We start from the raw sequence: 230,686 nt of genomic DNA on the forward strand, positions 1-230,686 counted from the left end.
ACGGTCGGGCCGGTGTCGTGCGGGGGCGGGGCGCGTCGTGGGACGCACCCCGCCGAGGGAGCGCCGGGTCAGGCGCTCTTGCGAGCCGACGCCTTGGGCGCCACGGCCGCGACCGGAGCCGGAGCCGCGTCGGCCGCAGGGGCCGCGTCGGCGTTCGGGTCCTTGACCAGGCCGAGCTTGACCTTGATCTTCTGCTCGATCTCGGCGGCGATCTCCGGGTTGTTCAGGAGGTGCTTGCGCGAGTTCTCCTTGCCCTGGCCGAGCTGGTCGCCGTCGTAGGTGTACCAGGCACCGGACTTGCGGACGATCTCGTGCTCGACGCCGAAGTCGATGAGGCTGCCTTCGCGGGAGATGCCCGTGCCGTAGAGGATGTCGAACTCCGCCTGCTTGAAGGGCGGCGCCATCTTGTTCTTGACGACCTTGACGCGGGTGCGGTTGCCCACCGCGTCGGTGCCGTCCTTCAGCGTCTCGATGCGGCGGATGTCGAGGCGGACCGACGCGTAGAACTTCAGCGCCTTGCCACCGGCGGTGGTCTCCGGGCTGCCGAAGAACACGCCGATCTTCTCGCGGAGCTGGTTGATGAAGATCATGGTGGTCTGCGTCTGGTTGAGGCCACCGGTGAGCTTGCGCAGCGCCTGCGACATGAGGCGAGCCTGGAGGCCCACGTGGGAGTCGCCCATCTCGCCCTCGATCTCGGCGCGCGGCACGAGCGCCGCGACGGAGTCGATGACGACGAGGTCGATGGATCCCGAGCGCACGAGCATATCGGCGATCTCGAGCGCCTGCTCACCCGTGTCGGGCTGGGAGACGAGGAGCGCGTCGATGTCGACGCCGAGCTTCTTCGCGTACTCCGGGTCGAGCGCGTGCTCCGCGTCGATGAACGCCGCGATGCCGCCGGCGCGCTGCGCGTTGGCGATGGCGTGCAGCGTCAGCGTGGTCTTTCCCGAGGACTCCGGGCCGTAGATCTCGACGATGCGGCCACGCGGGAGCCCGCCGATGCCGAGGGCCACGTCCAGCGCGACGGATCCGGTGGGGATGACGGCGACGGGCGCGCGCTCATCGCTGCCCAGTCGCATGACCGAGCCCTTGCCGAACTGCCGGTCGATCTGTGCGAGCGCGGTCTCGAGGGACTTCTCGCGGTCTGCCGATGATGCCATGGGGTGCTCCTCATGTCGAAGGTGGGTTGCCTGCAGGCTGTCGCTCCGCTCCCGCTGGCCGCGGGGTCCGGTGCCGACAAGGCGACGGGTGATCTCCGCGAGGTGCACGTTATGCGGCGCCGCCGACATCGCTGCCGGAGGGGCCTGACCTGTGCAGTCCGCGCTTCGAATCGCTCCTGTGGGGAGCCTACGCGCGTTCGAAGGGATATTCGAACGGCGCGCCGCGTGTCGTCGACGTATCCGGAGCGAGTCGGACGGGAGGCCTCTAGATGCGCGGCTCGGGCACCCCGGCACCGTTCCAGCGCGCGCGCGGCACGTCCTGGGCGCGGCAGAGGGCGAGCCAGACCTCGCGGGCGGGCGTCCCGTCCTTCAGCGCCTGCGCGCACGTGCGCCCGCCGAGCTCTCCGAGCACGAGGTCCGCGACGAGGACCGGCCCGTATCCGGAGCCGAACTCGTCCGAGACGGCCCGCTGGAACTCGCTCAGTCGCATGCCGACCACGCTACCCGCTGCCGCCGGGACGACGACGCCCCGCCCGTCGCGAGGACGGGCGGGGCGGGAGGTCGTGAGGAGAGGATCAGCGCGCGACGAGGTCGCTGTCGAAGCCGGCGACGAGGTCGTCCGGGATGGTGTCGGGGATGGGGTTGAGCCCCTCGATGACGGCGAGGCGGTCCCCGACCTCGCGCATGATGACGGAGATGGGGGTGTCGAGCGCGTCGGCGACGGACGCGAGGATCTCGCTCGACGCCTCCTTCTGGCCCCGCTCGACCTCGCTGAGGTAGCCGAGCGCGACGCTCGCCTTGCTGGCGACCTGGCGGAGCGTGCGCCCCTTCTGCAGACGGAAGTCCCGTAGGACGTCGCCGATCTCCTGACGGACTAGAACCACGGGAGCCTCCTCGTTGCGCCTGGTGCCTGGTCGAACCGGAGGTCCGGGGCTGATGGGTGAGCATCTGGCCGAGGACTCAGGCTAAGCAGGGGCACTGGGCGTTGATTGTGAACGTGATTACGACAACGCGGGAGCCGCATCAGATGTTCCCGGCGGGATCCAGCGCCTCGACGAGGGCCACGAGGGCCTCGTGCACGACGCCCGCGCGGACCGCCTGGCGGCCCCCGTCGAGGTGCAGCGCGATGGCGCGCGAGTCGCCGTCGATGGACAGGCCGACGAAGGCCGTACCCGGCTGCTGCCCGTCCTGGGGATCCGGCCCCGCGGCTCCCGTCGTGGAGACGCCGACGTCGGCGGGGCGTCCGTCGATGGCGCACGCCTGGCGCACGCCGCGGGCCATCTGCCGGGCCACGTCGGGATGGACCGCGCCGTGGACGGCGAGGATCGAGGACTCGACGCCGAGGATCGTGCGCTTGAGGGCCGTGTCGTAGGAGACGATGCCGCCGAGGAGCGCGCGCGAGGCGCCGGGGACGCCGACCAGGGCGGCGGTGAGCAGGCCTCCTGTGAGCGACTCGGCGACGGCGATGCGCCGACCGCTCGCCACGAGGGCGGCGATCACGCGCTCGGCGAGCCGCTCGTCGGTGGCCTCGTCGGCCGCGCTCACGACACGCGCTCCGCTCGCAGCGCCTGACGCATGTAGTCGAGGCCGGAGAGCACGGTGAGGACGAACGCGATCGACATGAGCACGGTGTTCACGACGTGCATGCCGTCGCCGACCACGTCCCACAGCGGGAGCAGCGCGACGCTGATCGCGACGGCCTGCGCGACGGTCTTCAGCTTGCCTCCGCGGGACGCCGCGACGACGCGATCGCGGAGCACGGCGAAGCGGTACGCCGTGATCCCGAGCTCGCGCACCAGGATCACGATCGTCACCCACCAGGGCAGCTCGCCGAGCACCGAGAGCATGACGAGCGCGGCGCCCGTGAGCACCTTGTCGGCGATGGGGTCGAGGAGCTTGCCGAGGTCCGTGACGAGGTTGCGGCTGCGGGCGATGTGCCCGTCGACGCCGTCGGTCGCGATCGCGATGATGAAGAGCGCCGCGGCCGCGTAGCGGAGCGCACCGTCGGCGCCGTCGTCCGCTGCGAGGAGGACGACGAAGACGGGGGCCAGCAGGATCCGCACGACCGTGAGGACGTTGGCGACGTTCCAGGGGCTCGCCGGGGAGTCGCCCGCGCGCCAGAGGCGCGGTGCTCCGGTGTCGGTCGCGCCCGATGCGCTCCGCTCCGCCACGGTCAGTCCCTCCCCGTCAGGCCCCAGGCGTCGTCGTCGCCCTCGGCCTCCACCTGCTCGTACGCGTCCAGGTCCTTGTGCAGCGGATCCGACGGGTAGCGGTTCCCGTCGTCCGCGTCGTCGGCGGGCGGCGCGACCGGAGCAGCCGGTGCGGCGGGGGCCGGTGGGGCCGCGGGCGTCTCCCCGCGCAGCGTCGCGAGGACGCCCGGGAGCTGCTCGGCCGAGACGAGCACGTCGCGCGCCTTGGATCCCTCGGACGGGCCGACGATCTCGCGCGCCTCGAGGAGGTCCATGAGCCGGCCGGCCTTGGCGAAGCCGACGCGGAGCTTCCGCTGCAGCATCGACGTGGACCCGAACTGCGTGCTGACGACCAGCTCGGCCGCCGCGAGCAGCACCTCGAGGTCGTCGCCGATGTCCGCGTCGATCTCCTTCTTCTCGGCGGCGACCGCGACGTCCTGCCGGTACTCGGGCCGCGCCTGGCGCGTCACGTGCTCGACGACCTTGGCGATCTCCGCCTCCTGCACCCACGCGCCCTGCACGCGGACGGCCTTGTTGGCGCCCATGGGGAGGAAGAGGCCGTCGCCCTGGCCGATGAGCTTGTCGGCGCCGGGCTGGTCGAGGATCACGCGGGAGTCGGTCATGCTCGACACCGCGAACGCGAGCCGGGACGGGACGTTGGCCTTGATGAGGCCCGTGACGACATCGACGGACGGGCGTTGCGTCGCGAGCACGAGGTGGATGCCGGCGGCGCGCGCGAGCTGCGTGATGCGGACGATGGAGTCCTCGACGTCCCGCGGCGCGACCATCATGAGGTCGGCGAGCTCGTCCACCACCACGAGGAGGTAGGGGTACGGGCGGAGGGTCCGCTCGCTGCCCTCGGGGAGCACGATGGACCCGCTCGTGACGGCCTTGTTGAAGTCGTCGATGTGGCGGAAGCCGAAGCTGGCGAGGTCGTCGTACCTCATGTCCATCTCCTTCACCACCCACTGCAGCGCCTCGGCCGCCTTCTTCGGGTTGGTGATGATGGGCGTGATGAGGTGCGGGACGCCCGCGTAGATGGTGAGCTCCACGCGCTTCGGGTCGATGAGCACCATGCGGACGTCGCTCGGCTTCGCGCGCATGAGGAGCGACGTGATCATGGAGTTGACGAAGCTCGACTTGCCGGAGCCCGTAGATCCCGCGACCAGGAGGTGGGGCATCTTCGCGAGGTTGGCGATGACGTAGCCGCCCTCGACGTCCTTGCCGACGCCGATGGTCATCGGGTGCGCGCTGTTCGTCGCGGCGGACGAGCGGAGCACGTCGCCGAGCGAGACGATCTCGCGGTCGGTGTTCGGGATCTCCACGCCGATGGCGCTGCGGCCCGGGATGGGCGAGAGGATGCGGACCTCGTTGGAGGCGACCGCGTAGCTGATGTTCTTCGCGAGCGCCGTGACGCGCTCGACCTTGACGCCGGGCGCGAGCTCGAGCTCGTAGCGGGTGACCGTCGGTCCGCGGGAGAAGCCCGTGACCGTGGCGTCGACCTGGAAGTTGGTGAGCACCTCGGTGAGCGCGCGCACCACCTCGTCGTTGACCGACGAGCGCGACTTCGCGGGCGTGCCGGGCGAGAGCGTGCTCGCGGCGGGGAGGCGGTAGGGCGCCTGCGGGGCGTCGGAGTCCCCCGACACGATCGGGGCGTCGGAGCCGTCGTCCTCGAAGCCGGGGAGCACCGCGGGCTCGTCGTCGTCGCGTATTCCGGTGGGGTGCACGGGCACGGAGGGCAGGACGGCGGTCGCCGTCGCGTCGACGGGCGGGTCGAGGTCGATGCGGCGGGTCGCGGCGTCGTCGCCCGCGAAGGCGCCGGGCTCGGGGCGGGAGGCGTCGGGATCCACCGTGCGGTCGATGACGGTCGTGGGCGCCTCGGCGGCGGTGCGACCGGCCGTGTCGTCGCGGTCGTCGGATCCGGCGTGCGGCGCGAGCACCGGGCTGTCGAACGCCGGCGCGTCCTCGCGCTGGCTGCGGTTGCGGCGCCACCACGGGAGGCTGTCGGTGTCGACCGGGCCGTCCTCGTCGAGGCCCTCGAGCTCGACCTGCTCCGTCGCCTGGGCCTTGCGGGCCGCGCGGTCGGCGGCGCGCTGCTCCTCGTCCACGGGCGGGGCGCCGAAGAGGTAGGAGTAGAGCTCGCGCAGCCGCATGCCGACGCGGTTCGGCGGCGTGCGCGTGATGATGAAGAGGGAGAGCAGGAGCAGGATCCCGGCCACGACGCCCGCGCCGATCGGGGTGATGAGCAGCGACAGCGGCGCCGCGAGCACCCAGCCGAGGACGCCGCCGGCGCGGGCCAGGGCGAGCATGCCGTCGCGCGGATCCGGCGCGCCGTTGAAGATGTGGCAGAGCGCCGCGATCGAGACGAGGAAGAGCGAGACGCCCACGCCGATGCGCCCGTTGTCGCTCACCGAGGACGGGTGGCGGAAGAGCCAGAGGGCGAGGAGCACCATCACGATAGGCAGCGCGAACGCCACCCGGCCGAAGAGGCCGCCGAACGTGTACGCGTCGAAGGCCATGGCCACGTCGTTGAGCGGGTTGAACCACTCGACGACCACACCGGCGATCGCGAGGACCACGAGGAGGAACGGGATGCCGTCGCGGCGCTCCTCCTTCGCGAGCTTCTCCGGCCCGAGGGCGCGGAAGAGGGCGCCGGTGGCGTGGGCGAGGCCCATCCACGCGGCGACGAGCGGGCCGCGCCACGCCGACTGCACGGGGTAGGCGACGGTCTGCTGCTTCGTCTCGGCGGCACGCCCCTTGCGCGGGGGCGTGGCGCGCGGCGCGCCCGAGGAGGTCTTCCCGGCGCGGCTGGTCGACCTGGTGCTCGTAGCCATGCGACCCACGTTATCCCGCGCCGCCGTCGCCGACGGCGCGCCGGGCCGGGCCGGGCGCTCCCCGCCCGGCCGCGACATCAGTACCGGATCGCGTCGATGACCGACACGCGCACCGCGACGAGGGCCGGCAGCAGGCCCGCGATCGCGCCCACGGCGAGCGAGGCGCCGAGCCCGAGGAGCGCCGCCGAGAGCGGGAACGGCGGGAAGTCGGTGACGCCCGAGGCGACGAACGAGAGGATCCACGGGTTCTTCACGATCGCGACCGCCGCCATCACGCCGACCACGCCCGCGGCGACCGTGGCCACGATGCTCTCCATCATCACGGCGAAGAACACCCGGCCCGCGCTCGCGCCGAAGCTGCGCCGCACGCCGATCTCGCGGATCCGCTGCTTCACCGTCACGAGCGAGATGTTCACGAGGCCGAGCGCGCCGAGCAGGAGCACGAGGCTCGCCACTCCCCCGACGAGGATCTTCACCGACAGGAGCGGGTCGTAGTCGTACGTCCCCCAGTCGCTGCGGCCGACGCTCACCTCCAGGCCCTCGGGCGCGGTCGCCGCCACCTGCGAGGTGATGGCCGCGGTGAGCGCGTCGGCCTCCGACTCGGGCACCCAGAACTCGGACTGCGGCGCCATGGCGTCGAGCGCGTCGTCGGACATCAGGCGCTCGGCGTCGGACGCCTGCAGGTAGACGGTCGGCGGCTCCTCCGCGTACAGCGCGGGCACGGTGCCCACGACGACACCCACGAGGTCCGACCGCTCGCCGTGCAGCACGGCGGAGGGGTGCGCGGCGATCTCGGGCGACCCGAGCTCCGCGAGGAACGCGGGGTTGACCACGAGCGCGGGCGCGAGGCGGTCGGCGTCCCGCTCGTCGAACCAGCGGCCGTCCGTCACGTCGACGCGGCGCATCTCGCCGTAGTCCCGGTCGACCACGACGGCCTGCACCTGCGCCTGCCCGCGCGCGAAGTCGACCGGCACCGTCGCGGAGCCGATGATCGTCGACCAGGTGATGCCGTACCGGTCGGCGACGTCCGCGAGGAGGGTGCGCTGCTCGGCGTAGGACAGGCCGTCGCCGGTCGCGGAGTACGCGGACACCGACAGCGCGGCGGGTCGGCCCGATTGGCGCTCCATCTGCTCGGTCTGCGACTGCTGCACGACCGCGCCGAGGCCGACGACCGAGGTGATCGCCGCGACCGCGACCGCGACGCCGATGAGCGACAGCATCACGCGCGTGCGGTGGATCCGGAGCTCGACCCATGCCTCCACGACCGCGCCCACGAGACCGGTCGCCGTGCCCGACAGCCAGTCGCTCATGCGAGCAGCTCCCGGGTGAGGGCCTCGGCGGGCGCGAGCACGCCCATCTCCAGCCGGTGGTGCCGGTCCGCGCGGGCCGCGACGGTCGGGTCGTGCGTGATGGTGACGAGCGCCGCACCGGACGCGTGCGCGACCTCGGCGAGCAGGCTCATCACCGTCGCGCCCGTCTCGATGTCGAGCGCGCCCGTGGGCTCGTCCGCCAGGATCAGCCGCGGCGAGCGCACGAGCGCCCGGGCGATCGCGACGCGCTGCTGCTCCCCTCCGGACATCGTCTCCGGCATGGCGTCGATGCGGTGGCCGAGGCCGACGCGCTCGAGCATGTCCGCCGCGATCGACGCACGCCGCCAGAACGAGCGACCCGTCGAGTAGAGCAGCGGGGTCATCACGTTCTCGCGGGCCGTCCGGCCCTGCAGCAGGTTGAACTGCTGGAAGATGAAGCCGATGTCGCCGCCGCGGGCGCGGTCGCGCCGGGATCCCGAGACGCGCGCCATGGGCACGTCGTCGAGGAACACCTCGCCTGTCGTCGGGGTGTCGAGCAGGCCGACGATGTTCAGCAGCGTCGACTTCCCGGATCCGGAGCGGCCCACGATCGAGACGTGGTCGCCCACGGACACGTCGAGGTCGACGCCGTGCAGGATCGTCAGCGGCTCGTCGTCCGGACGCGGGACAGTCCGGGTCACCTGCTCGAGGCGGATCAGGCTCATCCGCCGTACCCGCCCTGCACCATCATCGCCTCGTCCTCGGGGACGGGCGCACCGGGCACGAACTCCAGCACCATGTCGCCCTCCGCGAGGCCCGAGGTGATCTGCACGACCTCGCCGTCGCTGATGCCCAGGCCGACCGCGCGCTCCTCGGGCTCGCCGCCGTCCGACGCGAGCCACACGTTGCCCGTGTCGGCGAGGCCCTCGACCGCCGTCGTCGGGAGCGTCAGCACGTCGGGCGCCTCGCCCGCGGGGATCGTGATCTCGGCCGCGAGACCCGGGAAGACGCGCGTCCCGGCCGGCACGGCGCAGGAGACGGTCGCGCCGGTGGAGGCCGACTCGGTGGATCCGGTGCCGCCCGCGCCGGCCGCGTCGCCCGTCGAGCCGGCACCGTCGGCGCCGCCCGCCGCCTGCTGGCCGATGCGCAGGTCCCCGCAGTCGAACGGCGCGGGCCCCGAGGTGATGGCGACCTTCGCGGCCGTCGGCTGCGTGACGAGCCGGTACTGCTCCTCCGCGGTGAGCGGCGCCGTCGCGCGGAAGGTGGGCGGCGCGATCCGGCCGACCGCGTCGCCCACGGCGACCTCCTGGCCGACGAGCACGCCGAGCTGCGCGAGCGAACCCGCGGCGGATGCGGTGACCGTCTCGGTGACGACCTTGGGCTTCGGCTGCGTGACCGTGCCATCCGCCGCGACCACCGGATCCACGGGCGTCTCCTGGAAGATGACGAGGATCGGGTCGCCGGCCGCCAGCGTGGCGCCCTGCCCCGCGACGATCTTCGAGACCTTCCCCTGCAGCGTCGCCTTCACGGTCACGTCGGGATCCGGCTGGATGCTGCCCTTCACCGTCACGTCGTTGACCACGGTCGCGATGGACGCCGGCACCTGCGACTCCACGACCGAGCCCGTCGGCACCTCGGAGGCCTCCTCGGTCGTCGTCCCGAAGAACGCCATGCGCACGAGGGCCACCGCGATCGCGGCGAGCACGACCAGCCTCGTGATCGGGAGGATCCATCTCCGCCAGACGCCCACAGCCGCTCCTTCCCCGGCGGTCCCCAGCGGCCCGTCCGGTCGCCTCCGACGCTAGGGGCGGCGGCGCGCGCGGCGCTTCGTCCACGGGGATGACATGCGCACCCCCGTCAGGGGGCCGCGCGGACGCGCGCCACCGGCACGCGCGACGGAGGGGCGGGGTCTCTCCCCGCCCCTCCGGACGTGCAGCGCACCGGCTCCCGCCGACGGCCGCGCTACGCCTCGATGACCACCGGGATGATCATCGGACGGCGGCGGTGCGACGAGTTGACCCAGCGGCCGACCGTGCGGCGCACGACCTGCGAGTACGCGTGCGTGTCGCGCGTGCCGTTCGCCGCGGCCTCCGCGAGGGCCTTCACGACGAGCGGCTTGACGCTGTCGAAGACCCGCGAGTCCTCGGCGAAGCCGCGGGCCTCGATCTCCGGTCCGACCATGGCCTTGCCGGTCTGCGGCTCGACGACCACGAAGATCGTGACGAAGCCCTCCTCCGAGAGGATGCGGCGGTCCTTCAGGTCGGCGTCGGTGATCTCGCCCACGGTCGAGCCGTCGACGTACACGTACCCGACGTCGAGCTGGCCCGTGACGCGCACGTGCCCGTCCTTCATGTCGAGGACGGTGCCGTCCTCGGCGAGGAACGTGTTGCGCTCCGGCACGCCGGTCTGGATCGCCAGCTGCTGGTTCGCGACCAGGTGGCGGTACTCGCCGTGCACCGGCAGGACGTTGCGCGGCTTGAGGATGTTGTAGCAGTAGAGCAGCTCGCCGGCGGCCGCGTGGCCCGAGACGTGGACCTTCGCGTTGGCCTTGTGCACCACGTTGGCGCCGAGCTTCGTGAGCCCGTTGATCACGCGGTAGACGGCGTTCTCGTTGCCCGGGATGAGGCTCGACGCGAGGATGACGGTGTCGTCCTGCCCGATCTCGATCTGGTGCTCGAGGTTCGCCATGCGGCTGAGCACCGCCATCGGCTCGCCCTGCGACCCGGTGCTCATGTAGACGATCTCGTGGTCCGGCAGGTTGACGGCCTTCTTGGAGTCGATCAGGACCCCCTCCGGCACCTTCAGGTACCCGAGCTCGGCCGCGATGGTCATGTTGCGGATCATGGAGCGGCCGATGAACGCGACGCGGCGGCCGTTCGCGTGCGCCGCGTCGAGCACCTGCTGCACGCGGTGCACGTGGCTGGAGAAGCTCGCGACGATCACGCGGCGCGGGGCCTTCGAGATCACGGCGTCGAGCACGGGGCCGATGGAGCGCTCGGTGGGCGTGAAGCCTGGGACGTCGGCGTTGGTGGAGTCCGACATGAAGAGGTCGATGCCGGCCTCGCCGAGGCGCGCGAAGGCGCGGAGGTCCGTGATCCGGTCGTCGAGCGGCAGCTGGTCCATCTTGAAGTCGCCGGTGTGCAGCACGCGGCCCGCCTCGGTCGTGATGGCGACGGCCAGCGCATCCGGGATGGAGTGGTTGACGGCGACGAACTCGAGCTCGAACGGCCCGAGGCGCTCGCGGTCGCCCTCCTTCACCTGGAACGTGTACGGCGTGATCCGGTGCTCCTTGAGCTTCGCCTCGATGAGGGCGAGCGTGAGGCCGGAGCCGATCAGGGGGATGTCCTGCTTGAGCTTGAGGAGGTACGGCACGGCGCCGATGTGGTCCTCGTGGCCGTGCGTGAGGACGATGCCGACGACGTCGTCGAGGCGGTCCTCGATGGAGGAGAAGTCGGGGAGGATGAGGTCGACGCCCGGCTGGTGCTCCTCCGGGAAGAGCACGCCGCAGTCGACGACGAGGATCTTCCCGTCGATCTCGAACGTGGTCATGTTGCGACCGATCTCGCCGAGGCCGCCGATGGGCGTGATGCGCAGGGTGCCGGGCTTGAGCTCCGGCGGGTCGTAGACGCCGTGGGGCATGGGACTCCTCTGGTGACGATGCGGCCCGAGGGGCCGGCGGTGGATGCTCGGGGCGCGCGTCAGCGCGTGGTGCCGGCGACCTGCGGCAGCGCTCCGCCTGCGGCGGCGTTGCGGTCGGGGCGGAAGTTGCGGAAGTCGACGCCGGGGACGTCGCGGACGAGGTCGATCTCGTCCTCGATCTGCGCGGCCTCCCACTCCTCCGGCCCCACGAGGGGCAGGCGGACGCGGGGGCTGCCGATGCGGCCGAGGCCGTGGAGGATGTACTTCGCCGCGACCGTGCCGGGCACGTGGGTCATGACGGCGCGGACGAGCGGCTCGAGCTGCTGGTGGGCGTGCGTGGCGGCGGCGAGGTCGCCCGCGTTCACGGCGTCGACCATGGTGCGGTACGGGGTCGCGGTGACGTTGGCGGTGACGCCGATGAGGCCCGTGCCGCCGATCGCGAGGGTCGGCAGCGCATTCGCGTCGTCGCCCGCGAAGTACATGAGGCTGGTCTGGTTGAGCACGCGGCTGGCCTGCGCGAGGTCGCCCTTGGCGTCCTTCACGGCGAGGATGTTCGGGTGCTTCGCGGCGCGGAGGATCGTCTCGTACTGGATCGGGATGCCCGTGCGGCCGGGGATGTCGTAGAGGATGACCGGGAGGTCGGTCGCGTCCGCGATCATGCGGAAGTGCGTGAGGACGCCGGCCTGCGTGGGCTTGTTGTAGTACGGCGTGACGATCATGTTGCCGTCGGCGCCGGCCTTCTCGCTCTGGCGCGCGAGCTGCATGGCGTGGGCGGTCTCGTTGGATCCTCCGCCCGTGATGATCTTGGCGCGGCCCCCGCTCACGGAGCGGCCGACCTCGACGAGCTTGATCTTCTCGGGGTCGGTCAGCGTGCTGGTCTCGCCCGTGGTGCCGGTGACGACGATGCCGTCCGCGCCCGCGACGATGACGTCGTCCATGTGCTTCTCGACGCCCGCCCAGTCGACTTCGCCATCGGCGGTGAACGGGGTGACGAGCGCCACCAGGACCTGGCCGAACGGGTTCTCTGTGGACACGCGCTCCATCGTAACGGTCGGCGGTCGCCGGATCCCGGTGCGCTACGGGGCGACGCGGCCGTTCTTCTGGAACGCGGCGTGCGTCAACGGCATGAGCCGCTCGAACTCGGTCTCCATCTTCTCGGCGCACATCTCGATCTCGCGCTGCGGGAAGCTCGGGAACGTCGAGTCCTCGTGCTTGGTGCGCAGCGACAGGAAGTTCATGAGCGCACGCGCGTTGAGCGTGACGTACATCGACGAGTAGATGTTGAGCGGGAGCACGATGCGGGCGACCTCGCGCGCGACACCCTGCTCGAGCATCCGCTGGTAGGAGGCGTACGCCTCGGCGGAGGCGCGTCGAGTCTCCTCCTGCACGAGCGCGGTCTGCTCGGGGGTGCCGGCGTGAAACTCATAGGCGCCGGGCTTGCCGACCTGCACGAGGTTGCGCTCGGGGCCGGGGACGTAGAACACCGCGTCGAGCTCCTTGTAGCGGCCCGACTCCTCGTTGTAGGAGGCCATGCGGTGGCGCATGAACTCGCGGAACACGAAGATCGGCGCCTGCACGTAGAAGGTCATCGAGTTGTGCTCGAACGGCGAGCCGTGCCGGTCGCGCATGAGGTAGTTGATGAGGCCGCGGTCGCGCTTCACGCGCTTCTCCTCCGCCTCGGTGTCGACGTCGCCCTCGAGGGCGCGGTCCTGGCCGTCGGGCTCGTCGAGCGCGCGCTCGAGGGTCTTCTCGCCGGCGGTGGAGACGCGGGCGGCGAAGATCACGTCGGAGTCGTGGGCGCTCGAGCGGACGAGCTCCACGGTCATGTCGGATCGGAAGGCGATGTCGTCGTGGGGCACGACGGTCACTGTACGCGACCCCCGCCGGGCGACCGCGCCGCGCTCCTCCCGGGCGGCGTGCGGGGCCGCGTCCTAGGCTGAGCGGGACCGACGAAGGGCTCGACCATGTCCGACAGCACCGCATCCCCCGCTCCGCTCACCGTCCTCATCTCGGGAGCCGGGGGCACGATCGGCACCGAGCTGCAGGCCCAGCTGCATGCCGCCGGGCATCGCGTGCAGACGCTCGTGCGCCACGCGCCGTCCTCGGCGGACGAGCACGAATGGCAGCCGGCCGAGGGGAAGCTGGATCCCGCGGTGCTGGACGGTGTCGACGCCGTGGTCAACCTCTCGGGCGCCTCGATCAGCCGGCTGCCCTGGACAAAGCCGTACCAGGAGGAGATCCGCGCGTCGCGCGTCTCCGCCACGCGCACGATCGTCGGCGCGATCGCGTCGGCGGCGAACCCGCCCCGGGTGCTGCTGAACGGATCCGCCGTCGGCTTCTACGGCGACCGCCCCGCCGAGCGCCTCACCGAGGACTCGCCGCGCGGGCAGGGCTTCCTGGCGGAGGTCGTGGAGGCGTGGGAGGCCGAGGCATTCCAGACCTCCGCCGACGTGCGCGTCGCGACGCTGCGCACCGGGCTGGTGCTCGCGCAGGCCGGTGCGCTCGCGCCGCTGCGCCTCCTCACGAACCTCGGGCTGGCCGGGAAGCTCGGCACCGGCGGCCAGGTCTGGCCGTGGATCTCCCTCCGCGACGAGGCCGCCGCGATCGTGCACCTGCTGACGTCGTCCGTCTCCGGACCCGTGAACCTCACCGGTCCCGAGCCCGTGATGGCCGACCGTCTGATGCGGCACCTGGCGAAGCGCCTGCACCGGCCCTACCTGGTGCCGGCGCCCGAGTTCCTCATCCGGCTCGCGCTGCAGGAGGCCGGGCAGGAGCTGTTGCTCTCCAGCCAGCCCGCGCGTCCCGAGAAGCTGCTCGCCGACGGATTCGCGTTCCGCGACCCCACGGTCGAGTTGGCCATCGACCGGCTGCTCGCCACGAGCTGAGCTCGGCGGGGCTGCCGGAAGGTCGGTTCTGCGGCCGGTCGCCTAGGCGGCGGGCTCGGCGCGATGCAGCGCGATGGCGCGGCGGATGGCCCCGCGCGCCCGGCGCCGGTCCCCGCTCGCGTCGTACGCGAGCCCGAGGCGGAACCACGCGCGCCAGCTGGCGGGATCCCGCTCGACCTCGGCCTGGTACGCCGGGAACGCGGCGTCGGCCGCATCCCGGAGCGGACGGCCGCTCGCGCGGGTCGGCAGGTCGGCGACGGGCAGGCCGCCCTCCCCGTCGAGGATTCGCACCAGGCGCGCGCTCCGCACGCCGAAGGACAGCTCGCGCACGAGCGCCCACACGCCGACCAGCGGCAGGATGAGGAGCGCGAGCCCGAACACGACGCCGACGGGCTCGCCGGAGATCAGCAGCAGGACGGCGATCTGGCCGGCCAGCGCGAGGTACAGCACCATGAGCACCGCCATGACGGCGACGCCGATGCGCGTCCCCATCAGGCGCTCGTGACGGTGGCGGCCTGGCCGCTCGGCCCGCCGTCGTCCACGGGTCCCGACGCGGCACCGGCGGCTGCCGCCTGCGTGGCGCGCTCGCGCGAGCCGTCGAGGTCGATGAGGCGGTCGAGTCCGACGACCACGCCGCGGGCGGTGCGGGCCGCGCGGAGGGCGAGGAGGATCCCGGCCTCGTAGGCGCTCGGCGCGAGCGTGTCGTGGCTGATGGTGAGGACCTCGCCGTTGCCGCCGAAGACCACGTCCTGCTTGGCGACGACGCCCTGCATGCGGAGGCTGTGCACGGGGATGCTCGCCACCTGCTGGCCGCGCGCCCGCTGATCCGTGTGCGGCGCCTGCACCGGGCCGCGGGTGCCGCGCGCCTGCGACATGAGCTCGGCCGTGCGGACCGCGGTGCCCGACGGCGAGTCGATCTTGGACGCGCCGTGCGCCTCGACGATCTCGATGGAGTCGAAGAACCGGGCCGCCATCTGCGCGAACGAGGTCGCGAGGACGCTGCCGACGGAGAAGTTCGGGATGATGACGACGCCCACGGCGAGGTTGCCGGTGATCCGCCGCTCGAGCTCGGTGATGCGCTCGCCCGTCCAGCCGCTCGTGCCCACGAGGACGTTCATGCCGTGCGCGACCGCGTACTCGACGACGCCCTGGCTGACCGCCGGGAGCGTCACGTCGACCGCGATGTCCGCGCCGAGCATGTCCGACAGCTCGCCCTTGGAATCGAGGCTGGCGACGAGCTCGAACTCGTCGCTCGCCTCGACGATCTGCGAGATCAGCTGGCCCATGCGTCCCGTTGCGCCGACGACGGCGACCGTGGTTGTCATCCGCCCAGCGTACCGGCGCGCATGACCGCGACGCTGGGCAGCGGGCGCGCCGGTGGGGCTAGTACGGCTGCTGCTCCGGCAGGCCGGTGCGCAGCTCGACCGGGAGGTGCCCGAGGTCGTTGTGCACGACGAGCACGGGCGGCTTCGCCGAGCGCACGCGGATGATGGTGAGGCCGCAGTTGGCCTGGTTGATGCCCATCCATCGCCACTCGGGCGCGTCGAACACGTGCCGCACGAACCACGCGATGACGAAGTTGTGGGTGATGAGCAGATCGTGCCGGTCCTCGCGCGCCGGTGCCAGGAACTCGCTCACCGCGTCGGCCATCTGCGCGCTGCCGGCGTCGATCTCCTCCTCGGTGATCCCGCCGAAGAACGACTCGAACGCGTGCGGCATGTCGGGGGTGGGACCCGACGGGATGCAGTCGAACAGGAGCGACGACGGCTCCGGCTCGATGGCCGGCATGCGCTCCGCCATGATCGCGGCCGTCTCCTCGGCCCTGGCGAGCGGAGAGTGGCGCACCGTCGTGAACGGGACGCCGCTCAGCCGGTCGGCGATGCAGTGCGCCTGGCGCTTGCCGCGGCCCGACAGCGGGCCGTCCGGCAGTCCGTGCTCGGCGTCCTGCTGCTCGCCGTGGCGCACGAGGTAGATGTAGTGGGACACGGTTCCTCCTACAGGAGCGCGGGGGTCTCGAGCAGCGGGGCGAACGCGTCAGCGCCGACGGTGCCCACGGCGGCGATCGAGAGCGGTCGGGAGATCAGGTCGGCCGCGAGGGCGCGGACGTCGTCGGCGGTGACACGGGAGAGGCGGGAGAGCGTCTCGTCGAGGTCGACGTACTCGCCCGTCGTGATCTCCGACCGCCCGAGCCGCGACATGCGCGTGTCCGAGTCCTCGAGCGCGAGGGCGGACTGGCCGGAGAGCTGGCCGAACGCGCGCGCCAGCTCCTCCTCGGTCACGTGCTCCTCGGCGAGCTTCCGGAACTCCTCGACCATGAGGCGGGACACCTGCTCGGTCTTCGCGGCCGTGCATCCGGCGTAGAGGCCGAACACGCCCGCGTCCGAGTAGGAGGCGCCGAACGAGTAGACGGAGTACGCGAGGCCGCGCTTCTCGCGCACCTCCTGGAACAGGCGCGAGGACATGCCGCCGCCGAGCACCGAGTTGAGCATCGCGAGGGCGGGACGTCGGTCGTCGGACGCCGCGAGGCCGGGCACGCCGAGCAGGATGTTGGTCTGCTCGATGGGGCGGTCGACCACGACGAGGCCGCTGCCGCGCCTGATGACCGGGGAGGCGCCCGTGCGACGCGCGACCGGGTCGGCCGCGACGGAGAGGTCCCAGCCGGCGCGCTCGAGGCCGGTGGTGACCCGCGCGACGAGGGCGTCGTGATCCACGGAGCCCGCCGCCGTGACGACCAGGTCCTGCGGACGGTAGTTGCGGCGGTAGTGCGCGACGACGACGTCGCGCTCCGCGGCCTCGATGTCCGCGGGGCTGCCGCCGATGGGACGGCCGAGCGGGTGATCCCCCAGCACGGCCTCGAAGAAGCGCTCGCTGACGACGTCCCCCGGGTCGTCGTCAGCCATGGCGAGCTCCTCGAGGATGACCCCGCGCTCGGTCTCGAACTCCTCGGCGTCGATGAGGCTGGAGGTGACCATGTCGGCGAGCACGTCGACGGCCATGCCGAGGTCGCGATCCCGCACCTTGGCGTAGTAGCAGGTGTACTCCTTGGCGGTGACGGCGTTGTGCTCGCCGCCGACCGCGTCGAAGGAGACGGCGATGTCGAGCGCGGTGCGCGACGCGGTGCCCTTGAAGAGGAGGTGCTCCAGGAAGTGCGTGGATCCCAGGTCGCCCGGCTGCTCGTCGCGCGAGCCGACCGCGACCCACATGCCGATGGTGGCGCTGCGGCTGCCGGGGACGTCCTCGCTGAGGATGCGCACCCCCGACGGGAGGACCGAGCGCCGGACGCGAGCGCCCTCCGACTGCACGGTGAGCTCGGGGAGGTCGAGGGGGAGTTCTACGGCGCGGGACATCAGCGTCACCCTACGCCACGGGTCCGGCGGCGAGCCGGGGGCCGACGACGCGCGGCGGGGCCCTCAGGGGCATCCGGGTCCGGCGTCCCGCGTGCCGCACGCACCCCCGACCAGGACCGTCGAACCCTGGAGGACACGGATCGTCACGGGCCCCACCTGCACCGGCAGCGTGCCCGGGATCTGCTGCCACGCACCCCCGTCGAACCGGTAGCTGGGCGAATACGCGATCGTCAGAGCGACTTGCCGGTCACCGACGCTCGAGTACACGTGGCTCGTGTCCGTCGACGTGAAGTCCTGCTGCCCCAACTCCCGCCACGACGCCCCCGGACCCTGGACGGTGGTGCTCGTGCCGTCGCCGTGATCCCACGTGAACGCCACCGGCACGAACCGCACCTGCGCCGGCCGACCCAGCAACACCCCGTCGACCACCTGCACGGCAGCATCCGTGAACAGGTTCACCGGCGCCCCCACGATCGCCCACCCATTCGGCTGCGACCGGATCGACGCATCCCGCGGCACGAACTGCGCCACATCCGCCAACGACACCCCCTCAGTCGCGGGCGAGGCCGGCGCCGGATCGACGGGCTTCGCCGGCACCTTCGCGGGCGGCAAGAACGCATGCCTACCGTCCGCACACAGAGAGCCACCCGACAGTCGCGCACTCGGACTGCACGGCACGTCCACATCCGCCGCCATCCGCCCACGCGGCACCGGACGCGGCGACGCCGGACCTTGAGCATCCGGACGCTGTTTCTGTTCACTGTGACTCGGCTGTCCTCCATCTGAGGACACCAGCTGCTGCTCATGCGCGCTGATGGAGACCCCTCCGTCACCTATGAGACCGGAGGCGCACGGGCCGAAGGCACCGTACTTCGAAGAGCAGTCCTCACCTGATGCATGAGCGGCGGCGGCCGGTGCAGTGACGATTCCGATGACAAGAATCGGGGTGAGCGTCGCGATCGTCACCCGCATGCGTGGACATCCTCGTTCCGCACGATGTCGCTGATTCGCCAGAGTGAGTCTGGCGACTTGATCGCCTTCACCTGGAGCGAGCGGCGTGTGTCGTGCTGAGGAGTGATGTCCTTGCCATTCGCGTCGAGCAGCCGCAGGCCGCCGGTGTCCAGGCAGACCTGAGCCGTCATGTACTGGAGGCCCTCTGGATCCAGACCTCGATCGGTGACTTGAAAGCCGGAGGCGATCTCCTTACCGCTTTGGCGTTCCCCGGTTCGTCGTGCTTCAGCGAGCCCGGCCTTCTCGTTGTCGAGGACGTTCCCCGTCAAGAGCTCATCCAAGTCATCTTCTATGTCGGCATTCGCATCGAGGTCGACATATCTCGTCATCACGTCCCTGAATGCCTCGTCGTCCTGCTGGTCCTGCGACAAGGACGGGGTCAGGGTGGGCGCCGGCGCCGATGACGGTGCGCATCCGACCAACACCTGGCAAGAGGTGAGGACGGCAAGCATCATGGCGACTGCTCCCCCTCGTCGTCGCAGCGGAATGCGCGGTCGCTCGTGCAAGGTCGTCTCCCCCGGGCCGTACGGAACCCGCACGGACAAGCGGGCGCCACAGCGCCGGGCATCGCGGGTGCAGGAAAGGTAGCCGCAGGGACGCGAGCGCCACCCATGCCTTCCACATCGTGGGGAGCGATCACGGGCATGGAGCCCGGGGGACGACTACTCCGACGCGCGGTCGAGCCGGGCCACGTCGTGCCGCGAGAGCTGCACGTGGGCCGCCTGCACCAGGTCGTGCACCTGCTCCGGGCGGCTCGCGCTCGCGACGGGCGCGACGATGCCGGGCTTGGCGAGGAGCCATGCCAGCGCGATCGTCGCGACGCTCGTCGAGTGGTGGTCCGCGATCTCGTCGAGGGCGGCGAGCACGCGGAGCCCGCGCCGGGTCAGGTACTTCGCGGCCCGCGCCCCGCGGGCGCCCTCGCGCACCGAGTCGCGCGTGCGGTACTTCCCCGTCAGGAATCCGTTCGCGAGGGCGAAGTAGGGCATCACCGCGAGCTGCTGACCGCGGACGACGTCGAGGTACGCCGACTCGTAGGGCGCGCGGTTCACGAGGTTGTAGTGCGTCTGCAGGGCGACGAAGCGCGGGGCGTCGTACAGGCCGCCGATGATCCGGGCGTGCAGCAGCCGCTCGGCGGCGTAGTTCGACGCCGCCAGGTACCGGACCTTGCCCGACGCGATGAGGCGGCCCGCGGCCGCGAGGCTCTCCTCGAGCGGCACGTCGAGGTCGTCCCAGTGGAAGTAGAGGAGGTCGATGAAGTCGGTGCCGAGCCGTGACAGGCTCGCGTCGACGGCGCGCTCGATGCGGGATCCGCCGAGACCGGGAAAGTCCTCGCTCTTGCCGATCTTGGTGGCGACGACCATGGAGTCGCGGTTGCGGCGCTCGCGCATCCAGGAGCCGATCATGTGCTCGCTGCGGCCGCTCGCGTACGAGTCGGCGGTGTCGATGAAGTTGCCGCCCGCCTCCTGGTACCGGTCGAGGATCGCGGAGGTGTCCTCCGGGCCGGCCGTCCAGCCGAAGACGTTGCCGCCGAGTGCGAGCGGGAAGACGCGGAGGTCGGTGTCGCCGATGGCGCGCCGACGCGCCGGCTGCGGGACGGTCCCGCCGGTGCGCAGGCCGGGCTCCGCCGCGGAGGCTCCGAGGACGAGGGCGCCGGCAGCCTGGACGGTGGTCTCGACGAGCGTGCCGGGCAGGGACGTCGTGTCGCTCGGCCGCGGGCGACGCGGGACGAGCGATCCCCCGCGACGGCGGCGGGGCTGCGGTTCGGGAGCGACGTCGGAGGCGGAGGGAGAGGACGTCGTCACATCCCCGAGGATACCGCCCAGCAAGCGAAAGGTTTGCGCACCAAGGGACTGCGCGCGCCGTCGTTCGCCCCCGGGACATCGGCCGCTCGGCGACCGGCGGGAGCGGGCGGCACGACGGGGACGGCGCCGGAAGGGGTGCCGTGGATCCCCCGACCCCGGCACCCCTCGGCGGTCTGCATCCCCCGATGCGTCCCCCGGAGGCGGGCGGTCGCGTGGACCTGCCCGCACCGACCACGCTAACCAGCCATCCGCGTCCGGCCCCAGCCCCTCTTCGGGGGCCCCGGCGCCCGTGACCGGTCGCGGATCGGGCACGGACCGGCGTCGGGAGGGGATGCTTCCCGGCCGCACCCCCATCCACCGTGCGAGGCTGGGGAGGTCAGCACCACCGAGAGGAACGCCCGTGCCCAACGACCCACTGCACCGCCTGCCGGATGCCGCCCCCTTCCACCTCACCAGCCCCGACTTCGCCGACGGGGCACCGCTGCCCCAGTCGGCGCGCGGTGCCGCGCAGGGTGGCGAGGACCGCTCCCCCGCCCTCAACTGGACGGGCGCGCCCGCCGAGACCCGCAGCTACGTGCTCACCGCGTACGACCCCGATGCCCCCACCGGCAGCGGCTTCTGGCACTGGGCGGTGCGCGGGATCCCCGCATCCACCACGGCGCTGCCGGCCGGTGCGGGCGATCCGGACGCCGGCCTCCTCCCGGACGACGCCGTGACCCTGCACAACGACGCGCGGGCGACGGGCTTCTTCGGGGCGACGCCCCCGGCGGGCCACGGCACGCACCGCTACTACTTCACCGTCACCGCGCTCGACGTGGAGTCGCTGGACGTCCCGGACGGCGCGACCCCCGCGATGCTCGGCTTCCTGATGCTCCCCCACGTGATCGGGCGCGCCCAGCTCATGGGCACCGCGATCGACGTCGGGAACTGAGCCAGCGGATCGAGGCGACGACGTGACCGACGAGGGCGACCGACCGGCGGCGGGCGAGGGCGACGACGCCCGCGCCCGGCCTCGGCGGAAGCGCCTCGCGCTCGTCCTCCTGGTGGTCGCGGCCGTGCTCGCGGTCGCCGGGGTCGTCGCCGCGATCGTCCTGTCGCAGGGCGACGCCGAGCAGGTGACGCCCATACCGGCGACCGGCGAGCCCGGCACGACGCCCGACATCACGCCGTCGCCGACGCCGTCGCCACCGCCGCCTGCCCCTACCCCGGCGGACGAGCCGGCGCCGACGCCCGCGCCGAGCCCGTCCGCGGATCCGACCGCGGCCCCGTCCATCTCCGTGCCGCCCGCGCAGGACGTGCCGTACCCGACGGATCCGAACGACGGCAAGTAGCCCGCACACGACGGATGCCCGCCCCACCGAGGTGGGACGGGCATCCGTGTCGTGCGGGGTGCGTCGGGCCTAGCCCTCCGCGGGGAGCTCGGAGCCGTGGCTGGCGGCGTCGCGGCCCTCCTGATCGGCGGCCTCCTCCAGCACGGGAGCGAGCGACAGCTTGCCGCGGTCGTCGATCTTGGTGATCTCCACCAGGATCTTCTGGCCGACACCGAGGACGTCCTCCACGTTCTCGACGCGCTTGCCGCCGGCGAGCTTGCGGACCTCGCTGATGTGCAGCAGGCCGTCCTTGCCGGGGAGCAGCGAGACGAAGGCGCCGAACGTCGCGATCTTGACGACGGTGCCGAGGAAGGACTCGCCGACCTCGGGGTTCGTCGGGTTCGCGATGGCGTTAACCTGCGCACGCGCGGCCTCCGCCGACGGGCCGTCGACGGCGCCGATGTAGACGGTGCCGTCCTCCTCAATGGAGATGTCGGCGCCGGTCTCGTCCTGGATGGCGTTGATCGTCTTGCCCTTGGGGCCGATGAGCTCGCCGATCTTGTCGACGGGGATGTTGACCGAGATCACGCGGGGCGCGGTCGGGGCCATCTCGTCGGGGGCGTCGATGGCCTGGTTCAGCACGCCGAGGATGGCCGTGCGGGCCTCCTTCGCCTGCTTGAGCGCGCCGTCGAGGACCGACGTGGGGATGCCGTCGAGCTTCGTGTCCAGCTGGATGGCCGTGACGAACTCGGACGTGCCCGCGGCCTTGAAGTCCATGTCGCCGAGCGCGTCCTCCGCACCGAGGATGTCGGTGAGGGCCGCGTAGCGGACCTGGCCGTCGACCGTGTCGGACACGAGGCCCATGGCGATGCCGGCGACGGGCGCGCGCAGCGGCACACCCGCGTTCAGCAGCGACAGGGTCGAGGCGCAGACGGAGCCCATCGACGTGGATCCGTTGGACCCGAGGGCCTCGGACACCTGGCGGATCGCGTAGGGGAAGTCCTCGCGGCTCGGCAGCACCGGCACGAGGGCGCGCTCGGCGAGGAAGCCGTGCCCGATCTCGCGACGCTTCGGCGACCCGACACGACCGGTCTCGCCGGTGGAGTAGGGCGGGAAGTTGTAGTGGTGCAGGTAGCGCTTCTTCGTGATGGGGCTCAGCGAGTCGATCTGCTGCTCCATCTTGAGCATGTTCAGCGTGGTGACGCCCAGGATCTGGGTCTCGCCGCGCTGGAAGATGGCCGACCCGTGGACGCGCGGGATGACCTGCACCTCGGCGTCGAGCGGGCGGATGTCGGCGAGGCCGCGGCCGTCCATGCGGATGCCGTCGCGGAGGATCCGGCCGCGGACGACCGTCTTGGTCACGGACTTGTACGCCGCGGAGAACTCGGTGAGCGCCGACTGCGGCAGCTCGCCGGCCTCGACCTTGGCGGCCACGGCGTCCTTGGTGCGGGTCTTGAGGACGTCGTCCGCGTCCTGGCGCTCGATCTTGTCGGCGATCTGGTACACGGTGCCGAGCTCGTCGAGGGCGAGAGCCGAGACGGCGTCGTAGGTCTCCTGCGCGTACGGCAGGAAGACGGGGTAGTCGACCGTGGGCTTCGCGGCCTGCTGCGCGAGGGAGGCCTGCGCGGCGACGAGCTGCTGGATGAACGGCTTCGCGGCCTCGAGGCCCTGCGCGACGATGGCCTCGTCGGGCTTCGTGGCGCCGCCCTGGATGAGGTCCCAGGCACCCTCGGTGGCCTCGGCCTCGACCATCATGATCGCGACGTCCTCGTTGCCCTGGGCGTCGGTGACGACGCGGCCGGCGACGGTGATGTCGAACACGGCCTCCTTGAGCTGCGAGTGCTTCGGGAAGACGACCCACTGGTCGCCGATGAGCGCGAGGCGCACACCCGCGATGGGGCCGGAGAACGGGATGCCCGAGAGCATGCTCGAGGCGCTCGCCGCGTTGATGGCGAGGCTGTCGTAGAACTCGTCCGGCGCGATGCTGAGGACGGTGATGACGACCTGGACCTCGTTGCGGAGGCCCGTGATGAACGACGGGCGCAGCGGCCGGTCGATGAGGCGGCAGACGAGGATCGCCTCGGTGGAGGGGCGGCCCTCACGGCGGAAGAACGAGCCGGGGATCTTGCCCGCGGCGTAGCTGCGCTCCTCGACGTCGATGGTCAGGGGGAAGAAGTCGAAGTTGTCCTTCGGGTGCTTGCCCACCGAGGTGGCGGACAGCAGCATGGTGTCCTCGTCGAGGTACGCGGCGACCGCGCCCTGCGCCTGCTGCGCGAGGCGGCCGGCCTCGAACCGGACCGTGCGCGTTCCGTACTTGCCATTGTCGAGGACTGCCTCGGCGAACTTGATCTCTGGACCTTCCATTGAGGTCTCTCTCCTTCGTGTTGCGCCTCTCGGCGACGCCCGTCGGGCGCTCGTCCTGCATCCCGTGTGGATGCGGACCTCCTACGACAGAGGAGGAGCGGGCGAGGCGACACCACGGCGCCCGCGTGATGCGGATCCCGGGTGCACGTGCGCGGCTGGTTCCGCTCCCCGGCCGGTGGCCGACGGCGGCGGGCGCATGTCTGGCCATCAGTGGGAATGCTCCGAGCGACTCGGAATACCACCACCAACGACCAGCTCCTGCCGGCCAGCCCCATCTGTCGTGATCTCATCGTGACGCTGGGCGTCCGCTGGATCACTTCGGCCATGGTAGCACCCGGCCCCTCGCGGGCCCGGGAGGACGGGCGGCGCCGGGTGTCGGTCGGGGGTCGATCCCGTAAACGGCGACGAGCCGCCACCCCGGAGGGCGACGGCTCGTCGGTTCGTCGTGATGCGATCAGCGACGCGTGGTGCGTGTCAGCGGCGGATGCCCAGGCGCGCGATCAGGGCGCGGTAGCGCTCGATGTCGACGTTGGACAGGTAGCCGAGGAGACGACGACGCTGGCCGACCAGGAGGAGCAGGCCACGACGCGTGTGGTGGTCGTGCTTGTGCTCCTTGAGGTGCTCGGTGAGGCCCGTGATCCGCTTGGTGAGGAGCGCGATCTGCACCTCGGGGGATCCGGTGTCACCGGGGTGGGTCGCGTACTCGTCGATGATCGCCTTCTTGACGTCTGCTTCCAGAGCCATGTGATGATCCCCTCTCGTGTTCGTTGCGCGGCGCCCGTCACAGGATGTGCGAGCTCTCTTGATCCGCGGCCGTTCAGACGGCAACCGCACGAGCATAGCAGGAGGGGCGGGTCGCTCCCGCGGGCGGACGGCCTCGGGAGCGGGCGGCGTCGGCGGACTCGGCTAGCGTGGAAATCCACTCTAGAGAGACGACGCAGCGACACGTGAGCACCCCGCCCGAGACCTCCCCCATCCCGATCCCCGACGAGCGGCAGGTGCGCGGCAGCCACTTCGTCGACCTGTCGCCGCTGAAGGAGAGCCCCGCGTTCGCGCGGCTCTGGGCGGGCAACGCGATCGCGGGCATCGGCAGCCAGATGACGGTCGTGGCCATCGGGCTGCACGTGTACGAGCTGACGGGATCCACCGGATCGGTCGCGCTCGTGGGCGTGCTGTCGCTGCTGCCGATGATCCTCGCGGGGCTCTACGGCGGCATGCTCGCCGACGCGTTCGACCGGCGGAAGGTCGCGCTCATCGCGTCGTGCGTGGCGTGGGGGTCGACCATCGTGCTGGCGGCGCTCGCGTGGACGCACGCGGAGACGGTGGGGTCGCTCTACGCGCTGAGCATCCTCAACGCGGTCGCGGCGACGGTGATCGGGACGAGCCGGCAGGCGATCCTCCCCCGTATCCTCCCGCCGCACCTGCTGCCCGCGGCCAGCGCGCTGGGCGGGATCAGCCTCGGCGTGATGGTCACGGTGGGGCCGGCGCTCGCGGGCGTGCTCGTGGCGTCGGTCGGGTTCCAGTGGACCTACACGGTCGACGCCGTGCTCTTCCTCGCGGCGTTCACGGGCGTGCTCGCGCTGCCGCGGATCGCGCCCGAGGGCGAGGTGCAGCGGCCGGGGCTGGCGTCCATCAAGTACGGGCTGGGGTTCCTGAGGACGGCGCCGAACATCCGCATGTCCTTCATCGTCGACATCATCGCCATGACCTTCGGGCAGCCGCGTGTGCTGTTCCCGGCGGCGGGCGCCGTCGTGCTCGGCGGCGGGCCGGTGACGGTGGGGATCCTCACGGCCGCCGGCGCCGTCGGCAGCCTGGTGAGCAGCGTGCTGAGCGGATCCGTCGGCCGGGTCACGCGGCACGGCCGGGCCATCCGCTGGGCCATCGTCGCGTACGGGCTCTCCACCGCGGGCTTCGGCCTCGTCCTGCTGCTCGCCTCGAAGCCGGGCGTGCTGCACGGCATCGGCTCGCGGATCGAGGACGCGAGCGTGCCCGGCATCGTCGCCGCCTCCGTGCTGCTGGCCTGCACGGGCGCGGCCGACAACATCTCCTCGATCTTCCGCAACACCATGCTGCAGACCGCGGTGCCGGACAACATGCGCGGGCGACTACAGGGCATCTTCATCGTCGTGGTGACGGGCGGGCCGCGGCTCGGCGACGCGTACATCGGCATCGTCACGCTGTTCGCGGCGCTGTGGGTGCCGTCGCTCGTGGGCGGGCTGCTGATCGCGGTGGTGGTGTGGGTCCTCATCCGCGCGCTGCCGTCGTTCGAGCGGTACGACTCCCGGAACCCGACGCCGTGACGCGGAGACGACGGCGGAGGACGCCCGTGCTCGTGACGCTCGCGGCGCTCGTGCTCGTGATCGTCGCGGGCCTCGTGCAGTGGCGCGGCGATCCGGGGCCGGATCGGGCGCGGCCGGCGGCGTCGCGTCGGGGCCGGGCGCGGAGCCGGGCTCCACCGGATCCGCGCGGCTCGCCCTCGACGGGCTCGAGGTGCGGAGGGAGGAGCGCGTGCCCGGCTACGACCGCGAGTCCTTCGCCTGGCGCACGGATGTCGACCGCAACGGCTGCGACACCCGCAACGACGTGCTGCGGCGCGACCTCGCCGACGCGGAGATCCGCGGCGGCACGCGCGGCTGCGTCGTGCAGGCGGGCGTGCTGGAGGATCCGTACTCGGGGGCGCGCGTGTCGTTCGACCGGTCGCGGGATCCGGAGGCCGTGCAGATCGACCACGTCGTGTCGCTGTCGGACGCGTGGTCGGCCGGCGCGTGGCGCTGGGACGCGGACTACCGCGCCGCGTTCGCCAACGACCCGCTGGAGCTGGTCGCCGCGTCCGCCGCCGAGAACAACGCGAAGTCCGACGCGACGGCCGACGCATGGCTGCCCGCGGATCCGGCCGAGGCGTGCGCGCTCGTCGTGCGACAGGTGTCGATCAAGGTGCGCACCGAGCTCAGCGTGACGCGGGCCGAGCACGACGCGATGGCGCGCGTGCTCGACGGGTGCGGGGACGTGCCGCTCCTCAGCTCCGACGACGTGGGCTGGCCGGCGCCGGTGCGCTGACGTCCGGCGCACGGGATCGCGAGCACAGGGAGCCGTCACCTGGCCGGCCGATCCGTTCGCGCGCCCGGTCCGAACACACTGCGATGCGCCGGACCATTAGAGACGCGATGCACAACGGGTCCGGATGTCATGGGGAGAGCGGTCGCACGGACGGCGCACGGAGAGGGGTCTCGGCGCCGGGACCACGACCGCAGGGCCGACCCGTCATCGGGTCGGCCCATCTCCCCGCCCCGGCCGATCCGCGGCTCAGGCGAGGAGGCCGAGCACGCCCATCCACGCGGTGCCGACGACGCCCCAGATGACAATGAGAACGACCGCCATCACGAAGCCGACGCGGAACCACTCCCTCGTCGTGACGTAGCCGGATCCGAAGACCACGCCGGACGGCCCCGACGCGTAGTGCGAGATGCCGCCGAACAGGTTGCCGATGAAGCCGAGCACGAGCGCGGCGAACAGCGGCGGCGTGCCGGTCGCGACCGCGGCGCCGAGGAACACCGCGTACATCGCGACGATGTGCGCCGTGTTCGACGCGAACAGGTAGTGCGAGAAGAAGTAGACGAGCGCGAGCACGGCGAAGGCCCACGGCCAGGGCAGGCCGCCGACGGATCCGGAGACGGCGCCGCCCACCAGGTCGATGACGCCGAGCGCGTCGAGCTGGTCGGCCATGCCGACGAGCACCGCGAAGAAGATGAGCGTCGACCAGGCCGAGGCATTGGCGGCGAGGTGCGACCACTTGAGGACGCCCGTGACGAGCAGCACCGCGATGCCCCCGAAAGCCGCGGCTGTCGCGGGGATGCCGAACAGGGATCCGCCGCACCAGAGCACGAGCAGCAGCACGAAGGTCCCCGCCATGATGCGCTCGTGGCCCGACAGCGGCCCGAGCCCCCGCAGCTCCTCGCGCGCGTGCGCCGGCGCCTCGGGCGTGCGGGTGAGCGTGGGCGGGTAGACGCGCGACATCGCCCACGGCACGACGACCAGGCTGAGGAGGCCCGGCACGAGCGCCGCGAGCGCCCAGCCGCCCCAGGTGACCTCGATGCCGAGGTCGGCCGCCGCCTTCTGCGCGACGGGGTTGCCGGCCATCGCCGTGACGAACATCGCGGAGGTGACGGTGTTGACCTGCACGCTCGTGAGCGCCAGGTAGGAGCCGAGGCGGCGTCGCGACCCGTCCGAATCGGGGCTGGAGCCCTGGACCCGGCTGAGCGACGCGACGATCGGGTAGACGACGCCACCCGCCCGCGCGGTGTTCGACGGCGTCGCGGGCGCGAGCACCAGGTCGGTGAGCGCCATGCCGTAGGCGAGGCCGAGGCTCGATCCGCCGAGCCGCGACACGAACGCGAGCGCGATGCGGCGGCCGAGGCCCGTGACGAGGAAGCCGTCGGCGATGAAGAACGACGCGACGATGAGCCAGATGGTGGGGTTCGCGAAGCCGACGAGCGCCTCGCCGTCCGTGGTCATGGTGCCGGTGAGCATCGCGACCGCGAGGCCGACCAGGGCGACGGGCGCGGTGGGCAGCGGCTGGAGGATCAGGGCGAGGACCGTGCCGACGAAGATCCCGGCCATGTGCATGCCGCGCGGGTCGACCCCGGCGGGCGGCGGGACGAGGGCGATGCCGACCGCGACGGCCACGATGACGACGACCTGGATGATCCGCGAGCGGCGGGCACGACGGGCGGCCGCGGAGGCGGAGGCGTCGGGTGCTGCCGGGGTGGCGACCGTGGCCACGCCCTCAGGCGCCGGATCCGCCTCGTCCCGCGGCGCTCCTCCGGGACCCGGATCCGTCCCGGTGCCGGATGCGGACGAGGGGCCGGAGGATGCAGGAGGAGGGGTCATGACCGGCCCATCCTCCGCGCGTGCGGGGTCCGGTGCCACTTGTCTTCATAGTGTTCACGAGGCGCCGGACGGCGGGCGGCGGATCAGGCGGAGAAGCCCGTCGAGGTGACGATGTGCAGGCGCTGCGTGGGCCGCGTCATCGCGACGTAGAGGCCGGCCGCCCCGCGCGACGTGTGCGCGAGGATCTCGTCCGGCTCGGCGATCACGACGACGTCGAACTCGAGGCCCTTGGCCTCCTGCGAGCCGAGCACGGCGATGGGCCGACCGAGCCCGCCGACGCCGATGCCGACCGCGGATCCGAACCGCTCGGCGAGCGCGCGGTGCAGACCCTCCACCCGGTCGTCGCGGGCGATGACGGCGAGCGTGCCCGCCTCGTCGCCCTCGCGCTCCTCGTCGACGACGTCGACCACGGCGGACACGACCTCGTCGGCCGCCACCTCGACGGTGTCGATGGGGTGCTCGCCTTCGCGGACGGCTCGGGAGCGGGTGACCGGGAGGCCGTGCGCGATGGCCATGCGCTCGGCGGCCTCGGCGATCCGGGCGGGCGTGCGGTAGTTGACGGTGAGCTCCTCGAGGCGCCACTCTCGGCCGAGCACCGGCCCGAGCGCGTCCTGCCAGCTGGTGACGCCCACGGCCGAGCTGGCCTGCGCGACGTCGCCGACGATCGTGAACGAGCGCAGCGGGCAGCGGCGGAGGAGCACGCGCCACTGCATGGGGCTGAGCTCCTGCGCCTCGTCGACCACGATGTGGCCGTAGGTCCAGGTGCGGTCGGATGCGGCGCGCTCGGCGGTCGTGCGCCGCGCGGCCTGCTCGGCGAAGCCCTCCGCGAGGCGCTCGGCGGAGACGATGCCGCCAACGCCCATGTTCTCGATGGCCTGCTCGGCGTTCTCGATGTCGCGGAGGCGCTGCTGCTCGCGCTCGCGCGCACTCGCGTCGGCCTGCGCGCTGAACTCGCCGAGGAGCTGGGCGGCCTCGTCGAGGAGCGGCACGTCGGCGATGGTGAACGGCGCGTCGCGGTCGCGGCGGAGGAGCGCGCGCTTCTCCGGGCTCCACCGCGGGGTGAGCGAGGCGAGCCAGTTCGGGCGCGCATAGAGGTCCTGGATCAGCTTCTCGGGGGTGAGCGGCAACCACGCGGTGTTGAGCGCGACCTTCACGTCGTAGGAGGTGCGGAGGTCCTCGCGGAGCATCGCGAGGTCGCTGTCGTCGAGGGCGCTGCCGTTGCGGCGCATCTGCGAGGCGAGGAGCTGCGCGAGGGATCCGAGCGCGGCCTTGTTGAAGACGACGCGCGCCTCGTTGTGCGGCTTCCGGCTGTCCTGCGCGCGGCGGAGCGCGTTCGCGACGAGCGACGGCTCGAGCACGATGCGCTCGCCGTTGACGTCGAGCGTGACGGCCTCGGTGGGCACGACCTGGCGCGAGCGGACGGCGCGCTGCAGGAGGCCGGCCATCTCGGCGGATCCCTTGACGGCCGCGACCTCGGGCGCGTCCTCGCCGGCCGCGTCGATGCCCGGGTACAGCTGGCCGACGCTCGCGAGCACGACGCCCGTCTCACCGAGGGACGGCAGCACGGCCTCGATGTACTGGAGGAAGGAGCGGCTCGGCCCCACGACGAGCACGCCCGAGGACGCGAGCCGGTCGCGGTGCGAGTAGAGGAGGTACGCCGCGCGGTGCAGCGCGACCGCGGTCTTGCCGGTGCCGGGGCCGCCCTGGACGACGAGGACGCCGCGGAGGTCGGAGCGGATGATGCGGTCCTGCTCGGCCTGGATGGTGGCGACGATGTCGTTCATCCGGCCGGTGCGTCCCGCGGCGAGCGCGGCGAGCAGCGCGCCCTCGCCCTGGAGGCTGGTGCGGCCCTCGTCGAGGAGCGTGGGATCGAAGACCTCGTCCTCCACGTGCACGACCTCGCGGCCGTGCGTGGTGAGGTGGCGGCGGGCCCGGGCGCCGAGCGGGGTCGCGGCGGTGGCCTGGTAGAAGGCGCTCGCCTGCGGCACGCGCCAGTCGAGGAGGAGCGGCTGGAGGTCGTCGTCGCGGAGGCCGATGCGGCCGATGTACCGGTAGACGGGATCCCCGTCGCCGACGGCCCGCGCCGGGGCGCCGTCGCGCGGCTCGTCCTCCGGCAGGTGCCCGTCCTCGAACTCGAGCCGCCCGAAGACGAGGCGCTCGTCGACCTCGCGGAGCGCCTGCAGGCGGTCCTCGTAGATGCGGGCGAACGCGTCGCGCTCGGAGCGGTTCTGGTGCGTGCCGCCCGTGGGGCTGTCGCGCACCGCGGTCAGCTGATCCCGGGTCTCCGCCCGCACCGCGTCGAGTCGCCCGTAGAGGCGGGTGACGTACGCCCGCTCGCGATCCAGCTCCGTACCGGTCACCTGCACACCCCTTGGAATTCCGGCGTCAATCCTATCGAGCCGCGGGGGCGCCGACTGACCGCGGGCGCCGCGCCCGACGGCGTCGGCGCGGAGCCCGCGCGGGCGTCAGCGGCGCGTGCCGACCAGGCACTGCGGGCCCGTCGCGGCGGGCAGCGGGCGTCGGCGGAGCGCGCGGCGGCGGGCGTTCTCGGAGCGGGCCGTGAGGATCAGGACGAGCACGACGCCGAGCAGCGCGCCCAGGCCGTTGTGCACGATGTCGCGGACGTCGGAGACGCGCGTGGGCAGGAACATCTGCGCGGTCTCGATGAGCGCCGAGAGGCCGACGCCGAGCGCGATGGCGAGCCACCAGCGGGATCGGCCGAGCAGCAGCACCAGGAACATGCCGACGGGCAGGAACATCGCGACGTTCGCGGCGCCCTCGACGGAGGAGTACGTGATCCACGACGTGCCGTCGTGCCGGTGGAGGGCGCGGAGGGCGCGGAAGAGGTAGCCGTCGATGCGATGGTCGTAGGGCTCCGGCGACAGCGTGATCCACGCGACCAGGCCGAGGTACAGGGCCGTGGCGGTTCCGAGGACGGGATGGCGGAGGAGCATCCGCCCATCATCCGGGCCGGCCCCTGTGCGTCGGATCCGCCGGAGGTGCCGGTTCCGTGACGCCCTGTTGCGGCGGACCCGTCCTCGGGGATGACCCGATGGGAACATGTGCGTGCAGCGCATCCCGCGAAGCCTCGCGTCCCACCCGCATCCGCGGCCGGACACCGCCTGCGATCAGTTCCCGCTCGCCGCGGGCGGTCGTGCGAGGCCGCCCGACGGCACGAGAGACCCGCGGAGGTCCCCATGCTCGACAGCACCGACCGGATCCCGACGTCCCACGCCGGCAGCCTGCCGCGGACGGACGCGCTCATCGCCGCCAACGCGGCGCGCGCCGACAGCAGGAAGGCCGCGATCTCGGGCGGCGACGCGTCGCCCGCGTCGGCCCCGGCCGACGACGGCCTCGACGCCGTGCTCGCCGACGCGGTCGACGGCCTCGTCGCCCGCCAGCGCGAGGTCGGGATCACCGTCCCCGGCGACGGCGAGTACGGCAAGGCCATGTCGAGCGCCATCGACTACGGCGCCTGGTGGTCGTACTCGTTCCAGCGCCTCAGCGGGCTCGAGCTGGTGCCCGGCGGCCCCTTCTCCTCGGAGCCCGTCCGCAGCTCGCCGGGGAACGTGCGGCTCACGACCTTCCCCGACCGCCGCGACTGGACGATCTTCGCCGACGCGTATCGCGACCCGTCGAGCGGCATCACGGTCGGCGAGGCCCCCGTCGAGTTCCCGAGCGCCACGGGGCCCGTCTCCTACACGGGGCACGCCGCGATCCAGGCCGACATCGCGCACCTGAAGGCCGGGTTGGAGGCGAACGGGTACGAGGAGGGCTTCCTCACCTCCCTCTCCCCCGGCAGCGCATCGCGCATCGGCAACCTGCACTACGCGACCGAGGAGGAGTTCATCTGGGCGTGCGCCGACGCGATGCGCGAGGAGTACGTCGCCATCATCGACGCAGGGCTCGTGCTGCAGATCGACGACCCGTCCATCGCGGAGAACTGGGACCAGATCAACCCGGAGCCGAGCGTGGAGGACTACGTGGCGTTCACGCGGATCCGGGTGGAGGCGCTCAACCACGCGCTGCGCGGGCTGCCGCAGGAGAGGATCCGCTTCCACCTCTGTTGGGGCTCGTGGCACGGGCCGCACACGACCGACATCGAGTTCCGGCACATCGTGCGGACGATGCTCGACATCGACGCCGGCGCCTACTCGTTCGAGGGCGCGAACGCGCGGCACGAGCACGAGTGGCGCGTGTGGGAGGACGTGGAGCTGCCCGACGGCAAGCTCATCGTGCCGGGAGTCGTCGGGCACGCGACGAACGTGGTCGAGCACCCGGAGCTCGTGGCCGACCGCATCGAGCGCTACGCGCGGCTCGTGGGCCGGGAGCGCGTGATCGCGTCGACGGACTGCGGGCTCGGCGGACGGATCCACCCGCAGATCGCGTGGGCGAAGCTCGAGAGCCTGGCGCAGGGCGCGGAGATCGCGACCCGGCGGCTCTGGAGCTGACCGCGCTGACCCCTCAGAGCGAGAGGATCGCGTGCACCTCGTGGCCGGCGAGGCGCGCGCGGCCGCCGAGGTCCGCGAGCTCCAGCACCACGCCGATCCCGGCGACCTCGTAGCCGGCACGCTCCAGCAGGCGGGCGGCGGCCTCGAGGGTGCCGCCGGTCGCGAGCACGTCGTCGAGGAGCAGCACGCGGGATCCGGGCGCGAGCTGGCCCGGGTGCAGCTCGATGGCCGCCTCGCCGTACTCGAGCGCGTAGGTCTCGCGGAGCACCTCGCCCGGCAGCTTGCCGGCCTTGCGGACCGCGAGCGTGCCGACGCCGGACGCGTACGCGGCGGCGGCCGCGAGGAGGAAGCCGCGCGCCTCGACGCCCGCGACGGCGTCGACGGGGCCGCCGGCTGCCACCAGGTCGTCGACCACGGCGTGGAGGCCGGCGCCGTCGGCCAGGACGGGCGTGAGGTCGCGGAAGAGGATCCCCGGCTGCGGGAAGTCGGGGACGGTGAGCAGCAGGGAGCGGACGAGGTCGGATGCGGGGGTCTCGGGCACCCGACCACGGTAGTCGGTGGGCGGGCGGCGGTCCATCAGGCGGATGTGGTGGGCTGGGCGCTCCCCATCCGACGCCCGGCACCGCCCGACGCCCGCATCCCCCGCCGACCCGAGGAGCCCCATGGACCCCGTCGAGATCGTCCGCGACGTCGTCGCGCGCGCGACCGCCGTCGAGGCGCCGCTGGAGCCGGGACCCGCGCTCGTCGCCGTCGCGCTCGCCGCGGTGCTCGTGCTCGTCCCCGCCGCCTGGCGGCTCACGCGCCATGCCGTGACGATCGTGCACGAGGGCGGGCACGGGCTGGCGGCGACGCTGAGCGGGCGGCGGCTCGCGGGGATCCGCCTGCACTCGGACACCTCGGGCCTCACCGTGAGCGTCGGCCGACCGCGCGGGCCGGGCATGGTCGTCACGCTGCTGGCGGGCTACCCGGCTCCCGCGCTCGCGGGCCTCGGCGCCGCCTGGCTCGCCGGATCCGGGCGCTCGGCCGCCGTCCTCTGGCTGTGGCTGCTGCTGCTCGCGCTCGTCGTGATCCAGGTGCGCAACTGGTTCGGGCTGTGGTCGTGCCTCGTCGCCGGGGTCGTGGTCGGCGTGATCGCCGGTGCCGCGCCGATCGTGGTGCAGGGCGTCGCGGCGCACGCCCTCGCGCTGTTCCTCCTGCTCGGCGCGCTGCGAGCGACGCTCGAGCTGCAGCGGTCCCGCTCCCGCCGCGGCGGCGCGTCCGACGCCGACCAGCTCGGGCGGCTGACGCACCTGCCGGGGATCCTGTGGGTCGGCGTGCTCGTCCTGGTCGCGGCCGCGTGCCTCGTCGGCGGCGTCGCGCTGCTCGGGATCCCCGCGCTGCTCGGCCGCTGACCCGCCCCGCACGCGACGCGGCCGCCGCGCCCGGAGGGACGCGACGGCCGCGCGGGGATGGACGGAGGGCCCTACATCTCCTCGTGCGTGTCCGGGTCGCCGTCCCAGAGGCGCGACTGCGGGCCGGAGCCGATCGCGCGCACCTCCTCCTCGGTGAGCTCGAAGCCGAAGACGTCGAGGTTCTGGCGCTGGCGCTCGGGATCCGTGGAGCGCGGGATCGGCAGCGCGCCCGACTGGACGTGCCAGCGCAGCACGGCCTGCGTGGGCGTGACGCCGTGTGCCTCGGCGGCGGCGACCACGGCCGGGTCCTGCATGAGCTGCTCGCGGGTGCCGAGCGGCGACCAGCTCTCCGTCACGATGCCGTGCTCGGCGTGGAAGGCGCGGAGGGCGCCTTGCGCGAACGTCGGGTGCAGCTCCACCTGGTTGACGACGGGCAGCACGCCCGTCTCGTCCTGGAGGCGCGTGAGATGCGCGGACGTGAAGTTCGAGACGCCGATCGAGCGGACGAGCCCGCGCTCCTTGAGCTCGATGAAGGCGCGCCAGCTGTCGACGTACCTGTCGACGCTCGGGTTCGGCCAGTGGATGAGGTAGAGGTCCACGTAGTCCACGCCGAGCGACGCGCGCGACTGGTCGAAGGACGCGAGCGTCTCGTCGTAGCCGTGGTGGCGGCCGGGCAGCTTGGTGGTGAGGAAGAGCTCCTCGCGGGGGACGCCGGAGCGGCGCATCCCGTCGCCCACCGCGGCCTCGTTGCCGTAGTTGAGGGCCGTGTCGAGCAGGCGGTAGCCGGCGCCGATCGCGCCGGACACGAGCTCGGCGCCCGCGTCGTCGTCCAACCCGTAGGTGCCGAGGCCGATGGCGGGGATGCGGTTCCCGTCGGACAGTTCCAGTGTGGGGATCGTGGTCATCCCCTCACGCTACGCCGGGGCGTCAGGCGCGGTCGGCGGGCGCGGATCCGGCGTCGGCGGGCGAGGCGACGGCCTCGTCGTCCGCGTCGGCGTCCCGTGCGTCGGCCGCGTGGTCGCGCCCGAACACGGTCGTGAGCGCCCACGCGATCATGCCGCAGACCGTGAGGATGTCGGCCACGTTGAAGACCGCGAACCACTCGACGGCGATGAAGTCGACGACGTGGCCCGACAGCGGCCCGTCCTCCGCGCGCGTGATGCGGTCGACGAGGTTGCCGAGCGCGCCCGCGAGCACGGCCGAGAGCAGCAGCACCTGGAGGAGCGACGCGCGGTGGCGGATCTGCCACCCGACCCACACGGCGAGGCCGAGCGCGAGCGCCATGATCCCGACGGTGAGCAGCGGCCCCACCTCGGCGCCCATACCGAAGGAGACGCCCGGGTTATAGACGAGGGCGAAGCGCGCCGTCGGGAACAGCGGGATCGTCTCGCCGCCGCCGAGGGCGTCGACCGCCCAGCGCTTGCTGAGCTGGTCGAGGACGAAGCCGACGACCACCACGACGACCGCGAGCGCCACGACGACGGGGCGGGAGGTGCGGGGACGGCGTGCGGCGGGGGGTGCGGTGGTCACGCGACGAGCCTAGGCGGTGGCCGCGGCCGGATCCTCCGGGTCGTCGGCGACGCGCGGCGCGAGCGGCGCGGCGGCGGCCCGGTCGCGGATCCGCGTGGCCGCCTCCCGCGGGAACGTGCTGCGGACGAGGTGGTGCGTGCCGTCGGCCGCCTCGATCGCGACCGCAGGCCCGGCGTCGAGCAGGATGGCCGCGCCGCCGCCCGGGAGGGACCGCACGCCGATGCCGCGGACGGTCCGCGGGCGGAGGTGGTCGACGACCGTGCAGTCCGCGATGCCGGAGTACGGGATCCGGATGCGCTTCAGCGGCACGAGCGCCACCTCGACCTCGCCGGGGTCGAGCGTGATGCGGATCCGCAGCGAGCCGACGACGGCGCCGGCCGCCACGAGCAGCACGGCGACGATCACGCCGAGCGCGCCGCCCCCGCTGGTGGCCAGGACCACGAGGCCGGCCACGGCCAACACTAGCCCGACGAGGCGGACGCCGCGCGGCGCGGGCGTGGTCTGGCGGAAGCGCGCGTCGGGTGAGGGCGTGGTCACGCCCTCACCCTAGGCGCGCGGCTGTCCGCGCGGGTCAGGCGGACGGGTCAGGCGTGCTGCTCGTCGTGCTCGCCCTCGGCGATCTCCTCGATCAGCTTCGCGTTGAACGCGGGCAGGTCGTCGGGGTTGCGGCTCGTGACGAAGCCGCTGTCGACCACGACCTCCTCGTCGACCCACTCGGCGCCCGCGTTGCGGAGGTCGGTGGCGAGGGTCGGGTACGAGGTCATGCGGCGGCCGTCGACCACGCCGGCCTCGATGAGGATCCACGGCGCGTGGCAGATGGACGCGACGGGCTTGCCCGCCGTGAAGAAGGCCTTGGCGAAGGCGACCGAGTCGGCATCGACGCGGAGGTCGTCCGCGTTCACGACGCCGCCGGGCAGCACGAGGCCGTCGTAGTCGGCTGCGTCGGCGTCCTTCACCTGAACGTCCACGTCGAACGTGTCGGCCTTGTCGATGTGGTTCAAGCCCTGCACGGTGTCCGACTTCGGGGACACGAGGACGGGCTTCCCGCCCGCCTCCTGCACGGCCTTCCACGGCTCGGTCAGCTCGACCTGCTCGAAGCCGTCCGTCAGCAGGAAGGCCACCGTGCGGCCCTGGATGCTCTCTCCGGTCATGTGCGTTCCTCCTCGTGAGGGTGTCGCCGCCCGGTCGGACGGCCCCCTCGACGCTACGCCCGCGGAGCGTCGTCGACCACGGTGCGGAAGACGTTCACCGGACGGCCGGACACGGCGGTGTCGATCGCGAAGACGCCGCCCGAGAGCGGGTGCTCCTCGAGCTGTTCCTCGGTGAGGTTCTCGCGGGCGGTGCCGATGACGAGGGTGCGGAGGTCCGGTCCTGCGAACGCCACCGAGGTGACGTTCGGCGCCGGGATCTCGATCTCGAGGTCCTTCGTGCCGTCGGGCGCCCAGCGGACGACCTTGCCGGCGCCGTAGATGCCGTTCCACGCGAAGCCGTCGACGTCGAGGGTGAGGCCGTCGCTCATCTCGCCGTGGATCCAGTGCTCGAGCTCCCCGAGCTCGCCGTCGGCCGAGTAGGTCGCGCGGTAGACGGTCTCCTCCGCGGTGTCGGTGAGGATCATCGTGCGGCCGCCGTCGGTCCACTCGAAGCCGTTGGTGACCGCGAAGCCGCCGAGGAGCGTGCGCAGGGTGCCGGATCCGTCGATCGAGTAGACCGCCGCGTCGGGCTCGCCGTCGGTGACGTCCATGGAGCCGATGACGAAGCGGCCGCGGGGATCGACCTTGCCCTCGTTGAGCCGGATGCCGCCGTGCGCGTGCTCGACCCGGGCCAGCTCGCGCGTGATCCGGCCGGCCCGGTCCACGAGCACGATGCGGTCGCCGAGCCCCGCGACGTAGCCGCCGTCGTCCGCCGGTTGGAAGGACGCGAGGGGCGGCGGCAGCTCGAGGACGGTGTCGTCGGATCCGTCGACGGCGCCCGTCCACGGGCTCCGGTGCAGCGTGCCCGCGGTGATGTCGTTCCACATCACGTCGCCGGCGGGATCCCACCAGAGGCTCTCGACGAGGATCGCGCGGGCGTCGCGCAGGACGCGGAGGTCGGAGGTCAGGACGGTCATGGACCCAGCCAAGCACCGGGAGCGCGGGCCGTCCGCGGAGCGAAGGGATGGGGGGCGACGCTGAGCGCCGACTGTGAGCGCCCTCATCGTTCATGCGATGACGAAGCAGCGGGCGTACCGTCGAGGAGCGGCCGGATGACGTGCGCGAGCGCGCCCGGCCCGCGGGGCCCCGTCCCACCGGACGCCGCCCCGCACGGATCGGGAACCCCCGACCCCACGAACGAACAGAACGAGGAGTCGCACATGACCACGACCGTCGAACGCCCCACCAGCGCATCCGCGAAGGCCACCCAGCCCGAGGGCTCCAAGCCCACCAAGCGCCAGAACGCCGAGCGCGGCTTCAAGGCCAGCGAGCAGCTGCACGAGAACATGCAGAAGGTGCTCGTCGACCTCATCGAGCTGCACATCCAGGGCAAGCAGGCGCACTGGAACGTCGTCGGCAAGAACTTCCGCGACCTCCACCTCCAGCTCGACGAGATCATCGACTCGGCGCGCGAGTTCAGCGACGACCTGGCCGAGCGCATGCGCGCCCTCCACGCCACGCCGGACGGACGCAGCGACACGGTCGCCGAGACCACGACGCTCCCCGAGTACCCGCAGGGCGAGGTCGACACGGCCGAGACCGTGGACCTCGTGACCCAGCGCCTCGAGGCCGCCGTGCACACCATGCGCGAGGTCCACGACGACGTCGACGAGGAGGACCCGACCACCGCGGACCTCCTCCACGGCTTCATCACCGCGCTCGAGCAGTACGCGTGGATGGTCTCCGCGGAGAACCGCCGCGTCGGCTCGGCCGCCGAGTAGCGCGAGCAGCACGCACATCACGACCCGAGGGCCGCGCCGCCAGGTGCGGCCCTCGTCGTGTCCGGGAGGGCACGGCAGACGACACGACGACGCCCCACGCGGGGCAGACGAGGAGACCGGGATGGATCTCGGCATCACAGGCAAGACCGCGCTCATCACGGGAGCCGACTCGGGGATCGGGTGGGAGACCGCGCGCATCCTGCTGGCCGAGGGCGCGACCGTCGTCCTCAGCGACCAGGACCAGGGATCGCTCGACGAGGCGGCCGCGAAGCTCGACGGCGGCGACCGCGTGCACGCGCTCGCGGCCGACGTGACGAGCGTCGAGTCGCTCGCCGCGCTGCACGAGAAGGTGCAGGAGGCCGTCGGCGACATCGACATCCTCGTGCAGTCCGCGGGCATCACCGGCGCGCAGGGCCTCTTCCACGAGATCGACGACGAGGGCTGGACGAACACCATCGAGGTCGACCTGATGGGACCCGTGCGGCTCGTGACGCGGTTCCTCCCGTCGCTCCGCAAGGGCGGCTGGGGGCGGATCGTGTTCCTCGCCTCCGAGGACGCCGTGCAGCCGTACGACGACGAGCTCCCGTACTGCGCCGCCAAGGCCGGGATCCTCGCGCTGTCGAAGGGCCTGTCGCGCAGCTACGCCAAGGAGGGGCTGCTCGTGAACGCGGTCTCGCCCGCCTTCATCCACACGCCCATGACCGACGCGATGATGGAGAAGCGCGCCGACCAGCTGGGCACCTCGAAGGACGACGCGATCGAGTCGTTCCTCGACGAGGAGCGCCCGTACATGGAGCTGAAGCGCCGCGGCGAGCCCGCCGAGGTCGCCAACGTGGTCGCGTTCCTCTGCTCCGACCTCGCGTCGTTCGTGAACGGCTCGAACTACCGCGTCGACTCCGGATCGGTGGCGACGATCTGATGGCGGACCTCACGAAGGGCGACCACGTGACCTGGAACACGCCGCAGGGCGAGACCCACGGGAAGGTCGTCGAGGAGAAGACGAAGGACTTCCAGCACGACGGGCAGCACTTCACGGCCTCGTCCGACGAGCCCGCGTACATCGTGGAGAGCGACAAGTCCGGCAAGACCGCGGCCCACAAGGGATCCGCGCTGACGAAGAAGAAGTAGGTCCCTCCCTCGCGGGTACCGGCGACCGGTACCCGCGGGGGGCGACCCTCCTGCGGGCCCGCGCCTAGGCTGTGGCCGATGGACACCGGGACCGCCGCCGCGAGGCGCTCGACGTCGACGCGGGCACCCCGTCACCGCGACGGCATCGAGCTGTTCGTGGACGCGGTCGTCGGCCTCGTGCTCGCCGGCCTCGCCCTGAGCCCGCCGGTGGACGTGCAGGAGGCGGGGTTCCCCGTCGCCGCCCTCGTGCTCCTGTCCGTGGTCGTGCGCTCGGCGTACCCGGGCGCCGCCCTCGCCCTCGCCTGGGTGATGGCGTTGACGCAGTGGCAGCTGGGCGAGCGGCCCGGCTTCGCGGACCTCGCCCTCCTGCTCGTGCTCTACTCCACCGCCCGACGGGGATCCCGCGCGACGGCGGTGATCGGCGGCGCCTCCGCGGTCGTGGGCGGCGCCATGGCGACGGTCTACCTGCTGCACACGGGCGCCCGCTACTCGCTCCTGATCAGCCCCGGCGGCATCGGCGCCATGATCTTCGTCGCGGCCCCGGTGCTGATGCTGCTGCTCGCGTGGCTGACCGGCCTCGTGGTGCGCGTCATCCGCGCCCGGACGACCGAGTCGCGGCTCCGTGTCCAGGCCGAGGACACCGCCGTGAAGGCCGTCGACCTCGCGCACGCCGAGACGCTGCGCGCGAGCATGGCGCGGGACGTGCACGACATCGTCGGCCACTCGCTCGCCGTGATCATCGCGCAGGCCGACTCGGTGCAGTTCCTCGACGACGAGGAGCGGATCCGCGGCGTCTCCGCCACCATCGCCGACACCGCCCGCCGCTCGCTCGCCGAGGTGCGCGAGGTGCTGAGCGGCACGAGCGTCGCCGAGGCCGACGACGGGCCCGAGGACCTCGACGCCGTCGTCGCGCGGGTGCGGGCCGCGGGCGTCGACCTCGCGCACGAGGTGCGCGGCACCCGGCGGCCCGTGGATCCCGTGCGCCAGGTGGTCATCCGCCGCGTCGCGCAGGAGATGACGACCAACGCGATGCGGCACGGGGAACCGGGTGGCCGGATCCGCCTGCGCGAGACCTGGCGCGCGTCCGACGTCGTGCTCGAGGTCGAGAACCCGGTCGCCCGCCCCGGCGCCGTCCCCGACAGCGGCGCCCACCTCGGCCTCGAGTCGCTGCGCGTCGGCACCGGCGTCGAGGGCATGCGCGCCCGGCTCGCCGCCGTCGGCGGCGACCTCGAGGCCGAGCCCGTCGACGACCTCTTCACCGCCCGGGCCCGCATCCCGCTGCCGGGCTCCCATTACATCCCCACCGTGCCGGGAGGCCGCCCGTGATCCGCATCGTGCTCGTCGACGACCAGGAGCTGTTCCGCGGCGGCGTGCGCGTCGCCCTCGACGCCCAGCCCGACCTCGAGGTGGTGGGCGAGGCCGGCGACGGGCGGGAGGGCCTCGCCGTGATCGACGAGGCGCGGCCCGACGTCGTGCTGCTCGACATGCGCATGCCCGTGATGGACGGGCTCGAGACCGTGCGCGCGCTCTTCGACGGCACCCGCGACGCTCCCCCGCGCGTCATCGTGCTGACGACGTTCGCGCTGGACCGCGCCTCGGCCACCGCGATCCGCGGAGGAGCCAGCGGCTTCCTGCTCAAGGACGCGACGCCCGCGTTCCTCGCCGCGGCCATCCGCGCCGTGCACGCGGGCAGCGCCGTGCTCGCGCCGGACGAGCTGACGCAGCTGTTCACCTCCGACGCGACCGCCGCGCCCGCGCCCGTGGCGCCGCCCGCCTTCCGCTCGCTGAGCGCCCGCGAGAAGGACGTCTTCGGGCACGTGGCGCGCGGCCTGTCGAACGCGGAGGTCGCGGCGCTCGAGTTCGTGAGCGAGTCGACCGTGAAGACGCACGTGAGCAGCATCCTCGCGAAGCTCGCGCTCCGGGACCGCGTGCAGCTCGTCGTGTACGCGCACGACCACCGGCTCGTGGAGCGCGCCGGGTCGTAGCGGCCTCCCGGCCCCGGGATCAGCCGCCGAGCGCGCCGCCGCAGCGGTGCAGCCCGGTCGCGAGGGCGTCGATCTCCGCGCGGGCGGACTCCGCCGGGACGGACGGTTCCACGTCCTCCGCCCAGATCGTGAACGCGACCTCGGTGCCGTCCTCCGCGTCGGCGATGCCGGTGAGGCCGTGCATCCGCTCGAGCGTGCCCGTCTTGCCGCGGATCCGGCCGGCCGCCGCGTCGGCCTCGCCGGTGAAGCGGCCGCCCTCCGCGAGCGTACCGGTGCGCCCGGCGACGGCGAGGCCGGCGTCGACGATGGCGAGGTCGCCGCGGTGCTCAGCGATGCGCACCATGAGCCGGGTGAGGAGGGCGGCCGGCACGCGGTTCGCGTCCGACAGGCCCGAGCCGTCGACGAGGACGATCCCGTCGGTGGGCAGGTCGAGGCCGGCGAGGGCGGCGGGCGTGCTGCGCTGGATGTCGGCGGTGGCGCTGCCCGCGCCCGTCTCGATCGCGACCAGGCGCGCGAGCGTCTCCGCGAGCGTGTCGTCGGAGTGGGTGAGCATGTAGCCGACGAGGCCGCGGACGGGCGCGGACTCCACGGTGCCGAGCACGGCGGATCCGGACGCCGCGGTCACGAGCGGGCCGTCGGCCGCCACGTCGTCGCCGAGGAGCGCCGCGAAGGCGTCGGCCGCGCGCGCGACGGCCGCCTCGCCGCGGCGGGAGTACGCCTCGGCCGGGTCGTCGCGGTCGCCGTCGACCATGAGCGCCGTGATGTTCGACATGGATCCCCCGCGCCGGGCCTCGAGCGGCCACTCCGGCAGCCAGGCGGGTCCGGTGAAGAGGCCGCTGTCGACCTGGAGGCGGCGGATGGGGACGCCCGCGAGGTCCGGATCCTGGCGGCGGGCCTCGAGCACCTGGCGCGCGAGGTCGTCGAGGTGCGGGGCGTCGGGGTAGACGCCGTCGGTGCCGGACGCCAGGCGGCTGAGCGTGGGATCGCCGCCGCCGACGAGGACGACCGTGTCGGCCCGCGCCCCCTGCACGACGCGCGTCGCGATCCGGCGGTCGGGGCCGAGCGCCTCGACGGCGGCCGCCGCGGTCAGGACCTTCATGGTGCTGGCGGTCGCGGCAGGCGTGTCGCCGCGCACGTCGAGGACGGTGCGCCCCGCGTCGCCGTCCACCTCCTCCGCCGAGAGGTGCAGCGTGCCGATGGACCAGCCGCCCGTGAGCGCGTCGACGGTGCACGACGCGGGATCCGCGAACGCCCCGCCCGCGGGCGACGGGAGGATGCCGGTGACGAGGCCGGCGCCGACCACCGCGGTCGCGACGACCGCCGCGAGCACCGCGTCGCGGCGACGGCGGACGACCCGGGAGCCAGCCTGCGGTCGTCGGGCGGCGGCGGGACGGGATCCGGTCATGTCCCCAGGGTAGGAAACCGCCCGGCCCGGCACCTCGGCCGCGGGTGCCGACGCCCTCCGTCGCGCGGACCAGCGCGCACCGGCCGGCTCGCACGGGCCGTGCGCCGCGGGGTCAGCGCAGCATGCCGCCCTGGCGGCCCGACTCGGCCCAGGCCAGCGCACGCGTGACGACGCGCTCGCTCACGTCGAGCACGCGCGCGATCTCCGCGGTGTCGCGGCCCTTCGACCGCTCCTCGACGGCGATCTGCAGCTTCCGCCGGGTGATCCCCTTGGGCAGCGACGGGAGGGCGGGCGCGGCGGGTTGCGCGGCGCCGGCCTCGGGGTCGGCGCCGGACGCGGATCGCGCGGGCCGGTCGACGGGCCGCCTGCGGCGCCGCTCGGCCTCCGTCGTCTCCTCCACCGTCGCGAGCGCGAGCGTGGCCGCGAACAGCCCGCGGCCGGCCGCCGTGCCGGCCTCCAGCCCGTCGCGGATGGCGCGGAAGGCGATGCCGCGCGCCTCGAGCCCGTTGAGGATCCGCACGACATCGGCGGTGCCCGGCCCCAGCCGGTCGAGGCTCACGACGAGCAGCTCGTCGTTCTCGCGGAGGTAGTCGAGCGCGTCCTGCAGGCCCGGCCGCGGGGCCCGGCGCCCCCCGGCGACGTCGACGAAGATGCGCTCGCAGCCGGCCGCATCGAGGGCGTCGACCTGGTCCTGGTACGGCTCCTCGGAGCGCGCGACGCGGACGTACCCGACCAGCGTGGTCATCCGTGCTCCCTCCCCGCGTGGGCCCCCGCGTCACGCGACGACGGACGGGCGCCCATGCGGCGCCCGTCCCTCCCGTTCATGCTGAGATCAGCTCGCGTCGTCCGACTGCGGCGACGCCGTGTCCTTCTTCTCCTGCAGGCGCTCGATGTGCTCGCTCGCCTCGGCCTTGTTGAGGTCGGCGGAGATCTCCTCGCCGGCCTGCGTGGCGAGCGAGTCGAGGTAGCTGCGCTGTGCGCCCGTCATCGGCTCGTCGCCCGTGACCCACGTGCTCGGGTCCTTCTCGGCGCTCTGCGGCGGCGTGGGGGTGGAGGAGCCGAGCATCTCCTTCTCGTCGCCGCCGGTGGTGTCCTGCTTCGCATCGCTCATGGTGGTGCCTCCTCGTGTGATGCCTTCGACGCTACTCGCGACCGGCGACACCGGACGGGTGCGGGCGTCGGCCGAGACGCCGGGCGGCTAGCGTCGACCGCCGCGCAGGAGCGCCTCGCGGTGCTCGGTCACGGCGCGCAGCAGGCGGCGCTCGTCGTCGAGGTGCCCGGCCTCCGAGCGCCCGGACGCCGCGGGCCGCTCCGAGAGCATCCGCTGGCGCGCGAACGCCAGCCGGGTCGCGTCCCGCGTGAACAGCCCCATCGCGCGTCCCGCGTCGCCGCCGCGCGTGCGCGCCCACAGCCGCGCGCGGCGGCGCCCCTGCCAGGTGCTCAGCATCTCGACCTCGGCGGGCGTGAACCAGCCGACGGTCGCGTACTCGCGGAGGCGGCGGCGCGTGAGGTGGATCTCGTAGCGGCGCAGCAGGATCACGACCGTCACGAGGAAGGCGAAGATCGGCACCTGCAGCAGCACGTAGAAGGAGAGGAAGTCGCCCGTGATGGTGACGCCCGTGTTCCAGAGGGCGTGCAGCACGATGGCGCCGACCAGCCCGATCGCGCCGAACCCGAGCGCCGCGCCCGGCCCGCGGCGCGCGCCGTAGCCGATCGCGATGCCGGTGATCATGGTGAAGGTCACGTGCGCGAAGGGCGAGAACAGGCCCCGCATCACGAAGGTGCCGACGAGCGTGCCCGTGGTGCCCGAGACGAGCGGGCCGCCGAAGTAGACGATGTTCTCCGTGAAGGCGAAGCCGGCCGCGATGGTCGCGCCGTAGACGATGCCGTCCACCGGCCCGTCGAAGTGGCGGCGCGCGACCCAGAAGACGAGCAGCAGCCCGATCGCCTTCGCCGACTCCTCCACGACGGGCGCCTGGACGGCGAGCTGCAGGAACTCGGTGTACTGCGTGGGCACGCCGATCGCGAGGCGCGCGTACTGCGCGACGAGGTCGAACAGGAGCGCGATCGCCACGGACGCGGCCGCGCCCCACAGCAGCGCGAACAGCAGCGCCAGCCGGGGCTCGGGCTCCCACCGGTCGACCCAGCGGATGGCGAGGAGCACGCCGGCGAGCGGGATGAGGGCGAGGAGCGCGCAGATCGCGACGGCCTGGACCCCGAGGCTGAGCACGAGATACGCGGCGACGACGAGTCCGACGAGCAGCAGGACGGCGACGCCCACGACGCCGAGCACGGCCGACGCGGTGATGCGCGAGGGCGCGTGCGCCGTCGGCAGCTCCATGGACGGCGGCGGCGAGGTCGGCGAGGGGCGGTGGACGGTCACGGGGACGGACGGGTCGGTCACGACGGCCCTCTCTTCGGCGGATCGGCCTCGCCAGCCTACTGGCGGGGTCGTCGGCCGTCGGGGGCGGCGTCGCACGCGGACACGCGGGGCGCGACGCCGGCCCGTCAGGCCGCCTTGCCCGGGTTGAGGATGCCCTGCGGGTCGAAGACGCGGCGGATCCCGGCGGCCAGCCCCATGACGTCCTCGCCCAGCTCGTCGGCGAGCCAGCGCCGCTTGAGGAGCCCCACGCCGTGCTCGCCCGTGAGCGTGCCGCCGAGGTCGACGGCCGCGCGGAAGAGGAGGTCGGCCGCGCGCCACACGTCGCCGGGGATGCCGGTCGCATCGCCGTCGGGCGTGGTCGGGTCCTCGGGGATGCAGAAGTTGGGGTGCAGGTTGCCGTCGCCCGCGTGCGCCACCGTCGGGATCCGCAGGCCCGTCTCCCGCTCGATCTCCCGGATGCGCGCGAGCATGTCGGCGAGGCGGGAGCGCGGCACGGCCACGTCCTCGATGAGCACGCGGCCGCGGGCGGCGAGCGCCGGGTGGAAGGCGCGGCGGATCGCGAGGAGGCGCTCGCCCTCGTCGGCGTCGTCGGTCACGTCGGCCGTGCCGCCGCCCGCGACCACGACCTCGACCACGCGAACGGCCTCCGCGGCGGCGTCCGGGCCGTCGCAACGCACGAGGAGGTGGGCGGATCCGCGCGTGGAGTGGTCGGTGCCGAGGAACGCGTCGATGGCCTCGAGCGCGCCGGCGTCGAGCAGCTCCATCGCGGCCGGCCGGATGCGCGCAGCCGTGATCGCGGAGGACGCCGCCGCCGCCGAGGTCGCGTCGGGGAAGAACGCGGCGACGGTCGACGGCGTCGCGGTCGGGAGCGGGCGGAGGCGCACGGTCGCGCGCACGATGACGCCGAGCGTGCCCTCGGAGCCGATCATGAGCGCCGTGAGGTCGTAGCCCGTGACGCCCTTGACGGTGCGGTGGCCGGTGTCGACCACGCGGCCGTCGGCGAGCACGACCGTGAGCGCGAGCACGGCCTCGCGTGTCACGCCGTACTTGGCGCAGAGCAGGCCGCCCGCGTTGGTCGCGATGTTGCCGCCGATCGTGGAGATGGCCTTGCTCGCGGGATCCGGCGAGTACCACAGGCCGAGCGGGGCGAGCCGGGCGTTGAGGTCGTCGTTGAGGACGCCGGGCTCGACGACCGCGAGCTCGTCCGCCTCGCTGACCTCGAGGATCCGGTCCATGCCGCGCACCGAGAGCACGATCTCGCCCGCGGTCGCCGTCGCGCCGCCCGCGAGGCCCGTGCCGGCGCCGCGCGTGACGACGGGCGTGCCGGTGGCGCTCGCGATGCGCAGGGTGGCGACCACGTGCTCGACGTCGGTCGCGCGCACGACGGCGATCGGATCCGCGGGGCTGCGGTAGCCGGAGCGGTCGCCGCGCGCATCGTCGAGGGAGGCGGGGTCGGTCGCGACGACGTCGCCGAGGGCCGCGACGAGCTCCGCGCGGACGGCGTCGGCGGAGGGGGCATGGACCACGTCGTCGATCATGCGATCCACCCTAGGTCGCGCGCGGGCCGCGGTCGGGGGCGTCGGGCAGGCTGGGCGCATGGACTCCCCCGGCGCCGCCGCGCACGTCGACCGCACGGTGCTCGAGGTCCCCGGTCCCTTCGACGGCGGCGGCGTGATCCGCTTCCTCTCCTGGCACGCGGTCGCGGGCGCCGAGGAGGGCGACGACACGTCCTTCACGCAGTCCGCGCGACTCGCGCGCGGCGCGGGGACGGTGACCGTGCGGCTGCTCGACGCGGACGACGCCACCGCTCCGAGCGCCGACGCCGTCACGCGCGTCGAGGTCACCACCCGCGTCGAGCACGCCGCCGACGCCCCCGAGCTCCTCGGCGGCACGCGCCGCCTGCTCGGCCTCGACGTGGACGCGGCCCGCATCGACGCCGACCTCGCCCGCGACCCCGCGCTCGCCGCCGCCGTGCGCGCGACCCCGGGCCTCCGGATCCCCGGCACGCTGGATCCGCGCTCCACGCTCTTCCGCACCGTCGTCGGCCAGCAGATCTCCGTCGCCAGCGCCCGCGCCACCCACGGCCGCATGACGGCCGACCTCGGCGAGGACCTGCCCGCGTCCGTGGCGCACGGATCGGTGACCCGCCTGCCGCCGACCGCCGCCCGCATCGCCCGCGACGGCGCCGAGCTGCTGCGCGGTCCCGCCCGGCGCACGGCCACGCTGATCCGCATCGCCGAGGCGCTCGAGAGCGGCGAGCTCGCGATCGAGCACGGCATGCCCCGCGCGGAGCTCCGGGCCGCGCTCGTCGCGTTCCACGGCGTCGGACCCTGGACGGCGGACTACGTCGCGATGCGCGCGCTCGGCGAGCCCGACATCCTGCTCTCCGGCGACCTCATCGTCCGCCGCGGGGCCGCCGCGCTCGGCCTCCCCGACGAGGCGCGCGCCCTCGACGCCCGCGCCGCCGCGTGGTCGCCGTGGCGCTCCTACGCGACCCTGCACCTCTGGCGCGTCATGACCGACGGGATGCCGGCCGCGGGCTGACGCCTAGGCGCTCTTCTTCTCGGCGGCCGGCTCCTTCGCGGTCCCGGACTTCGCGGCCGGCTTCTTCGCCGCGGTCGACTTCGCGGATGCCGTCTTCGTCTTCGACGCCGTCTTCGGCTTCGCGGCCGCCTTCTTCGCGCTGCTCGGCTTCGCGGGTGCGTCGTCCTCGTCGTCGGACGCCGCCGCCTTCCCCTTCTTCGCGGCCGGCTTCCGCGCCGGCGCCTTCCTCGCCCCGGATCCCCCGCCCCGGCTCCGCTCGATGCTCCTCTTCAGCGCGTCCATGAGATCCAGCACCTCGCCGCCCGCGTCCTCGTCGTCCTCGGACTCGCCGAAGGTCGCGTCGGTGTCGAGCGAGTCGCCCTGCGCGAGCTTCGCGTCGATGAGGGTCTTCAGCTGCTCCTGGTACTCGTCGCTGAACTTGGACGGGTCGAAGTCCTCCGCGAACCCGTCCACGAGCTGTGCCGACATCTTGAGCTCCCGCGGCGAGATCTTGGGCGCCGCGTCGAGCGACGGGAAGTCGGCCTCGCGCACCTCGTCGTCCCAGAGGAGCGTCTGGAGCATGAGCACGTCGCCGCGCACGCGGAGCGCCGCGAGCCGGGTGCGCTGACGGAGCGTGACGTGCACGATCGCCGTGCGGTCGGTCTCCTGCAGCGTCCGGCGCAGGAGCGCATACGACTTGGGGCTCGAGGAGTCGGGCTCGAGGAAGTAGCTGCGGTCGAGCATCACGGGATCCACCTGGTCGCTCGGCACGAACTCCACGACGTCGATCTCGCGGCTCTTCTCCTCCGGCAGCGCGGAGAGGTCCTCCTCGGTGATCACCACGGTGCGGTCGCCGTCGTCGAACGCCTTGTCGATGTGGGCGTAGTCGACGACCTTGCCGCACACCTCGCAGCGGCGCTGGTACCGGATCCGCCCGCCGTCGGCGTCGTGCACCTGGTGCAGCGGCACGTCGTGGTCCTGCGTCGCGCTGTAGACCTTCACGGGCACGTTGACGAGGCCGAAGGTGACGGCGCCCTTCCAGATGGCTCTCATGGGTCCAGTGAACACCGGCCCGGTCCATGCTGGAGCGATGGCGGGCGCGAAGCAGCAGGTGGAGGTCGAGGGGCGGCGGATCACGCTCACGAACCTCGACAAGGTGCTGTACCCGGCCACCGGCACGACCAAGGGCGACGTGATCGCCTACTACGCCGCCATCGCGCCGCACATGATCCCGCACCTCCGCGACCGGCCCGTGACGCGGAAGCGGTGGGTCGACGGCGTCGGCACCGACGAGCACCCGGCGAAGATGTTCTTCCAGAAGGACCTCGACGCCCACACGCCCGAGTGGGTGCTCCGCCGCGCGATCCAGCACCGCGACCACGCCAACGACTACCCGCTCGCGAACGACGTCGCGACCCTCACCTGGCTCGGGCAGATCGCCGCGCTGGAGCTGCACGTGCCGCAGTGGCGCTTCGGCCGCACGGGCGACGTGCGCCGGCCCGACCGGCTGGTGCTCGACCTCGACCCGGGCCCCGGCGCCGGCCTCCCGGAGTGCGTCGAGGTCGCGAAGGCCGCGCGCGCGATCCTCCGCGACATGGGCCTCGAGCCGTACCCGGTGACGAGCGGATCCAAGGGCATCCACCTCTACGCCGCGCTCGACGGCAGCCACGACGCGGACGCGATCTCCGAGGTCGCGCACGAGCTCGCCCGCGCGCTCGAGGCCGACCACCCCGACCTCGTCGTGAGCGACATGAGGAAGGCGCTCCGCGAGGGCAAGGTGCTCGTCGACTGGAGCCAGAACAACCCCGCCAAGACCACGGTCGCGCCCTACTCGCTGCGCGGGCGCTCCCGGCCGACCGTCGCCGTGCCCCGCACCTGGCGCGAGCTCGCGTCGCCGACACTCCGGCACCTGGAGCTGGACGAGGTGGTCGCGCGGATGCGGACGCGCGAGGATCCGCTCGCCCCCGTCGAGGAGGGCCACCGCGAGAGCCTCGAGCCGACGCGCGAGCGGCTCGCGGGATTCGCGCACAAGGACGCGGACGCCGCCGGCGACCGGCTCGCGACCTACCGGTCCAAGCGCGACGCCGCGAAGACGAGCGAGCCCGTGCCCGCCGACGCGCCCGCGCCCAGCGATGGCAGCTCCTTCGTGATCCAGGAGCACCACGCCCGCGCGCTGCACTGGGACTTCCGGCTCGAGCACGACGGCGTGCTCGTGAGCTGGGCCCTCCCCAAGGGCGTGCCCACCGAGCACGGCACGAACCACCTCGCGGTGCAGACCGAGGACCACCCGCTGGAGTACGGGTCCTTCGAGGGCACCATCCCCGCGGGCGAGTACGGCGGCGGCGAGGTCACCATCTGGGACGCGGGCACCTTCGAGCTGGAGAAGTGGCGCGATGGGCACGAGGTCATCGCGACGCTGCACGGGCGCGGCCACGGCACCGGCATCGACGGGCCGCGCCGCTACGCGCTCATCCACACGGGCGGGCACGGGAAGGCCGACGCCAACTGGCTGATCCACCTGATGGAGCCGGCGGACGCGCCCGCCGCGCACCACCCGAAGCCCGCGCGCCCCGCCGCGCTCGCGAAGGCGGGCGGCCGCACGCGCGTCGGCGCCCGCCGGAAGGGCCGCGCCGCATTCGCCGCCGCGCCCATGCTCGCGACCGCCGCCACCGGCGCCGGCCTCGACTCCGACGAGGAGTGGGCCGTCGAGATGAAGTGGGACGGCTACCGCGCGATCGCCGCCGTCGCGGACGGCCGGGCGACCATCACGAGCCGCAACGGCGTCGACCTCACCGCCGCCTTCCCCGAGCTCGCCGATCTGCCCGACCAGCTCGCCGCCGACGCGGTGCTCGACGGCGAGATCGTGGTGCTGGGCGACGGCGGCCGCCCCGACTTCGGCCTCCTGCAGACGCGCCTCGGCCTCACCGGCGAGAAGGACATCGCGCGTGCGCGGAAGGCCGCGCCCGTGCACCTCATGCTCTTCGACGCGCTCGCGATCGGCGACCGCGTGCTCGTCGGCGAGCCGTACCGGGAGCGCCGCGCCGCGCTCCTCGACGCGGTCACGTCGCCGGGCCGCGGCCGGATCCAGGTCCCGCCCGCATTCGACGGCGACCTCGACGGGGCGCTCGCCACGAGCCGTGAGCTCGGCCTCGAGGGCGTCGTCGCCAAGCGCGTCGACGCGCCCTACGAGTCGGGCCGGCGGTCGAGCGCCTGGATCAAGATCAAGCACCATCGCGCGCAGGAGGTGGTGGTCGGCGGCTGGCGCCCCGGATCCGGCAGCCGGTCCTCCGGCATCGGCTCGCTGCTCGTCGGCGTCCCCGGCCCCGACGGCCTGATGTACGCGGGCCGCGTCGGCACGGGCTTCACCGAGCGCGACCTCGCCGACGCCCTGCGCCGGTTCCGGCCGCTCGCGCGGAAGACGAGCCCCTTCGCCGACGTGCCCGCCGCCGAGGCCCGCGACGCGCACTGGATCACGCCCCGCCTCGTCGGCGAGGTCGAGTTCGCCGAGTGGACCTCCACCGGCCGCCTCCGCCAGGCGTCGTGGCGCGGCTGGCGGCACGACAAGTCGCCGGACGAGGTCGTGCGCGAGGACTGAGCCCCGGCGGTGCACCCGCGCACCGGGTGAGGCGGACATTCCCATGCACGTTATGACCGCAACCGCGCCCGTCCACCCGCGCCCGATACGCTCGTGCCATGAAGTTCGCCCACCTGCTCGCCGACGACGGCGTGACCCCCCGACTGGCCGCGATCGTCTCGGAGGGCCAGGCGCTCTTCCTCGACGAGGTGCTCGACGACTCCCCCCGCGACCTCCAGGACCTCATCGAGCGCGGCGACGACGAGATGGCGCGCGTCCGCGCCACCGTCGAGCGCGCCGTCGCCAGCCGCACCAGCACCACGCCGGTGGACGGCGTCACGCACGCCTCCGCGATCCTCCGCCCGCCGGCCGTCTACGCCGTGGGCCTCAACTACTCCGCGCACGCCGAGGAGCTCAACATCACGAGCGCCTCCGCCCCCACCGTCTTCGCGCTCTGGCCGAACTCGCTCTCGGGCCACGAGGGCACCACGAGCTGGCCGCGCTCGCTCAGCGAGGAGGTCGACTACGAGGTCGAGCTCGGCGTCGTCATCGGCAAGGCCGCCCGCGACGTGTCCGTCGAGGACGCGCTCGACCACGTCTTCGGCTACACGGTCGTCAACGACATCACGGCCCGCAACCTGCAGTTCTCGGAGCAGCAGTGGAGCCGCTGCAAGAGCTTCGACGGCTTCTCCCCCACGGGTCCCGTCGTCGTCACCCGCGACGAGGTGCCGGATCCGCAGGACCTCCGCATCACGACGGTCCTCGACGGCGAGACGGTGCAGGACGGCCGCACGAGCGGCATGGTCCGCACGGTCGCGCGCCTCGTCTCCTACCTCTCCACGTCGTCCACGCTGCAGCCGGGCACGCTCATCTCCACGGGCACGACGAGCGGCGCCGGCTACTCGCGCGACCCGCAGATCTTCCTCAAGGACGGCAGCACGGTCACGGTCTCCGTCGAGGGCATCGGCTCGCTCACGACGCACACGCGCATCCTCTGACGATCGGGGCCGCGCGTAGGCTCGATTGCATGACCGACCAGCCTCAGGACCCGATCCACGACCACTCGATCCCGGAGGACGCCGACGTCTCGGCGCCCGACGCCGTGGATCCCGAGACGGACGAGCTGCACGACGCCACCGGCCGGAAGGGCGAGGAGGACGCGTAGCCGCTCCCGGACGATGCACGTCCGCCGCGTCTAGGCTCGACGCATGATCAACCGTCTCCTCTTCCTCGCCGGCATCGGCACCGGATACGTCCTTGGCGCGCGCGCCGGGCGCAAGCGCTACGAGGGGATCGCGCGCACCTCCCGCTCCGTGTGGTCGAGCGAGCCCGTCCAGCGCGGCGTCCGCCAGGCGCAGACCGTGCTCGACGAGAAGGGCCCCGTCGTCGTCGAGCGCACCGTCGAGACCGCCCGCGAGGTCGCGGACTTCGTCGGCCACGCCGTCCAGGGCGCCGCCGTCGCCGTCGGCCGCACCGCGCACACCGTGGGCGAGCGCATCGGCACCACCACGCAGGACGTCGCGGGCCGCGTCGGCAGCACCACGCAGGACATCGCGGGCCGGGTCGGCGACACCGCCAAGGACCTCGGCACCCGCACGGCGGGCCAGACCAAGCACGTCGTCGACCGCGTCGGCCAGCAGGCCACCGAGGTCGGCCACCGCGTCGCCGAGACGTCCCAGGACGTGCGCGACCGCGTCGTCGAGACCGCCGAGGACCTCCGCGAGCGCGGCGAGGAGGCCGGCCGTCGCGCCGTCTTCACCGCGGCCGAGGCGCGCGACGAGGCGCTCGCGTCCTTCGACGACGAGGACGAGACCGGCCCCGTTGCGATCCCCCGTGACGGCGCCGCGCGCGCCGGCGAGAAGGACGCGTCCGCCGACGGCACCGAGGACGACGCGGACGAGGACCTCGACACGCTCGGCCCCGAGGACCTCGGCGAGGCGGGCGACGCGGACGAGCAGCCCGCCGGGGAGACGGCGGCACCCGCCCCGGCCCCCGCCCCCGCGAAGCCGAAGGCCGCCGCGAAGAAGGCCGCGTCGAAGCCGAAGGCGGCCCCGACGCCGGCCGACGCCCCACACGTGCCGACCCCGGGCGACATCGCCGGATCCGTGCACCGCGAGGAGCCTCCGCACGCGGCCCCCGCCGACGACGCGACCGGCACCACCCCTGCCCGCACCTCGGGCGACGACGCCTGACGCCGAGCACGACACCCGCACGCGACAGCGCGCCGCAGCCCTCGGGCCGCGGCGCGCTGTCGTGTTCCCAGGGCGCGTCAGTTGACGGCGCCGCCCTCCTCGGCCGCATGCGCGGCGAGCATCTCGGGCGTGATCACCGACATGGCCGCCGTCACGGGCTCGAGTCCCGACAGCCGGTCGGGCGCGAGGATCTTCTCCACCTGCGTCCGCGTCATGAGCCCCGCCTCGACCACGAGGTCCGGGATCGACGCGCTCGTCATCAGCGCCGTCTTCGCGAGGCTGGAGGACGCGGCGTAGCCGATGTAGGGCGTCAGCGCCGTCACGACGCCGACCGACGACTCCACCTGGGCCGCGAGCCGCTCGGTGTTCGCGGTGATCCCGTCGATGCAGTTCACGCGCAGCGTCTTCGCCGCGTTCCGCAGCCAGCTCAGCGACTGCAGGAGCGAGTGCGCGATGACCGGCTCGAACGCGTTGAGCTGCAGCTGCCCGCCCTCGGCCGCCATGGTCACCGTGACGTCGGCGCCCGCGATGGAGAACGCGACCTGGTTGACGACCTCGGGGATCACCGGGTTCACCTTGCCGGGCATGATGCTCGACCCCGCCTGGCGCGGCGGCAGGTTGATCTCGCCGAGCCCCGCCTGCGGCCCCGACGACAGCAGCCGCAGGTCGTTGCAGATCTTCGACAGCTTGATGGCGCCGCGCTTGAGCGTCGAGGAGAGCGTCATGAACACGCCCGCGTCGCTCGTCGCCTCGATGAGGTCGCTCGCGGTCACGAGCGTGTAGCCCGTGATGGCGCTGAGGTGCCCGCGCACGGCGGCCGCGTAGTTCGGATCCGCCGTGATGCCCGTGCCGATCGCCGTCGCGCCGAGGTTGATTTCCGAGAGGAGCGGCACGAGCTCGCCGAGCCGCGCGTGGTCCTCGCCGAGCGTCGTCGCGAAGCCGTGGAACTCCTGGCCGAGCGTCATCGGCACGGCGTCCTGCAGCTGCGTGCGCCCCACCTTGAGCACCTGCGAGAACTGAGCGCCCTTCGCGAGGAACGACCGGCGCAGCAGGTCGAGCTCGTCGAGCGTCTGCAGCAGCGAGTGGATGAGCGCGACCTTGAGCGCGGTCGGGTACGTGTCGTTCGTCGACTGGCTGCGGTTCACGTCGTCGAGCGGGTGCATGTGCTGGTAGTCGCCCAGCGCGTGGCCGGCCTTCTCGAGCGCGCGGTTCGCGATCACCTCGTTGGTGTTCATGTTGGTGCTGGTGCCGGCGCCGCCCTGGATCACGCCGACCACGAACTGGTCGTGCAGCTGCCCTGCGATGATCTCCGAGCAGACCTCGTCGATCTGCTTGGCCTTGCGGGCGTCCAGGACGCCGATCTGCACGTTGGCGCGGGCCGCGGCCTGCTTCACCTGCGCGAGGGCGATGACGAACTCCGGGTAGACGCTGAGCGGCCGGAGGCTGATGGGGAAGTTCTCGAGCGCGCGCGCCGTGTGGATCCCCCAGTAGGCGTCGGCGGGGACGTCGAGGCTCCCCAGGCTGTCGGTCTCGGTCCGGACGGGGTGGCCGTCCGGGGTCGGGATGCGGTCGTCGTTCGGGCTGGCAGGGGTCATGTGGAGGCTCCGTCGTCTCGTCGCTCGTGGCATGAGGTTCCCTCGACCCTACTAGCGGGCCCGCGCGCCGCCGAGGGCGCCCGGGCCCGCGGATAGGCTCGTCCGATGCGCCGCTTCCTCGGGATCGACCTCGCCTGGGCGGAGGGCACGGCGGCCCGCCCGGCGCGCGAGACGGGGCTCGCGTGCATCGACGCGTCGGGTCGCGTGCTCGCGCTGGAGACGGCCCGCGGGATCGACGAGGTCGCCGCCTGGGTGGACCGCTGGCAGGGCCCCGGCGCGGTCGCCGCGGTCGACGGCCCGCTCGTCGTCGCCAACGCCACGGGCAGCCGCCTCGCCGAGAAGGAGGTCGCGTCCCGCTACGGGCGCCTCGGGATCTCCGCCTACCCGTCGAACCAGGGCCTGCCCGCGCAGGGCGCCGTCGCGCTGCGGCGGAGGCTGGAGGAGACGGGATGGGAGTACGACGACGGATCCGACGCCGACCGCGACCCGGACGCCCGCACGATGCTCGAGTGCTACCCGTACACGACGCTCGTCGGCGCGCCCGAGCTCGGGTTCGCTGCCATGAAGCCGCGGTACAAGCGCCTCGCTCCCCTGCTCGCGACGGCCGACCGTCGGCCGCATCGCGCGGCCGAGTTCCGCATGGTGCTCGAGGCGGTCGCGGGGCTGGCGCACGCGGATCCGCCGCTCGTCGTCGCGACGCACCCGCGCGCGGCCGCGCTCGTCGCCGACGGCCCCGCGATCCTGGAGCGGCAGCACAAGCACCTCGAGGACCTGCTCGACGGCCTCATCTGCGCGTGGACCGCGTCGTACTGGGCGCGGCACGGGCGGACGCGCTCGCAGGTGCTGGGGGCGACGGATCCGGTGGTCGACGAGCGCGGGCGCCGCGGCACGATCATCGCACCGGCCCGGCCGCACCAGCGCGCGCCCGATGATCCGCTCTTCACGCCCGAGGAGTGAGCGCGACCGGATGCGTCAGCCCCGGCGCAGCCCGAAGCGCAGCTGCAGCACGAGGAGCAGGTTCTTCACGAGCGTGTCGCTCGGGATCTTCGACTCGCCCTCGGTGCGGTCCATGAACACGATCGCCACCTCGGTGGGCCGCCTCGCCTGCTTCAGGGCGCGCTGCTTCATCTCGATCTGGAAGCCGTAGCCCGTCGTCGTGATGGTGGACGGCGTGATCCGCCGCAGCAGCCCGGTCTCGTAGAGGTTGAAGCCGCCCGTGTAGTCGGTGATTCGCGACCCGAGGAACAGGCGCGTGTAGAGGTTGCCGCCGACGCTGAGGAACCGGCGCTTGAGGTCCCAGTCGGGCGTCGCGCCGCCGCGGATGTAGCGCGAGGCGACCACGAGGTCGGCCCCGCCGCGCACCCGGCGCAGCATCTCCGTGATGTAAGCGGGGTCGTGCGAGAGGTCGGCGTCCATCTGCAGGATGTGCGTGGGCGGCTCGTCGGACCCGAGCAGCTTCTCGAAGGCCCAGATGTACGCGGCGCCGAGGCCGGCCTTCTCCGCGCGGGTCTCGACGCGCACGCGGAAGGCGTCGGTCTCGACGCTCGGCGCGAGCGACCGGGCGAGGTCGGCGGTGCCGTCCGGGGAGGAGTCGTCGACGATCATCGCGGTGATCCGGAAGTCGGGGTTCTCCGCCGCCATGGCGGCGAGGCGGGGCAGCAGCTCCCCGATGTTGCGCGCCTCCTCGTAGGTGGGGATCACGATCGTGAGACTGCTCAAGCTGGTGGTTCCGTCTCCGCGTCGGGGGTCGACCCGGATCCGGGCCTCGTCGAGTCTAGCCAGCGACCGCCGATCCGACCGCGCGGGACGGCCTTCGCCCGTTATCTCCTTGTTACACTTCGGGTGGCCCGGCGCCCTGACGCCGTGCGCCCCCGCCGAACCGACCGGCGACCGCCCGGGAGGATCAGCGTGACCAGACTCCTCGCCGACCGCCGCGTCCGCTTCCTCATCGCCGGCCTCCTCAACACGGCCCTCGACTTCGTGCTGCTCAACCTGCTGATCCTCTCCGCCGGCATGCCCGTCATCGCCGCGAACCTGGTCTCGGTCACGGTGGGCATCACCATCTCGTACTTCCTCAACCACTTCTTCGTGTTCCGCCACGGCGAGCCCGTGACGGTGGGCCGGTTCCTCCAGTTCTTCGCCGTCACCGGCTTCAGCTCTCTCCTCCTACAGAGCGGCGTCATCTGGCTCTTCGAGCGCGGCTTCGACACGACGTTCGGCCGCTCGCTGCTCATGTTCGGCACCAGCGCGGAGCAGGAGTTCCTCGAGATCAACATCGCGAAGGCCACCGCGGTGCTCATCGGCCTCGTGTGGAACTTCACGCTCTACCGGCTGGTGGTGTTCCGGACCCCGGCGCCCGTCGCGCCCGTCGCGCCCGTCGCGCCCGACGCCGAGGGCTCCGCCGCCGTCCGCGAGGCCGCGTCCGCCGACTGAGCGGGGCTACAGCAGCTTGCCGACCTCCGTCGCCAGCTGCTGCACGCCGAGCACCACGAACAGCAGCGCCGAGAGGCCCATCACCGTGTTGCTGAGCGGACGGTTGCGCCACGCGCGCGGCGTGCGGTCGGTGTTGAGGAGCACGAGCAACGTGATCGCGAGGAACGGCATGAACAGGGCCCCCAGCACGCCGTACGCGATGATCAGGCCGATCGGCTGGTCGAGGAACAGCAGGCCGATGGGCGGGATCGTCAGCCAGACGATGAACGCCCGGTAGTAGCTGCCGCCGAGGCGACGGCGCGGGTCGTCCGCGTCGAGGCCGCGGACGGTGCCGAGGAAGTCGGCGAACATGAGCGAGACGCCGTTCCACACGCCGAGGATCGACGAGAACGACGTGGCGAAGAAGCCGAGCAGGAAGAACCACGTCATGAAGGCGCCGTACCGCTCCCCCAGCACGTCGGCCAGCTGCACGAGCCCGCCCTCGCCGTCGGCCAGCGCGATGTCGGCGGAGTGGAGGAGCTCCGCGCCGACCACGAGCATCGAGAGCACGAAGACGCCGCTCATCACGTAGGCGACGGAGTTGTCGATGCGCATGACCTTCATCCAGCCGGGCGCCACCCAGCCCTTCTCGCGCAGCCAGTAGCCATAGGCCGCGAGCGTGATGGTGCCGCCGACGCCGCCCGCGATGCTGAGCGCGACGACGAGGCCGCCCTCGGGGATCGTGGGCACGAGGCCCGTGAGGAGCGCGGGCACGTTCGGCACGGTGACGATCGCGGCGCCCACGACGGTCACGAACATGAGCCCGACGAAGACCGCGATAATCTTCTCGAACGCCGAGTAGCGCCCGAACCAGACCACGAGGGCGCCCACGAGGCCGCACCCGATGGCGAAGACCTTGAGGTCGACGCCCGGGAAGAGCGCCGCGAGCGGGAGCGCCGAGGAGCTCATGGCGGCGGCGCCGTAGACGAGGCCCCAGATGAGGATGTACGGGCCGAAGTACCAGGCCGTCCACCGGCCGACGGTGCGCCAGCCCTCGAAGATCGTCTTCCCCGTCGCGAGCGAGTACCGGCCGGCGCCCTCGACCAGGAAGATCTTGATGATCACGCCGAGCACGGCCGCCCAGAGCAGGGCGTAGCCGAAGCGGGAACCGGCCACGAGCGTCGCGACGAGGTCGCCCGCGCCGATGCCGGTCGCCGCGACCACGAGGCCGGGCCCGACGATCCGCCAGCGCTTCGCGGACTCCTGGGGTTCGCGCACGTCGCCGCGCGTGTCGAGGTCGGTCATGAGCGGGCTCCCGTGCGTCGTCGAAAGGGGGTCCCGTCCCACCTTACGCACGGCTGGGCGTCGCGCGGCCGCCGAGGGCCGCGCGACGCCGGCGGGTCAGACGCCCAACAGCTGCTCGATGGGGCCGCGCGCGAAGAAGACCAGGAAGCCCGCGGAGACGACCCACAGCAGCGGCGACACCTCGCGCACGCGGCCCGAGAACGAGCGCACGAGCACCCAGGAGAGGAAGCCGACGCCGATTCCGTTGGCGATCGAGTACGTGAGCGGCATGACGAGCACCGTGAGGAACACGGGCAGCGCGGCCGAGAAGTCGGTCCACACGATGTCGCGGATCTGCGACGCCATGAGCGTGCCCACGATCACCAGCGCGGCGGCCGCGACCTCGAGCGGCACCACCTGCGTGAGCGGCGTGAAGAACATCGCGAGGAGGAACAGCACGCCCGTGACGAGCGACGCGAGGCCCGTGCGGGCGCCCTCGCCGATGCCGGAGGCCGACTCGATGAAGACCGTGTTCGACGAGCTCGAGGTGGCGCCGCCCGCGACGGCGCCGAAGCCCTCGACGACCAGCGCGCCCTTGAGGCGGGGGAAGTCGCCGCGCTCGTCGGAGAGGTCGGCCGCCTTGGCGAGGCCCGTCATGGTGCCCATGGCGTCGAAGAAGTTCGTGAAGACCAGCGTGAAGACGAGCATGAGGCTCGAGATGATCCCGATGCGGCCGAACGCGCCGAAGTCGAAGGCGCCGACGAGGCCGAGGTCGGGCAGGGAGACCGGGGTCGCCGGCAGCACGGGCGCGTTGAGGTTCCAGCCGGTGGCACCCGAGGTGTTGGACGGGCCGATGTGGAAGACCTGCTCCACGACGATGGCGATGAGCGTGGTCGCGACGATGCCGATGAGGAGCGCGCCCGGCACGCGGCGGGCCATGAGCACGCCCATGATCACGAGGCCGAGGATGAAGACCACGGTCGGCAGCGAGGCGATGGAGCCGTCGATCCCCAGGGCGAGCGGCGAGGCGGGCACGCCCGTGCCGCGCACGAAGCCGGAGTCGACGAAGCCGATGAACGCGATGAAGAGGCCGATGCCGACCGTGATGGCGGTCTTGAGCTCGCGCGGGACGGCCCGGAAGATCAGGGTGCGCAGCCCCGTGGTGGCGAGCAGCACGATCACGAGGCCGTTGATGACCACGAGGCCCATCGCCTCGGGCCACGTGACCTCGCCGACCACGCTCACCGCGAGGAACGAGTTGATGCCGAGGCCCGCCGCGAACGCGAACGGGAGGCGCGCGACGAGGCCGAACAGGATCGTCATGACACCGGCGGTGAGGGCCGTCGCGGCACCCACCTGCGAGGCCCGCAGCCAGTTCCCCTCGACGTCGAGCGTGGCCTGGTCGGCGCTGAAGCCGCCGAGGATCAGCGGGTTGAGCACGACGATGTACGCCATCGTCACGAAGGTGAGGACGCCGCCGCGGATCTCGCGCGCGTACGTGGATCCGCGCTTCGTGACCTCGAAGAACCGGTCGAGCGCGCCGCGCCCTCCGCGGGTCTCGGGGGCGGGGGACGACGTGCGCGCTGCGGTCATGGGCTTCTTCCGCGAGGGGTCGGGTCGGACGACGGGAGGGGAGGAGCCGACGACCTTGTCGGGACGGGATCGAGCCTAGGGGCGGCGGCGCGACCGGGACCAGCCCGGACGTCCGCGCCCGCGGGTCAGGAGTGCAGGGCCGGGACGATGAGGTAGACGCCGTAGAGGACGGCGAGGCCGCTGAGGGCGAAGCAGACGTAGCCGCCCACGGTCGCGGCCTGCGGGCGGATGCCCGTCACCGAGACCTTGTCGCCCTCGTCGTCGTACTCGGTGCCGACGGCCAGCAGACGCACGCCGAGCGAGAAGAGGCACACCACCGCGACGGCGCCCACGAGGGCCGCCACGGCGACGACGAGGAACGCGCTCCAGTCGATCATGCGGCCTCCCTGGCCTTCCGGGCGGCCTTGGTGGCCTTGCGTCCGCGCACCGCGAATCCGGCAGCGTCGACCTCGACGATGGCGTTGCGGGCGTCGACCGCGTTCCGGCGCGAGCGCCAGAAGATCCACACGATGACGGCCACGCCGACGACCGCGTCGATGACGAAGCCGACCGTGCCGGTGCTCGCGATGAGCGCGGCGACCGCGCCCACGATGGCGGCCGACGGCAGCGTCAGCAGCCAGCCGAGCGCGATCTTGCCGACCATGTTCCAGCGCACGGACGCGCCGCGGCGGCCGAGGCCCGAGCCGATGACGGATCCGGACGCGACCTGCGTGGTCGAGAGCGCGAAGCCGAGGTGGCTGGACGCGAGGATGGTGGCCGCGGTGGAGGCCTCGGCGCTGAAGCCCTGCGCGGGCTTGACCTCGGTGAGGCCGGATCCCATCGTGCGGATGATGCGCCAGCCGCCCATGTAGGTGCCGAGCGCGATGGCGACGGCGCACACCGCGATGACCCAGAACTCGGGCCCGGAGCCCGCCGCCTGGAAGTCGCCCGCGATGAGCGTGAGGGTGATGATGCCCATGGTCTTCTGCGCGTCGTTGGTGCCGTGCGCGAGCGCGACGAGCGACGACGTGAAGATCTGGCCGTAGCGGAAGCCGCCGCGCTCGTTCGGGCCGCTGGAGCGGCGCGTGATCGAGTACGCGAGCTTGGTGGTCGTGTACGCGATGAGGCCGGCGATCGCGGGGGCGAGCAGCGCCGGGAGGATCACCTTCGACAGCACGACACCGAAGTCGACCGAGCCGAGGCCCGCCCCCACGACAGCCGCGCCGATGAGCCCGCCGAACAGCGCGTGGCTGGAGCTCGACGGGAGGCCGCGGAGCCAGGTCACGAGGTTCCAGACGATGGCGCCCATCAGCCCCGCGAAGATCATGGTGGGGGTGATCTGCACGCCGCCGTCGCCCTCGCGGATGATGCCGCCGGAGACGGTCTTCGCGACCTCGGTGCTGAGGAACGCGCCCACGAGGTTGAGGACCGCGGCGATGGCGACCGCCACCCGCGGCTTCAGCGCACCCGTCGCGATGGGGGTGGCCATCGCGTTCGCCGTGTCGTGGAAGCCGTTGGTGAAGTCGAAGAACAGCGCCAGGGCGATGACCAGGACGACGATGAGGGTGAGATCCACTACCGGATCCCTCGAGCGGATGTCACAGTCGTCGATCCTAACGGCCTGCACACGGCCAGCCGGTACGGGCGTCCGGCGGATGACGGTCGGATGAACATCTCGCGCCGGGTGCGGGGCGTCAGATGTGCGGGACGAAGTCGCGCCACGCGACCCGGCGCTCGGCGTGCGGGTCGTGCTCGACGCGGTCGACCACGTCGAAGACGAGGGTCGCGCGCTCCCCCGACGCCGCCGAGGAGGACGGGCCGGCGCCCGGCGCCTCGTCGTCGCCGCCCACGTAGGGCGGCCAGGACTCGTCGACGCTGCCGTCCTGCGCGAAGCGGAGCCAGGCGATGCGCATGCGCTCGCCCGCCGCGACGAACGCGCGCCGGCCGCCGAGGAGCGTCATCCCACGGCCGAGCATCGAGTCCATCCGGTCGAAGAGCGCGAACAGCTCCAGGCCGTGCGTGGCGTCGAGGCCCATGAGGCGCACGAGCCGCGGCGCGATGTCGAAGCGGTAGAAGTGCACGGGCGCGTAGCGGGCGTGGCGCTCGGCGACCTTGATCGACGGGAACCAGAACGCGTAGTCGCCGCCGAAGTCGAGCGCGGCCCGGCGCTTCGGGAGCCCCGGGTAGAGGGCGGCCAGCTCGTCGCGGTGCGCCTCGTCGGTCTTCGCGAACACGGCCTCGATGCGCGGCGGCGTGGTCGCGAGGATGTCGAGGCGGCCGGTGAACAGGGATCCCTCGCGCTCGTTGGTGCCGATGATGAGCGGCACCCTGGCCGCGCGCCCGTGCTTGAACGCGTCGAGCGGGCGCTCCGGCAGCACGTCGCCGTCGATGACGGGGCTGAAGGTGATGGTGCCGGGCTCCTGGTCGGGCGTCCGCACCATGAGCTCGTTCGCGGCCGCCGCGAGGGTGGACGAGCTCGCGGAGGTGAGGAGGCGCACGGCCTCGGCGTCGTCGGGCGCGCGGCCCGCCCGGTCGGCGAGGAGGCCCACGAACTGCTCGGCCCAGCGCGCGGTCTGCTCGGCCGGGTAGACGGCGTTCGTGGGCGAGCTCTGCGCGATGGCCCGGGCGAACAGCCCGTGCGCGGCCGGCACGGCCATGAGGGTCGTGACGGCGTTGCCTCCCGCGGACTCGCCGAAGACCGTGACGTTGTCGGGATCCCCGCCGAACGCACGGATGTTGTCGCGCACCCACTGGAGCGCCTGCACCTGGTCGCGGAGGCCCAGGTTCGACTCGATGGGGCGCTCGGGGGTCGAGTAGCGGCTGAAGTCGAGGTAGCCGAGCGCGCCCAGCCGGTAGTTAAAGCTCACGTAGACGATGCCGCCCTGGCGCACGAGGCCCTCGCCCTGCACGGGGTTCTCCCGCGAGGATCCGACGACGTACGCGCCGCCGTGGATGAAGACCATAACGGGCCGCAGCTGCGACTCGCGGTTCACGCGCGCGGCGTCGGCGCTCAGGCCGGACGGGGCGACGACGTTGACGGTGAGGCAGTCCTCCCCCATCGGCGTGCCCTGCGGCGCGCCCATGAACGCGCCCGCGCTGACCTGCGGCGCGACCTTGCCGAAGTGCTGCGCGAAGCGCGCACCCTCCCAGCCGACGACGGGCTGCGGCGCCCGGAAGCGCAGGTCGCCGCGGGGCGGGGCCGCGAAGGGGATGCCGCGCCAGGCCTCGATCCCCCGCTCGCGCACGCCGCGGACGGTGCCGCCCGTGACCTGGACGTCAAGCTCCGACGGGTCGTACGCCGGGGTGGGCACGTCGGCGGCGGGGGTCACCCGGTCGAGTTTACGGTCCGCCCTCACGCTCCCGGGACGGCGGTCGCGAGCAGGCGCTCGACCGCCCTCTCGGCCCGCCACAGGGCGGACTCGGTGCGCAGGCGCTCGGCCTCGTGCAGCACGCCGAGCGCGAAGGCGTCCTCGCCGCGGGCCGCGAGGCGCTTCGCCTCATCCCGGAGGATGCGCTGCATGGCGAGGCCGTCGCGGTGCTCGCCGAGCTCGTCGTGCACCTCCTCGGCCGCGGTCGCGAGCCGGATCGTCTTCCGCCCGAGCACCGTGACGGTGCGTCCGCTGACCTCCTCCGCGGCGTAGCGGAGGCGCTTGGCGGCCTTGCGGACCTCGTGCAGCGCCTCGGTCCGCGCGGCCTCGCCGACCGCCTCCTGCGCGACCGCGGCGCGGCGGCCGACCCGCTCGGCGTCCCGACGCAGGGCGGCGTGCAGGGCCGGGCCCGCGGGGACGCTCGCGTCGTGGGTGAGGGGCGGATCCTGGACCAGGCGGTCGAGGTCGTCGAGCAGGGCGACGTAGCGCGCGGACGAGAGCGCGCGGATCACGCGCTCGCGGGCGCGGCGGTGGCGCTCGTCGAGGACGTCGTGCAGGGCGTCGCCCACGTGGTCGGGCACGGTCTCCGTGTCGTGCTCGACCACGGACCAGACGACGCGGTCGCGCAGCACCTCCATGTCGCGGGCGTCGCCGAGCACGGCCCCGAGCGCCGTGAGCTCGGCGCGGACGGGCGCGGTGGCGGCGGGATCGATCACGTCCTGGTGGGTGCGGAGGGCGCTGCGGAGGCGGCGGACGGCGACGCGCATGCGGTGCACGGCGTCGTGCTCGTCGGCGCGCACGTGCGGGTCGGCGGCGACGAGGTCGCGGACGCCGCGGGCGAGGATCGCGCGGGCGACGTCCGACGCGGGGCTGTCCTTAGTGAGGGTGGCGGGATCCGGCAGGGCGGGCCCCGCGGGCGCCTGCCGGCCGAGCGCGTCGGCGCCGAGCGCGCGGGCGAGCTTCGAGGCGCTGTCGGACGGGCGGGCGCCGGCGTCGAGCACGTGCCGCTCGATCCGGTCGAGGAGCGCGGCGCGCTGCTTCCGCTTCGCGGGCACGTCGGGCAGCAGCTCGACCTCCCACTCGTGCCAGGCGCGCACGGTGCCGCCGCGGACGTCGGATCCGGTGACGCGGTCGTCCGCGAACTCGGCGACCGCGCGGCCGTCGGCGTCGTGCAGCGTGACGGTCGTGCGGACGGTCTCGAGGCGCGCGAGCGGCGTGAGCTCGCGGCCGCGCACGTGGACGGCGACCTGGTCGAGGACGGCCGGCGGGATCGCACCGTCGCCGTCGTCGCCGTCCTGCAGCGGCCAGCCGAGCTCGGTGCGGCCCTCGCCGCCGTCGGCCGGGAGCTTCACGTGCCAGCCCTCGTCGTGGCCGCCCTCGCGGCGGCGGAGGATCATGCGGCGGCCGGCGAGCGCGTGGTCGGCCGTGTCGAGGTACACCGCCACGAGCGTCACGGGCTCGGCGGGCCGCGCCTCGGCGATCCCCTCGATGCCGTCGAAGCCCGGGACGGGCACCCCGTCGGGGACGTCGTACTTGCGCTCGATCTCGACGGAGGATGTGTGCACCATCCCCCCTGTGTAGCGCACCCGGCCGGGCGCAGCCAGCCGCCGAGCGCCGTCGCGGCCTCCGGGCGCGCGGGCGTGGGTCAGACTTGCGGGCATGCCCATCCGCCCGCGCCGCGCCGCGCCCGACGACGCCCCGCCGCAGGCCGAGCTCGACGAGCGGGCCCTCCACCGGCGCCAGCGCATCGGCCGCGAGCTCGGCTGGTACGCGTGCCGCCGCGCGCTCTACGGGTTCATGAAGCACCGCGGCATCGACATGGCCGCGAGCCTCACCTTCTACTCCACGCTCTCGCTCGTCCCCGCCGCCGTCGCGGTGCTCAGCCTCATCGGCGTCGTCGGCGACACGCGCGCCGGCGTCGAGGGCGTGCTCGGGGTGCTCACGGCGGTGCTGGGCGACTCGGCGGTCGACGTGATCCGCGACCCGGTCGAGCAGCTCACTGACGGTCCGCGCTCCGGCATCGCCTTCATGGTCAGCTTCGTCGGCGCGCTCTGGACCTCGGCGGCCTACGTCACCGCGTTCGGCCGCGCGATGAACCGCGTGCAGGAGACCGAGGAGGGCCGGCCGCTCGTGAAGTACCGCGCGCTGATGCTCGGGGTGACGGTCGCGCTGCTCGTCGTCAGCGTCGTGATGGTCGGCATGCTGCTGCTCACCGACGACGGCGCCCGCGCGCTCGGGCAGCAGCTCGGAATCGGCGACACGACGCTCGTGGTGTGGGCCGTCGTGAAGTGGCCGCTGCTCGTGGTGCTGCTGACGGGGATCATCGGGGTGCTGTACGCCGCGACGCCGAACCTGCGCCGCCGCCGCGTCGACCTGCTCACGTGGGGCAGCCTCGTGGCGATCGTCGCGTGGGGCCTCGGCACCGCCGGGTTCGTCGCGTACGTGACGCACGTGGCCACCTACGAGTCGACCTACGGGGTGCTCGGCGCGGTGATCGTGCTGCTGCTGTGGCTCTACATCGGGAACCTGTCGCTCGTGCTGGGCGGCGAGCTCGACGTGGAGATCATCCGCGCGCGGCAGCTGCAGGCGGGCATCCCGGCCGAGCACGCGCTGCGGCTGCCGGTGCGGGACACGACCCGCACCGACCGCCTCGCCCGGCGCCGCGCGCTGCTCGAGGACGAGGGGCGGCGCCTGCGCGAGGCGCGGTCGGGGCGGGAGGCGACGACCTCCGAGGAGCGCCGGGCGGATGCCCCGCCGGCGCTCCCCGAGGACGACGCGCGCGAGGTGCGGGTCAGGCGGAGGCGCTGGTCCGCACGACCATCTTCCCGACGTTCTCGCCGCGCATGAGGCCGGTGAAGGCCTCGAACGCGCGGTCGATGCCGTCGACGACGGTCTCGTCCGCCGTGATGCGGCCCTCGGCGAGCCACGGGCCCATCTTCGACGCGAACTGGGGCGCGAGGTCCTGGTGGTTGCCGAGCGTGAAGCCGCGGAGCGTGAGCCCGCGCGTGACGATGCGGCCCGTGTTGCGGATCGCGATCTCCTCGCCGGTGGAGTTGTAGGTCGAGATCGACCCGCAGTTGGCGACGCGGCCGAAGTCCTTCAGGGCGCCGAGCGCGGCCGAGAGGTGGTCGCCGCCGACGTTGTCGAAGTAGAGGTCGATGCCGTCGGGTGCCGCCTCCGCGAGCTTCGCGTCGAGGTCGCCGCCGTGGTAGTCGAACGCGGCGTCGAAGCCGAGGTGCGACGTGAGGCGCTCGACCTTCTCCGCGGATCCGGCGCTGCCGACGACGCGTGAGGCGCCGAGCAGGCGGGCGATCTGGCCAACCATGGAGCCGACCGCGCCGGCCGCGCCGGACACGAAGACGACGTCGCCCTCCTGGATGGAGGCGATGCGGGTGAGGCCGACGTAGGCGGTGAGGCCCGTGAGGCCGAGCACGCCGAGGTGGGCGGAGGACGCCACGCCGGGCACCTCGGGCACGGGGCGGAAGCCGGCGGCCGGGCCCTGCGCGACGTCGCGCCAGCCGAGCGAGTGGCTGACGAGCGTGCCGACCGGGAGGTCGGCGGAGCGGGACTCGACGACGCGGCCGACGGCGGATCCGGTCATCGCCTCGTCGAGCTGGAAGGGCGGCACGTAGGACGGCACGTCGTTCATGCGGCCGCGCATGTAGGGGTCGACGGAGATGAACTCGTTCTCGACGCGGACCTCGCCGTCCTGCAGGTCGGGCAGGTCGACCTCGACGCGGCGGACGTCGTCGGGGGTGGGCTCGCCGGTGGGGCGCTTCGCCAGCTGCCACTGGATGCTGCGTGCAGTCATGGGACTCCTTGCGTTCTCGGGGTGCGGGCGGTCGGACGGCCGGCCCGCGGCGCTCGTGGCGCACCCCCACCCTCCCACCGCCGTCTGGATGCCGCGCCCAGCGAGCCATGGCCTCGTGACGGGGCGACCGGGCGCGTCGCCCGGCCGCCACGATCCCCGGCGCGCCTACGCGGCGGTGGTCGCGCCCCGCGCGGCGACGTGCGCGGCGAGCACGTCCCGCACGCTCGTCCACTCGATCGCGCCGAAGCGCTCGCGGTCGACGTGGAGGAGCTCCGCCTCGCCGCTGTACATGCTCACGAGGTACTGCATCCCCTGCCAGGCCGGGAACGTCTCCTGCTCGTCGCGGCCGACGCGGCGCACGGCCTTGCTCGCGGTGGAGAGGACGCCCGTGGATCCCGCCCACTGCAGCGAGAAGGGCGTGCCCGTGACCTCGGTCATGATCCGCGCGAGATCGCGGGCCGTGACCCGGTCCCCCGCCACCTCGACCACGCGGGGCGCGTCGTCGTCGAGGGCGACCTGCGCCGTCACACCGGCCGTGTCGTCCTTGGTCGTGAAGTCGAGCACCTGGTCGGCGGACGACCAGTAGAGGACGCGGCGGCGGTCGAACAGCACGATGGGCGCCTGCCCCGTGAGCATGTCCGCGAAGGCGCCGACGAGCACCGAGGTCGCACGGACGGGGGCCGCGTCGAGGTCGGCCGCGAACTCGCGCCGGAGCTCGAAGTTGCGGTTGCTGCCGGGCGTGACCCGGCGGTAGTCGGAGGAGTAGTCCGAGGGGATGAAGCGCGGCACGCCGGCCGCGACGGTCGCCGCGAGGAGCGCGCGCTGCGCTCCCACGATCACGGCGCGGGCGCCGCTCACGGCGGAGACGACGACGCGCGCCCCGGCGACGGCCCGGATCAGCGCCGCCCGGTCGGTGTAGGCGGCCTCGACGATCTCCACGCGCGGGTCGTCGCCCCACGCCTCGGTCGCCGCGGTGCTGCCGGGCCGGGTGAGGACGCGGACTCGGGCGTCCCGGGCGAGGAGCTCGCGGACGATGCGGCGGCCGATGTCGCCGGTGGCGCCGGCCACGACGACAGGACCGGGTGCGGATGCGGGGGTCGAGGTGCTCATGCGGGTTCTCCATCTGGGGGTGGGTGCGGCGCGCCGGGCGGCGCGAACGGTGGGGGGCGGCGACGGGCTGCTCGAGGCGCTCCGCGTCCGCGTGCTCGGCGGCGGGGCCCGCGGGCGCGCCCAGGCCGAGCGCGACGCGGGCGAGGAGCCGCCGGAGGGCCGTCCGCTCGTCGGCGGCGAGGTCGCGCATCAGGGACTCCTCCACGTCGTGGAGGGCCACGCGGGCCGAGTCGAGGAGCGCCCGGCCGGCGTCCGTGGCCACGACCTGGCGGATCCGCCGGTCGCTCGGGTGCGGCTGCCGCTCGACGTGCCCGCGCTCGGCGAGCGCGTCGATCACGTAGGTCATCTGCGTCTTGTCGATGCCGAGGCGCTGCGCGAGCGCGAGCTGCGACGTCGGCTCCTCCGTGGTGATCGCGACGAGCACCTGGTACCCGCGCGGTCCGCCCGGCACGTCGGCCACGGCGGTCTGCGCGGTGCGCACGAACCCCTGGTAGACGGCCTGGATGGACCAGCCGAACTGCGTCTCGATGCCGCCGGAGCCCCAGTCGATGCCCGACGCGTCGACGTCAGGACCGGCGCTGTCGCGGTCGCGGTTCGGGGTGGATGAGGTCATGCCGAGATCGTATCTCTAAAAGATCGTCTTGTCCAAAGATGATCTTCACATATGCGCATCCGGATCCTCAGGCAGGCCGTGCGGCCGCCCTGACGCGGATCAGCCCCCGAACGGCCGCAGCGACACCGACTCGAGCGTGCCGTCGCGCGTCTGGTCGACCACGAGGCGCACGGCGCGCGCCACGGAGGCGGGCTCGAGGTAGCGCGTCTCGTCGTACTCGCCGCCCTCCTTGGCACGGAGCTCGCGCTGCATGTCGGTGGCGACGCGGCCCGGGTGCACGCTCGAGACACGCACGCCGTGCGGGCGCTCCTCCTCGCGCAGGGCGTCGCCGAGCGCGCGGAGGGCGAACTTGGATCCCGCGTAGACGCCGCCCGTGGGGTTGGCCGTGAAGCCGGATCCGGAGTTCACGAGCACGACCTGCCCCTGCGCCGCCCGGAGCGCGGGCAGGAGCGCGCGCGTGACCTCGGCGACCGCGAAGACGTTGACCTCGAACACGCGGCGCCACTCATCGACGGGCGTGGTCGCGACGGCGTCGCCGCCGATCACGCCGGCGGAGTGCACGAGCACGTCGAGGCGGTCGAGTTTGGGCACGAGGTCCGCGAGCCCGCCCGCGGCGAGGTCGGCGGCCCAGCCGACCGCGTCGGGGAGCGAGGCGGCGAGCGCGTCGACGGCGTCGCGGTCGCGGCCGTGCACGATCACGCGGTGGGTGCGGCCGAGGTCCTGGGCGACGGCGCGGCCGATGCCGCGGGTGGCTCCCGTGACGAGGGCGACGGGGCGGGCGTGGTCGGTCATGGATCCTCCTGGGTCGCGGTCCTCCAGGCTACCGACGGCATCCGGACACCCCGTCGGGCGTGCTCCAGGGCATGACGTAGCGTGAAGGGACCCGCCTCCGAGCGGCCCGCCGCCCGAGAGGATCCGCCCGTGCACGCCCGCTTCCCCGCCAGCCTCGAGGTGCTGCGCCAGGAGGCCCGCGACGAGCTGGACGCCGTGATCGAGCACCGCTGCCGGAACGGCGACGACCCGTGGGAGGTGATCCCGCAGCTGCCCACCGTGGACGAGCACGTGGTCGCGACCCTCCGCCAGGACGCGCTCGAGGCCGACGGGATGGCGGAGGAGCTCGCCCGCGTGCACCACCCGGAGACCGAGCCGGGCGTCGTCGCGCGCTTCGAGTACCGGCTGCTGCGCGGCATCGCGCTGGAGCACCCGGACCTGTCGAGCGCCGTCTGGACGCTCATCGGGCGCATGGAGCGCGACCTCCGCCGGCGCTCCTGAAGAGGTGGTGAGAGCCGCATTCGCCCTCGGCGAACGGCTTGGCACTCCCCGGGACCGAGTGCTAATCTCGCCGTAGTTGAGCCGAGGGGGCTCAACCCCACAGATCATCAGAGGAGTCGAGCATGAACATGACCTTCGATCCGTTCCGCGAGCTGGACCGCGCCATGGGCGCGCTGGCCGAGACCCGCCAGGCGAACCGCCCGATGCCCATCGACCTGCACCGCGAGGGCGACACCTACGTGCTGGCCGCCGACCTCCCGGGCATCGACCCGGGCTCGGTCGACATCGACGTGGACGGCCAGCTGCTGACCATCCGCGCCGAGCGCACCCTCGCCGGCGACCAGAACGTCCGGTGGCTCACCCGCGAGCGCGTGGCCGGCACGTTCCTCCGCCAGCTGACGCTCGGCCAGGGCATCGACACCGAGCGCATCTCGGCGCACTACGCCAACGGCGTGCTGAGCGTCACCATCCCCGTGAGCGAGCGGGCGAAGCCGCGCAAGATCGCGGTCACGTCCGACGAGCCGCAGGGCCAGGAGGGCCGCACGCTGACGGTGGAGCAGGGCGCGCACGCGGCGAGCTGATCCCTACCGGCACTTCGAGGAGCCGTCGTCCGCATCCGCGGGCGGCGGCTCCTCGTGCGTCCGGGCGAGGAGCGTCAGCCGATGCGCGGCCGCAGCCCCCGGTGGATCGCGAGCGGGTTCCGCAGCGACCCGTGGATCTGCATGACCGGCGCCTGCAGATCGACCATCCGCCGGTTGTCGCGCAGCTGCAGCCGGTTGAGGCACGAGCGGTCGAACGACGGCGCGAAGAGATCGAACCGCGCGATGCGCTCCGCGAGCTCCGGGTGCGCGCGCTCGTGGTCGGCGAGCGCCTCGGCGGCCACACGCCACAGGCCGTCGGCGCCGAGGTCGTCGCGGTCCTCGAGGAGCGCGGCGGCGAAGCGGAGGAAGCCGTCCATCACGTCGGTGAAGACCGTGAGGGTGCGCTCCTCCTCGGGGATGTCGAGGCGGATCCGGCGCACGTCCTCCGGCAGCTCGCGCTCCATGTCGAAGAGGGCGACCTCCTCGGCGATGTCCTTCATCAGGACGCGCACGACGACGTGGTCGCGGAGCACGAGGATCACGTTCTCGCCGTGCGGCATGAACGCGAGGTCGTGCGCGATCAGGGCGTGCGCGAGCGGCACGAGGTAGGCGTCGAGCCAGCGGCGGATCCACGCGGCCGCGCCGATGCCGGACGCGTCGATGAGCGCGCCGAGCACCGTCTCGCCGTGCGCGTCCACGTGCAGGAGGCTCGTCATGCTCATCAGCCGCTCGCCCTCCGCGAGGCCGGGCACGGGCGACTCGCGCCAGAGCGCGGACAGCATCTTCCCGTGGGAGTGGCCGGGCGGCAGAGCGGACTCGACCCGCTCGTCGCGCACGCCGACCGCGGCGACCTCGCGGAGGATCCCGAAGCCGAGCCGCGCGAACTCCTCATCTCCCGCGACGAGCGCGTGCACCCAGTCGTTGATCGCCGGCGTCACCGCCATGTACGCCGGCGAGAGGCCGCGCGTGAACCCCATGTTGAGGATCGACAGCGACGTCTTCACGTAGCAGCGGTGAGGGCTCGTGCGGTTGGCCCACGTGCGGATGGACTGCTGCGCGCCGTACTCGTCGTCGCCCGTGCCGAGGAGCACGATCTCGCGCCGGGCGACGAGGCCGGCGAACGTCACCGTGACGACGTTCTCCCACTGCCACGGGTGCACCGGCACGAGGATCCGCGCGGCGGGGTCGACGCCGAGCTCCTCCATGCGCGCGCGGAAGCGGGCGCGGGCGGGCGCGCCGAGCTCCGCGTCGAGGAACGCCTCGCGGTCGAGCCCCGCGATCGCGGTGAAGCGCGCGAGGCGCTCGTGCACGGCCAACCAGAGGATGCACACGTCCTGGCCCGCCTCGGGCGCGTACCGGTCGTGGTCGTCGAGGTCGAAGCCGATGCGGCCGTTGGTGGCGACGAAGCACGGGTGGCCCTCGTCCATCGTCGACTCGACCACGGCGTACGACGCCGTGAGGAGGCCGCGCGCGTCGGGCACGTCGCGGAGGCGGGAGAACGCGGCGGCCGAGAGCGTGCTCTGGATCTCGTCGAGGTAGACGGGCAGCACCTCGTCGGTGATGCCGAGACGGTCGCGAAGGTCGAGCACGAGGTCGGTCGCGTCGAGCTCGGCGGGCCGGCCGTCGACCGTGCGGCGGATGCTCGCCTCGTCGACGTCCCAGTGGTCGAGCTCGAGGATCCGCGCCCGGTACGCGTACGCGCTCCGGCCGTCGGCGCTCGCGACGCGGTACTCGGCCCAGTCCCTCGGGTCGTGCGGGCGGCGGGGCGCGCCGGGCGGCCGCTCCGGATCCACGCGCTCGGGCTCGATGAGCACCTCGTGGGCGAACTCGGCGAGCGCCTTCCGCACGAGGTGCCGGGTGGCCGGCGCCCACACGTCGGGACGGAGGTGCGCGGCCCGGTGGACACCGGGATCCGGCTCGGCGGTCCTCGACGCGGCAGCCGGCCGGGTCTCGGTGTGGGCGTCGAGGGGGTGGTCGTGGGTGAGGGTCATGGCGTGTCCGTCCGTCGGAGTGGCGTGCAGGAGGGCGTCGTCGCGCGTGGCGACGCTGAGGAGCGCGTGCTTCGTGCCGAGGTCGACGACGCGGAGCGGCCGGAAGCCGACGAGCTCGTTGAGGCGTTGGATCCGGGTGTTGCGGACGTCCGGCTCGACGACGAGGCGCCGCACGGCCGGATCCCGCAGCAGGTGCGCGACGACGTGGCGCATCACCGCGGTCGTGAACCCGGGCAGCGGGTCGCCGGCCGGCGGGGCCACGAGCAGGTGCATGCCGCGGTCACCGGGGAGCGGGTCGAGGTGGGCGCCGATGGGGTCGTCCGCCGGGTCGTAGGCCTCGACGAGGAACGCGGGGGCGCCGTCGTGGAGGCCGATCCAGGCCTCGCGCCGCGGATCCGCCGCGATGGAGCGATACTCGGCGCGCACGTCGTCGAGGCTCGCGTGCTCCATCTGCCAGAAGCGGGCGCGGGGCGTCGTGACCCAGGCGTGCACGAGGGCGGCGTCGGCGTCCGGGTCGAGCGGGCGGAGGTCGAGGGCGTAGGCGCGGGACTCGATGGCGGGCGCGTCGACGGCCGAAGCGCTCACGCGAGCACTCCCGATCCGGCCGCGGGCAGGTCGTCGGGCAGCCCGAACTCCTGGAACGCGATCCGCTCCTCCACGGCGTAGTCCTCGCGCCCCGTGATCGCCCGGAGGATCCGCGAGTTGCGGTGCGCGGTCATCCCGAGGTCGGGTGCGACGAAGCCGTGCGTGTGCACCTCCGCGTTCTGCACGAAGAGCGTGCCGGCGTCGTCGACCGTGTGCTCGCGCGCCACGTCGAGCCGGCCGCGCGCGTCGCGGTGCACGCGGTCGCCGAGCCCGTCAAGGATCCGCGGCGCCTGCGCGTCGTAGCCGCTCGCCATGATCACCGCACCCGTCGGCCACTCGCGCTCGGCGCCCGTCTCCGCGTGCCGGAGCCCGAGGACCGCGCCGCCGTCGGGCGTCGCGCGCGCCGAGACGACCTCCGCGTTGGTGAGCAGCCGAGTCGGCACGCCGGATCCCGCGTCGCCGCCGGCCGCGAGCCGCCCCTCGGCCCGCAGCGCGTCGAACGCGAGCCGCTTCCGGTAGAGCGCGTGGAAGATGTCGTCGATGAGCTCCGAGTCGATCCCCTTGTAGAGGCTCCGCTGCTCGCGCAGCAGCACCTCGCGCGCGTCCGCAGGCAGGCCGAAGAAGTGGTCGCTGTACTCGGGGCTCGTCATCTCGAGCGTGAGCCGCGTGTACTCGAGCGGGAAGAACCGCGGCGAGCGCGTGATCCAGTCGAGCCGGTAGCCGCGGGAGTCCACGTCCTCGAGGAGGTCGCGGTAGATCTCGGCGGCACTCTGCCCGCTGCCGACGACAGTGATCGCCTCCCGCTCCTGCAGCGCGTCCTTGGCGCCGAGGTAGCCGGAGCTGTGCACGACGCCCGGGAGGTCGCGCACCGCCACGGGGAGCCAGGGCGGCGTGCCGACGCCGACCACCAGGTTCCGGCCGCGGTGCACGTGCGCGGTGCCCGCCGCGTCGATCGACTCGACGACGTACGCGCCGTCCGCGTCGTCGAACGACACCGCCTGCACGTCGCGATCGAGCTCGATGCCGCGCGCCCGCTCCGACGCCCACCGGCAGTACGCGACGTACTCGCTGCGCAGCACGAAGAAGTCCTCGCGGATGTAGAAGGAGTACAGCCGCCCGGTGTCCTTGAGGTAGGCGAGGAACGAGAAGCGCGAGGTCGGATCCGCGAGCGTCACGAGGTCGGCGAGGAACGGCGTCTGCAGGTGCGCGGTCGGCAGCATCATGCCGGGGTGCCAGTCGAAGCGCGGCTTCCGCTCGAGCACGACGAGGTCGAGGTCGAGGGGGTCCGCGAGGCAGGCGAGGCCGAGGTTCGCGGGGCCGAGGCCGATCGCGACGACGTCGTGGATGCGGTCGGGGGTGGCGCTCATCGGCCGGCCTCCGCGGGAGTCGTACGCGCCGTCTCGCCCAGCCCGGCGTCGAGCGCGTCGCCCGCCGCCACCACCATCCCGAGGATCTCCGCGATGTGCGCGTCGGTCGTCGCCGGGTTGAGCAGCGTGAGCTTGAGGTGCGCGCGCCCACCCACGCGCGTGGCGGCGACCATCGCGCGGCCGGAGTCCTGGATCGCCTGCCGGATGCCGCGGTTGACGGCGTCCGAGCGCGCTCCCGCGTCGGGCACCACGGATCCCGCCCGCTCCCCCTCCGGCACGTACCGGAACACGAGCGCGCTGATCTCCGGCCGCACCACCACCTCGAGCGCCGGATCCCGCCGCAGCGCCTGCCACGCGCGGTCGGCGAGCGCGATGACGTCGTCGAGCATCCGCCCCACCCCGTCGGCGCCCACCGTCCGCAGCGTCAGCCAGAGCTTCAGCGCGTCGAACCGCCGCGTGGTCTGCAGCGACTTGTCGACCTGGTTCGGGATCTCCTCGTGCGCCCGGTCGGCCGGGTTCAGGTAGTCGGCGTGCAGCGTCGCGTGCCGGAGCGTCCGGCCGTCGTGCACGAGCAGCGCGCTGGAGCTCACGGGCTGGAAGAAGGTCTTGTGGTAGTCGACGGTCACCGAGTCGGCGCGCTCGATCCCGTCGAGCAGGTGCCGGTGCCGGAGCGAGGTGAGGAGCCCGCCGCCGTACGCGGCGTCGACGTGCAGCCAGATCCCCTCGCGTCGGCACACGTTGCCGATGGCGGGCAGCGGGTCGACGCTGCCGAAGTCGGTGGTGCCGGCGGTCGCCACGACGGCGATGGGCAGGACGCCCGCCGCGTAGCAGCGCGCGAGCTCGCGCTCGAGGGCGTCGACCCGCATCCGCTTGGCGTCGTCGCTCGGCACGCGGATGACCGCGTCGGGGGCGAGGCCGAGGATCCGGGCGCTCTTCTCGACGCTGAAGTGGCCGACGTCGCTGACGAGGATCCGCATCCGCTGCCGGTCATCCATCGACAGCCCGTGGACGGCCGCCGCCTCGTCGCGCGCGAGCAGGAGCGCCTGGAGGTTCGACTGGCTGCCGCCGCTCGTGAAGACGCCGTCCGCGTCGTCGCCGAGGCCCGCGCGGGCCGCGGTCCAGTCGATGAGCGCGCGCTCGATGAGGGTCGCGCCCGCGCTCTGGTCCCACGTGTCCATCGACGTGTTGACGCTCGAGAGGATGAGCTCCCCCGCGATGGCCGGGATGAGGATCGGGCAGTTGAGGTGCGCGACGTACGACGGGTCGTGGAACCACACGGCGTCGCGGAGGTACAGGTCGTCGAGCTCGTCGAGCGCGTCGTCGAAGGCGCCCAGCGGGCGGTCGAGGTCGAGCCCCGCGAAGGATCCGCGGAGCCGCTCCGGCGTGATCCCGGTGAAGGGGCCGTCGGCGCGGTGGGCGGCGGCGCGGACGTGGGCGGCGGCGGCGCGGAGGGCGGCGTCCCAGCCGGGGAGCGAGCGGTCGGAGAACAGCTCGTCGGCGGGATCCGCGGCGGTCGCGACAGCCGTCGGGCGGGGGTCGTCGAGCGTCGGATCGGACGGGCGGGAGGCGTGCGGGGAGAGGGTCATGGGTCCTTCGTCGGTTCGATGGGGAGCCGTGTCCGGGTCACGAGCACCGTGCCCACTTAGGCAAGGCTCACCTAATATGAAGGTGCTCGGACGGGAACGCAACCCGGCCGACGAGGACTCGCGGGGACCCTCCGCGAGGCGATGCCGCGACCCCGTTTCGGGGGCCCGCGCAGGTGCGTCAGGCCGCGCCGCCGCTCGTAGGGTGGGGAGCATGAGCGACGCAGACGACCCGACCGACGGCATCCGCACCGGGCGCGGGCCCGGCGATCCCGACGGGCTGGTGACGGTGGACGACGTGGTCGGCGACGACGGCGCTCCCGCCGGCGTCGGCGACGCGGTCCGCGCACCCGACGGCACCGGCTACGGGCACGCGGAGGAGGACACCCTCGAGGTCGAGGACGCGGATCACGCGAGCGCCGCGTACCCCGACGTCCCCGACAACCGGGCCGTCACCGCCGCCGACTCGCACATGAGCGCGCCGGCCGACGACGACGCCGGCCACGTCGACCCCGAGGGCCGCTGACATGACGGATCCCGCAGCGGACGCCCCGCGCCACCCGGTCGCCGAGCCCGCCCCCATCGACGCCGACTCGGTCGCCGAGCGCGCGGAGGCCGCGGAGGAGGATGCCCGCGAGGACGCCCCCGACCCGTTCGGCGAGGGTCCCGACGACCAGTGATCCCGGCTCGGAGGCGGTCCCCGACGCCTTCCATGGGCGTTGCCTGAGCGCCACCACACAGCTCTCGGGCCGAGCGTAGCGTCGAACGCATGGACACCGACGACCCCCGCCTCGCGCCCGCCGATACCTCGGACACGCGCCAGGACAAGGACTTCATCTCGCAGAGCGAGGACGACACGCAGGTCAAGCAGAGCGAGCAGATCGTCGAGAGCGAGGGCGTCTCCGACGACGTCCCCGCTGCGGCGGACGACGTGCAGGTGCTCCCCGGATCGGGCGGCCCAGACGACGTGGGCGAGATCGACGTCGACCCCGACGAGCTCAACCTCAGCGGCGACTCGATCCCCGGCCACCCCAAGCCCGAGGCCGGTGCGTGACCGTGACCGACGCCACCTCCACCACCCCCGCTGACGACTCCACCGGCGACGACACCGCCCTCGACACCGAGGCCCTCGCGAACGACACGGTCGTGAACGACGCGGTCGCCGGCGAGACCGTCCTCCCCGACACCGACGAGCCCGTCGAGGAGCCCGACGACGACGCCGTCATGGGCGCCGACGCGGAGCCGACCGCCGACGTCCTCGGGGTCGACGGCGAGGCCGAGCCCGTGCTCGCCGACAACGAGCTCGCCGGCCAGGACATCGACCTGGACGACGCCCCGCCCAGCTGATCCAGCCCCCGCCTTTCCCCACGCACATCCCAGCACCAGGAGACACATGAGCACCGACCAGTACACGTTCCAGGACCCGACGAAGATGTACGCCGACATCGAGCCGAAGGCGCAGCAGCAGGACGGGCCCGGCCTCGACGCCGACCTGGACGCGACCGCGGACCGCGGCGAGAAGACCTACCGCGGATCCCACCGCCTCGAGGGACGCAAGGCCCTCGTCACCGGCGCCGACTCCGGCATCGGCGCGGCCGTCGCCATCGCCTACGCCCGCGAGGGCGCGGACGTGGCGCTCTCCTACCTCCCCGAGGAGGAGGAGGACGCGAAGAAGGTCGTCGCCCTCATCGAGGAGGCCGGCCGCACGGCCGTCGCCATCCCCGGCGACATCGCCACGGCGGAGTTCAGCCGCGAGCTCGTCGCGAAGGCGGTCGAGGGCCTCGGCGGACTCGACATCGTCGTCAACAACGCGGGCAAGCAGCAGAACGTCGACGCGCTCGAGGACATCTCGGACGAGGAGTTCGACCTGACCTTCAAGACCAACGTCTACGCGATGTTCTGGATCACGAAGGCTGCCCTGCCGCACCTCAAGCCCGGCTCGTCGATCATCAACACGTCGTCGATCCAGGCCTACGCGCCGTCGCCCAACCTCGTGCACTACGCCACGACCAAGGCCTCGATCAACGCGTTCTCGAAGGGCCTCGCCGGCCAGCTGGCACCCAAGGGCATCCGCGTGAACGTCGTCGCGCCCGGCCCGATCTGGACCCCGCTGCAGACCGCGGGCGGCCAGCCCGAGGACGCGCTGCCCGAGTTCGGCGAGCAGACCCCGCTCGGCCGCGCCGGCCAGCCCGCCGAGCTCGCGCCCGCCTACGTGTTCCTCGCCTCCAACGAGTCGAGCTACGTCATCGGCGAGACGCTCAACGTCAACGGCGGCATGCCGACGCCGTAGCGGACCGCGCCTCGGCGCATCGCACCACCGCACCGCCCGACGCCCGGGCCGACCAGCTGGTCGGCCCGGGCGTCGTCGCGTCCGGGACGCCGAGCACGCACCGGAATAGGGTCGGGAGATGATCGGCATCCCGGCCCGCATCGGCGGGAACGTCCTCGCGGGGATCGTGGCCGCCGTGCGCCTCGTGCAGCACCCGCGACCGCTGCACCCGCATGGCGTCGCGCTCTCGGGGACGCTGACGCCCGTCGCCGGTCGGGCGGCGTCCGGGCTCGCGTGGCTCGACGCGCTCGACGCGCCGCTCGAGGTCGACGCGCGCCTCTCGCGCTCCGTGGGGCTGCCGGCGGCACTGCCGGACGTGCTCGGGATCGCGCTGCGGATCCCGGACGGGGGCGGCACCACGGTCGACGTGCTGCTCGCGTCCACCGGGATCTCCCCGGCGGGCCGCTTCCTGTTGGCACCTCACCGGTCGATCTCGGGCGCGGCCCTGTCGACGCTCATGCCGTACCGCGGATCCGACGGGCCGGTGCTGCTGGGCCTCGTCGCTGACCGGGAGCCGCGCCTGCCCGGATCGCCCACCGGCCTCGGCCGCGCGCTCGCCGAGCGACCCCTCCGCCTGCGGCTCCTGCACGCGACGCCGCGCGGACGCTGGCACGTCGCCGCGCGGATCGAGCTGACGCACGACGCCGCGGGACCCCTCGACACGGCGACGCGCACGGATCCCGTGCTCGCGGCGCCGCCCGGCGACACCACCTACGACTGGACCCGCCGCCTCCGCGCTCCGGGGTACCGGATCGCCCGCGCGGGCCGCCCGGTCGCCTCGCGGCACGTCGCGCGAGATCCCGACGCCTGACACCCGCATCCACCCGGACGCCCGCGCCCTTGTCGCGAGCGTCCGAGAGGCGTTGCCTGGAGTCAGAGCGCCGACGGCGGCGCCGGAACCGGCAGGAGACCCCATGAGGGAGCTGAAGCTCGTCGCGGCCATCGCGAAGATCGAGGACGCCGACGCGCTCGACCCCATCGTCGGGCGCGTGAAGGGCGTCGTCACCGCGCTGCTCAAGCCGCGCGCCCTGGCCGACCTGCTGCACGGCGTGCCGTTCGGGCACCCGCTGCACCCGGTCGCCGTGCTGATCCCCACCGGCGCGTGGGTGTCATCGGCCGTGCTCGACTTCCTGCCCGGCAACGAGAAGGCCAGCCGAGCGCTCGTGGGCGTCGGGATCCTCAGCGCGGCGCCGTCCATCGTCTCCGGCTACGCCGACTGGTCGCAGCTGCACGAGCAGCAGATGCGCGTCGGCATCGTGCACTCCGCCGCCAACGCGCTGGCGACGGGCCTGTACGGCCTCTCCTGGATCCAGCGCGCCCGCGGCAAGCACACCAGCGGCAGGGTCCTGGGGCTCGCCGGCCTCGGGCTCGTCTCCGCCGGCGGGTTCCTCGGCGGGCACCTCGCGTACCGCCAGGCGGCGGGCGCGAACCACGCCGAGGACGTGCCGCACCGCTTCCCGACCGGCTGGCAGGAGCTGGGCCAGCTCGACGAGCTCCCCGACGGCGGCCTGGCGAAGCGCGACGTCGCGGGCCTCCCGGTGCTCGTGCGCCGCCACGGCATGACGGTCGACGCGCTGAGCAACACCTGCAGCCACCTGTCCGCGCCGCTCGACGAGGGCGAGCTCGGCACGGCTCCGAAGACCGGCGAGGCGTGCGTCACCTGCCCGTGGCACGACAGCGTGTTCAGCCTGAGGACCGGCGAGGTGATCCACGGTCCCGCGACCGCGCCGCAGCCCCGCTTCGAGACGCGCGTCACCGCGGGGCTCGTGGAGGTGCGGCTGCCGAACGCGAGCTAGGCCGACGCGACACGGTCAGGCCGTGGGATGCGCGTCGACGGATCCGCGCAGCGCCACGACCGCGAGCACCGCGCATCCCGCGAAGACGACCGCACCCGCGACCGTCGGCAGCGCGATCCCCGAGGTCGCGAGCACTCCGCCCAGCGCGGATCCGGCGGCGAGGCCGAGCAGGCTCACGACCCGGCCGGCCGCGCCCACGCGGCCGAGGAGATCCGCCGGCACGAGACGCTGCCGGAGCGTGGTCGCGCAGATGCTCCAGACCACCGCGTGCAGGATGTAGAGCGCGAGCAGGATCCCCGCGACGACCGGATCGCGCGTCACGGCGAGGCCCGCGAGGCTCGCGGCGCCCAGCGCGAGGGCCGCCGTGATGGTCCACCGGGAGCCGAGGCGGGCGCGCAGCGGCGCGGCGATCGCGGATCCGGCGAGGCCGCCGAGCGCGCTGGCGGCGAGCAGCACGCCGTAGCCGGCGGCGTCCAGCCCCAGCCGCTCCCCCGCGAAGAGCACGAGCACCGAGAACGGGAGCATGTAGCCGACGCTGGCGAGGCCGCCGATCACGGCCAGGGATCCGACGACGCGGTGCCCCGCGAGCCAGCGCACGCCCTCGGCGGCCTCGCGGAACACGGACGGCGGCGCATCCGTCGCCGGGGAGGCGAGGGGCACGTCGCGGGCGCGCCGCGGCAGCGCGAGGGCGACCGCCCCGGCCGCGACCCACAGCCCGCCCGTCGCGTAGACGGGCACCGCGGCGGCGAGCGCGAACAGGATCCCGCCGAGCGGCGGCCCCACGAACTCGTCCGCCACGAGCTGCGTGCCGGTGATGCGCGCGTTCGCCCGGTCGAGCCGGTCGCCCGGCACGATCGACGGCAGCACGGCGACCGCCGCCCCGTCGGCGGCGCTCTCCAGCACGCCGGCCACGGCCATCACCGCATAGAGCACGGCCAGCGACGCGACGCCCGACTGGATCGCGACCGCCAGCCCCAGCACGGCGACGCCGCGGAGGGCGTTCGCGACGACGATCAGCGTGCGCCGGTCGAGCCGGTCGACGTACACGCCCACGGGCAGCGCGACCAGCAGCCGCACGAGCGCGTACGTCGTCGCGAGCCCGGCGACGCCGCGTGGGTCGTCGGTGAGGCCCGCCGCGACGAGCGGCATGGTGACGAAGACGAGCCCGTCCGCGAGGTTGGAGAGCGCGTTCGCGCCCCACAGCGCCCGGAACGGGCTCGGGGATCTCACGCCGTGCTCCCCGGGGCGGCGTGCGCCCCGAGGAGCTGCGGCACCGGGATCAGATCCCGGCGCCCTCGGATGCGGCCGTCTTCGGGCCGACGTCCGTGGTGGTGGAACCGGCGCCCGACGACGCCCCCGCGGCGGTCGAGCCCAGGAACGAGCTCAGCGCCGTGGCGACGTCGATGCCCGTGGTGTCCTTGAGCAGCTTCGGCAGCGTCGCCATGTTCTCGGCCACCGAGCGGTTGAGCGCGTTCGCGCCGTCCGCCGAGATGATCGTCATGTTGTCGACGTTCGCGAGCGGCGCCGCCATCTCGCGCGCGATCTCCGGCATCGACGCGATGATGCGCGCCTGCAGCGCCTCGCGCGACAGCTTGTTCTGCGCCTCGGCGAGCGCGGCGGCCGCCTCGGCCTCCGCCTGGCCGCGGGCCTGGATCGCGTCGGCGTTCGCCTTCCCGAGCGCGGTGATGGACGCGGCCTCGTTCACGGCCGCGGTCTTCGCCGCCTCGGCGTTCTGCGTGCGCTGGTAGACCTCCACGTCGACCTTCGCCTTCTCGGCGTCGCGGGCCGCCTGCGCGTCCTGGACGGTGGCGTACTTGCGGGCCTCGGCGGGGAGCTCCACGTCGATGCGCAGGCGCTCCTTCGAGACCTCGGCCTGCGCGGCCACAGCGGTGCGCTCCTGGTCGGCGACCAGGCGGTCCTGCTCGGCCTTGGCGAGCTCGCCGGCCGCGTACGCGGTCGCGTTGGCGCGGTCGGTGTCGGCCTTGATGGCCGCGCGGCGCAGGTCGAGCTCGAGCTGGCGCTCGGCGGTCTGCTGGTCGTTCTCGATCGCGGCGAGCGCGGAGATCCGCTTGTTCTCGGCCTCCGCGACCTCGGCCACCTGGCGGGCGCGCGCGGCGTTGGAGCGGGCCCGGTCGTCGAGGTAGGAGCTGCCCGGCGTCGTGATCTCGCGGACGTTGAGCGTCTCGATCTGCAGGCCCAGCTCCGCGAGGTCGTTCTTGGTCTGGTTCACGGCCTCCTGCGCGACGACGGAGAAGCTCTTCACGAGCTCGTCGACGGGCCGGTCGCCGATGAGGCCGCGGATCGCGCCCTCGAGGGACTGGCGCACGATCTCCGGCAGGGCGTCCTGCTGGAGGAGGTAGCGCTGCACGGCGCGGCGCACGCCGTCCTCGGTGCCCGTCACCTTGAAGTTGACGGTCGCGACGACCGCGGTGTTGATGAAGTTGGCGTCGCGCGCCTCGGCCGTGACGCTCGTCTGGTACTGCTCCAGGGAGAGCGTGAAGCCCTCCTGGAAGATCGGCCAGATGAAGGTCCTGCCGCCGATGATGACCTTCTGCGGGCTGGAGAACCCGGCGCCGCCCTCGCTCCGCTCGGCGTTGCGCCCGACGATGACGAGCGCCTGGTTCGGCGGGACGCGGCGGACGCGCGAGGCGATGAACGCCACCAGCGCCACCAGGATGACGATGACGACGATGACGGCGATGGCTGTCGTGCCGCCGGATATCAGGTCCACGGGATGGTTCCTCTCGTTGGGACGGGTGCTGCTAGGTGGTGGGGTCGGCGTCGGCGTCGGGTTCGACGCGCACGCGGAACCCGTCCTCCGAGACGACGCGGATGCGGGTGCCGACGGCGAGCGGCTCGGCGCTCGTGGCGAGGCGGCGCTCCAGTTCGCGGATGTGCTCGAGCCGCACCTCGCCGCCCGTGGGCGAGGTCGGGGACGTGACGACGCCGACCATGCCGACGGGCGAGTACGAGCCGCCGCTCTCCTGCTTCGCGACGAAGCGGACGGCGAGCTGCACGACGACGAGGGCGACGAGCGCGAGGGCGACGGCGATCGCGATGGCCCCGCCGGATCCGATGCCGGCCTGGTCGGCGAGCACGCCGCCGACGCCGTAGATGGCGAGGGCCGCGCCGAGCGCGACGCCGGAGACGAGGCCGTCGCCGCCGCCGATCGCGTCGAGCAGGTCGCCGAGCACGATGCTGCAGAGGAGGAGCAGGAGGCCCACGGCCCCCACGACCACGAAGACGATCACGCCGCGGCTCCCGGGCAGGCCGCCGCCGGTGTGACGTGCGCGCCGACGTGGTGCGGGGTCATGCGGGGCCGATCTGCTGGATGCGTGTCCTCCGAACGTACCGGGTGCTCCACCCCGCGTCGCCTCCTCGTCCGGGGGCCGGCCCATGGCCTATGGTCCGCGCGGCGCGCGTAGCCTCGGGAGGTGATCCTCCTGTTCGGCACGCGCGCCCGCGACGCCCTCATCGTCATCGTGACCTTCGCGTGCCTCCGCTGCGGCGTGACGAGCGCCCAGCGCGTGCTCCACCGCACCCTCCGCCTCACGGTCTTCTTCGTCCCGCTGGTCCCGCTGCGCTCGACCTACCGCGTCGAGTGCCCGCACTGCGGCCTCGAGACGCGCCTCACGAAGGACCAGGCGATGCACGCCCTCGAGTGGGCCGTGCGGAACCGGGGCGCGCGCCGCTGAGGCGCCTCCGCCGGCCTCCCAGGAATCCCGACCACAGTTTAGGAATAAGTTTCGTCGCGCGCCTAGAGTGATCGTGGGCTCCGGCCCATCTGCCATCGACGACGACGGGAGGGATGCGACGATGCATTCGATCAGCAGGAGACAGGCACTGGGGGTGGGGGCCGCCGCCGCGAGCACGCTGGCCCTCGCGTCGTGCTCGGCACCGGGCGGGAGGCTGGTCAACTCGGATCCGGTCATCCCCGCGGCGAAGGCCGGTGAGAAGGTCACGCTCACGTACTGGGCCTGGCTGAAGGACCTGCAGAAGGTCGCGGACGTGTGGAACGCGCAGAACCCGGACATCCAGGTCGAGGCGGTCTGGATCCCCGGCGGCAACCAGGGCGGCTACAACAAGATGTACTCGGCCATCACGGCGGGCGGCGGGCCCGACATCGGGCAGGTCGAGCTCCGGCAGCTCCCCGAGTTCCTCCTCGCCAACGCCCTCGTCGACCTCACCCGCTACGGCGTCGAGGAGTATCGCGACCGGTACGACGAGGCGCTGTGGAAGCAGGTCAGCTTCCAGGACGGCGTCTTCGGGATCCCGCAGGACTCCGGTCCCCTCGCCTTCTACTACCAGCCCGAGCTCCTCGACCAGGTGGGCGGCCAGCCGCCCGCCACCTGGGACGACTGGGCCGCGCTCAGCGCCGAGGTCCGCAAGACCGGCGCCGGCAACTACCTCGACTGCTTCCCCGTCTCCGATGCCAGCGTCTTCACCTCCTACGCGACACAGGCCGGCGCGAACTGGTTCCGGATCGACGGCGACCGCTGGGTCGTCGACATGCTCGACGACCGCACGAAGGAGGTCGCGGCCTTCTTCGACAAGGCGATCGACGACGACGTCGTCAACACGTCCTTCACCGCGTTCTCGCCGCCCTGGTACGCGGCCGCGGCCGACGCGAAGATCTTCGGCGTCACGAGCGCGAGCTGGGGCGACGCCCTCATCCAGTCGGTCTCCGGCGGCGAGGGCAAGTGGCGCGTGGCGCCCATGCAGACGTGGTCGTTCGACGGGGCGTACGGATCCAGCTACCTCGGCGGATCCACCGCGGCGGTGCTCGCGAACAGCAAGCACCCGGTGGAGGCGCTCAAGTTCATGACCTGGATGACGACGTCGCCGGAGGGCATCGACGCGATGATCGAGAACTCCGGCATCGGCTGGTCGCCCGCCACCGATTACATCGGCGTCGAGCGCGAGAAGCCGAGCGAGTGGTTCGGCGGGCAGAGCTACAACGAGGAGGTCTTCGTCCCCGCGGCGAAGGAGCAGAACCTCGACTGGACCTGGTGCCCGCTCACGCAGTTCACGCTCAACACGCTGCAGGACGAGTTCCGCCGCAAGCTCACGAGCGGCCAGACGCTCGTCGAGTCGCTGCCGCTCGCGCAGGAGGCCGTGATCGAGGCCTTCCGCAACAAGGGGCTCACGGTCGAGGCGGCGTCCGCATGAGCGCCGTGACGAAGGCGCCCCGGGCGACGCGGACGGGCGTCACGAAGGGCCAGCTGAAGAGGTCGCAGACGATCGCCCCGTGGGTGATGCTCGCGCCGTTCCTCGCGGTCTTCCTGCTCACCTTCCTGCTCCCGATCGTCTACGCGGTGTTCCAGTCGTTCACGACCGTCCGGCGCGAGGGGCTCTTCGGCGAGCAGGGCGTGACCACCGCGTTCGCCGGCTTCGAGAACTACGCGCTCGCGCTCCAGAACGACGCCTTCACGGCCTCCATCGGCCGGGTGCTGCTGTTCGGCGTCGTGCAGGTGCCCGTGATGATCATCCTCTGCACGATCCTCGCGCTCCTGCTCGAGTCGGCGTCGGCGAAGTGGCCCCAGTTCTTCCGGGCGGCGTACTTCATGCCGTACGGCGTGCCGGGCGTCATCGCGACGATCCTCTGGGGCTTCCTCTACATCCCGGGGCTGTCGCCCCTCATCGACATCGGCGAGATGTTCGGGGTGCAGCTCGACTTCCTCGGCGCGGGCACCGTGCTCTGGTCCATCGCGAACATCGTGACCTGGACATACACGGGCTACAACATGCTCATCATCATCGCCCAGCTGAAGTCGATCCCCGGGGACGTCTACGAGGCCGCGCGCATCGACGGCGCGGGCGCGTGGCGCACGGCGCTCTCGATCCAGCTGCCGCTGATCCGGCCGGCGCTCGTGCTCGCGACCGTGTTCTCGATCATCGGGACGCTGCAGCTGTTCGCGGAGCCGCAGGTGCTCGCCGTCTCGGCGCCCGCGATCGACTCGCAGTACACGCCGAACCTGTCGGCGTACACGACGGCCTTCGCGTACAACGACTACGGCGTCGCCGCGGCCCAGGCGGTCATCATCGCCCTCGCCGCCTTCGTCCTGTCGTTCGTGTTCCTGGCCTTCACCAACAGGAAGCCCAAGGAGGAGCGGGAAGCCGCCGCCCGGAATAAGAAGGAGGCGCGCGCATGACCGCCACGGAGGCACCGCCGACCACCAGCGACAGCGCTGCCGAGAAGGCGGAGCAGAAGCGCCTCGCGCGGGCCGCCGAGCAGAAGGTGAGCCGGCCCTCCCAGGCTGGGAGCACCCCCGGGGCGGGCGCGAAGCCGGCGACCCGGATCATCGTCACGGCGATCCTCACGCTCGTCGCGCTGTACTTCCTCGTCCCCGTCTACTACATCGTGGTCGCCGCCACGAAGACGACGGCCGACCTGTTCAGCACCAACGGGTTCCTGTTCGCGAACATGAACCTGTGGCAGAACCTCACGATGGTGTTCACGTACGACGACGGCATCTTCGTGCGCTGGTTCCTCAACTCGGTGCTCTACGCCGGGGTGGGCGCGCTCATCGCGACGTACTTCGCCGCCGCCGGCGGGTACGCGCTCGCGAAGTACCGGTTCCGGGGATCGAACATCGTGTTCGGCACGATCCTCGGCGGGGTGCTCGTGCCCGGCACGGCCACCGCGCTACCGCTGTTCCTGCTCTTCAGCACCATGGGGATCGCGAACACGTACTGGTCGGTGCTCATCCCGTCGCTCGTCTCGCCGTTCGGCCTGTTCCTCTGCCGGATCTACGCGCAGGCGTCGGTGGAGGACGCGGTGATCGAGTCGGGCCGGATCGACGGGGCGAGCGAGCTGCGGATCTTCCACACGCTCGCCCTCCGCTCCATGACGCCCGCGCTCGTGACGGTGTTCCTCTTCCAGCTCGTCGGCATCTGGAACAACTACTTCCTGCCGCTGATCATGCTGGCCGACACGAAGCTGTACCCGATCACGCTCGGCCTCAACAACTGGCGGAGCCAGGTCGACCGGCTGCCGGAGTTCTACCAGCTGACCACCGGCGGCGTGCTCGTCTCGATCATCCCGCTCATCGCCGCGATGATCGTGCTGCAGAAGTACTGGCGGGGCGGCCTGACGGACGGAGCCGTGAAGGGCTGACCCGGGACGGACAGCACCCGACACGGCCGACGGCCGTCAAGGGCTGACCCGTCCGCGCACGGATCCCCGACGGCCGGGCAGGGCGACCTGCCCGGCTGTCGGCGCATTCGGCGCGTCCCCTCCCGACCCACGATGATGGGATCGCGGCACGTCGCCGCACCCGCCCACGCGCAAGGAAGCCCATGACGCACGCCCTCCCCTACTTCGAGGACTTCGCCCCCACGACGGGCCCGGCCCGCCGTCCCCGTTCCTGCCTGCACTCGGATGCCCCGCGCATCGTGCTGAACGGCGACTGGCGGTTCCGCCTCTCCCCCACCCCCCGCGGCCTCTCCGACGAGATGGCCGACCCGGCGTTCGACGACTCCGGCTGGGACGAGATCCCGGTGCCGAGCCACTGGGTGCTCGGCCAGGACGGCCGCTTCGGCCTCCCCGCCTACACGAACGTGCAGTACCCGTTCCCCGTCGAGCCGCCGTACGTGCCCGACGAGAACCCCACGGGCGACTACCGCGTCGAGATCGACGTGCCGACGGACTGGCAGTCGCTCGAGCGCGTCGTGCTCCGCTTCGAGGGCGTCGAGTCGGCGTTCAAGGTGTGGCTGAACGGCGACGAGGTCGGCACCGCGATGGGCTCGCGCCTCTCGCACGAGTTCGACGTCACGGCGTCGCTGAGGCCCGGATCCAACGTGCTCGCCGTGCGCGTGCACCAGTGGTCGATCGCCAGCTACCTCGAGGACCAGGACCAGTGGTGGATGCCCGGCATCTTCCGCGACGTCACCCTCCTCGGCCGTCCCCAGGGCGGCATCGACGACGCGTGGACCCGCGCCGAGTACGACCACGAGACGGGCGCGGGCACCGTGCACGTCGAGGTCGACGCCGAGCCCGCCGCGTTCCCCGTGACCCTCGAGGTCGAGGACCTCGGGATCCACGTCACCTGGGCCACGCCCGAGGACGTCGCGCCCGTGCACGTCGACCGCGTCGAGCCGTGGAGCGCCGAGAGCCCCACGCAGTACCAGGGCTTCCTCCGCACGAACGTCGAGGCGCTGTCGATCCGCCTCGGCTTCCGCACCGTGCGCATCGAGGGCGACCGCTTCCTCGTCAACGGCCGCCGCGTGGTCTTCCACGGCGTCAACCGGCACGAGGCCCACCCCGAGCGCGGCCGCGTCTTCGACGAGGAGCACGCGCGCGCCGACATGATGCTGATGAAGCAGCACAACGTCAACGCGATCCGCACCAGCCACTACCCGCCGCACCCCCGCGTGCTCGACCTCGCCGACGAGCTCGGCTTCTGGGTCATCGACGAGTGCGACCTCGAGACGCACGGCTTCGAGTTCGGCGGCTGGGTCGGCAACCCGAGCGACGACCCGCGGTTCGCGGACCACTACCTCGACCGCATCGAGCGCACCGTCGAGCGCGACAAGAACCACCCCTCCATCGTCATGTGGTCGCTCGGCAACGAGTCGGGCACCGGGCGCAACCTCGCCGCCATGTCGGCGTGGGTACACCGCCGCGACCCGGGCCGGCCCGTGCACTACGAGGGCGACTACACGGGCGAGTACACCGACGTCTACTCGCGCATGTACTCGAACCTGCAGGAGACCGAGTCCATCGGCAGCGACGTGATCCCGGGCGACCTGCTCGGCTGCACGCCCGGCGAGGGCATGCGCCAGCGCACCAAGCCCTTCATCCTGTGCGAGTACGTGCACGCGATGGGCAACGGCCCCGGCCAGATCGGCGAGTACGAGGACCTCGTGCTCCGCTACCCGCGCCTCCACGGCGGGTTCGTCTGGGAGTGGCGCGACCACGGCATCCTCACCGAGACCGCGGACGGCGAGGCGTCCTACGCCTACGGCGGCGACTTCGGCGAGGTCCTCCACGACGGCAACTTCGTGATGGACGGCATGGTCCTCCCCGACGACACCCCCACGCCCGGCCTCGCCGAGTACAAGGCCGTCGTGCAGCCGATCGCGTTCGGGCTCGAGCGCGACGGCGGATCCGCGTCCCTCGTCGTCGAGAACCGGTACCACTCCGTCTCCACCGCGCTCACGAGCCTCGTCTGGGTGCTCGCGGTCGACGGCGACGACATCGCGACCGGCGTCCTCGACGCCGAGCCCGTCGTGGCCGGCGCGACCGCGCGGATCCCGATGCCCGCCGACGCGCTCGACGCCGGCGAGCTCGCCGCCGCCCGCGAGCGCGGCCCCGCCCCCGAGGTGTGGCTCACGGTGCAGGCGATCCTCCGCGACGACGAGCCGTGGGCCGAGGCCGGCCACGTGGTCGCCGTGCAGCAGTTCGACCTCACGCCCGCGCCGCGGCCCGCCGTGCCCGCGCGCTGGCTCGACGCCGACGAGGAGACGTACCCGGACGCCGGCGCCACGCGCCTCGCCCTCGGCGACGGCGAGTTCGACCTGGCCACCGGCCGCCTCGTACGCCTCGGCGGCCTCGAGGTCGACGGCCCGCGCCTCGAGCTCTGGCGCGCGCCCACCGACAACGACCGCAGCGACAGCAGCGGCTCCTACGAGCTGGCGGATCCGCGCCTCACCTTCGGGAAGGGCGTACCCGGGCCGTCGAGCGAGGCGCGCTGGCGCGACGCGGGCCTCGACCGGCTGACCCACCGGGTCCGCTCGGTGAAGGTCGGCTCCGGCTCGCTCACGGTCGTCGTGCGCACGAGCGCCGCGCAGTCCTTCGACTCGGTCGACACGACGTACTGCTGGACCGAGGGCGTCGACGGCGACCTCGACCTGCGCGTCGACATCGTGCCGAGCGCCGGCTGGGCCATCACGTGGCCGCGCGTGGGGATCCGCATCGACCTCCCCGCGAGCGTCACCAACGCGGAGTGGTTCGGCACGGGCCCGTTCGAGTCGTACCCCGACTCGCGCCGCGCGGCCCTCGTCGGCCGGTTCTCGTCGCTCGTCGACGACCTCGGCGCCGTGTACTCGACGCCGCAGGAGACCGGCCACCGCAGCGACCTGCGCGAGCTCGAGCTCGGCACGTTCGACGGCGAGCACGGCATCGTGATCGCGGCCCGGCCCGACACCGCGGGCCGCCGCCCCGGCTTCACGGCCTCGCGCCACACGCCGCAGGAGCTCGACCGCGCGGCGCACCCGCACGAGCTGCCCGCGAGCGAGGCGGTGCACCTGTACATCGACGCCGCGCAGCACGGGCTCGGATCCCGCGCGTGCGGCCTCGACGTGCTGCCCGAGCACCAGCTCTGGCCGTCGGCCCGCACGCTGGAGCTGACGATCCGCAGCCGCTGACGACCGCGGCGGCGGGCCCTCCGGGGTCCGCCGCCGCATCCGACGCGGCCCGACCGCACGACACGCTCGCTCTCCGGCCGGAGGGCGGGCAAGCTGGAGACGACGGCGTCCGATGGCGGGCGCGAGGAGGACGCATGACCGACACCATCGAGCAGGGCACCGCGGGCACCAACTGGGCCGGCAACTACGCGTACAGGGCCCGCGAGGTCCACGCGCCGACGAGCGTCGAGGAGCTGCGCGCGATCGTGCGCGACGCTCCCCGCATCCGCGTCCTCGGATCCCGCCACTCGTTCAACGACATCGCCGACTCGGACGTGCTGGTCTCGCTCGCCGAGCTGCCGGCCGACCTCGTAATCGACCGCGACGCCAGCACCGTCACCTTCTCCGCGGGCCTCGCCTACGGGAAGCTCGCCGAGCTCCTCGGCGAGGAGGGCCTCGCGATCCACAACCTCGCGTCGCTGCCGCACATCTCGGTCGGCGGCGCGATCGCGACGGCGACGCACGGATCCGGCATCGGCAACGGCAACCTCGGCACGGCCGTCGCGGCCCTCGAGCTGATCACGGCCGACGGTGAGACCGTCACGTACCGCCGCGGGGACGACGACTTCGACGGCGTGGTCGTGGGCCTCGGCGCGCTCGGCGTCGTCACGCGCGTCACCCTCGATGTCGAGCCCGCCTACCTCGTGCGCCAGCGCGTGTTCGAGGGCCTGTCGTGGGACGCGTTCGACGAGAACCTCGAGGACGTCTTCGGCGGCGCGTACAGCGTCAGCGTCTTCACGCGCTTCGGCGAGGCCACCGACCAGGTGTGGCTGAAGAGCCGCGTGCAGCTCGACGTCGACGGCCAGCCCGAGGACGAGGTCGTCGTGGCCGACTACTTCGGAGCGCCCGCCGCCACCGAGGAGCGCCACCCCATCCTCGGCATCGACCCCGTCAACAGCACGTCGCAGCTCGGCGTCGTGGGCCTCTGGTCCGACCGCCTCTCGCACTTCAAGATGGGCTTCACGCCGAGCGACGGCGAGGAGATCCAGTCGGAGTTCCACGTGCCGCTCGACCGGGCCGTCGAGGCAGTGCGGGCGCTGCGCGCCATGGGCGACCGGATCCGCCCGATCCTCCTCGTGTGCGAGCTGCGCGCGGTCGCCGAGGACCGGCTGTGGCTGAGCCCCCAGTACGGGCAGACCACCATCGGCCTGCACTTCACGTGGAAGCGCGACCAGGAGGCCGTCGAGGCGGTGCTCGTCGAGCTCGAGGCGGCCATCCGGCCGTTCGGCGCGCGCCCGCACTGGGGCAAGGTCTTCACCGCCGAGGCCGCCGACATCGCCCCGCTGTACCCCCGATTGGGCGACTTCCTCGCCCTCGCCGAGCGCCTCGACCCGGAGGCGAAGTTCCGCAACGCGTGGTTCGAGCGCTCGCTCCGCGGCTGATCCGCATCCGCCCCTGACCGGGACCGCACCCGGGGATCCGCAACGCGCCGAGCACGCGCTGGCGCGTCGCGGATCCCGAGTCGGCGTGGAGAACGGCGCGTAGGGTGAGGAGCATGGCGCCCGAGACCTCCTCCTACGTACCTGCCCCCGGGCGGATCACGATGTTCTCCACCACCTGGTGCGGCTACTGCCGCCGGCTGAAGTCCCAGCTCGACAAGGCCGGCATCGGCTACGACGAGGTCGACATCGAGCAGGTGCCCGGCACCGCGGAGCTCGTGGAGGCCATCAACGGCGGCAACCAGACCGTCCCGACCGTGCTGTTCCCCGACGGCTCGTCCGCCACCAACCCGTCGCTCGCCGACGTGACCGCGAAGGTGGCCTGACCCATGCAGCACCACGACCTCAGCGTCATCCCCGACTTCCTCGCCGCGTGGATGCGCGAGCAGCGCTGGTTCGCCTCCAAGGGCACCGAGCCGCGCCTCGAGCGCATCGGCGGCTGGAGCTTCAGCGACGAGGGCTGGTTCGCCCGCATCGAGACGCACCTGATCATCGACCACGGCAGCGCCAAGCCCGTCCTGTATCAGGTGCCGCTCACCTACCGGGAGGCGCCCCTGGAGGAGCTGAAGCCCTTCCACATCGGCACCACCGTCGAGGACGACGGCGTCGAGCTGCACGTCTACGACGGCCCCCACGACCCCGCGTACGCGTGGGCGCTCATCCGCACGATCCTCGACGACCGCGACGCCGACGTCGACGAGACGTCGCTCGGGGCGAGCGCGCGCGGGCAGCGCCAGCCGGGCGTGGAGATCGCGACCGTCGTCGGATCCCACGTGCTCTCGGGCGAGCAGTCGAACACGTCGATCATCTACGACATGGTCTCGGCCGACGGCCAGGCCGTGAACCCGATGATCGTCAAGGTCTTCCGCGCGCTCCACCACGGCGAGAACCCGGACGTCGTGCTCCAGTCGGCCATCGCGGGCGCCGGATCCCGGCTCGTGCCGCAGACCATGGGCAGCGTGCTCGCCGAGTGGAGCGACTCCGGCCGCGAGGAGGGTCGAGCCATAGGGCACGTCGCCTTCGCGCAGGAGTTCCTGCCCGGCGTGACCGACGCCTGGCGCGTCGCGCTCCGCGCCGCCGAGGCCGACGCCGACTTCCAGGCCGAGGCCCGGGCGCTCGGCGAGGCGACCGCCGACGTCCACGCGACGCTCGCCGCCGCGCTCCCCACCGTCGAGGCCACTCCCGACGTCATCGAGGGGATCATGGTCAGCTTCCGCCGCCGCCACGCGACGGCCGAGCGCGAGGTCCCCGAGATCGCCGCCTTCCACGACGCCATCGCAAGCGTGTACGACGCCGCCGAGAAGGGCGAGTGGCCGAAGCTGCAGCGCATCCACGGCGACTACCACCTCGGCCAGGTGCTCTCGGTGCCGAACCGCGGCTGGGTGCTCCTCGACTTCGAGGGCGAGCCGCTGCGGCCGATGCACGAGCGCTCGCTGCCCGACGTCACGCTCCGCGACGTCGCCGGCATGCTCCGCTCGTTCGACTACGTGGCCGGCTCCTACGCGCTCGCGCACCCCGGCAAGACGGCCGCCACGTGGGCGTCCGCCGCCCGCCGCGCGTTCGTCGACGGCTACATCGCCCGCTCGGGCACCGACCTCCGCGCGAACCGCGCGCTGCTCGACGCGTTCGAGATCGACAAGGCGGTGTACGAGGCGATCTACGAGGTGCGCAACCGGCCCGGCTGGCTGTCGATCCCGCTGCAGGCGGTCGCGCGCCTCGCCACCCGCTCGAGCACGCTCGGCGCGGCGACCACGCCGGGCGCGACCGGGCCGCGCGAGGCCGGGCCGATCACCTCCTGATCGCGCGCTCGCACCCGCTGCCGGGAACAGCTCGACCGACCTGTGCTCTTCTGGCGCGCGAACACTGAATCGCCTCTATCTTCCCCGAGTGGCGACCACGCCGCAGGGAGCGGCATCCCGTGGTCGCCGAGAAGAGGCAGTCATGAGGATGAAGAGCACCATCTTGAGCATCAGTGCCGTCGGTCTGTTGACCCTGGGCTTGTCGACCCCCGCACGAGCTGAGGTCCTCGACCAATGGGGAGAGCAGCCGACCACCTATTGCTCGTCCTCGGTGGGGTGCTATATGGATCACGGGCGCGCCGTGCACACCACCTACGGCCCCCGACTGACGTTGCACGAGCAAGCCCTCCAGCGTCGCTGCTACCTGCGGCTCGCGGGAACCGGATTCGCCGGTGCAGGCGGCGTGATGACGGGGAACTGGCTCGCTGTCCTCGGGGCGGCGTTCAACGGAGGAGAAGCACTCGAGGGGGTGTGCAGTGATTTCTGGAATGCGACGTCGAGATTCAGGCACTGAGGGGAAGGGGCAGATGTTCGGACAGATCCTCCTCGCCCTCGTGGGCATCGGATTGATATTCTTGTCGATCCCGTACGGGGCGACTGACGCGGCGGGCAGCTGGTGGGGTGTCCTCGGTGGCGCGCTCATCGTCGTGGGTGCCGTGGTCGCCGCAGTCCGACGGCGACGCCCACGACCGGAGGACTGACACGCGGAGGAGCCTCGGACGGCAGCAGGGCACCGGACAGGGGCCATGCGCACCTTCGGACCGGATCGAAGGTGCGCATGCCCCCGTCGGTAGGCTGGCGGGATGACCGACCCCGCCGTCCCGGCCGTCTCCTCCCCCGCATCCGACTCCGCTTCCACCCCTCCCGTCGCGGAGCAGCGCCCGATCGAGCGCACGTTCCACGGCGACACGTTCGTGGACCGCTACGAGTGGCTGCGCGACAAGGACGACGCCCGTGTCATCGCGCACCTCGAGGCCGAGAACGCGTACACGGAAGGCGCGACCGCGCATCTGGAGCCGCTGCGCGAGCGGATCTTCACGGAGATCAAGGACCGCACGCAGGAGACCGACCTCTCCGTCCCCGTCCGCGAGGGCGACTGGTGGTACTACGCCCGCACGGTCGAGGGGTCGCAGTACGCGATCCGCTGCCGCCGTCCCGTCGCCGGCCCCGACGACTGGACCCCGCCCGCCATCGAGCCCGCGGCCGACGGCACCGCGATCCCCGGCGAGCAGGTGCTCCTCGACTCCAACGCCGAGGCGGAGGGCCACGAGTTCTTCTCGCTCGGCGCGTTCGAGGTCAGCCCCGACGGATCGCTCCTCGCCTACTCCACCGACACCGAGGGCGACGAGCGCTTCACGCTCAAGATCCGCGACCTCGCCACGGGCGAGGACCTCGCCGACGAGATCCCCGGCACGAGCCACGGCGCCACCTTCTCGGCGCACGGCGACCACCTCTTCTACGTCACGGTCGACGACGCCTGGCGCCCCGACACCGTGTGGCGCCACCGCGTCGGCACTCCCGCGTCGCAGGACGTGAAAGTCTTCACCGAGCCCGACGAGAGCTACTTCGTCGGCTTCGGCATGACCCGCAGCCGCCAGTACCTCGTCATCGAGGTGGGCTCGAAGATCACGACCGAGGTGCTGCTGCTCGACGCCGGCGACCCCACGGGTTCGTTCCGCTCGGTGTGGCCGCGCCGCCACGGCGTCGAGTACGACGTCGACCACGCGGTCATCGACGGGAGCGACCGGCTCCTCATCCTGCACAACGACGGCGCCACGAACTTCGAGCTCATCGACGTGCCGGCCGACGACCCGACCTCCACCACCGACCGCCAGGTCGTCATCCCCCACGACGACGAGGTGCGCCTCGAGGACGCCAGCGCGTTCGCCGACCACCTCGTGATCTCCTACCGCCGCGAGGGCCTCACCCGCGTCGGCGTGATCCCCTTCGACAGGATCCTCGACGGCGAGCAGCTGCACGAGATCGCGTTCGACGAGCCGATCTACACGGTCGGCACCGCGGGCAACCCCGAGTTCGCGCAGCCCACCGTGCGCCTCGGCTACACGAGCCTCGCGACCCCGGCCACCACCTTCGACTACGTGCTCGCGACCCGCGAGCTCCGCCTCCTCAAGCAGCAGCCCGTGCGCGGCGGCTACGACCCGGACGACTACGTGCAGACCCGCGAGTGGGCGACCGCGGAGGACGGCACGGAGATCCCCCTGTCGGTGGTCTACAAGCGCGGCCTCGTGCACCCGGGCACCCCTGCGCCGCTCCTGCTCTACGGCTACGGCTCGTACGAGGCGAGCATCGACCCGTCGTTCTCCATCGCGCGGCTGTCGCTGCTCGACCGGGGCATGGCGTTCGTCATCGCGCACGTGCGCGGCGGCGGCGAGATGGGCCGGCGCTGGTACGACGAGGGCAAGACGCTCACCAAGAAGAACACGTTCACCGACTTCGTCGCGGCCGCCGACCACCTCATCGCGCGCGGGTGGACGAGCCCGGACAAGCTCGTGGCCGAGGGCCGCAGCGCGGGCGGGCTCCTGATGGGCGCGGTCGCGAACATCGCGCCCGACCGGTTCGCCGGGATCCTCGCGGGCGTGCCGTTCGTGGACGCGCTCACGAGCATCCTCGACCCGTCGCTGCCGCTCACCGTGATCGAGTGGGACGAGTGGGGTGACCCGCTGCACGACCCCGAGGTCTACGCGTACATGAAGTCGTACACGCCGTACGAGAACGTGCGCGAGGGCGTGGAGTACCCGCGGATCCTCGCGGTCACGAGCCTCAACGACACGCGGGTGCTCTACGTCGAGCCCGCCAAGTGGACGGCCCGCCTCCGCGAGGTCGGCGCGCCCGTGCTGCTGCGCACCGAGATGCAGGCCGGCCACGGCGGCAAGTCGGGCCGCTACGACGCGTGGCGCGAGCGCGCGTCGGACTACGCGTGGGTGCTCGACGTGGCGGGGCTCGCCTAGCGCGCCGCCGCCCCTCCGCCGCCGGTCGTCCTGGCGGGTGCGACGCGTCTCCCCCTAGGGTGGATCCCTGACACGGGGTGCCCACGAGGGCTGAGATGAGACCCGTCGCACCTGATCCGGTTCGCACCGGCGGAGGGATGTCATCATGAGCGCTGCGCGCCCATCCACCCAGGTCACCTGGACAAGGACCGCCTCCGCGGATCTCCTCCACCGGCTGCGGGAGCGCCAGCCGCTCGTGCAGTGCATCACGAACGCGGTGGTCACCGGCTTCACCGCGAACGTCCTCCTCGCGCTGGGCGCCGCGCCCGCGATGACGGACATACCGACCGAGGCGGGGCCGTTCGCGCGGATCGCGTCGAGCCTGCTCGTCAACCTCGGCACGCCGCACGTGGAGCAGCGGGAGGCGGCGGTCGAGGCCGCTCACGCGGCGCGCGAGGCGGGCACGCCGTGGGTGCTGGATCCCGTCGCGGTCGGGGCCCTGCCGGTGCGGACGCGGCTCGCGCACGAGCTCGTGGCGCTGTCGCCGACGATCGTGCGCGGCAACGCGTCGGAGGTCATCGCGCTCGCGACCGGCGGCGCGGGCGGCCGCGGGGTCGACGCCACCGACGAGGTGGAGGCGGCGCTCGACGCCGCGGCGCTGCTGGCGCGCACCTACGGCACGGTCGTCGCGGTCTCGGGCCCGGTCGACCACATCACGGACGGGACGCGGATCGTGCGCGTGCACACGGGCGACGCGTGGCTCACGAAGGTGACGGGCGGGGGCTGCGCGCTCGGCGCGGTGATGGCGGCGTTCGCGTCGACGGATCCGGATCCGCTACGGGCCGCCGTCGCCGCGACGAGCGTCTACACGATCGCGGCCGAGGTCGCCGCCGAGGGCGCGCGCGGGCCGGGATCCTTCGCGGTCGCGCTGCTCGACGCGCTCGACGCCGTCACCCCCGAGCTCGTCGCCCAGCGCGAGCGCCTCTCGTGAGCGCGCTCGACCTCTCCGTCTACCTCGTCACCGACCCGGCCCTGTGCGGCGAGCGCGGCGTGCCCGCGGTCGTCGCGGCGGCGGTGGCGGGCGGGGCGACGGCGGTGCAGATCCGCGACAAGCACGCCAGCGCGGCCGAGCTGCTGGCGACGGTGGTCGCGGCGGCGGACGCGATCGAGGCCCACGCGGCAGCGCATCCGTCCGCGCCCCGGCCGCTGTTGCTCGTCGACGACCGCGTCGACGTCGTCCTCGCGGCCCTCGCCCGCGGCGTGCACGTGGACGGCGTGCACGTCGGCCAGTCCGACGTGCCCGCCGACCTCGTGCGGCGGATGCTCGACGCGGCCAGCCCCGACCGCCGCCTCGTCGTGGGCCTCACCGCGAACACCCCGGCGCACGTGGAGGCGGTGCGCGCGCTCCCCGCCGGCACGGTCGACTACCTCGGCGTCGGCGTGATCCGCCCCACGACCACCAAGCCCGGCCACCCGACGCCGCTCGGGCACGGCGGGTTCGGGATCATCGCGGGGCTCTCCCCCGTCCCGTGCATCGCGATCGGCGGGGTGGACGTGCGCGACGTGGACGCGATCGCGGCGGCAGGCGGCGCGGGCACGGCCGTCGTGTCGGCCGTGTGCGCGGCGGAGGATCCGGAGGCCGCGGCGCGCGAGCTCGCGGAGGCATGGGGGCGGGTGCGCGCAGCGGCCGGCGATGCGACGGCTCCCGCGGCCGACGTCGTGACGGCAGCCGAGGACGCCGCGTCCGCTCCCGCGCTCCGCCCGGTCCCCCGCGTGCTCAGCATCGCGGGCACGGATCCCACGGGCGGCGCCGGCATCCAGGCCGACCTCAAGTCCATCGCGGCGAACGGCGGCTACGGCATGGCGGTCGTCACGGCGCTCGTCGCGCAGAACACGCGGGGCGTGCGCGAGATCCACGTGCCGCCCGTCGCGTTCCTGCGCGCGCAGCTCGACGCGGTCTCCGACGACGTCGTCATCGACGCCGTGAAGATCGGCATGCTCGGATCCGCCGCCGTGGTCGACGAGGTGGCCGACTGGCTGCGCGCGGTGCGGCCCCCGGTCGTGGTGCTGGATCCGGTCATGGTCGCCCAGTCCGGCGACGCGCTCCTCGACGCCGACGCGACCGAGGCGCTCCGCCGCCTGCTGCCGCTCGCCGACGTCGTCACCCCGAACCTGCCCGAGCTCGCCGCGCTCCTCGGCGAGCGCGAGGCCGACGGGTGGGAGGCCGCGCTCGCGCAGGGCCGGGCCCTCGCCGCGCGGCACGGCGTCCGCGTCATCGTCAAGGGCGGCCACCTCCGCGTCGACGACTGCCCGGACGCGCTCGTGACCCCGGCCGCGGCCGGTGCGGATCCGACGACCCATGTGGTCGACGGCCCGCGCATCGCGACGACCAGCACGCACGGCACCGGCTGCTCTCTCTCGAGCGCGCTCGCGACCCTGCACCCGCGCCGCGGCGACTGGCTCGCCGCGCTGACGGAGGCGAAGGCGTGGCTCACCGGATCCCTCGCGCACGCCGAGGACCTCGAGGTGGGCTCGGGCGCCGGCCCGCTCGACCACCTGCGCGCGCTGTGGGACGCGGCCGGCACGCACGCCGGGCCGATCTCCGTGGAGATGTGGGCGGGATCCGCCGACCTCCGCCGCGAGATCGACGACCTCCCCTTCGTCCGCCGCCTCGGAGACGGCACCCTGCCCGAGGCGTGGTTCTCGCACTACCTCGCGCAGGACGCGATCTACCTGCGGGCGTACTCGCGCGTGCTGGCGCGCGCGAGCCAGCTCGCGCCGACGCCGGACGCGCAGGTCGTCTGGGCGCGCGGCGCCGCCGACGCGATCGCCGCCGAGTCGGCGCTGCACGAGGAGTGGCTGTCCCGGCACCCCGCGCCCGCGATCGCCGGGCCGGTGACGCGCGCCTACGTCGACCACCTGCTCGCGCACGCCGCGACGAGCGACTACGCCGTGCTCGTCGCGGCGCTGCTGCCGTGCTTCACGATCTACGCGGACGTGGGCACGCGCCTCCGCGCGGCGGGATCCGCAGCGGCGGCCACGGGAGACGCGCACCCGTACGCGGCGTGGCTGGCGACGTACGCGGATCCGGCGTTCGCGGCCGCCACCCGGCGCGCGTGCGCGCTGGTGGACGAGGCGGCGGTGATCGCGGGTCCGAGCCGGCGGGCCGCGATGCTCGAGGCGTCGCGCCTGTCCTCCGCGTACGAGCGCGACTTCTTCCGCGCCCCGGAGGCGATCGGCTGAGCCGGGGGCGGTCCCCGAGATGCGTCCGCCGCGAGCGGCGCGCATCCTGGGGACGCCCCGGCCCCTCCCGGCCGCCGCCGCGGGAGGATGCCCGTGCCCCGACGCGACCACCGCGCCGGGGTTCCCCGTTCCACGACCCGGGCACCCGCGTGCCCGACAGAGAGGACACCGCATGCGCGTCCAGGCCGAGACCCCCGCCGTCACGATGCCCGACCACCAGTTCACGGGCGAGGTCCGCCTCCGCTGGCTCTCCACCCCGCAGACCCCCGAGCAGCGCGCGGTCGTCGCGGCCGTCACCTTCGCGGCCGGCGCCCGCACCGTGTGGCACTCCCACGTGCTCGGGCAGACGCTGCACGTGACCTCCGGCATCGCCCGCGTGGGCACGCGCGGCGGCGAGGTGGTCGAGGTCGGGCCCGGCGGATCCGTCTACATCGAGGCCGGGGAGGAACACTGGCACGGCGCCACGGCCCACGCGCCGATGGAGCACATCGCGGTGCTGGAGGACGGCGACGACCCGGTCGACGCGACCACGTGGGGCCTGCACGTGACCGACGAGGAGTTCCTGCGGCCGGCCGCCCCCGCATGCGTCGCGGCACCGACCGCCACCCCGGCGGCCGCGCTGCCGGTGCCGCTCGGCGCGCCCGTGCTCGTCCACGCGCTCCGCTACACGGCCATGTTCGGCGAGAAGCCGTTCGACGAGGCGCTGCTGGTGTACCTCGACAACGGCTCCTACAAGATCCTCTCGCCCGGCGAGGAGCACTACGGCAGCTACGTGTCGACCGCGGGCACGGGCGTCGCGCCGCGCCACGTCGCGTTCCTGTCGTGGCCGTCGGACGACTGGCACCGCAACGTCGCCAGCCACACGCTCACCTTCGCGGAGGACACGGGCGCCTTCATCCAGTCGCTCGTGCTCCCGGGCGACGCGGTGCCGCGCGCGCAGCACGGCTTCGCCGAGGTCGTGGCGGATCCGGAGCGCGTCGACATGACGGCGTCATGGGACGCGCTGCGGGTCACGCACGCGGCGTCCTTCGAGCGCCTGGCGGAGCGGGTCCGACAGCTCTGACGTCGCGGGGCGGGCGGCGGCCCGCCCCGGCGCTACGCTCGTCCCACCGCGCGCGCCTCCCCCTCCCCGTGAGGCGCGCGACCGCCCGAGCGCCCTCCCGGAGGCCAGGACCATGACCACGACCACCTCGCGGCCCAACCGCGCCCAGCGCCTCGACGCCCTCCCCTGGACCCGCGCGCACTCCCGCATCCTCGGCGGGAGCGGCGTCGGCTGGGCGCTCGACGCGATGGACGTCGGCCTCATCTCGTTCGTCATCGCGCAGCTGGCCGTCGTCTGGAAGGCGGACGCGGGGCAGCTCGGCCTCGTCGCGTCCGCCGGCTTCCTCGGCATGGCGATCGGCGCGAGCGTCGGCGGCCTGGTCGCCGACCGGATCGGCCGCCGCCAGGTGTTCGCGCTCACGCTGCTCGTCTACGGGCTGGCCACGGGCGTCTCGGCGCTCGCGATGTCGGTGGGCGCGCTCATCGCGCTGCGCTTCGTCGTGGGGCTCGGGCTCGGCGCCGAGCTGCCCGTCGCGTCGACGCTCGTCAGCGAGTTCTCGCCCGCCCGGATCCGCGGCCGCGTCATCGTGATCCTCGAGTCGTCGTGGGCCGTGGGCTGGACGGCGGCGGCGCTCATCGGCTACCTCGTGATCCCCGCGAGCGACGACGGCTGGCGCTGGGCGCTCGCGCTCGGCGCCGTGCCCGCCGTGTGGGCGATCGTCGTGCGGCTGCGCCTGCCGGAGTCGGTGCGGTTCCTCGAGGCGAAGGGGCGGCACCGCGAGGCCGAGCGCGTGGTGCGCGACCTCGAACGGGCGGCGGGGGCGGATCCCGCGACGGACGCCGCCGACGAGACGACCGCCGAGGCCCGGGCAGCGGACGCCGCTCACGCCGACGCGCCCGCCGCCGACGCCGCGCCCCGCGAGCGCCTCTTCGGCGCACGCCTCCGCCGCCGCACGCTGTCCCTCTGGATCGTGTGGTTCTGCGTCAACTTCGCCTACTACGGCGCCTTCATCTGGCTGCCGACGCTGCTCGTCGCGCAGGGCTTCTCGCTCGTGCGGTCGTTCGAGTACACGCTGCTCATCACGCTCGCGCAGCTGCCCGGGTACGCGGTCTCGGCGTGGCTCGTGGAGAAGTGGGGGCGGCGGGTGACGCTCGCGGTCTTCCTCGCGGGATCCGCCGTCTCGGCCGGGCTCTTCGGCACCGCCGACTCCGTGACGACGATCCTCGTGTTCGGTGCCCTCATGTCGTTCTCGAACCTCGGCGCGTGGGGCGCGCTCTACGCCGTGACCCCGGAGCTCTATCCGACCCGCGTGCGCGCGACCGGTGCCGGCAGCGCGGCGGGCTTCGGGCGGCTCGCGTCGATCGTCGCGCCGCTGTGCGTGCCGCCGCTCCTCGCGCTCGGCGGCGTCGCGCTGCCGTTCGGCGTCTTCGCAGCCGTGTTCGCGCTGGCCGCCGTCGCCGCGCTGACCCTGCCGGACCTCCGCGGCGCGGCCCTCGAGGGCTGAGGGGCGCCGCCGCCGCTACGCGTGCGCGGCGCGCCGGCGGGAGCGACGACGCAGCAGGAGGAGCAGCGCCACGAGGAGCGCGACGACCGCGGCGATCGCGACGCCCACGAGGAGCGGATCCGGACTCGTCGCCTGCGGCACCGCGGCGGCGCTCCCGGCGTCGGGGAACGTGACCGAGACCGAGGTGTCGTGCGCCACGAGGCCGCTCGCGAGCGCCAGCTTCGCGGTCCACGGGCCGGGCGGGATGCCCGGCGCCAGCGTGGCGGCGACATCGGCGGTCGCCCCCGGCGCGATCGTGGTCACGGCATCCACCGGCGACGGCCCGACGGAGAGCGCCCCCGGCCCGTCCGTCAGCGCGAGCGTGCCGGAGACGTCGACGGCGCGGCCGCCGGTGTTGGTGACGGAGGCGACGATGCGCGGGGCGCCGTCGTCGTCGCGTCCTGCCGTCACGGATCCGATCGCGAAGTCGGCGGGCGGCCCGTTGCCGGGGCCGACCGACAGGTAGACCCGGATCCCTACGCGGCTGGCGGCGGCGATGTTGTCGCCGCCCCGCGCGGGCGCGCCCACCTCGGCCCAGACGGCGGCGTAGCGCTCGCCCTCCGCGGCATCGGCGGGCACGGCGATGGTCACCGGCACGTCGGCGCTGGCCCCCGGCGCGAGCTGCAGGACGGGCTGGGCGACGGCGATCCAGGAGGTCAGCTCGTCCGGCGTCGCCCCGTCGAGGCCCACGAAGGCGCCACCCTGGATCTCGGCGCCGCCCGCGTACAGGCGCACCGACTGCGGCGCGCTCGTGCCGTTCTGCACCTGCACCCGGCGGGTGATCGTCGCGCCCGGCTGCACGCGGTCGACGACGTAGGAGCGCGCCCGCGGGTCGTCCTGCGTGGCGACGGGGATGTTCAGGAGTCGGATGCCGATGCCGTCCGCGGGGGTGGGCGCGGGCGACCCGGCTGCCGTCGCCGGGGCGGCGAGGCCGAACACGAGCGCGGACACGATGATCACGATGCTGGCGGTGCGACGCACGACGGGCTCCCGATGCTTGTTGCGAGCACGCCGTCCGGTCGGACGGAATGCGGATGGGGACGGCCGCGGTCGCGGTCGCCCCCACATCACGCGAGTGCTACAGGACGGACTGCGTCAGCGTGGCCGTGTAGTCCGTCGCCGCGAGGGCGTTCACGGGGACGGCGACGGCGACGGCGACCGTCGCACCCCACTTGGCGGTGTTGTTGCCCGTGACCGCGGTGGCGGTCTGGATGGCACCGGCGCCGACGGCCGCGGGGGTCGCGCCGACCGTGACGGTACCCGTGGTGGTGGCGGTCGTGGGCGTGAACGTGATGCCCGCGACGGGGATCGAGGTCTTCGTGGTGGCCGACGTGAACGGCGTGATGCTGACCGAGGAGGTCCAGCCGATCGTGTCGGCGGTGAGGTCGGAGACCTGGACGCCGGCGAGGGTCCCGATGGAGGTCGCACCCGGGGCGACGTTGGAGAGCGCGACCGCGGCGGGAGCCGTGATGCTCAGCGCGCCCGCGGTCACCTCCATCGTCGCGGTGGTGGTCGCCGCGGACGCGGGGAGGGCGGTCAGGCCGGTGAGGGCCAGCGCTCCGACGACGACGGTGGTGGTGGCGATGAGGGACTTGCGCATGATGCCGCCTTGTGGGCTCGTGGTGCACGGGTGCCGGGGATCGCCCCGACAAGCCGAACCGTATGCCCCCTCACGGACGTTCCCCACCACCGGACGAGCTCCGCCCCCCCTGAACGGGGCACGTCCCGTGCAGCCCCCGGAGTTCCGGGCCCTCAGGGCGACGGGCGGTCGCTGGGAAGGTCCCCGTCCGGCCGCCCGGGCACGTCATCCCGGGCGTGGCGGGCGTCGGGTCCGGCCTCTGCCCACGGCCCGCAGGGTGGGATCACCCGCGCTGAGGAGCGCGGATGACGGGCATGACGATCCTGATCCACCCGGTCATGGCGGTCGTGGTGGTCCTCATCGCCTTCGCGGTCGGCGGGACCGGGCGCTCGAACCCGACGCAGGACGCGCAGGACGCCGTCGCCCGCGAGCGCCGCGCGGGCCGGGATTCCGCTGGTCGGCGGGACCCCGATGTCGGACCACGTGGCCTCGGCGCTCGTGAGCGCCGTGCTCGTCCTCCCCGCCGCCTACCTCATCGGGCGGGCGGCCGACCGACGACGTCAGGACGACTGACCCGCGCCGCACGCACGACACCCCCGCGACCAGCAGGTCGCGGGGGCGTCGTCGTGGAACGGATCGCGGATCAGCCCGCGGCCAGTGCCTCCTCGAGCAGGTGCGACAGCGCGTCGAGCTGGACGGAGGTGGATCCGGTCTCGTCGAAGTCCTCGCCGTCGAGCGCGCGCGCCGCGAGGCCCGCCTTGCTGTCGATGAGCTCCGCGATCTTCGCGTCGATGGTCTGCGCCGCGATGATCCGCCACGCGGTGACGGGCTCCTCCTGGCCGATGCGGTGCACGCGGTCGATGGCCTGCGTCTGCTCCGCGCTGGTCCAGCTGAGCTCGGCGAGCACCACGTTCGACGCGGCCTGCAGGTTGAGTCCGACGCCCGCCGCGGTGAGCGAGCAGACCACGACCTTGACCTCGGGGTCGTTCTGGAACGAGTCGATCGCGTTCTGGCGCGCGGCCGGCGACTGGTCGCCGCGGATCGACACGCTCTTCAGCTCGCGCTTCGCGAACGTGGCCTCGGCCTGGTCCATCACGTCGACGTGCTTCGCGAAGAACACGACCTTGCCCACGGATCGCGCGAGCTGGGCGGCGTAGTCGGCCGCGAGCACGGCCTTGGCCTGGCCGATGCGGCGGACCATGGTGAACACGTTCTCGCCGGTCTTCTGCGCCTTGGCCTCGTCGAGCTCGGACTGCGCGACGAGCCGCACGAGGCTCGCGCGCTCGGACGCCGGTCCGTCCATGACGTCGGCGACCGTGGTGCCGCGCGCGCCCACGAGCGCCGTGAAGCGCTTGACGAGCCGCGCCGCGAGCTCGCGCTCGGCCTGGCGGATGGACCGGCCCAGGTCGTCGTCGAGCTCGACCGGCAGGTCGGCGATGCGCTTGGACGGCAGGTCGGTCGCCACGTCGATCTTGCGACGGCGCACGATGCCGAGGTCGATGACCGCGCGCCGGGCCTCGGCGAAGAAGCCGGGGTCGGCGGGCGTGAGGCCCGCCTCCTCCAGCTCGCCCATGAGGCGCGAGGTGGGCTTGTCGCCGTCGATCCAGCCGAGGAACTGCCAGATGGCGCGGAAGTCGTCGATGTCGTTGATGAGCGGCGTGCCCGTCAGCGCCATGAGCAGCGGGTTCGACTGGCGCTGCCGGATGCTCTCGGCGAGCGCGAGCACGAACTTGGAGCGCTGCGACTGCAGGTTCTTGATGAAGTGCGCCTCGTCGACGACCATGCCGCGGAAGCCGAGCGTGCGCAGCCAGCCGATGTGGCGGTCCAGCACCTCGTAGTTGACGATGACCACGTCGGCGAACGCGTCGAGCCCGAGGCCGTCGCCGTGGATCACGGTGGCGCGGCGGTGCGGCGTCCAGCGCTCGACCTCGCGCTTCCAGTTCATCTTGACGACGTTCGGGACGACCACGAGCAGCGGGTACGCGTCGGCGACCGACGCGGCGAGCAGCGCCTGCGCGGTCTTGCCGAGGCCCGGCTCGTCGGCGAGCAGGAACTCGCGGTGGCCGAGGCGCACGCTCTCGAGGAAGCGGGCCTGGTGGCGCATGAGCTCGAGGCCGTGCGGCGAGAGGCGGTCGATGCGCGGGCTCTCGGGCAGGTCCATGCTCGCGATGCCGCCGCCGGCGCCGTACTCGAACGACTTGAACAGCGGGCCGAGCAGCTCCCAGTTCGCCAGCAGGCGCGTGGGGGGCGCGGCGGGCGCGGGCCGGTCGAGGTCGGGCTCGAGGAACGGGTTCGCGAGCACGCGGGCCTTGACCGACGGCGGGACGACCTGGCGCTCGTGCAGCTTGGCGAGCGCGGGATCCTCGGGCTCGGGCTCCGGCTCCTCCTCCACGACCATCTCCACGCCGCCGTCGAACAGCATGTGCTTGCGCATGGCGCGGGCGGCCTCGGAGAGCTTGGCGTCCGGATCCAGCAGCGGCAGCACCGAGGTGTCGCGCGCGGCCGTGCGGGCGAGGATGCTCGCGATGCCGTCGAGGCGCTTGAGGGTCTCGGCGCGCTCGGAGTCGCTGAGCGGGGTGGCCGGGTCCTTCGCGTGCGTGCGCTCCTCGCGCATCAGCACGGCGATGACCTGGAACTTCGTGCGGTTGACGGGCTTCAGCTTGCCGCGCTGGGCCGCCTGCTCGATCTCGCGCACGGCGCGCGCCAGCACGGGGATGAGCCCCTCGTTGTCGATCGTGCGCGTGCGGGCGGAGGACCGCCGCTGGCCGGTGCGAGCCATGCAACTCCTTGTTCACTGCCGGGGCCAGGCCGCGCCTGCGCTCCCGGATCGGAAGGTCGTGAGCCCGTCGCGCACGGTGACGCGTGCGGTCGGACGGCGGCGAGGGGACCTTCCTCGAGCAACCGGGGTTCCGGGTCGGGGGTGGGATGCGGGTCCGCCGCCTGCGCCCGGCCGCCTCGGGGAGGACGGGCACAGGAGGAGTTTAGGGCACGGCGGGCCCGCGATGCGCCGCCGTGCGCGGCGCGGCCCGGCCCGGTCGTCGCCGACCGCCCCGGCCTAGGCTGGATGCATGACGGATCAGGCGACACCCACCGGTACCAACGAGGCGGGCGCCCCCGGCCGCTACGTCGAGGAGGGTGAGTTCACCCGCGACACGAACTACATCGAGGACCGCATCCTCCGCGACGGCTCGCAGGGCTGGCCCGTCGAGGCCGGCCGCTACCGCCTCGTCGCGGCGCGCGCATGCCCGTGGGCGAACCGCTCGGTGATCGTGCGGCGCCTGCTCGGCCTCGAGGACGCGATCTCGCTCGGCCTCCCCGGCCCCACGCACGACGCCCGCAGCTGGACCTTCGACCTCGACCCCGACGGCCGCGACCCGGTCCTCGGCACCGAGCGCCTGCAGGAGTCGTTCTTCGCGCGCTTCCCCGACTACCCGCGCGGGATCACCGTGCCGGCGCTCGTCGACATCCCGTCCGGCCAGGTCGTCACCAACGACTACCCGCAGATCACGCTCGACCTCTCCACCGAGTGGACCGAGCACCACCGCGAGGGCGCGCCGGACCTCTACCCCGAGCACCTCCGCGCCGAGATCGACGAGGTCGCCGACCTCGTCTTCCGCGACGTGAACAACGGCGTGTACAGCTGCGGCTTCGCGGGGTCCCAGGAGGCGTACGAGAAGGCCAACGACCGCCTCTTCGGCCGCCTCGACTGGCTGAGCGACCGGCTCGCCACCCAGCGCTACCTGGTGGGCGACACGATCACCGAGGCCGACGTCCGCCTCTTCACCACGCTCGCGCGCTTCGACGCCGTGTACCACGGCCACTTCAAGTGCAACCGGCAGAAGCTCGACGAGATGCCCGTGCTCTGGGCCTACGCGCGCGACCTCTTCCAGACGCCCGGATTCGGCGACACCATCGACTTCGTGCAGATCAAGCAGCACTACTACCTGACGCACACCGACATCAACCCGACCCGCGTCGTGCCCACGGGCCCCGAGACCTGGGGCTGGCTCGAGCCGCACGGGCGCGAGGAGCTCGGCGGCCGCCCGTTCGGCGACGGCACGCCTCCCGGTCCGGTCCGCGAGGACGAGCGCGTGCCCGAGGGCCACGGCGCGGTGCCGCGCGGCGGACGCGAGACGCGTCCGTCGGAGGCGCCCGCCTCCGTCTCCGGGTCGCCGGTGCCCGGATCGGCGGGCGCCGGATCCGCGGGTCGCGCCTGATGGCCGCGCGCACCACCGCGGCGTCCGTCACCCCGCGCCGCCGGATCCTCGGCCTCGCGATCCGGCACGTCCCCGCCGTCGCGCGATCCATGCGCGGGACGCCCGCGGCGGGCACGCGCGTCGTCCGGCGCTCTGCCGGCGAGCAGGGCCTCCCCCTCGACATCGCCGTCTGGACGCCGCCCGGGCACGACCGCTCGGCGACCGGATCCCCCGTGCTCGTGGTGCTCGCCCGGCACGACGGCGACTGGCTCCCCTCCACCCTCGCGAAGGACCTCCGCGCGGTCGTCGTGGCCATGGCGCCCGACGACGACGCGCAGGCGCTCGCCGGCCTCTCCTGGATCGCCTCGCACGCGGCCGGCTGGAACGGCACGCCGGAGCGCCTCGGGATCCTCGGCGACGGCCCGGGCGCCGACCGCGCGCTGCGGGTCACCGCCCTCGCCCGCGACGCCGACGGGCCGGCCGTGCTGCGGCTCGTGCTCGTGAGCCCGTCCGGCGACGTGCCGACCGGGCAGGCGTCCGACCGGCGGGGCCACGGGCTCGACCGGCTGCCGGACGCGCTCGTGCACGTGGGCGCCGCGGACGAGCGGATCGACCACGTCGTCGAGGGCGTCGCGGCGCTCAAGGCGGCGGGGACGAAGGCGCGGCTCGTGCGGATCCCCCGCGCCGACCAGGGCTGGCTCGCCTATCCGGCCGCGGACCCGGCGCTCGCGCGCCGCTCGCTCGACGAGATCGTCGCGTACCTCCGCCGCGGCCTCACCGAGGAGCGCGCGTTCGGGGTCGGCCCGGCGTAGGCGCGTCCTCCACGGGCACCTTCACGAGGATGCCCGCGGCGATGAACACGATCGTGGCGACGTACTGCAGCGACTGCCAGGTGACGGCCTCGACGGGGATCACGGCGACGGGGTTCCACATGACCGCGACGGCCGCGAGCAGCACGGCGCTCCACCAGCTGCGGGCGCGCACCGAGAACACGATCATGATGAGCGCGAGGATCGCGACCGCGAACCGCACGACCGTGAACAGGTCGCCGTCGATCACCGCGAACCCGGCCAGCAGCACGATGGCGCCGAGGAGCCCGGGCGCGAGCGACGGACGGGTGAACGCGGGGGCGGCGGGGGTGCGGGTCACCGGGCCAGTCTGCCAGCGCGCGCCGGGTGCGGGCCGCGGCTCGGATACCGTGGACGAGCCCGTCCCCGCCCCCCACCCCGAGGAGCCCCCATGCGTGCCGTCGTCTACGAGAAGTTCGGCCAGACCCCCGTCGTCCGCGAGCTGCCGGATCCCGCACCGTCCCCCGCCGGCGTCGTCGTGCGCGTCGAGGCCACGGGCGTGTGCCGCAGCGACGCGCACGGCTGGCTCGGCCACGACGACGGCATCGCGCTCCCGCAGGTACCGGGCCACGAGCTGGTCGGGCGGATCCACGAGGTCGGCCCCGAGGTCACGCGCTTCCACGTCGGGGACCGCGTCACCGTCCCGTTCGTCTGCGCGTGCGGCCGCTGCCCCGAGTGCCGCGCCGGCGACGGCCAGGTGTGCCGCGACCAGACGCAGCCGGGCTTCACGCACTGGGGGTCCTTCGCCGAGCTCGTCGCGCTGCACGACGCCGACGTGAACCTGATCCCCGTCCCCGACGAGCTCGACGCGGGCGCGGCGGCGCTCCTCGGCTGCCGCTTCGCCACCGCGTCCCGCGGGCTCGTGCACCGCGCCCGGATCCAGCGCGGCGAGCGCCTCCTCGTCATCGGCTGCGGCGGCGTGGGCCTCAGCGCGGTGATGATCGGCGTGGCGGTGGGCGCGGAGGTGATCGCGGTCGACGTCGACCCGGCCGCCCTCGCGCGCGCGTCGGAGCTCGGCGCCGAGTACACGATCGACTCGTCCGACCTCTCGGAGCTCGACGTCCTCGACGCGATCCACGCGGTCTCGCCCGACGGCGTGCAGGTGTCGGTGGAGGCGCTCGGCCGCGAGTCCACGCTCCGGATCAGCCTGCTGGCCCTCGCGCCGACGGGCCGCCAGGTGCAGATCGGCCTGTTCGCGAGCGAGCCGACGGTGCCCGTGCCGTTCGTCATCAGCCAGGAGCTGAGCCTGCACGGCAGCCACGGAATGCCCGCGCACGACTACGCGGAGCTGATGGCCATGGTCGCCTCGGGCGCGCTCCGCCCGGAGCTGCTCATCGAGCACCGCATCGCGCTCGACGACGCCCCGGCCGCGCTCGAGGCGCTCGCGTCGGGCGACCGCTCGGCGGGGATCACGCTGGTCGAGGTCGGCTGAGCGCGGCCGGCCGGGCTACCGCGGCCCGTCGAACCAGGCGTCGATCGCGGCGGTGATGCCCGAGTCGTCGACCACGACGTCCGGCACGACGGGCACGCCGTAGCGCCTCCCCGTGCGATCCGTGTCGACCCCGACCGTGCGATTCACGATCGCGCCGTCGACGAGGTACCGCGGATCGTTCTCCGTGCTGAAGCCGAAGGTCGGCTGACCGAACGAGCGCACGCCTTCCTGGCCGACGAACGCGATGGCGGCGGCCTCGCCGGAGCTCACGGTCATGCCGTCGGTGAGCACCGCGATCGGGAGGCCTGCGGGCACCCGGCCCGCGCCGCTCGTCGCGACGACCTGCCCGTCGTCGGCGACGGCGCCGCCGCCCACGGTGACGGGCCGCGATCGATCCGCGTGCTCGAAGGACATGACCCGGCCCTCGTCGAGGAGCGGCGACAGGGCCGCGAGCATGGGTCACATGTCGCCGCCGTGGTTCCCGCGGAGGTCCACGACCCAGCCGCGCGTGGTCGCGGGCGCCGCGTCGACGAGTCCCTGCGCGCCCGCGTCGACGTAGCGCTGGCGGGAGGCCTCGTCTCCGCCCAGGAGCCCGGGGACGACGATGGTCGTGATCCCGTCGGCCGTGGAGACCGTGGGCCGAGGCGCCGCCGCATCGGATGCCGGTGCCTCGTCACCGAAGAGCGCCGCGGCATCCACGGGACCGAGGAACGTGCTGTGCTCGCCGCCCAGCTCCTTCGCAGCCCCGGAGAGCGCCGGGTACGTGCCTGCGTAGGTGCGCGCCCGGGCCGCCTGCGCGTCCACCTGCGCTCGGACCTCCGCGACGCGGGCGGGATCCGCCTGGAGCCCGTCGACCATGAGGTCGACGGCCATGTCGGCGTAGTGCTGCGGCGACGGCGGGACGTCGAGGAGCCCAGCGCGCTCGAGCGACGGGGTCGCCGCCACGGTGCCGCCCACGAGGACGACGACGAGGACTGCGAACGCGAGGGGCAGGCGGCTGAGGATGCGGGCTCGACGCGAGGTCACGTGCCCACCCTGGCGGACGCGCGTGTGGTGCGGGCGATCGCTCCCCCGCCGCGCCTCCCCTAGAGCGCGCCCTGCAACTCGGAGCCCGCCGGGATCGGCGTGAGCCGCGTGACGACGGCCGGCCCGGTGATGAGGCCGGCGAGCGACGCGCCCATGCGCGCGACGGCCTCGCCGGCGCCGTGCGCGTCGAGGTCCTCGACGGACGACCACTTCTCGAGCATGACGATGGTGCCGTCGGGGGCGTCGTGGATCGCGTAGACCTCACAGCCCTCCTCCTCGTGCACCTCGGCGATGCCGCGGGACAGGGCGGCGACCGCCTCGTCGTGCTTCCCTTCGACGGGCGTGAAGACGGCGGTGACGACGACGGGCTGGGACATGGGGATCTCCTCGGTTCGGGTGGTGCGGGTGGGGATGGGGGCGCGGGCGGGATCGCTCACGGGCGCGGGATGTTCCGCAGGTTCGAGCGGGCGAGCTTCACGGCCTCGCCGACGCCGCCGTTCATCACGATCTTCGACATCGACAGCGCGAAGCCCTTCACCTGCGCGGCCGTGATCTCCGGCGGGATCGAGAGGGCCATCGGGTTGGTCACGAGATCGACGAGCGCCGGCCCGTCGTGCGCGAACGCGGCCTCGAGCGCGCCGCGGATGTCGGCCGGGTCCTCGACGCGCTGGGCGTGGATCCCGAGGGCGGCGGCCACAGCGGCGTAGTCGACCATGGGCACGTCGACGCCGAAGTCGGGGATCCCGTCGACGAGCATCTCCACCTTCACGAGACCGAGCGTCGAGTTGTTGAAGACCACGATCTTCACGGGCAGCCCGTACGCCGCCACCGTCACGAGCTCGCCCATGAGCATCGAGAGGCCGCCGTCGCCGGAGACCGACACGACCTGCCGCTCCGGGAACGCGACCTGCGCGCCGATGGCCTGCGGCAGCGCGTTGGCCATGGATCCGTGCACGAGCGACCCGATCATCCGCCGCCGCCCGTTCGGCGTGAGGTAGCGCGCGGTCCACACGTTGCACATGCCGGTGTCGCTCGTGAAGACGGTGTCGTCGCCCGCGACCTCGTCGAGGATGCTGGCCGCGTACTCGGGGTGGATCGGCTTCAGCTTCTCCGCCTTCGACGTGTACGCGCCGACGACCTGCTCCACCTTCCTGTCCTGCTCCTTCAGCAGCTCCTCCAGGAAGCGCCGATCGGTCTTCCGCTCGACGAGCGGCAGCACCGCGCGGATCGTGGAGAGCGCGTCGCCGTGGATCGCGATGTCGACGTCGGTGCGGCGGCCGAGGCGCTCGGGCGCGATGTCGATCTGCGCGGTCCGCACCTCCTTGCCGGGCAGGAACTGGTCGTAGGGGAAGTCGGTGCCGATGAGGATCAGCAGGTCGGCGCCCGAGATGCCGGCGGCCGCGGCGCCGTAGCCGATGAGGCCGGTCATGCCGACGTCGAACGGGTTGTCCTGCTGGATCACGTCCTTGCCGCGCAGCGAGTGCCCGACCGGCGCCGCGATCTTGTCGGCCAGCTCCATGAGCTCGGCGTGGGCGAATCCCGCGCCCCGGCCCGCGAAGATCGCCACGCTCCTCGCGTCGTCGATGGCCGCGGCGAGCGCGCGCACGTCCTCCTCGGCGGGCACGATCGCGGGGCGCCGCGGCAGCGAGAACGCGGGCGCCTCGCCCTCGGCCTCGAACTCGGCCACGTCGCCCGGCAGCGTGATGACGCTGACGCCGCCGAGGGCGAGCGCGTGCCGCATCGCCTGGTCGACGACGCGGGGCGCCTGGACGGCGGTGGAGATCATCTCCGTGTAGTGCGAGCACTCGACGAAGAGGCGGTCGGGGTGCGTCTCCTGGAAGTAGCCGGAGCCGATCTGGTTCGTGGTGATGTGGCTCGCGATGGCGAGCACGGGCGCGCCCGAGCGGTGCGCGTCGTAGAGGCCGTTGATGAGGTGCAGGTGGCCGGGTCCGCAGGATCCGGCGCACACCGCGAGCTTGCCGGTGAGCTGCGCTTCGGCGGAGGCGGCGAACGCGCCGGCCTCCTCGTGCCGCACGTGGATCCAGTCGATGCCGCCCGTGCGGCTGCCGCCCGTGCGCCGCACCGCGTCGACGACCGGGTTGAGGCTGTCGCCGACGACCCCGTAGATGCGGCTCACCCCCGCCTCGATGAGCTGGGCGATGAGCTGGTCGGCGACCGTGCGAGCCATGTTGCGTCCTTCCGTCGGTGCGTCCAGTCAATACCCGCCGCCTCCGCGCGACCTCCGCGCCGCCCGCGCGGCCCCGGCGGGAATGCGCCCGGACCAGGCGCGTTGACCCTCACGTGACCGACACGACGACCGATCCCGCCCGCCCCGCCGCCGCCGCCGACCCCGACGCCCTCGCCCGCTACGAGGCCTGGCACCGCGCCCGCCTCGCCGCCGTGACGAGCCCGTTCGGCAGCCTCGCGCTGATCCAGACGACGTGGCTCGAGCCGGGTCAGGAGGTCAGCGACCTGGAGGCACTCGAGGGCCAGCCCGACACCGTGCAGCTCACCCGCATCGAGCGCATCTCGCTCGACACCGGCGAGCCCGAATACGGCTACCGGCTCTGGGACGCGGCGTCCCCGAAGAACCGCGCGTTCGAGGACATCGAGGTCTACCCCTACGCGCCCGAGTGGATCCTCGAGGGCCGCTTCGAGCGCGTCGACGACGAGCGCGTCGACGACGACCGCGTGATCCCGTTCGAGCACATCGCCGACGCCGGCCGCACGCGCGAGCTGCCCGTACCCGGCGACATCGTGGTGGAGATCGACGGGCGCGAGGTGCGCCTCAGCGCCTTCGCCGACGGGGACCGCCTCCAGCTCGTCTTCGCCGACGCCACCACGGGCCGCGAGAGCTACGCGCCCAGCCGCTTCCTCTTCCTCCCGCGCCCGGATGGCGACGGACCCGTGACCCTCGACTTCACGCGCGCCGTCGTCCCGCCCTGCGGCTTCTCCGACTGGATGAACTGCCCGCTCCCGCCCGCCGGCAACCGCCTGACGGCGGCCGTGCGCGCCGGCGAGCGCCGGGTGGTCTACCGCGACGAGGCCTGAGGCGCGGGCACGCGCACTGCCACCGGCGCAGGCCGCGGGCGCGGGCGCGGACCCGGCTCAGCCCGTCGGCAGCTCGGTGCCCGCCGCCCACACGCGGGTGACCGCGAGGTCGGGTGACAGCGCCACGACGTCCGCCGCGTGTCCCGCGCGCAGCAGGCCGAGGCGGTCGTCCACGCCGAGCGCCCGCGCCGGCACGAGGGTGAGGGCGGCGATCGCGTCCGGCAGCGCCAGGCCGACCTCGCGCACCGCGATCCGCAGCGCCTGGTCCTGCGTGAGCGTCGAGCCCGCGATGGTGTCGGCGCCCGCGAGCCGGGCGCTGCCGTCCCGCACGTCGACGTCGAGCGCGCCGAGCCGGTAGCGGCCGTCCGCGGATCCGGCTGCCGCCATCGCGTCCGTGACGAGCGCGACGCGGCCGGGCGCCGCGCGGAGCAGCAGACCCGCGACGGAGGGCGCCACGTGCACGCCGTCGAGGATCAGCTCGAGCGTCACGCGCTCGTCGGCGACGGCAGCCATGATCGGGCCGGGCTCCCGGTGGTGGATCCCCGGCATGGCGTTGAACGCGTGCGTCAGCACGGTCGCGTCCGCGTCGAAGGCGGACCGCGCCACGTCGCCCGAGCACGTCGTGTGCCCGACGGCGGCGACCACGCCGGCGGCGACGAGGCGCCGGATCGCGTCGAGTGCGCCGTCGAGCTCGGGCGCGATCGTGACCTGCCGGAGCACGCCCTCCCCCGCCTCCAGCAGCGCCTCGATGCGCGCGGGCGTCGGATCGACCAGGTGCTCGTGCGCGTGGGCCCCCGCCGCGTGCGGCGACAGAAACGGGCCCTCGAGGTGCGCGCCGAGGACGGTCGGGTCGTCGGTCATCGCGTCGCGGATCCGCCCGAGCGAGCGCACGAGGTCGGGCACGGGGTTCGCGACGAGGCTCAGCACCGACCGCGTCGTGCCGTGCCGCCGGTGCAGGGCGACGGCGGCGCGGATCCCATCGGCCCCGTCGTCGTGGGATCCGCCCGCGCCGCCGTGCACGTGCAGGTCGACGAAGCCGGGCACGAGCGTCGCGTCGCCGAGGTCGACGGTGCGATCCGCGGGCGGCGCCTCGCGTCCGCTGCTGACGGCGGTGATGCGGTCGCCGTCCATCAGGACCCACGCGTCGTCGACGGCGCCGCGCGCGTCGACCGCCCGGGCCGCGCGGAGGAGCGTGGTCACGGTCTCGTCGTGCGCGCTCATGCGGTCATCCTCCCGCACGGAGCGCGGCGCACCGTGCCCGCGTCCGGCCCCGGCGGGCCCGCCGCCGCGGCCGGGACCTCCTCCGATCAGCCCGCCGGGACGGTGACCGTGGCGGCCGCGATCGTGGCGAGGGTCAGGTGGTCCGGGGTCGATCCGCCGCCCGCGCTGACGCTCACGTCGTAGCGGCCGGCGCCCACGGGGACGCTCACGCTGTAGGGGCGGTCGCTGCCGGCGCGGGTCACGGCCAGCGTGGCCTGGGGGGTCACGCCGGCCGAGGCGCCACGGCCGTCCCCGATGTCGAGCGTCGCACGGTCCGTGCCGTCGCGGAGGGTCACCGCGTCGATGTCGACGCGGTACCCGCCCGAGACGGGGGCCACCCGCACGCCGGAGAGGATGTGCGGCGCGGTCTCCGCCGCGACGGCCGGATCGGTCGTCGCGCCGATGGATCCGGCGACGCCGTCACCGGGCGCCGTGGTCGGCGCGCGCGGGGGCGGAGGGGTTCTTCGGGGTCATGGGTTCCTGCTCCCTGATCACGTGCACAGCCGGGAGGGCGGCATGACCAGTGCAGGAGGACGCGTGTCGCGAGAGCGTATGCCCTGCCCCATTCGCTCGCCCTACCCGGGCGGCACGAGCCCGCCCCCCCAGACCCGTGCCTCAGCCGAGCACCTCGGGCCGCTGCCACTCCGCACCGTGCACGTGCTGGTCGAGGAACGCGAGCACCGTCCGGTACCAGACCACCGAATGCTGGGGCTTCAGCACCCAGTGGTTCTCGTCCGGGAAGACCAGGAACCGGTGCGGCGTCGTACCGTCGTCGGCCGCGTGGTGCTCGGCGAGCTCCGACCAGAGGCGCAGGCTCTCGCCGATCGGCACGCGGTAGTCGCGGTCGCCGTGGATCACGAGCATGGGCGTCACGATGTCGCGCACCGAGTGGTGCGGCGAGTTCCGGTCGAGGCCCTCGTCCGTGAAGATGCTCTGCCAGTACTGCGACGAGTCGGTGGTCGGCCCGAACTGGTCGAGCGCCCACAGGCTCGCGTGGCTGACGATCGCGCGGAAGCGGTCGGTGTGGCCCGCGACCCAGTTGGCCATGTAGCCGCCGAACGAGCCGCCCATCGCGGCCGTGCGCGTCTCGTCGATGTCGGCGCGCGCCTCGACGGCGTCGGTGATCGACATGAGGTCGGTGTAGGGCGCCTCGCCCCACGCGTCCCAGCCGCGCGCGATGAAGTCGAGCCCGTAGCCGGTGCTCAGCGCGGGATCCGGCAGCAGCACCGCGTAGCCGCGCGCCACCATCACCTGCGGCGTCCAGCGCCAGCTCCACGCGTTCCAGCTGTTGAGCGGACCGCCGTGGATCCACAGCAGCAGCGGCGCGGGCGCCTCGGCCGACGCGCCCTCCGGCAGCAGCAGCCAGCCGCGCACGCGCGCGCCGTCGGCGGCCGTCGTCTCGACCTCGGTCATGGTGCCGGTGGTCGCGGGGACGGGCGCGGGCGTCGCGAGCTCCGTGACGGATCCGTCCGCCGCCGACACGCGCACCGGGTGCGCGGGCGCCATCCACGAGGAGCGGAGCGCGAGCACGTCGCCGGTCTCGCGGTCGACCCGCACGTCCGTGTAGGAGTGGTCGTCGGTCGTGAGCTGCGTGACGGCGTCGTCGAGGCCGATGCGGAAGACGGGGCCGCGGCCGTCCTGGTCGGCCGTGACGACGAGGCCCTGCGAGTCGGCGTCGAACCGCAGCGACGACGGCCAGCGGTCCCAGTCGGCGGCGACGCGGCGGGCGTCGGATCCGTCGAGCGCGGACACCCAGATCTCCTGCTGCGTGGGCGCGGCCGGGGTCGCGCGGTCGGTGCGCACGTAGGCGAGCAGCGCGCCGTCGGGGCTGATGGCGGGCATCTCGAGGTCGACGCCGGGCACGTCGACGAGCGTGGTGCGCTCCCCGGTGGCGACGTCGATCGACACGAGCGCCTGGCGGAAGCCGCGGCGCTCCTTCACGCCCACCGCGACGACGAGCGTGCGGCCGTCCGGCGAGAGCGCGGCGGCCGCGTGGTCGAGGCTGCGGCCGGGCCGCGGGGTGAGGTCGCGCGGGCGCGGCAGCGAGGTCGGGTACGGCTGCGCGGTGGCGGCGGGCGCGGCGGCCGCGGATCCGCCGTCCTCCGATTCCGCCTCGGCGGCGAGCGCGGCGGCCGCGTCCGCGGTCGTGGGCCGGGCGGGCTCCTCGACGAGCGCGTCGGCGAGGTCGAGGGCGAAGAGGTGCGGCTCGTCGGGGCCGAGGTCGTGGTCCCAGTACCGCACCGGGTAGCTGTCGTGTAGGACCGCGTTCACCTCGAGGTCCGACCGGGTCTTCCGGGCCACGGCGTCGGCCTCGAGCGAGCCGGATCCGGGCAGCAGCGGCGCGTGCAGGATGACGGTGGCGGCGTCGCGCGCGACGGCCGCGATGCCGTCCACCCCGCCGGCCAGGCGGGTCAGCGCGCGGGCCTCGCCGCCGGCGGCCGGGAGGATCCACAGCTGCGCGGCCTCCTTCCCGTCGGCGTCGTCGGCGTCGGGGCGGGAGGAGACGAAGAGGAGGTCGCCGGTCGCGGTGAAGGCCGCGCCCGCCTCGCTCTTCGCCGAGCGCGTGAGGCGCTGCGGCACGCCGCCGCCGGCCGCGGGCACGACCCAGAGGGCGTGGCGGTAGCCGGTCCTGGCGGCGTCGAGGGTCGTGACGGTGAGCACCGCGCGGCGTCCGTCGGGCGAGAGCACGAGGCCGCCGAGGCGCGGGAGGGCGATGAACTCGTCGAGCTCGGAGAAGGGGGTGCGGGAGTCGGGCATGCCTCCACGCTAGCCGCGGCGCCTCTCGACCCCGGCCGACGGGGCCGCGACGGCCGGCGCTCTCCCGCCGAGCGCGGCGCGGGGCGGGATCCTTTGGGCCCCAATCGCTGGCGTCGTCACGGTAGGATCGGGCGCCTGGAGCGGCGAGCCGGTCGGGTCGGGAGGCCCGCGCGCGTCTCGCGGAGGCTCATCGCGGAGGCGGCCCTCGAGGTCGGCCTGAGCACCCTCACCCTCACCTCCCTCGCGCACCGCCTCGGGGTCGACCACTCGACGCTGTACCGGCACGTCGCCAGCCGCGACGACATCGTCCTGCTCGCGTGCGACACCGCCATCGCGCGCATGGACTGGCCGACCGTCCCCGACGCGCCCGCCGCGCGGCTCACCGCGCCCGACGACACCTCGTGGCGCACCTACCTCGAGCAGGCCGTCGAGCGCGTGTGGGACATGTACGACCGGCACCCGGGCCTCGCCAGCGCCATCCACCACCTCGACACGGCGCCCGACCAGGTCGTCCTGCGCTTCACCGGGGCGATCGGCGACCTCACCCGCATGGGCTTCGCGGAGGCGGAGGCCGTGCTGGTCCTCGACACCGTCCTCGACATCGGCGTGGAGTCCTACGTCGGGTGGGAGCGCGTGCTGGCGGCGGGCGGCGGTGCGGGCGACCAGCCCGCGTCGTCGTCGCCCATCGTGGACTCCAGGATGCCCGCCGCCATGGGACGCGGGCTGCTCGCCCTGGCCGCCGAGGGGATCGCCGCCGACCACGCGGCCGACGCCGACGCCGCGGCGGCCACCCAGGCGTCCCGTCGCGGCGGACCCGCGCACTCCTCGGGCGCCCCCGACGCGCTGCACGCGCGCGAGGAGGAGGCCCAGCGCGACGCCCTCGGCACGATGGACCGCGTCACCGCCCGGTTCTCCGGCGAGGTGTCGACGGGATCCGCCGCGACGCCGCGCGACTGGTGGCGGCGCAAGCTCGGCGTGATCCTCGCGGGCGTGGGCGGGCTGCGCTCCCCCGCACCCGACGCGTCGGACCGCTAGGGCCGGGCCGGCCCGTCCGCGTCGTCGGCGCCCGCGTCGTCCCCGGCGTCCCGCGCGGCGAGCACGGGCGCGAGCACCGCGCGGACCGCCTGGGCCCCGTCGTCGTTCAGGTGCAGCCGGTCGTCCGTGAGCGTGGGGTCGAGCTCGCCGTCGCCGAAGCCGAGGGCGGGCCACAGGTCGACGTGCTCGGCGCGGACCGCCGGCGCGTACTGGCGGATGTGCACGTTGACCACGCGGATCCGCTCGGCGTGCTCGCGACCGCGGGGCGGCACGGTGAGGACGACGATCCGGGCCGCAGGCAGGTCGCGTCGGAGTTGCGCGAGGATCGTCTCCAGCGCGCGGACGGTCGCCTCCGGACCGCGGCGCGCGGCGCCGAGGTCGTGCGTGCCGCAGGACAGCACGACGGTCGCGGGATCCGCGGACACCGCGTCCGGCAGGAGCGCGAGCACGTCGTCGGTGGTCTGGCCGGCCCGCCCGAGGTCCACGATCCGCGTCTCCGCGTCGTCGCCGTCGGATCCGCGGACGATGGCGCCCCAGCCGCCGTCCCCGGTGAGGCTGTCGCCCAGCAGGACGGTCGTGCGCGTGCGCGGTGCCATGGATCCGCCTCTCGTCGTGCCCATCATGGTCCCCGCACCCGCGGAAGTCACCGGCCGGGCGCCCGCCTCGGCGGCGCTACCGACGCGACACCCGCCGCCACCAGCGGCGCCGGCGCGGGGAGAGCACGAGCACGGCGACGGCGATGAGGAGCGGGAGGGACAGGATCGCGGCGACCAGGGCGCCCGCCTGCCCGGGGTTCAGGGGGATGCCGAGCACGTCGATGGTCACGCGCGACGCGGCGCCGTCGGTGAGGTCGGTGATGCTGCGGTCGTCGGCCGCGTCCACCGGCACGGGCTTCCACGCCTCGGCGGCCGCGGGGTCGGGCGTCGTCGAGTCCGACGGCGTCCGCGCCGCGGCCGATCCGTCGCCCGAGATGATCGCGAGGTCGGCGCGCGCCTGCACGGGCGCGGACACGCTCATCGTCACGGCGGTCGCGAGGCCGGCCGACGCGAGGGCGATGCCCACGAGGGTCAGGAGGATCAGGCCGACGCGCGGGGCCCCGATCCGCCGGCTCACCGTGCGGCCCCGTCTGGGGCCGGCTCGGCCTCGCGGCGCTTGGTCGCGGCGAGCGCCTTCGCGGTGATGCGGGTGGCCATCGACGTGAAGATCACGCCGTGGAAGGGCAGGATCGAGAACCAGTAGAGCCGGCCGGCGAGGCCGGACGGGAAGAAGATCGCGCGCTGCCGGTAGTCGCTGCCGCCGCCCTCGCGGGGCGTGGAGCTGAGCTCGAGCCAGGCCTCGCCGGGCAGCTTCATCTCCGCGCGCAGCCGGAGTGAGGATCCGCGCTCGATGTGCTCGACGCGCCAGAAGTCGAGCGCGTCGCCCGTCTGCAACGTGGTCGCGCTGCGGCGGCCGCGGCGCAGGCCCACGCCGCCGACGAGCTTGTCCATCCACCCGCGCGCGGCCCAGGCGACCGGCAGCGAGTACCAGCCGTTGTCGCCGCCGATCGACTCGATCACGGCCCAGAGGTCCTCGGGCGCGGCGTCGGTCGCGCGCTCCTTGAGGTCGAGGTAGACGGTGTGGCCCGACCACTCGGGGTCGCTCGGCAGCAGGTCGCTGGGCGCGCCGACCACGGCGGAGTCCTTCCAGCTGGTCTCGACGACGCCGTCGCGCATCTTGCCGAGGGCGAGGCGCACGGCGCGGCGGTAGCCGGTGAGGCCGCCGTCGGGGTCGGGGACGTAGGCGGAGATGTCGTGCTCGCCCATCACGCAGTCGTACTGGAGCGACTCGATGATGGGCACGGCCAGCGAGCGCGGGATCGGCGTGACGACGTTGACCCAGTGCGCGGCGAGGCGCGGGGCGAAGACGGGGATGGAGGCGATGGGACGCTGCGGCAGGCCGGCTTCGACCGCGTACCCGTTCAGCATCTGGCCGTAGCGGAGCACGTCGGGCCCGCCGATGTCGAAGGTGCGGTTGAGGTCGTCGGGCAGGTCGGCCGCGGCGACGAGGTAGTAGAGGACGTCGCGGATCGCGATGGGCTGGATGAAGTTGCGCACCCAGCCGGGCGCGGGCATGAAGGGCAGGACCTCGGTGAGGTGGCGGATCATCTCGAACGACGTGGAGCCGGATCCGATGACCACGCCCGCCTGCAGCGCGATGGTGGGCACGCCGCTCGCGAGGAGCACGTCGCCGACGGCCTTGCGGCTCGCGAGGTGCTTCGAGAGCTCGTCGGAGTCCGGGTGCAGCCCGCCGAGGTAGACGATGCGGCCGACGCCCGCGGCCTTCGCGGCGGTCGCGACGTGCTCGGCGGAGGCGCGCTCCGAGGAGGCGAAGTCGCCCGTGGATCCCATGCCGTGCACGAGGTAGTAGAGGACGTCGACGCCGTCGACCGCGGGATCGAGGGTGGCGGCGTCGGCGAGGTCGCCGCGCACCACCTCCACGTCGTCGCGCCACGGCACGTCGGTGAGGCGACGGGGATCCCGCACGAGGACTCGCACCCGGAAGCCGGCCTCGAGGAGGCGGGGCACGAGCCGGCCGCCGATGTAGCCCGTCGCTCCGGTCACGAGGGCGAGACGGGAGGCGGCGCTCGGCGATGTCATTCCCTCACGCTAGGCAATCAGCCTGGCAAGCGGCTCCCAGGAGCCGGGACAGCGGGTGGGCGACGCCTGCGTCCCCGCCCGCGGATCAGCCCTCGGCGGACTCGAGCTCGGCGAGGTACCGGCGCCAGGTGGCGCCGTGCTCGGCCTCGCACGTCGCCCAGTCCACCGGGCTGCCGTGGACGAGGTCCTCGAGCAGGTCGAGGTGCAGGCGCCAGCTGGCCTTGATCACGTTCGCGATGCCGGCCGGGAGGAAGCCGGAGACCGTGACGCCGATCTCCGTCTGCCGGTCGCGCGGACCGCCGGGCACCTCGTGGAGGCGGATGAGGAAGCGGGCCGAGACCTCGCCCTCGTGGACGAACGTGTAGTCGATCGCCCGCCCCTCCTCGAAGCGCGTGACGACCCCGCCGGACGCGGAGGCGAGGCTGCGGTCGGGCACCGTCATCCACACGAACCAGAACTCGCCGCCGTCCCCCTGCTCGATGGACGCCTCGGCGAGCCAGCCGGAGACCATGTCGGCGTCGGAGACCGCGTCCCACACGATGAGCGGCGGCAGGTCGACGAGCCGGCGGAAGACGAACTCGTACGGGAGGAAGACGGTGGACTCGCGGGCCTCGGAGAAGAAGGCGCCGGGGAGGGCGCGGAACCGGGTGCGGACGGCGCCCGGATCGGCGTCCCGGTCGTCGTCGAGGCCGGCGGACTCGGGCATGCCCTCGTCGAGCTCGCGGGACGCGAGGCGCGCCTCGGCGGCCTCGGTGTGCTCGAGGGCCGGGGCGCCGCCGCGGCGGGAGCGGGTCGCACCGTCGGCGTGCAGGTCGGACGCCTCGCGGGGGGCCTGTCCGGGGGTGTGTTCGGGATCCACGTGCCGAGCCTAGATGCCGACCGCCGGTAGGGTCCGTGAATTCCACACAGGTGTCAGGGTGAGGAGGTCGAGGCCATGCGGACCGCGGGCCGCGCGTCTCGCCGACGGCCGCGGGGCCGCCCGTATCCTGGACGCCGGTCGACGGGCGGATCCGGGACCGGGACAGGACGAAGATGCCTCGCACGCTCGCGCTCGCCGTCGACTTCGGCGGCACCAAGGTCGAGTCCGCGCTCGTGGACGACGCGGGCCGCGTGCTCGAGGGCAGCCGCTTCCGCGGCCCGACGGGGCCGGAGCGATCCGCCGACGAGCTGCTCGACGCCGTGCTCGGGGTCGCCCGCCGGGCCCTCGCCGCCCTGCCCGACGACGCCGTGGTCGTCGGCACCGGGCTCGCGGCGGCCGGCCCCGTCGACGTGCCGCACGGCCTCGTCTCGCCGCTCAACGTCGCCGCGTGGCGCGACTACCCGCTGCGCGACCGTGTCGCCGAGCTCACGCCCGACGTCCCCACGACGCTCCAGATGGACGGCCTCGCGATCACGCTCGCCGAGCACTGGGTCGGCGCCGGCCGAGGCCACGACCACGTGATGGGGATGATCGTCTCCACCGGGATCGGCGGCGGGCTCGTGCTCGGCGGCCGCACCGCCGCGGGATCCACGGGCAACGCCGGCCACATCGGCCACGTCGAGGTCGCCGGGTTCGACGACCCGTGCACGTGCGGCGGGCGGGGGTGCGTCGAGGCGATCGCGTCGGGACCGAGGAGCGTCGCGTGGGCGCGCGCGCAGGGGTGGACGGGATCCACCGGCGAGGACCTGGCCGCCTCCTACCGCGACGGCGACGAGACGGCCGTCGCGGCCGTGCGGCGCGCGGGCCTCGCGATCGGCCGCGCCGTCGCGTCGGCCAGCTCGCTCGTGGACCTCGACGTCGTGGCGATCGGCGGCGGGTTCAGCCGCGTCACGCCCGACCTCTTCGACATGATCCGCGAGCCCATCGCCCTCCGCGAGCAGTTCGGCTTCGTCACGAAGACGCGCGTCGTGCCCTCCGGCCTCTCCTCGGACGGCCCGATCATCGGCGCGGGCGCCCTCGTGCACCGCCGGGAGATGGTCCCGAGCTTCTGAGCCCGCCGCCGGAGCGGGTCAGCGCTCGCGGACGGCCTCGCGGGGCGCACGGTCCCAGGTGTCCTCGAGCATGCGCGGCCGCGCGAGGTAGAAGCCGGACGCGGACGCCACCGCGACCATGGCGAACAGCATGAGCAGCGGCGCGGTCCAGCCGCCGGTCGCCTCGTGCAGCACGCCGAACATGAGCGGGCCGATCGCGCCGATCGAGTAGCCGATGCCCTGCACGAAGCCGCTCAGCGCGACCACTCCCCCGTGCGTGCGGGTGCGGAGGTTGATGAGCACGAAGACGAGCGGGAACAGCAGCGGGCCGGATCCCGCGGCCGCCACCCAGAGCAGCGGCGCGGCGGCGGGGGCGACCAGGAGGCCGACGTAGCCGACGACGACGAAGAGCACGCCGACCTGGATCAGCGTGCCGACGTTCTTCATGCGCGCCGCGAGCAGCGGCATGATGATCGCCGCCGGCAGCCCCATGAACCCGAACACGGCGAGCAGCGCGCCCGACGCGACGGGCGTCTGCCCCGCGGTGTCCTGCAGGAGCGCGGGCAGCCAGGCGAACATCGCGTACGCGTTGAAGGACGAGGCCGCCTGGATCCCCACGAGCGCCCACGCGACCGGCGAGCGGAACACGCGGCCGGTGACGGCGGCGGGCGCCTCCTCCACCTGGTCGAGGGCGGCCGCGGCGGCGCGCTCGCGGCGGGTGTCGCGGCGGTGCTGGACGAGGAGCGCCACCCACGGCACGAGCGCGACGACGGCGACCGTGGCCCACGCGCCGATCGCGACGCGCCAGCCCGCACTGTCGGCCAGCGGCGCGGCCACGAGCGAGGGCACGCCCGTGCTGATCGACATCATCACGGTGGTGAGCGAGGTGAGCGGCCCGATCCGGCCGGGGAAGTACTTCTTCACGAGCGGCGGCAGGAGCACGTTGCCGAGGCCCATGCCCGCGAGCGACAGGATCGTGCCGATGCCGAAGACGACCACCGTGTCGGATGAGGCCCGCAGCAGGTGCCCGACGACCATGGCGACGAGACCCACCACCACGGTGAGCTCGAGGCCGAGACGGCGCGAGATCGCGGGCGCGAGAAGGCCGAAGAGCGCGAAGCACACGGGCGGCAGCGCGCCGAGGACGCCTATCGAGACGGAGTCGAGCGGCACGTCGCGGCCGATCTCGTCGACGATCGGCGAGAAGACGGCGACGGCCGTCCGGAGGTTGAGGGCGACCAGCACGATGCCGACCAGGGCGAGGAGGGCACCCGCACGGGGAGCTGCGGGAGTCGTCGTCACCACCAGATTCTACGGCGGCCGGAATAGGCTCTCGGCCATGAGCGAGATCTCCCGGCACCTGCCCCTCAGCCAGCGCGCGTCCCAGCCCGAGGCGAAGGTCACGGGTGTCTGGAGCGACGAGATCGCCGACGTGCTCGACCGCACCGCCGACCTCCTCGCGTCCCTCGACGCCGACGGCTGGGAGGCGGCCAGCATGTGCGAGGGCTGGACCGTGCGCGACGTCGCCGGCCACATCGTCTGGCGGGTCGGCGCGAGCAACACCGCGATGGTGCGCACGGCGATCGGGTCCATGCGCCGCCGCCCGCACCTCAACCCCATGCACGCGATGGACGACCTCAGCGCCGACGAGGCGGAGCGCTCCCCAGAGGACCTGGTCGCGCGGATCCGCGCCATCGCCGCCGAGAAGCGCGCCGGGAAGGGCCGCAAGCGCCTCCCGGAGCTGCTCGAGGTGGTCGTGCACGCGTTCGACATCGCCCACGCGCTGAAGGCGGACCTCGAGCTCGACCACCGCGCGACCGGCGCCGTCGCCGTGGCGCGGGCCGCGATCGCGCCCGCGCAGGTCCGCGGGGTGCTCCGGGCGCGCACGCTCCGCGCGTCGGACGCCGGCTGGAGCGTGGGCCACGGTCCCGCGATCGAGGCGACCGCGTCCACGCTGATCATGTATCTCTTCGGCCGCACTCCCCGCCCCCAGGGCGACGCGCCGGCCACGCCGGAGGACGGGGCCGCCGGCGAGGCCTAGGAGCCGAGCACGGCCCGGGTGCGCACCACGTCGTCTGTCATCTGCGCGATGAGCGGCTCGCGCCCCTCGTAGGCGACCATGCCGCGGATGCGCGCGACGAACACGACCTCGACCTCGTGGTCGTAGAGGTCGAGCGTCTCCTCGAGCACGAACGCCTCGACGACGCGCGGCCGGACGCCCGCGAACGTCGGGTTCGTGCCGACGGAGATCGCGGACGGGTACGTGCGGTCGCCGTCGCGCAGCCAGCCCGCGTAGACGCCGTCGGCGGGGATGAGGCCCTCGGCCTCGGGCGACAGGTTCGCGGTGGGGAACCCGAGCTCGCGGCCGCGCTTCTCGCCGTGCACGACGAGGCCGCGGACCGCGGGCGCGCGGCCGAGCAGCTCGGCGGCGGCCTCGACGTCGCCGCGGTCCATGAGGTCGCGGATCCACGTGGAGGAGACCTTCCGGCTGCCGTCGGGCATGACGTCGCCCACGACCACCGTGCGGAAGCCGTGGCGCTCGCCCAGGCGCGTGAGCGTGGCGGCGTCGCCCGCGCCCTGCGCGCCGAAGCGGAAGTCCTCCCCCACGAGCACGACGCGGGCGCGGAGGGCGTCGACCAGGACCGTGCTGGCGAACTCCTCCGGGCTGAGGCGCTGGAGGCGCTCGTCGAACGGGAGCATGAGGGTCGCGTCGACGCCGAGCTCGGCGAGCAGCTCGATCTTCTGCCGGTTGCTCACGAGGCTCTGCGGGCGCGCGGCGGGCGCGAGGAGCGCGGCCGGGTGCCGGTCGAACGTGACGACGGCGGACGACAGGCCCTCGTCGGCCGCGATGCCGAGGAGGCGCCGGATCACCGCGCGGTGGCCCGCGTGCACGCCGTCGAACTTGCCGATGGTGACGGCGCTCGGCCCGAAGCCGCCCGGCACACCGGCCGGGTCGTGGACGACGAGCACGGTCAGCTGTCCCCGCGCACGGCGCGCTCGTCGACGGCGCTCACGCGCGAGCGGCCGCCGCGGCGCAGCCACCAGAGGCCGAGCACCGGCAGCACCAGCGGGATGAACACGTAGCCGTAGCCGTAGACCGACCACACGCTGTCGTGCGGGAAGAGCTGGGAGTCGACGAGGCTCAGGGTGCCGACCACCAGCACGCCCACGAGCTCGAACGCGATCGTGGCGAACGCGATGCGGTACCAGCGTCGCGCGGCCTCCGGGGTGCGCGCGGGGGCGACGAGCGCGACCGTCGCGACGATGTAGACCACAGCCGCGAGCGCGGACAGCGCGTACGCGACGGGGGCCTCGTCGAACTTGGTGAGGATCTGGGTGACCGAGCGGCCCGTCGCGGCCAGGGCCAGCAGCCCGTAGAAGAAGACCAGGACCCGTCCGAGACCGGTCATGCGCGAGGTACGGGAGTCAGTCATGGCACCTGCGATTATCCCCTACCCGAGGGAGAGGGCGGTCACGCGGACTGCACGTTCCAGATGACGTCCATCCGGTAGACCATGATCGCGATGGCGAGGCACGACGCCCCCAGGATCACGGTGCTCCAGCGCGTGCGCTCCACGAGCGCCCAGAACATGGCGAGCGGCGGGATCAGCAGCCCGCTCAGCAGGTACGCGTAGTACTCGATGAGGCTGCCGGAGGGCGGGTTGCCGGCCGCGGGCGCGACGATCGCGACCACGAGCTGGCCCACGAGGAGCACCTCGACGAGCGCCGTCGGGCCCATGGAGAGGTCGCTGGGCTTGCGTCCCACGGCACCGAGCACGAGGCACAGCACGCCCGCGACCACCGCGACGGCGATCTGCGCGACCGTGAACCAGCCGATCACGACGCGCCCGCCTCGTCCGCCGGGAAGTTGACGATGGACGTGCCGGTGCGGCCGCGGAAGCCGACCAGCCCCACGAGACGGCCGTCGGGCGCGACCGCGGCGAGCGGATCCTCCGTGGGCGCCTCGTCGGGCGTCGTGAGCTTCTTGCCGTGCCCGAGGTCGACGGCCTCCTGGTCGGTGAGGTGCAGCACGTCGAAGAGGCACGCGGCGGCGTCCGCCGGCGGGATGAGGCGGTCGGCGACGACCATGTCGTCGATCGCGACGGCGTCGTCCACGTGGAAGGGGCCGACGCGCGTGCGGCGGAGCGCCGTGAGGTGGCCGCCGACGCCGAGCGCGCGGCCGAGGTCCCGCGCGAGGGCGCGCACGTAGGTGCCCGAGGAGCAGGTGATCCGCACGGAGAGGTCGAGCTGGGCGCCGTCCTCCTCGCCCTCCTCGGCCTCGACCGCGTCGAAGCGCAGCACGTCGAACGCCGAGACGGTGACCTCGCGCGCGGCGAGCTCGACCTCCTCGCCGGCGCGGACGCGGGCGTAGGCGCGCTTGCCGTCGACCTTGATGGCGCTCACGGCGCTCGGCACCTGCGAGATGGTGCCGCGGAGGTCGGCGATGGCGCGCTCCACGTCGGCGACGGCGAGGTCGCGGATCCGGCCGGGCTCGGCGCGCGAGACGACCTCGCCCTCCCGGTCGTCCGTGGTGGTGGCGCGGCCGAGGCGGATCGTCGCCAGGTACTCCTTGTCGAGGCCGACGAGGTAGGTGAGCAGGCGCGTGGAGCTGTTGACGCCGAGGATCATGAGGCCGGTCGCCATCGGGTCGAGCGTGCCCGCGTGCCCGACCTTGCGGGTGCCCGCGAGGCGGCGCGTGCGGGCGACGAGGTCGTGGCTCGTCCACTCCCCGCGCTTGTCGATGAGCAGCAGGCCGCTCGCGGTCGAGGGCGCGGCGCGGGGGGTCGGGGTTTCCATGGCCCCACCATCATGCCGTGCTCTGACGGCCGCCCGGCTCCCTCGGAGCCGCCCGGCCTAGGATCGATGGCGTCGGAGGAGGACGCGTGCGGATCGGTGTCTTGGGGGCGGGCGCGGTCGGCGGGACCATCGCGGCGCTCCTCGAACGGGCCGGCCACGAGGTCGACGTCACGGCGCGCGGCCCGCACCTCCGGGCGATCCAGGACCGCGGACTGCACCTCGTCGGCGGCTACGGCGACCACGTCGCGCGCGTCGCGGCGGCCGAGCGGCTGGGACGCCCGCCCGAGCTCGCGATCGTCGCCACCAAGATCGCCGACGCCCGCGACGCCATGACGGAGAACGCGGGCTGGCTCCGCGGGATCCCGGTGCTCGTCGTGCAGAACGGCCTGTCCGCGATCACGATGGGCGTCGAGTGCCTGCAGCGCTCCGAGGTCGTCGGCGGGCTCGCGCTCGCGGCGACGTCCCTCACCGAGCCCGCGCTCGTCACCGTCACGTCGCCCGCGGGCATCCAGATCGGCAGCGCGGAGGGACAGGACGGCGCCGGCGTCGCCCTCGTGCGCGAGGTGCTGGATCCGGTCATGCCCGTCACGGTCGCCGCCGACTTCCGCGGCGCCCAGTGGACCAAGCTCGTCATCAACGGGATCAACGCGGTGCCGGCCATCACCGGACTGAGCGTGCAGGCGGTCATCGCCGAGCCCGTGCTGCGGCGGATCGTCACGCGCACCATGCAGGAGACGGTGCGCACGGGTCTCGCGCGCGGCGTGACGTTCGGACGGCTCGGCGGCCTCACCCACCGCCGCCTGCGGCTGTTCGCGTCGCTGCCGCTGCCCCTCGCCGAGCGCCTGCCGGTCTCGCTCGCGCGGAACATGGGGCAGGTGCCCAACCCCGGGTCGACGCTGCAGAGCATCCGCCGCAACCGCCTGACCGAGGTGGACCACCTCAACGGCGCGGTCTCCGCGCTCGCTCCGGGTGCGGGCCAGGATGCCCGCGTCAACGCCGCGCTGGTGCAGCTCGTGCACGGCGTGGAGACCAGCGGGCGGCACATCTCCCCCGCGGAGCTCGCGCGGCTCGTGCCGCGCTGATCCGCGCAGGGCGCCGGGCGCCGGACGGCGCGGGCCGGCCGGCCTCAGCAGCTGTCGGCGAAGACGCGGCGCGGGAGGTCGGGGTCGGTGACGTCCACGATCATGGTCGCCGCCCGGCGCGGGTTCACCTGGCGTATGTAGCGCGCGTGCGCCTCCTGGGCCGCGGATCCGGCGTCGCCGCCCGAGGTCGCGAGCGGCTCGTCGGGCAGCAGGAGGTAGACGACGGCGTTCCACAGGCCGCGCAGCTCCGGGGCTTGCAGGGCGTCGCCCGCGACGATCAGCACGGCGTGGGCCGGGACATCCGTCACGGGATCCCCGCCGGGGCGGAGCGCGACGCCGCCGCCGGCCCTCCGGAAGGGCCGGACGAGCCCGTCGCGGAGCGCGTCCGCGTCGACGGCGCCGCCGTCGGGCGCGAAGTCGGCGACCCGGGCGACGTACGCCCCGCGGCCGTCCGCGCGCAGCACGCCGGCGAGGTCGTGCGCGAACGCGTCCGGGTCGGCGAGCGGTCCGCCGTCGACCGCGAGGAAGGCGCGTCCGCGGCCGTAGTTGTGCAGGAACTCGTCCGCGAGAGAGGCGAGGACCTCGGCGCGCGAGGCGCGGTACAGGGGCATGCGCCGAGCCTAGGCTCCTCGTCTCGTACGCTGGCCGGATGCCGGAGACCGCCATCGCCCCCCGGATCACCGCGTGGTTCCGGCAGAACGCCCGCGACCTGCCCTGGCGGCGCGAGGGGTTCGGATCCTGGGGCATCCTCGTCAGCGAGTTCATGCTGCAGCAGACGCCCGTGGTCCGCGTGATCCCGCGGCTCGAGGAGTGGCTGGCGCGCTGGCCCGTGCCCGCGGCCCTCGCGTCGACGCCGGCCAGCGAGGCCGTCCGCGCGTGGGGCCGCCTCGGCTATCCACGACGGGCGCTCGCCCTGCACGCGTGCGCGGTCGCGATCGTCGAGCGGCACGGCGGCGAGGTGCCGGAGGACGTGGACGCCCTGCTCGACCTGCCCGGCGTCGGCCCGTACACGGCGCGCGCGGTCGCGGCGTTCGCGTTCGGGCACCGGCACCCGGTCGTCGACGTCAACGTGCGCCGCGTGCTCGCGCGCGCGGTCGCGGGGCAGGGCGATCCCGGGCCGGCACGCACGACGGCCGACCTCGCCGCGATGGAGGCGCAGCTGCCGGACGACGTCGCGGAGGCCCGCCTGTTCAACGCCGGGGCGATGGAGCTGGGCGCGGTGGTCTGCACGGCCCGCGCGCCGCGCTGCGACGACTGCCCGGTGCGCGACCTGTGCGCATGGCGGGCCGCCGGGTACCCGGCCTACGACGGGCCGGCGCGCGTCACGCAGAAGAGGTACGAGGGATCCGACCGCCAGGTGCGCGGCCTTCTGCTCGCCGAGCTCCGATCGAGCCACTCCCCCGTGAGCGCCGCCGACCTCGCGACCGCATGGCCGGAGCCCGTGCAGCGCGGGCGCGCGCTCGACGGGCTCATCGCCGACGGGCTCGCGGTGCGGCAGCCCGACGGCACGTACGCCCTGCCCAGCTGACCGGCGGCGGCCGACCGGCGCGGGTGCCGGCCGACCGGATGGATCAGTTCGCGGGCTCGTACCCGGGCGCCGAGCGGTCGACGTCGTCGCCGTCCTCGTCGTCCGCGTCATCGTCCGCGTCGTCGTCCTCGTCGTCGTCCTCGCCGATCACGCGGGGCTTGACGTACGGGTCCTCGTCGCCCGCGTAGACGCCGGCCTTCGCCTGCGCCTGCACGTCTGCGTCGCGGCGGCGCGCCTCCTCGAGGAGGGCGTCGATCGCGGCCGCGTTCTCGGGCACGCCGTCGAGGATGAACTCGAGCGACGGCGTGAGGCGCGCGGTGATGTTCTTGCCCACCTCGCTGCGCAGCATGCCGGTGGCGGACTTGAGTGCGGCGGCGGTGTCGGCGCGCTCCTCGTCGGTGCCGTAGACCGTGTAGAAGATGCTGGCGTGCTGCAGGTCGCCCGTGACGCGCACGTCGGTGACGGTCACGAATCCGAGACGCGGGTCCTTGATCCCCCGGTCGAGCTTGCGCGCGACGATCTCCTTGATGCGGTCGGCCATCTTCCTGGCCCTCGCGTGATCGACCATGGTCGACGTCCTTCCGTGACGCTGCTCGCCGGGCGTGCTCGCCTGGCGCCTTGCTGGTGCCCCGCTGGTGGCGGGACGGGGAGGGCCCCGCTCCCCTGGTGGGGAGCGGGGCCCGGATCGGCCGGGGTCAGACCCGCGGCTTCTCCTTCATCTCGATCGTCTCGATCTCGTCGCCGATCTGGATGTCGTTGAACTTGCCGAGGCCGATGCCCGCCTCGAAGTCCGTGCGGACCTCGGACACGTCGTCCTTGAACCGGCGCAGCGACTCGATGGCCAGGTTGTCGCCCACCACCACGCCGTCGCGGATGACCCGCGCCTTGGCGTTCCTGGTGATGGTGCCCGAGCGGACGATGACACCCGCGATGTTGCCGAACTTGGAGGAGCGGAACACCTCGCGGATCTCGGCGACGCCGGACTGGACCTCCTCGAACTCGGGCTTGAGCATGCCCGTGAGGCTCGACTCGATCTCCTCGAGCGCCGAGTAGATGACGCTGTAGAAGCGGATGTCGACGCCCTCGCGAGCCGCACGTGCACGGGCCTTCGGGTCGGGGCGGACGTTGAACCCGATGATGATCGCGTTGTCGATCGTCGCCAGGTTGACGTCGCTCTCGGTGACCGCTCCGACGCCGCGGTGGATGATCCGCAGCTGCACGGAGTCGTCCACCTCGATCTTCATGAGCGACTCCTCCAGCGCCTCGACGGCACCGGACACGTCGCCCTTGATGATGAGGTTGAGGGACTCGACCTTGCCCTCCTCCAGCGCACGCGTGAAGTCCTCGAGGCTGATGCGCTTGCGGGCCTTGGCCAGCTGCGCGTTGCGCTCGACGGCCTCGCGCTTCTCGGCGATCTGACGGGCGGTGCGGTCCTCCTCGGTGACGAGGAAGGTGTCGCCCGCGCCGGGGACCGACGAGAGGCCCTGGACCTGGACCGGCCGCGAGGGGTAGGCCTCGTGGACCGCGTCGCCGTTCTCGTCCATCATCGCCCGGACGCGGCCGTAGGCCGTGCCCGCCACGATGGCGTCGCCCACGCGGAGCGTGCCCGACTGGATGAGGACGGTCGCGACCGCACCGCGGCCCTTGTCGAGGCGGGCCTCGATGGCCACGCCGCGCGCGTCCTTGTTCGGGTTGCTGCGCAGGTCGAGACCGGCGTCGGCGGTGAGCAGGACGGCCTCGAGGAGGTCCTCCACGCCCTTGCCGGTGAGCGCCGAGACGTCGACGAACATGACGTCTCCGCCGTACTCCTCGGCGACCAGGCCGTACTCGGTGAGCTGCTGGCGCACCTTGGCGGGGTTGGCCCCCTCCTTGTCGACCTTGTTGACCGCGACCACGATCGGCACGTTCGCCGCCTGGGCGTGGTTCAGGGCCTCCACCGTCTGCGGCATGATGCCGTCGTCGGCCGCGACCACGAGGATCGCGATGTCGGTGACCTGCGCACCACGGGCGCGCATGGCGGTGAACGCCTCGTGACCCGGGGTGTCGATGAAGGTGATGGCGCGCTCGTAGCCCTCGTGCGGCGCCCAGACCTGGTACGCGCCGATGTGCTGCGTGATGCCGCCCGCTTCGCCCTCGATGACGTTGGCGTTGCGGATGGCGTCGAGCAGGCGGGTCTTTCCGTGGTCGACGTGGCCCATGACGGTGACGACGGGCGGCCGGATCTCCAGCACGTCGTCGTCCTCGTCGTCGAGCTCCTGGTCGAGGTCGATGTCGAAGCCCTCGAGCAGCTCGCGGTCCTCGTCCTCCGGGGAGACGACCTGGATCTTGTAGCCGAGCTCCGTGCCGAGCACCTCGAAGGTGGCCTCGTCGAGCGACTCGGTCGCCGTGGCCATCTCACCGAGGTGGAACAGCACGGTCACCAGGTTGCCGGGGCTCGCGTCGATCTTGTCGGCGAAGTCCGAGATGGAGGCGCCGCGACGCAGGCGGACGATGGTGTTGCCGTCGCCGCGGGGGACGCTGACGCCACCCAGCGACGGGGCCTCGCGCAGCTCGAACTCGGCCCTCTTCGTCCGCTTCGACTTGCGCGACTTGCTCTTGCCGCCGCCGCGCCCGAAGGCACCCGCGGTGCCGCCGCCGGGGCCGCGACCACGGCCGCCGCCACCGGGACGACCGGCGAAGCCGCCGGCCGGACGCTGGAAGCCACCGGCCGCGGGCGCGCCGGGGCGTCCCGCTCCACCGGGTGCTCCGCCGGGACGACCCGCACCCGCGGGCCGCTGGCCGAAGCCGGCCGGGCGCGCGCCCTGGCCGACGCCGCCGGGACGCGGGGCACCGGGGCGGGGGGATCCGGGACGGGGAGCGGCCGGACGGGGGCCTGCGGCTCCCGCGGCGGGGCGCTGGCCCATGCCCTGGTTGCTCGCGAACGGGTTGTTGCCCGGGCGGGGCTTGGTGCCCATGCCCTGGTTGCTCGCGAAGGGGTTGTTGCCGGGGCGCGGGGCCGCCGGACGCGGGATCCCGGGACGCGGGATGCCGGTGGAGGGGGCGGGCGCGCTGCCGGCGTCCGGGCGCGGGGCGCTCGGTGCCTCGGCGGCGGGGGCCTCGGGGTTGGCGGACGCGGCCGACTTCTCGGCCTGCGCCTTCTCCTCCGCGGCGGCCTTGCGGCTCGCCTCGGCCTGGGCCTGGCGCTCCGCGACGGTCAGCGGCTTCGCCGGGACCGGGACGTCGGACGCCTCGGGGGCCTCCGGCTCGGGAGCGGCCGTGGGCTGCGGGCCGGGGGTGGGACGACCGCCGGGCTTCGGGGCCGACGAACGGGCGCCGGGTTGGGAGGCGGACGACGGTGCTGCGGCGGGAGCCGCGGCCTGTCCGGTGACGCCCGCTGCCTCGAGGGCCGCCTTGAGCTTGCGGGCCACGGGGGGCTCGATGCTCGACGACGGTCCCTTGACGAACTCGCCCATCTCCTTGAGCTTGGCGAGTGCGGTCTTGCTGTCGACGCCGATCTCGGCGGCGATCTCGTGTACGCGTGGTTTTGCCACTGTTCTCCTGTCTGGGGGTCCTCTCCCAGGCAGGAGGGGACCGCTAGTGCTGGACGGATCTCATTTCGAGCCGCTCATTAGTTGTCCATGTGCCGTTCAGCCTGTTCTCTCGGATGCTCGCGCGCTCGGCTGGGCCGCGAGCCGCTCTCGTAGTCCCCCAAGAGCTGCGGGGTCGAGCGCCGCGTCGCTCCGCAGGGCCCGCCCGAAGGCACGCCGCGCGATCGCTCTGTCGATGCACTCGATGGTCGGATGGATCCACGCGCCCCTGCCGGCCATCACCGCGCGCTCGTCGACGACGAGGGATCGGGTGGGGGGATCGGCGACGATCCGCAGCAAAGCGGACCTCGGGGCACGCCGACGACAGCCGACGCACGTTCTTACCGGATCCATACTACCCCCTCCGTCCGGCGGCGGGGAGGCAGGCTCTCGGCGGGCGGCGCTCAGTCGTCGCCCTCGAGGATCGAGTCCGGCTGGATGTCGATCTTCGCGCCCGTGAGCTTGGCGGCGAGGCGGGCGTTCTGCCCCTCCTTGCCGATGGCGAGCGACAGCTGGTAGTCGGGCACGAGCGCGCGCACGGCCTTGGTCGCCTGGTCGATGACGAACGAGCTCGTGACCCGGGCGGGCGAGAGCGCGTTGCCGACGAAGACGGGCAGCGACTCGGAGTAGTCGACGATGTCGATCTTCTCGTCGTTGAGCTCGGCCGTGACCGCGCGGACGCGCTGCCCCAGCTCGCCGATGCAGGCGCCCTTGGCGTTGATGCCGGGCTCGGTCGCGCGCACCGCGATCTTGGTGCGGTGACCGGCCTCGCGGGCGAGCGAGACGATCTCGACGAGGCCCTGCGCGATCTCCGGCACCTCGAGCGCGAACAGCTTGCGGACGAGCGACGGGTGCGTGCGCGAGACCGTGATCTGCGGGCCCTTGGCGCCGCGCGAGACGCTCGTGACGTACACGCGCAGGCGCGAGCCGTGCACGTACTTCTCGCCGGGCACCTGCTCCTCGGGCGGGAGGATCGCCTCGATGGTGCCGAGGTCGACGTGGATCATGCGCGGGTTCGGGCCCTGCTGGATCACGCCCGCGACGATGTCGCCCTCGCGGCCCTTGAACTCGCCGAGGATGCGGTCGTCGCCGATGTCGCGCAGGCGCTGGTTGATGACCTGCTTGGCGGCGAACGCGGCGATGCGGCCGAAGTCGCTCGGGCTGTCCTCGGACTCGCCGATGACGAGGCCGTCCTCGTCGAGCTCGGGGACGTGCACGGAGACGTGGCCGGTCTTGCGGTCCAGGTGCACGCGGGCGGCGGGCACGCCGTCGGCGACGGGCTTGGCGTCGGCCTGGTCGGTGTGCTTGAGGTAGGCGGTGAGGATGGCCTGCTCGATGATCGAGACGAGCTCCTCGAACGGGATCTCGCGCTCGCGCTCCATCAGGCGCAAGACGCTCAGGTCGATGTCCACGGTGCGACTCCTCTATTCGATTGGAAGAACTCGAGGCTACCCGACCGGGAGGGGTCGGGCAGCCTCGGGCGGGGGCGCGGGCGGATCAGCGTTCGGCGGTGAGCGCGCCCACGACGTCGGCGAGCGCGACGGGCGTGCGCTCGTCCGTGCGGCGGTCCCAGAGCTCCGCCATGCCGTCGACGGCGCCGCGGCCGACGATGACGATGGTGGGCACGCCGATCAGCTCGGCGTCGCCGAACTTCACGCCGGGCGACACCTTGGGGCGGTCGTCGAAGAGCACGTCGAGGCCGGCGGCGTCGAGCGCGTCGACGAGCTCCTCGGAGGCGGTCCGCACGCCCTCGTCCTTGCCGGTCATGACGACGTGGACGTCGAACGGGCTGATGGAGGCGGGCCACAGGAGGCCGCGACCGTCCTGCGTGGCCTCGGCGACGAGCGCGAGGTTGCGCGTGATGCCGATGCCGTACGAGCCCATCGCGACCGTGACGAGCTTGCCGTTCTCGTCGAGCACCTTGAGGCCGAGGGCCTCCGCGTACTTGCGGCCGAGCTCGAAGACGTGGCCGATCTCGGTGCCGCGGCCCGCGGTGATGGGGCCGGAGCCGTCGGGCGCGGGGTCGCCGTCGCGGACGTCCGCGGCCTCGACCACGCCGTCGGGCGTGAAGTCGCGGCCGGCGACGAGCGAGAGCACGTGCTTCCCGGCGACGTTGGCGCCGGTGATCCACGAGGTGCCGTCGACCACGCGCGGGTCGACCACGTAGCGCACCTTCGTGCTCGAGGTGGATCCGAGGACGGGGCCCTCCTCCGACCACGGGCCGATGTAGCCCGTGACGAGGCCGGGCTGCTTCGCGAGGTCGGCCGCGGTGGCGGGCTCGACCTCGGCGGGGAAGAAGGCGACCTCGGCGCGCTTGAGGTCGATGTCACGGTCGCCGGGGATCCCGACGACGACGAGCTCGCGCGTGCCGTCGAGGTGGGTGAGCGCGAGGACGATGTTCTTCAGGGTGTCGGCGGCGGTCCAGGCGCGGCCGTCCTCGCGCGGCTCCCGCGCGTTCGCGAGGTCGACGAGGGTGGCGATGGTGGGGGTGTCGGGCGAGTCGAAGACGCGCGCGGCGGGCTGGCCCTCGATCGGGATCGCGTCGGGCACGAGCGTCGTGAACGCCTCGACGTTGGCCGCGTAACCGCCGGGCGACCGCACGAAGGTGTCCTCGCCGATGGGCGTGGGGTGCAGGAACTCCTCGCTCTTGGACCCGCCCATGGCGCCCGCGTCGGCGGCGACGATGACGTACTCGAGGCCCAGGCGCTGGAAGATCCGCTCGTAGGCGTCGCGCTGCGCCTGGTAGCTCACGGACAGGGCCTCGTCGGTGATGTCGAACGAGTACGCGTCCTTCATCGTGAACTCGCGGCCGCGGAGGATGCCGGCGCGGGGGCGGGCCTCGTCGCGGTACTTGTCCTGGATCTGGAAGATCGACAGGGGCAGGTCCTTGTAGCTCGAGTAGAGGTCCTTCACGAGCAGCGCGAAGAACTCCTCGTGCGTGGGCGCGAGCACCATGGGCGCGCGCTTGCGGTCCTCGAGGCGGAACATCCCGGGGCCGTACTCGTCGTAGCGGCCGGTGGCCTGGAACGGCTCGGCGGGCAGCAGCGCGGGGAAGTGCACCTCCTGGGCGCCGATGCGCTCCATCTCCTCGCGGACGATGGCCTCGACCTTGTTCTTGACGCGGAGGCCGAGGGGCAGCCAGGCGAAGATGCCGGGGGCCTGGCGGCGGATGTAGCCGGCGCGCACGAGGAGGCGGTGGCTGGCCACCTCGGCGTCGACGGGATCTTCCCGGAGGGTGCGGACGAAGAGCTTCGAGAGGCGTGTGGACACCGGATCAGCCTAGCGATCCGCGCGGGCCGCCTCAGCGCGCGGCGGCGTACGCGAGACGCAGGCGCTCGAAGCCCTCGTCGAGGGAGACGGCGGGGGTCCAGCCGAGCGCGCGGCGGGTCTCGCGCTGGTCGAACCAGTGCGCCGTGGAGAGCTGCTCGGCGAGGAAGCGGGTCATGGGCGGCTCGTCGGACCCGGGGCGCACGGCCCAGACGCGCTCCACCGCTCCCCCGGCGGCGCGGGCGAGGGCGGCGGGCACGCGGATCCGCGGCACGGGCACGCCTGCCGCGCGGCACATGCCCGCGAGGAGCTCGGCGACGGGGCGCGGCTCGCCGTTGGTGACGACGTACGCGCGGCCGTGCGCGGTGTCGGCGGCGGCGAGGGCGGCGACGATCGCGTCGGCCGCGTTGTCGCGGTAGACGGTGTCGATGAGCGCGGCGCCGTGGCCGAGGAGGGGCAGGCGGCCTCGGGCGGCGCGGTCGACGATGCGGGCGACGAGCTGGGTGTCGCCCGGGCCCCAGACGAGATGCGGACGGACGGCGAGCACGCGCATCGCGGGGTCGTCGGCGGCCAGCGCGATCAGCTCGCCCTCGGCCTTGGTGCGGGCGTAGTCGCCGCGGGCGCGGACGGGATCCGCGGGGCCCGCGCCGTCGCCCGTGATGGAGAGGCCCGTGTGCGCGACGGACGGCGAGGAGACGTGCACGAACCGCGTCACGCCGGCCGCGCGCGCCGCCTCGAGCAGCGAGCGCGTGCCCTCGACGTTGACGGCGCGGAAGTCGGCCGGGTCGCCCGCGAGCGAGACCTTGGCGGCGAGGTGGATCACGGCGTCGACGCCGTCGACCGCGCGGACGATGGCGGCCGGGTCGGTGACGCTGCCGCGGAGGTCGACGACGGATCCCGGCACCGGCTGCGTGCCGCTCGCCGCGAGGCCGGACGGCTGGCGCTGGAAGGTGCGGACCGCGCGCCCCGCGGCCGCGAGACGCTCGGCGACGGCGCGGCCGAGCATCCCGCTGGCGCCCGTGACGAGGACGATCACGGGGCCGTGACCCGACCGCCCGCGAGGATCCCCGCGGCCCAGCGCCCGAGGCGCGCCCGGTCGACCTTGGAGTTGTGGCGGACGTCTGTGGGGAGCACGGGCACGACGATCACGGCGGCGACCGGGTCGCCGACCGCCGCGCGCACGACACCGGCGAGGTCCGCGCCCGCGAGGCCGACGCGACGCGCGGCGGGCACGGTCTCGACCACGAGGACGAGCTGCTGCACGCCCGCGGGTCCGACGCCCACGGCCGCGGCGCGACCGACGCCGGGCGCGGACTCGGCACGCTGCTCGGGGCCGACGGGCGTGAGCACGCCGTCGGCCGTGGTGATCACGTGCGGCAGGCGGCCCTCGACCCAGAGCGCGCCCTGGGCGTCGAGGTGGCCGACGTCGCCCGTGCGGTGGCGGCGGATCCCGTCGGCCGAGTCACGGCGGGCCGCGCGGTCGGTGACGTGCAGGCGGTCGTACCGGTCGTGCACGTGCGGGGCGGCGGCGACGATCTCGCCCGTGACGCCCGGCTCGGACGTGAGGGCGCCGGTCGCGGCGCCGTCGGCGTCGAGCCGGCTGATGCGGATGTCGACCGGGTCGACGGGGACGCCGACGCAGACGCCGGCGTCGCCGCGACGGGCGGCGTCGCGGATCCCCTCCAACGTCACGTCGGTGAGCAGCAGCCCCTCGGTCATCCCGTAGGGCGTGTGGACCTGGGCGGCCGGGACGAGCGCGGCGGCGCGCGTGAGCAGCGCCTCCGAGAGCGGGGCCCCGGCGGACAGGAGCGAGCGGACGCGGCCGAGCGCCGCGCGGTCCGCGTCCGTCAGCGCGTCCGCGGTCGCGACCACGTTGGCGAGCGCGGCGGGCGACGCGAAGACGACCGTGGCGTCGGCCGCGCGGGCCGCGGCGGCGAGGGCGGACGCGGTGAGGTCGCGCGGCCGGGTCACGTCCATGTCGGGCGTGACGCTCGTGGCGCCGAGCGCGGGGCCGAGCAGCGCGAACGGCGCGAAGCCCGCGACGAGCCCGGTGCCGACGCCCACGTCGAAGCGGGAGCCGAGGGTGTCGCGGAGGGCGGCGAGCTGGCGGTGCGTGTAGACGACGCCCTTGGCGGGGCCCGTGGATCCCGAGGTGAAGAGGATCGCGGCGTCGTCGTCCGCCGCGGGCTCGGGCGGCAGGACCTGTGCGCGGCCGTCGCGGGCGATCTCCGGCAGGCTCGCGGCGACGCCGAGCGCGCGGGCGACGGGCGGCGCGAGCGTCGTGACGGAGATCCGCTCCCCCGGCCAGCCGAGGGCGCGCGCGAGGGCGAGGCCGGCGGGGATGCCGACGACCATGTCGGGGCGGGATCCCGCGACCGCGCGCCCGAGGCCCTTCACGCCGAGGCCCGCGTCGGCGACCACGACGATCGCGCCGATGCGGAGGCACGCGTAGAGGAGGGCGGTGAGGTCGGCGCCCGGCGGTACGAGGAGCGAGACGCGATCGCCCGCGCGGAGCCCGCGGGCGTGGAGGCCCGCCGCGATCTCGCGCACGCGGCGCGAGAGCAGCCGCCAGGACACGGTGCGCGGACCGCCGCCGCCGCGCGGCGCCATCTCCACGAGGACGGGATCGTCGCTGTCGCGCAGCTCCTCGAGGAGCGCGCCGAGCGGGCGGACCGGGGCGGCGGCGCGAGCGGGCGCCGGCGAACGGTCGGATCCGGGCGCGATCCGGTCCGCGAGCCAGTCGAGCGCGGCCGAGGCGTAGTCGTGGTCCTCGGCGACGAGGTGGCCGGCGCCCTCGACGCGGTGCACCTCGGCGTGCGGCAGGCGCTCGAGGAGGTCGGAGAGGTAGACGTCGGAGAAGATCGGGTCGCGCGGGCCCCAGACGAACAGGGCAGGCACGTCGAGGTCGCGGAGGCCCTCGGCGATGGACGTGAGGGTCGCGTGGCTGGGGTGCGCGGGGCCCACGGGGATGTCGGCGACGAAGCCGCGGATCCCGGCGCGGCGGTCGGCACCCCGGTACGGCGCCGCGAACGCGCGCCGCACGGCGGGATCCAGCGGCGGGTGCGCGAGCGCGAGCGTGGTGGCGAGGAAGCCGGGCGTGCCGCGCGTGGCGGCGTCGTGGATCCCCGTGGCGAGCGCGAGCCGCAGCGGCCACGGGATGGGCACGCCCTCCTCCTGGTGCACGGCCGTGTTGAGCGCCATGACCCCGGCGAGCACGTCGCGGTTGCGGAGCGCCCAGCCGAGGCTGACGACGCCGCCCCAGTCGTGGCCGAGCGTGACCACGGGCGCCCTGGCGGCGGATCCCGAGAGCCCGAGCTCGTCGGTGAGCGCCTGCAGGTCGTCGAGCCGCGTCGGCAGCGTGCGCGCGGTGCCCGTGCGCTCGGAGAAGCCCATGTCGAGCTGGTCGACGGCGACCACGCGCCAGGCCGGCCGCGACGGATCCCGCTCGGCGCGCGCCAGCGACTCCGCCGCGATGCGCCGCCACAGGTACGACCAGGTGGGGTTCCCGTGCACGCACAGGATCGTGCCCGCGACGGGCGCGCCCGTGGCCGCCAGCCGCTCCCCCGTGTCGAGCAGGTGCCAGCCGTGCCCGCCCGCGCGCACGACGCGCGACCAGGCGGGATCGAGGCCGGGCAGCGGCAGCCCGTCGGGGCCTGCCGCGGGGACGGTCGCCGCGTCGACCGCGGCCGATGCGCTCACGCCGCGGCTACCAGAGGATCTCGGTCATGGCCGTGTTGAGGCCGGAGCCCACGCCCATGCAGAGCACGCGGTCGCCGCGGCTGAGGCTGTCGGCCTGGTCGGCGAGCGTGATGGGGATGCTCGCGGGACCGACGTTGCCGTAGCGCGGGTAGGTGAGCGGCACGCGCGACTTGTCGAGCTTCGCGGCCTTGACGATCGCGTTGGTGTGCACGTCCGACACCTGGTGGAGGATGTAGCGGTCCATGTCCGACCACTCCCAGTCGTCCTGGGCGGCTTCCTTCCACGCGTCGACGACGAGCTCCATGCCGCCGCGGAGCAGCTCCTTCGTGTCGGTGAACATGCCGTCCACGTCGCCGATGCAGAGCTCGTGGTGCTGGGTCGCCGCGCGCGTGACGCCGCCGAGGATCCGGTGCCCCTCGGGGTGGTCGCTCGTGCGCCCGAGCACCGCTGCCGCCGCGCCCGCGCCGAGCGTGAGGCTGGGGAACTCGCTGAGGAAGTCGGCGCGCGTGGTCTCCGGGCGGAGCAGGCGGGCGACCGTGTTGTGGCGGATCTCGCCGGCGTCCTCGCCGTCGACGATCATCGCGTAGTCGATCTGGCCCGAGTCGATGAGGTGGCCCGCGAGCGTCATCGCGTTGACGAAGCCGAGGCACGCGTTGGCGATGTCGAAGTTGAGGGCGGACGACGGCAGGCCGAGGCCGTTGTGGATGCTGACCGCGACGCTCGGCTCGAGGTGCGCGCGCGTGACGGACGTGTTGATGAGCAGACCGATCTGCGACGGCTGGACGCCGGCCTGCGCGAGCGCCGTGCGCCCGGCCTCGGTGGCGGCCGCGTCGAAGGACATCGACGTGTCCCAGTTGCGGCGCTCGAGCACGCCCGCGACGCGCTGCAGGAGACCGGTGGGGAGACGCAGGCGCGAGAGCACGGGCTTCAGGCGGTCGTCGATCTCGACCGAGGTCACGGTGTGCGGGGCGAGGACGCTGGCGAGCCCCAGCAGGGAGGTGTTCCGATGCCGGAAAGTGGCGTTACCGTTCAACAGCATCCTCAGTTCGTGGGGCGGTCCGCCGGGCGGACGACTAGCAGAGCCTACGCGCAGCCGGCGCGCGCGGACGCGCCGCCGCCTGCGCTTGCGGGTGGGGAAGGAAGGACTAGACGAGGATCTCGGGGCTGCCGATGGATCCCGCGGGCATCTCCGCGGCGAGGCGGTTGGCCTCCTCGATGAGCGTCTGGACGATCTCGGCCTCGGGCACGGTCTTGATGACCTCGCCCTTGACGAAGATCTGCCCGCGGCCGTTGCCGGACGCGACGCCGAGCTCGGCCTCGCGGGCCTCGCCCGGTCCGTTGACGACGCAGCCCATGACGGCGACGCGCAGCGGCACGTTGACGTGCTTGAGGCCCTCGGTGACCTGCTCGGCGAGCGAGTACACGTCGACCTGGGCGCGGCCGCAGCTCGGGCAGGAGACGATCTCGAGCTTGCGCTCGCGGAGGTTGAGCGACTGCAGGATCTGCAGGCCCACCTTCACCTCCTCGGCCGGCGGCGCGGAGAGGGAGACGCGGATAGTGTCGCCGATGCCCTCGGAGAGCAGGATCCCAAACGCGGTCGCGCTCTTGATGGTGCCCTGGAAGGCCGGCCCGGCCTCGGTGACGCCGAGGTGCAGGGGCCAGTCGCCGCGCTCGGCGAGCAGGCGGTAGGCCTTCACCATGACGACGGGGTCGTTGTGCTTGACCGAGATCTTGAAGTCGTGGAAGTCGTGCTCCTCGAAGAGGCTGGCCTCCCACACGGCGGACTCGACGAGCGCCTCGGGCGTGGCCTTGCCGTACTTCTGCAGGAGGCTCGGGTGCAGGGATCCGGCGTTGACGCCGATGCGGATCGAGGTGCCCGCGGCCTTGGCGGCCTTCGCGATGGCGCCGACCTGGTCGTCGAACTTGCGGATGTTGCCGGGGTTCACCCGCACCGCGCCGACGCCGGCGTCGATGGCCGTGAAGACGTAGCGGGGCTGGAAGTGGATGTCCGCGATGATCGGGATCTGGCTCTTCTTGGCCAGGATGTGCAGCACGTCCGCGTCGTCCTGGTGCGGCACCGCGACGCGCACGATGTCGCAGCCCGTGGCCGTGAGCTCGGCGATCTGCTGGAGCGTCGCGTTGATGTTGGTCGTCTGCGTGGTCGTCATCGACTGGACGCTGACCTGGGCGTTCCCGCCCACCTTCACCTTGCCGACGCTGATCTGACGGGTCTTGCGGCGGGGCGCGAGGACCTCAGGGACCTTCGGCATTCCGAGATTGACTGCTGGCACGGGAGAGAGCCTACGTCCGATTCCTGCGCGCCCGGTGCGTCGGGGGCGCGGGGCGCCGGGCGCGGGCGGCGTCGGGCGCGGGGCGAGGTCAGGCGCTGGGCGAGGTCAGGCGCTGGGCGAGGTCAGGTCAGCCGGACGGGGTTCACCAGGTCGGCGAAGATCAGCAGCGCGCTCATGGCGCCGAACACGATCACGACCACGAACGTCAGCGGCATGAGCTTCGCGACGTCGACCGGCCCCGGGTCGCGCCGGCCGAACGCCTTCGCCAGGAAGCGGCGGACGCCCTCGACGATCGCGCCGAGCACGTGGCCGCCGTCGAGCGGCAGGAGCGGCAGCAGGTTGATCATTCCGAGCGCCACGTTGAGCGAGGCGACCAGGCCGATCATGGCCGAGGCGCGCGAGGCGACGGGCGTCTCGTCGAGGCTCGCGATCTCGCCCGCGACGCGGCCGACGCCGACGACGCTCATGGGCCCGTTCGGGTCGCGCTCGCCGCCGCCGAACGCGGCGCGGCCGACGTCCACCAGACGCTGAGGGAGGTTGAGGATGAGGTTCCCGACCGCGGCCATGTTCTCGCCCGTGGTGGTGAAGGCGGCCGAGAGCGGCTGCTGCTGCACGGCCTGCGTGGGGCTGAAGCCGATGAGGCCGACCTCGCGCGTGACCGGGTTCCCCTGCTCGTCGACCTCGGGAGCGCCGCGCTGGCCGATCACGGCCTGCTGCGTGAGCACGGGCGTGATGGCGAGCGTCTGCCGCGCGCCGTCGCGCTCCACGACGACGTCGAGCTCCTTGCCCGCGGAGACCTGGACCGTGCTCGTGACCTGGTCCCACGCGGTGATCGGCGTGCCGTCGATGCTGACGATCGTGTCGCCGGGCTGGAGGCCGGCCGCCGCGCCCGGGGCCTCGGGGGCGCCGGCGGGGCAGGTGGCCGCGTCGGCCGACGAGGTGGATCCGGCGGGCACGATGCACGCGTTCACCTGGCCGACCGTGGTGGTGGGCGTCGTGACGCCGAACCCGCAGAGCACGATCGCGAACAGCACGATCGCGAGGAGGAAGTTCATGGCCGGGCCGCCCAGCATGATCACCATGCGCTTGAGCACGGGCAGCTTGTAGAAGGCGCGGTCCTCCTCGTCGCCCACGCTCTCGGCGCTCGCCTGGCGGGCGTCCTGCACGAGGAGGTCGAAGAAGCCGCGGCCGGCGCGGTCGTCGGCGTCGGGGGCGGCCGGGGATCCGGCGTCGGCGGCACCGCGGCGGCTGTCCGGCCCGACGAGCTGGGCGATCCCCGTGCTGCTCGTGCCGGCGCGCGAGCTCTGCGGCGGGAACATGCCGATCATGGAGATGTAGCCGCCGAGCGGGATGGCCTTCACGCCGTACTCGGTCTCGCCCTTGCGGCGGCTGAAGATCGTCGGCCCGAAGCCGATCATGTACTGCGTGACGCGCACGCCGAAGAGCTTCGCGGGCACCAGGTGCCCGACCTCGTGGAGGCCGATGGACACGGCGACGCCGACCACGATGATGAGCACCCCGAGGATGTAGAGGAAGACGCCGTCCATGGTGGGAGACGCTACCTCCCGCACCCTGGGCGGACGCCCCCGCGGCGCGGATCCGCAGGCTGGCCGCCGACCGCGCCGGACGGGTGCCGCCCAGGAGCCCCGGCTAGTCTGGGAACCCGTGACGAGAGGTGCGCCCATGCCCGGAGAACGGCCCGACCCGCTCGCCGGCACGCTGCTGGCCGGCCGCTACCGCATCAGCGGGCTGCTCGGACGCGGCGGCATGGCCACCGTGTACCGCGCATCCGACGAGACGCTCGGCCGCGAGGTCGCCGTCAAGGTCTTCGCGACCGACTCCGCCGACCCGGCCGAGGTCGAGCGCCAGGAGGGCGAGGTGCGCATGCTCGCCGGCCTCAGCCACCCGGGCCTCGTGACCCTGTTCGACGTGGGCGACGACGTCGTCGCCGACCGCGTGCTCGCCTTCATCGTGATGGAGATCGTCGACGGCACCACGCTCGCCGACCGCATGAAGGAGGGGCCGCTGCCCGGGCCCGAGGTCGCGCGCATCGGCGGGATCCTCGCGGACGCGCTCGGCTACATCCACCGCCGCGGCGTCGTGCACCGCGATGTGAAGCCCGCCAACGTGCTGCTCGCCCGACCCGAGGAGGACGACGAGCCGGCCGCCGCCAAGCTCACCGACTTCGGGATCGCGCGGCTCGTGGACGGCACGCGCCTCACGTCGACCGGATCCATCGTCGGCACCGTGAGCTACCTCAGCCCCGAGCAGGCGCTCGGCGAGGAGGTGGGCGCGCCCACCGACGTCTACGCGCTCGGCCTCGTGCTCCTCGAGTGCCTCACCGGCCGCCGCACCTTCCCGGGCACGGCCGCCGAGTCGACCATGGCGCGCGTGGTCCGCGACCCGGAGATCCCGGCCCGCCTCGGCGCCTCGTGGGTGGACCTCCTCGGCCGCATGACCCGGCGCGATCCCGCGATGCGGCCCACTGCGCGCGAGGTCACCGCGGAGCTGCGGACCGGGCGCGCGCCCGACTCCGCGGTGGACGCGCCCACGGCCACGTCGACGCGGGTGATGCCGGCCGCCGCTGCCGCCGGGTTCGGTGCCGCCGGCGCGGGTGCGGCCGCTGCCTCCGCCGCGCCGTCCGCGGATCGGGACGCCCGGACCGAGCGGTTCGCCGCCGCGTCGTCGCCGTCGGCCGCGTACGGCGACGACCCGACCGCGAGGACCGACCCGGCCGAAGGCCGCCCCGGCGCGGATCGCGTCCCGGCGAAGCGCCGCGGCAGCCGGGCCCTCAGCATCGCGGTCGTGTCCGTGCTGATCGCCGCGGCGGCCGTCGTGGGCGTCGTGACCGTGCAGTCGCTGCAGACCCAGGACACCTCCTACCCGTCGGTCCCCGGACCCCTCGGCGCCAGCCTCGAGGAGCTGCAGAAGAGCGTGGAGGACGCCCCGTGATCCGCACATCCCCCCGCCCCGGCCCCGGCCGGCGCTCGCTCCGCGGACGGGCCGCGGTCGGCCTCGCGTCCGCGACCACCGCCGTGCTCCTCCTCGCCGGCTGCGCGGGCGCGTCGACGCCGGAGGACCGCGCGCTCGACGACCTCCAGCAGCGCACGCAGTCCGTGACGCAGTCGTCCGCCGACGGCGACTACGCCAAGGCGCTCGCCCAGCTCGAGGAGCTCCGCGCGGCCGTCGAGGCCGACCTCGCCGACGGATCCATCGACCAGGCGCGGCACGACGAGGTGATCGCGCGCATCGACGCGGTGCGCGCGCAGCTCGAGGCCGCCCGCGACGCGGCGGAGACCACACGCACGCCCTCGACCTCGCCGTCCCCGAGCCCGTCGCCGTCGCCCTCGGCCTCGCCGACGCCGACGCCCTCGCCCACGCCGAGCCCGACGCGCCCGGCGACGCCCTCCCCCACCCCGAGCCCGACGCCGGGCGACGAGGACGGCGGACCGGGCGACCCGGGCAACGGGAACGGGAACGCCGGCCCCGGGAACCCGGGGAACGGGAACGGCGGACCCGGCAAGCCCGGGAACGGCTGAGCCGGGGATCATCGGAGCCGGGACGTGTGAGCCCGGGGCGGGTGAGCCCGGGGTGTCCGGACGCGGCCTCGAGCGCGGCTCAGACGATGCGCCGAGCCGGGATCCGCGCGCGTCACGAGGCGTCGCGTGGATCCCGACGGCCCGGGGGACGGATCAGACGCCGAGGACCCGGTCGGCCTCGGCGCGCGCCCAGCGCTCCGCCTCGGCCAGCGACGCGCGCGTGAGCGGACCGGACGCCGGCTCGTGGGCGTCGACGACGCGGCGGATGGTGTCGACGATGTCGAGGAACCCCGCCCGCCCCGCGTGGAACGCCTGCACGGCCTGCTCGTTGGCCGCGTTGTAGACGGCCGGGTACGTGGATCCGGAGGCTCCCACCTGCTTGGCGAGCAGCACGGCGGGGAAGGCCTCGTCGTCGAGCGGTTCGAAGGTCCACGTCGCGGCGCGGGTCCAGTCGATGGGCACGCCGACGTCGTGCATGCGGTGCGGCCAGTTCAGCCCGAGCGCGATGGGGAGCCGCATGTCGGGCGGGGACGCCTGCGCGAGCGTCGATCCGTCGATGAACTCGACCATGGAGTGCACGAGCGACTGCGGGTGCACGACCACGTCGATCCGCTCGTAGGGCACGTCGAACAGCAGGTGCGCCTCGATGACCTCGAGGCCCTTGTTCACGAGCGTCGACGAGTTGGTCGTGATGACGAGGCCCATGTCCCAGGTGGGGTGCGCGAGCGCCTCGCGCGGCGTGACGTGCGCCAGCTCGGCGCGCGAGCGGCCGCGGAACGGACCGCCGGACGCCGTGACGACGAGGCGCCTGACCTCCTCCGCCGTGCCGCCCCGGAGCGCCTGCGCGATGGCCGAGTGCTCCGAGTCGACGGGGACGAGCTGGCCGGGCGCCGCGAGGGAGCGCACCAGCTCGCCGCCGACGATGAGCGACTCCTTGTTCGCGAGGGCGAGGGTGCGGCCCTCCTCCAACGCGGCGAGGGTGGGGCCGAGCCCCACGGATCCGGTGATGCCGTTGAGCACCACGTCGGCGTCGACCGAGCGGATGAGCTGCTCCGCCTCGTCCGCGCCGAGGGCCGTGTGCTCGACGCCCGCGAGGCGCGCCTGCTCGGCGAGCGCCTCGCGCTTGCTGCCAGCGCCGAGCCCCACCACCTCGAACAGCTCCGGGTGCCGCGCGACGACCTCGAGGGCCTGCACGCCGATGGAGCCGGTGGATCCGAGGATGATGACGCGGCGCACGGCTGCTCCTACTGGGCCGGGGCGGACTGGGTGCCGAGGATGTCGACGACGAACACGATGGTGTCGGTGCCGCCGATGTCGTCGCCCTGGCCCTTGTCGCCGTAGCCGTCGGCCGGCGGGATGATCGCAATGACCTGCGAGCCGACCTTCTGGCCGACGAGCGCCTTCGTGAAGCCGGGGATGACGCCGCTCGTCTGGAACGAGACCGGCTTGCCGCCCTTGTCCCAGCTCGAGTCGAAGACCTTCTTGGTGTTCCAGTTGATGCCCGTGTACTGCACCGTGACGTTGGCGCCGTCGGTGACCTCGGCGCCGTCGCCGACCTTGAGGTTCGCGATCTTCGTCTCCGTCGGCGGGGCCGCGTCCGGGATGGTGATGGTGGGCGCCCCGTTGTCCGCGAGGGTGACCGTCGGGAAGCCCTCCGGTGCAGGCTGGTCCGCGCCGTCGGCGCGCGTGGGGACCTGGCTGAGCACGTCGACCACGATGACGATGGGGTCGTCGGCGCCGAGGCCGAGCGTCGTCGCCTGCTCGGCGGCGAAGCCGTCTGCTGCGGGGACCACCGCGACGATGCGCGATCCGACCGTGGTGCACTCGACCGCGCGGACGACGCCGGGGACGAGCGCGCTGTCGTCCAGCGTGGCCGGGAGCGGGGAGTCCGCGTTGTAGGCGAGCTGCGCGATGGCCTCGCCGGTCTTCCCGTTGTAGGCGGCCAGCGCGATGTTCGCGGTGGCGCCCGCGGCGATCTCCGCGCCGTCGCCCTGCGTGACGACCGTGCGCTCGGTCGTGTCGACCGTGAGCGGCGCGTCCACCGTGACCTCGGGGGCCTTCCCGAAGTCGCCGGAGACCTTGACCGACTTCGAGGCGTCGCCCGACGGGGTGTCGATGCAGGACGCCCCCGCGGTGCGTGCGCCGGCCGTCGGGCTCGCGGACGGATCCGCGTTCGGCGTGCCGCTGCCGGAGCAGGCGGACAGCGCCAGGACGGCGGCCGCGGCCAGGGTGAGGGGGATGCGTCGCTTCACGTGAGTCGCTTTCATCGGCGCGCCGGACGCACCAGGTCTGTGGGAGGGACTCGCACAGTCTGCCCGACCCGGCCGGGGACCGCCTGACAGGGGTGGCGGACGATGACCGGGATCGGGCAGCCGGACGCGGGGAGGGGCGGCGGGTCAGGCGCCCGCGTCGGCCTCGAGCACCGTGCGCGGCTCGTGGTGCACGGGGAAGTTCACGCTGGACGCGATGAAGCACCGCTCGGAGGCGCCCTGGTGCAGCGACGTCGCGAGCTCGACGTGCGCGGGATCCCGCACGGTGACGACGGGCCGCAGGGTGACCTCGACGAAGTGCCCGCCCCCGCCGTCCGTCTGCCGCATGGTGCCGGTGGGCTCGTCGCTGTAGCCCACGATCACGACGCCCGCCATGGCGGCCGCGTTCAGGTAGCTGAGCAGGTGGCACTGCGCGAGCGCCGAGATGAGGGTCTCCTCGGGATTCCAGCGGTCGACGTCGCCGCGGAAGGGGCGGTCGGCGGATCCCAGGAGGTCGGGCTTCCCGGCCGCGCGCACGACGTGGTCGCGGCCGTAGGAGCGGTGGTCGGACGTGCCGGATCCGCGGTCGCCCGTCCACTCGAGGGACAGGGCGTACCGGTGCTCGATCTGCATGGGATCACGCTAGCGAACGGCGTCGCGGCCCTCCCGGATCCCGCTGCCCGCGCGGGTAAACTCGCCGGATCATGACAGACACCCTGGACTCCGCCCGCGTCGGCACCCCTGCCGGCTCCGCCTCCGACTCCCCCGCCGCGCCCGCCCGCCACGCGCGCCCCCAGGTGCCGCAGGAGCGACGCATCGTGACGGAGATCCCCGGCCCGCTGTCGCGCGAGCTGCACGAGCGCCGGAAGCGCGTGGTGCCGCCCGGCGTCTCCTCCCTCCTGCCCGTCTACATCTCCCGCGCGCACGGGGCGATCGTCGAGGACGTGGACGGCAACCGCTTCATCGACCTGGGCGCCGGCATCGGCGTGACCACCGTCGGCCACACGCGCCAGGAGGTCGTGGACGCCGCGACCGCGCAGCTCGGCGACGTGATCCACACGCTCTTCACCGTGACGCCGTACGAGGAGTACGTGCGCGTGGCGGAGCTGCTCGCGGAGCACACGCCCGGCACGCACGAGAAGCGCACGGTGCTCGTGAACTCGGGCGCGGAGGCCGTGGAGAACGGCGTGAAGATCGCGCGCAAGCACACGGGCCGCCGCGCGGTCGCGGTGCTCGACCACGGCTACCACGGCCGCACCAACCTCACGATGGCGATGAACTACAAGGCCTCGCCCTACGGCACGGGCTTCGGGCCGTTCGCGGGCGACGTGTACCACGCGCCGAGCTCGTACCCGTATCACGACGGCCTCTCGGGCGCCGAGGCCGCGGCCCGCACCATCTCGTACCTCGAGAAGCGCATCGGCGCGACCGACCTCGCGTGCGTCGTCGCGGAGCCCATCCAGGGCGAGGGCGGCTTCATGGTGCCGGCCGACGGGTTCCTGCCCGCGCTCCAGGAGTGGTGCACGGCGAACGGCGTGGTCTTCATCGCCGACGAGATCCAGTCGGGCCTCGCGCGCACCGGCCGCTTCTTCGCGAGCGAGCACCTCGGCCTCGTGCCCGACCTCGTGCTCACCGCCAAGGGCATCGCGGGCGGCCTGCCGCTCGCCGGCGTGACCGGCCGCGCCGAGATCATGGACTCCGCGCTCCCCGGCGGGCTCGGCGGCACGTTCGGCGGCAACCCCGTGGCCGCGGCCGCCGCGGTCGCCGTCTTCGAGGCCATCGAGACGCACGTGCTGCTCGACGAGGCCACGCGCATCGGCGACCACCTGCACCACGCGCTCGCGGACCTGCAGGAGGAGCACGACATCATCGGCGACGTGCGCGGCATCGGCGCGATGGTCGCGATCGAGCTCGTGCAGCCCGGCACCGGATCCACCACGAAGGAGCCGAACGCGGACGCGGTCTCGGCGATCGCCGCGTACTGCCACGCGCACGGCGTGATCATCCTCACCGCGGGCACGTACGGCAACGTGCTGCGCTTCCTGCCGAGCCTCGCGATCTCCGAGGAGCTGCTCGACGATGCCCTCGGCGTGATCGCCGACGCGTTCCGGGCTCTCTGATGGTGGCAGCCGTCGAGACGATCCCCGTGCAGGGCGCCGTGGAGCTCGCGGTGCTCGACCGCAGCGGCTTCGTGGAGTCGCGCCACATCGGCGCGGCCGTCGTGCTGTCGCCCGAGGGCGAGGTGGTGCGCGAGGTCGGCGACGTCGCGACGCCCGTGTTCCCGCGCTCCAGCATGAAGCCGTTCCAGGCCCTCGCCGTGCTGGCGAGCGGCGCGGAGCTCACCGAGGAGGAGCACGTGCTCGCCACGGCCAGCCACGCGGCGACCGCGCGGCACGTGGAGGTCGTGCGCGGGATCCTCGCGAAGGCCGGGCTCGACGAGTCCGCGCTCCGCTGCCCCGCCGACTGGCCGCTCGACCGGACCGCGCGCGACGAGCTCGTGCGTGCCGGGATCCCCGCGTCGCCCGTCTACATGAACTGCTCCGGCAAGCACGCCGCGATGCTGCTCGCCTGCGCGACCAACGGCTGGTCGACCGACGACTACCTGCACCCGGACCACCCCCTGCAGGTGCGGATCCGCGACGTGGTCGAGCGCTTCACGGGCGAGCGCATCGCCACCACGGGCGTCGACGGGTGCGGCGCGCCCGTGCACGCGATGTCGCTGACGGCGCTCGCGCGCGGGATCCACCGCATCGCGACCTCCGCGCCCGGCTCGCCGTTCGCGCTGTACCGGCACGCGGCCGCGCTGACCGCGGCGGTGCGCGCCCAGGGCTGGGCGATCGACGGCCCCGGCCGCGCGAACACGGTCGTGATCGAGCGGCTCGGGCTGTTCGCCAAGGGCGGGGCCGAGGGGATCATGATCATGACCGCCCCCGACGGCACCACCGTGGCCTCGAAAACGCTCGACGGCAGCCTGCGGGCGTCCACCATCGTGGCGCTCGAGCTGCTCGCCCAGGCGGGCGCGATCACGCGGGACGACGTGGAGCGCGTGCGTCCCCAGCTCGACCTCGTGGTGCTCGGCGGCGGCGTGCCGGTGGGCGAGATCCGCGTGTCGCCGACGCTCATCGGCTGATCCCGATGGGGTGCGCGGTGCCGGCGACGACTGCCGGTGCCGGTGGCGGGGCCGGCGCCGGTGCCGACTCGACGGACCGCGCGGGTGGCACGGGCGACCCGGGCATCGCCGGGGGCCACGAGCAGCGGCGGACCTCGCCGTCGGGGGTGATCCGCCAGGCCCGCCCGGGGACCGGGGCGAGCGGCGGCGGCGCCGCACGGACCCGGAGGAGCGTGCGCACGTCACGCGTGGTGCAGCCCTCCAGGACGACGTCGCCGGTACGGCGGAGATCGGCGAGGAGCGGACCGCGCATCAGCCAGGCGTCGGGATCCCCGACCACGATCCGGGGGCGCGCCGCCCGGCCGCTGCCCTCGTGCGCGCCGAGGACGACAGCGGCTCCCGTCCCGAGGCCGACCGCGGCCGCTCCGGGGAGCGGCTGATCCGAGGACCAGCCCGGCGGTATCCGGGCGGCCTCGACGGCGTCGACGCCGATCTCCCGGAGGCGCGCGACCGCGATGACGGGCGTCGGCGTGACGAGCGCGTGGACGGCGTCGGCGGGGAGGACCACGCGGGGCGCGGGGTCGGCGAGCCCCGGCGCGCGGGCGGCCTCCGCATGCGGGGCGGAGGCCGTCTCGGCCTCGGGCGGCCGGGCCACCTGGATCCGCTCGCCGCGCCACTCCCCCGCACCGGGCGCCGCGTGGGCGTCGAACAGGCGGCTCTCGCCGCCGGCCAGCACGTGCTCCTGCCGGGTCGGGAGCGCGAGGATCACCGGCGGTCCCGCGGCGGCCGCCACCGCCTGGAGCGGCCCGCCGGCGCGACGGCCCGAGATGGCGAGCGCCACCGCGGCGTGCGGCCCCTCCCGGACGACGGCGGCCAGCCCCTCGAGCAGGGCGGCCTGGTGGTCGGGCTCCAGGCGGGAGACGGCGACGTCGAGGTCGTCGGCCAGCACGAGGAGCGGCCCGCGCGGACCGTGCGGGTCGCGGATGCGGGCGACGACGACGGCGACCGCGTCCCAGCACCCCTCCGCGTCCGGGGGCACGCGGAGCACCTCGACGCCGGCCGCCGCGGCCGACGCCCGGATGGTGCGCAGGCACGTGCTGCGGCCGGATCCCGGGCCGCCGACGACGAGCAGGTGGCCGTCGGTCGCGGGGCACCATGCGGCCGTCGCCCGCCGCTGCTCCGCGGGGAGGTCGACCAGGGCGAACGGGACGGCGGGCGCGCCGCCGTCGGGCACCGCGGAGCCGTGCCGCAGGAGACGCGGCACCGCGACGAGGTCCGCGAGCGGGACGGACGCGGGCAGCGGATCCAGCCACGGGCGCCGCACGGGAACGTCCGTCGCGCGGGCCGCGGCGATGCGGGCGAGGTCGTCCAGCGTCGTGACCGCCACCTGTAACGGGCGCGCCGGGACGCCGTGCGCTCCGACGAGGCACCGGCCGGCGGGCGCGTCGGCGAGGCGGGCCGCCTCGACGGTGCCGAGGAGCGCCCGGCTGTCCGCCTCGTTGTTGACGCGGAGCGAGAGGCGGAGGTCGCAGTTGGCGAGCACCGCGTCGCGCACGACGCCGGCGGGGCGCTGGGTGCAGAGCACGAGGTGCATGCCGAGCGAGCGCCCCCGGGCGGCGATGTCGGCGACGACCTCGTGCAGGCCGTCCTGGTCGGCGAGGAGCGCGGCGAGCTCGTCGACGACGATGACGAGGCGCGGCAGGGCGCCCGCCGCAGCGGGGTCGTCGACGTCGCGTGCGCCGGCGTCGCGGAGCACGCGCTCGCGATGCCGGACCTCCGCGCGCAGGCTCTCCAGCGCGCGGCGCGCGCCCTGGCCGTCGAGGTCGGTGACGAGGCCCACGGCGTGCGGCAGGACGAGCAGCGGGTCGAAGGCCGCTCCGCCCTTGAAGTCGACGAGGAGCACGGTGACCTCCTCCGGGGGATGCGCCGCGGCGAGCGCCGCCATCCACGTGACGAGGAGCTCGCTCTTGCCGCTGCCGGTGGTGCCCGCGACGACCGCGTGCGGGCCGTCCGCGACGAGGTCGACGGCCACGGGACCGGCGTGTCCGACGCCGATGACCGCCGCGAGCGTGCCCGCACGCCGGGCCGGTGCCGCGCCGCGGGAGGGGTCGGAGCCGCCGCGGACCGGGAGCTCCGCGAAGGGCACGCGCGACGGGAGGGGCACCCGCGCCGCCGCGAGCCCGCGCCGGCGCGCGAGGTCGGCGAGCTCGTCCGCGAGGCGCTCCACCTCCGTGAGCGACACGAGGTCGGGACGGACGAGGCCGGTGCGGGTGAGGCGCGGGACGGGGATCCCGTCCTGGGCGGGGAGGCCGCCCACCGCGGGGTCCGCGGAGGGCGGGGACGCGAGGGCGTCGGGGACGGGGTCGGCCGCGAGGATCCGCACCGTGCCGGGGCTGCGGACGTCGAGCACCGTGCGGCACGCGGCCGGGAGCGACTCGACCCGCGGCGCCGCGGCGAGCACGACCTCCCGCGCGCCGAGCACGAGCCGGATCGCCGCGGACCCCGGCTCGCTCGGCGCGGAGCCCGGGGCGGCGAGGCGGTCCGCGCCGGCTCGCTCCTCGCGCAGCCCGTCGGCCGCGTGCGGGAGCCGCTCGAGCCAGTCCCACTCGGGCCCGGCCGGGCGCGACGCGATGCGCAGGTCGTCCGGGGGGAGGGCGTGCACGAGCTGGACGACGACGCCCCGGAGCACGGGCGCGACCAGGGCGGGGGCGCCACGCAGCCCGAGGCCGCCGGCGGCGGACACGAGGACGGGCGCATCGGGGATCCAGCGGACGAGGTCCGCCCACCGCGCGGGGTCGTACGCGAAGACGAGGGCGCCCGGGGCCGCCGTCGCGGAACGGGCGCGCGCCGGTGAGCCCCCGGCGCGAGGCGGCGCGGTGCGCCGCAGCAGGAGGCGTCGGAGCGCACCGGATCCGTCCCGGTCGTCGGCGGCGGGCACGCGCGCGTCCGGATCGCCCCGCCAGACCATCCCGCTCGGCGCATCGCCCGTGCCGAGGGCGATCGGGAGCGCGCCGTCGTCGCCCGGATCCGCCCGCCAGAGGAGCGCGGGGTTGGCGCCGCCGTCGAGGATCTCGCGCGCGGACGGCGCCCGCGACCGCAGGGCGACGCGGGCGGCGGCGACGCGCGCCCGCACCTCGTCGTGCAGGCGCGCGACCGCGGCGCGGGACTCCCGTGCGACGCGACGGGCCGAGCGGCGGCCGGAGATGCGCTGGTCGGCGACGCCCGCGACGGCGACCACGGGGCCGAGCGCCGCGAACAGCAGCGCGTACGGCGAGCGCGTGACGGCCCACACGGCGACGCTGACGACGAGGGGCGCGGCCACGCCGAGCACGGGGAACGGCGGCGGCGGAACGGGCGCGGGCGACGGGGGCGGGGAGATGTCCACCGGGCGAGGACACCAGGCGCGTGGGCGCATCGCGGCGAGGCGGGCCCGACTCGTGGACGCGGCACGCGGAAGGCCCCAGGGGAGGAGCCGTCAGGGCCGCGGAGGACGCCGCCTCGCCCGCCCGCCGGTCCCGCCCGCCCGCCGCAGGGACGCGAGCGACACCATCGCCCGGATCCGCTGCCTGCGGCTCCGCCCCGCGTCCATGCGCGCGGCCAGCTCGTCGACGCGGCGCCAGGCGGCGTCGGCGAGCGGACCGGGCACGTCGCCCGGCGCGAACGCCGACTCGTCGGCCACGTCCGCGAGCCCGCGCGCGCCGCCCACGCCCACGAGCCGCGCCACCTCACGCCGCGTGGCCGCGACGGGCGGCACGAGGCCGCGGTCGAGCGCGCCGTCGCGGAACTCGTCCCATGCGCCGCCGACCCGGTCGCGGGCCGCCGCCGCCCGGCGCCGCCGACGTCGGCGCGCGACCTTGGCGCCCACCACGGCGAGGAACGGCGACGCCGCGAGCCCGAGTCCGAGGAGCGACCAGCCGGCGACGCGGACGGCGGCGAGCACGGCCTGGAGCGCGGGATCCGCGTCGGGCCGGTCGTCGCGGCTCGCGTCCGGCGGCGTGCGGTCCTCGGGCTCAGCCTGCTCCTCGACGGGCGGCGGCAGCACGGTCTGCGGGCGCGCGACCTCCGTGGGCTCGTCGGGCAGGGCGTCGGGGACGTCGCGGACGGGCGGGTTCGGATCCACCGCGACCCAGCCGGACGACGCCGTGTCGACCTCGATCCAGGCGGTGACGTCGGATCCCTGGATCCGCACCGGTCCGCCGAGCGCCTCCCGCACGGCCGCCTCGCCGGGCGCGAACCCCATGACGACGCGGACGGGGAAGCCGATGTCGTCGGCGAGGAGGGCGGCCGCGACCGCGTACTGCTCCGCGTCGCCGAGCATGGGGCGCGTCGTGAGGAGGTCCGCGATCCGCTCGGCCGAGTGCCCCGTCCGGCTGAAGGGCGCGTCGCCGACGCCGTGGCTGACGTACCCGTCGGCACGGAGGGCGGAGATCGCGGCGACGAGCTGCGCGCCGGGCGACGCGGAGGTGCCGGCGCCCGCGTCGCTGCCGCCCGCGGTCCCGCCGTCGGGGGCAGCGGCGGACGCCTCCACGCGCGCGGCGACCTCGTCGGGCACGCCCGTGGGCCGCGGGGCGACCGCGTCGCCCGGGCGCTCGTCGGCGAGCGCCTCGAGCGGCGGCGTGGACGCGACGACGGCCTCGATCTCGTACGCGTCGCCCGCGGCCAGGCCGCCGATGACGGCTCCGGTGGCGGTCGCGTCGTCGTAGTAGAAGGAGTCCGCGAGACGGCCGCCGTCGTCACCCGCGAAGGCGATGCGCTCGAGGCGGCCCGCGCCCGGCAGCCACACGCCCCGGTAGGCGTCCACGACGACGTCGAGGGTGACGTGGTCGCCCGGGACGCCCTGCTGGTCGAGCCGGTACGGCACGCGCGCGAAGGTGCCGGAGGCCTGGCCCGTGCGCGACGCGTCGGCGCTGCCGCGCGCACCGCCCGTGCCGTAGACGACGCCGTCGTACGTGTCGAGCGCGGCGAGGCGCACCCGTCCGCCCGCCGGGAGGCCCAGGACCGTGAGCAGGGTGTCGTCGACCGCCGGCGCCTTCCAGTAGGTGCGGAAGGACGAGAGCGGGCTGACCTGCTCGCGCGGGTCGAACGGCTGCTCGACCGTGGAGCGGAGGCCCGTGCGGGACCCGCCGGGCGGGGCGGCGGCCGTGGCGGCGACGCCCGCGACGAGCGCGACCGCGAGCACGACGACCGCGGACGCGCCGGCGCGCGTGCCCGAGCGGCGGCGGTCGGACGCCGACTCCACGGGGATCCCCGCCTGCCGACCGAGGCGGCGGACCGCGCGGTGGCGGCGGCGCCAGCGGCAGCGCGCGATCCACAGCAGCGCGGCCGCGAGCCAGGCGAGCGCGATCGGGACGAGGAGCCCCGCGGCGTCGGGCGCGTCGGGGCCCTGGCTGCGGTCGGGGCCGAGGGCGGCCGCGACGACGAGGATCACGAGGGAGGGGATCACCGCGAGCTCCGGCCGCCGGGTGCGCAGCGCCACCGTGACGCCGATCACGGATCCCAGCAGCACGAGCGCGAACGCGGGCACGAGCAGCGCCTGGTAGTCCCCGACCGGCAGCGCGATGGTCACGAGGCGCACGACGCCGAGCGACGCGCCCTCGACGAGCTCGCCGAGGCCCGCGAGCGTGGGCCGCCAGCCGTCGACCGCCCCGGTGGGCACGGCGAGCGGCACGCCGAGCGTGAGGAAGGCGACGACGACCGCGCCCGCCACGACCGCGCTCCCCCAGCGGTACCGCGCGCCCGCGACCGCGACGAGCGCGCCGACGACCAGCGTGATCGCCGCCATCCGCACGAACGACGCGTCGCGGTAGACGGGCCAGAAGGCCGCCGCGGCGAGGCCGGTGAGGAGCGCGATCGCGACGACGGGGACGAGGGTGCGGCCGGGGTCGCGGGACCCGGCGGGGACGCGGGGGCGGCCGGCGTCGAGTCCGGCGTCCGGGCGGCGGCCGGCCACGGAGGCTCGCGCGCTCACGACGCGCTCCGCTGCAGGGCGCCGCGCAGGTCCTCGAGGTAGCCGATCGTGAGGACCGACAGGTCGCCGAGGCGACGGAGGCCGGGCTCGACCTCGGGGTCGCAGACGACCGCGACCACCTGCACGCCGGGCGGGAAGCCGACGGCGGCCGCGCGGATCGCGGCGGGCGCCGCCCCCGTGCCGCAGACGAGGAACACGACGGAGACGCCGGCGACCTCGTCGGCCGCGGCGCGCGCCAGCTCGACGAGCGACGCCGCGCGCTCGGACGCGCCGATCTCGGCGAGGTCGTCGAGGAGGCGGTCGCGCGTGACGGTGGCGAGGCGGCGGAGGCGCGCGGAGCGGGATCCGGGCGGGCTCGGGCGCGCCACGGTGCGGGCGAGGCCGGGCAGCGTGGACACGGTGGGCAGACGGCGCGCGCGCCGCGCCGACCGGTCGGCGCTCGCCACGACCTGCAGGGTGCGCGCGTCGACGATGGCGCGCGCCCCCAGGGATCCGACGACGCTCACGGCCAGCTCGAACTCGACGTCGGCGGTGGATCCGGCGAGCGCGCCCGCCGCGGATCCGGCCGCGACCGTGGTGCCGCCCGCCGCGCCCACCGCGTCCGCGACCGGCCCGGCAGCGGCGCCGTACCCGTAGTCCCCCGCGTGCAGCGACAGCGCGACCATGATGTGGCTCCGCCGCGTCTCCTCGAACCGCCGCACCATGTGCACGCCGGTCTTCGCGGTCGAGCGCCAGTGGATGTGCCGAACCAGGTCGCCGGGCACGTACTCGCGGAGCGACTGGAACGACACGTCGCTGTCGGTGAGGTCGCGCGTGGCGCGGCCCTCGAGGTCGCGGACGAAGCCCGTGCTCGTGCTCGGCATCGCGAGCGTGCGCGGGTGGACGAGCAGCCGGGTGGCGGCGGCCTCGGCGGACTCGCGGCGCACCAGGCCGATCGGGTCGCCGCGCACGATGCGCGCGGGGCCGAGCGGGATCACGCCGCGGCGCGAGGTGGGCACGACGAACACGTCCTCGTGCGCCTGGCCGTGCGCGAGGGACGGCACGTGGACCTCGGCGAGCCCGGATCCGACCGGCACCTCCACCGTGAGCCCCACGGCCCGGCGGCGCAGCGGGTTCCGCACGGCGACGGTCGCGGGCGCGCGCTCCCCCGCCACCACGCGGTCGCGCGGCAGGCGCAGGGACACCTCGACCCCGGAGGATCCGACGAGGTGCAGCAGCGCGATGGCCCAGAGGGCGGCGGCGGTCCACGCGACAGCGACGAGCTCGCGCCAGCCGAGCGCGTACCCGACGGCGCCCGCGACGACCGCGGCCAACGCGACCACCCGGCCGAGCGGCGTGACGACCGCGACGAGGCGCGCGAGGGCGTTCCGGGCCGGCACGGCCTCGGCCGTCGGCCCGGGAGCGAGAGCGGCGGCGGGATCGGGAGCGGCGGCGTCCGCGGCGGCGGGATCCGGGCCGGCGGCCGCGCCGCGCGTCCCGACCGCGCTCATCCGCCCGGCCGCGCGCCCGCGGCGCCCGCGGCGTGCGCACCCGACCCGCGCGCGCCGGCCGCGGTCGGCGCCGCCCCCGCGTGCCCGTCGCGCGGCGGCGCGGTCTCGATCAGGATCTGCGACAGCACGCTCGTGGGCGTGACCCCGTCGAACTCGGCCTCGGGATCCAGCAGCAGGCGGTGCGCGAGCACGGGCTCGGCGAGCGCCTTCACGTCGTCGGGCACCACGTAGTGCCGGCCGTCGGCGGCGGCCCACGTGCGGGACGCGCGCACGAGCGCGAGGGCGCCGCGCACGCTCGCGCCCAGCCGCACCTCGGGCGCGGTGCGGGTCGCGTCGACGAGGCGCACCACGTAGTCGGCGACCGCGGGATCCACGTGCACGGTCCCCGCGCGCTCCTGCAGGTCCCGCACGGAGGCGGCCGTCGCGACGGGCGCGAGCGTCACGTCGTGCGCGCTCACGGACGCGCCCTGCAGGATCCGCAGCATCGACTCGTGGTCCGGGTACCCGATGGAGGTGCGCAGCAGGAACCGGTCGAGCTGCGCCTCGGGCAGCGCGTAGGTGCCCGCCTGCTCGATGGGGTTCTGGGTGGCGATGACCATGAACGGGTGCCCCACGTCGTACGGCGTGCCGTCGACCGTGACGCGGCCCTCCTCCATCACCTCGAGGAGCGCCGACTGGGTCTTCGGGCTGGCGCGGTTGATCTCGTCGGCCAGCACGATGCTCGCGAACACCGGCCCGCGGTGGAACTCGAAGTCGCTCGTGCGCTGGTCGTAGACGCTGACGCCCGTGATGTCGCCGGGCAGCACGTCGGGCGTGAACTGCACGCGGCTGTGCGTGCCGTCGACCGTCTGCGCCATGGCGCGCGCGAGCGAGGTCTTGCCTATGCCGGGCACGTCCTCGAGCAGGAGGTGGCCGCCCGTGACCATGGCCGTGAAGGCGAGCCGCACCACGTGCGACTTCCCGAGCAGCACCTGCTCCACGTTGCGCACGAGCCGCGCGAACTCGTCCTGGAAGGCGCGGGCCTCGTCGGCGGTCATCGTCATGGGGGTGTGCCTCTCGGGTGCGGCCGCGTCGTCCGGCGGGATGGCCGCGGGTTCGGCCGTCATCCGCGGTGGGCGTACGTGTACAGGGTGCCCGAGTTCGCGGTGACGCGCACCTCGAGGATCCGCTCGCCGCCCGCCGGGACCGTGCAGGATCCGGCCGCGCCCGAGGACGCGTCGGTCCACGCGCCCTGGCCGCCGCAGCGCCGCTCGCTGCGCGCGTAGCCGCCGCCGTCGCCGATGCGCCCGAAGCCGGCCACCGCCGGCGGCATCGAGGTCCAGGAGAAGGTCGTGGCGCCCGCTTCGTCGGTCGCCGCCCGCACGTCGCCGGCGCGCGCGTCGACCGCGGTGCCGGCGGAGACGGGATCCGACCAGCCGCTCGAGCGCGGGCGCCCGTCGCCGGAGTCCTCGACGACGCGCACCTGGATCGTCGCGCCGACGCCCGTGCGCGGCAGGGTGAGCGCCTGGCCGACGCCCACGGGCACGCCGTCGCCCTGCCCGTCGACGCGGTACAGCAGCTGGGCGGAGGCGGACGCGCTGCCCGGCCGGTAGCGGGCGCCCGCGAGGACCGCGCGGAACACGCCGTCGCTCCCCCGGTCCGCGCGCGGCAGGTCGACCGTGACGACGGGCGTCGACGGCGCCGTGCGCGGCGTGAGCTGGCCGGCCTCGACGACCGTGCAGCCCTGACTGTTGGCGGCGAGCACCGCGAACGCGACGGGCTGGTCCGTGGCGAGGCCCGTGAACACGTGGCTGGTCGCGCTGCCCACGTCGACCGCGGGGCCGTGCTGCGCGGACCACGGCGCGACGCCCTCGGTGGGCACGGAGCAGCTGGGCGCGGAACCCGGGGCGTACGCGGCGACGAGGTAGCGGATCCCGTCGACGCCCTGGCCCTGGAACGCCGGCCACGACACGGTGACGCGCGTCTCGTCGGCCGGGTCGGCCACCGCGGTGGGCGCGCCGGTCGCGGTCGGCGCGCCGCGGGGCGTGCCGATCGCGGTGGCGGCGAGCCACGCGGACGCGTCCTGCACCTGCGCGCTGTTGCGCGCGGCCACCGACACGGCGACGGGCACCTCGGCGACGAGCGACGGATCCCGCACCTCCAGGCTCGTGGCGTCGGCCGCGACCTGCCGCGTGATGCCGCCCACGCCCACGACGTACTGCGTGACGGGGCTCGACGACGACGGCACGACGGACGGCTGCCACGAGAGGCGCAGCCCGTCGACGAGCGGCTCGACGGCGAGGCCCGCGGGGGCGGCCGGGAGCACGTCCGACCAGAGGCCCGAGATCGACACGGGATCCGACACGCCCACGCCGTTCACGGCGGAGACCTCCACCTCCACGGAGCTCCCGGGTCCGTTGCCGGGCGTCGGCACGGTGCAGGTCGTCGACGGGCAGGTGACGGTCGCGGTCGCCGTGCCGCCGCGGAGCACGCGCACCTGGTATCCCGTGATCGCGGACCCGTTAAAGACGCCCGGCTCGAACGCCACCGTGACGGACCGGTCGGCGAAGCCGGAGGCGCGGAGGGCGGTGACGGGTCCCGGGCGGTCCTGCACGTGGATCACGACGGTGCCGAACGCGGCCCGGCCCGCGTCGCCCGTGGCGTCGCGCACCTCGTACTGCACGCGCACGTCGCCGGGCGCGGCGTCGGCGGCGGCGCTCACGGCGAGCGTGGCGCGGTCGGCCGATGGCGTGACGGTGACGCCCGCGGGGAGGCTCGCGCCGTCGGCGCCGCGGATGGAGGTGACCGTCAGCGGCGTGCCCGGGAAGGGGTTGCCCGCCTGGTCGTTGGCGAGCACGTCGACGGAGGTGGCGGATCCGCGCGTCACGGTGCCCTCGTCGGTCGCGGGCTGCGCGAGCGGGCGCGTGGACGGCACGACGCGGAGGTCGACGCGGCCCGCGCGGCCGGTCTGCGTCGCGTCGCGGACGCTCACGGGGAACGACGCGGCCTGGCCCGTCGCGACGCCCTCGTCCGCGGAGATGCGCAGCGTGCCGCCGTCGACGGACGCGCGGAAGCCGGCCGCGACGGCCCCCTCCAGCGCGAACGCGAGCTGCCCGCGGTCGTCCTGGTACGGGTAGGTGGTGAGGCGCCCGAGGTCGACGTCCTTGGACTGCCCGGGCTCGAGGTCGATGACGGCGCCCGTGAAGACGGGCGGCTGGTTCTCGGTGGGCGTGACCGTGATCGGGAGCACGAGCGCGGCGGTGCGCCCGCCGTCGCCGGATCCGTCGGTCACCGTGAAGGAGATCGCCGCCGGCCCGAAGTACCCCGGCTCGCTGCGGTACGCGATGGTGTCCTCGTCCACGAGCTCCACGGGGCCGTCGGCGTGCGTCGCGGAGAGCGCGTTCGGGTCGGCGATCCGCACCGCGCGCCCGCCCGCGGCCACCACCTGCTCGTCGAGCTCGACCACGAGCCGCTCGCCGCTCGCCACGGTCGGCCGCGGCTGGCCCGCGCGCAGCTGCGGCAGCGTGTCCGCGAAGCCGGGCACCCAGACGAAGGCCGTCGCGGAGATCGACGGGTCGTCTGGCTGCGCCACCGTGAACGGGACGATGCGGCGCTCGTCGCCCACCTCGACGCGGATGCGGCCGTCGGGCGTCACGCGCGCCACGTCCTCGTAGCCCGCGCCGACGCCGAGCACGAGCGACGACGCGTCGCCCTCCGCGGAGAAGACGTTGCGCATCACGTCCACGTCGACGCTCGACCGGTCGAGCACGTCGGAGAGCTGGAGCACCGTGTCGCGCGCGACCGGGCGCGTGGGCGGGGCGGCGGGATCCACGATCACCGTGAGGAACGCCTCGTCGCTGCCGCCGCGCGCGTTGCGCACGCCGTAGACGAAGCCGTAGCGGCCGGCCTGCTCGGGCGCGACGACGCGCACGGTGTCGCCGTCGAGCCCCGCGACGAGGCCCTCGGCCTGCGGCTGCACGGACACGAGCGAGAGGGCGCCGCCGTCGGGATCCGTGTCGTTCGCGAGCACCTGCACGCGGAGCACGCGGCCGGGCCGCACGGTCACGGTGTCTGCGGTGGCGACCGGGTTCCTGGCGCCCTCGACGCGCGTGCTGATGCCCACGCGGATCGTGCCGGTCGCCCGCGCGCCCAGCCCGTCGACCACGGCGTACGCGAACGCGTCGGTGCCGGTGGAGTAGTCGCCCGCCTGGTAGTCGATCCAGTCCGGCCCGACCTCGACGACCTGGCCCTTCTCGGGTCCGGTGTCCTGCCCGAGGAGCCGCACCGAGTCGCCGTCGGGGTCGATGCCGGTGAGCGGCACGGGGATCCGCACGGTCTCCCCCGCGAGCACGCGCGCCGTCAGAGGGCGCGGCACGGGCGCGGCGTTGGTCGCCACGTCGGCCTCGCGCACGGAGACGGTGAGGGTCGCGGTCGCCCACTGGCCGTCGGGCGCGACCGCGCGGTAGACGGCGGTGTAGTCGCCCGTGCGGTCGGGCGCGAGGTAGCGGAGGCGGTCCTCGCTCGCGAAGAGGAGGCCCGCGCCATCGGGCAGCGGGTCCACGAGCACGGGGTCGAGGCGCAGCCGGTCGCCGTCGGGCTGCTCGTCGTTGGCGAGCACGGGGATGTCGACGGCGTCGCCCACGCGCACGGCCACGCGGTCGTCGGTCGCGACGGGCGGCTGGCGCACGGCGGGCTCGGGCACCTCGATCACGGTGATCACGCCGGTCGCCTCCGCCACGCCGTTGCTCACGCGGTACGCGACGTCGACGGGCCCGTCGAGCGGCCGCGTCAGGCTGATCCGCACGAGCCTCTGCCCCACCACCTCGGCGTGCACGCCCACCGCCTCGTCGGGCGAGACGGCGTCGGTGATCACGAGCACGCCGCCGGCCGGGTCGAAGTCGGCCTGGAGCACGTCCACGTCCTGGGCCTGGAGGGCGCGCACGAACACGGTGTGCGGCACGGTCACGGGTCGGCCGTCGGCGGCGGGGGCGCCGCGCACCTCGACGCGCACCACGCCCGTGGCGGTGGTCCGCCCGTCGGTCACCGTGTACTCGACGAGATGCGTGCCCGCCTGCCCGCCCTCGAGGCGGAAGGTGCCCGCCTCGAGGTCCGGCGTGATCTGCAGGCCGGCCCGCGCAGACACGGCCGCCAGCCGGATCGCGCCGCTCCCGCCGCGCGCGTGCGTGAGCGGCTCGACGGTGATCTCGCGCCCGAGCGACGCCTGCACGACGAACCCCTCGGCCACGAGCGGCACGTCCCCCGCGCGGCGCACCGTGACCACCAGCTCGCCCGATCCCTCCTCGCGCCCGTCGGACACCTGCAGCGCGACCGTGCGCGTGTCCCCGCCGGCCCCGGCGTCCGTGTAGACGACGCGCCCCTCGGGCTTCCAGCTGACGGCGTCGGGCGCGGGGACGCTCGCGCGCGTGAGGTACACGGGATCCCCGTCGGGGTCGTACCAGCCGCCCAGCACGTCGGTCCGCAGCCGGTCGCCCTCCGCGACGGTGCCGGTCGCGGGCCGCGCCTGCACGGGCGGCCCGTTCTCCCCGGCCGAGCGCACCGCGACGCGCACGTCCGCCGTGGCGGTGCCGCCGCGCCCGTCGCTCACGACGTAGGAGAACCTCACCGTGCCGGTCGCGCCCGCGGCGAGCGCGAGCTGCAGGCCCTGGCCCTCGTCCACGATGTCGACCGCGCCGACCTCCGCGTCCACGGGCGTGACGGAGTCGATCACGAGCACGTCGCCGTTCGGGTCGTGGTCGTTGAGGAGCACGGGCAGCGCGGTGGTGCGGCCGGGGCGCGCGCCGAGGTCGTCGTCGACCGCGACGGGCGGCTGCTGCACGCGGTCGGTCTCGGGCGGGGTGTCCGCGGTGTTCTGCTCGACGACGGTGTCGGAGCGGTCGCGGTCGATGAGGTCCGACCAGTTGTCGATGAGGCCCGCGTCGCGCTGCACGGCCCAGGCGGTGCCGCCGCGCGTGTCGTTGAGCACGACGCGCGCGCCGTCGACCACGAAGCGCAGGGCGGCCTGCTGCGGCATGGATCCGATGCCGCTCGTCGCGCCCGCCGCCGTGCGCCGGGCGTCCTGCCCGCCCTCGCCCGCCATGGCCGCCGGGGCGAGGCAGCGCTGCCAGCCGGATCCGCCGGTCCAGCCCGCGTACTCGCAGCCGGCGACGCGGACGGGACGCGCGGGCTCGCCGCGCGCGTCGCCGCTCACGACGACCGGATCCCCTCCCGCGACGGGCACCTCGACGAGCCCGCCCGAGTGCGCGACGAGCACGCCGCTGCCGCCCGACGACGCGCGCTGAAGGGCGACGCGCGCGTCGGCGGCCACGGATCCGGCGAGGTCGACCGTCCGGCCGTCGACGAGGAGGGCGCGCGCGTCGGCGTCGTAGAGCGCCCAGTGGCCGTCGACGGAGGTGAGCGCGAGGCGCTGCCCGGCGGGGCGTCCGGGATCCCCCGCCTGCACGGTCTCGCCGGCGAGGGCGGCAGCGGGGTCGGCGGGCGCGTCGGCCGGCTCCGCCAGGGGCGCGCCGACGGGGCCGACGTCCACGGTCGCCCGCACGGTGTCGTCCGTGTCGGCCTGGATGCGCGACAGCGTGCCCGTCACGGCCGAGTACACGAGGAGCGTGCCGTCGTCGCCCATCGACGCGACGGCGTCGGCCCCGAGGATCAGCGTGGGCGCGCTCGCGGCGTCGAACGCGGAGAGGCCCGCGACGGGCACGAGCCACAGCTGGCCGGTCGCCGGCACGAGGATCGCGGCGCGGGATCCCGCGAGCATGACCTCGGCGCCCGCGGGCAGCGGCGCGGTGTCGACCACCTCGCTCGTCGCGTCGTCGACCATGTCGAGGCGCGAGCTGCCGCGGTCGGCGAGCAGCACGGTGGATCCGGCCTGCAGCACGTCGATGTCCTCGCTGCGGGAGTCGACCACGCTGTCGAGCTCGAGCACGGCCGTGTTGGCGCGGCCGATGGCCTGTTGCGCGGAGTTGACGACCCACACGGATCCGTCGTCGAGGTCGACGCGCTGCGCCTGGTAGCCGTCGGAGACGAGCGCGAAGCCCGTGAGGAGCGCGAGCACGACGGCCCCGCCGGTGACGGTCGTCGCGGCCTGGCGGTGGCGGCGGATCCACGCGCGGATCATCGCGGGATCTCCGCGCACTTCTCGGTCGACGCGTCCCCGGCGATGCCGTCGCGCGTGACGGTGACGCGGATGCACGCCCGCTCGCCCGCGCCCGCGGCGTCCGACGACCCGGCCGTCACCCGGAACGTCGTGTCGCGTTGCGTGCTCGGCAGCCCGCCGTCGCGGACCACCTGGTATGCGTCGTCGGGGCCGAGCCCGGGATCGCCCCAGGAGAACAGGACGCCGTCGGCGGTCGCGGACGCCCGGATCTCGCCCACCACCGGGATGTCGCGCGCCGCGGTGCCGCCCGACCCGCCGAGCAGCACGCCCACGGTCATGCTCGCGACGACCGCGCCGGCCGCCGCCGCCGCGATCGCGACGCGGTGCCGGGCGAGGAACGCGCGCCGGCCGGGCACGGCGGGCCGCGCCGGGGTGGAGAGGCCGGCGGGACCGGATGCCGGACCGGCCGAGGGACGGGGAGGAGGGTCCCGCGCGCGCCGGCTCGGACGCGGACGGCGGCGCGCCGGGACGCGCGGCCCGGGCCGCCGGGCGCGCGGCCGCCGGCGCCGCCCTCCGCCGGGCACGCCGCAGGCCGACCGCGCCGCCCCGCCCGTTCCGCCCGCCCGGCCCGGTCGTCCCCGGATCCACCTGCGCGATGCCGCGCACGCGCGTCGGGTCGTCGTCCTCGTCGACGGCTGCCGCCACGGCCGACGCCCACTCCTCGCTCGCGACCTCGAGCGGCGTCTGCGCGAGCCGCAGCTCCGCCTCCACCGCCTGCAGCTCGCGCACGAAGGCGAGCGCCGACTCGGGCCGGGCCGACGGCTGACGGGACATCGCGCGGCGCAGCACCAGCTCGAGCCGCTCGGGCACGTCGGCGCGCCCGGTGGGCAGGGGCCGGGCCCTCTGGATCCGGGCCACGAGGTCCGCCGGCGCGTTCTGCCCGCCGGGCACCTCGAACGGGCTGCGGCCAGCGAGCAGCGAGTACACGGTCGCGGCGATAGACCACACCTCGCTCCGCACGGTGCCGGGGCTCTCGTCGGCGAGCACCTCGGGCGCCGACCACGGGATGGAGAGGCCCACGGCGTCGGTCGCGGCGGCGTCCTCGAGCGTCGAGGCGATGCCGAAGTCGCTGAGCACGGGGTGCCCGAACGCGGTCGTGAGGATGTTCGCGGGCTTGATGTCGCGGTGCAGCACGCCCGCGCGGTGGGCGGTCTCCACGGCGCTCGCGATGCGGATCCCTACGCGCAGCACCTCGGCGACGCCCAGCGGCTCGCGGCGGTAGCGGTCGCTGAGGCTCGACGAGCACAGCTCCATCACGAGGTACGGGCGGCCGTCGGCGGCGACGGACGCCTGGTGCACCGTCAGCACGGACGGGTGGGCGCTGAGCTGCGCCATGAGGTCGGCCTCGGCGCGGAACATCGCCCGCAGGCGGTCGGTGACGATCTCGGCCAGCATCACCTTCACGGCGACCTGGCGGCGCGGCATGTCCTGCTCGTAGAGGAACACGTCGGCGAAGCCCCCGGAACCGAGGACCGTCACGTACGTGAACCCCGGCAGCACCGGCGGGGACGACGGCAGGCGTCTGGCCATGGCCCCCTCTTCGGGTCGGGACCGACGGCAGGGGCTGTTGCGGGCGGCGGATGGATCTCTCGCTGTGAGACGAGTCTAGGTCGCCGATCCGCGCGGGTACACGGGTCGGCGGCCTCCTGGCGCCCCCTCTTCGGGAGCGGCGGCGCGGAACGCCGGGCTAGTCGCGCGGCGGCAGGTCGCGCGCGGGCTGGCCGACGTAGAGCTGCTGCGGACGGCCGATCTTCGTGGCCCGGTCCTCGTTCATCTCGCGCCAGTGCGCGATCCAGCCGGGCAGGCGCCCGATGGTGAACAGCGCCGTGAACATGCGCGTGGGGAAGCCCATCGCCTTATAGATGACGCCCGTGTAGAAGTCCACGTTCGGGTAGAGCTTCCGCTCGATGAAGTAGTCGTCCGCGAGCGCGACCTGCTCGAGCTCCTTGGCGATGTCGAGCAGCGGGTCCTGGATCCCGAGGGCCGCGAGCACCTCGTCGGCGCTCTCCTTCACGAGCCGGGCGCGCGGGTCGAAGTTCTTGTAGACGCGGTGCCCGAAGCCCATGAGGCGGACGCCGTCCTCCTTGTTCTTCACGCGCTCCACGTAGCGGTCGACGCTCTCGCCGGAGTCGCGGATGCGGCCGAGCATGGCGAGCACCGCCTCGTTCGCGCCGCCGTGCAGCGGGCCGAAGAGCGCGCCGATGCCGGCCGAGACGGAGGAGAACATGTTCGCCTCGGTGGATCCGACGAGCCGCACGGTCGACGTCGACGCGTTCTGCTCGTGGTCCTCGTGCAGGATCAGCAGGCGCTCGAGCGCGCGGCTGACGACGGGATCGACCTCGTAGCGTTCCGCGTTGTTGCCGAAGTTCAGGCGGAGGAAGTTGTCGACGAAGGACAGCGAGTTGTCCGGGTAGAGGAATGCCTGGCCGAGGCTCTTCTTGTGGGCGTACGCCGCGATGACCGGCAGCTTCGCCAGCAGGCGCAGCGTCGAGATCTCGACCTGCTCGGGGTCGTGGACGCTGAGCGAGTCCTCGTAGTAGGTGGAGAGGGCGGAGACCGCGCTCGACAGCACCGACATGGGGTGCGCGTTGGTCGGCAGCGCGCGGAAGAGGCCCTTGAAGTCCTCGTGCAGGAGCGTGTGGCGGCGGATGTCGTCCTCGAACCCCGCGAGCTCGTCGCTCGTGGGCAGCTCGCCGTGGATGAGGAGCCAGGCCACCTCGAGGTAGCTCGACTGGCGAGCGAGCTGCTCGATCGGGTAGCCGCGGTAGCGCAGGATCCCCTGCTCGCCGTCGATGTAGGTGATGGCCGAGCGGGTCGACGCGGTGTTGACGAAGCCGTTGTCGAGCGTCGTGAGGCCCGTCTTCTTCGTGAGCGCCGAGATGTCGATGCTGGACGCGCCCTCGACCGCGGGGAGGATGGGGAACTCCACCCGGCCGCCGGGGTACGTCAGGGTCGCCGTGGGCTTCTCGTCCGCCTTCGGCCGGTCGTCCGCCTGCTGCCCGCCATCGGTCACGGCGCCTCCTCGAGTCTGGGGTGGATGGCCCGGGGGGATGCGCGCCGCAGGACGCTCGTGGCGCCGTCGCGGCGTCGGGATCCGAGCCGACTACAGCCTAAAGGGCCGACCGGGACACTGTCGCCTCCGCCAGCATCCGGCCGGATCCGTTGGAGGTCGTGCTACGCGGTGGAGGAGTCGCGGAGCCGGGCCGCCGCCGCCTGGATCCGCTCGTCCGTCGCCGTGAGCGACAGGCGCACGTGCGCGGGCGAGGCGTCGCCGTAGAACGGGCCGGGACCCGCGAGGATCCCGAGGTCGGCGAGCTGGGCGATCCCCTCCCAGGCGTCCTGCCCGCGGGTCGCCCAGAGGTAGAGGCCGGCCTCACTGCGGTCGATGCGCCAGCCGGCGTCCTCGAGCGCGGGGCGCAGCACGTCGCGCCGGGCGCGGTACAGCTCGCGCTGGGCGCGCACGTGCTCGTCGTCGCCGAGCGCCACGGTCATGGCGTGCTGGAGCGGCGCGGGCGGGAGGAGGCCCGCGTGCTTGCGGACGCGGATCAGCCGGGCGATGAGGTCCCGGTCGCCCGCGACGAGCGCGGCCCGGTAGCCCGCGAGGTTCGACTGCTTGCTCAGCGAGTAGAGCGCGAGCACGCCCGCGTGGTCGTCGCCGACGACGCGCGCGTCGAGGATCGACGGCGTCGGGCCCGAGGCCCACTCGCCCTCCCAGCCGAGCTCGGCGTAGCACTCGTCGCTCGCGATCACGGCGCCGAGCTCGCGGGCGCGGGAGACGGCGGCGCGCAGCTCGTCGACCCCGAGCACGCGGCCGTCCGGGTTGCCCGGCGAGTTCAGCCAGACGAGGCGGGTGTGCGCGGGCCAGTCGGCCGGGTCGTCCGCGGGCACGGACTCGGCGCCCGCGAGGGCCGCGCCGATCGCGTAGGTCGGGTAGGACACGCGCGGGTGCACGACCGCGTCGCCCTCGCCGAGGCCCAGCATGAACGGCAGCCAGGCCACCATCTCCTTGGAGCCGATGGTCGGCAGCACCTGGTCGGTGCCGAGGGTCGCGTTCCGGCGCCGCGCGTGCCAGTCGACCATGGCCTGCCGGAGCTCCGGCGTGCCGACCGTGGTCGGGTACGCGTGCGCGTCGGTCGCCCAGGCGAGCGCGTCGCGGATGAGCGGCGGGGTCGGATCCACGGGCGACCCGATGCTGAGGTCGACGATCTCGTCGGCGTGCCGCCGGGCCCGCTCGGCGTAGGGCGCCATCTGGTCCCAGGGGTAGTCGGGGAGCTCGCCGAGGGCCACCCGCGTCAGCCGTTCTGGACGGGGAGGGCCGCGATGACGGGGTGGTCGCCCGCGGTGACGCCGACCTTGGTCGCGCCGCCGGGGGATCCCATCTCGGCGAAGAACTCGACGTTGGCCGTGTAGTAGTCCGACCACTTCTCGGGCAGGTCGTCCTCGTAGTAGATCGCCTCGACCGGGCACACCGGCTCGCAGGCGCCGCAGTCCACGCACTCGTCCGGGTGGATGTACAGCGACCGCTCGCCCTCGTAGATGCAGTCGACCGGGCACTCGTCGATGCAGGCGCGGTCCTTGACGTCGACACAGGGCAGGGCGATGACGTAGGTCACTTCGAGCGGGTCCTTCCGGGAGCGGTGCGGCCCGACGAGTCTACGCGGGCCGCGAGCCCGTCCCGGCCGGGGCCGGGGCGGCGGATCCCGCGGCGTCGGCGGCATCGGGGCGGGCGGCGGCGTCGGACGCGCGCGCGGAGAACCGCGGCCACACGACGACCGCCGCGACGAGGATAGCGGGCGCGACCGCCCACACCTGGCTCATCGCGTCGTCGGGGAACAGCACGGATCCGCTCGGCCCGCGCGTGCCGAGCACCGCCACCGCCGCGACCACGCCGAGCCCGAGGCAGAGCGCGTGCAGGCGGTCGACGAGGAGCAGGCGGAACGCGACCAGCAGGCACGCGAGCGTCGCGAGCGCGAGCACGAGGCCGACCGGCAGCGCGATCCCGCCCACCGGCAGCGTCGCGCGGTGGGCGGCCGTGCCGACCGCGCCCACCAGCAAGCCGAGCGCGAGAGACGCGACCGCCGTGCCCACGCGCTGCACGCCGCGCGGGGGCCGCGGCGTCCCGTCGTCCGACGCGGCGCCGGCGGGCCGATGGAGGCGGAACAGCTCGACGGCCGCGATGGGCTCGCCGATCCCGTGCGAGAGCGCGAACTGGTCGCCGTCGACGACGACCTGCGTGCGGTGGGAGGCGATGGCCCGGGTCTTCGCGTCGAGCGCCTCCGCGACGTCGACCTCGACGTCCGCCGCGTCGTCGGGCAGCACGAGCATGCCGGCGGGCCGCGGATCCGGCGCGGGGAACCGGCCGCGCGCGGCGACGAGCTCGTGGGCCTGGCGGGCCGAGGACTCCGTCGTGGTGATGAGGTACGCGGGGATCCCCGCCTCCTCGGCCGCCCAGGTCGCGATGACGTGCGTGCGCTTGTGGTCCGGGTGGCCGTAGCCGCCGTGGTCGTCGTACGTGACGACGCTCGTGGCGTCGACGTCGGCGATGACCGCGAGCACGTCGCGCGCCTCGTCGGCCTCGTCGCCCGCGCACAGCGAGTCGGGATCCAGCGGGCGCAGCGCCACGGGCACGCCGTCGTCGCCCCACTCCATGCCCGAGTCGACGTAGCGACGCGCCTCGAGGCCGCGCCAGCGCGCGTCGGGATCGCCGAGGAAGCGGTGGTCGGTGACGCCGAGGGCGGCCATGGCGTCGGCCAGCTCGGTCTCGCGGTGGTCGGCGAGCGCGCGCAGGTCGCCCTCCAGATGGCGGAGCTCCTCGGGGATCACGTCCCCGCGCTCCCCGCGCGTGCAGGTGAGGACCGTGACCGGCACACCATCGCGCACCAGCTTCGCGATGGTGCCGCCCGTGACGATGCTCTCGTCGTCGGGGTGGGCGTGCACGAACACGACGTGCTCGCGCTCGGGACGGGCGGTGCGGGCGGCCCGATCGGGGCGTCGGGACGTGCCGGTGGTCATCCGGCGATCCTAGCCGCGGGCCGCGGCCCGCTCCCTGGGCGCTCCCCCGGGACGATTGACTGGACGCGCTCCCGCCCCCGCGCTACTGTGCACGAGGTAAGGCGAGCCTCACCTACATTTCCCCATCATCAGCAATAGGGCGCGTCCCGTCGCGCCCTCCGCCCGGAGAGGCGCACGCGTGTTCGCGAACTACCTGATCGGCCTGCGCGAGGGCCTCGAGGCCGCCCTGGTCGTGACCATCCTCATCGCCTACGTCGTCAAGATCGGCCGCCGCGACGTGCTCGGTCGGCTCTGGCTCGGCGTCGGGCTCGCGGTCCTCCTCGCCCTGTCCGTCGGCGCGATCCTCACCTACGGCGCCTACGGCCTCACGTTCGAGGCGCAGGAGGCCATCGGCGGATCCCTCTCCATCGTCGCCACGGGCCTCGTCACGTGGATGGTGTTCTGGATGCTCCGCACCGCGAAGGACATGCGCTCCGACCTGCAGGGCGCCGTCGACCGGGCGATCGCGGGCGCCGCGTGGGGCCTCGTCGCCGTCGCCTTCCTCGCCGTCGGCCGCGAGGGGATCGAGACGGCCCTGTTCCTCTGGTCGGCCGTGCAGGCCACGGGCGCCACCACCATGCCGCTCGTCGGCGCGGGCCTCGGGCTCGTCACCGCGGTCGCGCTCGGGTGGCTCGTCTACCGCGGGGTGCTCCGCATCGACCTCGCGCGCTTCTTCACCTGGACGGGCGCGCTCCTCATCGTCGTGGCCGGCGGCGTGCTCGCGTACGGCGTGCACGACCTGCAGGAGGCGGGGATCCTGCCCGGCATCGGCGCGCTCGCGTTCGACGTCTCCGGCGCCGTCCCGCTCGGGTCCTGGTACGGCACGCTCCTCAAGGGCACCGTCAACTTCTCCCCCGCCACCACGTGGCTCGAGGCGATCACGTGGGCGCTGTACGTCGTGCCGACGCTCGCCACCTACCTGACGCTCGCGCGTCGCGGACGACGAGCGCGCCCGGCGCCCGCCGCCGCCGCTCCCGTCGCCGACCCGGCGCGCGTCGCCGACGCGACCGCCGCCCGCTGACCCGGCGGCCAGCCGCCCCTCCGTCTCTCCCCCTCCATCCACCGCCCGGCCCCGCCGGCCAGCTCCCCCGAGGTCCCATGAAGCGCTCCACCCTCCCCGCCGCCGCGCTGCTCGCCGGCGCCGCCCTCGCCCTCTCGGGCTGCGTCGCGAACACCCCGACCGGATCCGCCGCCGACGGCGCCGCCTCCGCGGACCCCGGCGTCACGCAGCTCACGGTCGACAGCTCCGCCGACGCGTGCACCGTCTCCGCCGCGACCGCCCCCAGCGGCACGGTCTCGTTCCACGTCACGAACTCCACCGACCAGGTGACCGAGTTCTACCTGCTCGCGGAGGACGGCCTCCGCATCGTGGGCGAGGTCGAGAACGTGAGCCCCGGGATCGAGCGCGACCTCGTGGTCACCGCCCAGCCCGGCAGCTACTACACCGTCTGCAAGCCCGGCATGGTGGGCGACGGCGTGGGCCGGACGCCCTTCACCGTCACGGGCGACCAGGTCGCGCTCGCGGGCGACGCCGAGCAGCAGGGCCAGGACGCGGCGGCCGCGTACCTCGCCTACGTGAAGGACCAGGTCGGCCGTCTCCTCCCCGCCACGCAGGAGTTCGCCGACGCGTACCTCGCGGGCGACGACGACAGGGCCCGCGCGCTCTACCCCACGGCGCGCTCGTACTACGAGCGCGTCGAGCCCGTCGCGGAGTCGTTCGGCGACCTCGACCCGGAGATCGACTTCCGCGAGGCCGACGTCGAGCCCGGCACCGAGTGGACCGGGTGGCACCGGATCGAGAAGGACCTCTGGCAGCCCTCGCCCGACGCGAACGGCGGCGACGTCTACACGCCGCTCGGCGCCGCGGATCGCGCGCACTTCGCGCAGGAGCTGACCGCGGACACGCAGAGGCTCTACGACGCGGTACACGCGGACGGCTTCTCGGTCGACATCTCCACGGTCTCCAACGGCGCCGTCGGGCTGATGGACGAGGTCGCCTCCGGCAAGATCACCGGCGAGGAGGAGATCTGGTCGCACACCGACCTCTGGGACTTCCAGGCCAACCTCGAGGGCGCGCGCGTCGCCTACGAGGGCGTCCGCGACATCGTCGCGCCCAAGGACCCGCAGCTCGTGGCCACGCTCGACGCGCAGTTCGCCTCCCTGGAGGAGGACCTCGCCGCGTACGGATCCCTCGAGAAGGGCTTCACGACCTACGACCGCCTCACCAAGGACCAGGTCAAGGGCCTCGCGGACGGCGTGAACGCGCTCGCCGAGCCGCTGTCGAAGCTCACCGGCGCGCTCGTCGGCTGATGACGGACCACGATTCCACGGCGGCCGGCGACACGGCGGCAGCAGCAGCAGCAGCAGCAGCCGAGGCTCCCGCCGGCATCTCCCGCCGCGGGATCCTCGGCCTCCTCGGCGCGGGCGCGCTCGGCGGCGGCCTGGTCGGCTCCGCGGGCGGGGTGATGGCCGACCGCGCCTTCGCGGGCGCCCGGCAGGCCGCGGGCGGCGCGACCTACGCGTTCCACGGGGCGCACCAGGCGGGGATCACGACCCCCGCCCAGGACCGCCTGCACTTCGCCGCCTTCGACGTCGCCGACATCGACCGCGCGGGCCTCGTCTCGCTCCTCCAGGACTGGAGCGCCGCGGCCGCGCGCATGACGGCCGGCGGATCCGCGGGCGCGCTCGGCGCCGTCGACGGCCCCTACGACTCCCCGCCCGACGACACGGGCGAGGCGCTCGACCTGCCGCCCGCCGGCCTCACCATCACGTTCGGCCTCGGCCCGTCGCTGTTCACGACCGCCGACGGCGTCGATCGCTTCGGCATCGCCGACCGCCGCCCCGCCGCGCTCGTCGACCTGCCGCGCTTCCCGGGCGAGGCCCTGGTCGCCCAGGCGACGGGCGGCGACCTCTGCGTCCAGGCGTGCAGCGACGACCCGCAGGTGGCGGTGCACGCGATCCGCAACCTGTCGCGCATCGCGTTCGGCCGGGCCTCCATCCGGTGGTCGCAGCTCGGCTTCGGCCGCACCTCGTCGACCAGCCGCGCGCAGGTCACGCCGCGGAACCTCTTCGGCTTCAAGGACGGCACCGCGAACATCAAGTCGGAGGACACGCGCCAGGTCGAGGACCACGTCTGGGCCGACGCGGGGTCCTCCCCCGCCGAGGCGTGGATGCAGGGCGGCTCCTACCTCGTGGCCCGCCGGATCCGGATGACCATCGAGACCTGGGACCGCTCGTCGCTCCGCGAGCAGGAGCGCGTGGTCGGCCGCACGAAGGGATCCGGCGCGCCCTTGAGCGGCGGCCAGGAGCACACGGCTCCCGACTTCTCCGCCACCGGCCGCGCGGGCGCGCCGCTCATCGAGCCGGCATCGCACGTGCGCCTCGCGCACCCGGACGCGAACGGCGGCGCGGTGCTCCTGCGCCGCGGCTACAACTTCGTCGACGGCAACGACGACCTGGGGCGCCTGAACGCCGGCCTGTTCTTCCTGGCGTTCCAGCGGGATCCGCGGACGCAGTTCATCCCCATCCAGCGGAGCCTCGCCCGGGACGCGATGAACGAGTACCTGCGGCACGTGGGGAGCGGGATCTGGGCGGTGCCGCCGGGGGCCTCGCGCGCCGGCTACGTCGGGGAGACGCTCTTCGCGTCCTGATCCGACGCGCACCGTCGGGCGGGGGCTCGGTCCGCGGGTCTCAGCCCGCGGGCATCACCACGTACGTGGCGACCGGGGATCCGAGGTCCGCCGACACCGTGACGATGACGGAGTACGCGTCGGTCGTGAACCGCCCGTAGCCGCTCTGCGCGTCGCTCGCCACGTCGCTCGAGGCGTAGCCGGCGGCCTCGAGCCGCGCCTGCGCGTCCGCGAACCCGCCCTCGACGTCCGGCACGGCGACCTGCGCCACCCAGCCGGCGCCCTCGGGGGCGGCTCCCCCGCCGAGCAGCTTGCCCTCGGCGAAGGGCACGGCGTCCGTCGGGAACGAGGGCGGGACGTGGCCGTCCGTGGACACCTGCACCTTGCCGAGCGTGTCGCCGATCACGTCCTCGACGCTGTGCCGCACCTGCTTCGCGCCCTCGTGGGCGGCGTCGCGGACGACCTCGCCGACCTCGCTGCATCCGGCGAGCACGAGGCCGGGAACGAGGACGAGCCCGACCACCAGCCCCCTCCTGCGGAGGGACCGGGCGGACGGGCTCGTCGGGGTCACGCGGCGCTACGCGTTCTGCTTCTTCAGTCGCGACGTCTTGCGCTGTCGGGCGTTGGCGTCGAGCTCGACCTTGCGGATCCGCACGAACTCGGGCGTGACCTCCACGCACTCGTCCTCGCGGGCGAACTCGAGGCACTCCTCGAGCGTGAGCCGCCGCGAGGGCGTCATGCGCTCGAAGGAGTCGGAGGTGGACTGACGCATGTTGGTCAGCTGCTTCTCCTTGGTGATGTTCACGTCCATGTCGTCGGCGCGCGAGTTCTCACCGACGACCATGCCCTCGTAGACCTCCTGAGTCGGCTCCACGAAGAACGACATGCGCTCCTGCAGGGCGACCATGGCGAAGGGGGTGGCGACGCCCGCGCGGTCGGCGACGATCGAGCCGTTGACGCGGGTCGTGATCTCGCCCGCCCACTGCTCGTAGCCGTGCGACACGGCGTTGGCGATGCCCGCGCCGCGCGTGATGGTGAGGAACTCCGTGCGGAAGCCGATGAGGCCGCGGGACGGGACGACGAACTCCATGCGGACCCAGCCGGTGCCGTGGTTCGCCATGCCCTCCATGCGGCCCTTGCGGGCGGCGAGGAGCTGCGTGATCGCGCCGAGGTACTCCTCGGGCGAGTCGATCGTGAGGTGCTCGAAGGGCTCGTGCACCTTGCCGTCGACCTGCTTGACGACCACCTGCGGCTTGCCGACGGTGAGCTCGAAGCCCTCGCGGCGCATCTGCTCCACGAGGATCGCGAGCGCGAGCTCGCCGCGGCCCTGGACCTCCCAGGCGTCCGGGCGGCCGATGTCGACCAGCTTGATGGACACGTTGCCGATGAGCTCGCGGTCGAGGCGGTCCTTGACCATGCGGGCGGTGAGCTTGTGGCCCTTGACCTTGCCGATGAGCGGGCTGGTGTTGGTGCCGATGGTCATCGAGATGGCCGGGTCGTCCACCGTGATGGTGGGCAGCGGGCGGACGTCCTCCGGGTCGGCGAGGGTCTCGCCGATGGTGATGTCCTCGATGCCGGCGACGGCGACGATGTCGCCGGGGCCCGCGGACTCGGTCGGGAAGCGGTCGAGCGCCTTCGTGATGAGGAGCTCGGTGATCTTCACGTTCTTGACGGTGCCGTCGTGCTTGACCCAGGCGACCTGCTGGCCCTTCTTGATCGTGCCGTTGAAGACGCGGAGGAGGGCGAGGCGGCCGAGGAAGGGGGACGCGTCGAGGTTGGTGACGTGGGCCTGCAGCGGGTGCTGGTCGTCGTAGGTGGGCGCTGGGACGTGGTCGAGGATCGCCTTGAAGAGGGGCTCGAGGTCGTCGTTGTCGGGCAGCTCGCCGTTGGCGGGCTTGTTGTCGCTCGCGGCGCCGTTGCGGCCGGACGCGTAGACGACGGGCACGTCGAGGATCGCGTCGAGGTCGAGGTCCGGGTGCTCGTCCGACATGTCGGAGGCGAGGCCGAGGAGGAGGTCCTGGCTCTCGGCCACGACCTCGTCGATGCGCGCGTCGGGGCGGTCGGTCTTGTTGACCAGGAGGATCACGGGCAGCTTCGCCTCGAGCGCCTTACGGAGCACGAAGCGCGTCTGGGGCAGCGGGCCCTCCGACGCGTCCACGAGGAGCACGACGCCGTCGACCATGGACAGGCCGCGCTCGACCTCGCCGCCGAAGTCGGCGTGGCCCGGGGTGTCGATCACGTTGATGACGATGGGCGTGCCGTCCGCGTGCTTCCCGTTGTAGAGCACCGCGGTGTTCTTCGCGAGGATCGTGATGCCCTTCTCGCGCTCGAGGTCGTTCGAGTCCATCATCCGGTCCTCGCCCTCGAAGTGGGCGTCGAACGAGTTCGTCTGCTTGAGCATGGCGTCGACCAGGGTCGTCTTGCCGTGGTCCACGTGGGCCACGATGGCCACATTGCGGAGGTCGTTGCGCGCGACTAGCGCCATAGTGCTGTCCTTCAGTGGAGAGGGTGCCGGCCTTGTCATCAAGGGAGGAGGGCGAAGAGCCGCCGTCTGCTATTCCCAGCGACCTACAGCCTACCGTGCCGATGCAAGCCGGGCTCAGGGAGCGTCGGGAGACAGGTTCCAGCGCCAGGCGTCGTCGAGGATCCCGGCCTGGTGCGGCGACACCTGCACGCCGCCGACCCCGTCGCGCATGGCCGCGAGGGAGGGCAGCTGGTAGAGCGGGAGGCCCGCGCGATCGCCGTACATGCGGCGGTCCAGGCGCAGGAGCAGCTCGTCGCGCGCGTCCTCGTCCTCCGTGCGGCTGAGCGAGGCGAAGAGGGACGCGACGTCGGGGTCGACCGTCGCCTGGCCGTCGCGGGCGTCGGCGCGGGCCTCGTGCGCGGCGCGGATCCCGGCGACGGACGGGTAGGCGTCCTCGGAGGAGAGGAGCGCGACGTCGTAGGCGCCCGGCTGGTCGAGCACGCTCTCCCACTGCGGGGTCGAGCAGTCCGTGACGACGAAGCCGGCCTTCTCGGCGGAGTCGCGGATGGCGTCGAACGCGGCCACGCGGCGGGGGTCGGCCGGGTCGAAGAGCACGCAGACCTCGGGAGCCGTGCGGCCGACCGACGCGAGCAGCTGCCGCGCCTCGTCGAGGTCGACGTCGTCGAACCGGCTGGACCCGTTCGCCCGCACCTGGTCGGCGTACCCGTCCGTCCCAGGGGCGAGCACGAAGGAGTCGCGCGTCGCGGCGTCGGGATCCGCCGGCAGCGCCGCTGCCCGCACGATCGCGTCGCGCGGGACGGTGGAGAGGAAGGCGGTGCGGACCGCGGCGTCCGACATGGCCGGGTTCCGTGCCCCGAGGGTCTGGAGGTCGAGCCGCTCCCAGGTGTCGGAGGATCCCCGGACCACGTCCACGCCGTCCATCCCCGCCAGCGCGTCGGCCACCTCGGCGTCGGCCGGGGGCGCGATGACGTCCACATCGCCCGCTCGCAGCGCGGCGACGGCGGCGTCCGGGTCCTCGATCGTGGACACCACGATGCGCTCGACCGACGGCCGGTGCAGACCCGTGTAGAAGCGGTTGGCGCGCAGCGTGATGGAGGTGCCCGGATCGATGGACTCGATGGCGTACGGGCCCGAGCCCACGGCCCGGTCCGGGTGCGCGGCGATCTCCGCCACGCCGAACCCGCGGTTCCACGCGTCGGAGATGGGCGAGAGGAGGTCGGGCTCGCGATCCTGCACGGCGTCCACGAGGGTCTGCTTCGCGCGGCCCGGGCTCGACATGTCGAGCGCGAGCTGCACCACCGCGTGCGCAGGCAGGCCCACCTCGAACGCGAGGCGCCAGTCCGGCGTGTACTCGTCGAAGACCATGGTGATCGACCGGCCGCCGTCCCCGATCTCCGGCGTCCGGGTGACGTGCGTCAGCGCCTCGTCGGCGGCGGCGTCGAAGAAGACGGTCTGCTCGGGCAGCGGCCCCGTGTAGCCGCCCGTCGTCTCGTCGACGTACCCGGACGGGTCGAACCCGGGGGTGTCGAGCGCGCCGGATCCGGCGGCCCACGCGAGCAGGAGGTCGGCCGCGTCCACGGGCTCGCCGTCGGACCAGCGGACGCCCTCCGCGACGGTGTACGCGACGGTGAACGGGTCGCGCGAGACGATCCGGGCGGACCCGTAGCCCGGGTCCGCGGCGACGGTGCCGTCGGCGGCGACCTCGGAGAACCGCGAGTTCGTGGCGTGCACGATCTCCTCGTTGCCCGGGGTGCCGCCCGTGCGCGACGCCGCGTTGTAGGACGTGAAGGTGGTGGGGACCGCGGCGCGGATCTGCGTGTCGGCGACGATGCCGGTGGTCGGCGAGCACGCGGCGAGGCCGGCGACGAGCGCCAGCGCGACGGTGACGGAGACACCGCGGACGGCCCGGCGGATCCCTCGCGGGCGCCCGGCTCGTACGGCCCCGGGGCCTCGCGTGTCGCTGTCCATCGCCGTCGATCCTACGCGAGCGGCGCGACGAGGCCCGCCGCCCGCGCGCCCCCGCGAGGGGGTGCGTCGGACGGCGGGCCGGGTCGTGCGGGCGCGGATCAGGCGGCGGGCGGCTGCTGGTCGCGCAGCGCCTCTCGGAGCTGGCGGCGCTCCTTCTGCTGGTCGGGATCCGGCAGCGGCACCGCGGCGATGAGCTTCTGCGTGTACGGGTGCTGCGGGTTCCGGAGGATCGACTCGGTCGGCCCCTGCTCGACGATCTTGCCGTGGTTCATCACGACGATGCGGTCGGCGAGGAGGTCGACCACCGCGAGGTCGTGGCTGACGAACAGGCACGCGAACTGGAGCTCCTTCTGGATCTCCTGCAGCAGCTGGAGGACGCGGGCCTGCACCGACACGTCGAGCGCCGAGGTGGGCTCGTCGGCGACGAGCACCTTGGGCCGGAGCGCGAGCGCCCGGGCGATGCCGACGCGCTGGCGCTGGCCGCCGGAGAGCTCGTTCGGGTAGCGGTTGCGGAAGCTGCGCGGCAGCTCCACCTGCTCGAGCAGCTCCTCGACGCGGTCGCTCTGCTGCTTCTTCGAGAACTGCCCCGAGAGCTCGAGCGGCTCGCCGATGCTCTGGCCGATGGGCCAGCGCGGGTTCAGCGAGGAGCCCGGGTCCTGGAACACGATGCCGATCTCGCGGCGGACGGCGCGCAGGTCCTTCGCCGAGATGCCGGTCATGCGGCGGCCCGCGACCGTGAGCTCGCCGCCCGCGACGGGGAGGAGCCCCACCGCTGCACGCGCGATGGTGGTCTTGCCGGATCCCGACTCTCCCACGACGCCGACGACCTCGCCGGGGTGGATGTCGAACGACGCGCCCGTGACCGCCCGGAACGCCGGCACGCGGCCGAGCTTCGGGTAGTCGATGTCCACCTCCTTGAGGGAGATGGCGGGCTCGGTGGTGCGCTCGGCGATCTCGACGTGCGTGGCCTCGCCCGTGCCGAGGTGCGGCACCGACGCGAGCAGCTGCTTCGTGTACGGGTCCTTCGGCGACTGGAAGATCTCGCGCACCGAGCCGCGCTCGACGATGCGCCCGCTCTTCATCACGATGACGTTGGTCGCGAGGTCGGCCACCACGCCCATGTCGTGCGTGATGATGACGATCGCGCTGTTGAGGCGCTGGTGGAGCTTCCGGAGGAGGTCGAGGATCTCGGCCTGGATCGTCACGTCGAGCGCCGTCGTGGGCTCGTCCGCGATGAGCATGTCCGGGTCGCACGAGAGCGACTGGGCGATCATCGCGCGCTGGCGCTGGCCGCCGGACAGCTGGTGCGGGTAGGAGTCGAACGCCTTCTCGGGGTCCGGCATCTCGACGAGCCTCAGCAGCTCGAGCGCGCGCACCTTGGCCGCCGACGGGATGATCGAGTTGTGGACCCGCAGGGCCTCCACGATCTGGAAGCCCACCGTGTAGACAGGGTTGAGCGCCGTCATCGGCTCCTGGAAGATCACGGCGATGTCGTTGCCGCGCGCCTTCCGGAGGGTCGCCTGGTCGGCGCCGACCATCTCGACGCCCTTGAGCTTCGCGCTCCCCCGGACCCGCCCGTTCTTCGGCAGGAGGCCGAGGAGCGACATGGAGCTGACCGACTTGCCCGAGCCGGACTCGCCGACGATCGCCAGCACCTCGCCCGGGTTGACCCGGTAGTCGATGTCGATGGCAGCCGGCGTCCACTCGTCTCCGACCCAGAAGTCGACGCCGAGGCCGGAGACCTCGAGGATGGGGACGATCGGGTCCGCCCCGTTCGCGTGAGCGCTCATGCTGCGGCCTCCTGGCTGCTGGGAGTGTGGGTGTCGAGGGGCGTGCGGGCGGGCCGTGGGACGATGAGGCCATGGATCAGCCCGTCGTCATCCGCCCGTCGTTCGGACGCCTGCTGACCGTGATCGTCTCGACGATCGCGGTCCTGGTGCTCGTGAGCACCGTGGTCGGGGGTCGGGCCGACCTCCTGCCGACGGCGGTGTGGGGCCCGGTGATGCTGGCCTACGCGTCGTGGCTCGTCTTCTGGCACCCGCGGGTGCGCATCGCGACCGAGGGCGTCGAGATCCGCAACGTCCTCCGCACGCACGAGATGTCGTGGCCCGCGATCCGCGAGGTCGACACCAAGTGGGCCCTGAACATCACGACCGCGCACGAGCGCGTCACGGCCTGGGCAGCTCCGGCGCCCGGCCGGCACTCGAATGCCTACATCACGACGCGCGACGAGAAGATCCAGCCGTACCTCAGCGCCATGATGCAGGACGCGCGCCGGGGCGACCTGCCCCGCACCGACTCGGGCGACGCCGCCACGGTGATCCGCCTTCGCCTGGCCGACCTCCGCGAAGCGGGCCACCTGGGCGGGCCGGTCGAGGAGGAAGCCCCACGCGTCCGCACGCACTGGGCGGAGATCGCCGTGCTCGCGGTGCTCATCGTCGCGACGGTGCTGACCGGTCTGCTCTGAGACCTGCCCGGCGGCCCGACCGCGGCTGAGCGGACGGGCCGTCTCGGCGACCGTCATCGGCCGTCCGTGCTGTCGGATGCCGGGCCGTCGGCGGGGCCGTCGGCCTGGGCGTCCGGTCGCGCGGACCCGACGGGCGGCGGGACCCGCACGCCCTCGGCGCCGGACCCGGTCGCCGGACCTGCGTCGCGGCGGTTCCGCCCGGTGAGCATCGCGAACATCTGCTTGTAGGGGCCCTGTCCGCCCGGCATGCGCCGCTGGCGCGGGTCGAACGCGTCGCGCAGCCCGTCGCCGATGAAGTTGATCGAGAGCGCGATGATGATGATGAACAGGCCCGGGAACCAGAACAGCCACGGCCGGGTCGCGAAGGCGCCCTGGTACTCGTTGATGATCTGGCCGAGCGAGACGTCGGGCTTCACGATGCCGAAGCCGAGGAACGACAGCGCGGCCTCGAGCAGGATGGCCGCGCTCATGAGCAGCGTCGTCGACACGATGACGACGCCGATCGCGTTCGGCAGGATGTGCCGGAACACGATGCGGCTGTTCGAAGCTCCGGCGACGCGCGCCGCGTCGACGAACTCCCGCTCGCGGAGGCTGAGGAACTCGCCGCGCACCAGGCGGGCGAGCGACGGCCAGCCGATGAGGCCGAGGACGATGCCGAGGACCACCGCGCCGAGTCCGCCGAAGGTGCGGCCGAGGACGGCCGCGATGACGATCACGGGGATCACGATGATCAGGTCGGTGAAGCGCATGAGCAGGGAGTCGATGCGGCCGCGGAAGAAGCCCGAGATGGCGCCGACGACGATGCCGATGAACGCGGCGATGATCCCGTAGAGCACCATCACGACGATGGACTGCTGCGTGCCGCGCATGACGCGGGCGAAGATGTCGCGCCCGATCTCGTCCTGGCCGAAGGGGTGGACGCCGAACTGGAACGGCAGGGTCCACGTGGGGTTGCCGCCGTTGACGATGGGTGCGACGTCCTCGTAGTTCCACAGCCACCAGCCGGGGATGCGGAATCCGAAGACCTGGATGCCGACGGACGAGTACACGAGGATCGCCATCAGCGCCAGGACCACGAGCGCGGTCATGGCGCCCTTGTGGCGCAGGAACCGGCGGCGGACGACGGTGCCCTGGCTGAGGCCCTCGACCTCCCGCTGCTCGATGGTGAGCTCGGAGTTCACGCCGCCCTCGGGCAGGAGCGGGTCGTTGTGGGGGGCGTTGGGGTTCCCCATCAGCGAATTGGTCATGTGTCAGCTCACCCGGATTCGAGGATCGAGGACCGAGTACAGGATGTCGGCCAGCATGTTGAAGATGACGGTCAGGATGCTGGTGATCAGGATGAATCCCATCAGCGGGTTGAGGTCGGTCTTGTTCAGGGCCTCCTGGAACACCGATCCCATGCCCTTCCAGGCGAAGATCGTCTCCGTGATCACGGCACCGCCGATGAGGCCGCCGACGTCGAAGGCGATGACGGTGGCGACGGGGATCATCGCGTTGCGGAACGCGTGGCGCATGATCACGGTGCGCTCGGTCAGGCCCTTGGCCCGTGCGGTGCGCACGTAGTCCTGGTTCATCACCTCGAGGAGGCTCGCCCGCGAGTAGCGCGAGTAGCTCGCGACGGAGATGAGGAGGATCGCGATCGTGGGCAGGAGGAGGTGCGTGTAGCTGTCGAGCATGCCCTGCCAGATGGAGCCCTGGAGGCCCGGGGTGACGGCGCCGACGGTGGCGATGGGGCGACCGCGCGTGTTGGTCACGTAGTCCGGCCACACCTGCATGACGCGGTCGACGATGATCAGCAGCGCGACGAGCCCGCCGGTGATGCCGGCCCCGCGGGCGACGATGGGCTTGTCGTTCTGGCCGACGACGTAGCCGACGACCACGCCGATGACGGCGAAGGCGACGATGAGCACGATCGTGATCCACCAGGGCGCGGAGACCGTGAGCACGTACTGCAGCGGGTACCAGAGCGCGGCGCCCAGGACGGCCATGCCGAGGGCCGAGTAGAACGCACGGCGGTTGCGCAGCCCCGTCGACAGCGACGTGATGAGCACCGCGATGAGCGCACCGAGCGCGGCGATGAGCACGATGCCGAGACCGGGGCGCGCGAACCAGTCGGTGGCCAGCAGGTAGACCAGCACCGCCGCGGTGATGACCGTGGCGGACCCGAACACGATGAGGCGCGGCTTCGGGTCGCCGCCGATGATGCTCATCCAGACGAAGCCCGAGACGAGCGACAGGACGACGATGAGGACCGGCGGGATCGACGGGTTCACGAGGAAGTCGTTGAAGCCGATGGCGACGTACTGCTTGAGCAGCACGGCGACGAAGAAGATCGGCAGGGAGAAGAAGAGGAACGACGCGAAGGTGACCGTGTAGTCGTAGCCGCTGTACTGGCGGAGCGCGGTCGTCATGCCGATGGAGACGCCGATGAGCACGGCGATGATCGTCGCGATCGTCACGAGCTGGATGGTCTGGCCGGCGGCGTTGGCGATGAGGTCGTTGACCTCGCGCCCGTCGATGGCCTTGCCGAGGTCGATCTGGCCGATGAAGACCTTGAACACGCCGCCGAGCCACAGGAAGTAGCGCAGCGGCGACGGGACGTCGAGGTCGAGGAGGTCGGTCCGGGCGGCGATGAGCGCGTCGCGGTTGGGCGACGGGTTCTCGCGCAGGTCCCCGAGGGGATCGCCCGAGTTGGCCGCCAGGTTGTAGATGATGAAGCTAGCGCCCAGGAGGACGAAGAACGACGCGACGAGGCGTCTCAAGACGAAGGTAAGCACAGGGCGACGACGTCCCTTTCTGTGTTCGGCCAGGGCTCGTGACCCGACCCGACGAGAGCATACGCGGCCGGATCCGTGGATCACGAATCGGCAACGGACATGGAGAGGGTGCCGAGGCCAGGCGGCCTCGGCACCCTCGCACCCTCCCTCTCAGGGGACGGCGCTCACTGCTTCCGTGCTACTTGGCCGCGGCCTGCGCCGGTGCCCACTCCCAGTAGTTCCAGAAGTAGGTCGGCGACAGGAACGCCGGCTTGACGCCCGTGACGGTGTCGCTCCAGGCCGTGAGGCCCGGGAACTGGAAGATCGGGGTCGTCCAGCCCTGCTGCTGGATGAGGGTCTCGGCCTGGATGAGCAGATCGCGCTGCTTGTCCGTGTCGGTCTCCGTGTCCAGCTGCTTGAACAGCGAGTCGACCTCGGGGTTCGACCAGCCGTAGTAGTTGTTGATGCCGCCGGTCTGGTAGTTCGGACCGGACTCGCCGACCGCGAGGCTCGTGGACTGCCACCCGAAGAGGGCGATGTCGTACGAGTCGGTCTTGCTGGAGAGGTCGGCGCCCCACGTCGCGCTGTTCGAGTCGATGAGGTTGAAGCCGGCCTGGGCGGCCGACTGGCGCATGAGCTCGAACTCCTGCTGGCGACGGGTGTTGCCCTGGCCATAGAGGACTCGGGCGTCGATCGTGCCCGAGACGCCGGCCTTCGCGAGGTCCGCCTTGGCGCCCTCGATGTCGACCGCCTGGTCCTTGTAGCCGTTCTTCTCGACGGACGCCTCGTAGTTCGGCGTGCCGGGGACGAAGACGTTCGAGTTGCGGAGCTCCGCGTCCTCCTGCAGGGGCTTGATCAGCTTGTCGAGGATCTCCTCGCGCGGCAGCGTCTTGAAGAACGCCTGGCGGACGAGCTTGGCCTTCTCGGCGTCGCCGCCGTACTTCGCGGGGTCGAACGGGCCGCCGTTGGTGACCTGGAGGTCGACGTGCTCGTACGTGCCCTCGGCCTGGCCCTTGTACTCGATGCCGCTGAGTCCCTGGACCTGCTGGAGGAGGTCGGCCGTGGGCTGGCCGGACGCGATCTGGACCTCACCGTTGGAGAGGGCCTGGATCTGCGCCTGCGGGTCCGAGATGAAGCGGACCGTGATCTTCTCGTACTTCGGCTTCTTGTCGCCGGTGTACTCCTTGTTGGCCGTCAGGGTGATGTACTGGTCGGCCTTGAGGTCGGTGATCGTGTACGCGCCGTCGCTCAGGGTCTTCTGCGGCTCCGTCGGCATGTCCGAGTAGCGGTAGCCGTCGTTCCAGACCTTGGACACCGGGGCGAGGACCTTGGCGTCCTTGTCCTGGATGGCCGTGATGAGCTTCTTCTTGGCGTCCTCGGGCGAGAGGTTCTCGTCGGGGAACGCGAGCTGCGTGGTGCCGTGGGCGGAGACGCCGTTGCCGGTCGCGACCTCCCAGTCGACGTACGGCTGGTCGTACGTGTAGGTGAGGCTGCGGCCGTCGTCACCGATCTCGGGGGTCTTGGTGACCAGGCCGAGGCGGGTGTCCTTGACGGCGCCCGAGTTGAAGAACACCTGGTCGTCGCCGGTGGAGACCGTGCCGTCCTCGTTCGTCGTGACGTCCTCGGTCGTGTTCACGTTCGTCGTGTTCGCGGCCCAGTTGAGGAGCATGTCCGCGGCGTCGACGGGGGTGCCGTCGCTCCACTTGACGCCCTCGTTGATCGTGAACTTCACCACGAGCGGGTCGTCGGAGACCTTCTCGTAGGTGCCGAAGTCGGTGTTCTTGACGAGCGACGGGCCGTCGTCGTAGTAGTTGAAGGACTGGTTCGTCAGGTACACGATGTTCGTGTTGGCGCTGGCGTTGCCGGTCGCCGACCCGTTGTTGTACTCGAGGAACGGGTCGTTCCAGGCCACGGTGATCTCAGTGCCGGCGATGACCTCGGACTCCTGGGCGGGCGCAGAGCAGCCGCTGAGGACGAGGGCACCGGAGACGATTGCGACACCAGCCGCTGCGAGGCGTCTGATTTTCAAAGTTCCTCCTGTGCATGGGAATGGCGCGGACCCACCGTGCGTGCGGTCGACCGCGCAGATAAGAATGACCCTAGGTAGGGCTGGGAGTCTTTGCAAAAACTGGGCGCAAACGTTACATACCGGTAACGCGGACGCGCGGATCCGCGCGTCGGGGTCGGGATCCGTGCGCCAGGACGGGCGGGATCGCGCGTTCCCGCCGCCCTCCGCGACGGATCGAGTCGTCAGGGGCCGCACCGGCTACGTCCGGCCGCCGGGCGGCTCGGCAGGACCGCGCGCCTAGGATCGGCCCGTGCCCGACGCCCCCGCCCTCCCCCGCGCTCCCCGACCACCGCTGCGGCGAGCGCTGCGGACGCGGCTGCGATGGGAGATCGCGATCGTGCTCGGCCTGTCGCTCGGCGCGAGCGCCGTGTACTCGGTCCTGCGGATCGTCGACCTGTCGACGCGGCCGGAGGCGCTCGGGTCGCAGAGCGCCACGATCAACCGGAGCCTGAACGACCGCCAGGCGTTCGACCTGCTGTACCAGCTGCTCGAGATCGCGACCGCGCTCGTGCCCGTGGCCCTCGTGCTCTTCCTGCTGTGGCAGCCGGGGCGCAGCGCCTTCCGGCGGATCGGGCTCGACCTCGCGCGTCCCGGCCGCGACGTCGCCGCGGGGTTCGGGCTCGCCGCACTGATCGGGGTGCCGGGCCTCGGCCTGTACCTCGCCGGCCGCGCCCTCGGGATCACGGTGGACGTGGTGCCGACGGCGCTCGACTCGTACTGGTGGACCGTCCCCGTTCTGGTGCTCGTCGCCCTCCGCGCCGCGCTGCAGGAGGAGGTCATCGTGGTCGGCTACCTCTTCACGCGGCTCCGCGAGCTCGGCTGGGGTCGCGGGCGGCTCGGCATGTGGAGCGTCATCCTGACGGCGGCCGTGCTCCGCGGGAGCTACCACCTCTACCAGGGCTACGGGCCCTTCCTCGGGAACGTCGCGATGGGGGTCGTGTTCGGCTGGTGCTACGTGCGCTTCGGGCGGACGGCGCCGCTCGTGGTGGCCCACTTGATCCTCGACGTCGTGAGCTTCGTGGGCTACCCGGTGGCGCTGGCGCTCGCGCCCGGGCTCTTCGGCTGACGGGCGTCCGCGCGCCGACCGGGGCGCGACCCTGGCGCATCACCCGCGCCTGTGCCTAACCTGGGAACGCCGCACGACGAGGTGCGGCCGTATCTCGAGGAGATCCCATGGGCGACGCCGCTCATCCGACCGGGGACCCCCGGCCGGCAGTCGACTACCTGGAGGTCGAGGACTCGGCCCGGTTCCGGGAGCTGAAGCGCGCGCACCGCGGCTTCGTGTTCCCGCTCGCCGTGGCGTTCCTCGTCTGGTACTTCGCGTTCGTGCTCCTGTCGGACTACGCGCACGACTTCATGTCCACGCCCGTCATCGGGAACGTCAACCTCGGGATCCTGCTCGGGTTGGCCCAGTTCGTGACGACCTTCGCCATCACGACCTGGTACGTGAGCCGCGCGAACTCGCGCTTCGACCCCGTCGCCGCGGAGATCCGGGCCGACCTGGAGGAGCGGGAGCGCGTGGCGCTCCAGGGGCCGGGCCGGGCCACCCCGCCCACGCGCCGGAAGGGCGGCCGGCGATGAGCGCCGCGACGACGGCTGTGATGGCGACGACGCCCACCACCGACACGGGCGACCCCGTCCTCAACATCTCGATCTTCGGGGCGTTCGTGGTCATCACGCTCGTGATCGTGTTCCGGGCGAGCCGGAACAACTCGACGGCCGCCGACTACTACGCGGCCGGCCGCTCGTTCACCGGGCCGCAGAACGGCACGGCGATCGCGGGCGACTACCTCTCGGCGGCGTCGTTCCTCGGGATCGTCGGCGCCATCGCCATCAACGGGTACGACGGGTTCCTGTACTCGATCGGGTTCCTGGTCGCGTGGCTCGTGGCGCTGCTGCTCGTGGCCGAGCTCATGCGCAACACGGGCAAGTTCACGATGGCCGACGTGCTGAGCTTCCGGCTCAAGCAGCGGCCCGTGCGGCTCGCGGCGGCGACCACGACGCTCGCGGTCTGCTTCTTCTACCTGCTCGCGCAGATGGCGGGCGCGGGCGGGCTCGTCTCGCTGCTGCTCGGGATCGACGACCGGCTCGGGCAGTCGCTCGTGATCGCGGTCGTGGGCGCGCTCATGATCGTCTACGTGCTCGTCGGCGGGATGAAGGGCACGACCTGGGTGCAGATCATCAAGGCCTGCCTGCTCATCGCGGGCGCGGCCGTGATGACCGTGTGGGTACTCGCGATCCACGGGTTCAACGTGTCGGAGCTGCTGGGCGCGGCGGCCGCCGCGACCGACAAGCCCGTGCTCGAGCCGGGCAACCAGTACGGCCTCACCGGCATCACGAAGCTCGACTTCCTGTCGCTCGCCCTGGCGCTGGTGCTCGGGACGGCGGGCCTCCCCCACGTGCTCATGCGCTTCTACACGGTGCCGACCGCGAAGGAGGCCCGTCGCAGCGTCGTCTGGGCGATCTGGCTCATCGGGATCTTCTACCTCTTCACCCTGGTGCTCGGGTACGGCGCGGGTGCTCTGCTCGGGAGCGAGCGGATCCTCGCGGCTCCCGGCGGCGTGAACTCCGCGGCGCCGCTGCTGGCGCTCGAGCTCGGCGGGCCGATCCTGCTCGGGATCATCGCGGCGGTCGCGTTCGCGACGATCCTCGCGGTGGTCGCGGGGCTCACCATCACGGCGGCGGCCTCCTTCGCGCACGACGTGTACGGCAGCGTCATCAAGAAGGGGCAGGTCTCGGCGAACGGCGAGGTGCGGGTCGCGCGGATCACGGTGGTCGTGATCGGCATCGTCTCGATCATCGCGGGCATCGGCGCGAACGGGCAGAACGTCGCGTTCCTCGTGGCGCTCGCGTTCGCGGTGGCGGCGAGCGCGAACCTGCCGACGATCCTCTACTCCCTCTACTGGCGGCGCTTCTCCACCCGGGGCGCGGTGCTCAGCATGTACGGCGGGCTCGGGACGGCGCTCGTACTGATCGCGTTCTCGCCCGTGGTCTCGGGCGCCGAGACGTCGATGATCCCGGGGGCCGACTTCTCGTGGTTCCCGCTGAGCAACCCGGGGATCGTGTCGATCCCCGTCGGGTTCCTGCTCGGCTGGATCGGGACGGTGACCTCGACGCGCAAGGAGGACCCGCTCGTCGCGGCCGAGATGGACGTGCGGTCGCTGACCGGGCACGGCGCGGAGAAGGCGACGGAGCACTAGCGAGCCGCGTGCCGGCCGGAGACGCCGCGAGGGCGGCGGGACCCGGGGGTCCCGCCGCCCTCGTCGGTGCGTGCGCGCGTCGTGCGTGCCGGATCGATCGCGTCGGATCAGGCGAACGCCTCCGGCGGCGGGCAGGCGCAGAACAGGTTGCGGTCGCCGTACGCCTGGTCGATGCGGCGCACCGGCGGCCAGTACTTGTCGCGCACGAGCGTCGACACGGGGTAGACGGCGCGCTCGCGCGTGTACGCGTGCGTCCACTCCCCCGCGATGACCGACTCGGCCGTGTGCGGCGCGTTCCGGAGCGGGTTGTCGTCCGCCGGCCACTCGCCCGCGGCGACGGAGTCGGCCTCCTGCTTGATGCCGATCATCGCCGCGATGAAGCGCTCGACCTCCGCGAGGTCCTCGCTCTCCGTCGGCTCGACCATGAGCGTGCCCGGGACCGGGAAGCTCATCGTGGGCGCGTGGAAGCCGTAGTCGACGAGGCGCTTGGCCACGTCGTCCACCGTGATCCCGGTCGCCGCGGTCAGCGGCCGCAGGTCGAGGATGCACTCGTGCGCGACGAGGCCGTCCTCCCCTGCGTAGAGCACCGGGTAGTGGTCGCGGAGGCGCGCGGCGATGTAGTTCGCCGACAGCACCGCGGCGCCGGTCGCCTGCTTGAGGCCCTCCGCGCCCATCATGCGGACGTAGGCCCAGCTGATGGGGAGGATGCTCGGCGATCCGTAGGGAGCCGCCGACACCGGGGCGCCGCCGTGCTCGATGGTCGAGACGACGCCGTCCTGCACGAGCGCGTGCACGTTGCGCTGCGCCTGCGGGTGGCCGGGCAGGAAGGGCGCGAGGTGCGCCTTCGCCGCGACCGGGCCGACGCCGGGTCCGCCGCCGCCGTGCGGGATGCAGAACGTCTTGTGCAGGTTGAGGTGCGAGACGTCGCCGCCGAAGTCGCCGAACCGGGCGAAGCCGAGCAGCGCGTTGAGGTTCGCGCCGTCGACGTAGACCTGGCCGCCGGCCTCGTGCACGGCCTGGCAGATCGCGCCGACCTCGTGCTCGTAGACGCCGTGGGTGGAGGGGTACGTGATCATCAGGCCGGCGAGCTCGTCGCGGTTCGCCGCGATCTTTGCCCGTAGGTCGTCGAGGTCGACGTTGCCGAGGTCGTCGCACGCGACGACCACGACGCGCATGCCGGCGAGCCCGGCGCTGGCCGCGTTCGTGCCGTGCGCGCTCTGCGGGATGAGGCAGACCGTGCGCGCGTCGTCGCCGTTCGCGAGGTGGTAGCCGCGGATCGCGAGGAGGCCCGCGAGCTCGCCCTGGCTGCCGGCGTTCGGCTGGAGGCTCACGGTGTCGTAGCCCGTGACGTCGGCGAGCCAGGTCTCCAGCTGGAGGACCAACTCGAGGTAGCCCTCGACGTCGTCCGCCGGGGCGAAGGGGTGGATGGCCTGGAACTCGGGCCAGGTCACCGCCTCCATCTCGGTGGCGGCGTTGAGCTTCATGGTGCAGGAGCCGAGCGGGATCATGCCGCGGTCGAGCGCGTAGTCCTTGTCGGAGAGGCGCTTGAGGTACCGCATCATGCCGGTCTCGGAGCGGTGCGTGGAGAAGACGGCGTGCGTGAGGTACTCGCTCGTGCGGATCGAGCCTGAAGGGATCGACGAGAGGTCGCCTGCCGCGCCCTCGTCCTCCGCGAGCTCGGCGCCGAACGCACGCGCGACGGCCGCGAGGTCCTCGGGGCGCGTGGCCTCGTCGACGCTGAAGCCGAGGGTGTCGGCGTCCACGCGGAGCAGGTTGACCCCGCCCGCCGCTGCGGCCGCGAGGATCTCGTCGGCGCGGCCGGGCACGGAGACGCGCACGGTGTCGAAGAACGCGGCGTGGACGGGCTCGATGCCGACCGTCGCCAGCGAGCGGACGAGGCGGCGGGCGCCCCGGTTCGCCTGGCGCGCGATCACGCGGAGGCCCTTCGGCCCGTGGTACACCGCGTACATCGAGGCCATGACGGCGAGGAGCACCTGCGCCGTGCAGATGTTGCTGGTGGCCTTCTCGCGGCGGATGTGCTGCTCGCGCGTCTGCAGCGAGAGGCGGTAGGCCGGGTGGCCGGCCGCGTCCTGGCTGACGCCGACGAGGCGGCCCGGCATCTGGCGCTCGAGGCCCGCGCGCACGGCGAGGTAGCCCGCGTGCGGACCGCCGAAGCCCATGGGCACGCCGAAGCGCTGCGAGGTGCCGACCGCGATGTCCGCGCCGAGCTCGCCGGGCGACGTGATGACCGTGAGGGCGAGCAGGTCGGCCGCGACAACCGCGAGGCCGCCCGCCGCGTGCACGCGCGCGATGACGGCGCTCGGGTCCCAGACGCGGCCGGAGGCGGCCGGGTACTGGATGAAGGCGCCGAACGCGTCGGGCAGCTCCGCCGGATCCACCGTGGCGAGGTCGTGCGCGACCAGCTCGATGCCGACCGCGGCGGCGCGGCTGTCGAGGAGCGCGCGCGTCTGCGGGAGGGCGTCGGCGTCGATGAGGAAGACGGGCGTCTTCGCCTTGGAGGCGCGGCGCGCGAGCAGCATGCCCTCGACGACGGCGGTGGCCTCGTCGAGCATGGACGCGTTCGCGGTCGCGAGCCCGGACAGCTCGGCGACCATCGTCTGGAAGTTAATGAGCGCCTCGAGGCGTCCCTGCGAGATCTCCGGCTGGTACGGCGTGTAGGCGGTGTACCAGCTCGGGTTCTCGAGCACGTTGCGGGTGATGACCGCGGGCGTGATCGTGTCGTGGTAGCCGAGGCCGATCATCGACGTGCGCACGCGGTTGCGGCTCGCGATGCGGCGGAGCTGGGCGAGGGCGTCGCGCTCGGTGGCGGCCTCGGGCAGCACGGAGTCGCCCTCGGTGCGGAAGCGGTCGACCTGGATCGTCTCGGGAACGGCCTTCGCGAGGAGGGACGGGATCGAGTCGTGGCCGAGGACGCCCAGCATGGTGGCGCGGGCCTCGGAGTCGATGCCGATGTGGCGGGCGCCGAACGCGCCGGGCGCGAAGGCCGAGGACTCCTCGGCGATGTCGGGCGCGGAGGCCGGGGCGGGCGTGGCCGGGCGCGTGCCGGCGTCGACGGCGGTCACTCGCCCACCAGCGCGACGTACTCGTCGTGGCTGAGGAGCTTGGGGAGCGCCTCGAAGCGCACCTTCACGAGCCAGCCGGCGCCGAAGGGGTCGCTGTTGACGAGGTCGGGCGAGGCCACGACGTCGTCGTTGACCTCGGTGACCGTGCCGTCGATGGGCGCGAACAGCTCGCCGACCGACTTGGTCGACTCGATCTCGCCGACGACCTCGCCGCCCGCGAGCTCGTCGCCCACGGCGGGCAGCTCGACGAAGACGACGTCGCCGAGCTTGTCGGCGGCGTAGGAGGTGATGCCGACGGTCGCGACGTCGCCGTCGACCTGCACCCACTCGTGCTCGGCGGTGTACTGGAGGCTGGTCTGGTCGGTCATCGGTGAGCCTTTCGCGAGTAGAAGGGGAGGGTCACGACGGTGGCGGGCACGCGAGTGCCGCGGACGTCGACGGCGAGGCGCGTGCCGGGGGCGGCGAGCGAGGGATCCACGTACGCCATGGCGACGGGGTGGCCGAGCGTGGGCGACAGGGCCCCGCTCGTGACGATGCCGACGGGCGCGACGGCGCCATCGGTCGCGTCCATGACGGCCTCGAGGGCGGCGGCGGAGTCGCCCGCGGCCTCCTCGGCGTAGACGGGGTAGTCGGCGCGGGGCGCGCGGCGGCCCTCGGTGACGAGGCCGACGAGCACGCGGGCGACGGGATCCGGGCCCTTCTCGATCGCCGAGCGCCCGCGGAAGTCGCCCTCCTTGGCGAGCGCGACCACCTTGCCGAGGCCGGCCTGCACGGGCAGCGTGTGGAGGCCCAGCTCGTGGCCGTACAGCGGCATTCCCGCCTCGAGGCGGAGCGTGTCGCGGCAGGCGAGGCCCGTGTTCAGGAGGCCGAGCGGCGTGCCGGCGACGACGAGCGCCTCCCACAGGGCGACGGCGTCCTCGGTCGCGACGTACAGCTCGTAGCCGTCCTCGCCCGTGTAGCCCGTGCGGGCGACGAGCACGTCCTGCCCGGCGAAGCGCGCGGCGGTGGCGCGGTAGTAGCGGAGCGCCTCGAGCGGCGTCTCGGTCTCGAGCCCGGCGGTGGCCTCGAGGATCGCGCGGGACACCGGGCCCTGCACGGCGATCAGCGCGACGTCGTCGCTGGCGTCGTCGACCTCCACGTCGTCGCGGCCCGCGGCGGCCTCGGCGAGGACGGCGAGCACGGGGTCGTGGTTGCCCGCGTTGGCGACGACGAGGAAGGACTCCTCGCCGGTGCGGTAGACGATCAGGTCGTCGACGATGCCGCCCGAGGGATCCAGCAGCAGCGTGTACTTCGCCTGCCACTCGGCGATGGCGGACAGCTTGCCGGCGAGCACGGAGTCGAGGAACGCGGCGGCGCCCTCGCCCTCGACGGCGATCTCCGCCATGTGCGAGATGTCGAAGATGCCCGCGGCCTCGCGCACGGCGCGGTGCTCGGCGAGGTCGCTCGTGTAGCGGACCGGCATGAGCCAGCCGGCGAAGTCGGTGAAGGAGGCGCCGGCCGCCTCGTGCACGGCGTGCAGCGGGGATCGGCGGGGCGGGGACCCGGCGTCGGTCTCGGCGGGTGCGTCGGTCATGGAGTCCTCCGGTCGTCTCCGGCGCGGATGCCGGATGGGGACTCCCCCTCTGTCATGGGCCTGAGAGCTTCGCGCCGTCCGAGGACGGTGCTTTCACCGTGGGCGAGCCGTGCGGGACGGCTGCTTTTCAGAGTGGCCAGTGCATCGCGGTACGTGGACCTGAGAGATTGGCGGGGAGGCTTGCTCCTTCGGTGCTCCCGGAGGAGCTCTCCCGCGATGCGTGCGCGGCCGTGTTACGCGTCCCAGCATATCGAGCGGGACGTTTCGGCCGTGTGACGATTCCCGGTCCATCCGTTCCCGTTCCGCTCCGCCGGACGCGACGACGCCGCCGCATCCGGGTGGATGCGGCGGCGTCGGGTGGTCGGGTCGACCGGCGGGATCAGATCGCGTCGGGCGACGGCGATGCGGGCGCCTGCGGCGCGCCGTCCTCGTCCTGGTCGATGACGCGGCGCACGTCGTCGGCGAGCTGCGCGACGCCCTCGGGCATCATCTCGAAGCCGTCGGTGGTGCCGACGTTGATGACGAGGCCGGTGCCCTCGGGGATCGCCTGCACGAGCTCGGCGGCGGGGATGGTGGCGACGTGGTCGGCGACGCTCGTGACCTTCTCTTCGATGCGGTCCTCGTGCGTGAAGGCGGCGAGCATGGGCACGCCGTCGCGGTCGAAGAGGACGGGCTGGAGCTGGTCGGTATCGGGGGTGAGGGGCGTGGCGGTGGGCACCACGACCGTCGTGTTGATGAACTCGGTGAGGACGGCGGTCATGTCGGACTCGCCCGCCTGGCCGCGCGCGATGGCCTGCTCGAGGGGGGTGGGCTCTCGGTCCTGTGAATCGGTCATGGGTCCATCGTGCCCGATCCGGCGGGGCGACCGCTGACCGCGGCGGCCGGGCCGGGCGTCGTCGCGGCCGCGCGCGGAGTTAGGATGGTCTTTCCAACCGCCATCCGTCCCGAGGGGAGACGCCCGTGTCGATCGGACGCCAGCGCCCCCGCGGCGAGCTCGAGGCCGCCATCATGGACGCCCTCTGGGACGCCGACGAGCCGCTCACGGCCAAGGACGTCGTCGCCCGCATCCCGGATCCGCGCCCCGCGCTCACGACCGTGCTCACGGTGCTGGACCGGCTGGGTCAGAAGGGCCTCGTCACGCGCTCGGACGAGGCGCGCGCGCTCACGTTCGCGCCGGCCCGGTCGCGCACCGACCACGCGGCGTCGCTCATGTCGGGCGCGCTCGCGGCCACGAAGGACCGCGAGGCGGCGCTGCTGCGCTTCGCCGGCACGCTCGACGGGGACGACCTCACGGCGCTGCGCCGCGCGCTCGGCGGGGACGACCGGGCCTAGGCCCGCGACGCCGACCGCGGATCGGCTAGCGCGGGTCGTCGGCTCCGTCATACGGCCCGCCCACGCTCTCCCCGTCCTCGCCGGGGAACCGGCGCGACGACCGGCGCACGACGCCGACCACCACGAGCACGGCGGCCGCGAGGATCACGAGGCCGATGAGCACGAAGACCCAGACGGGCGTGGTCTCGGCCGTCTCGGCGAGCGGCACGGACGCGCCGGACTGCGCGTCGGACGTGGGCGCGGACGCGACGGACTCGGCGCCCTGCGTCGTCATGGTGCCCTCGGGCTCCGGCGTCGCGGTGGCCGCGCTGCCCGCCCAGGCGTCGCCGCAGGCCGGGGCCGCGGTGATCGCCGGGGTGCCCGTCGTGTCGCCGGTCGGCGCGTAGGTGAAGGAGTATGTGCCGTCGATGGGGTGGCTGTCGCTCGAGACCGCGCGCCACGTGACCTGGTAGGTGCCGGCCGTGCCGAGCGCGATGCGGGTCATGGCGGCGGATCCGTCGACGGCGACGCAGCCGTCCTCGTGGAACGAGCCGTCCGAGGTGTTGACCACCTGGATGGCGAACCCGGAGTTCTGCGCGTCGAGAGCGAGCAGCTCCTCGCTGAAGTCGAGCGCGATGGTGCCGGGCTCGTCCGTGACGGTGGCGTCGGCGGCGGGGGTGGATCCCACGAGCCGGTCGTGCGCGGAGGCGGCACCCGCCGGGATCAGCGCGCCTCCCAGCACGAGCGCGGCGGCACCCGCGGCGAGCGCGGCGCGACAGAGGAGGGACGGGGTGCGGGGGTGGTGCGGAGACGCCATGGGTCCATCATCCCCCGCGGTGCGCTGCACGGACGGGCGTGGGCGTCCGTGACGCCGCGCGCGCCCGTGTTGCGCCGAGCGCCGCGGCACGATGGACTCTTCGGATGAACATCGCCCCGCAGGACGCCCCCGGCGACGGCACGGCGCGATCCGCCGGCCTGACCGCCGACGAGATCGACCGGATCCGCCGCGACTTCCCCCTCCTCGACACCGAGGTGAACGGCCGCCGGCTCGTCTACCTCGACTCGGCCGCCACCTCCCAGAAGCCGCGCCAGGTGCTGGACGCGGAGCGCGCGTACCTGGAGCACCGGAACGCCGCCGTCCACCGCGGCGCGCACACGCTCGCGGCCCTCGCGACCGAGGAGTTCGAGGAGGCGCGGGAGAAGGTCGCGCGCTTCGTGGGCGTCGACCCGGGCGAGATCGTGTGGACCTCGAACGCGACCGAGGGGCTGAACCTCGTCGCGTACGGGCTCGGGAGCGCGGCGGCGCCCGCATCCATCCGCGTGCGGGAGGGCGACGAGATCGTCGTCACGGAGTCGGAGCACCACGCGAACCTCATCCCGTGGCAGCAGCTCGCGCTCCGCACAGGCGCCCGGCTGCGGTACATCCCCGTCGACGACCAGGGCGCGCTGCGGCTGGAGACGCTGGGCGACGTCATCACGGAGCGCACGCGCGTGGTGGCGCTCGCGCACGTCTCCAACGTGCTGGGCGGGGTCGCACCGCTCGGACCCGTGATCGCCCGGGCGCGCGAGGTGGGCTCCCTCGTCGTGCTCGATGCCTGCCAGTCCGTACCGCACCTGCCCGTGGACCTGCGCGCCCTCGATGTCGACCTCGCCGTGTTCTCCGGCCACAAGATGCTCGCGCCGACCGGCATCGGGGTGCTCTACGGGCGCCGCGCGGTGCTCGAGGCGCTGCCGCCGTTCCTCACGGGCGGGTCGATGATCACGACCGTGACGATGGAGGCGGCCGAGTTCCTGCCGCCGCCGCAGCGGTTCGAGGCGGGCACGCAGCGCATCTCGCAGGTCGTGGCGCTGGGCGCCGCGGTCGACTACCTGGAAGCGGTCGGCATGGACCGGGTCGCCGAGCACGGGCGGCGCATCGGCGCGCGGCTCGTCGCGGGCCTCTCCGGCATCCGCGGCGTGCGCGTGCTCGGGCCGGGCGCCGGAGGCGACCGCGTGGGCCTGGCCGCGTTCGACCTCGCGGGCGTGCACGCGCACGACGTGGGGCAGATCCTCGACGACCGCGGCATCGCCGTGCGCGTCGGGCACCACTGCGCGCAGCCGCTGCACCGGAGGCTCGGGCTGACCGCGTCCGCGCGGGCGAGCGGCACCCTGCACACGACCGACGCCGAGATCGACCTGCTGCTGCAGGGCGTCGAGGACGCGGCCGCGTTCTTCGGGGCCGGCCGATGAGCGCCCCGGGCGCCGGCGGCGGGCTCTACCAGGAGCTGATCCTCGACCACTCGCGCACGCCCGAGGGCCAGGGCGATCCCGCCGGCTGGCCCATGCACGCGCACCAGGTGAACCCGACGTGCGGGGACGAGATCACGCTCGGGGTCCGCGTCGAGGACGGCCGCGTGGCCGAGATCCGGTGGACGGGCCACGGCTGCGCCATCTCGCAGGCCTCGGCCTCGATGCTCGTCGGCGTGCTCGACGGCGCGAGCCTCGACACGGTGCACGCGCGCATCGCCGCGTTCCGCGAGGTGATGCGGAGCCGAGGCGTGTCCCACCTCGACCCGGAGGAGTTCGGCGACGCCGTCGCGCTCGACGGCGTCTCCCGGTACGTGGGCCGCGTGAAGTGCGCGATGCTGCCGTGGACGACGCTGGAGGACGCGCTCCGCGCCGGCTGATCCGCGCCCTCCTGCCCGGTCCGCGCGCTCCCACCCGATCCGCGCGCGACGCGGGCAGAGTGGAGGGGCGGCGGCCGCGCGGGCCGGCGACCCGCGACACCAGGAGGACCCATGGCCCCCGACGACGACATGCCGAGCACCATCCGCCGCTCCCCCGAGCACGCGCAGGCCACGTGGTCGGCGGCGCACGCGGCGGCCGAGGAGCAGTACGGATCCGGCGAGCGCGCCGAGCGCACCGCCTACGCCGCGCTCAAGCACGGCTTCGAGAAGGTCGGCGACCACTGGGAGCCGAAGGACTCGACGGGGCCGTCGGATCCGGGCGCCGAGGAGCGCGGCGCGGGCACGGCAGGCGGGGTCGACGCGAACGCCTCGAAGGCGCACCTGATGGAGGTCGCGCGCCGCCTCGACGTCGCCGGCCGCAGCCGCATGACGAAGGACGAGCTGGTCGAGGGGATCCGGATGGCGAACGACCGGGAGACCCGGCGGGCCCGCGAGCGCGACAGCTGAAGCCGGGCGCCGGGCGCGCCTAGGGGAGGTCGACGCGGAACAGCGCGCACTCCGTGTCGTAGTAGCCGCGCGTGCGGCCGAGGGGACGCATCCCGATGCGGCGGCACACGGCCTGCGACGGCGCGTTCGCCGGGTTCGTCACCGCCAGCACGCGGCGCAGCCCGCCCTCCTCCGCGTGCGCGAGCACCCGGCGGGCCGCCTCCGTCGCGACGCCGCGGCCCCAGGCGTCCGGGTGCAGGTGCCAGCCGATCTCCGTCTCGCCCTCCTCCGGCGCGTCGCGCGGGGCGGGGTCGTCGCCGGCGAGGGGCGCGGCCGACGCGGGCAGCTCCTTGAGCAGGAGCGTGCCGAGGAGCGCGCCGCCGTCGCGGTCCTCGATCGCCCAGATGCCGCGCACCGGGTGGTCGAGCGCGGCGTAGCGGGCGGCGCGGGCGGCGGCCTGGGCGGGATCCGTCTGCACCGCACCCGTGCCGATCCAGCGCATCACCTCGGGCCGCGCGTGCAGGTCGAGGAGGAAGGGCGCGTCGGCGTCCGTGAAGCGGCGGAGGAGCAGGCGGTCGGTCGCGAGGTCCGGCATCACCCCAGGCTAGTCAGCGACGTCGGTGGCTCCCCCTAGCGTGACGGCATGCCCGAGCCGGTGGATGCGTGGTGGGCGCGACGCCGCTGGTCGCGCGGCCTCGACGTGCCGTACCCGGTGGGCAGCTACCGGGAGGCGTGGGCGTCGTTCCCCGTGCTCATCCGGCAGTACCACCCCGAGTTCAACCGCGGCATCACGCTCACGCAGGTGCCGCCCGCGGCCGACGTGCTCCTCACGTGGCAGTGCGACGTCGGGCACGTCTTCGTCGCGACGCCCGAGGAGCAGCGGAGGCGGCCGGGCCGCGAGCGTCGCCGCTCGTCGTGGTGCCCCGACTGCGCGGAGGCCGCGGCGCCGCGCACGCCCGTGCTGCCGATGGCGGACGAGGTGCGCTGGCCGGGGGCGTCGCCGCTCGTGGCGGGGCCGGTGGCGGGCGGATCCGGGCTTGACGCGTCCGGCGGATCGCCGTCCTCGGCCGCCGGTCCCGGTCCCGCGCGTCCGCGGCGGGGCGCGCGCGACGGTCGCCCCGCGGCCGGCGGCGCGGCCCGCGACCGGCGCGGCAAGGACGGCACGCCGAGCACGGCCCCGGCGAGCGCCCCTGCCGCCGCACGTCGCACCCTCCCCTCCGCCGCGCCGCCCGCCCGCGCCCGCCGCTCCCCCGCCGTCTGCGCGAAGACGCCCGACCTGCCCGTCGGCGAGCCGTTCGCGAGCGCGTGCGCGCCGCCGACCGCGTCCGCCGTCGAGGAGCGCCTGCGGCAGGATCTGGCCGCGCGCCTGGATCACACGCCGGGCCTGAACGCCGTCCGGCTCGCGCGCCCGTTCTTCGAGCACCTCGAGGCGTGGCCCGACATCCTGCTGCCCGAGCTGCGGGTCGCGATCGAGTACGACAGCACCGGCCGCCACGGCCTCGAGCACGTCGGCCGCCGCGAGGAGGCCGACCGGCGCAAGGACCGGGCGCTGCGCTCCGCCGGCTGGGAGGTGATCCGCATCCGCACGGGCAAGCTGCCGCCCCTCGGGCCCTACGACCTGTGCGTCGCGGGCCTCACGCGCAGCACGGTGGACCAGCTCCTCGACCGGCTCCGCGAGATCCGCGGCCCGCTGTTCGTGGACGCCTACCTGCGGGAGGCGCCGCCGTCGGTCGCGGCCGGGTGAGCCGCGCACCTGTCGTCAGCTGACCCGCGACGCCAGCGCCTCGCTCCGCCACCTGGCGAGCAGCTCCCACGGATCCGGCTGGCCCGCGGCGAGCGCGGCCACGTGCGCCCGCAGCTCGTCGTCGAGCTCGAACCACTCGGTCCGGTCGAAGCGCTGCCGCGCGAAGAGCACGTGCCGCGCCCGCTCCACCGACCGCCCGCCGCGCTCGAAGGCCAGCAGCTCGTCGTGCCGCAGCGTGCCGAGCCGCTGCCGCGGGTTGGCGCTCGTGCCGATCTTGACGCGGTCGCCGAAGCGGATGTAGTAGACGACGTCGACACGCGGTGGCGCCAGCTCGCCGTCCGGGTGGTCGCCGTGCCGCCACTCGCACACGGCGCACAGCCAGCCCGACGGGTACCGCACGCCGAGGCGGGATCCGCACGCCGGGCACGGCGACGGCAGCACGTCCTCGACGCCGTGCGCGCGCTCCGCCCACGCGGCGGCGGCCACGAGGTGCGCCGCGCACAGCGGCACAGGCGCGCCGGGTTCGACCGCGGCGGCGCAGCCCTCGGCGCGGCACGGGGCGGATCCGTTCGACGTCACGCCCCGACGCTAGGCGCGGGGGCCGACACCGACACCTGCGGGAGCCGGTCGAGACCCGCTCAGCGCGCCGCCCGCACCACCACGGGCGCCTCGTCCTCGAGGCCGCGGCGCAGCTCGACCGACGTCCACGGCACGGGTGCGTTCGCGAAGATCGGCTCGAGCACCTCCCACATGATGCGGCGGTCGGGGCCTACGAAGTAGACGTCGTAGGAGTCGTCGCCGAACTCGTTGCCGTCGATCCCGCCGGCCTCGAGCAGCTGCAGGGCGTCGTCGCCCGCGATCTCCGTGGCGGCCAGCGACTCGAACGCCTCGTACGCGGTCGCCGCCTCGCCCGCCTCGAAGCGCAGCACGACCCAGTCGTCGGACGCGTCCTCGCGGGTCCAGGGGCGCGCGACGGCGACGATCGCCATCGTCAGGCCGGTGATGATCCCGGTGAGGAGGAGCGCGCGGATACGGGGCGTCATGCGCGTGCCCGTCCGGCCTCTGCTGCTGCGCTCATGCGGCCTCCCGTGCGGGCCCGGGACCTCGCGGCGATCGCGACACCCCGTCCAGTATGCGCGCGGATGTCCGCATGTGACGATCACCTGACCCGCGTGGACCGGGAACGATCCTGCTCGGTACGTTTCCCCTGCGAGCATGCGGCCCGCCCGGGTCGCTTCCCCACCGCTCCGCCAGAGGAGCACCATGGTCGACCGCAGCACGCACGAGCAGATCATCACCACCATGACGCAGGTGTTCGACCTGATGGACGGTGCCACCGTGGAGGTGTGGGACGGGCTGACCGGCCTCCAGATCCAGCTGCTGCGGGTCGTCGCGACGGACATGCGGGTGGACCGCCAGTCGCTCTCCATCTGGACCCGCACCTCCCGCGCGGCCCTCGTGCCCAGCCTCGGCGCCCTCCTGCAGCGCGGGATCCTGGCGGAGGAGGAGGACGACGACGGCCCGCGCCTGGTCGTCGCACCGGCCGGCCGCGAGCTGCTCGCGCGCGTGCTCCGAGCTCGCGCCGCGTGGATCCACCAGGCCTGCTCGGCAGCGACGCCCGCCGTCGACGACGCCGAGGTCCAGCGCATCGTGGGCGTCCTGCGGCGCATCGCCGACGGCGCCTGACCGCGACCCCCCACGCCGCCTCGGGCGATCCCGCCCCCTCGCCACCACGCCCCTAGTGTGGGGTAATGGCGAACCCCATCGAGGCCCCGGCACCCCCGCGATCCGAGCTGAAGCGCTCCATCACGGTCAAGCAGCTGTACTTCTACGTGGTCGGCGACGTCCTCGGCTCCGGCATCTACGTGCTCGTGGGCCTTGTCGCCGCGGCGGTGGGCGGCGCGTTCTGGATGGCGTTCCTCGTGGGCGTCTCCATCGCGACCATCACGGGCCTCGCCTATGCGGAGCTCGTCACCAAGTACCCGCAGGCCGCCGGCGCCTCGCTCTACATCAACAAGGCGTTCCGGAGCCCCGTGCTCACCTTCTTCATCACCATCTGCATGCTCAGCGCCAACATGGCCGCCGTCGGATCCCTCGCGGCCGGCTTCGTGCGCTACCTCGCCGACCTCGTCGGACTGCCCGAGTCCGCCATCTGGGCGACCACCGGCATCGCGGTCGCGTTCGTCGCCGTCATCACGGCCATCAACCTCATCGGCATCAGCGAGTCCGTCATCGCCAACGTCGTCATGACCTTCGTCGAGATCAGCGGCCTCATCATCGTCGTCGCCATCGGCGTGATCGCGCTGGTCGAGGGCGTCGGCGACCCCGCCGTGCTGCTCCAGTTCCAGGTCGAGGGCGGGCCCGGATCCGCGGTGCTGGCCGTGCTCGCCGGCGTCTCGCTCGCCTTCTTCGCCATGACGGGCTTCGAGAACGCCGCGAACGTGGCCGAGGAGACCATCGACCCGTCGCGCGCGTTCCCGCGCGCGCTCATCGGCGGCATGATGACCGCCGGCATCGTGTACGTGCTCGTCTCGATGGCCGCGGCCCTCGCCGTGCCGATCGGCGACCTCGCCGGGAACACTCTCCTCGAGGTGGTGCGTGCCGACCTGTTCTTCATCCCCGCCGCGGTGATGCTCGTCGTCTTCGCCGTGATCGCGATGGTCGCCATCAGCAACACGGCGCTCGTGACCGTGGTGGCCCAGTCGCGGATCCTCTTCGGCATGGCCCGCGAGAACGTCGTGCCCGAGATCTTCGCCAAGGTGCACCCGGCCCGCCGCAGCCCCTACGTGGCGCTGATCTTCGGCGGCGCCGTGGTGGCCGCACTCCTCGTCATCGGCGCGGCGATCCGCTCCAGCCAGGCCGGCATCCCCGAGGACGAGCGGCTCGACATCGTCGACCGCCTCGCGACCATCACGGTGGTCTTCCTCCTCTTCATCTACGCCCTCGTGATCGTCGCCTGCCTGAAGCTGCGCGGCCACGACGAGACCGACGGCACGTACCGCGCGAACACGCCGCTGCTCATCGTCGGGATCCTCGGCAACGTCGCCGTGCTGATCTACACGCTCGTCGACGACCCCGGCGCGCTGTTCTGGGTCGGCGGCCTGCTCGCGCTCGGTCTCGTGCTGTACCTCGCGCAGCGCACGTTCGGCGCGAAGAAGCCGGATCTCGAAGCCGCTGCCGGCGTGGCCGCGGCCGGACCCACGGACAGGGAGGTCTGACCGTGCACGTCATCGTCGCCACCGACGGATCCCAGGCGTCGCTGCAGGCGGCCCGCCAGTTCCAGGTGATCGCGGACTCCCGCGAGATCACCGAGGTCACCGTGCTCGCCGTCGTCAGCCCGTACGCGGCCGCGCCCTTCGCGAACGAGCTCGGCCCGCACCACGCCCCCGCGCAGACGGAGCTGAGCTACAGCAGGGACGCGGAGGCCGCCGTCGACGTGGTCGCCGCGGTCTTCGACGGCTGGGGCCCGACCATCCACCGCGACGTGCGCAGCGGCTCCCCCGCGACCGAGATCATCCGCGCCGCCGAGGAGCTGTCCGCGGGCCTGATCTCGATGGCCGCCGGCAGCCGCGGCCTCACGGCGACGATCCTGCTCGGCAGCACCGCCAGCCGTGTGCAGCACTCGGCGCCGTGCCCGGTGCTGATCTGCCGGCCGACGGTGCGGGGGCGGGGGTAGCGGCGGGTCGGTCCACGGATGGACGCTTCGGACCGCCGGCAGCCGATGCGTCCGGACTAAGCGGCGAGGATCTTGTTCGACTTGCTGCGATTGCACTTCCAGCAGAGCGTCTGCAGGTTCTCGTGCGTCGACAAACCGCCCTTGAAAACAGGCACGATGTGGTCGACCTCGAGGAGCAGATGGGGCTCATCCACGACGGAGACCGAGCAGAAGCGGCAGGCGTGCCCGTCTCGAGCCTTGATGAACTGACGAAGGCGAGCTGTCATCAGGGCACGCTGCCCTGCCGCGCTCTTGTCGAATCGGATCTTGCCGGCCAGCACGTCGACGAGTTCATCTATCGTCTCGTTGTTCAGCTTGATCGACGTCCTCTGCGAGCTGTTGCCACCCGCGCTCACGTACTCGAAGACGTAGACCGGGTAGGGGATCGCGATCCGCTTGACCTCGTAGCCGACCTGATCGCGGAACTCCTGCTCGTAGTGCTTCAGGATGAACGCCGGCGGACTAATCGACTCGACGATGGCCGTCTCCCGCTGGCGGAGGCTCCCGACCGCGTCCTCGAGACGTGCGATGTCCTCGCCCAACGTCTCCACCTGTGTGAGCCGTGCCTCTGTCGCCGCGATGTTGAAGTACTTCATCAGGTACTTCAGCGGGTCGCCGCTGGCCGAACGAACCACCTGCAGAGAGCAGTTATGCACGTTCGGGTCCTCGAAGGACGCCTCGTTGCGATCTCGCCGATGCTTGTGATTGCTGGTGTTCTGGAAGGTGGCGAGATGAGCATGAGTGCCCGTCTCCGCCACGGCGAGCTGGAACGAATCGCGCTCTCGGATCTCCGCGATGTACTCGGCCAGTTCGTTGTGCTCATCGACGAAGGCGGCGAGTTCGCGCTTCTGCCCGAGGAAGACCTCGCCCTTGAAGTAACGGTTCTTGCGGACGTTGCGCACGATCTTCGGGACGATGACGATGGCGAGGATCAGACCGACGACGGTCAGCGATATCTGCCAGTACGTGAAGATGAGGCTGATCAGGAAGATGATCAGGACCAACGCGATGATGTAGGGCAAGGGCCAGTCCTATCGGGAGCTCGGGTCTCGACGAGGAGACGTGCGCGGTCATCTCTAGGCGGGAGACGACAACGAAGAGGTGCCACGCAGGGGGCGCGCCGACACTGCGACGAAACGCTACGAGACCTCGGCGCGCACGCCTAGGCCCCCTTTGTCGGGCCACCCACGTCGCCCCCTGACGAGGAGCGCCGGTGATCCCCGTCAGCTGGCAGCCGTCGCGATCAGCGCCGTGAGCGTCCCCGGGTCCACCACCCCGAGAATCCGCGCGCTGACCCGACCCTCGGCATCGAGCACGAGCGTCGACGGGGTCGTGTTCGGCGCGGTGCGGGCGGCGAAGGCGAGCTGCACCGCGCCGCCCTGTCCGTCGAGGACGTTCTCGTAGGGGATCTCGAAGGTGTTCACGAAGGCGTCCACGCTCGCCGCCGAGTTCCGCGTGTTCACGCCGAGGAACGTCGCCGTGTCCGCCGTCGCGGCGCTGACCTCGCGCAGGTCGGCCGCCTCGACGCGGCAGGGCCCGCATTCCGCGTACCAGAAGTTGACGACGAGGACCTTCCCGCGGAACTGGCCGGCCGTCACCGTCGCGCCGGTCGGGTCCTCGGCGGTGAAGGAGACCGGCTCGCCGCGGTCGTCGGCGGCGAACTCCGTGACCCGGCCATCGCCCGAGACGGTGCCGGTCCCGGCACCGTCGCCCGATCGGAAGTCGCTCGCGAGCTGATCCGTCGCCGTGCAGCCGCCGAAGCCCAGCGCGGCCGCGAGCACGAGGGCTGCGGCGGCGGTTCGGCGGATCACCTCTCAGGCTACGGCCGGTACGGCGGCCCGCCCGTCCGCCGCCGCAATGTAAAGCCCCTGTGAACACTTCGCGGCCGCGCCCATCCCCTGCGTATCGTGCTCAGGACCTCCCGGCCCGACGCGTCGCCGGTGGAGCGGGAGGATCCCCCACCCGCGAACGCCGACCCGCCTGGAGGCTTCCATGGCATCCGCACCCCAGCTGCACAAGAGCCTCACGCAGAGGCAGCTCACCATGATCGCGATCGGCGGCGTCATCGGCGCCGGCCTGTTCGTGGGCTCCGGGGTGGTGATCAACGGCGCGGGCCCCGGCGCGTTCCTCACCTACGCGATCTCCGGCGTGCTGATCATCCTCGTGATGCGGATGCTCGGCGAGATGGCGACCGCGAACCCCAGCACCGGATCCTTCGCCGACTACGCCCGGCACGCCCTCGGCGGCTGGGCCGGCTTCTCGATGGGCTGGCTCTACTGGTACTTCTGGGTCATCGTCGTCGGATTCGAGGCGGTCGCCGGTGCCAAGGCGCTCACCTACTGGTTCGACGCGCCCCTCTGGCTCCTCTCCCTCGGCCTCATGGCGCTGATGACCGCCACCAACCTCATCTCCGTCGGCGCGTTCGGCGAGTTCGAGTACTGGTTCGCGGGGATCAAGGTGGCGGCCATCATCCTGTTCCTCGGCCTCGGCAGCCTCTACGTGCTGGGCATCTGGCCGGGCCGCTCGCTCGACTTCTCCAACCTCGTCGCCAACGGCGGCTTCTTCCCGAACGGCATCGGCGCGATCTTCTGCTCGGTCGTCGTGGTGATCTTCTCGATGGTCGGCGCGGAGATCGCCACCATCGCGGCCGCCGAGTCGAAGGACCCCGCGACGGCCATCCGGAAGTCGACCAACTCCGTGATCCTCCGCATCTCCCTCTTCTTCGTCGGCTTGCTGTTCCTACTCGCCGTGATCCTCCCCTGGGACTCCACGGAGCTCGGCGCCTCCCCGTTCGTCAGCGCCTTCGACCGCATGGGCATCCCGTTCGCCGGCGACGTGATGAACGCCGTCGTCTTCACCGCCGTGCTCTCGTGCCTGAACTCCGGCCTCTACACCGCGAGCCGCATGCTCTTCGTGCTCGCGGCGCGGCGGGAGGCGCCGGCGCGGCTGGTGCAGGTGACCGAGCGAGGAGTGCCGCGCGCCGCGATCCTGCTCTCGTCGGTGGTCGGCTTCCTCTGCGTGATCGCGGCGGCCGTCTCCCCCGACACCGTCTTCCTGTTCCTGCTCAACTCCTCGGGCGCGATCATCCTGTTCGTCTACCTGCTCATCGCGATCTCGCAGATCGTCCTGCGCCGCCGCAGCGGATCCGCCGGCCTCCCGGTCAAGATGTGGCTGTTCCCGGGCCTCTCGATCGTCACGGTCGTCGGGATCCTCGCGGTGCTCGCGCAGATGGCGCTGGATCCCGAGATTCGCCCGCAGCTCGTGCTGAGCCTGGTCGCGTGGGCGGTCGCGCTGGTGCTCTACGTCGTGACGAAGGCGCGGGGCGGGACGGTGGATCCGGCGGCGACGGCCGATGCGGAGGAGGACGCCACCACGCCCGCGGTGCCGGTGCCCGACGCACGCTGAGCGCGACGCCCGACCGGCGACCGCCGCGGCCGGCTCATTAGGCTGGCCGCATGGCGACAGTGATCCTCGTGCGGCACGGACGCACCACAGCGAACGCGACCGGGATCCTGGCCGGGCGCACGCCCGGCGTCGACCTCGACGACACCGGGCGTGACCAGGCCGACCGCGCCGGCGACCGGCTCGCCGCGGTGCCGCTCGCGGCCGTCATCTCCAGCCCGCTGCAGCGCTGCTGGGAGACGGCGCAGCGGATCCTCGAGCGGCAGCAGGGCACGCCGCCCCAGCCCGTCGACCCCGACCTCACCGAGTGCGACTACGGGGTCTGGCAGGGCCGGCCGCTCAGCGAGCTCGCCACCGAGGACCTCTGGAAGACCGTGCAGTCCCACCCGTCCGCGGTCGTCTTCCCCGGCGGCGAGTCCATGGCCGGGATGCAGGCGCGCGCGGTCGCCGCGATCCGCCGGCACGACGCCGCCATCGAGGCCGAGCACGGGCCCGGCGCCGTGTGGGTCGCGGTGAGCCACGGCGACATCATCAAGTCGATCCTCGCCGACGCGTACGGCATGCACCTCGACCTGTTCCAGCGCATCGACGTGGGCCCCGCGTCCCTGTCCATCGTCCGCTATGGCGCGGGCCGCCCGACCGTGCACGCGACCAACACCGACGCGGGCGACCTCTCGTGGCTGGCGACGAGCGCCGTGGTCGGCGATGCGCCGGTCGGCGGCGGCGCCGGGCACAGCACGCTGTGATCGCACGCGCCTAGAGTGGACGCATGCCCACACGAGCCCTCGAATTCGACTGGCCCGACCGGGCCGTGGTCGGCACCATCGGCCTCCCGGGCGCGCGCACGTTCTACTTCCAGGTGCGCTCCGGTCCTCAGCTGGTGACCATCGCCCTCGAGAAGCAGCAGTCCTCACTCCTCGCCGAGAAGATCGACGAGATCCTCGACCAGCTCGTCACCGTCGAGGGCAACCCGTTCAGCGTCCCCACGAGCACGCCCCCGGAGCTCGTTGACAACGACCCGCTCGAGGACGTCGACGAGCGCTGGCGCACCGGCGCCATGGGCCTCGGCTGGGATCCGACGACGGCCCAGGTCGTCATCGAGGCGTACCCCCTCGCGGAGGACGACGACAGCGACGACTTCGACCTGCCGAGCGTCGACGACGACACGGCGGACACCGAGATGCTCGTGGTGCGGATGCCGGTCGGCGCCGCCCGCGCGTTCGCCAAGCGCACCCACGAGATCGTGGGCGCGGGCCGCCCCATCTGCGCGACCTGCGGCTACCCCATCGACCCCGACGGGCACGAGCACACCTTCCCCGACAGCTGATGTCGGAGACGGACCTCGTGACCGCCGAGCTGACGGTCACCGGCCGGATCAGGACGGCGTCCAACGCCACGTTCCTGGGCAGCATCGGCGACGTGGCCGTCGTCTACAAACCGATCGCGGGCGAGAACCCGCTGTGGGACTTCCCCGACGCGGTGCTCGCGCATCGCGAGGTCGCCGCGTACCTCGTCTCCGAGGCGCTCGGCTGGGGCGTCGTCCCCCGCACGTGGCTCCGTGACGGGCCCGCGGGCGAGGGCATGGTGCAGCTCTGGCAGGACGAGGATCCCGACCAGGACGCCGTGGACCTGATCCCCGCGGCCGAGATCCCGGACACCGGCTACCGGACGGTCCTCGGCGGCGAGGACGAGGAGGGCAACACGGTCGCCCTCATCCACGAGGACACCCCGGCGCTGCGCCGCATGGCCGTCTTCGACGTCATCGTCAACAACGCCGACCGCAAGGGCTTCCACGTGCTCGCCATGCCCGACGGCCACCGCTTCGGCGTCGACCATGGCCTCACGTTCCACGAGGACCACAAGCTCCGCACGGTGCTGTGGGGGTGGGTCGGGGATCCGCTCACGGCGGATGAGCTCGAGGGTGTGGATCGGGTGCTCGCAGGGCTCGACGGAGATCTGGGGCGGGAGCTGGCGGGGTTGCTGACGGCGGAGGAGGTCAACGCGCTACGTGCTCGTTGTACGCGGCTGCGCACGGAGGCGCGGTTCCCGGCGCCCGCCGGTCAGAAGTCCGCGGTGCCCTGGCCCCTGTTCTAGAAAGAGCTATCACCAGCGTCTGCTTCAAAAGCATGAACCTGAGTCACGGGCGCGGGAGGTTGACCGTAGTTGGTTAACGCCTTGTGTCTTGATCCCTACGCGGGGTGGAGTCCTTACACCCTCCGTCAGCAATGCGATAAGGGAGAAGAGAGCCAAGTACCTCGAGCTGTTCGTAGGCGAACAAGCGCCTTCAATTGTCACGGTCGCTTACCTCCTCGCAGGAGACCCAGCATGAAGTGCACTCATGGCCTCCAAGTGCGCGGCTCCCACAAGTACACAGTTAGCGCAACCTGATAGCACAGACATGGCTGCGCAAAAATACCCCAGAAGGGGGCCGAGCCAGGCGCACGAGCGCGCACGTAATGCCCTAGATTGAACGCGAGGCCCGCACGCAATCCAGTCGTGCCACATACAGCGACAACTAGGAGCACAAATGGCTATACCCGCGGCCTTTGGCCACGACAACATTGGTCACCTACTTTCGGACAAACTGCTTACAGTGCCCCGTTTTCAACGTGGGTACTCATGGGTGGAACAGAATGTTCTCGAATTTTGGTCCGATATCAACCGAGCGCGGCAGGCTGGATCGACGTACTTCATGGGCACGGTGGTACTCGCGGTCGACCTTGAACACGCCGACAGAATGCTCATTGTCGATGGGCAGCAGCGCCTAACGACGACCGCCATACTGCTTATTGCAATTCGGGATAGACTTAACGAATTTGAACTAGGTGAGCAGTGGCGCTCAGTGCAACGCGAATACCTTGCCGATTACGTCCTGAGCCAAGAGTCCCACAAGCCCAAGCTAGTTCTTAGCCCTGCCGATTCTGGAGCTTTCGAAGATCTATTAGACATCGACAAAACCGTATGCGCCCCTGGGCCCGTATTCGACGCCTACACCCTCCTGCGAGAGCGCATTGAGGCCCTGGCGCCAGACAAGTCGGACTACGCGGAGCTTCTTCAAATAGTCGAGTACCTGGCAACGTCCGTGCAGGTGCTAACGGCAACCGCAACCGACCTTTCCGAAGCCTTTGTGATTTTCGAGACCCTAAATGACCGAGGCGCGGACCTGACAACTGCCGATCTCCTCAAGAACTTTTTGTTTAGTCAGGCCGGCAGCGCCAAAATAAGGGCCGTGGAAGAAGCCTGGGTGCGAATTTCAGGTGCCTTCAGCAAGTCGACAGATTTTGTACGATTCATTAGATTTGAGCACGTATCGCGTAAGGGTCAAGTCACAATGAGGGGGCTCTACAAGGCCATTCAAGGGGATATTCCGGTACGCACAGGTGGTGTAATGGCATATCTAGATGGCCTTGAGCGCGCTCTTTCTATTTACACTGCCCTAAAAGAGCCCGACGACGCCTTTTGGTCCGCCAATTCGGTCGGAGTCAAAGACAGCCTGCTTGCATTTCGACGATTGGGATTGGAGAGCAATAGCCCACTTCTTCTTGCAGCTTTTGCCCATTGGAACACAACGGATGCCACGCGCCTCGTTAATGTCGTTGCAAACTGGTCTGTGCGAGCTTGGGCCGCAGGCAATCTCGGAGGCGGTACAGCAGAAAAGGCTTTCAGTGAAGCAGCCGTGGCAATTGCCGACGGCAGCGCTACGGCAATCGACGAACTGAGACCATTCATGAAGGGCGTGGTTCCGGACGATTCCGGGTTCCGGGCAGCGTTCTTGGAACTTGGAGAACTTAATACCACGACAGCCAAGTACCTCTTGGGTCAACTTGAGCGCCAGTCCCGTCAGGATAGGGGTGCGAATACCGATGCCTTGCCCGACTGGGCGAGCAGGACTGTTACAGTCGAGCACATTATTGCAAAGTCAAGCAAGGAAAGTGACTTCGATAGCGCAAACGAGTATCAAGCTTTCGAAGTTGCGCGTGATCGCGTACAGAACTTGACCCCACTCGAGAAGTCGCTTAATGCGGAGGCTAAGGACGGCAAGTTCGAAACAAAAAGCCCTCTCTACCTCAGGTCAGAGTTCGAATTAACGAAACTTGTTGGCGAGTCGCCAAGTTGGTCCTCAGTTGAAGGCGATGCCCGCAATGAAGCGCTCGCGGACATTGCGATTCGCGCTTGGCCCTACTAAGACAGGAAACTGCAGCGGTGGCGATAATTGTCGCCACCGCTGCAATTGTGTAGGTTCACGACAAGCCGCTAAGTCCTGCCAATCCCATCCAAGGGCGAGGCTCGGCACCCGGCCGAAACGGGCGAGCTGCGTTTAGCTGCGGAATCGGCCGTCAGTTGTTGAACCGAAACTCCACGACGTTACGTCGTGGTGAGGCATTATGAGCACCATGACCAAGCGTGCCGCCCTGTACCTACGCCAATCCAAGTCCGATGACGAGGGCATCGAGCGCCAGACCGAGCGTACTGCCGCCCTGGCCACGGCCCGCGGCTGGCAGGTGGCCGACACGTTCATCGACAACGACGTGAGCGCCAGCAAGGCGCGCGGGAAGGACACCGCCTGGGGCCGGATGCTGGCAGCGTCGGACGAGCTTGATGTCGTGATCGGTGTGGACCTTGACCGCGTGGTGCGCTCTACCCGAGACCTGAATACGCTCATCGACCACGGGCTGGCGCTGGTGACGCTCGACGGCGAGATCGACCTGACCACTGCGGATGGGGAGTTCCGGGCGTCCATGCTGGCCTCCATCGCCCGGTTCGAGGTCCGCCGCAAGGGCGAGCGACAGACCCGCGCCAACAGCCAACGGGCTGCGAAGGGCGGAGTGCCCAAGGGCGTGCGCCTGACCGGCTACACAACCGAGGGCCTGGTCGTCCACGACGAGGCTGCCGTGGTGCGGGCGCTCTTCGAGGGATTCGCCACCGGGCTGACGCTGCGCACGCTGTCCCGGGACCACGGCCTGACACCCAGCACCGTCCGCACAATCCTGACGAACCCCCGCTATGCCGGGCGGCGCGTCTACAAGGGAGAGATCGTCGGCACGGGTGACTGGGAGCCGCTGGTGCCGGGTGAGCTATTCGACAGCGTCAACCGCGGCCTGGCCGACCCCGCACGCAAGACCAACCGCACGGGTTCCACGGCACGTAAGCACCTGGGCACCAGCCTGTTCCGCTGCGGCGAGTGCAGCGATCACCCCACCGTGCGCACGGCGGGCTCGGGCGGCCGGTACTGGTGCCCGGCGTGCAGCCTGGTGCGGACGATGTCCCCCATCGACCACTTCGTACTCCGCGTGGCAGAGGCCCGCCTCGCCGACCCGGCCTTCCTGGCGACGCTCTCGCCTGACGTGGACACCGACCCGCTGCGCGCCGAGCACGCCTCCCTCACCGAGCGCAAGGCGGACCTCGCTGGCCTGGTGGCAGACGGCACTATGTCGCGGGCCGACGTGAAGGGCGCGGTTGAGCGCCTGAACGCACGCATGGACGAGATCGACCGTGCGCTGGCTGGTGCGGACCGCCCGGTAGACATGGCCGCGGCGTACGCGAGCATGCTGGACGGCTTCGACACGCTGGGCCTGGACCGACAACGGGCGCTGATCGACACCCTGATGACTGCCCATCTACTGCGGGCACCCCGGGGCAGGCGAGGCTTCGACCCGGACACGGTGCGCATTGTCTGGCGCAACTGACCAGCTACTCGTACCCCGGCTATGCCAACCGTGTCCGGTCTGTCAGCATCAGGTCGTGGACACTGCTGCGCTCGTCATCTCGATCATCGCCGTCATCATTGCTGGGGTAGGGGCGTTCCTTACGGACAGACGGTCGAAGCAGGCGCTGCAGGAGTCTCGGAAGGCGGTCACCACGGCGCTGTGGTCCGCTGTGCAGGAAGCGGTGCAGCGGCTCCTCGGCTTCGATCCAACGACTGGGCCAATCGACGAACGCCTCGCCAATCTGCGTATTGCCATGATCGACCTAGCCGACGAGTACACCGAGTGGGACGGTCTTGACACATGGCTTGACGCCGAGCGCCTTCTCGGTGCAGCCACGGGGCGGCAGGTCATGGAAGCGGCAAAGCGTGACGACAACATGCAGCAGCGCCTCACGAACCTGGATCCGCTCATCAGCTGGGCGGGAGCCCTCAGCCAAAACCTCCGCCTCTTCCGCCGAACGGGGTACGACAAGGACGCCCTCGCCAAGCTGCGAGTGGCTGCCCTCGACAACATCAAGGACATACACGAGCGACACGGGTGGGACATGCCGCGCACGTCCAACCCCCGCCTCCGACCGCTCAAGTAGCCCTCGGATCGCCGCGGCCGCGGAGCGCCCTGACGAGATTACGAGCGCGATCTCGATCCGGCTGGGTAGCAGCGGCAACGCGTGCTACCCAGTGACGCTGCACGCCGCGTGGAGGCGTTGAGAGTGCGCCCATCACGGCGCGAGACAATCAGCTATGGACACCAGGGCGGACGTGTGCACCGCGCTACTCGCTGCAACGCCTCAGGCCCCGATGGCGCTCGGATCCGAGCCCTCCACCGGCATCTACGCGTGGTGGGACGTTGGTGCAGCCCTTGCGCCGCACTACCCGGCTGACTTCCCTCGCGTAGATGCGGTACGCCCTCTCTACATCGGTGTAGCGCAGCGGCAGAGTCTGGCGGCGCGCGGTCTGAAGATGCACCTGAAGCGGACGCGCGTGTCGGGCCTCCGGCGGTCGCTTGCGGCCTTGCTTAGGGAAGAGCTGGATCTGTCGGCGCAGGTGATTCCGGCCAGGGGTGGCATGTTCGGCCTTACCGCCGCGGGTGACGCCGTACTGACAGACTGGATGCTCCGTCACCTTCGCGTGACCTGGGTTGCCCACCCCGTCCCCAAAAACATCGAGCGCGTTATTGTAGAGGCCGAAGTCCCTCCTCTGAACTACACGCATGCCACGCGAGGCCCCTACGCGACACACATGCGCGCCCTCCGGGCCGATCTTCGTGCGCTCGGCATGATCGGTCCCTGATCGGGTGCAACCCCCATGCACCTTGTCCTCAAGGGCCCCCTTCAGGCGCACATGCTCAGTACGCCACACTTGCCCAAACCGAAGCGCACCGAGCACGGGAGCTGCTCGGCAGGCCACGCGGCCAACGTCGTCCGTTCAGGTTAGGGTTCGTTGCGTACCCACCGATCGCTACAAGATACGAGGCCAAGTGAGCTCTGCTACCGCACCAGGACAAGCCCCCACGCCGAAGACGAAGGCCGACGGAGCGAACCTTGGACTGGTTGCAACTAGCTCGCTCGACGCGTGGGCGCAGCGACTCGCCGCTCCCGAGTACAAGGTTGTCCGAGGAGACGCGCGGAGCACCGGTCTCGATGACGAGTCTGTGGATCTAGTCGTGACGTCGCCGCCGTACTGGGCAAAACGCGACTATGGCCACGACGACCAAATCGGCCAAGAGTCAACTCCCGACGGGTACGTTGGGGCGATCCTCGAATGCCTGGAAGAGTGGAAGCGTGTTCTGCGCCCGACGGCGTCAATCTTCCTGAATGTGGGCGATACCTACCACAAACACTCTCTCGTCGGAATCCCGGCACGGATCGAGTACGAAGCCATAAAGCAGGGCTGGCGGATTCGTAACCGGATCATTTGGGCTAAAACGCAAGGCATGCCGGACCCTGTGAAGAATCGACTGACCAACCGGCACGAGTACATCATCCATCTAACGATGCGCGAGTCGTACTACTATGATCTGCAGGGATATTCCGACCGTTTCGGCAATGGCACAAATCCCGGAGACGTCTGGACCATCAATCCGGAGCGCAACATGGGAAAGCATCTTGCACCATTCCCACAAGAAATTGTGGAACGCGCTGTTGCGCTCGCAGCCCCCGAGCAGGTTTGTGCCGAGTGCCACACACCGCGCCGCCGAGTTCTAGAACGTACCGCCGATCTTGACCCCTCTCGTCCCCAGGCCAAACGCGCGATGGAACTAGCAGCGCAACACGGCCTGACCGATGCGCATATCCGCGCAATTCAAGCCACGGGCGTTTCGGACGCAGGCAAAGCACTCAGGGTTCAGACGGGCACGGGCAGGAACTCTCTGGAAGTACAAAAGCTTGCCGCCGAGGCAAAGAAGGTCCTCGGAGGATATTTCCGAGAGTTCACTTTCGCCAAGAAGCGCACCGTCGGTTGGACTGATTGCGGGCACGGCGCCCCCGCGCGTGGAGTGGTACTCGACCCGTTCATGGGCACAGGGACCACCCTTCGGGCGGCGACCCGCCTCGGACGCGACGCCATCGGTGTTGACCTCGTGCCGCTGATGGATCAGCCTGACATTCTCATTTAGCGCGCTGCTATTCCGGCAAGGCTGCTAAGCGACGTAGCCATGTCTTCGAGAGCGGCATCAATGCCCTCATCCACTGACAGGTCAAGGCGGTAGTCGTAAACGTCGATTGTTTCGATACGCCCCACGTAGACCAGGCCTCGTTCACCTGATAACCAAGGGTGAATCAGCACAGTAAAGCCCAGCCCGTATCGCAGGGCATAGGTTACAGCTTGTTCAACTTCACCCCTATCCGGGAGTTGAGAGTTCTTACCCTTGTCGGTGTTCTTCACCTCAGCAATAAGCGACACATGGCCGTTCAATGTGCTAAAAACAATATCTGGTTGTGCCGAGCTTGGCTTGTGTGAAGCAAGAGCCGGCATTGGCGCCCCTAGCGGACTGGGCAAGACTTTTGGAACGTCGTAAAGGTCAATCTTGCCCTCTCGGTTCCCGTCGAGCACGCTCAACGGCCAGCGCTTGCTAACGGCGTACTTTGCCAGACTCACGCGCACGAACTTTTCGAATAACTTATTGGTGTCAATTAGCAAGGATCCCATCTCGACATCACTGCCACCAATATCCAGCGCTATTCCCTCCCCACGGACGATAAGCTTTGAAAGGTCTAAGACCGGGCGGTAGTAGGTGCGCGAGTCTGGAAGCGCATTCGAGCCTCTGACCTGGGGGTCGGAGAGGAACCGCATGTCGGGATCGTCTGACACTTCACTGAATGCAAGGAGTTGTCCAGCGAGCCGCGCGAGTCGGATGCGGTTCTTCGGATTTAGGCCTTTGCTAAGATAGGCATGTGTTACCTCCATCGCACTTTTCACGCATCGGTTGACAGGATTGTCGGTGGTCCGCTCGTGCCAAGAGTATGCCGCTTTGTTATGAACTCCACGCGCCGCGAACCGCTGAAGTGTTCGCGACATTTCCATTCGCCCATGCGGATAATGACCCTCGTCTTCCCGGCGCACGTAGGTGCGGAGGACACCCTCTAAGAGCAGCCCGTCCACATAGTCGATCAACGCCGTGGCGTATAGATCCATGGCCCAATCGTCAGCGGTCCCCTTACCTGAGTACTCACGCAACGCCGTTAGGGCGGTAAGCCCGTGACCCGTGTCGACCACCATGCGGGTCAGGTTCGCGAGCGGAACTCTCGGACTCACCCTGACGACCACTCGCTCATTAAGCGGAATGACCCCGACGTAAGAGGTCGCTTGCAGCCTGAGCTCACCCTTTACAAAGCTCGGGCGCAGAATGTCACGATTTTCGATTTCCGTGTTGAAAATCGCTTTATGCCCGGTGCCGACCCAAAGGTCCGCTGGGATCTTTAGAATCCCATACTCTACGACATCGACCACGGTGACGTCGTCGGGAGAGTCCATCACGAGGTGGCCTCAGCCTCAGCTTCCGTCGCCGCCACTATGGCGTCTTCAGCCGTGGACGTTTCGAATAGTTGCTCCCAAGCCGCGAACATTTCTACCCGCATGTTGTCGTCGCGACGGAAGGCGCGTTGTACGAGGTACCGGAGCTGGTAGTTCCACAGGCTTCGTAGGGATTCTTCGTCATAGGCCGCCCAGAGATACGCATGGCCCACTGAAGCAGCCGGGTTGCGCTCGGCCATCGCGTTAATGCGGCGAAACCACCCGATGACACGGGTCTTCAAACCCTCGTCCATGCCGTTTTCTGTGAGCCGCTCCGCCAGCACGCTGGGATCAGGGTCCATGGTGATCTTCGCAAATCGGCGCTCGAATGCCGCGTCCACCTCGTCCACCCCCCGATCAAAAGGATTCATCGTCGCGATGACGATGAGGTTTGAAGGGACAACGATCTCCTCGCCATTTGCGATATTGAAACGGAACTCGCGCTTGCTCCGCTCGATGTAGGTTAATGCTTCCCCGAACACACGGCCCACATCGGCCCGCGACAGCTCATCAATGACCAGCACGTACAGTTCATTTCGGTTCTTATCAGCAGCGCGGACCATTCGGAGGAACGGGCCGTCTTTAGGCACGAACCCAGTCTTGGTCGGGGCGAAGCCGATCATGAAATCTTCGTACTGATAGCTTCCGTGGAATTGAACGTAAGAGCGCCGTTCCTCGTCGCCGCCGACGATGATCTCGGCCGCTGCCTTGGCGTAGTAGGTCTTTGATGTTCCGGGAGGCCCCGTGAGAATGACGCCGCCGTATCGCTGCGCCTGTTCAACGATCTCCTGCACGTGCGGGTCGTCGTCTTGCACTACCGGCGCATCGGGAAGTGACGATGCGTGCCCTGCCGCTGCAGCCGCCAGGACGCCAATACCTAAGTCGTCTGCCGTCAAATGGCGAGCGCCGGAGTAAGTGGGTAAGTCAGCCAATGAGCACCTCCAGCACTCCAGCCGGAGCGGGTTCAAACCATCGCTCATCGTCTGTCACAACCGAAGACCTCGTATCAAATAGCTGGACAAAGTCATCATCCACCGAAGGAAATCCAAAGTTTCCGCGGAAGGTGTCAACCAAATCGTCCTCCGTTGGCTCTTGCGCTTTCAAGAAAACTTGATTACGGAGGAAGAACGCACTCATCGCGGCAGCCGGAGCGCGCTTACCGTAAAGTAACTTGTCGAAGGCCAGCACGGCATTATCCTCGGGCATCGCGTAGTGGCCACTATCATCTGCGAGCCAGCTAGCTGCCACTTGCCGGCGAATCGAGCCCGGGGACCAGCTTCCCCCGATGTTGGTGTTACGCCAAAAAGAGGCAAGGGGTCCCACGTCCCTTCTTCCACGGTCAATCATGGGAAAATAGTAAGGCTTCTCGGGGTTACCCGGCATCTCAATTAGTGAGAGCAGCTCATCAGACGAGGCTGATGCTTCCGGCAGCAATCCTTGGCTTGCTTTCAGCCTGAGATACAAGTACATGGGCAGCGTCGGGTGGATTCGTTGCGTACCCAAGACCTCGATGCTCGCTCGAACTGCGGGTGCACGAATCACCCAGAGGGTGCTCGCTTCGGGGTTCGTCACGGTCCTGAGCGTATCGGTGGTGCCGACCGCAAGCTTGAACCATGCGGGTGATCCGCGTGTCAGGTGGCAAACGCGGCCCCGGACTCTGTGTCGCAGCGGCCAGCCAGAAGGCGCTTGTGCGCCTTCGCGACGGAGTTGGCGGACCACACAGCACCGGTCGCGGTGGTGAACCCCTCGTCGTTCAGGAGAACCGCCGTGCCCGCGAGAGTGTGCTCGGCCCGTAAGACCAGCAGGCGATCCCGTGTGTTTGAGTCCAACGTAGATACCCGTCCCATGTGCCTGCCCTGACGCTTCGCCGCCTGCATGGCAGCGGACGTACGCTCTCCAATGACCTCCCGCTCCCACTCGGCTACCGACATCATGACGTTGGCCACCAACTTGCCGGTGGGAGTACTGGTGTCTACGCCTAAGTCGATGGCGACGACGGACCAGCGCCGCGCAGCGGCCAGTTTGAGCAGGCCCGAGAAGTCGTGCACGCTGCGGCTCAGGCGGTCGAGCTTGGCCACGACGAGGCCGTCCACATCACGACGTTTCGGTAGGCGGTGTAGCCGGGTGAGGGCGGCCTGCAACTGAGGCCGGTTGAGCGACTTGGCCGATAGCCCCTCGTCCACGTACCAGATCAGGTCCAAGCTGTGCGCATCTGCATAACGCTGCATAGTGTCGCGCTGGGCATCAAGCCCCAGGCCACTCTGAGCCTGCTCTTCGGTGGATACCCGCAGGTAGCCGATCATCGTGGTCATCGACGTGCGGCCTCCGGGCAGCCCCTCTGGCACGCCTCACGGGCGGCGTTGCTGGTCGGGAACTGGCCCAGGCCGATATTGCAAAGCTGCACCTCACCATCGACCTCGTACTCGCATCGGGCGCTGTACGCGCCCTGCCGAGCAAGGACCAAGACGCGGTGGCGGATCATCGTGGGCATGTGGTCGTCCTCTCGCATTAGTGGAACGTATATTCGAGTGAGTTGAACCATGCCTCAAGGGGACCCTTGCGGCAACTGCTGGATCGGCGCAGTCCTGGGGCCGCGCGCCACGGCCGAGCTGCTGGGCCCCCGCCAGGGCGCAGCAGGGGCGGGCGGGCCTCGGCGTGGCTGTCTCTCAGCTCCTCCCAGGGCTCGCCGGCAGGGCCCCAGCCACAGCCAGCACGCCGAAAGGCCCCCAGCAGCGCCAGGGGCCTCTCGTGCAGCGGAGGGGTCTCCGTCAGTTGTCCATCACTCGTTCGGGGCCGAGTACGTGATCTGGTTCGCGAAGTTGTAGCTCGGGTCGCGGTCCAGGCTCTCCAGCTTGGCCAGCGCGGTGGCCGAGTCCGCTGCCCCGGGCTGGGCCTCACGGTACGCGTCCAGCGCGTTGATCCAGCCGGAGTTGCGGGCACGGTAGCCCACCGCGTGCGCCAGGCTGTCGTCGCCGCCCCGGCTCGCGTCCTCCAGCACGGCCAGCGCCTCCTTCTCATCGGTGATGCGGCGGGCACGGTCGGCGGCGTCCCGACGGAGCAGCACGCTGTTCGCGTCGCTGGGCTGGCTGCCCAGCAGCTCGCGCTCGACCTTGGCTCGCAGGTCCTTCACGTAGGTCTGCTGCTTCGCCTTGATGCCGTCGAGCTCCGCCCTGGTCTGCGTCCTCAGCTCGTCTACCTTCTCCCGCTTCGCCAGGTCGCTGGTCATCGGGTCCTTCATGATCTCCGCCTTCTTGGCGGTGTGCGCGTGCTTGACGGCGGTCGCCTCCTCCTTATAGGCGGCGCGGGTGTGGTCGAGATCGCGCTCGAGGGTTGCGGGGGTGGTCTTCGTCATGGTGTTGCCTTTCATCCTGGGTACCGGGGGTCCGCCCGGCGCGGTGGTCTTGAGAAATGGACTGCTGCTACTGGTCGGCGGGGGGATCCGCAGGTACCGGCGCTCATCGCCGCCCCACGGCCCCTGCCTTCCTGCACTCATGGAGGGATCGCCGTACAGCCGTAGAACTGATTCATGCGCCGGGGGCCTGTTCCGGAGTGAAGGCCGGGTTCACAACGAGCGACTTGGGGTCGATGTCGGCCAGCGCAACAACCGTGCCGTCGTCCAGCTCGATTGCTTCCACGTCGCCCACGAGCCCGAAGTTCCACAGCGTGCCCATGTGCAGCACCCCGATGTCCATGTCGTACGAGACGCGAGCCAACGTGTCCGAGTAGACGAGCGGGTGGCATCCTTCGCGCAGCCGGAATAGCACCACGTCATCTACGTGGATGGTGATGCCCTGCTCGGGCTTCATGTCGCTGACTTCATTCATGGCGGGTCCTTGCTTTCTTGGTCGTTGTTGATGCGGCGCGGCGGCGCACGCTGGTACCGGCCTTACGTGCCTGTTTGCCTGAGTTGCCTGCAACTCCCCCCAACTCACTAAACTCACCCAACTCAGGGGGGTATGTAGCGGTGTAGTGCCCGGCGCTGTCTTTAGAAGCGAGGTTGCGGAATGCGAGCCGATTCAACGCATTACGTACCGTTTGGATCTTCGCGTCCCCGTCGTACAGCTCGTATGCTTCGGCGGGGGTCAGGGGCCCGTGCTCCTTCAGCAGGGCGAGCATCCTGTGGCCCACCTGGCCTTGCCTCTCGATCCGCTCCTGCGTGCGCCGGGCCTCCGCAGCCAGACGCGCCGCGCCCGCACTACGGCCGTCGAACGTCCACTGCACGCCCTTGAGCGTCATGCCGTACACGGCGTCCTCGATGTCCCGGCTGTTCCGGATGAGCGTGGCCTCGGGCTGCTGCCGGTCTGGGCGGTCGAGCACGAAGATGCCATCCACGGCACCCGTGAGCCCGTGCGTGCCCGACGAGCTGTCCACGCTGTCGCCGCTCTTCTCCTTGCGGTTGTGGTGCACAATCAGGACGCTTGCCCCGGGGTCCGTGGAGCACAGGGTCTGGATCGGTTGCAGGGTCCGCTTCTCGTGCAGCATCGGCGCCAGGTCCCGGGGCTTCATTGTCATGACCTCCGACAAGGTGTCGAGGATCACCAGCGGCGACCTCCCCTTGTGCCGCTGGAGGAACTCGCGCAGCACCGCGAGGGCAGTTTCGGCGTCGGTGTGGAACTGGAATGTGTCGGGCACAGTGGTGACGCCGAACGCATCCAGTCGGCTGGCCAGGCGTCGGTCCCCAGACTCCAGGTCGATCAGCAACACCGGCCGCCGAGCCACCTTGATGGCCCCGAACGCCTCCGTGCCGTTGGCGCACGCGATGGCCAGCCCGAGCGTGAGCAGGCTTTTGCCGATCTTCGGAGCAGCGATCACCAGGTGGCAGCCGTCCGGGATGACGTCCGGCACGATCCAGTCCAGGACGGGGAACTCCTGCGCTAGCAGGTCCGCCACTGACCGCGGCTTGGGTGCTGGGGCGGTGGGTTCAGCCTTCTGCCGACGCGCCGCCTGCTCTCGGGCCTTGTCCCGGACGATGATGCGGTCTGTCTCGTTGCGGATCTCCTCTTCCAGCTGCATCTCGCGCAGCGTGTCCTCCGGCACCGTCGCGTCGACCTTCGGCAGCACTGGTGCCTTACTGGCGGGCCTTCTGCGGGTGGTGCTCATGTGCGTTCCGTCCTTGCTGATTCGATTACCCGTTCCGCTTCGCGTCGGGGGACGCCCATGTCCACCGCGGCGTCCACCAGCAGGCCCAAGCCGTACCCGCGAACTCCCGCTTCATGAGCCCGACTGGCGGCCCACAGCAGTCCGTCGTGGCGCTCGCCGACTTGCAGGGTGCGGATGAACGTCGCGAGTGCACTGGGGCTGGTAGACGTCGGGCTCCGGGGTGGCTTCGGCAGCCGAGGGACCATCAGGCGGATGACTTCTTGGGGCAGACGTGCGATGTCCCGATGGATCCACTGGTAGCTCTTGCCGGTATCCGGGTGGTGGCTTGGCGGCATGACCATGTAGCCGCTGGTCTTCACGTCGATGCCCTGCGGAATGTCGCGGCGGTACACCCTGCCGTCGAACGGCCGCAGGAAGTACAGGTGCCGCCCACCGTCACGCCGACCGGTGATCACTTCAAGGGTCGGTGGTAGTGCTACCCCGGCGCGCTGTTCAAGCGCCTCGACGCTGCCGCCATTGCGCGGGTCCACATCCAGCACGATGAGGTTGTCCGGCACTGGCGAGCCGACGTTCCAGTCCTTCTCGGACCACAGGCGACGGATGATGCGCGGGTCCGTGGTGGCATCCAGGTGGCCGTGCTCGGTGACCGGCCGCTTGCCGTCGAGGGGGATGACGGCCCACCCCGACTTGGCCAGATCCAGCGCGGCATATTGCTTGCCGTTCACGAGGCCACCGCCGCGTAGTGCTCGACGCCGTAGTTGACCGTCGCCGGCTCCCAGTAGAAGACGGCGATGCACCGGCAGTCGCCCTCATGGGTTCGGTACAGGTGCTCCGCAGCCCACCGCACGCCCTGCGCCGAGTAGAAGGTGCGCGTGTCGTTGCACAGCTTGCCTTCGGCATCCAAGTACCAGTGCGCGAATCCGTACGGCATGGAGTTGGGCCGGGAGGTGCGGACCTCACCGAGCACGACGAACGGGAAGAACCACTTGATGTCGGGGCCAACGCTGAGCACCGAGCGCATGTCGGACTCGGACAGCCTTGGCTTGGATGGGTATCCCACGCGCGGGGTGGGCCAGCGGCGGCTCATGCCGACCGCCCACGCAGCAAGCCGGACAACGTGCGCACTTGCTGAGGACTGAGTTCTGGCGCGTCTGCCAGGACCTTCTCGATGTGGTTGGCCAGGACAGCAGCCGCTAGTTCGCGGCGAGCTTCCTGCTCAAGTTGGGGGTCTCTTTGCTTGACCGCCCGGGCAACCCCCATCAGGGCTTGCTTGTGATTCTGGATAGGCACCGGAGCCTCTTTCGCGGGATGAAGGAAACTCCCGCAAAGAAGTGCGACCAGGTGATCTGATGTAGGCACGGTTGTAAGTACGCGTCGTAGCGCGTCGCACCGCTTATGCCATCTATGAGGCCATAATGTTTACCGCGCCGACCACCAGCGCGTAGGACTGTGTTGCTAGATCAAGACTAGGCCATCGGCCGTCGAGGCACGCTCGACCAGGTCCTGAAAGGTGTCGTGCTGGTAGACCCGATCGTTAGGGCATGCCGCCACCGGGCACTTGAAGTGGGGGTGCGGGTAGCCTTCCAAGCCATCCGCGGTGCTGCGGAGGTACCACTCGTCATCGGCACCGTCAGCACGCACCCAGGCGCTCTCGGTGGTAGACCACTCATAATGCCGCAGTCGCACCAGGCGATTGCGCGCGTGGGGCTTCGCCTTGGTACCCCGGCAGACAACCAGGACTCGGCTCTTGACAACAGCTTGCATAACCACTATTGTGCCGCGCGCCTGGGCGCCGAGCAACCGGACCTAGCAAAAGCCCAGGTGAGGCGGCGTGTTGCGCTCGCTAGTGACCCCTTACTTTGCCGGCTTCGCTGCGGTCCTTGAGCGAGGACGGCCCGGGTTCTTGTGGTTCAGCTCCTTGTCCTTGGCGGCCAAATCAAACTGCTCTTCAAACCGATTGAAGACCTGAGCCCGACCGTCGATCAGACCCTGCTTGTAAACGGCCTCCAAGAGCTGAGCCAAGCGCACGCCCTTATAAAGGCTCATGTCTTCCTGGACCTCCTCTAAAGCACTACCCACTTTTACGCCAGCGTAAACGGGGATTGTCCCGAGGGTCGGAAGGTCGATGTTGTGGCGGCGGTGACCGCGTGGTGCTGGTGTCATAGCTGAAAGTTAGCGACAAAGCGGGTTCAGCACGACCCCTAAATCGCGTGTCACCGGCGGCCTGGCCCCACCTCGCTTCGCGAATAAACATCCGGCACACCCGGCGCGGCGCGCATGCAGATGCCTAACTGTGACGGAACTCCACCACGTCGCCGTCCTGCATGACGTACTCCTTGCCCTCGATGCGGGCCTTGCCCTTGGAGCGCGCCTCGGCGATGGAGCCGGTCTCGACCAGGTCGTCGTAGGAGATGACCTCGGCCTTGATGAAGCCCTTCTCGAAGTCGGTGTGGATCACGCCGGCCGCCTGCGGGGCCTTCCAGCCACGGCCGATGGTCCAGGCGCGCGTCTCCTTCGGGCCCGCCGTCAGGTAGGTCTGCAGGCCGAGGGTCTCGAAGCCGATGCGGGCGAGCTGGTCGAGGCCCGACTCCTCCTGGCCGGTGCTCGCGAGCATCTCGGCGGCGTCCTCCGGGTCGAGCTCGATGAGCTCCGACTCGATCTTCGCGTCGAGGAACACGGCCTGCACGGGCGCCACGAGGGCGGCCAGCTCCGCGAGCTTGTCCTTGTCGCCGAGCACCTGCTCGTCGACGTTGAACACGTAGATGAAGGGCTTGGCGGTCAGCAGGCCCAGCTCGCGGACGGGCTCGAGGTCGATCGAAGAGGCCGACAGCGGCTTGCCCGAGTCGAGCCACTCGCGCGCGGCCTTCGCGGTCTCGAGCACGACGGGCTCGATCCGCTTCGTCTTCAGCTCCTTCTCGTAGCGCGGCTCGGCGCGCTCGAGGGTCTGCAGGTCGGCGAGGATCAGCTCGGTGTTGATGGTCTCCATGTCGCTCGCGGCGTCGACGCGGCCGTCGACGTGCACGACGTCCTCGTCCTCGAAGCCGCGGACGACCTGCGCGATGGCGTCGGCCTCGCGGATGTTCGCGAGGAACTGGTTGCCGAGGCCCTCGCCCTCGCTCGCGCCGCGGACGATGCCCGCGATGTCGACGAAGGAGACGGGGGCGGGCAGGATCCGCTCGGAGCCGAAGAGGCCGGCGAGCACCTCGAGGCGCGGGTCCGGGAGGTTCACCACGCCCACGTTCGGCTCGATCGTCGCGAACGGGTAGTTCGCGGCGAGCACCTGGTTCTTGGTCAGGGCGTTGAAGAGCGTCGACTTGCCGACGTTGGGGAGACCGACGATCGCGATAGTGAGAGCCACGGGAGTCCATCGTACGGGGCCCTCCGGCTCCTCCCCCGCCCGGCGGCGGCTGGGCTCTCCGGAGATCGGGCGTCGGTCGTGCGTGGAACACTCGAACCCATGCCGTTGGACTTCACCGCGATCGACTTCGAGACCGCCAACAACTCGTCGGCGAGCGCGTGCTCGGTGGGTCTCGTGAAGGTCCGGGACGGCGTCGTTGTCGAGACCGCGTCCTGGCTCATCCAGCCGCCCGCGGGGCACGACACCTTCTCGGTCTGGAACACGCGGATCCACGGCATCGTCGAGGACGACGTGGCCGCCGCCGACGGCTGGGCCGACCAGCTGCCGCGCCTCATGGCCTTCGCGGGCGACGACCACCTCGTGGCCCACAACGCGCGCTTCGACATGGGCGTGATCCAGGGCGCGTGCAAGGCGACCGCCCTCATCCCGCCGCCGTACTCCTACCTCTGCAGCCTCCAGGTCGCGCGCCGCACCTACGCGCTCGACTCCTACCGGCTGCCCGTCGCCGCGCGGGCCGCGGGCTT

General features: G+C 72.9%; 205 protein-coding genes, 1 pseudogene and 3 riboswitches (1 of these 209 only partly in view). Of the genes and pseudogenes, 81 read left to right on the forward strand and 125 right to left on the reverse strand.

The window, feature by feature from the left end; all coding sequences use genetic code 11:
* Positions 1-68: 68 nt before the first annotated feature.
* The 12 genes from recA to thyX form a co-directional block, all read right to left on the reverse strand.
* The gene (gene recA, locus CMN_RS09845; protein WP_015490662.1) at positions 69-1,157 is read right to left on the reverse strand and encodes a recombinase RecA; all 1,089 of its coding nucleotides are present in this window, start codon (positions 1,155-1,157) and stop codon (positions 69-71) included.
* A 265-nt stretch (positions 1,158-1,422) separates the two neighbouring features.
* Positions 1,423-1,647 carry a DUF3046 domain-containing protein gene (locus tag CMN_RS09850; protein WP_041465520.1) on the reverse strand — a complete coding sequence of 75 codons (225 nt, stop codon included), beginning with the start codon at positions 1,645-1,647 and terminating at the stop codon, positions 1,423-1,425.
* Between the two features lie 85 nt (positions 1,648-1,732).
* Entirely contained in the window at positions 1,733-2,041 is a 309-nt protein-coding gene (locus CMN_RS09855) for a helix-turn-helix domain-containing protein (RefSeq protein WP_012298599.1), read from the reverse strand.
* A gap of 139 nt (positions 2,042-2,180) precedes the next feature.
* Positions 2,181-2,702 carry a CinA family protein gene (locus CMN_RS09860; protein ID WP_015490664.1) on the reverse strand — a complete coding sequence of 174 codons (522 nt, stop codon included), beginning with the start codon at positions 2,700-2,702 and terminating at the stop codon, positions 2,181-2,183.
* Positions 2,699-3,328 (reverse strand): CDP-diacylglycerol--glycerol-3-phosphate 3-phosphatidyltransferase, encoded by a 630-nt coding sequence (gene pgsA, locus CMN_RS09865; protein WP_015490665.1) that lies wholly within the window; start codon positions 3,326-3,328, stop codon positions 2,699-2,701. The genes CMN_RS09860 and pgsA overlap by 4 nt, the downstream gene beginning before the upstream one ends.
* A 2-nt stretch (positions 3,329-3,330) precedes the next feature.
* Positions 3,331-6,180, reverse strand: coding sequence for an FtsK/SpoIIIE family DNA translocase (locus tag CMN_RS09870; RefSeq protein WP_041465276.1), 2,850 nt, complete (start codon positions 6,178-6,180; stop codon positions 3,331-3,333).
* A 77-nt stretch (positions 6,181-6,257) separates the two neighbouring features.
* Positions 6,258-7,490, reverse strand: a complete 1,233-nt coding sequence (locus tag CMN_RS09875) for an ABC transporter permease (RefSeq protein ID WP_015490667.1) — start codon at positions 7,488-7,490, stop codon at positions 6,258-6,260.
* Positions 7,487-8,194, reverse strand: coding sequence for an ABC transporter ATP-binding protein (locus CMN_RS09880; RefSeq protein ID WP_015490668.1), 708 nt, complete (start codon positions 8,192-8,194; stop codon positions 7,487-7,489). Before CMN_RS09880 ends, CMN_RS09875 begins: the two co-directional genes overlap by 4 nt.
* On the reverse strand, positions 8,191-9,219 hold the full coding sequence (locus tag CMN_RS09885) for a permuted SH3 domain-containing protein (RefSeq protein ID WP_015490669.1): 1,029 nt from the start codon (positions 9,217-9,219) through the stop codon (positions 8,191-8,193). The genes CMN_RS09880 and CMN_RS09885 overlap by 4 nt, the downstream gene beginning before the upstream one ends.
* A 212-nt stretch (positions 9,220-9,431) precedes the next feature.
* Positions 9,432-11,108: a ribonuclease J gene (locus CMN_RS09890; RefSeq protein WP_015490670.1), complete on the reverse strand. Its 1,677-nt coding sequence runs from the start codon at positions 11,106-11,108 to the stop codon at positions 9,432-9,434.
* Positions 11,109-11,167: 59 nt separating this feature from the next.
* On the reverse strand, positions 11,168-12,151 hold the full coding sequence (dapA, locus tag CMN_RS09895) for a 4-hydroxy-tetrahydrodipicolinate synthase (protein WP_015490671.1): 984 nt from the start codon (positions 12,149-12,151) through the stop codon (positions 11,168-11,170).
* A gap of 33 nt (positions 12,152-12,184) precedes the next feature.
* A complete protein-coding gene (gene thyX, locus CMN_RS09900; protein ID WP_015490672.1) occupies positions 12,185-12,976 on the reverse strand; it encodes an FAD-dependent thymidylate synthase in 792 nt (263 codons plus the stop codon).
* Between the two features lie 96 nt (positions 12,977-13,072).
* Here thyX and CMN_RS09905 point away from each other — a divergent pair, with 96 nt between their 5' ends.
* Positions 13,073-13,993 carry a TIGR01777 family oxidoreductase gene (locus CMN_RS09905; protein ID WP_015490673.1) on the forward strand — a complete coding sequence of 307 codons (921 nt, stop codon included), beginning with the start codon at positions 13,073-13,075 and terminating at the stop codon, positions 13,991-13,993.
* Between the two features lie 42 nt (positions 13,994-14,035).
* On the opposite strand, the gene CMN_RS09910 is transcribed toward CMN_RS09905, so the two are convergent.
* From CMN_RS09910 to CMN_RS09940, 7 genes are all read right to left on the reverse strand, one after another.
* Entirely contained in the window at positions 14,036-14,485 is a 450-nt protein-coding gene (locus tag CMN_RS09910) for a hypothetical protein (RefSeq protein ID WP_015490674.1), read from the reverse strand.
* Positions 14,485-15,318: a 4-hydroxy-tetrahydrodipicolinate reductase gene (dapB, locus tag CMN_RS09915; RefSeq protein WP_015490675.1), complete on the reverse strand. Its 834-nt coding sequence runs from the start codon at positions 15,316-15,318 to the stop codon at positions 14,485-14,487. The genes CMN_RS09910 and dapB overlap by 1 nt, the downstream gene beginning before the upstream one ends.
* Before the next feature lie 58 nt (positions 15,319-15,376).
* Entirely contained in the window at positions 15,377-15,979 is a 603-nt protein-coding gene (locus CMN_RS09920) for a histidine phosphatase family protein (protein WP_015490676.1), read from the reverse strand.
* A gap of 8 nt (positions 15,980-15,987) precedes the next feature.
* Positions 15,988-17,340, reverse strand: coding sequence for a M16 family metallopeptidase (locus CMN_RS09925; protein WP_015490677.1), 1,353 nt, complete (start codon positions 17,338-17,340; stop codon positions 15,988-15,990).
* 63 nt (positions 17,341-17,403) lie between these two features.
* Positions 17,404-17,952 carry a hypothetical protein gene (locus tag CMN_RS15330; RefSeq protein ID WP_227077673.1) on the reverse strand — a complete coding sequence of 183 codons (549 nt, stop codon included), beginning with the start codon at positions 17,950-17,952 and terminating at the stop codon, positions 17,404-17,406.
* A 350-nt stretch (positions 17,953-18,302) separates the two neighbouring features.
* Positions 18,303-18,806: a hypothetical protein gene (locus CMN_RS09935; protein ID WP_015490679.1), complete on the reverse strand. Its 504-nt coding sequence runs from the start codon at positions 18,804-18,806 to the stop codon at positions 18,303-18,305.
* A 207-nt stretch (positions 18,807-19,013) separates the two neighbouring features.
* Positions 19,014-20,153, reverse strand: a complete 1,140-nt coding sequence (locus tag CMN_RS09940) for an aldo/keto reductase (protein ID WP_015490680.1) — start codon at positions 20,151-20,153, stop codon at positions 19,014-19,016.
* A gap of 400 nt (positions 20,154-20,553) precedes the next feature.
* Here CMN_RS09940 and CMN_RS09945 point away from each other — a divergent pair, with 400 nt between their 5' ends.
* Together CMN_RS09945 and CMN_RS09950 are read left to right on the forward strand one after the other, a co-directional pair.
* Positions 20,554-21,084 (forward strand): YbhB/YbcL family Raf kinase inhibitor-like protein, encoded by a 531-nt coding sequence (locus tag CMN_RS09945; RefSeq protein WP_015490681.1) that lies wholly within the window; start codon positions 20,554-20,556, stop codon positions 21,082-21,084.
* Positions 21,085-21,106: 22 nt separating this feature from the next.
* A complete protein-coding gene (locus CMN_RS09950; RefSeq protein WP_015490682.1) occupies positions 21,107-21,484 on the forward strand; it encodes a hypothetical protein in 378 nt (125 codons plus the stop codon).
* A 69-nt stretch (positions 21,485-21,553) separates the two neighbouring features.
* On the opposite strand, the gene CMN_RS09955 is transcribed toward CMN_RS09950, so the two are convergent.
* Positions 21,554-23,827 carry a polyribonucleotide nucleotidyltransferase gene (locus CMN_RS09955; protein ID WP_015490683.1) on the reverse strand — a complete coding sequence of 758 codons (2,274 nt, stop codon included), beginning with the start codon at positions 23,825-23,827 and terminating at the stop codon, positions 21,554-21,556.
* A gap of 474 nt (positions 23,828-24,301) precedes the next feature.
* Positions 24,302-24,571 carry a 30S ribosomal protein S15 gene (rpsO, locus tag CMN_RS09960; RefSeq protein WP_012038735.1) on the reverse strand — a complete coding sequence of 90 codons (270 nt, stop codon included), beginning with the start codon at positions 24,569-24,571 and terminating at the stop codon, positions 24,302-24,304.
* 203 nt (positions 24,572-24,774) lie between these two features.
* On the opposite strand from rpsO, the gene CMN_RS09965 reads away from it, so the two are divergent.
* Positions 24,775-26,127, forward strand: coding sequence for an MFS transporter (locus tag CMN_RS09965; RefSeq protein ID WP_015490684.1), 1,353 nt, complete (start codon positions 24,775-24,777; stop codon positions 26,125-26,127).
* A gap of 79 nt (positions 26,128-26,206) precedes the next feature.
* Complete coding sequence (locus tag CMN_RS09970; protein WP_015490685.1) at positions 26,207-26,884, forward strand: HNH endonuclease family protein; 678 nt, start codon at positions 26,207-26,209, stop codon at positions 26,882-26,884.
* Positions 26,885-27,130: 246 nt separating this feature from the next.
* Here CMN_RS09970 and CMN_RS09975 read toward each other — a convergent pair whose 3' ends face one another.
* From CMN_RS09975 to CMN_RS09985, 3 genes are all read right to left on the reverse strand, one after another.
* A complete protein-coding gene (locus CMN_RS09975; RefSeq protein WP_015490686.1) occupies positions 27,131-28,606 on the reverse strand; it encodes a DASS family sodium-coupled anion symporter in 1,476 nt (491 codons plus the stop codon).
* Positions 28,607-28,797: 191 nt separating this feature from the next.
* On the reverse strand, positions 28,798-31,074 hold the full coding sequence (locus CMN_RS09980; RefSeq protein ID WP_015490687.1) for a HelD family protein: 2,277 nt from the start codon (positions 31,072-31,074) through the stop codon (positions 28,798-28,800).
* 105 nt (positions 31,075-31,179) lie between these two features.
* Positions 31,180-31,668: a VanZ family protein gene (locus tag CMN_RS09985; RefSeq protein ID WP_015490688.1), complete on the reverse strand. Its 489-nt coding sequence runs from the start codon at positions 31,666-31,668 to the stop codon at positions 31,180-31,182.
* 243 nt (positions 31,669-31,911) lie between these two features.
* Between CMN_RS09985 and CMN_RS09990 the strand changes: the two genes are divergently transcribed.
* Positions 31,912-33,165 carry a cobalamin-independent methionine synthase II family protein gene (locus CMN_RS09990; protein WP_015490689.1) on the forward strand — a complete coding sequence of 418 codons (1,254 nt, stop codon included), beginning with the start codon at positions 31,912-31,914 and terminating at the stop codon, positions 33,163-33,165.
* A 13-nt stretch (positions 33,166-33,178) separates the two neighbouring features.
* Here CMN_RS09990 and CMN_RS09995 read toward each other — a convergent pair whose 3' ends face one another.
* Positions 33,179-33,742, reverse strand: a complete 564-nt coding sequence (locus CMN_RS09995; RefSeq protein ID WP_015490690.1) for an adenine phosphoribosyltransferase — start codon at positions 33,740-33,742, stop codon at positions 33,179-33,181.
* A gap of 85 nt (positions 33,743-33,827) precedes the next feature.
* Between CMN_RS09995 and CMN_RS10000 the strand changes: the two genes are divergently transcribed.
* A complete protein-coding gene (locus CMN_RS10000) occupies positions 33,828-34,556 on the forward strand; it encodes a M50 family metallopeptidase (protein WP_015490691.1) in 729 nt (242 codons plus the stop codon).
* 71 nt (positions 34,557-34,627) lie between these two features.
* Here CMN_RS10000 and CMN_RS10005 read toward each other — a convergent pair whose 3' ends face one another.
* From CMN_RS10005 to CMN_RS10025, 5 genes are read right to left on the reverse strand one after another with little or no spacing between them, the layout of a single operon-like run.
* Positions 34,628-35,461, reverse strand: coding sequence for an aldo/keto reductase (locus tag CMN_RS10005; RefSeq protein ID WP_015490692.1), 834 nt, complete (start codon positions 35,459-35,461; stop codon positions 34,628-34,630).
* 22 nt (positions 35,462-35,483) lie between these two features.
* Positions 35,484-36,086: a signal peptidase II gene (locus tag CMN_RS10010; protein ID WP_015490693.1), complete on the reverse strand. Its 603-nt coding sequence runs from the start codon at positions 36,084-36,086 to the stop codon at positions 35,484-35,486.
* Between the two features lie 9 nt (positions 36,087-36,095).
* Entirely contained in the window at positions 36,096-36,623 is a 528-nt protein-coding gene (locus CMN_RS10015; RefSeq protein WP_015490694.1) for a hypothetical protein, read from the reverse strand.
* A 47-nt stretch (positions 36,624-36,670) separates the two neighbouring features.
* Positions 36,671-37,237 (reverse strand): type 1 glutamine amidotransferase domain-containing protein, encoded by a 567-nt coding sequence (locus tag CMN_RS10020; protein WP_012038747.1) that lies wholly within the window; start codon positions 37,235-37,237, stop codon positions 36,671-36,673.
* A gap of 53 nt (positions 37,238-37,290) precedes the next feature.
* Positions 37,291-38,193, reverse strand: a complete 903-nt coding sequence (locus tag CMN_RS10025; protein WP_015490695.1) for an SMP-30/gluconolactonase/LRE family protein — start codon at positions 38,191-38,193, stop codon at positions 37,291-37,293.
* A gap of 243 nt (positions 38,194-38,436) precedes the next feature.
* Here CMN_RS10025 and CMN_RS10030 point away from each other — a divergent pair, with 243 nt between their 5' ends.
* From CMN_RS10030 to CMN_RS10050, 5 genes are all read left to right on the forward strand, one after another.
* A complete protein-coding gene (locus CMN_RS10030) occupies positions 38,437-38,997 on the forward strand; it encodes a Dps family protein (RefSeq protein WP_015490696.1) in 561 nt (186 codons plus the stop codon).
* Positions 38,998-39,118: 121 nt separating this feature from the next.
* Entirely contained in the window at positions 39,119-39,916 is a 798-nt protein-coding gene (locus CMN_RS10035; protein WP_015490697.1) for an SDR family NAD(P)-dependent oxidoreductase, read from the forward strand.
* A complete protein-coding gene (locus CMN_RS10040) occupies positions 39,916-40,125 on the forward strand; it encodes a hypervirulence associated TUDOR domain-containing protein (protein WP_015490698.1) in 210 nt (69 codons plus the stop codon). Before CMN_RS10035 ends, CMN_RS10040 begins: the two co-directional genes overlap by 1 nt.
* Before the next feature lie 78 nt (positions 40,126-40,203).
* Positions 40,204-41,451 (forward strand): sensor histidine kinase, encoded by a 1,248-nt coding sequence (locus CMN_RS10045; RefSeq protein ID WP_015490699.1) that lies wholly within the window; start codon positions 40,204-40,206, stop codon positions 41,449-41,451.
* The gene (locus tag CMN_RS10050) at positions 41,448-42,110 is read left to right on the forward strand and encodes a response regulator (protein WP_015490700.1); all 663 of its coding nucleotides are present in this window, start codon (positions 41,448-41,450) and stop codon (positions 42,108-42,110) included. The genes CMN_RS10045 and CMN_RS10050 overlap by 4 nt, the downstream gene beginning before the upstream one ends.
* Before the next feature lie 19 nt (positions 42,111-42,129).
* Here CMN_RS10050 and CMN_RS10055 read toward each other — a convergent pair whose 3' ends face one another.
* The 5 genes from CMN_RS10055 to CMN_RS10075 form a co-directional block, all read right to left on the reverse strand.
* Positions 42,130-43,515: a D-alanyl-D-alanine carboxypeptidase/D-alanyl-D-alanine-endopeptidase gene (locus CMN_RS10055; RefSeq protein WP_015490701.1), complete on the reverse strand. Its 1,386-nt coding sequence runs from the start codon at positions 43,513-43,515 to the stop codon at positions 42,130-42,132.
* Between the two features lie 112 nt (positions 43,516-43,627).
* On the reverse strand, positions 43,628-44,260 hold the full coding sequence (locus tag CMN_RS10060; protein WP_015490702.1) for a recombinase family protein: 633 nt from the start codon (positions 44,258-44,260) through the stop codon (positions 43,628-43,630).
* An 87-nt stretch (positions 44,261-44,347) separates the two neighbouring features.
* Positions 44,348-44,626 (reverse strand): DUF3072 domain-containing protein, encoded by a 279-nt coding sequence (locus CMN_RS10065; RefSeq protein ID WP_015490703.1) that lies wholly within the window; start codon positions 44,624-44,626, stop codon positions 44,348-44,350.
* Between the two features lie 87 nt (positions 44,627-44,713).
* Positions 44,714-45,919, reverse strand: a complete 1,206-nt coding sequence (locus CMN_RS10070; protein WP_015490704.1) for a PrsW family intramembrane metalloprotease — start codon at positions 45,917-45,919, stop codon at positions 44,714-44,716.
* A 104-nt stretch (positions 45,920-46,023) separates the two neighbouring features.
* A complete protein-coding gene (locus CMN_RS10075) occupies positions 46,024-47,436 on the reverse strand; it encodes an FAD-binding oxidoreductase (protein ID WP_015490705.1) in 1,413 nt (470 codons plus the stop codon).
* Positions 47,437-47,494: 58 nt separating this feature from the next.
* Here CMN_RS10075 and CMN_RS10080 point away from each other — a divergent pair, with 58 nt between their 5' ends.
* Entirely contained in the window at positions 47,495-48,442 is a 948-nt protein-coding gene (locus CMN_RS10080) for a DNA-3-methyladenine glycosylase family protein (RefSeq protein ID WP_015490706.1), read from the forward strand.
* Positions 48,443-48,445: 3 nt separating this feature from the next.
* On the opposite strand, the gene ku is transcribed toward CMN_RS10080, so the two are convergent.
* Entirely contained in the window at positions 48,446-49,474 is a 1,029-nt protein-coding gene (ku, locus tag CMN_RS10085) for a non-homologous end joining protein Ku (protein ID WP_015490707.1), read from the reverse strand.
* A 37-nt stretch (positions 49,475-49,511) separates the two neighbouring features.
* Here ku and CMN_RS10090 point away from each other — a divergent pair, with 37 nt between their 5' ends.
* The 4 genes from CMN_RS10090 to CMN_RS10100 all read left to right on the forward strand — a co-directional run bounded on the left by CMN_RS10090 (position 49,512) and on the right by CMN_RS10100 (position 54,187).
* On the forward strand, positions 49,512-52,016 hold the full coding sequence (locus CMN_RS10090; RefSeq protein WP_015490708.1) for an ATP-dependent DNA ligase: 2,505 nt from the start codon (positions 49,512-49,514) through the stop codon (positions 52,014-52,016).
* A gap of 98 nt (positions 52,017-52,114) precedes the next feature.
* Entirely contained in the window at positions 52,115-52,993 is an 879-nt protein-coding gene (locus CMN_RS10095) for a fumarylacetoacetate hydrolase family protein (protein WP_015490709.1), read from the forward strand.
* A 29-nt stretch (positions 52,994-53,022) separates the two neighbouring features.
* Positions 53,023-53,160 carry a hypothetical protein gene (locus CMN_RS15130; RefSeq protein WP_015490710.1) on the forward strand — a complete coding sequence of 46 codons (138 nt, stop codon included), beginning with the start codon at positions 53,023-53,025 and terminating at the stop codon, positions 53,158-53,160.
* A gap of 43 nt (positions 53,161-53,203) precedes the next feature.
* Positions 53,204-54,187: a hypothetical protein gene (locus CMN_RS10100; protein WP_015490711.1), complete on the forward strand. Its 984-nt coding sequence runs from the start codon at positions 53,204-53,206 to the stop codon at positions 54,185-54,187.
* A gap of 77 nt (positions 54,188-54,264) precedes the next feature.
* On the opposite strand, the gene CMN_RS10105 is transcribed toward CMN_RS10100, so the two are convergent.
* On the reverse strand, positions 54,265-55,782 hold the full coding sequence (locus CMN_RS10105; RefSeq protein ID WP_015490712.1) for an aspartate ammonia-lyase: 1,518 nt from the start codon (positions 55,780-55,782) through the stop codon (positions 54,265-54,267).
* A gap of 105 nt (positions 55,783-55,887) precedes the next feature.
* Between CMN_RS10105 and CMN_RS10110 the strand changes: the two genes are divergently transcribed.
* A complete protein-coding gene (locus CMN_RS10110) occupies positions 55,888-56,739 on the forward strand; it encodes a DUF429 domain-containing protein (RefSeq protein WP_015490713.1) in 852 nt (283 codons plus the stop codon).
* Positions 56,740-56,754: 15 nt separating this feature from the next.
* Here the strand turns inward: CMN_RS10110 and CMN_RS10115 are convergent, their stop codons facing one another.
* Positions 56,755-57,501 carry a polyprenol monophosphomannose synthase gene (locus tag CMN_RS10115; protein WP_015490714.1) on the reverse strand — a complete coding sequence of 249 codons (747 nt, stop codon included), beginning with the start codon at positions 57,499-57,501 and terminating at the stop codon, positions 56,755-56,757.
* 189 nt (positions 57,502-57,690) lie between these two features.
* Here CMN_RS10115 and CMN_RS10120 point away from each other — a divergent pair, with 189 nt between their 5' ends.
* Positions 57,691-58,215 (forward strand): GtrA family protein, encoded by a 525-nt coding sequence (locus CMN_RS10120; RefSeq protein WP_015490715.1) that lies wholly within the window; start codon positions 57,691-57,693, stop codon positions 58,213-58,215.
* 6 nt (positions 58,216-58,221) lie between these two features.
* Here CMN_RS10120 and CMN_RS10125 read toward each other — a convergent pair whose 3' ends face one another.
* The 6 genes from CMN_RS10125 to CMN_RS10150 all read right to left on the reverse strand — a co-directional run bounded on the left by CMN_RS10125 (position 58,222) and on the right by CMN_RS10150 (position 65,986).
* Entirely contained in the window at positions 58,222-59,499 is a 1,278-nt protein-coding gene (locus CMN_RS10125; protein WP_015490716.1) for an Nramp family divalent metal transporter, read from the reverse strand.
* Positions 59,500-59,595: 96 nt separating this feature from the next.
* On the reverse strand, positions 59,596-61,071 hold the full coding sequence (locus tag CMN_RS10130) for an NCS2 family permease (protein WP_015490717.1): 1,476 nt from the start codon (positions 61,069-61,071) through the stop codon (positions 59,596-59,598).
* A gap of 125 nt (positions 61,072-61,196) precedes the next feature.
* On the reverse strand, positions 61,197-61,448 hold the full coding sequence (locus tag CMN_RS10135) for a hypothetical protein (RefSeq protein WP_012038771.1): 252 nt from the start codon (positions 61,446-61,448) through the stop codon (positions 61,197-61,199).
* Positions 61,445-62,626 (reverse strand): inorganic phosphate transporter, encoded by a 1,182-nt coding sequence (locus CMN_RS10140; protein WP_015490718.1) that lies wholly within the window; start codon positions 62,624-62,626, stop codon positions 61,445-61,447. Before CMN_RS10140 ends, CMN_RS10135 begins: the two co-directional genes overlap by 4 nt.
* A gap of 118 nt (positions 62,627-62,744) precedes the next feature.
* Entirely contained in the window at positions 62,745-64,379 is a 1,635-nt protein-coding gene (locus CMN_RS10145; RefSeq protein ID WP_227077674.1) for a carboxylesterase/lipase family protein, read from the reverse strand.
* Between the two features lie 23 nt (positions 64,380-64,402).
* A complete protein-coding gene (locus CMN_RS10150; RefSeq protein WP_041465278.1) occupies positions 64,403-65,986 on the reverse strand; it encodes a CYTH and CHAD domain-containing protein in 1,584 nt (527 codons plus the stop codon).
* Between the two features lie 91 nt (positions 65,987-66,077).
* Between CMN_RS10150 and CMN_RS10155 the strand changes: the two genes are divergently transcribed.
* Positions 66,078-67,265 (forward strand): YihY/virulence factor BrkB family protein, encoded by a 1,188-nt coding sequence (locus CMN_RS10155; protein ID WP_015490721.1) that lies wholly within the window; start codon positions 66,078-66,080, stop codon positions 67,263-67,265.
* Here the strand turns inward: CMN_RS10155 and CMN_RS10160 are convergent.
* The 4 genes and pseudogenes from CMN_RS10160 to CMN_RS10175 all read right to left on the reverse strand — a co-directional run bounded on the left by CMN_RS10160 (position 67,210) and on the right by CMN_RS10175 (position 70,744).
* Positions 67,210-68,229: an NADP-dependent oxidoreductase gene (locus tag CMN_RS10160; protein WP_015490722.1), complete on the reverse strand. Its 1,020-nt coding sequence runs from the start codon at positions 68,227-68,229 to the stop codon at positions 67,210-67,212. The genes CMN_RS10155 and CMN_RS10160 overlap by 56 nt on opposite strands.
* Before the next feature lie 165 nt (positions 68,230-68,394).
* Entirely contained in the window at positions 68,395-69,339 is a 945-nt protein-coding gene (locus CMN_RS10165) for an NmrA family NAD(P)-binding protein (protein ID WP_015490723.1), read from the reverse strand.
* A 304-nt stretch (positions 69,340-69,643) separates the two neighbouring features.
* Positions 69,644-69,952: pseudogene (locus CMN_RS15335) on the reverse strand (MarR family winged helix-turn-helix transcriptional regulator); the annotation flags it as partial.
* Positions 69,953-70,051: 99 nt separating this feature from the next.
* Entirely contained in the window at positions 70,052-70,744 is a 693-nt protein-coding gene (locus CMN_RS10175; protein WP_015490724.1) for an SDR family oxidoreductase, read from the reverse strand.
* Positions 70,745-70,873: 129 nt separating this feature from the next.
* Here CMN_RS10175 and CMN_RS10180 point away from each other — a divergent pair, with 129 nt between their 5' ends.
* Together CMN_RS10180 and CMN_RS10185 are read left to right on the forward strand one after the other, a co-directional pair.
* Positions 70,874-71,224, forward strand: coding sequence for a hypothetical protein (locus CMN_RS10180; protein ID WP_015490725.1), 351 nt, complete (start codon positions 70,874-70,876; stop codon positions 71,222-71,224).
* Between the two features lie 122 nt (positions 71,225-71,346).
* Entirely contained in the window at positions 71,347-71,805 is a 459-nt protein-coding gene (locus tag CMN_RS10185) for an Hsp20/alpha crystallin family protein (protein ID WP_012038780.1), read from the forward strand.
* A gap of 74 nt (positions 71,806-71,879) precedes the next feature.
* Here CMN_RS10185 and CMN_RS10190 read toward each other — a convergent pair whose 3' ends face one another.
* The 3 genes from CMN_RS10190 to CMN_RS10200 are packed head-to-tail and all read right to left on the reverse strand — an operon-like array spanning position 71,880 to position 77,334.
* Entirely contained in the window at positions 71,880-74,381 is a 2,502-nt protein-coding gene (locus CMN_RS10190; RefSeq protein ID WP_015490726.1) for a GNAT family N-acetyltransferase, read from the reverse strand.
* A complete protein-coding gene (locus tag CMN_RS10195; RefSeq protein WP_015490727.1) occupies positions 74,378-75,748 on the reverse strand; it encodes a lysine N(6)-hydroxylase/L-ornithine N(5)-oxygenase family protein in 1,371 nt (456 codons plus the stop codon). Before CMN_RS10195 ends, CMN_RS10190 begins: the two co-directional genes overlap by 4 nt.
* Complete coding sequence (locus tag CMN_RS10200) at positions 75,745-77,334, reverse strand: pyridoxal phosphate-dependent decarboxylase family protein (protein WP_015490728.1); 1,590 nt, start codon at positions 77,332-77,334, stop codon at positions 75,745-75,747. The genes CMN_RS10195 and CMN_RS10200 overlap by 4 nt, the downstream gene beginning before the upstream one ends.
* 211 nt (positions 77,335-77,545) lie before the next feature.
* Between CMN_RS10200 and CMN_RS10205 the strand changes: the two genes are divergently transcribed.
* The 7 genes from CMN_RS10205 (at position 77,546) to CMN_RS10230 (ending at position 81,456) form a co-directional block, all read left to right on the forward strand.
* Positions 77,546-77,857, forward strand: coding sequence for a hypothetical protein (locus CMN_RS10205; protein WP_015490729.1), 312 nt, complete (start codon positions 77,546-77,548; stop codon positions 77,855-77,857).
* 1 nt (position 77,858) lies between these two features.
* Positions 77,859-78,011 (forward strand): hypothetical protein, encoded by a 153-nt coding sequence (locus CMN_RS15135; protein ID WP_015490730.1) that lies wholly within the window; start codon positions 77,859-77,861, stop codon positions 78,009-78,011.
* An 89-nt stretch (positions 78,012-78,100) separates the two neighbouring features.
* Positions 78,101-78,385 carry a hypothetical protein gene (locus CMN_RS10210; protein ID WP_015490731.1) on the forward strand — a complete coding sequence of 95 codons (285 nt, stop codon included), beginning with the start codon at positions 78,101-78,103 and terminating at the stop codon, positions 78,383-78,385.
* Positions 78,382-78,678 (forward strand): hypothetical protein, encoded by a 297-nt coding sequence (locus CMN_RS10215; protein ID WP_015490732.1) that lies wholly within the window; start codon positions 78,382-78,384, stop codon positions 78,676-78,678. Before CMN_RS10210 ends, CMN_RS10215 begins: the two co-directional genes overlap by 4 nt.
* A 46-nt stretch (positions 78,679-78,724) precedes the next feature.
* Positions 78,725-79,621: a glucose 1-dehydrogenase gene (locus tag CMN_RS10220; protein ID WP_015490733.1), complete on the forward strand. Its 897-nt coding sequence runs from the start codon at positions 78,725-78,727 to the stop codon at positions 79,619-79,621.
* A gap of 118 nt (positions 79,622-79,739) precedes the next feature.
* Positions 79,740-80,471 carry a hypothetical protein gene (locus tag CMN_RS10225; RefSeq protein WP_015490734.1) on the forward strand — a complete coding sequence of 244 codons (732 nt, stop codon included), beginning with the start codon at positions 79,740-79,742 and terminating at the stop codon, positions 80,469-80,471.
* Between the two features lie 103 nt (positions 80,472-80,574).
* Positions 80,575-81,456: a Rieske (2Fe-2S) protein gene (locus CMN_RS10230; RefSeq protein WP_015490735.1), complete on the forward strand. Its 882-nt coding sequence runs from the start codon at positions 80,575-80,577 to the stop codon at positions 81,454-81,456.
* Between the two features lie 15 nt (positions 81,457-81,471).
* Here the strand turns inward: CMN_RS10230 and CMN_RS10235 are convergent, their stop codons facing one another.
* Genes CMN_RS10235 through CMN_RS10245 form a run of 3 tightly spaced genes read right to left on the reverse strand, consistent with a single transcriptional unit; the run spans position 81,472 to position 84,707 of the window.
* Positions 81,472-82,686 carry an MFS transporter gene (locus tag CMN_RS10235; RefSeq protein ID WP_015490736.1) on the reverse strand — a complete coding sequence of 405 codons (1,215 nt, stop codon included), beginning with the start codon at positions 82,684-82,686 and terminating at the stop codon, positions 81,472-81,474.
* A gap of 49 nt (positions 82,687-82,735) precedes the next feature.
* The gene (locus CMN_RS10240) at positions 82,736-84,187 is read right to left on the reverse strand and encodes an SPFH domain-containing protein (protein ID WP_015490737.1); all 1,452 of its coding nucleotides are present in this window, start codon (positions 84,185-84,187) and stop codon (positions 82,736-82,738) included.
* A 31-nt stretch (positions 84,188-84,218) separates the two neighbouring features.
* Positions 84,219-84,707: an NfeD family protein gene (locus tag CMN_RS10245; protein ID WP_015490738.1), complete on the reverse strand. Its 489-nt coding sequence runs from the start codon at positions 84,705-84,707 to the stop codon at positions 84,219-84,221.
* 183 nt (positions 84,708-84,890) lie between these two features.
* Here CMN_RS10245 and CMN_RS10250 point away from each other — a divergent pair, with 183 nt between their 5' ends.
* The 14 genes from CMN_RS10250 to CMN_RS10320 all read left to right on the forward strand — a co-directional run bounded on the left by CMN_RS10250 (position 84,891) and on the right by CMN_RS10320 (position 103,838).
* A complete protein-coding gene (locus tag CMN_RS10250; protein WP_015490739.1) occupies positions 84,891-85,151 on the forward strand; it encodes a hypothetical protein in 261 nt (86 codons plus the stop codon).
* A 121-nt stretch (positions 85,152-85,272) separates the two neighbouring features.
* Positions 85,273-86,625, forward strand: a complete 1,353-nt coding sequence (locus CMN_RS10255) for an ABC transporter substrate-binding protein (protein WP_015490740.1) — start codon at positions 85,273-85,275, stop codon at positions 86,623-86,625.
* Positions 86,622-87,608, forward strand: coding sequence for a carbohydrate ABC transporter permease (locus CMN_RS10260; protein WP_015490741.1), 987 nt, complete (start codon positions 86,622-86,624; stop codon positions 87,606-87,608). Before CMN_RS10255 ends, CMN_RS10260 begins: the two co-directional genes overlap by 4 nt.
* Complete coding sequence (locus CMN_RS10265; protein WP_015490742.1) at positions 87,605-88,573, forward strand: carbohydrate ABC transporter permease; 969 nt, start codon at positions 87,605-87,607, stop codon at positions 88,571-88,573. The genes CMN_RS10260 and CMN_RS10265 overlap by 4 nt, the downstream gene beginning before the upstream one ends.
* Before the next feature lie 182 nt (positions 88,574-88,755).
* Positions 88,756-91,824, forward strand: coding sequence for a glycoside hydrolase family 2 TIM barrel-domain containing protein (locus tag CMN_RS10270; protein ID WP_015490743.1), 3,069 nt, complete (start codon positions 88,756-88,758; stop codon positions 91,822-91,824).
* 134 nt (positions 91,825-91,958) lie between these two features.
* Positions 91,959-93,245 (forward strand): D-arabinono-1,4-lactone oxidase, encoded by a 1,287-nt coding sequence (locus tag CMN_RS10275; RefSeq protein ID WP_015490744.1) that lies wholly within the window; start codon positions 91,959-91,961, stop codon positions 93,243-93,245.
* 113 nt (positions 93,246-93,358) lie between these two features.
* Entirely contained in the window at positions 93,359-93,628 is a 270-nt protein-coding gene (locus CMN_RS10280) for a mycoredoxin (protein WP_015490745.1), read from the forward strand.
* Between the two features lie 3 nt (positions 93,629-93,631).
* Positions 93,632-95,101, forward strand: coding sequence for a maltokinase N-terminal cap-like domain-containing protein (locus CMN_RS10285; RefSeq protein WP_015490746.1), 1,470 nt, complete (start codon positions 93,632-93,634; stop codon positions 95,099-95,101).
* Between the two features lie 148 nt (positions 95,102-95,249).
* Positions 95,250-95,615: a hypothetical protein gene (locus CMN_RS10290; protein ID WP_155119031.1), complete on the forward strand. Its 366-nt coding sequence runs from the start codon at positions 95,250-95,252 to the stop codon at positions 95,613-95,615.
* A gap of 289 nt (positions 95,616-95,904) precedes the next feature.
* Positions 95,905-98,070 carry a S9 family peptidase gene (locus tag CMN_RS10300; RefSeq protein ID WP_015490749.1) on the forward strand — a complete coding sequence of 722 codons (2,166 nt, stop codon included), beginning with the start codon at positions 95,905-95,907 and terminating at the stop codon, positions 98,068-98,070.
* A gap of 63 nt (positions 98,071-98,133) precedes the next feature.
* Positions 98,134-98,225, forward strand: a riboswitch (TPP riboswitch).
* The gene (gene thiM, locus CMN_RS10305; RefSeq protein WP_015490750.1) at positions 98,216-99,040 is read left to right on the forward strand and encodes a hydroxyethylthiazole kinase; all 825 of its coding nucleotides are present in this window, start codon (positions 98,216-98,218) and stop codon (positions 99,038-99,040) included. Its footprint overlaps the riboswitch before it by 10 nt.
* Positions 99,037-101,292 (forward strand): bifunctional hydroxymethylpyrimidine kinase/phosphomethylpyrimidine kinase, encoded by a 2,256-nt coding sequence (thiD, locus tag CMN_RS10310; RefSeq protein ID WP_015490751.1) that lies wholly within the window; start codon positions 99,037-99,039, stop codon positions 101,290-101,292. The genes thiM and thiD overlap by 4 nt, the downstream gene beginning before the upstream one ends.
* A gap of 172 nt (positions 101,293-101,464) precedes the next feature.
* Entirely contained in the window at positions 101,465-102,355 is an 891-nt protein-coding gene (locus tag CMN_RS10315) for a cupin domain-containing protein (RefSeq protein ID WP_015490752.1), read from the forward strand.
* Positions 102,356-102,467: 112 nt separating this feature from the next.
* Positions 102,468-103,838 (forward strand): MFS transporter, encoded by a 1,371-nt coding sequence (locus CMN_RS10320; RefSeq protein ID WP_015490753.1) that lies wholly within the window; start codon positions 102,468-102,470, stop codon positions 103,836-103,838.
* A 15-nt stretch (positions 103,839-103,853) separates the two neighbouring features.
* Here the strand turns inward: CMN_RS10320 and CMN_RS10325 are convergent, their stop codons facing one another.
* The 3 genes from CMN_RS10325 to CMN_RS10335 all read right to left on the reverse strand — a co-directional run bounded on the left by CMN_RS10325 (position 103,854) and on the right by CMN_RS10335 (position 108,235).
* A complete protein-coding gene (locus CMN_RS10325; protein ID WP_015490754.1) occupies positions 103,854-104,858 on the reverse strand; it encodes a conserved secreted protein in 1,005 nt (334 codons plus the stop codon).
* 97 nt (positions 104,859-104,955) lie between these two features.
* On the reverse strand, positions 104,956-105,477 hold the full coding sequence (locus CMN_RS10330; RefSeq protein ID WP_015490755.1) for a hypothetical protein: 522 nt from the start codon (positions 105,475-105,477) through the stop codon (positions 104,956-104,958).
* Between the two features lie 622 nt (positions 105,478-106,099).
* Entirely contained in the window at positions 106,100-108,235 is a 2,136-nt protein-coding gene (locus tag CMN_RS10335) for a DEAD/DEAH box helicase (protein ID WP_015490756.1), read from the reverse strand.
* 289 nt (positions 108,236-108,524) lie between these two features.
* Here CMN_RS10335 and CMN_RS10340 point away from each other — a divergent pair, with 289 nt between their 5' ends.
* Together CMN_RS10340 and CMN_RS10345 are read left to right on the forward strand one after the other, a co-directional pair.
* Positions 108,525-109,673 (forward strand): glutathione S-transferase family protein, encoded by a 1,149-nt coding sequence (locus tag CMN_RS10340; protein WP_015490757.1) that lies wholly within the window; start codon positions 108,525-108,527, stop codon positions 109,671-109,673.
* Positions 109,673-110,464, forward strand: coding sequence for an alpha/beta hydrolase (locus CMN_RS10345; RefSeq protein ID WP_015490758.1), 792 nt, complete (start codon positions 109,673-109,675; stop codon positions 110,462-110,464). Before CMN_RS10340 ends, CMN_RS10345 begins: the two co-directional genes overlap by 1 nt.
* On the opposite strand, the gene CMN_RS10350 is transcribed toward CMN_RS10345, so the two are convergent.
* Positions 110,427-110,801, reverse strand: a complete 375-nt coding sequence (locus CMN_RS10350) for a DUF6804 family protein (RefSeq protein ID WP_015490759.1) — start codon at positions 110,799-110,801, stop codon at positions 110,427-110,429. The genes CMN_RS10345 and CMN_RS10350 overlap by 38 nt on opposite strands.
* Positions 110,802-110,891: 90 nt before the next feature.
* Here CMN_RS10350 and CMN_RS10355 point away from each other — a divergent pair, with 90 nt between their 5' ends.
* On the forward strand, positions 110,892-111,932 hold the full coding sequence (locus tag CMN_RS10355) for a zinc-dependent alcohol dehydrogenase family protein (RefSeq protein WP_015490760.1): 1,041 nt from the start codon (positions 110,892-110,894) through the stop codon (positions 111,930-111,932).
* 15 nt (positions 111,933-111,947) lie between these two features.
* Here CMN_RS10355 and CMN_RS10360 read toward each other — a convergent pair whose 3' ends face one another.
* Genes CMN_RS10360 through CMN_RS10375 form a run of 4 tightly spaced genes read right to left on the reverse strand, consistent with a single transcriptional unit; the run spans position 111,948 to position 115,146 of the window.
* On the reverse strand, positions 111,948-112,388 hold the full coding sequence (locus CMN_RS10360; RefSeq protein ID WP_045929246.1) for a S41 family peptidase: 441 nt from the start codon (positions 112,386-112,388) through the stop codon (positions 111,948-111,950).
* Between the two features lie 3 nt (positions 112,389-112,391).
* Positions 112,392-112,958, reverse strand: coding sequence for a hypothetical protein (locus CMN_RS10365; protein WP_041465281.1), 567 nt, complete (start codon positions 112,956-112,958; stop codon positions 112,392-112,394).
* Between the two features lie 59 nt (positions 112,959-113,017).
* Positions 113,018-113,335 carry a putative quinol monooxygenase gene (locus tag CMN_RS10370; protein ID WP_015490761.1) on the reverse strand — a complete coding sequence of 106 codons (318 nt, stop codon included), beginning with the start codon at positions 113,333-113,335 and terminating at the stop codon, positions 113,018-113,020.
* Positions 113,336-113,391: 56 nt separating this feature from the next.
* Positions 113,392-115,146, reverse strand: a complete 1,755-nt coding sequence (locus CMN_RS10375) for a pyruvate dehydrogenase (protein ID WP_015490762.1) — start codon at positions 115,144-115,146, stop codon at positions 113,392-113,394.
* A 113-nt stretch (positions 115,147-115,259) separates the two neighbouring features.
* Between CMN_RS10375 and CMN_RS10380 the strand changes: the two genes are divergently transcribed.
* Positions 115,260-116,009: a DUF1684 domain-containing protein gene (locus CMN_RS10380; RefSeq protein ID WP_015490763.1), complete on the forward strand. Its 750-nt coding sequence runs from the start codon at positions 115,260-115,262 to the stop codon at positions 116,007-116,009.
* Positions 116,010-116,066: 57 nt separating this feature from the next.
* On the opposite strand, the gene nagA is transcribed toward CMN_RS10380, so the two are convergent.
* The 3 genes from nagA to CMN_RS10395 all read right to left on the reverse strand — a co-directional run bounded on the left by nagA (position 116,067) and on the right by CMN_RS10395 (position 120,026).
* Positions 116,067-117,230, reverse strand: a complete 1,164-nt coding sequence (gene nagA, locus CMN_RS10385) for an N-acetylglucosamine-6-phosphate deacetylase (protein WP_015490764.1) — start codon at positions 117,228-117,230, stop codon at positions 116,067-116,069.
* A gap of 86 nt (positions 117,231-117,316) precedes the next feature.
* Positions 117,317-117,613, reverse strand: coding sequence for a hypothetical protein (locus CMN_RS10390; protein ID WP_015490765.1), 297 nt, complete (start codon positions 117,611-117,613; stop codon positions 117,317-117,319).
* A 271-nt stretch (positions 117,614-117,884) separates the two neighbouring features.
* On the reverse strand, positions 117,885-120,026 hold the full coding sequence (locus tag CMN_RS10395; protein WP_015490766.1) for a S9 family peptidase: 2,142 nt from the start codon (positions 120,024-120,026) through the stop codon (positions 117,885-117,887).
* Between the two features lie 93 nt (positions 120,027-120,119).
* Between CMN_RS10395 and CMN_RS10400 the strand changes: the two genes are divergently transcribed.
* Positions 120,120-121,061, forward strand: a complete 942-nt coding sequence (locus CMN_RS10400; RefSeq protein ID WP_015490767.1) for a TetR/AcrR family transcriptional regulator — start codon at positions 120,120-120,122, stop codon at positions 121,059-121,061.
* On the opposite strand, the gene CMN_RS10405 is transcribed toward CMN_RS10400, so the two are convergent.
* The 4 genes from CMN_RS10405 to CMN_RS10420 all read right to left on the reverse strand — a co-directional run bounded on the left by CMN_RS10405 (position 121,058) and on the right by CMN_RS10420 (position 124,556).
* A complete protein-coding gene (locus CMN_RS10405; RefSeq protein ID WP_227077675.1) occupies positions 121,058-121,657 on the reverse strand; it encodes a GDSL-type esterase/lipase family protein in 600 nt (199 codons plus the stop codon). The two genes, CMN_RS10400 and CMN_RS10405, sit on opposite strands and share 4 nt — an antisense overlap.
* Before the next feature lie 76 nt (positions 121,658-121,733).
* A complete protein-coding gene (locus tag CMN_RS10410) occupies positions 121,734-122,174 on the reverse strand; it encodes a hypothetical protein (protein WP_015490769.1) in 441 nt (146 codons plus the stop codon).
* Entirely contained in the window at positions 122,171-123,697 is a 1,527-nt protein-coding gene (locus CMN_RS10415) for an SDR family oxidoreductase (protein ID WP_015490770.1), read from the reverse strand. Before CMN_RS10415 ends, CMN_RS10410 begins: the two co-directional genes overlap by 4 nt.
* An 85-nt stretch (positions 123,698-123,782) precedes the next feature.
* Positions 123,783-124,556 carry an SRPBCC family protein gene (locus CMN_RS10420; protein ID WP_015490771.1) on the reverse strand — a complete coding sequence of 258 codons (774 nt, stop codon included), beginning with the start codon at positions 124,554-124,556 and terminating at the stop codon, positions 123,783-123,785.
* A 173-nt stretch (positions 124,557-124,729) separates the two neighbouring features.
* Here CMN_RS10420 and CMN_RS10425 point away from each other — a divergent pair, with 173 nt between their 5' ends.
* Positions 124,730-125,668, forward strand: a complete 939-nt coding sequence (locus CMN_RS10425) for an ROK family protein (protein ID WP_015490772.1) — start codon at positions 124,730-124,732, stop codon at positions 125,666-125,668.
* Positions 125,669-125,686: 18 nt separating this feature from the next.
* On the opposite strand, the gene CMN_RS10430 is transcribed toward CMN_RS10425, so the two are convergent.
* The gene (locus CMN_RS10430) at positions 125,687-126,949 is read right to left on the reverse strand and encodes an MFS transporter (RefSeq protein ID WP_227077676.1); all 1,263 of its coding nucleotides are present in this window, start codon (positions 126,947-126,949) and stop codon (positions 125,687-125,689) included.
* A gap of 37 nt (positions 126,950-126,986) precedes the next feature.
* On the opposite strand from CMN_RS10430, the gene CMN_RS10435 reads away from it, so the two are divergent.
* The gene (locus CMN_RS10435; RefSeq protein WP_015490774.1) at positions 126,987-127,688 is read left to right on the forward strand and encodes a maleylpyruvate isomerase family mycothiol-dependent enzyme; all 702 of its coding nucleotides are present in this window, start codon (positions 126,987-126,989) and stop codon (positions 127,686-127,688) included.
* On the opposite strand, the gene CMN_RS10440 is transcribed toward CMN_RS10435, so the two are convergent.
* Genes CMN_RS10440 through truB form a run of 4 tightly spaced genes read right to left on the reverse strand, consistent with a single transcriptional unit; the run spans position 127,685 to position 130,444 of the window.
* Positions 127,685-128,617, reverse strand: a complete 933-nt coding sequence (locus CMN_RS10440) for a bifunctional riboflavin kinase/FAD synthetase (RefSeq protein ID WP_015490775.1) — start codon at positions 128,615-128,617, stop codon at positions 127,685-127,687. The genes CMN_RS10435 and CMN_RS10440 overlap by 4 nt on opposite strands.
* 2 nt (positions 128,618-128,619) lie before the next feature.
* Positions 128,620-129,081 carry a hypothetical protein gene (locus tag CMN_RS10445; RefSeq protein WP_015490776.1) on the reverse strand — a complete coding sequence of 154 codons (462 nt, stop codon included), beginning with the start codon at positions 129,079-129,081 and terminating at the stop codon, positions 128,620-128,622.
* Between the two features lie 38 nt (positions 129,082-129,119).
* Entirely contained in the window at positions 129,120-129,488 is a 369-nt protein-coding gene (locus tag CMN_RS10450; RefSeq protein ID WP_015490777.1) for a hypothetical protein, read from the reverse strand.
* Entirely contained in the window at positions 129,485-130,444 is a 960-nt protein-coding gene (gene truB / locus CMN_RS10455) for a tRNA pseudouridine(55) synthase TruB (protein ID WP_015490778.1), read from the reverse strand. Before truB ends, CMN_RS10450 begins: the two co-directional genes overlap by 4 nt.
* 86 nt (positions 130,445-130,530) lie before the next feature.
* On the opposite strand from truB, the gene CMN_RS10460 reads away from it, so the two are divergent.
* Positions 130,531-131,526 carry a ketopantoate reductase family protein gene (locus CMN_RS10460; RefSeq protein WP_015490779.1) on the forward strand — a complete coding sequence of 332 codons (996 nt, stop codon included), beginning with the start codon at positions 130,531-130,533 and terminating at the stop codon, positions 131,524-131,526.
* Positions 131,527-131,570: 44 nt separating this feature from the next.
* On the opposite strand, the gene CMN_RS10465 is transcribed toward CMN_RS10460, so the two are convergent.
* Positions 131,571-132,137, reverse strand: a complete 567-nt coding sequence (locus tag CMN_RS10465; protein WP_015490780.1) for a nucleoside/nucleotide kinase family protein — start codon at positions 132,135-132,137, stop codon at positions 131,571-131,573.
* Positions 132,138-132,175: 38 nt separating this feature from the next.
* Here CMN_RS10465 and CMN_RS10470 point away from each other — a divergent pair, with 38 nt between their 5' ends.
* Positions 132,176-133,054, forward strand: coding sequence for an iron-sulfur binding domain-containing protein (locus CMN_RS10470; RefSeq protein WP_015490781.1), 879 nt, complete (start codon positions 132,176-132,178; stop codon positions 133,052-133,054).
* Between the two features lie 43 nt (positions 133,055-133,097).
* Here CMN_RS10470 and rbfA read toward each other — a convergent pair whose 3' ends face one another.
* The 10 genes from rbfA to CMN_RS10515 all read right to left on the reverse strand — a co-directional run bounded on the left by rbfA (position 133,098) and on the right by CMN_RS10515 (position 147,424).
* A complete protein-coding gene (gene rbfA, locus CMN_RS10475) occupies positions 133,098-133,622 on the reverse strand; it encodes a 30S ribosome-binding factor RbfA (RefSeq protein ID WP_015490782.1) in 525 nt (174 codons plus the stop codon).
* Positions 133,623-133,749: 127 nt separating this feature from the next.
* Complete coding sequence (gene infB, locus CMN_RS10480) at positions 133,750-136,584, reverse strand: translation initiation factor IF-2 (RefSeq protein WP_015490783.1); 2,835 nt, start codon at positions 136,582-136,584, stop codon at positions 133,750-133,752.
* 96 nt (positions 136,585-136,680) lie between these two features.
* Positions 136,681-136,974 (reverse strand): YlxR family protein, encoded by a 294-nt coding sequence (locus CMN_RS14815; protein WP_015490784.1) that lies wholly within the window; start codon positions 136,972-136,974, stop codon positions 136,681-136,683.
* Between the two features lie 50 nt (positions 136,975-137,024).
* Complete coding sequence (gene nusA, locus CMN_RS10485) at positions 137,025-138,032, reverse strand: transcription termination factor NusA (protein ID WP_015490785.1); 1,008 nt, start codon at positions 138,030-138,032, stop codon at positions 137,025-137,027.
* Positions 138,033-138,117: 85 nt separating this feature from the next.
* A complete protein-coding gene (locus CMN_RS10490) occupies positions 138,118-139,890 on the reverse strand; it encodes a proline--tRNA ligase (protein ID WP_015490786.1) in 1,773 nt (590 codons plus the stop codon).
* A gap of 31 nt (positions 139,891-139,921) precedes the next feature.
* On the reverse strand, positions 139,922-140,923 hold the full coding sequence (locus tag CMN_RS10495; protein ID WP_015490787.1) for an NAD-dependent epimerase/dehydratase family protein: 1,002 nt from the start codon (positions 140,921-140,923) through the stop codon (positions 139,922-139,924).
* Positions 140,920-143,586 (reverse strand): alpha/beta fold hydrolase, encoded by a 2,667-nt coding sequence (locus tag CMN_RS10500; protein WP_015490788.1) that lies wholly within the window; start codon positions 143,584-143,586, stop codon positions 140,920-140,922. Before CMN_RS10500 ends, CMN_RS10495 begins: the two co-directional genes overlap by 4 nt.
* 7 nt (positions 143,587-143,593) lie before the next feature.
* The gene (locus CMN_RS10505; RefSeq protein ID WP_015490789.1) at positions 143,594-144,625 is read right to left on the reverse strand and encodes a 3-oxoacyl-ACP synthase III; all 1,032 of its coding nucleotides are present in this window, start codon (positions 144,623-144,625) and stop codon (positions 143,594-143,596) included.
* Positions 144,626-144,731: 106 nt separating this feature from the next.
* Positions 144,732-145,877 carry a flavodoxin-dependent (E)-4-hydroxy-3-methylbut-2-enyl-diphosphate synthase gene (ispG, locus tag CMN_RS10510; protein ID WP_015490790.1) on the reverse strand — a complete coding sequence of 382 codons (1,146 nt, stop codon included), beginning with the start codon at positions 145,875-145,877 and terminating at the stop codon, positions 144,732-144,734.
* Positions 145,878-145,999: 122 nt separating this feature from the next.
* Positions 146,000-147,424: a M50 family metallopeptidase gene (locus CMN_RS10515; protein ID WP_172638678.1), complete on the reverse strand. Its 1,425-nt coding sequence runs from the start codon at positions 147,422-147,424 to the stop codon at positions 146,000-146,002.
* Between the two features lie 136 nt (positions 147,425-147,560).
* Between CMN_RS10515 and CMN_RS10520 the strand changes: the two genes are divergently transcribed.
* The gene (locus CMN_RS10520) at positions 147,561-148,829 is read left to right on the forward strand and encodes a serine/threonine-protein kinase (protein WP_015490792.1); all 1,269 of its coding nucleotides are present in this window, start codon (positions 147,561-147,563) and stop codon (positions 148,827-148,829) included.
* Positions 148,826-149,416 (forward strand): hypothetical protein, encoded by a 591-nt coding sequence (locus tag CMN_RS10525; RefSeq protein ID WP_015490793.1) that lies wholly within the window; start codon positions 148,826-148,828, stop codon positions 149,414-149,416. The genes CMN_RS10520 and CMN_RS10525 overlap by 4 nt, the downstream gene beginning before the upstream one ends.
* Positions 149,417-149,569: 153 nt before the next feature.
* On the opposite strand, the gene CMN_RS10530 is transcribed toward CMN_RS10525, so the two are convergent.
* From CMN_RS10530 to CMN_RS10540, 3 genes are all read right to left on the reverse strand, one after another.
* Complete coding sequence (locus tag CMN_RS10530; RefSeq protein WP_015490794.1) at positions 149,570-150,652, reverse strand: 1-deoxy-D-xylulose-5-phosphate reductoisomerase; 1,083 nt, start codon at positions 150,650-150,652, stop codon at positions 149,570-149,572.
* Between the two features lie 8 nt (positions 150,653-150,660).
* Entirely contained in the window at positions 150,661-151,668 is a 1,008-nt protein-coding gene (locus CMN_RS10535; protein ID WP_227077677.1) for an FKBP-type peptidyl-prolyl cis-trans isomerase, read from the reverse strand.
* Positions 151,669-151,812: 144 nt separating this feature from the next.
* Positions 151,813-152,298 (reverse strand): OsmC family protein, encoded by a 486-nt coding sequence (locus CMN_RS10540; RefSeq protein ID WP_015490796.1) that lies wholly within the window; start codon positions 152,296-152,298, stop codon positions 151,813-151,815.
* A gap of 71 nt (positions 152,299-152,369) precedes the next feature.
* Here CMN_RS10540 and gabT point away from each other — a divergent pair, with 71 nt between their 5' ends.
* Complete coding sequence (gabT, locus tag CMN_RS10545; RefSeq protein WP_015490797.1) at positions 152,370-153,785, forward strand: 4-aminobutyrate--2-oxoglutarate transaminase; 1,416 nt, start codon at positions 152,370-152,372, stop codon at positions 153,783-153,785.
* Entirely contained in the window at positions 153,785-154,795 is a 1,011-nt protein-coding gene (locus CMN_RS10550; protein WP_015490798.1) for an asparaginase, read from the forward strand. Before gabT ends, CMN_RS10550 begins: the two co-directional genes overlap by 1 nt.
* Here the strand turns inward: CMN_RS10550 and CMN_RS10555 are convergent.
* The 9 genes from CMN_RS10555 to CMN_RS10600 all read right to left on the reverse strand — a co-directional run bounded on the left by CMN_RS10555 (position 154,785) and on the right by CMN_RS10600 (position 175,394).
* A complete protein-coding gene (locus CMN_RS10555) occupies positions 154,785-158,159 on the reverse strand; it encodes an FtsK/SpoIIIE domain-containing protein (protein ID WP_015490799.1) in 3,375 nt (1,124 codons plus the stop codon). The two genes, CMN_RS10550 and CMN_RS10555, sit on opposite strands and share 11 nt — an antisense overlap.
* A 90-nt stretch (positions 158,160-158,249) precedes the next feature.
* Complete coding sequence (locus CMN_RS10560) at positions 158,250-160,742, reverse strand: transglutaminaseTgpA domain-containing protein (RefSeq protein ID WP_015490800.1); 2,493 nt, start codon at positions 160,740-160,742, stop codon at positions 158,250-158,252.
* The gene (locus tag CMN_RS10565; protein WP_015490801.1) at positions 160,739-162,232 is read right to left on the reverse strand and encodes a DUF58 domain-containing protein; all 1,494 of its coding nucleotides are present in this window, start codon (positions 162,230-162,232) and stop codon (positions 160,739-160,741) included. Before CMN_RS10565 ends, CMN_RS10560 begins: the two co-directional genes overlap by 4 nt.
* Positions 162,229-163,275 (reverse strand): AAA family ATPase, encoded by a 1,047-nt coding sequence (locus tag CMN_RS10570; RefSeq protein WP_015490802.1) that lies wholly within the window; start codon positions 163,273-163,275, stop codon positions 162,229-162,231. The genes CMN_RS10565 and CMN_RS10570 overlap by 4 nt, the downstream gene beginning before the upstream one ends.
* Positions 163,276-163,334: 59 nt before the next feature.
* Complete coding sequence (locus CMN_RS14980) at positions 163,335-170,912, reverse strand: Ig-like domain-containing protein (RefSeq protein WP_231853746.1); 7,578 nt, start codon at positions 170,910-170,912, stop codon at positions 163,335-163,337.
* A 157-nt stretch (positions 170,913-171,069) separates the two neighbouring features.
* Entirely contained in the window at positions 171,070-172,395 is a 1,326-nt protein-coding gene (locus CMN_RS10585; protein WP_015490804.1) for a citrate synthase, read from the reverse strand.
* Positions 172,396-172,556: 161 nt separating this feature from the next.
* On the reverse strand, positions 172,557-173,669 hold the full coding sequence (dapC, locus tag CMN_RS10590) for a succinyldiaminopimelate transaminase (protein WP_015490805.1): 1,113 nt from the start codon (positions 173,667-173,669) through the stop codon (positions 172,557-172,559).
* Positions 173,670-173,674: 5 nt separating this feature from the next.
* Positions 173,675-173,995: a ferredoxin gene (fdxA, locus tag CMN_RS10595; protein ID WP_012038863.1), complete on the reverse strand. Its 321-nt coding sequence runs from the start codon at positions 173,993-173,995 to the stop codon at positions 173,675-173,677.
* A 40-nt stretch (positions 173,996-174,035) separates the two neighbouring features.
* A complete protein-coding gene (locus tag CMN_RS10600; protein ID WP_015490806.1) occupies positions 174,036-175,394 on the reverse strand; it encodes a PIG-L family deacetylase in 1,359 nt (452 codons plus the stop codon).
* A gap of 178 nt (positions 175,395-175,572) precedes the next feature.
* Here CMN_RS10600 and efeU point away from each other — a divergent pair, with 178 nt between their 5' ends.
* From efeU to efeB, 3 genes are all read left to right on the forward strand, one after another.
* The gene (gene efeU, locus CMN_RS10605; protein WP_015490807.1) at positions 175,573-176,454 is read left to right on the forward strand and encodes an iron uptake transporter permease EfeU; all 882 of its coding nucleotides are present in this window, start codon (positions 175,573-175,575) and stop codon (positions 176,452-176,454) included.
* Between the two features lie 77 nt (positions 176,455-176,531).
* Positions 176,532-177,743, forward strand: coding sequence for an iron uptake system protein EfeO (gene efeO, locus CMN_RS10610; protein ID WP_015490808.1), 1,212 nt, complete (start codon positions 176,532-176,534; stop codon positions 177,741-177,743).
* Positions 177,743-179,083 carry an iron uptake transporter deferrochelatase/peroxidase subunit gene (gene efeB / locus CMN_RS10615; RefSeq protein ID WP_015490809.1) on the forward strand — a complete coding sequence of 447 codons (1,341 nt, stop codon included), beginning with the start codon at positions 177,743-177,745 and terminating at the stop codon, positions 179,081-179,083. The genes efeO and efeB overlap by 1 nt, the downstream gene beginning before the upstream one ends.
* A 40-nt stretch (positions 179,084-179,123) precedes the next feature.
* Here the strand turns inward: efeB and CMN_RS10620 are convergent, their stop codons facing one another.
* The 4 genes from CMN_RS10620 to CMN_RS10635 form a co-directional block, all read right to left on the reverse strand.
* Positions 179,124-179,585 carry a hypothetical protein gene (locus CMN_RS10620; protein WP_227077678.1) on the reverse strand — a complete coding sequence of 154 codons (462 nt, stop codon included), beginning with the start codon at positions 179,583-179,585 and terminating at the stop codon, positions 179,124-179,126.
* A gap of 54 nt (positions 179,586-179,639) precedes the next feature.
* A complete protein-coding gene (gene typA / locus CMN_RS10625; RefSeq protein ID WP_015490811.1) occupies positions 179,640-181,547 on the reverse strand; it encodes a translational GTPase TypA in 1,908 nt (635 codons plus the stop codon).
* 114 nt (positions 181,548-181,661) lie between these two features.
* On the reverse strand, positions 181,662-183,515 hold the full coding sequence (locus tag CMN_RS10630) for an ABC transporter family substrate-binding protein (protein WP_015490812.1): 1,854 nt from the start codon (positions 183,513-183,515) through the stop codon (positions 181,662-181,664).
* A gap of 98 nt (positions 183,516-183,613) precedes the next feature.
* The gene (locus CMN_RS10635) at positions 183,614-185,305 is read right to left on the reverse strand and encodes an ABC transporter ATP-binding protein (RefSeq protein ID WP_015490813.1); all 1,692 of its coding nucleotides are present in this window, start codon (positions 185,303-185,305) and stop codon (positions 183,614-183,616) included.
* 71 nt (positions 185,306-185,376) lie between these two features.
* Between CMN_RS10635 and CMN_RS10640 the strand changes: the two genes are divergently transcribed.
* On the forward strand, positions 185,377-185,982 hold the full coding sequence (locus CMN_RS10640; RefSeq protein WP_015490814.1) for a PH domain-containing protein: 606 nt from the start codon (positions 185,377-185,379) through the stop codon (positions 185,980-185,982).
* 53 nt (positions 185,983-186,035) lie between these two features.
* Here the strand turns inward: CMN_RS10640 and CMN_RS10645 are convergent, their stop codons facing one another.
* From CMN_RS10645 to CMN_RS10655, 3 genes are all read right to left on the reverse strand, one after another.
* Positions 186,036-187,229, reverse strand: coding sequence for an ABC transporter permease (locus CMN_RS10645; protein ID WP_015490815.1), 1,194 nt, complete (start codon positions 187,227-187,229; stop codon positions 186,036-186,038).
* A 3-nt stretch (positions 187,230-187,232) separates the two neighbouring features.
* A complete protein-coding gene (locus CMN_RS10650; protein WP_015490816.1) occupies positions 187,233-188,759 on the reverse strand; it encodes an ABC transporter permease in 1,527 nt (508 codons plus the stop codon).
* A gap of 178 nt (positions 188,760-188,937) precedes the next feature.
* A complete protein-coding gene (locus CMN_RS10655) occupies positions 188,938-190,767 on the reverse strand; it encodes an ABC transporter family substrate-binding protein (RefSeq protein WP_015490817.1) in 1,830 nt (609 codons plus the stop codon).
* Between the two features lie 289 nt (positions 190,768-191,056).
* On the opposite strand from CMN_RS10655, the gene CMN_RS10660 reads away from it, so the two are divergent.
* From CMN_RS10660 to CMN_RS10670, 3 genes are all read left to right on the forward strand, one after another.
* Positions 191,057-191,872 carry a CPBP family intramembrane glutamic endopeptidase gene (locus CMN_RS10660; protein WP_015490818.1) on the forward strand — a complete coding sequence of 272 codons (816 nt, stop codon included), beginning with the start codon at positions 191,057-191,059 and terminating at the stop codon, positions 191,870-191,872.
* Between the two features lie 107 nt (positions 191,873-191,979).
* On the forward strand, positions 191,980-192,387 hold the full coding sequence (locus CMN_RS10665) for a DUF485 domain-containing protein (protein ID WP_015490819.1): 408 nt from the start codon (positions 191,980-191,982) through the stop codon (positions 192,385-192,387).
* A complete protein-coding gene (locus tag CMN_RS10670; RefSeq protein WP_015490820.1) occupies positions 192,384-194,006 on the forward strand; it encodes a monocarboxylic acid transporter in 1,623 nt (540 codons plus the stop codon). The genes CMN_RS10665 and CMN_RS10670 overlap by 4 nt, the downstream gene beginning before the upstream one ends.
* A 107-nt stretch (positions 194,007-194,113) precedes the next feature.
* Here the strand turns inward: CMN_RS10670 and gcvP are convergent, their stop codons facing one another.
* The 4 genes from gcvP to CMN_RS10690 form a co-directional block, all read right to left on the reverse strand.
* Positions 194,114-197,089, reverse strand: a complete 2,976-nt coding sequence (gene gcvP / locus CMN_RS10675; protein WP_015490821.1) for an aminomethyl-transferring glycine dehydrogenase — start codon at positions 197,087-197,089, stop codon at positions 194,114-194,116.
* Positions 197,086-197,457, reverse strand: coding sequence for a glycine cleavage system protein GcvH (gcvH, locus tag CMN_RS10680; RefSeq protein WP_015490822.1), 372 nt, complete (start codon positions 197,455-197,457; stop codon positions 197,086-197,088). Before gcvH ends, gcvP begins: the two co-directional genes overlap by 4 nt.
* Positions 197,454-198,662 (reverse strand): glycine cleavage system aminomethyltransferase GcvT, encoded by a 1,209-nt coding sequence (gene gcvT, locus CMN_RS10685; protein ID WP_015490823.1) that lies wholly within the window; start codon positions 198,660-198,662, stop codon positions 197,454-197,456. Before gcvT ends, gcvH begins: the two co-directional genes overlap by 4 nt.
* Positions 198,663-198,704: 42 nt before the next feature.
* A riboswitch (glycine riboswitch) is annotated at positions 198,705-198,798 on the reverse strand.
* A 1-nt stretch (position 198,799) separates the two neighbouring features.
* Positions 198,800-198,886: riboswitch (glycine riboswitch) on the reverse strand.
* A 155-nt stretch (positions 198,887-199,041) separates the two neighbouring features.
* The gene (locus tag CMN_RS10690; protein ID WP_015490824.1) at positions 199,042-199,497 is read right to left on the reverse strand and encodes an SseB family protein; all 456 of its coding nucleotides are present in this window, start codon (positions 199,495-199,497) and stop codon (positions 199,042-199,044) included.
* Positions 199,498-199,622: 125 nt separating this feature from the next.
* Between CMN_RS10690 and CMN_RS10695 the strand changes: the two genes are divergently transcribed.
* Positions 199,623-199,994 carry a BlaI/MecI/CopY family transcriptional regulator gene (locus CMN_RS10695; protein ID WP_015490825.1) on the forward strand — a complete coding sequence of 124 codons (372 nt, stop codon included), beginning with the start codon at positions 199,623-199,625 and terminating at the stop codon, positions 199,992-199,994.
* 25 nt (positions 199,995-200,019) lie between these two features.
* On the opposite strand, the gene CMN_RS10700 is transcribed toward CMN_RS10695, so the two are convergent.
* The gene (locus tag CMN_RS10700) at positions 200,020-200,790 is read right to left on the reverse strand and encodes a copper resistance CopC family protein (RefSeq protein WP_015490826.1); all 771 of its coding nucleotides are present in this window, start codon (positions 200,788-200,790) and stop codon (positions 200,020-200,022) included.
* A gap of 104 nt (positions 200,791-200,894) precedes the next feature.
* Between CMN_RS10700 and CMN_RS10705 the strand changes: the two genes are divergently transcribed.
* From CMN_RS10705 to CMN_RS10715, 3 genes are all read left to right on the forward strand, one after another.
* Positions 200,895-202,202: a SufS family cysteine desulfurase gene (locus tag CMN_RS10705; protein WP_015490827.1), complete on the forward strand. Its 1,308-nt coding sequence runs from the start codon at positions 200,895-200,897 to the stop codon at positions 202,200-202,202.
* On the forward strand, positions 202,199-202,639 hold the full coding sequence (gene sufU / locus CMN_RS10710) for a Fe-S cluster assembly sulfur transfer protein SufU (protein ID WP_015490828.1): 441 nt from the start codon (positions 202,199-202,201) through the stop codon (positions 202,637-202,639). The genes CMN_RS10705 and sufU overlap by 4 nt, the downstream gene beginning before the upstream one ends.
* Before the next feature lie 111 nt (positions 202,640-202,750).
* Complete coding sequence (locus CMN_RS10715) at positions 202,751-203,146, forward strand: ChaB family protein (protein ID WP_015490829.1); 396 nt, start codon at positions 202,751-202,753, stop codon at positions 203,144-203,146.
* A gap of 19 nt (positions 203,147-203,165) precedes the next feature.
* Here the strand turns inward: CMN_RS10715 and CMN_RS10720 are convergent, their stop codons facing one another.
* Complete coding sequence (locus tag CMN_RS10720) at positions 203,166-203,720, reverse strand: GNAT family N-acetyltransferase (RefSeq protein WP_015490830.1); 555 nt, start codon at positions 203,718-203,720, stop codon at positions 203,166-203,168.
* 48 nt (positions 203,721-203,768) lie between these two features.
* On the opposite strand from CMN_RS10720, the gene CMN_RS10725 reads away from it, so the two are divergent.
* Positions 203,769-204,869, forward strand: a complete 1,101-nt coding sequence (locus CMN_RS10725; RefSeq protein WP_015490831.1) for a zinc-ribbon domain-containing protein — start codon at positions 203,769-203,771, stop codon at positions 204,867-204,869.
* A 15-nt stretch (positions 204,870-204,884) separates the two neighbouring features.
* Here the strand turns inward: CMN_RS10725 and CMN_RS10730 are convergent, their stop codons facing one another.
* Positions 204,885-205,448: a GIY-YIG nuclease family protein gene (locus tag CMN_RS10730; protein WP_015490832.1), complete on the reverse strand. Its 564-nt coding sequence runs from the start codon at positions 205,446-205,448 to the stop codon at positions 204,885-204,887.
* A 59-nt stretch (positions 205,449-205,507) separates the two neighbouring features.
* Entirely contained in the window at positions 205,508-205,912 is a 405-nt protein-coding gene (locus CMN_RS10735; protein WP_015490833.1) for a hypothetical protein, read from the reverse strand.
* Between the two features lie 220 nt (positions 205,913-206,132).
* Here CMN_RS10735 and CMN_RS10740 point away from each other — a divergent pair, with 220 nt between their 5' ends.
* The 3 genes from CMN_RS10740 to CMN_RS10750 all read left to right on the forward strand — a co-directional run bounded on the left by CMN_RS10740 (position 206,133) and on the right by CMN_RS10750 (position 208,545).
* A complete protein-coding gene (locus CMN_RS10740; RefSeq protein ID WP_015490834.1) occupies positions 206,133-206,555 on the forward strand; it encodes a winged helix DNA-binding protein in 423 nt (140 codons plus the stop codon).
* Positions 206,556-206,620: 65 nt separating this feature from the next.
* Complete coding sequence (locus CMN_RS10745; protein ID WP_015490835.1) at positions 206,621-208,087, forward strand: APC family permease; 1,467 nt, start codon at positions 206,621-206,623, stop codon at positions 208,085-208,087.
* Positions 208,088-208,089: 2 nt separating this feature from the next.
* Entirely contained in the window at positions 208,090-208,545 is a 456-nt protein-coding gene (locus tag CMN_RS10750) for a universal stress protein (RefSeq protein WP_015490836.1), read from the forward strand.
* Between the two features lie 56 nt (positions 208,546-208,601).
* Here CMN_RS10750 and CMN_RS10755 read toward each other — a convergent pair whose 3' ends face one another.
* Together CMN_RS10755 and CMN_RS10760 are read right to left on the reverse strand one after the other, a co-directional pair.
* On the reverse strand, positions 208,602-209,606 hold the full coding sequence (locus CMN_RS10755) for an HNH endonuclease (RefSeq protein WP_015490837.1): 1,005 nt from the start codon (positions 209,604-209,606) through the stop codon (positions 208,602-208,604).
* A gap of 201 nt (positions 209,607-209,807) precedes the next feature.
* The gene (locus CMN_RS10760; RefSeq protein WP_015490838.1) at positions 209,808-210,395 is read right to left on the reverse strand and encodes a TlpA family protein disulfide reductase; all 588 of its coding nucleotides are present in this window, start codon (positions 210,393-210,395) and stop codon (positions 209,808-209,810) included.
* A gap of 181 nt (positions 210,396-210,576) precedes the next feature.
* On the opposite strand from CMN_RS10760, the gene CMN_RS10765 reads away from it, so the two are divergent.
* The 9 genes from CMN_RS10765 (at position 210,577) to CMN_RS10800 (ending at position 220,307) form a co-directional block, all read left to right on the forward strand.
* Positions 210,577-211,989, forward strand: coding sequence for an amino acid permease (locus tag CMN_RS10765; protein WP_015490839.1), 1,413 nt, complete (start codon positions 210,577-210,579; stop codon positions 211,987-211,989).
* 50 nt (positions 211,990-212,039) lie between these two features.
* Positions 212,040-212,732, forward strand: a complete 693-nt coding sequence (locus CMN_RS10770) for a histidine phosphatase family protein (protein ID WP_015490840.1) — start codon at positions 212,040-212,042, stop codon at positions 212,730-212,732.
* A gap of 23 nt (positions 212,733-212,755) precedes the next feature.
* Positions 212,756-213,313 carry a DUF3090 domain-containing protein gene (locus CMN_RS10775; RefSeq protein WP_015490841.1) on the forward strand — a complete coding sequence of 186 codons (558 nt, stop codon included), beginning with the start codon at positions 212,756-212,758 and terminating at the stop codon, positions 213,311-213,313.
* Positions 213,313-214,080, forward strand: coding sequence for an SCO1664 family protein (locus CMN_RS10780; RefSeq protein ID WP_015490842.1), 768 nt, complete (start codon positions 213,313-213,315; stop codon positions 214,078-214,080). The genes CMN_RS10775 and CMN_RS10780 overlap by 1 nt, the downstream gene beginning before the upstream one ends.
* A 433-nt stretch (positions 214,081-214,513) precedes the next feature.
* Positions 214,514-216,172: a DUF262 domain-containing protein gene (locus CMN_RS14825; protein WP_015490843.1), complete on the forward strand. Its 1,659-nt coding sequence runs from the start codon at positions 214,514-214,516 to the stop codon at positions 216,170-216,172.
* A gap of 208 nt (positions 216,173-216,380) precedes the next feature.
* Positions 216,381-217,673 (forward strand): recombinase family protein, encoded by a 1,293-nt coding sequence (locus tag CMN_RS10785; protein WP_041465539.1) that lies wholly within the window; start codon positions 216,381-216,383, stop codon positions 217,671-217,673.
* A gap of 55 nt (positions 217,674-217,728) precedes the next feature.
* Positions 217,729-218,280 carry a hypothetical protein gene (locus CMN_RS10790; protein WP_015490845.1) on the forward strand — a complete coding sequence of 184 codons (552 nt, stop codon included), beginning with the start codon at positions 217,729-217,731 and terminating at the stop codon, positions 218,278-218,280.
* Between the two features lie 211 nt (positions 218,281-218,491).
* A complete protein-coding gene (locus tag CMN_RS14665) occupies positions 218,492-218,983 on the forward strand; it encodes a GIY-YIG nuclease family protein (RefSeq protein ID WP_131666495.1) in 492 nt (163 codons plus the stop codon).
* A gap of 361 nt (positions 218,984-219,344) precedes the next feature.
* Positions 219,345-220,307: a DNA-methyltransferase gene (locus tag CMN_RS10800; RefSeq protein ID WP_197536735.1), complete on the forward strand. Its 963-nt coding sequence runs from the start codon at positions 219,345-219,347 to the stop codon at positions 220,305-220,307.
* On the opposite strand, the gene CMN_RS14830 is transcribed toward CMN_RS10800, so the two are convergent.
* The 11 genes from CMN_RS14830 to ychF all read right to left on the reverse strand — a co-directional run bounded on the left by CMN_RS14830 (position 220,304) and on the right by ychF (position 230,162).
* Positions 220,304-221,665, reverse strand: a complete 1,362-nt coding sequence (locus CMN_RS14830; protein WP_131666497.1) for a 5-methylcytosine restriction system specificity protein McrC — start codon at positions 221,663-221,665, stop codon at positions 220,304-220,306. The two genes, CMN_RS10800 and CMN_RS14830, sit on opposite strands and share 4 nt — an antisense overlap.
* On the reverse strand, positions 221,665-222,519 hold the full coding sequence (locus CMN_RS10805) for an McrB family protein (protein WP_197536736.1): 855 nt from the start codon (positions 222,517-222,519) through the stop codon (positions 221,665-221,667). The genes CMN_RS14830 and CMN_RS10805 overlap by 1 nt, the downstream gene beginning before the upstream one ends.
* Before the next feature lie 109 nt (positions 222,520-222,628).
* Entirely contained in the window at positions 222,629-223,276 is a 648-nt protein-coding gene (locus CMN_RS14985) for a hypothetical protein (RefSeq protein WP_015490850.1), read from the reverse strand.
* A 59-nt stretch (positions 223,277-223,335) separates the two neighbouring features.
* Positions 223,336-224,016, reverse strand: coding sequence for a recombinase family protein (locus CMN_RS10810; RefSeq protein WP_015490851.1), 681 nt, complete (start codon positions 224,014-224,016; stop codon positions 223,336-223,338).
* A gap of 467 nt (positions 224,017-224,483) precedes the next feature.
* Positions 224,484-225,056, reverse strand: coding sequence for a hypothetical protein (locus tag CMN_RS10820; RefSeq protein WP_041465285.1), 573 nt, complete (start codon positions 225,054-225,056; stop codon positions 224,484-224,486).
* A gap of 172 nt (positions 225,057-225,228) precedes the next feature.
* Positions 225,229-225,528, reverse strand: coding sequence for a hypothetical protein (locus CMN_RS10825; protein ID WP_015490853.1), 300 nt, complete (start codon positions 225,526-225,528; stop codon positions 225,229-225,231).
* On the reverse strand, positions 225,521-226,804 hold the full coding sequence (locus CMN_RS10830; protein WP_015490854.1) for an AAA family ATPase: 1,284 nt from the start codon (positions 226,802-226,804) through the stop codon (positions 225,521-225,523). The genes CMN_RS10825 and CMN_RS10830 overlap by 8 nt, the downstream gene beginning before the upstream one ends.
* Positions 226,801-227,529 carry a bifunctional DNA primase/polymerase gene (locus CMN_RS10835; protein WP_015490855.1) on the reverse strand — a complete coding sequence of 243 codons (729 nt, stop codon included), beginning with the start codon at positions 227,527-227,529 and terminating at the stop codon, positions 226,801-226,803. Before CMN_RS10835 ends, CMN_RS10830 begins: the two co-directional genes overlap by 4 nt.
* Positions 227,526-227,891 (reverse strand): hypothetical protein, encoded by a 366-nt coding sequence (locus CMN_RS10840; RefSeq protein WP_015490856.1) that lies wholly within the window; start codon positions 227,889-227,891, stop codon positions 227,526-227,528. Before CMN_RS10840 ends, CMN_RS10835 begins: the two co-directional genes overlap by 4 nt.
* A gap of 767 nt (positions 227,892-228,658) precedes the next feature.
* Positions 228,659-228,967, reverse strand: a complete 309-nt coding sequence (locus CMN_RS14990) for a hypothetical protein (protein WP_015490859.1) — start codon at positions 228,965-228,967, stop codon at positions 228,659-228,661.
* 124 nt (positions 228,968-229,091) lie between these two features.
* Complete coding sequence (gene ychF / locus CMN_RS10850; protein ID WP_015490860.1) at positions 229,092-230,162, reverse strand: redox-regulated ATPase YchF; 1,071 nt, start codon at positions 230,160-230,162, stop codon at positions 229,092-229,094.
* Positions 230,163-230,261: 99 nt separating this feature from the next.
* Here ychF and CMN_RS10855 point away from each other — a divergent pair, with 99 nt between their 5' ends.
* Positions 230,262-230,686, forward strand: partial view of a 3'-5' exonuclease gene (locus CMN_RS10855; RefSeq protein ID WP_015490861.1) — the 5' portion only. The gene runs 205 nt beyond the window's last position; only the first 425 of its 630 coding nucleotides appear in the window; the start codon lies at positions 230,262-230,264; the stop codon falls past the right edge of the window.

Source organism: Clavibacter nebraskensis NCPPB 2581 (assembly GCF_000355695.1).
In the GTDB taxonomy this organism is placed as follows: Bacteria; Actinomycetota; Actinomycetes; order Actinomycetales; family Microbacteriaceae; genus Clavibacter; species Clavibacter nebraskensis.

Excerpts from the sequence above, each read along its gene's own strand:
- CMN_RS10445 (WP_015490776.1), bottom strand. The coding sequence starts at position 129,081 with ATGACTGACTCCCGTACCTCGCGCATGACCGGTCTCGGACGGGTCCTG.
- CMN_RS10065 (WP_015490703.1), bottom strand. The coding sequence starts at position 44,626 with ATGAGCGATGCGAAGCAGGACACCACCGGCGGCGACGAGAAGGAGATG.
- CMN_RS10290 (WP_155119031.1), top strand. The coding sequence starts at position 95,250 with ATGAAGAGCACCATCTTGAGCATCAGTGCCGTCGGTCTGTTGACCCTG.
- CMN_RS10635 (WP_015490813.1), bottom strand. The coding sequence starts at position 185,305 with ATGAGCGCTCACGCGAACGGGGCGGACCCGATCGTCCCCATCCTCGAG.
- typA (WP_015490811.1), bottom strand. The coding sequence starts at position 181,547 with ATGGCGCTAGTCGCGCGCAACGACCTCCGCAATGTGGCCATCGTGGCC.
- rpsO (WP_012038735.1), bottom strand. The coding sequence starts at position 24,571 with ATGGCTCTGGAAGCAGACGTCAAGAAGGCGATCATCGACGAGTACGCG.
- CMN_RS10125 (WP_015490716.1), bottom strand. The coding sequence starts at position 59,499 with ATGACCGACCTCGACACGCGCGGCGACGTGCGCGAACCCCAGGAGTCC.
- thiM (WP_015490750.1), top strand. The coding sequence starts at position 98,216 with ATGAGCGCTGCGCGCCCATCCACCCAGGTCACCTGGACAAGGACCGCC.
- CMN_RS10020 (WP_012038747.1), bottom strand. The coding sequence starts at position 37,237 with ATGACCGGAGAGAGCATCCAGGGCCGCACGGTGGCCTTCCTGCTGACG.
- CMN_RS10270 (WP_015490743.1), top strand. The coding sequence starts at position 88,756 with ATGACGCACGCCCTCCCCTACTTCGAGGACTTCGCCCCCACGACGGGC.
- CMN_RS10520 (WP_015490792.1), top strand. The coding sequence starts at position 147,561 with ATGCCCGGAGAACGGCCCGACCCGCTCGCCGGCACGCTGCTGGCCGGC.
- dapB (WP_015490675.1), bottom strand. The coding sequence starts at position 15,318 with ATGACAACCACGGTCGCCGTCGTCGGCGCAACGGGACGCATGGGCCAG.
- CMN_RS09850 (WP_041465520.1), bottom strand. The coding sequence starts at position 1,647 with ATGCGACTGAGCGAGTTCCAGCGGGCCGTCTCGGACGAGTTCGGCTCC.
- CMN_RS10165 (WP_015490723.1), bottom strand. The coding sequence starts at position 69,339 with ATGAGCACCTCGACCCCCGCATCCGCACCCGGTCCTGTCGTCGTGGCC.
- CMN_RS10670 (WP_015490820.1), top strand. The coding sequence starts at position 192,384 with ATGAGCGCCGCGACGACGGCTGTGATGGCGACGACGCCCACCACCGAC.
- CMN_RS10210 (WP_015490731.1), top strand. The coding sequence starts at position 78,101 with ATGGACACCGACGACCCCCGCCTCGCGCCCGCCGATACCTCGGACACG.
- CMN_RS09995 (WP_015490690.1), bottom strand. The coding sequence starts at position 33,742 with ATGGACCGCCGCCCGCCCACCGACTACCGTGGTCGGGTGCCCGAGACC.
- CMN_RS10725 (WP_015490831.1), top strand. The coding sequence starts at position 203,769 with ATGCCCGAGCCGGTGGATGCGTGGTGGGCGCGACGCCGCTGGTCGCGC.
- ku (WP_015490707.1), bottom strand. The coding sequence starts at position 49,474 with ATGAGAGCCATCTGGAAGGGCGCCGTCACCTTCGGCCTCGTCAACGTG.
- CMN_RS10335 (WP_015490756.1), bottom strand. The coding sequence starts at position 108,235 with ATGGCTCGCACCGGCCAGCGGCGGTCCTCCGCCCGCACGCGCACGATC.
- CMN_RS10715 (WP_015490829.1), top strand. The coding sequence starts at position 202,751 with ATGGCCCCCGACGACGACATGCCGAGCACCATCCGCCGCTCCCCCGAG.
- CMN_RS10040 (WP_015490698.1), top strand. The coding sequence starts at position 39,916 with ATGGCGGACCTCACGAAGGGCGACCACGTGACCTGGAACACGCCGCAG.
- CMN_RS09935 (WP_015490679.1), bottom strand. The coding sequence starts at position 18,806 with ATGATGCTTGCCGTCCTCACCTCTTGCCAGGTGTTGGTCGGATGCGCA.
- CMN_RS09925 (WP_015490677.1), bottom strand. The coding sequence starts at position 17,340 with ATGTCCCGCGCCGTAGAACTCCCCCTCGACCTCCCCGAGCTCACCGTG.
- CMN_RS10225 (WP_015490734.1), top strand. The coding sequence starts at position 79,740 with ATGATCGGCATCCCGGCCCGCATCGGCGGGAACGTCCTCGCGGGGATC.
- CMN_RS10745 (WP_015490835.1), top strand. The coding sequence starts at position 206,621 with ATGGCGAACCCCATCGAGGCCCCGGCACCCCCGCGATCCGAGCTGAAG.
- CMN_RS10720 (WP_015490830.1), bottom strand. The coding sequence starts at position 203,720 with ATGCCGGACCTCGCGACCGACCGCCTGCTCCTCCGCCGCTTCACGGAC.
- CMN_RS10280 (WP_015490745.1), top strand. The coding sequence starts at position 93,359 with ATGGCGCCCGAGACCTCCTCCTACGTACCTGCCCCCGGGCGGATCACG.
- CMN_RS10090 (WP_015490708.1), top strand. The coding sequence starts at position 49,512 with ATGGCGGGCGCGAAGCAGCAGGTGGAGGTCGAGGGGCGGCGGATCACG.
- CMN_RS10765 (WP_015490839.1), top strand. The coding sequence starts at position 210,577 with ATGGCATCCGCACCCCAGCTGCACAAGAGCCTCACGCAGAGGCAGCTC.
- CMN_RS10025 (WP_015490695.1), bottom strand. The coding sequence starts at position 38,193 with ATGACCGTCCTGACCTCCGACCTCCGCGTCCTGCGCGACGCCCGCGCG.
- efeB (WP_015490809.1), top strand. The coding sequence starts at position 177,743 with ATGACGGACCACGATTCCACGGCGGCCGGCGACACGGCGGCAGCAGCA.
- CMN_RS09985 (WP_015490688.1), bottom strand. The coding sequence starts at position 31,668 with ATGCTCCTCCGCCATCCCGTCCTCGGAACCGCCACGGCCCTGTACCTC.
- CMN_RS09875 (WP_015490667.1), bottom strand. The coding sequence starts at position 7,490 with ATGAGCGACTGGCTGTCGGGCACGGCGACCGGTCTCGTGGGCGCGGTC.
- CMN_RS10645 (WP_015490815.1), bottom strand. The coding sequence starts at position 187,229 with ATGACCAATTCGCTGATGGGGAACCCCAACGCCCCCCACAACGACCCG.
- CMN_RS14815 (WP_015490784.1), bottom strand. The coding sequence starts at position 136,974 with ATGGATCCGGTAAGAACGTGCGTCGGCTGTCGTCGGCGTGCCCCGAGG.
- CMN_RS10315 (WP_015490752.1), top strand. The coding sequence starts at position 101,465 with ATGCGCGTCCAGGCCGAGACCCCCGCCGTCACGATGCCCGACCACCAG.
- CMN_RS10375 (WP_015490762.1), bottom strand. The coding sequence starts at position 115,146 with ATGGCTCGCACGGTCGCCGACCAGCTCATCGCCCAGCTCATCGAGGCG.
- CMN_RS10700 (WP_015490826.1), bottom strand. The coding sequence starts at position 200,790 with ATGGCGTCTCCGCACCACCCCCGCACCCCGTCCCTCCTCTGTCGCGCC.
- CMN_RS10135 (WP_012038771.1), bottom strand. The coding sequence starts at position 61,448 with ATGATCGACTGGAGCGCGTTCCTCGTCGTCGCCGTGGCGGCCCTCGTG.
- CMN_RS14990 (WP_015490859.1), bottom strand. The coding sequence starts at position 228,967 with ATGACACCAGCACCACGCGGTCACCGCCGCCACAACATCGACCTTCCG.
- gabT (WP_015490797.1), top strand. The coding sequence starts at position 152,370 with ATGACAGACACCCTGGACTCCGCCCGCGTCGGCACCCCTGCCGGCTCC.
- CMN_RS10080 (WP_015490706.1), top strand. The coding sequence starts at position 47,495 with ATGGACTCCCCCGGCGCCGCCGCGCACGTCGACCGCACGGTGCTCGAG.
- CMN_RS10825 (WP_015490853.1), bottom strand. The coding sequence starts at position 225,528 with ATGAATGAAGTCAGCGACATGAAGCCCGAGCAGGGCATCACCATCCAC.
- CMN_RS10505 (WP_015490789.1), bottom strand. The coding sequence starts at position 144,625 with ATGCTGTTGAACGGTAACGCCACTTTCCGGCATCGGAACACCTCCCTG.
- CMN_RS10600 (WP_015490806.1), bottom strand. The coding sequence starts at position 175,394 with ATGACCACCGGCACGTCCCGACGCCCCGATCGGGCCGCCCGCACCGCC.
- CMN_RS10035 (WP_015490697.1), top strand. The coding sequence starts at position 39,119 with ATGGATCTCGGCATCACAGGCAAGACCGCGCTCATCACGGGAGCCGAC.
- nagA (WP_015490764.1), bottom strand. The coding sequence starts at position 117,230 with ATGAGCGCGCACGACGAGACCGTGACCACGCTCCTCCGCGCGGCCCGG.
- CMN_RS10775 (WP_015490841.1), top strand. The coding sequence starts at position 212,756 with ATGCCCACACGAGCCCTCGAATTCGACTGGCCCGACCGGGCCGTGGTC.
- CMN_RS10565 (WP_015490801.1), bottom strand. The coding sequence starts at position 162,232 with ATGAGCGCGGTCGGGACGCGCGGCGCGGCCGCCGGCCCGGATCCCGCC.
- CMN_RS10705 (WP_015490827.1), top strand. The coding sequence starts at position 200,895 with ATGAACATCGCCCCGCAGGACGCCCCCGGCGACGGCACGGCGCGATCC.
- CMN_RS10105 (WP_015490712.1), bottom strand. The coding sequence starts at position 55,782 with ATGACCCCTGCCAGCCCGAACGACGACCGCATCCCGACCCCGGACGGC.
- CMN_RS10045 (WP_015490699.1), top strand. The coding sequence starts at position 40,204 with ATGGACACCGGGACCGCCGCCGCGAGGCGCTCGACGTCGACGCGGGCA.
- CMN_RS10150 (WP_041465278.1), bottom strand. The coding sequence starts at position 65,986 with ATGGTGCACACATCCTCCGTCGAGATCGAGCGCAAGTACGACGTCCCC.
- CMN_RS10300 (WP_015490749.1), top strand. The coding sequence starts at position 95,905 with ATGACCGACCCCGCCGTCCCGGCCGTCTCCTCCCCCGCATCCGACTCC.
- CMN_RS09955 (WP_015490683.1), bottom strand. The coding sequence starts at position 23,827 with ATGGAAGGTCCAGAGATCAAGTTCGCCGAGGCAGTCCTCGACAATGGC.
- CMN_RS09890 (WP_015490670.1), bottom strand. The coding sequence starts at position 11,108 with ATGCCCCACGGCGTCTACGACCCGCCGGAGCTCAAGCCCGGCACCCTG.
- CMN_RS10130 (WP_015490717.1), bottom strand. The coding sequence starts at position 61,071 with ATGACCGCAGCGCGCACGTCGTCCCCCGCCCCCGAGACCCGCGGAGGG.
- CMN_RS14830 (WP_131666497.1), bottom strand. The coding sequence starts at position 221,665 with ATGGACTCTCCCGACGACGTCACCGTGGTCGATGTCGTAGAGTATGGG.
- CMN_RS10000 (WP_015490691.1), top strand. The coding sequence starts at position 33,828 with ATGGACCCCGTCGAGATCGTCCGCGACGTCGTCGCGCGCGCGACCGCC.
- CMN_RS14980 (WP_231853746.1), bottom strand. The coding sequence starts at position 170,912 with ATGGCCAGACGCCTGCCGTCGTCCCCGCCGGTGCTGCCGGGGTTCACG.
- CMN_RS10405 (WP_227077675.1), bottom strand. The coding sequence starts at position 121,657 with ATGGCACCGCGCACGCGCACGACCGTCCTGCTGGGCGACAGCCTCACC.
- recA (WP_015490662.1), bottom strand. The coding sequence starts at position 1,157 with ATGGCATCATCGGCAGACCGCGAGAAGTCCCTCGAGACCGCGCTCGCA.
- CMN_RS10415 (WP_015490770.1), bottom strand. The coding sequence starts at position 123,697 with ATGACATCGCCGAGCGCCGCCTCCCGTCTCGCCCTCGTGACCGGAGCG.
- CMN_RS10285 (WP_015490746.1), top strand. The coding sequence starts at position 93,632 with ATGCAGCACCACGACCTCAGCGTCATCCCCGACTTCCTCGCCGCGTGG.
- CMN_RS10425 (WP_015490772.1), top strand. The coding sequence starts at position 124,730 with ATGCCTCGCACGCTCGCGCTCGCCGTCGACTTCGGCGGCACCAAGGTC.
- CMN_RS10570 (WP_015490802.1), bottom strand. The coding sequence starts at position 163,275 with ATGACGATGACCGCCGACGAGGCCCGCGCCTTCCAGGACGAGTTCGCG.
- CMN_RS10195 (WP_015490727.1), bottom strand. The coding sequence starts at position 75,748 with ATGAGCGCCACCCCCGACCGCATCCACGACGTCGTCGCGATCGGCCTC.
- CMN_RS09880 (WP_015490668.1), bottom strand. The coding sequence starts at position 8,194 with ATGAGCCTGATCCGCCTCGAGCAGGTGACCCGGACTGTCCCGCGTCCG.
- CMN_RS10030 (WP_015490696.1), top strand. The coding sequence starts at position 38,437 with ATGACCACGACCGTCGAACGCCCCACCAGCGCATCCGCGAAGGCCACC.
- sufU (WP_015490828.1), top strand. The coding sequence starts at position 202,199 with ATGAGCGCCCCGGGCGCCGGCGGCGGGCTCTACCAGGAGCTGATCCTC.
- CMN_RS10095 (WP_015490709.1), top strand. The coding sequence starts at position 52,115 with ATGAAGTTCGCCCACCTGCTCGCCGACGACGGCGTGACCCCCCGACTG.
- CMN_RS10780 (WP_015490842.1), top strand. The coding sequence starts at position 213,313 with ATGTCGGAGACGGACCTCGTGACCGCCGAGCTGACGGTCACCGGCCGG.
- CMN_RS15130 (WP_015490710.1), top strand. The coding sequence starts at position 53,023 with ATGACCGACCAGCCTCAGGACCCGATCCACGACCACTCGATCCCGGAG.
- CMN_RS10200 (WP_015490728.1), bottom strand. The coding sequence starts at position 77,334 with ATGACCCTCTCCCCGCACGCCTCCCGCCCGTCCGATCCGACGCTCGAC.
- CMN_RS10340 (WP_015490757.1), top strand. The coding sequence starts at position 108,525 with ATGACGGATCAGGCGACACCCACCGGTACCAACGAGGCGGGCGCCCCC.
- CMN_RS10175 (WP_015490724.1), bottom strand. The coding sequence starts at position 70,744 with ATGACCGACCACGCCCGCCCCGTCGCCCTCGTCACGGGAGCCACCCGC.
- CMN_RS10275 (WP_015490744.1), top strand. The coding sequence starts at position 91,959 with ATGACCGACACCATCGAGCAGGGCACCGCGGGCACCAACTGGGCCGGC.
- CMN_RS10830 (WP_015490854.1), bottom strand. The coding sequence starts at position 226,804 with ATGAGCACCACCCGCAGAAGGCCCGCCAGTAAGGCACCAGTGCTGCCG.
- CMN_RS10155 (WP_015490721.1), top strand. The coding sequence starts at position 66,078 with ATGCCCATCCGCCCGCGCCGCGCCGCGCCCGACGACGCCCCGCCGCAG.
- CMN_RS10005 (WP_015490692.1), bottom strand. The coding sequence starts at position 35,461 with ATGACCACGATCCCCACACTGGAACTGTCCGACGGGAACCGCATCCCC.
- CMN_RS10785 (WP_041465539.1), top strand. The coding sequence starts at position 216,381 with ATGACCAAGCGTGCCGCCCTGTACCTACGCCAATCCAAGTCCGATGAC.
- CMN_RS10160 (WP_015490722.1), bottom strand. The coding sequence starts at position 68,229 with ATGACTGCACGCAGCATCCAGTGGCAGCTGGCGAAGCGCCCCACCGGC.
- CMN_RS10330 (WP_015490755.1), bottom strand. The coding sequence starts at position 105,477 with ATGCGCAAGTCCCTCATCGCCACCACCACCGTCGTCGTCGGAGCGCTG.
- CMN_RS10840 (WP_015490856.1), bottom strand. The coding sequence starts at position 227,891 with ATGAGCCGCCGCTGGCCCACCCCGCGCGTGGGATACCCATCCAAGCCA.
- CMN_RS10820 (WP_041465285.1), bottom strand. The coding sequence starts at position 225,056 with ATGACGAAGACCACCCCCGCAACCCTCGAGCGCGATCTCGACCACACC.
- CMN_RS10265 (WP_015490742.1), top strand. The coding sequence starts at position 87,605 with ATGACCGCCACGGAGGCACCGCCGACCACCAGCGACAGCGCTGCCGAG.
- CMN_RS10690 (WP_015490824.1), bottom strand. The coding sequence starts at position 199,497 with ATGACCGATTCACAGGACCGAGAGCCCACCCCCCTCGAGCAGGCCATC.
- CMN_RS10110 (WP_015490713.1), top strand. The coding sequence starts at position 55,888 with ATGCGCCGCTTCCTCGGGATCGACCTCGCCTGGGCGGAGGGCACGGCG.
- CMN_RS10220 (WP_015490733.1), top strand. The coding sequence starts at position 78,725 with ATGAGCACCGACCAGTACACGTTCCAGGACCCGACGAAGATGTACGCC.
- CMN_RS10540 (WP_015490796.1), bottom strand. The coding sequence starts at position 152,298 with ATGCAGATCGAGCACCGGTACGCCCTGTCCCTCGAGTGGACGGGCGAC.
- CMN_RS10185 (WP_012038780.1), top strand. The coding sequence starts at position 71,347 with ATGAACATGACCTTCGATCCGTTCCGCGAGCTGGACCGCGCCATGGGC.
- CMN_RS10665 (WP_015490819.1), top strand. The coding sequence starts at position 191,980 with ATGGGCGACGCCGCTCATCCGACCGGGGACCCCCGGCCGGCAGTCGAC.
- CMN_RS10100 (WP_015490711.1), top strand. The coding sequence starts at position 53,204 with ATGATCAACCGTCTCCTCTTCCTCGCCGGCATCGGCACCGGATACGTC.
- CMN_RS10260 (WP_015490741.1), top strand. The coding sequence starts at position 86,622 with ATGAGCGCCGTGACGAAGGCGCCCCGGGCGACGCGGACGGGCGTCACG.
- CMN_RS10055 (WP_015490701.1), bottom strand. The coding sequence starts at position 43,515 with ATGACCGGATCCCGTCCCGCCGCCGCCCGACGACCGCAGGCTGGCTCC.
- dapA (WP_015490671.1), bottom strand. The coding sequence starts at position 12,151 with ATGGAGCGCGTGTCCACAGAGAACCCGTTCGGCCAGGTCCTGGTGGCG.
- CMN_RS10465 (WP_015490780.1), bottom strand. The coding sequence starts at position 132,137 with ATGCCCCTGTACCGCGCCTCGCGCGCCGAGGTCCTCGCCTCTCTCGCG.
- efeO (WP_015490808.1), top strand. The coding sequence starts at position 176,532 with ATGAAGCGCTCCACCCTCCCCGCCGCCGCGCTGCTCGCCGGCGCCGCC.
- CMN_RS10810 (WP_015490851.1), bottom strand. The coding sequence starts at position 224,016 with ATGACCACGATGATCGGCTACCTGCGGGTATCCACCGAAGAGCAGGCT.
- CMN_RS10205 (WP_015490729.1), top strand. The coding sequence starts at position 77,546 with ATGAGCGACGCAGACGACCCGACCGACGGCATCCGCACCGGGCGCGGG.
- rbfA (WP_015490782.1), bottom strand. The coding sequence starts at position 133,622 with ATGGTCGATCACGCGAGGGCCAGGAAGATGGCCGACCGCATCAAGGAG.
- CMN_RS10320 (WP_015490753.1), top strand. The coding sequence starts at position 102,468 with ATGACCACGACCACCTCGCGGCCCAACCGCGCCCAGCGCCTCGACGCC.
- CMN_RS10395 (WP_015490766.1), bottom strand. The coding sequence starts at position 120,026 with ATGCCCGACTCCCGCACCCCCTTCTCCGAGCTCGACGAGTTCATCGCC.
- CMN_RS14665 (WP_131666495.1), top strand. The coding sequence starts at position 218,492 with ATGGCGCTCGGATCCGAGCCCTCCACCGGCATCTACGCGTGGTGGGAC.
- CMN_RS10640 (WP_015490814.1), top strand. The coding sequence starts at position 185,377 with ATGGATCAGCCCGTCGTCATCCGCCCGTCGTTCGGACGCCTGCTGACC.
- CMN_RS10550 (WP_015490798.1), top strand. The coding sequence starts at position 153,785 with ATGGTGGCAGCCGTCGAGACGATCCCCGTGCAGGGCGCCGTGGAGCTC.
- CMN_RS09990 (WP_015490689.1), top strand. The coding sequence starts at position 31,912 with ATGCTCGACAGCACCGACCGGATCCCGACGTCCCACGCCGGCAGCCTG.
- truB (WP_015490778.1), bottom strand. The coding sequence starts at position 130,444 with ATGGAAACCCCGACCCCCCGCGCCGCGCCCTCGACCGCGAGCGGCCTG.
- CMN_RS10515 (WP_172638678.1), bottom strand. The coding sequence starts at position 147,424 with ATGGACGGCGTCTTCCTCTACATCCTCGGGGTGCTCATCATCGTGGTC.
- CMN_RS09910 (WP_015490674.1), bottom strand. The coding sequence starts at position 14,485 with ATGGGGACGCGCATCGGCGTCGCCGTCATGGCGGTGCTCATGGTGCTG.
- CMN_RS15135 (WP_015490730.1), top strand. The coding sequence starts at position 77,859 with ATGACGGATCCCGCAGCGGACGCCCCGCGCCACCCGGTCGCCGAGCCC.
- CMN_RS10060 (WP_015490702.1), bottom strand. The coding sequence starts at position 44,260 with ATGACCACGCTGGTCGGGTACGTCCGCGTCGCGCGCTCCGAGGAGCCG.
- CMN_RS10360 (WP_045929246.1), bottom strand. The coding sequence starts at position 112,388 with ATGCTCGCGGCCCTGTCGCCGCTCCTCGACGAGGGCCGGGTCATGTCC.
- CMN_RS10735 (WP_015490833.1), bottom strand. The coding sequence starts at position 205,912 with ATGACGCCCCGTATCCGCGCGCTCCTCCTCACCGGGATCATCACCGGC.
- CMN_RS10255 (WP_015490740.1), top strand. The coding sequence starts at position 85,273 with ATGCATTCGATCAGCAGGAGACAGGCACTGGGGGTGGGGGCCGCCGCC.
- CMN_RS10740 (WP_015490834.1), top strand. The coding sequence starts at position 206,133 with ATGGTCGACCGCAGCACGCACGAGCAGATCATCACCACCATGACGCAG.
- CMN_RS10230 (WP_015490735.1), top strand. The coding sequence starts at position 80,575 with ATGAGGGAGCTGAAGCTCGTCGCGGCCATCGCGAAGATCGAGGACGCC.
- CMN_RS09905 (WP_015490673.1), top strand. The coding sequence starts at position 13,073 with ATGTCCGACAGCACCGCATCCCCCGCTCCGCTCACCGTCCTCATCTCG.
- gcvT (WP_015490823.1), bottom strand. The coding sequence starts at position 198,662 with ATGACCGACGCACCCGCCGAGACCGACGCCGGGTCCCCGCCCCGCCGA.
- CMN_RS10370 (WP_015490761.1), bottom strand. The coding sequence starts at position 113,335 with ATGTCCCAGCCCGTCGTCGTCACCGCCGTCTTCACGCCCGTCGAAGGG.
- CMN_RS14825 (WP_015490843.1), top strand. The coding sequence starts at position 214,514 with ATGGCTATACCCGCGGCCTTTGGCCACGACAACATTGGTCACCTACTT.
- CMN_RS10355 (WP_015490760.1), top strand. The coding sequence starts at position 110,892 with ATGCGTGCCGTCGTCTACGAGAAGTTCGGCCAGACCCCCGTCGTCCGC.
- CMN_RS09870 (WP_041465276.1), bottom strand. The coding sequence starts at position 6,180 with ATGGCTACGAGCACCAGGTCGACCAGCCGCGCCGGGAAGACCTCCTCG.
- CMN_RS10345 (WP_015490758.1), top strand. The coding sequence starts at position 109,673 with ATGGCCGCGCGCACCACCGCGGCGTCCGTCACCCCGCGCCGCCGGATC.
- CMN_RS10435 (WP_015490774.1), top strand. The coding sequence starts at position 126,987 with ATGAGCGAGATCTCCCGGCACCTGCCCCTCAGCCAGCGCGCGTCCCAG.
- CMN_RS10075 (WP_015490705.1), bottom strand. The coding sequence starts at position 47,436 with ATGATCGACGACGTGGTCCATGCCCCCTCCGCCGACGCCGTCCGCGCG.
- CMN_RS10630 (WP_015490812.1), bottom strand. The coding sequence starts at position 183,515 with ATGGACAGCGACACGCGAGGCCCCGGGGCCGTACGAGCCGGGCGCCCG.
- CMN_RS10470 (WP_015490781.1), top strand. The coding sequence starts at position 132,176 with ATGCCGGAGACCGCCATCGCCCCCCGGATCACCGCGTGGTTCCGGCAG.
- CMN_RS10770 (WP_015490840.1), top strand. The coding sequence starts at position 212,040 with ATGGCGACAGTGATCCTCGTGCGGCACGGACGCACCACAGCGAACGCG.
- gcvH (WP_015490822.1), bottom strand. The coding sequence starts at position 197,457 with ATGACCGACCAGACCAGCCTCCAGTACACCGCCGAGCACGAGTGGGTG.